The sequence below is a fragment of the Qipengyuania xiamenensis genome (assembly GCF_019711495.1).
GTDB lineage: Bacteria > Pseudomonadota > Alphaproteobacteria > Sphingomonadales > Sphingomonadaceae > Qipengyuania > Qipengyuania xiamenensis.
This window is the reverse complement of sequence record NZ_JAIGNM010000001.1, coordinates 1,348,883-1,571,766: the sequence shown is the minus strand read 5'-3', so window position 1 is coordinate 1,571,766 and position 222,884 is coordinate 1,348,883. Positions and strand designations below refer to the sequence as shown.

General features: G+C 63.4%; 219 protein-coding genes and 3 tRNA genes (2 of these 222 running past the window's edge). 124 read left to right on the top strand and 98 right to left on the bottom strand.

From position 1 onward, the window contains the following. The 6 genes from K3165_RS07965 to K3165_RS07940 form a co-directional block, all read right to left on the bottom strand. Positions 1-629, bottom strand: the 5' portion of a protein-coding gene (locus tag K3165_RS07965; protein WP_221548209.1) for an alpha/beta hydrolase. It extends 121 nt beyond the left edge of the window; the window shows 629 of its 750 coding nt (coding positions 1-629); it begins with the start codon at positions 627-629; its stop codon lies off the left edge, out of view. A gap of 40 nt (positions 630-669) precedes the next feature. Then, on the bottom strand, positions 670-1,740 hold the full coding sequence (locus K3165_RS07960) for a M48 family metallopeptidase (protein ID WP_221548208.1): 1,071 nt from the start codon (positions 1,738-1,740) through the stop codon (positions 670-672). Positions 1,741-1,743: 3 nt separating this feature from the next. Beyond that, a complete protein-coding gene (locus K3165_RS07955; RefSeq protein ID WP_221548207.1) occupies positions 1,744-2,829 on the bottom strand; it encodes a YjgN family protein in 1,086 nt (361 codons plus the stop codon). A gap of 94 nt (positions 2,830-2,923) precedes the next feature. After that, positions 2,924-3,115 (bottom strand): helix-turn-helix transcriptional regulator, encoded by a 192-nt coding sequence (locus K3165_RS07950; protein ID WP_221427184.1) that lies wholly within the window; start codon positions 3,113-3,115, stop codon positions 2,924-2,926. After that, positions 3,112-3,726: a hypothetical protein gene (locus K3165_RS07945; protein ID WP_221548206.1), complete on the bottom strand. Its 615-nt coding sequence runs from the start codon at positions 3,724-3,726 to the stop codon at positions 3,112-3,114. The genes K3165_RS07950 and K3165_RS07945 overlap by 4 nt, the downstream gene beginning before the upstream one ends. Next, positions 3,723-3,947 (bottom strand): hypothetical protein, encoded by a 225-nt coding sequence (locus K3165_RS07940; RefSeq protein WP_221548205.1) that lies wholly within the window; start codon positions 3,945-3,947, stop codon positions 3,723-3,725. Before K3165_RS07940 ends, K3165_RS07945 begins: the two co-directional genes overlap by 4 nt. Positions 3,948-4,072: 125 nt before the next feature. On the opposite strand from K3165_RS07940, the gene K3165_RS07935 reads away from it, so the two are divergent. The 6 genes from K3165_RS07935 (at position 4,073) to K3165_RS07910 (ending at position 12,261) form a co-directional block, all read left to right on the top strand. Then, positions 4,073-5,737: an alkaline phosphatase D family protein gene (locus K3165_RS07935; protein WP_221548204.1), complete on the top strand. Its 1,665-nt coding sequence runs from the start codon at positions 4,073-4,075 to the stop codon at positions 5,735-5,737. Positions 5,738-5,967: 230 nt separating this feature from the next. Then, positions 5,968-7,980 (top strand): threonine--tRNA ligase, encoded by a 2,013-nt coding sequence (gene thrS / locus K3165_RS07930; RefSeq protein WP_221548203.1) that lies wholly within the window; start codon positions 5,968-5,970, stop codon positions 7,978-7,980. A gap of 6 nt (positions 7,981-7,986) precedes the next feature. Then, the gene (locus tag K3165_RS07925; protein WP_345720677.1) at positions 7,987-8,823 is read left to right on the top strand and encodes a metallophosphoesterase; all 837 of its coding nucleotides are present in this window, start codon (positions 7,987-7,989) and stop codon (positions 8,821-8,823) included. Then, positions 8,820-9,563, top strand: coding sequence for a sulfite exporter TauE/SafE family protein (locus K3165_RS07920; protein ID WP_221548202.1), 744 nt, complete (start codon positions 8,820-8,822; stop codon positions 9,561-9,563). The genes K3165_RS07925 and K3165_RS07920 overlap by 4 nt, the downstream gene beginning before the upstream one ends. After that, positions 9,564-10,304: a TSUP family transporter gene (locus K3165_RS07915; protein ID WP_221548201.1), complete on the top strand. Its 741-nt coding sequence runs from the start codon at positions 9,564-9,566 to the stop codon at positions 10,302-10,304. It begins immediately after the preceding gene. Positions 10,305-10,362: 58 nt separating this feature from the next. Further along, positions 10,363-12,261, top strand: a complete 1,899-nt coding sequence (locus K3165_RS07910; protein ID WP_221548200.1) for a hypothetical protein — start codon at positions 10,363-10,365, stop codon at positions 12,259-12,261. A gap of 10 nt (positions 12,262-12,271) precedes the next feature. Here the strand turns inward: K3165_RS07910 and K3165_RS14105 are convergent, their stop codons facing one another. The 11 genes from K3165_RS14105 to glnE all read right to left on the bottom strand — a co-directional run bounded on the left by K3165_RS14105 (position 12,272) and on the right by glnE (position 24,623). Continuing rightward, positions 12,272-12,400 carry a hypothetical protein gene (locus tag K3165_RS14105; protein ID WP_282098657.1) on the bottom strand — a complete coding sequence of 43 codons (129 nt, stop codon included), beginning with the start codon at positions 12,398-12,400 and terminating at the stop codon, positions 12,272-12,274. Between the two features lie 35 nt (positions 12,401-12,435). Continuing rightward, entirely contained in the window at positions 12,436-13,440 is a 1,005-nt protein-coding gene (locus K3165_RS07905) for an agmatine deiminase family protein (RefSeq protein ID WP_221548199.1), read from the bottom strand. 114 nt (positions 13,441-13,554) lie between these two features. Beyond that, positions 13,555-15,261, bottom strand: coding sequence for a flotillin family protein (locus tag K3165_RS07900; protein ID WP_425594402.1), 1,707 nt, complete (start codon positions 15,259-15,261; stop codon positions 13,555-13,557). Between the two features lie 39 nt (positions 15,262-15,300). Beyond that, positions 15,301-15,939, bottom strand: a complete 639-nt coding sequence (locus K3165_RS07895; protein ID WP_221548197.1) for a YqiJ family protein — start codon at positions 15,937-15,939, stop codon at positions 15,301-15,303. A 201-nt stretch (positions 15,940-16,140) separates the two neighbouring features. Next, positions 16,141-16,791 carry a DUF4259 domain-containing protein gene (locus K3165_RS07890; RefSeq protein WP_221548196.1) on the bottom strand — a complete coding sequence of 217 codons (651 nt, stop codon included), beginning with the start codon at positions 16,789-16,791 and terminating at the stop codon, positions 16,141-16,143. Position 16,792: 1 nt separating this feature from the next. After that, positions 16,793-18,112 (bottom strand): cytochrome P450, encoded by a 1,320-nt coding sequence (locus K3165_RS07885; protein WP_221548195.1) that lies wholly within the window; start codon positions 18,110-18,112, stop codon positions 16,793-16,795. Further along, entirely contained in the window at positions 18,112-19,659 is a 1,548-nt protein-coding gene (locus tag K3165_RS07880; RefSeq protein WP_221548194.1) for an acyl-CoA synthetase, read from the bottom strand. Before K3165_RS07880 ends, K3165_RS07885 begins: the two co-directional genes overlap by 1 nt. 153 nt (positions 19,660-19,812) lie before the next feature. Further along, positions 19,813-20,511, bottom strand: a complete 699-nt coding sequence (locus tag K3165_RS07875) for a M23 family metallopeptidase (RefSeq protein WP_221548193.1) — start codon at positions 20,509-20,511, stop codon at positions 19,813-19,815. 139 nt (positions 20,512-20,650) lie between these two features. After that, positions 20,651-21,439, bottom strand: a complete 789-nt coding sequence (locus K3165_RS07870) for a ferritin-like domain-containing protein (RefSeq protein WP_221548192.1) — start codon at positions 21,437-21,439, stop codon at positions 20,651-20,653. Then, entirely contained in the window at positions 21,436-21,906 is a 471-nt protein-coding gene (locus K3165_RS07865) for a peroxiredoxin (protein ID WP_221548191.1), read from the bottom strand. Before K3165_RS07865 ends, K3165_RS07870 begins: the two co-directional genes overlap by 4 nt. After that, a complete protein-coding gene (glnE, locus tag K3165_RS07860; RefSeq protein ID WP_345720733.1) occupies positions 21,906-24,623 on the bottom strand; it encodes a bifunctional [glutamate--ammonia ligase]-adenylyl-L-tyrosine phosphorylase/[glutamate--ammonia-ligase] adenylyltransferase in 2,718 nt (905 codons plus the stop codon). The genes K3165_RS07865 and glnE overlap by 1 nt, the downstream gene beginning before the upstream one ends. Before the next feature lie 57 nt (positions 24,624-24,680). On the opposite strand from glnE, the gene K3165_RS07855 reads away from it, so the two are divergent. Further along, positions 24,681-26,372, top strand: a complete 1,692-nt coding sequence (locus K3165_RS07855) for a M28 family metallopeptidase (RefSeq protein WP_221548189.1) — start codon at positions 24,681-24,683, stop codon at positions 26,370-26,372. Between the two features lie 72 nt (positions 26,373-26,444). Here the strand turns inward: K3165_RS07855 and galU are convergent, their stop codons facing one another. Further along, on the bottom strand, positions 26,445-27,332 hold the full coding sequence (galU, locus tag K3165_RS07850) for a UTP--glucose-1-phosphate uridylyltransferase GalU (protein ID WP_221548188.1): 888 nt from the start codon (positions 27,330-27,332) through the stop codon (positions 26,445-26,447). Positions 27,333-27,460: 128 nt separating this feature from the next. On the opposite strand from galU, the gene murA reads away from it, so the two are divergent. Both murA and K3165_RS07840 read left to right on the top strand, forming a co-directional pair. Continuing rightward, positions 27,461-28,744, top strand: coding sequence for a UDP-N-acetylglucosamine 1-carboxyvinyltransferase (gene murA, locus K3165_RS07845; protein WP_221548187.1), 1,284 nt, complete (start codon positions 27,461-27,463; stop codon positions 28,742-28,744). Between the two features lie 69 nt (positions 28,745-28,813). Then, positions 28,814-29,038, top strand: a complete 225-nt coding sequence (locus tag K3165_RS07840; RefSeq protein ID WP_221548186.1) for a hypothetical protein — start codon at positions 28,814-28,816, stop codon at positions 29,036-29,038. Here K3165_RS07840 and K3165_RS07835 read toward each other — a convergent pair. After that, a complete protein-coding gene (locus K3165_RS07835) occupies positions 29,035-29,334 on the bottom strand; it encodes a ribbon-helix-helix domain-containing protein (RefSeq protein ID WP_221429760.1) in 300 nt (99 codons plus the stop codon). The genes K3165_RS07840 and K3165_RS07835 overlap by 4 nt on opposite strands. Before the next feature lie 152 nt (positions 29,335-29,486). On the opposite strand from K3165_RS07835, the gene K3165_RS07830 reads away from it, so the two are divergent. Continuing rightward, a complete protein-coding gene (locus tag K3165_RS07830; RefSeq protein WP_221548185.1) occupies positions 29,487-30,251 on the top strand; it encodes a helix-turn-helix domain-containing protein in 765 nt (254 codons plus the stop codon). A gap of 12 nt (positions 30,252-30,263) precedes the next feature. On the opposite strand, the gene phbB is transcribed toward K3165_RS07830, so the two are convergent. Together phbB and K3165_RS07820 are read right to left on the bottom strand one after the other, a co-directional pair. Next, on the bottom strand, positions 30,264-30,989 hold the full coding sequence (phbB, locus tag K3165_RS07825; RefSeq protein ID WP_221548377.1) for an acetoacetyl-CoA reductase: 726 nt from the start codon (positions 30,987-30,989) through the stop codon (positions 30,264-30,266). A 135-nt stretch (positions 30,990-31,124) separates the two neighbouring features. After that, positions 31,125-31,892 (bottom strand): hypothetical protein, encoded by a 768-nt coding sequence (locus tag K3165_RS07820; protein ID WP_221548184.1) that lies wholly within the window; start codon positions 31,890-31,892, stop codon positions 31,125-31,127. Positions 31,893-32,209: 317 nt separating this feature from the next. On the opposite strand from K3165_RS07820, the gene K3165_RS07815 reads away from it, so the two are divergent. The 4 genes from K3165_RS07815 to holA are packed head-to-tail and all read left to right on the top strand — an operon-like array spanning position 32,210 to position 36,759. Beyond that, entirely contained in the window at positions 32,210-32,662 is a 453-nt protein-coding gene (locus K3165_RS07815) for a DUF3576 domain-containing protein (RefSeq protein ID WP_221548183.1), read from the top strand. A 58-nt stretch (positions 32,663-32,720) separates the two neighbouring features. Continuing rightward, positions 32,721-35,234 (top strand): leucine--tRNA ligase, encoded by a 2,514-nt coding sequence (leuS, locus tag K3165_RS07810; RefSeq protein WP_221548182.1) that lies wholly within the window; start codon positions 32,721-32,723, stop codon positions 35,232-35,234. After that, positions 35,234-35,719 (top strand): LPS assembly lipoprotein LptE, encoded by a 486-nt coding sequence (gene lptE, locus K3165_RS07805; RefSeq protein WP_221548181.1) that lies wholly within the window; start codon positions 35,234-35,236, stop codon positions 35,717-35,719. Before leuS ends, lptE begins: the two co-directional genes overlap by 1 nt. Further along, the gene (gene holA, locus K3165_RS07800; protein ID WP_221548180.1) at positions 35,716-36,759 is read left to right on the top strand and encodes a DNA polymerase III subunit delta; all 1,044 of its coding nucleotides are present in this window, start codon (positions 35,716-35,718) and stop codon (positions 36,757-36,759) included. Before lptE ends, holA begins: the two co-directional genes overlap by 4 nt. Here the strand turns inward: holA and K3165_RS07795 are convergent. Genes K3165_RS07795 through K3165_RS07780 form a run of 4 tightly spaced genes read right to left on the bottom strand, consistent with a single transcriptional unit; the run spans position 36,756 to position 39,779 of the window. Further along, positions 36,756-37,922, bottom strand: a complete 1,167-nt coding sequence (locus tag K3165_RS07795; RefSeq protein ID WP_221548179.1) for a nucleotidyltransferase domain-containing protein — start codon at positions 37,920-37,922, stop codon at positions 36,756-36,758. The genes holA and K3165_RS07795 overlap by 4 nt on opposite strands. Next, complete coding sequence (locus K3165_RS07790) at positions 37,922-38,473, bottom strand: LptA/OstA family protein (protein ID WP_221548178.1); 552 nt, start codon at positions 38,471-38,473, stop codon at positions 37,922-37,924. The genes K3165_RS07795 and K3165_RS07790 overlap by 1 nt, the downstream gene beginning before the upstream one ends. After that, positions 38,473-39,141: an LPS export ABC transporter periplasmic protein LptC gene (gene lptC / locus K3165_RS07785; RefSeq protein WP_221548177.1), complete on the bottom strand. Its 669-nt coding sequence runs from the start codon at positions 39,139-39,141 to the stop codon at positions 38,473-38,475. The genes K3165_RS07790 and lptC overlap by 1 nt, the downstream gene beginning before the upstream one ends. Before the next feature lie 17 nt (positions 39,142-39,158). Then, positions 39,159-39,779: a ribonuclease D gene (locus K3165_RS07780; RefSeq protein WP_221548176.1), complete on the bottom strand. Its 621-nt coding sequence runs from the start codon at positions 39,777-39,779 to the stop codon at positions 39,159-39,161. An 81-nt stretch (positions 39,780-39,860) separates the two neighbouring features. Here K3165_RS07780 and K3165_RS07775 point away from each other — a divergent pair, with 81 nt between their 5' ends. Continuing rightward, positions 39,861-40,541 (top strand): uracil-DNA glycosylase, encoded by a 681-nt coding sequence (locus K3165_RS07775; protein ID WP_221548175.1) that lies wholly within the window; start codon positions 39,861-39,863, stop codon positions 40,539-40,541. A gap of 67 nt (positions 40,542-40,608) precedes the next feature. Then, positions 40,609-40,929, top strand: a complete 321-nt coding sequence (locus K3165_RS07770) for a WYL domain-containing protein (RefSeq protein ID WP_221548174.1) — start codon at positions 40,609-40,611, stop codon at positions 40,927-40,929. Between the two features lie 24 nt (positions 40,930-40,953). Here K3165_RS07770 and K3165_RS07765 read toward each other — a convergent pair whose 3' ends face one another. From K3165_RS07765 to K3165_RS07750, 4 genes are all read right to left on the bottom strand, one after another. Next, on the bottom strand, positions 40,954-41,775 hold the full coding sequence (locus K3165_RS07765; RefSeq protein ID WP_221548173.1) for a hypothetical protein: 822 nt from the start codon (positions 41,773-41,775) through the stop codon (positions 40,954-40,956). Between the two features lie 77 nt (positions 41,776-41,852). Beyond that, positions 41,853-43,289 carry a glutamate synthase subunit beta gene (locus K3165_RS07760; protein ID WP_221548172.1) on the bottom strand — a complete coding sequence of 479 codons (1,437 nt, stop codon included), beginning with the start codon at positions 43,287-43,289 and terminating at the stop codon, positions 41,853-41,855. Continuing rightward, positions 43,289-47,962, bottom strand: a complete 4,674-nt coding sequence (gene gltB / locus K3165_RS07755; RefSeq protein ID WP_221548171.1) for a glutamate synthase large subunit — start codon at positions 47,960-47,962, stop codon at positions 43,289-43,291. Before gltB ends, K3165_RS07760 begins: the two co-directional genes overlap by 1 nt. Positions 47,963-48,228: 266 nt before the next feature. Beyond that, positions 48,229-49,164, bottom strand: coding sequence for a hypothetical protein (locus K3165_RS07750; RefSeq protein WP_221548170.1), 936 nt, complete (start codon positions 49,162-49,164; stop codon positions 48,229-48,231). A gap of 223 nt (positions 49,165-49,387) precedes the next feature. Between K3165_RS07750 and K3165_RS07745 the strand changes: the two genes are divergently transcribed. The 4 genes from K3165_RS07745 to K3165_RS07730 all read left to right on the top strand — a co-directional run bounded on the left by K3165_RS07745 (position 49,388) and on the right by K3165_RS07730 (position 52,458). Beyond that, complete coding sequence (locus K3165_RS07745) at positions 49,388-49,837, top strand: MaoC family dehydratase (protein ID WP_221429742.1); 450 nt, start codon at positions 49,388-49,390, stop codon at positions 49,835-49,837. Between the two features lie 61 nt (positions 49,838-49,898). Then, positions 49,899-51,077: an acetyl-CoA C-acyltransferase gene (locus tag K3165_RS07740; protein ID WP_221548169.1), complete on the top strand. Its 1,179-nt coding sequence runs from the start codon at positions 49,899-49,901 to the stop codon at positions 51,075-51,077. Then, the gene (locus K3165_RS07735; RefSeq protein WP_221548392.1) at positions 51,029-51,508 is read left to right on the top strand and encodes a hypothetical protein; all 480 of its coding nucleotides are present in this window, start codon (positions 51,029-51,031) and stop codon (positions 51,506-51,508) included. The genes K3165_RS07740 and K3165_RS07735 overlap by 49 nt, the downstream gene beginning before the upstream one ends. Beyond that, the gene (locus K3165_RS07730) at positions 51,505-52,458 is read left to right on the top strand and encodes a DUF5996 family protein (RefSeq protein ID WP_221548168.1); all 954 of its coding nucleotides are present in this window, start codon (positions 51,505-51,507) and stop codon (positions 52,456-52,458) included. Before K3165_RS07735 ends, K3165_RS07730 begins: the two co-directional genes overlap by 4 nt. A gap of 3 nt (positions 52,459-52,461) precedes the next feature. On the opposite strand, the gene K3165_RS07725 is transcribed toward K3165_RS07730, so the two are convergent. Further along, positions 52,462-53,199 carry a GIN domain-containing protein gene (locus K3165_RS07725; RefSeq protein ID WP_221548167.1) on the bottom strand — a complete coding sequence of 246 codons (738 nt, stop codon included), beginning with the start codon at positions 53,197-53,199 and terminating at the stop codon, positions 52,462-52,464. A gap of 124 nt (positions 53,200-53,323) precedes the next feature. Between K3165_RS07725 and K3165_RS07720 the strand changes: the two genes are divergently transcribed. Continuing rightward, positions 53,324-53,932 carry a DUF4126 domain-containing protein gene (locus K3165_RS07720; RefSeq protein WP_221548166.1) on the top strand — a complete coding sequence of 203 codons (609 nt, stop codon included), beginning with the start codon at positions 53,324-53,326 and terminating at the stop codon, positions 53,930-53,932. 4 nt (positions 53,933-53,936) lie between these two features. Here the strand turns inward: K3165_RS07720 and metW are convergent, their stop codons facing one another. After that, positions 53,937-54,521 carry a methionine biosynthesis protein MetW gene (gene metW, locus K3165_RS07715; protein WP_221548165.1) on the bottom strand — a complete coding sequence of 195 codons (585 nt, stop codon included), beginning with the start codon at positions 54,519-54,521 and terminating at the stop codon, positions 53,937-53,939. Beyond that, a complete protein-coding gene (metX, locus tag K3165_RS07710) occupies positions 54,518-55,609 on the bottom strand; it encodes a homoserine O-acetyltransferase MetX (RefSeq protein WP_221548164.1) in 1,092 nt (363 codons plus the stop codon). Before metX ends, metW begins: the two co-directional genes overlap by 4 nt. 69 nt (positions 55,610-55,678) lie before the next feature. Here metX and hisC point away from each other — a divergent pair, with 69 nt between their 5' ends. Beyond that, a complete protein-coding gene (gene hisC / locus K3165_RS07705; protein WP_221548163.1) occupies positions 55,679-56,776 on the top strand; it encodes a histidinol-phosphate transaminase in 1,098 nt (365 codons plus the stop codon). On the opposite strand, the gene K3165_RS07700 is transcribed toward hisC, so the two are convergent. Genes K3165_RS07700 through ftsE form a run of 4 tightly spaced genes read right to left on the bottom strand, consistent with a single transcriptional unit; the run spans position 56,773 to position 59,642 of the window. After that, on the bottom strand, positions 56,773-57,453 hold the full coding sequence (locus tag K3165_RS07700; protein ID WP_221548162.1) for a lysophospholipid acyltransferase family protein: 681 nt from the start codon (positions 57,451-57,453) through the stop codon (positions 56,773-56,775). The genes hisC and K3165_RS07700 overlap by 4 nt on opposite strands. A gap of 4 nt (positions 57,454-57,457) precedes the next feature. Next, on the bottom strand, positions 57,458-57,988 hold the full coding sequence (locus K3165_RS07695) for a YdcF family protein (RefSeq protein WP_221548161.1): 531 nt from the start codon (positions 57,986-57,988) through the stop codon (positions 57,458-57,460). Further along, positions 57,985-58,917: a cell division protein FtsX gene (locus K3165_RS07690; protein ID WP_221548160.1), complete on the bottom strand. Its 933-nt coding sequence runs from the start codon at positions 58,915-58,917 to the stop codon at positions 57,985-57,987. Before K3165_RS07690 ends, K3165_RS07695 begins: the two co-directional genes overlap by 4 nt. After that, the gene (gene ftsE, locus K3165_RS07685) at positions 58,914-59,642 is read right to left on the bottom strand and encodes a cell division ATP-binding protein FtsE (protein WP_221548159.1); all 729 of its coding nucleotides are present in this window, start codon (positions 59,640-59,642) and stop codon (positions 58,914-58,916) included. The genes K3165_RS07690 and ftsE overlap by 4 nt, the downstream gene beginning before the upstream one ends. A gap of 160 nt (positions 59,643-59,802) precedes the next feature. On the opposite strand from ftsE, the gene K3165_RS07680 reads away from it, so the two are divergent. The 3 genes from K3165_RS07680 (at position 59,803) to K3165_RS07670 (ending at position 62,289) form a co-directional block, all read left to right on the top strand. Next, positions 59,803-60,636 carry an MJ0042-type zinc finger domain-containing protein gene (locus tag K3165_RS07680; RefSeq protein WP_221548158.1) on the top strand — a complete coding sequence of 278 codons (834 nt, stop codon included), beginning with the start codon at positions 59,803-59,805 and terminating at the stop codon, positions 60,634-60,636. Between the two features lie 118 nt (positions 60,637-60,754). Next, positions 60,755-60,841, top strand: a tRNA-Leu gene (locus tag K3165_RS07675). Positions 60,842-60,942: 101 nt separating this feature from the next. Beyond that, on the top strand, positions 60,943-62,289 hold the full coding sequence (locus tag K3165_RS07670) for an NfrA family protein (protein WP_221548157.1): 1,347 nt from the start codon (positions 60,943-60,945) through the stop codon (positions 62,287-62,289). Here K3165_RS07670 and K3165_RS07665 read toward each other — a convergent pair. Next, the gene (locus tag K3165_RS07665) at positions 62,254-63,657 is read right to left on the bottom strand and encodes a patatin-like phospholipase family protein (protein ID WP_221548156.1); all 1,404 of its coding nucleotides are present in this window, start codon (positions 63,655-63,657) and stop codon (positions 62,254-62,256) included. The genes K3165_RS07670 and K3165_RS07665 overlap by 36 nt on opposite strands. Positions 63,658-63,788: 131 nt before the next feature. Between K3165_RS07665 and K3165_RS07660 the strand changes: the two genes are divergently transcribed. Continuing rightward, complete coding sequence (locus tag K3165_RS07660; protein ID WP_221548155.1) at positions 63,789-65,408, top strand: FAD-binding oxidoreductase; 1,620 nt, start codon at positions 63,789-63,791, stop codon at positions 65,406-65,408. A 9-nt stretch (positions 65,409-65,417) separates the two neighbouring features. Here K3165_RS07660 and K3165_RS07655 read toward each other — a convergent pair whose 3' ends face one another. Next, positions 65,418-68,195, bottom strand: a complete 2,778-nt coding sequence (locus K3165_RS07655; protein WP_221548154.1) for a phosphoenolpyruvate carboxylase — start codon at positions 68,193-68,195, stop codon at positions 65,418-65,420. Between the two features lie 237 nt (positions 68,196-68,432). On the opposite strand from K3165_RS07655, the gene mtnP reads away from it, so the two are divergent. From mtnP to K3165_RS07635, 4 genes are all read left to right on the top strand, one after another. Further along, positions 68,433-69,305, top strand: a complete 873-nt coding sequence (gene mtnP, locus K3165_RS07650) for an S-methyl-5'-thioadenosine phosphorylase (RefSeq protein ID WP_221548153.1) — start codon at positions 68,433-68,435, stop codon at positions 69,303-69,305. After that, complete coding sequence (gene glpD / locus K3165_RS07645) at positions 69,302-70,804, top strand: glycerol-3-phosphate dehydrogenase (protein WP_221548152.1); 1,503 nt, start codon at positions 69,302-69,304, stop codon at positions 70,802-70,804. Before mtnP ends, glpD begins: the two co-directional genes overlap by 4 nt. A gap of 85 nt (positions 70,805-70,889) precedes the next feature. Then, complete coding sequence (gene putA, locus K3165_RS07640) at positions 70,890-74,027, top strand: bifunctional proline dehydrogenase/L-glutamate gamma-semialdehyde dehydrogenase PutA (protein ID WP_221548151.1); 3,138 nt, start codon at positions 70,890-70,892, stop codon at positions 74,025-74,027. A 53-nt stretch (positions 74,028-74,080) separates the two neighbouring features. Then, positions 74,081-74,608 carry a hypothetical protein gene (locus K3165_RS07635; RefSeq protein WP_221548150.1) on the top strand — a complete coding sequence of 176 codons (528 nt, stop codon included), beginning with the start codon at positions 74,081-74,083 and terminating at the stop codon, positions 74,606-74,608. On the opposite strand, the gene K3165_RS07630 is transcribed toward K3165_RS07635, so the two are convergent. Continuing rightward, entirely contained in the window at positions 74,605-75,678 is a 1,074-nt protein-coding gene (locus tag K3165_RS07630) for an AI-2E family transporter (RefSeq protein WP_221548149.1), read from the bottom strand. The genes K3165_RS07635 and K3165_RS07630 overlap by 4 nt on opposite strands. Before the next feature lie 33 nt (positions 75,679-75,711). Next, positions 75,712-78,240, bottom strand: a complete 2,529-nt coding sequence (gene gyrB / locus K3165_RS07625; RefSeq protein WP_221548148.1) for a DNA topoisomerase (ATP-hydrolyzing) subunit B — start codon at positions 78,238-78,240, stop codon at positions 75,712-75,714. 128 nt (positions 78,241-78,368) lie between these two features. On the opposite strand from gyrB, the gene K3165_RS07620 reads away from it, so the two are divergent. The 7 genes from K3165_RS07620 to K3165_RS07590 all read left to right on the top strand — a co-directional run bounded on the left by K3165_RS07620 (position 78,369) and on the right by K3165_RS07590 (position 87,777). Continuing rightward, entirely contained in the window at positions 78,369-79,754 is a 1,386-nt protein-coding gene (locus K3165_RS07620) for an L-serine ammonia-lyase (protein WP_221548147.1), read from the top strand. A 36-nt stretch (positions 79,755-79,790) separates the two neighbouring features. Next, a complete protein-coding gene (locus K3165_RS07615; RefSeq protein WP_221548146.1) occupies positions 79,791-81,347 on the top strand; it encodes a class I adenylate-forming enzyme family protein in 1,557 nt (518 codons plus the stop codon). Positions 81,348-81,979: 632 nt separating this feature from the next. Beyond that, positions 81,980-84,013, top strand: a complete 2,034-nt coding sequence (locus K3165_RS07610; protein WP_221548145.1) for a toll/interleukin-1 receptor domain-containing protein — start codon at positions 81,980-81,982, stop codon at positions 84,011-84,013. A 42-nt stretch (positions 84,014-84,055) separates the two neighbouring features. Then, positions 84,056-84,664: a hypothetical protein gene (locus K3165_RS07605; protein WP_221548144.1), complete on the top strand. Its 609-nt coding sequence runs from the start codon at positions 84,056-84,058 to the stop codon at positions 84,662-84,664. 166 nt (positions 84,665-84,830) lie between these two features. Continuing rightward, on the top strand, positions 84,831-86,405 hold the full coding sequence (guaA, locus tag K3165_RS07600) for a glutamine-hydrolyzing GMP synthase (RefSeq protein WP_221548143.1): 1,575 nt from the start codon (positions 84,831-84,833) through the stop codon (positions 86,403-86,405). 1 nt (position 86,406) lies between these two features. Further along, positions 86,407-87,120, top strand: a complete 714-nt coding sequence (locus K3165_RS07595) for an endonuclease III domain-containing protein (protein WP_221548142.1) — start codon at positions 86,407-86,409, stop codon at positions 87,118-87,120. A gap of 6 nt (positions 87,121-87,126) precedes the next feature. Next, complete coding sequence (locus K3165_RS07590; RefSeq protein WP_221548141.1) at positions 87,127-87,777, top strand: endonuclease III domain-containing protein; 651 nt, start codon at positions 87,127-87,129, stop codon at positions 87,775-87,777. On the opposite strand, the gene K3165_RS07585 is transcribed toward K3165_RS07590, so the two are convergent. From K3165_RS07585 to K3165_RS07570, 4 genes are all read right to left on the bottom strand, one after another. Then, a complete protein-coding gene (locus tag K3165_RS07585) occupies positions 87,767-88,318 on the bottom strand; it encodes a DUF924 family protein (protein WP_221548140.1) in 552 nt (183 codons plus the stop codon). The two genes, K3165_RS07590 and K3165_RS07585, sit on opposite strands and share 11 nt — an antisense overlap. 11 nt (positions 88,319-88,329) lie before the next feature. Further along, positions 88,330-88,755: a hypothetical protein gene (locus tag K3165_RS07580; RefSeq protein WP_221548139.1), complete on the bottom strand. Its 426-nt coding sequence runs from the start codon at positions 88,753-88,755 to the stop codon at positions 88,330-88,332. A 77-nt stretch (positions 88,756-88,832) separates the two neighbouring features. Further along, positions 88,833-90,260 carry a metalloprotease TldD gene (gene tldD, locus K3165_RS07575; protein WP_221548138.1) on the bottom strand — a complete coding sequence of 476 codons (1,428 nt, stop codon included), beginning with the start codon at positions 90,258-90,260 and terminating at the stop codon, positions 88,833-88,835. Positions 90,261-90,312: 52 nt separating this feature from the next. Then, on the bottom strand, positions 90,313-90,573 hold the full coding sequence (locus K3165_RS07570) for a zinc-finger domain-containing protein (protein WP_221548137.1): 261 nt from the start codon (positions 90,571-90,573) through the stop codon (positions 90,313-90,315). 54 nt (positions 90,574-90,627) lie between these two features. Between K3165_RS07570 and K3165_RS07565 the strand changes: the two genes are divergently transcribed. After that, positions 90,628-91,566 carry an ABC transporter ATP-binding protein gene (locus K3165_RS07565; protein WP_221548136.1) on the top strand — a complete coding sequence of 313 codons (939 nt, stop codon included), beginning with the start codon at positions 90,628-90,630 and terminating at the stop codon, positions 91,564-91,566. Positions 91,567-91,591: 25 nt separating this feature from the next. Here K3165_RS07565 and K3165_RS07560 read toward each other — a convergent pair whose 3' ends face one another. Further along, complete coding sequence (locus tag K3165_RS07560; protein WP_221548135.1) at positions 91,592-91,780, bottom strand: hypothetical protein; 189 nt, start codon at positions 91,778-91,780, stop codon at positions 91,592-91,594. A gap of 133 nt (positions 91,781-91,913) precedes the next feature. On the opposite strand from K3165_RS07560, the gene nadB reads away from it, so the two are divergent. After that, entirely contained in the window at positions 91,914-93,500 is a 1,587-nt protein-coding gene (gene nadB / locus K3165_RS07555; RefSeq protein WP_221548134.1) for an L-aspartate oxidase, read from the top strand. A 25-nt stretch (positions 93,501-93,525) separates the two neighbouring features. Beyond that, on the top strand, positions 93,526-94,281 hold the full coding sequence (locus K3165_RS07550) for a hypothetical protein (RefSeq protein WP_221548133.1): 756 nt from the start codon (positions 93,526-93,528) through the stop codon (positions 94,279-94,281). An 8-nt stretch (positions 94,282-94,289) separates the two neighbouring features. Here the strand turns inward: K3165_RS07550 and K3165_RS07545 are convergent, their stop codons facing one another. Together K3165_RS07545 and K3165_RS07540 are read right to left on the bottom strand one after the other, a co-directional pair. Then, positions 94,290-94,664, bottom strand: a complete 375-nt coding sequence (locus K3165_RS07545; RefSeq protein WP_247714039.1) for a PilZ domain-containing protein — start codon at positions 94,662-94,664, stop codon at positions 94,290-94,292. 138 nt (positions 94,665-94,802) lie between these two features. Further along, a complete protein-coding gene (locus K3165_RS07540) occupies positions 94,803-95,120 on the bottom strand; it encodes a PilZ domain-containing protein (RefSeq protein WP_221548131.1) in 318 nt (105 codons plus the stop codon). Between the two features lie 201 nt (positions 95,121-95,321). On the opposite strand from K3165_RS07540, the gene K3165_RS07535 reads away from it, so the two are divergent. Both K3165_RS07535 and K3165_RS07530 read left to right on the top strand, forming a co-directional pair. Beyond that, positions 95,322-96,212 (top strand): alpha/beta fold hydrolase, encoded by an 891-nt coding sequence (locus K3165_RS07535; protein WP_221548130.1) that lies wholly within the window; start codon positions 95,322-95,324, stop codon positions 96,210-96,212. Positions 96,213-96,577: 365 nt separating this feature from the next. After that, positions 96,578-97,084, top strand: coding sequence for an energy transducer TonB (locus K3165_RS07530; protein WP_221548129.1), 507 nt, complete (start codon positions 96,578-96,580; stop codon positions 97,082-97,084). 45 nt (positions 97,085-97,129) lie between these two features. On the opposite strand, the gene K3165_RS07525 is transcribed toward K3165_RS07530, so the two are convergent. After that, on the bottom strand, positions 97,130-97,774 hold the full coding sequence (locus K3165_RS07525; protein WP_221548128.1) for an HD domain-containing protein: 645 nt from the start codon (positions 97,772-97,774) through the stop codon (positions 97,130-97,132). 488 nt (positions 97,775-98,262) lie between these two features. On the opposite strand from K3165_RS07525, the gene K3165_RS07520 reads away from it, so the two are divergent. Further along, the gene (locus K3165_RS07520; protein WP_221548127.1) at positions 98,263-100,299 is read left to right on the top strand and encodes a ribonucleoside-diphosphate reductase subunit alpha; all 2,037 of its coding nucleotides are present in this window, start codon (positions 98,263-98,265) and stop codon (positions 100,297-100,299) included. A gap of 85 nt (positions 100,300-100,384) precedes the next feature. On the opposite strand, the gene K3165_RS07515 is transcribed toward K3165_RS07520, so the two are convergent. Next, positions 100,385-100,630, bottom strand: a complete 246-nt coding sequence (locus K3165_RS07515) for a DUF2171 domain-containing protein (protein ID WP_221548126.1) — start codon at positions 100,628-100,630, stop codon at positions 100,385-100,387. 143 nt (positions 100,631-100,773) lie between these two features. Here K3165_RS07515 and K3165_RS07510 point away from each other — a divergent pair, with 143 nt between their 5' ends. Continuing rightward, positions 100,774-101,280 (top strand): hypothetical protein, encoded by a 507-nt coding sequence (locus tag K3165_RS07510; RefSeq protein ID WP_221548125.1) that lies wholly within the window; start codon positions 100,774-100,776, stop codon positions 101,278-101,280. A 159-nt stretch (positions 101,281-101,439) separates the two neighbouring features. Here the strand turns inward: K3165_RS07510 and K3165_RS07505 are convergent, their stop codons facing one another. Next, on the bottom strand, positions 101,440-101,790 hold the full coding sequence (locus K3165_RS07505) for a hypothetical protein (RefSeq protein ID WP_221548124.1): 351 nt from the start codon (positions 101,788-101,790) through the stop codon (positions 101,440-101,442). A 267-nt stretch (positions 101,791-102,057) separates the two neighbouring features. Here K3165_RS07505 and K3165_RS07500 point away from each other — a divergent pair, with 267 nt between their 5' ends. The 3 genes from K3165_RS07500 to K3165_RS07490 all read left to right on the top strand — a co-directional run bounded on the left by K3165_RS07500 (position 102,058) and on the right by K3165_RS07490 (position 105,114). Next, entirely contained in the window at positions 102,058-103,116 is a 1,059-nt protein-coding gene (locus tag K3165_RS07500; protein WP_221548123.1) for a ribonucleotide-diphosphate reductase subunit beta, read from the top strand. 154 nt (positions 103,117-103,270) lie between these two features. Then, positions 103,271-103,945, top strand: a complete 675-nt coding sequence (locus tag K3165_RS07495; RefSeq protein WP_221548122.1) for a putative phage abortive infection protein — start codon at positions 103,271-103,273, stop codon at positions 103,943-103,945. A 251-nt stretch (positions 103,946-104,196) separates the two neighbouring features. Continuing rightward, entirely contained in the window at positions 104,197-105,114 is a 918-nt protein-coding gene (locus K3165_RS07490; protein WP_221548121.1) for a sulfotransferase domain-containing protein, read from the top strand. 6 nt (positions 105,115-105,120) lie between these two features. On the opposite strand, the gene K3165_RS07485 is transcribed toward K3165_RS07490, so the two are convergent. After that, positions 105,121-105,633, bottom strand: coding sequence for a hypothetical protein (locus tag K3165_RS07485; protein WP_221548120.1), 513 nt, complete (start codon positions 105,631-105,633; stop codon positions 105,121-105,123). Between the two features lie 30 nt (positions 105,634-105,663). Beyond that, positions 105,664-106,188 carry a thermonuclease family protein gene (locus K3165_RS07480; protein WP_221548119.1) on the bottom strand — a complete coding sequence of 175 codons (525 nt, stop codon included), beginning with the start codon at positions 106,186-106,188 and terminating at the stop codon, positions 105,664-105,666. Positions 106,189-106,263: 75 nt separating this feature from the next. Here K3165_RS07480 and K3165_RS07475 point away from each other — a divergent pair, with 75 nt between their 5' ends. The 7 genes from K3165_RS07475 to K3165_RS07445 all read left to right on the top strand — a co-directional run bounded on the left by K3165_RS07475 (position 106,264) and on the right by K3165_RS07445 (position 108,988). Then, complete coding sequence (locus tag K3165_RS07475; protein WP_221548118.1) at positions 106,264-106,431, top strand: hypothetical protein; 168 nt, start codon at positions 106,264-106,266, stop codon at positions 106,429-106,431. 1 nt (position 106,432) lies between these two features. Beyond that, entirely contained in the window at positions 106,433-106,759 is a 327-nt protein-coding gene (locus K3165_RS07470; RefSeq protein WP_221548117.1) for a DUF1294 domain-containing protein, read from the top strand. Between the two features lie 119 nt (positions 106,760-106,878). Further along, a complete protein-coding gene (locus K3165_RS07465) occupies positions 106,879-107,130 on the top strand; it encodes an HP1242/YdcH family protein (protein ID WP_221548116.1) in 252 nt (83 codons plus the stop codon). A 26-nt stretch (positions 107,131-107,156) separates the two neighbouring features. Beyond that, complete coding sequence (locus tag K3165_RS07460) at positions 107,157-107,375, top strand: hypothetical protein (RefSeq protein ID WP_221548115.1); 219 nt, start codon at positions 107,157-107,159, stop codon at positions 107,373-107,375. A 56-nt stretch (positions 107,376-107,431) separates the two neighbouring features. After that, positions 107,432-107,968, top strand: coding sequence for a DUF4440 domain-containing protein (locus K3165_RS07455; RefSeq protein ID WP_221548114.1), 537 nt, complete (start codon positions 107,432-107,434; stop codon positions 107,966-107,968). A 91-nt stretch (positions 107,969-108,059) separates the two neighbouring features. Continuing rightward, positions 108,060-108,518 (top strand): hypothetical protein, encoded by a 459-nt coding sequence (locus K3165_RS07450; protein WP_221548113.1) that lies wholly within the window; start codon positions 108,060-108,062, stop codon positions 108,516-108,518. Next, positions 108,515-108,988, top strand: a complete 474-nt coding sequence (locus tag K3165_RS07445; protein WP_221548112.1) for a DUF2314 domain-containing protein — start codon at positions 108,515-108,517, stop codon at positions 108,986-108,988. Before K3165_RS07450 ends, K3165_RS07445 begins: the two co-directional genes overlap by 4 nt. 3 nt (positions 108,989-108,991) lie before the next feature. Here K3165_RS07445 and K3165_RS07440 read toward each other — a convergent pair whose 3' ends face one another. Continuing rightward, positions 108,992-109,618: a hypothetical protein gene (locus K3165_RS07440; RefSeq protein ID WP_221548111.1), complete on the bottom strand. Its 627-nt coding sequence runs from the start codon at positions 109,616-109,618 to the stop codon at positions 108,992-108,994. A 109-nt stretch (positions 109,619-109,727) separates the two neighbouring features. Here K3165_RS07440 and argB point away from each other — a divergent pair, with 109 nt between their 5' ends. The 5 genes from argB (at position 109,728) to K3165_RS07415 (ending at position 113,169) form a co-directional block, all read left to right on the top strand. Next, complete coding sequence (gene argB, locus K3165_RS07435) at positions 109,728-110,618, top strand: acetylglutamate kinase (protein WP_221548110.1); 891 nt, start codon at positions 109,728-109,730, stop codon at positions 110,616-110,618. A 109-nt stretch (positions 110,619-110,727) separates the two neighbouring features. Next, entirely contained in the window at positions 110,728-110,982 is a 255-nt protein-coding gene (locus tag K3165_RS07430) for a YggT family protein (RefSeq protein ID WP_221548109.1), read from the top strand. Further along, positions 110,979-111,872: a bifunctional methylenetetrahydrofolate dehydrogenase/methenyltetrahydrofolate cyclohydrolase FolD gene (gene folD, locus K3165_RS07425; protein WP_221548108.1), complete on the top strand. Its 894-nt coding sequence runs from the start codon at positions 110,979-110,981 to the stop codon at positions 111,870-111,872. The genes K3165_RS07430 and folD overlap by 4 nt, the downstream gene beginning before the upstream one ends. Beyond that, positions 111,869-112,549: a hypothetical protein gene (locus tag K3165_RS07420; RefSeq protein ID WP_221548107.1), complete on the top strand. Its 681-nt coding sequence runs from the start codon at positions 111,869-111,871 to the stop codon at positions 112,547-112,549. Before folD ends, K3165_RS07420 begins: the two co-directional genes overlap by 4 nt. Next, on the top strand, positions 112,546-113,169 hold the full coding sequence (locus K3165_RS07415) for a MarC family protein (protein ID WP_221548106.1): 624 nt from the start codon (positions 112,546-112,548) through the stop codon (positions 113,167-113,169). The genes K3165_RS07420 and K3165_RS07415 overlap by 4 nt, the downstream gene beginning before the upstream one ends. A gap of 2 nt (positions 113,170-113,171) precedes the next feature. Here the strand turns inward: K3165_RS07415 and K3165_RS07410 are convergent, their stop codons facing one another. Continuing rightward, the gene (locus K3165_RS07410; RefSeq protein WP_221548105.1) at positions 113,172-113,783 is read right to left on the bottom strand and encodes an LON peptidase substrate-binding domain-containing protein; all 612 of its coding nucleotides are present in this window, start codon (positions 113,781-113,783) and stop codon (positions 113,172-113,174) included. Positions 113,784-113,790: 7 nt separating this feature from the next. Then, entirely contained in the window at positions 113,791-114,714 is a 924-nt protein-coding gene (locus K3165_RS07405) for a tetratricopeptide repeat protein (protein WP_221548376.1), read from the bottom strand. Between the two features lie 193 nt (positions 114,715-114,907). Here K3165_RS07405 and K3165_RS07400 point away from each other — a divergent pair. Continuing rightward, positions 114,908-114,982: transfer RNA gene (locus K3165_RS07400), tRNA-Gly, on the top strand. Positions 114,983-115,107: 125 nt separating this feature from the next. Continuing rightward, on the top strand, positions 115,108-117,315 hold the full coding sequence (locus tag K3165_RS07395; protein WP_221548104.1) for a TonB-dependent receptor: 2,208 nt from the start codon (positions 115,108-115,110) through the stop codon (positions 117,313-117,315). A 7-nt stretch (positions 117,316-117,322) separates the two neighbouring features. Here K3165_RS07395 and K3165_RS07390 read toward each other — a convergent pair whose 3' ends face one another. From K3165_RS07390 to K3165_RS07355, 8 genes are all read right to left on the bottom strand, one after another. Then, complete coding sequence (locus K3165_RS07390; RefSeq protein WP_221548103.1) at positions 117,323-118,498, bottom strand: saccharopine dehydrogenase family protein; 1,176 nt, start codon at positions 118,496-118,498, stop codon at positions 117,323-117,325. Positions 118,499-118,581: 83 nt separating this feature from the next. After that, positions 118,582-119,136 carry a dCTP deaminase gene (gene dcd / locus K3165_RS07385; protein WP_221548102.1) on the bottom strand — a complete coding sequence of 185 codons (555 nt, stop codon included), beginning with the start codon at positions 119,134-119,136 and terminating at the stop codon, positions 118,582-118,584. A 405-nt stretch (positions 119,137-119,541) separates the two neighbouring features. Continuing rightward, entirely contained in the window at positions 119,542-120,168 is a 627-nt protein-coding gene (locus K3165_RS14180) for a hypothetical protein (protein WP_221548101.1), read from the bottom strand. Positions 120,169-120,242: 74 nt separating this feature from the next. Next, entirely contained in the window at positions 120,243-121,040 is a 798-nt protein-coding gene (locus K3165_RS07375) for a DUF1295 domain-containing protein (RefSeq protein WP_221548100.1), read from the bottom strand. After that, positions 121,033-121,617, bottom strand: coding sequence for a lysophospholipid acyltransferase family protein (locus K3165_RS07370; RefSeq protein WP_345720641.1), 585 nt, complete (start codon positions 121,615-121,617; stop codon positions 121,033-121,035). Before K3165_RS07370 ends, K3165_RS07375 begins: the two co-directional genes overlap by 8 nt. A 116-nt stretch (positions 121,618-121,733) precedes the next feature. After that, positions 121,734-123,344, bottom strand: a complete 1,611-nt coding sequence (locus K3165_RS07365) for a carboxyl transferase domain-containing protein (protein WP_221548098.1) — start codon at positions 123,342-123,344, stop codon at positions 121,734-121,736. A gap of 10 nt (positions 123,345-123,354) precedes the next feature. Then, positions 123,355-123,660 (bottom strand): alkylphosphonate utilization protein, encoded by a 306-nt coding sequence (locus K3165_RS07360; protein ID WP_221548097.1) that lies wholly within the window; start codon positions 123,658-123,660, stop codon positions 123,355-123,357. Next, a complete protein-coding gene (locus K3165_RS07355) occupies positions 123,657-124,823 on the bottom strand; it encodes an isovaleryl-CoA dehydrogenase (protein ID WP_345720639.1) in 1,167 nt (388 codons plus the stop codon). Before K3165_RS07355 ends, K3165_RS07360 begins: the two co-directional genes overlap by 4 nt. 186 nt (positions 124,824-125,009) lie before the next feature. Here K3165_RS07355 and K3165_RS07350 point away from each other — a divergent pair, with 186 nt between their 5' ends. The 4 genes from K3165_RS07350 to K3165_RS07335 all read left to right on the top strand — a co-directional run bounded on the left by K3165_RS07350 (position 125,010) and on the right by K3165_RS07335 (position 129,388). Further along, a complete protein-coding gene (locus tag K3165_RS07350) occupies positions 125,010-126,524 on the top strand; it encodes a GAF domain-containing protein (RefSeq protein ID WP_221548096.1) in 1,515 nt (504 codons plus the stop codon). Positions 126,525-126,606: 82 nt separating this feature from the next. Further along, positions 126,607-127,089 carry a hypothetical protein gene (locus K3165_RS07345; RefSeq protein WP_221548095.1) on the top strand — a complete coding sequence of 161 codons (483 nt, stop codon included), beginning with the start codon at positions 126,607-126,609 and terminating at the stop codon, positions 127,087-127,089. A 5-nt stretch (positions 127,090-127,094) separates the two neighbouring features. Beyond that, on the top strand, positions 127,095-127,853 hold the full coding sequence (locus tag K3165_RS07340; RefSeq protein WP_221548094.1) for an ATP-binding cassette domain-containing protein: 759 nt from the start codon (positions 127,095-127,097) through the stop codon (positions 127,851-127,853). Continuing rightward, entirely contained in the window at positions 127,850-129,388 is a 1,539-nt protein-coding gene (locus K3165_RS07335) for an ABC transporter permease/substrate-binding protein (RefSeq protein WP_221548093.1), read from the top strand. The genes K3165_RS07340 and K3165_RS07335 overlap by 4 nt, the downstream gene beginning before the upstream one ends. 1 nt (position 129,389) lies before the next feature. Here K3165_RS07335 and K3165_RS07330 read toward each other — a convergent pair whose 3' ends face one another. From K3165_RS07330 to lgt, 3 genes are all read right to left on the bottom strand, one after another. Next, positions 129,390-129,803 carry a DUF2147 domain-containing protein gene (locus tag K3165_RS07330; protein WP_221548092.1) on the bottom strand — a complete coding sequence of 138 codons (414 nt, stop codon included), beginning with the start codon at positions 129,801-129,803 and terminating at the stop codon, positions 129,390-129,392. Positions 129,804-129,864: 61 nt separating this feature from the next. Beyond that, positions 129,865-130,920, bottom strand: coding sequence for a class I SAM-dependent methyltransferase (locus K3165_RS07325; protein ID WP_221548091.1), 1,056 nt, complete (start codon positions 130,918-130,920; stop codon positions 129,865-129,867). Further along, on the bottom strand, positions 130,917-131,795 hold the full coding sequence (gene lgt / locus K3165_RS07320; RefSeq protein WP_221548090.1) for a prolipoprotein diacylglyceryl transferase: 879 nt from the start codon (positions 131,793-131,795) through the stop codon (positions 130,917-130,919). The genes K3165_RS07325 and lgt overlap by 4 nt, the downstream gene beginning before the upstream one ends. A gap of 172 nt (positions 131,796-131,967) precedes the next feature. On the opposite strand from lgt, the gene K3165_RS07315 reads away from it, so the two are divergent. The 3 genes from K3165_RS07315 (at position 131,968) to K3165_RS07305 (ending at position 138,843) form a co-directional block, all read left to right on the top strand. Then, positions 131,968-133,662 (top strand): class I adenylate-forming enzyme family protein, encoded by a 1,695-nt coding sequence (locus tag K3165_RS07315; RefSeq protein WP_221548089.1) that lies wholly within the window; start codon positions 131,968-131,970, stop codon positions 133,660-133,662. Beyond that, entirely contained in the window at positions 133,659-136,418 is a 2,760-nt protein-coding gene (locus K3165_RS07310; protein WP_221548088.1) for a [protein-PII] uridylyltransferase, read from the top strand. The genes K3165_RS07315 and K3165_RS07310 overlap by 4 nt, the downstream gene beginning before the upstream one ends. Positions 136,419-136,503: 85 nt before the next feature. Then, positions 136,504-138,843: a TonB-dependent receptor gene (locus K3165_RS07305; RefSeq protein WP_247713914.1), complete on the top strand. Its 2,340-nt coding sequence runs from the start codon at positions 136,504-136,506 to the stop codon at positions 138,841-138,843. Between the two features lie 129 nt (positions 138,844-138,972). Here the strand turns inward: K3165_RS07305 and K3165_RS07300 are convergent, their stop codons facing one another. Further along, on the bottom strand, positions 138,973-139,638 hold the full coding sequence (locus K3165_RS07300) for a YggS family pyridoxal phosphate-dependent enzyme (RefSeq protein ID WP_221548371.1): 666 nt from the start codon (positions 139,636-139,638) through the stop codon (positions 138,973-138,975). Positions 139,639-139,661: 23 nt separating this feature from the next. Between K3165_RS07300 and K3165_RS07295 the strand changes: the two genes are divergently transcribed. The 5 genes from K3165_RS07295 to K3165_RS07275 all read left to right on the top strand — a co-directional run bounded on the left by K3165_RS07295 (position 139,662) and on the right by K3165_RS07275 (position 147,240). Further along, on the top strand, positions 139,662-140,189 hold the full coding sequence (locus K3165_RS07295) for a thiamine phosphate synthase (protein ID WP_221548087.1): 528 nt from the start codon (positions 139,662-139,664) through the stop codon (positions 140,187-140,189). Between the two features lie 57 nt (positions 140,190-140,246). Beyond that, positions 140,247-142,589, top strand: a complete 2,343-nt coding sequence (locus tag K3165_RS07290) for an FtsK/SpoIIIE family DNA translocase (RefSeq protein ID WP_221548086.1) — start codon at positions 140,247-140,249, stop codon at positions 142,587-142,589. Positions 142,590-142,598: 9 nt separating this feature from the next. Then, a complete protein-coding gene (locus tag K3165_RS07285; RefSeq protein WP_221548085.1) occupies positions 142,599-144,155 on the top strand; it encodes a DUF389 domain-containing protein in 1,557 nt (518 codons plus the stop codon). A 123-nt stretch (positions 144,156-144,278) separates the two neighbouring features. Then, a complete protein-coding gene (gene ald / locus K3165_RS07280) occupies positions 144,279-145,397 on the top strand; it encodes an alanine dehydrogenase (protein ID WP_221548084.1) in 1,119 nt (372 codons plus the stop codon). Between the two features lie 61 nt (positions 145,398-145,458). Further along, positions 145,459-147,240, top strand: a complete 1,782-nt coding sequence (locus K3165_RS07275; RefSeq protein ID WP_221548083.1) for a sensor domain-containing diguanylate cyclase — start codon at positions 145,459-145,461, stop codon at positions 147,238-147,240. 1 nt (position 147,241) lies between these two features. Here K3165_RS07275 and K3165_RS07270 read toward each other — a convergent pair whose 3' ends face one another. Both K3165_RS07270 and K3165_RS07265 read right to left on the bottom strand, forming a co-directional pair. Next, positions 147,242-147,634: an acyl-CoA thioesterase gene (locus tag K3165_RS07270; RefSeq protein ID WP_221548082.1), complete on the bottom strand. Its 393-nt coding sequence runs from the start codon at positions 147,632-147,634 to the stop codon at positions 147,242-147,244. Next, positions 147,631-149,739, bottom strand: coding sequence for a S9 family peptidase (locus tag K3165_RS07265; protein WP_247713913.1), 2,109 nt, complete (start codon positions 149,737-149,739; stop codon positions 147,631-147,633). Before K3165_RS07265 ends, K3165_RS07270 begins: the two co-directional genes overlap by 4 nt. A gap of 187 nt (positions 149,740-149,926) precedes the next feature. On the opposite strand from K3165_RS07265, the gene K3165_RS07260 reads away from it, so the two are divergent. The 5 genes from K3165_RS07260 (at position 149,927) to K3165_RS07240 (ending at position 155,267) form a co-directional block, all read left to right on the top strand. Continuing rightward, the gene (locus tag K3165_RS07260; protein ID WP_221548080.1) at positions 149,927-151,732 is read left to right on the top strand and encodes an aminopeptidase P family protein; all 1,806 of its coding nucleotides are present in this window, start codon (positions 149,927-149,929) and stop codon (positions 151,730-151,732) included. A 63-nt stretch (positions 151,733-151,795) separates the two neighbouring features. Further along, a complete protein-coding gene (locus K3165_RS07255; protein WP_221548079.1) occupies positions 151,796-152,191 on the top strand; it encodes a VOC family protein in 396 nt (131 codons plus the stop codon). Between the two features lie 188 nt (positions 152,192-152,379). Next, positions 152,380-153,069, top strand: a complete 690-nt coding sequence (locus tag K3165_RS07250; protein WP_221548078.1) for a hypothetical protein — start codon at positions 152,380-152,382, stop codon at positions 153,067-153,069. Positions 153,070-153,117: 48 nt separating this feature from the next. Further along, positions 153,118-153,843 carry a response regulator gene (locus K3165_RS07245; RefSeq protein ID WP_221548077.1) on the top strand — a complete coding sequence of 242 codons (726 nt, stop codon included), beginning with the start codon at positions 153,118-153,120 and terminating at the stop codon, positions 153,841-153,843. After that, positions 153,840-155,267, top strand: a complete 1,428-nt coding sequence (locus K3165_RS07240; RefSeq protein ID WP_221548076.1) for an ATP-binding protein — start codon at positions 153,840-153,842, stop codon at positions 155,265-155,267. The genes K3165_RS07245 and K3165_RS07240 overlap by 4 nt, the downstream gene beginning before the upstream one ends. Here the strand turns inward: K3165_RS07240 and K3165_RS07235 are convergent. Next, entirely contained in the window at positions 155,264-156,790 is a 1,527-nt protein-coding gene (locus K3165_RS07235) for a helicase HerA-like domain-containing protein (protein ID WP_221548075.1), read from the bottom strand. The two genes, K3165_RS07240 and K3165_RS07235, sit on opposite strands and share 4 nt — an antisense overlap. A gap of 122 nt (positions 156,791-156,912) precedes the next feature. Here K3165_RS07235 and pabB point away from each other — a divergent pair, with 122 nt between their 5' ends. The 8 genes from pabB (at position 156,913) to K3165_RS07195 (ending at position 163,449) form a co-directional block, all read left to right on the top strand. Next, complete coding sequence (gene pabB / locus K3165_RS07230; RefSeq protein WP_221548074.1) at positions 156,913-158,727, top strand: aminodeoxychorismate synthase component I; 1,815 nt, start codon at positions 156,913-156,915, stop codon at positions 158,725-158,727. Further along, on the top strand, positions 158,724-159,380 hold the full coding sequence (locus K3165_RS07225; protein ID WP_221548073.1) for an RluA family pseudouridine synthase: 657 nt from the start codon (positions 158,724-158,726) through the stop codon (positions 159,378-159,380). The genes pabB and K3165_RS07225 overlap by 4 nt, the downstream gene beginning before the upstream one ends. Next, positions 159,373-159,777 carry an alternative ribosome rescue aminoacyl-tRNA hydrolase ArfB gene (gene arfB / locus K3165_RS07220; RefSeq protein WP_221548072.1) on the top strand — a complete coding sequence of 135 codons (405 nt, stop codon included), beginning with the start codon at positions 159,373-159,375 and terminating at the stop codon, positions 159,775-159,777. Before K3165_RS07225 ends, arfB begins: the two co-directional genes overlap by 8 nt. Before the next feature lie 146 nt (positions 159,778-159,923). Then, positions 159,924-160,091 carry a 50S ribosomal protein L33 gene (gene rpmG / locus K3165_RS07215; RefSeq protein WP_090476625.1) on the top strand — a complete coding sequence of 56 codons (168 nt, stop codon included), beginning with the start codon at positions 159,924-159,926 and terminating at the stop codon, positions 160,089-160,091. Positions 160,092-160,179: 88 nt separating this feature from the next. Then, a complete protein-coding gene (locus K3165_RS07210; RefSeq protein ID WP_221548071.1) occupies positions 160,180-160,842 on the top strand; it encodes a LolA family protein in 663 nt (220 codons plus the stop codon). Positions 160,843-161,102: 260 nt separating this feature from the next. Next, positions 161,103-161,894: an exodeoxyribonuclease III gene (gene xth, locus K3165_RS07205; RefSeq protein WP_221548070.1), complete on the top strand. Its 792-nt coding sequence runs from the start codon at positions 161,103-161,105 to the stop codon at positions 161,892-161,894. Positions 161,895-161,929: 35 nt separating this feature from the next. Then, the gene (gene ribA, locus K3165_RS07200; protein ID WP_221548069.1) at positions 161,930-162,952 is read left to right on the top strand and encodes a GTP cyclohydrolase II; all 1,023 of its coding nucleotides are present in this window, start codon (positions 161,930-161,932) and stop codon (positions 162,950-162,952) included. After that, the gene (locus K3165_RS07195) at positions 162,949-163,449 is read left to right on the top strand and encodes a GNAT family N-acetyltransferase (RefSeq protein ID WP_221548068.1); all 501 of its coding nucleotides are present in this window, start codon (positions 162,949-162,951) and stop codon (positions 163,447-163,449) included. The genes ribA and K3165_RS07195 overlap by 4 nt, the downstream gene beginning before the upstream one ends. Here K3165_RS07195 and asd read toward each other — a convergent pair. Next, positions 163,428-164,288, bottom strand: coding sequence for an archaetidylserine decarboxylase (gene asd / locus K3165_RS07190; RefSeq protein WP_221548067.1), 861 nt, complete (start codon positions 164,286-164,288; stop codon positions 163,428-163,430). The two genes, K3165_RS07195 and asd, sit on opposite strands and share 22 nt — an antisense overlap. A gap of 25 nt (positions 164,289-164,313) precedes the next feature. Next, positions 164,314-164,577, bottom strand: a complete 264-nt coding sequence (locus tag K3165_RS07185) for a DksA/TraR family C4-type zinc finger protein (RefSeq protein WP_221548066.1) — start codon at positions 164,575-164,577, stop codon at positions 164,314-164,316. Between the two features lie 108 nt (positions 164,578-164,685). On the opposite strand from K3165_RS07185, the gene K3165_RS07180 reads away from it, so the two are divergent. Continuing rightward, positions 164,686-165,411, top strand: coding sequence for a tetratricopeptide repeat protein (locus K3165_RS07180; RefSeq protein WP_221548065.1), 726 nt, complete (start codon positions 164,686-164,688; stop codon positions 165,409-165,411). Between the two features lie 9 nt (positions 165,412-165,420). Here K3165_RS07180 and K3165_RS07175 read toward each other — a convergent pair whose 3' ends face one another. The 4 genes from K3165_RS07175 to recQ all read right to left on the bottom strand — a co-directional run bounded on the left by K3165_RS07175 (position 165,421) and on the right by recQ (position 168,674). Next, a complete protein-coding gene (locus K3165_RS07175; RefSeq protein ID WP_221548064.1) occupies positions 165,421-165,678 on the bottom strand; it encodes a hypothetical protein in 258 nt (85 codons plus the stop codon). Beyond that, a complete protein-coding gene (locus K3165_RS07170) occupies positions 165,671-165,874 on the bottom strand; it encodes a type II toxin-antitoxin system antitoxin (protein ID WP_247713912.1) in 204 nt (67 codons plus the stop codon). Before K3165_RS07170 ends, K3165_RS07175 begins: the two co-directional genes overlap by 8 nt. 27 nt (positions 165,875-165,901) lie before the next feature. Beyond that, a complete protein-coding gene (locus K3165_RS07165) occupies positions 165,902-166,813 on the bottom strand; it encodes an SPFH domain-containing protein (RefSeq protein ID WP_247713911.1) in 912 nt (303 codons plus the stop codon). 73 nt (positions 166,814-166,886) lie between these two features. Further along, positions 166,887-168,674 (bottom strand): DNA helicase RecQ, encoded by a 1,788-nt coding sequence (recQ, locus tag K3165_RS07160; protein WP_221548063.1) that lies wholly within the window; start codon positions 168,672-168,674, stop codon positions 166,887-166,889. A 114-nt stretch (positions 168,675-168,788) separates the two neighbouring features. Between recQ and K3165_RS07155 the strand changes: the two genes are divergently transcribed. The 5 genes from K3165_RS07155 (at position 168,789) to K3165_RS07135 (ending at position 173,026) form a co-directional block, all read left to right on the top strand. Further along, a complete protein-coding gene (locus tag K3165_RS07155) occupies positions 168,789-169,070 on the top strand; it encodes a hypothetical protein (RefSeq protein WP_221548062.1) in 282 nt (93 codons plus the stop codon). Between the two features lie 102 nt (positions 169,071-169,172). After that, complete coding sequence (locus tag K3165_RS07150; protein ID WP_221548061.1) at positions 169,173-169,376, top strand: hypothetical protein; 204 nt, start codon at positions 169,173-169,175, stop codon at positions 169,374-169,376. After that, complete coding sequence (locus K3165_RS07145) at positions 169,373-170,560, top strand: acyl-CoA dehydrogenase family protein (protein ID WP_247713910.1); 1,188 nt, start codon at positions 169,373-169,375, stop codon at positions 170,558-170,560. The genes K3165_RS07150 and K3165_RS07145 overlap by 4 nt, the downstream gene beginning before the upstream one ends. A gap of 3 nt (positions 170,561-170,563) precedes the next feature. Further along, positions 170,564-171,790: a CoA transferase gene (locus K3165_RS07140; RefSeq protein WP_221548060.1), complete on the top strand. Its 1,227-nt coding sequence runs from the start codon at positions 170,564-170,566 to the stop codon at positions 171,788-171,790. Between the two features lie 3 nt (positions 171,791-171,793). Beyond that, positions 171,794-173,026, top strand: coding sequence for an acetyl-CoA C-acetyltransferase (locus tag K3165_RS07135; RefSeq protein WP_221548059.1), 1,233 nt, complete (start codon positions 171,794-171,796; stop codon positions 173,024-173,026). Here K3165_RS07135 and ppk2 read toward each other — a convergent pair. Then, entirely contained in the window at positions 173,023-173,793 is a 771-nt protein-coding gene (gene ppk2, locus K3165_RS07130; protein ID WP_247713909.1) for a polyphosphate kinase 2, read from the bottom strand. The genes K3165_RS07135 and ppk2 overlap by 4 nt on opposite strands. A 59-nt stretch (positions 173,794-173,852) precedes the next feature. Between ppk2 and phhA the strand changes: the two genes are divergently transcribed. Further along, positions 173,853-174,794 carry a phenylalanine 4-monooxygenase gene (gene phhA / locus K3165_RS07125; RefSeq protein ID WP_247713908.1) on the top strand — a complete coding sequence of 314 codons (942 nt, stop codon included), beginning with the start codon at positions 173,853-173,855 and terminating at the stop codon, positions 174,792-174,794. A 78-nt stretch (positions 174,795-174,872) separates the two neighbouring features. On the opposite strand, the gene K3165_RS07120 is transcribed toward phhA, so the two are convergent. From K3165_RS07120 to K3165_RS07095, 6 genes are all read right to left on the bottom strand, one after another. Further along, on the bottom strand, positions 174,873-175,118 hold the full coding sequence (locus K3165_RS07120; protein ID WP_221548057.1) for a hypothetical protein: 246 nt from the start codon (positions 175,116-175,118) through the stop codon (positions 174,873-174,875). Between the two features lie 166 nt (positions 175,119-175,284). Beyond that, positions 175,285-175,533, bottom strand: a complete 249-nt coding sequence (locus K3165_RS07115; protein WP_221548056.1) for a hypothetical protein — start codon at positions 175,531-175,533, stop codon at positions 175,285-175,287. Positions 175,534-175,608: 75 nt separating this feature from the next. Beyond that, the gene (locus K3165_RS07110) at positions 175,609-175,863 is read right to left on the bottom strand and encodes a GlsB/YeaQ/YmgE family stress response membrane protein (protein ID WP_221548055.1); all 255 of its coding nucleotides are present in this window, start codon (positions 175,861-175,863) and stop codon (positions 175,609-175,611) included. A 100-nt stretch (positions 175,864-175,963) separates the two neighbouring features. Next, positions 175,964-176,758 (bottom strand): undecaprenyl-diphosphate phosphatase, encoded by a 795-nt coding sequence (locus K3165_RS07105; protein ID WP_221548054.1) that lies wholly within the window; start codon positions 176,756-176,758, stop codon positions 175,964-175,966. A gap of 97 nt (positions 176,759-176,855) precedes the next feature. After that, the gene (locus K3165_RS07100; RefSeq protein ID WP_221548053.1) at positions 176,856-178,982 is read right to left on the bottom strand and encodes a M13 family metallopeptidase; all 2,127 of its coding nucleotides are present in this window, start codon (positions 178,980-178,982) and stop codon (positions 176,856-176,858) included. 129 nt (positions 178,983-179,111) lie between these two features. Further along, positions 179,112-180,923 carry an ABC transporter transmembrane domain-containing protein gene (locus K3165_RS07095; RefSeq protein ID WP_221548052.1) on the bottom strand — a complete coding sequence of 604 codons (1,812 nt, stop codon included), beginning with the start codon at positions 180,921-180,923 and terminating at the stop codon, positions 179,112-179,114. A 166-nt stretch (positions 180,924-181,089) separates the two neighbouring features. On the opposite strand from K3165_RS07095, the gene K3165_RS07090 reads away from it, so the two are divergent. The 3 genes from K3165_RS07090 (at position 181,090) to K3165_RS07080 (ending at position 183,516) form a co-directional block, all read left to right on the top strand. Beyond that, positions 181,090-182,310, top strand: a complete 1,221-nt coding sequence (locus K3165_RS07090) for a polyhydroxyalkanoate depolymerase (RefSeq protein WP_221548051.1) — start codon at positions 181,090-181,092, stop codon at positions 182,308-182,310. Positions 182,311-182,465: 155 nt separating this feature from the next. Continuing rightward, positions 182,466-183,041 (top strand): hypothetical protein, encoded by a 576-nt coding sequence (locus tag K3165_RS07085; RefSeq protein WP_221548050.1) that lies wholly within the window; start codon positions 182,466-182,468, stop codon positions 183,039-183,041. A 109-nt stretch (positions 183,042-183,150) separates the two neighbouring features. Continuing rightward, entirely contained in the window at positions 183,151-183,516 is a 366-nt protein-coding gene (locus K3165_RS07080) for a SpoIIAA family protein (RefSeq protein WP_221548049.1), read from the top strand. A 253-nt stretch (positions 183,517-183,769) separates the two neighbouring features. On the opposite strand, the gene fghA is transcribed toward K3165_RS07080, so the two are convergent. The 5 genes from fghA to K3165_RS07055 are packed head-to-tail and all read right to left on the bottom strand — an operon-like array spanning position 183,770 to position 186,976. Then, positions 183,770-184,609 carry an S-formylglutathione hydrolase gene (gene fghA, locus K3165_RS07075; protein ID WP_221548048.1) on the bottom strand — a complete coding sequence of 280 codons (840 nt, stop codon included), beginning with the start codon at positions 184,607-184,609 and terminating at the stop codon, positions 183,770-183,772. Next, positions 184,606-185,124, bottom strand: a complete 519-nt coding sequence (locus K3165_RS07070) for a prolyl-tRNA synthetase associated domain-containing protein (RefSeq protein ID WP_221548047.1) — start codon at positions 185,122-185,124, stop codon at positions 184,606-184,608. The genes fghA and K3165_RS07070 overlap by 4 nt, the downstream gene beginning before the upstream one ends. A 5-nt stretch (positions 185,125-185,129) precedes the next feature. Next, a complete protein-coding gene (locus K3165_RS07065; RefSeq protein WP_221548046.1) occupies positions 185,130-185,501 on the bottom strand; it encodes a VOC family protein in 372 nt (123 codons plus the stop codon). Between the two features lie 12 nt (positions 185,502-185,513). After that, the gene (locus K3165_RS07060; protein WP_221548045.1) at positions 185,514-185,867 is read right to left on the bottom strand and encodes a cupin domain-containing protein; all 354 of its coding nucleotides are present in this window, start codon (positions 185,865-185,867) and stop codon (positions 185,514-185,516) included. Beyond that, positions 185,867-186,976 carry an S-(hydroxymethyl)glutathione dehydrogenase/class III alcohol dehydrogenase gene (locus K3165_RS07055; protein ID WP_221548044.1) on the bottom strand — a complete coding sequence of 370 codons (1,110 nt, stop codon included), beginning with the start codon at positions 186,974-186,976 and terminating at the stop codon, positions 185,867-185,869. Before K3165_RS07055 ends, K3165_RS07060 begins: the two co-directional genes overlap by 1 nt. A 95-nt stretch (positions 186,977-187,071) precedes the next feature. On the opposite strand from K3165_RS07055, the gene K3165_RS07050 reads away from it, so the two are divergent. The 3 genes from K3165_RS07050 to K3165_RS07040 all read left to right on the top strand — a co-directional run bounded on the left by K3165_RS07050 (position 187,072) and on the right by K3165_RS07040 (position 188,735). Beyond that, positions 187,072-187,452, top strand: coding sequence for a hypothetical protein (locus K3165_RS07050; protein WP_221548043.1), 381 nt, complete (start codon positions 187,072-187,074; stop codon positions 187,450-187,452). A gap of 71 nt (positions 187,453-187,523) precedes the next feature. Further along, a complete protein-coding gene (locus tag K3165_RS07045; protein ID WP_221548042.1) occupies positions 187,524-187,964 on the top strand; it encodes a hypothetical protein in 441 nt (146 codons plus the stop codon). Between the two features lie 99 nt (positions 187,965-188,063). Beyond that, entirely contained in the window at positions 188,064-188,735 is a 672-nt protein-coding gene (locus K3165_RS07040) for a glutathione S-transferase family protein (protein WP_221432110.1), read from the top strand. Between the two features lie 18 nt (positions 188,736-188,753). Here the strand turns inward: K3165_RS07040 and K3165_RS07035 are convergent, their stop codons facing one another. Together K3165_RS07035 and mutM are read right to left on the bottom strand one after the other, a co-directional pair. Next, positions 188,754-189,086 (bottom strand): hypothetical protein, encoded by a 333-nt coding sequence (locus tag K3165_RS07035; RefSeq protein ID WP_221548041.1) that lies wholly within the window; start codon positions 189,084-189,086, stop codon positions 188,754-188,756. Positions 189,087-189,091: 5 nt separating this feature from the next. Further along, positions 189,092-189,907, bottom strand: a complete 816-nt coding sequence (gene mutM, locus K3165_RS07030) for a bifunctional DNA-formamidopyrimidine glycosylase/DNA-(apurinic or apyrimidinic site) lyase (protein WP_221548040.1) — start codon at positions 189,905-189,907, stop codon at positions 189,092-189,094. A 68-nt stretch (positions 189,908-189,975) separates the two neighbouring features. Between mutM and K3165_RS07025 the strand changes: the two genes are divergently transcribed. After that, positions 189,976-190,707: a class I SAM-dependent methyltransferase gene (locus K3165_RS07025; RefSeq protein WP_221548362.1), complete on the top strand. Its 732-nt coding sequence runs from the start codon at positions 189,976-189,978 to the stop codon at positions 190,705-190,707. A gap of 3 nt (positions 190,708-190,710) precedes the next feature. After that, positions 190,711-192,267: a 2-polyprenylphenol 6-hydroxylase gene (gene ubiB, locus K3165_RS07020; protein WP_221548039.1), complete on the top strand. Its 1,557-nt coding sequence runs from the start codon at positions 190,711-190,713 to the stop codon at positions 192,265-192,267. On the opposite strand, the gene K3165_RS07015 is transcribed toward ubiB, so the two are convergent. Further along, positions 192,245-192,646 (bottom strand): hypothetical protein, encoded by a 402-nt coding sequence (locus tag K3165_RS07015; RefSeq protein ID WP_221548038.1) that lies wholly within the window; start codon positions 192,644-192,646, stop codon positions 192,245-192,247. The genes ubiB and K3165_RS07015 overlap by 23 nt on opposite strands. A gap of 123 nt (positions 192,647-192,769) precedes the next feature. Between K3165_RS07015 and K3165_RS07010 the strand changes: the two genes are divergently transcribed. Continuing rightward, positions 192,770-194,575, top strand: coding sequence for a bifunctional phosphopantothenoylcysteine decarboxylase/phosphopantothenate synthase (locus tag K3165_RS07010; protein ID WP_221548037.1), 1,806 nt, complete (start codon positions 192,770-192,772; stop codon positions 194,573-194,575). Further along, positions 194,568-195,029 carry a dUTP diphosphatase gene (gene dut / locus K3165_RS07005; protein WP_221548036.1) on the top strand — a complete coding sequence of 154 codons (462 nt, stop codon included), beginning with the start codon at positions 194,568-194,570 and terminating at the stop codon, positions 195,027-195,029. Before K3165_RS07010 ends, dut begins: the two co-directional genes overlap by 8 nt. On the opposite strand, the gene K3165_RS07000 is transcribed toward dut, so the two are convergent. The 3 genes from K3165_RS07000 to K3165_RS06990 form a co-directional block, all read right to left on the bottom strand. Then, a complete protein-coding gene (locus tag K3165_RS07000; RefSeq protein ID WP_221548035.1) occupies positions 195,026-195,991 on the bottom strand; it encodes a hypothetical protein in 966 nt (321 codons plus the stop codon). The genes dut and K3165_RS07000 overlap by 4 nt on opposite strands. Positions 195,992-196,068: 77 nt before the next feature. Next, a complete protein-coding gene (locus K3165_RS06995; RefSeq protein WP_221548034.1) occupies positions 196,069-196,359 on the bottom strand; it encodes a hypothetical protein in 291 nt (96 codons plus the stop codon). A 130-nt stretch (positions 196,360-196,489) separates the two neighbouring features. Further along, the gene (locus tag K3165_RS06990) at positions 196,490-197,221 is read right to left on the bottom strand and encodes a DUF4136 domain-containing protein (protein ID WP_247713907.1); all 732 of its coding nucleotides are present in this window, start codon (positions 197,219-197,221) and stop codon (positions 196,490-196,492) included. Positions 197,222-197,483: 262 nt separating this feature from the next. On the opposite strand from K3165_RS06990, the gene K3165_RS06985 reads away from it, so the two are divergent. From K3165_RS06985 to K3165_RS06975, 3 genes are all read left to right on the top strand, one after another. After that, positions 197,484-198,230: a YebC/PmpR family DNA-binding transcriptional regulator gene (locus K3165_RS06985; protein ID WP_221548033.1), complete on the top strand. Its 747-nt coding sequence runs from the start codon at positions 197,484-197,486 to the stop codon at positions 198,228-198,230. Positions 198,231-198,350: 120 nt separating this feature from the next. Continuing rightward, a complete protein-coding gene (gene ruvC, locus K3165_RS06980) occupies positions 198,351-198,833 on the top strand; it encodes a crossover junction endodeoxyribonuclease RuvC (protein ID WP_221548032.1) in 483 nt (160 codons plus the stop codon). Positions 198,834-198,952: 119 nt separating this feature from the next. Next, positions 198,953-199,297, top strand: coding sequence for an ArsC family reductase (locus K3165_RS06975; protein ID WP_221548031.1), 345 nt, complete (start codon positions 198,953-198,955; stop codon positions 199,295-199,297). On the opposite strand, the gene K3165_RS06970 is transcribed toward K3165_RS06975, so the two are convergent. Beyond that, positions 199,294-199,461, bottom strand: a complete 168-nt coding sequence (locus tag K3165_RS06970) for a hypothetical protein (RefSeq protein ID WP_221548030.1) — start codon at positions 199,459-199,461, stop codon at positions 199,294-199,296. The two genes, K3165_RS06975 and K3165_RS06970, sit on opposite strands and share 4 nt — an antisense overlap. Positions 199,462-199,483: 22 nt before the next feature. On the opposite strand from K3165_RS06970, the gene K3165_RS06965 reads away from it, so the two are divergent. Continuing rightward, positions 199,484-200,509 carry a glycerophosphodiester phosphodiesterase family protein gene (locus K3165_RS06965; RefSeq protein WP_425594398.1) on the top strand — a complete coding sequence of 342 codons (1,026 nt, stop codon included), beginning with the start codon at positions 199,484-199,486 and terminating at the stop codon, positions 200,507-200,509. On the opposite strand, the gene ubiG is transcribed toward K3165_RS06965, so the two are convergent. Further along, on the bottom strand, positions 200,490-201,248 hold the full coding sequence (ubiG, locus tag K3165_RS06960) for a bifunctional 2-polyprenyl-6-hydroxyphenol methylase/3-demethylubiquinol 3-O-methyltransferase UbiG (RefSeq protein WP_221548029.1): 759 nt from the start codon (positions 201,246-201,248) through the stop codon (positions 200,490-200,492). The two genes, K3165_RS06965 and ubiG, sit on opposite strands and share 20 nt — an antisense overlap. A gap of 52 nt (positions 201,249-201,300) precedes the next feature. Between ubiG and K3165_RS06955 the strand changes: the two genes are divergently transcribed. The 5 genes from K3165_RS06955 (at position 201,301) to purU (ending at position 206,335) form a co-directional block, all read left to right on the top strand. Next, the gene (locus tag K3165_RS06955) at positions 201,301-202,581 is read left to right on the top strand and encodes an aspartate kinase (RefSeq protein ID WP_247713906.1); all 1,281 of its coding nucleotides are present in this window, start codon (positions 201,301-201,303) and stop codon (positions 202,579-202,581) included. Between the two features lie 276 nt (positions 202,582-202,857). Further along, positions 202,858-204,021 carry a formate-dependent phosphoribosylglycinamide formyltransferase gene (purT, locus tag K3165_RS06950; RefSeq protein WP_221548028.1) on the top strand — a complete coding sequence of 388 codons (1,164 nt, stop codon included), beginning with the start codon at positions 202,858-202,860 and terminating at the stop codon, positions 204,019-204,021. 44 nt (positions 204,022-204,065) lie between these two features. Further along, positions 204,066-205,082 carry an NAD(P)H-dependent flavin oxidoreductase gene (locus K3165_RS06945; protein WP_221548027.1) on the top strand — a complete coding sequence of 339 codons (1,017 nt, stop codon included), beginning with the start codon at positions 204,066-204,068 and terminating at the stop codon, positions 205,080-205,082. A gap of 4 nt (positions 205,083-205,086) precedes the next feature. Then, positions 205,087-205,410, top strand: coding sequence for a hypothetical protein (locus K3165_RS06940; RefSeq protein WP_221548026.1), 324 nt, complete (start codon positions 205,087-205,089; stop codon positions 205,408-205,410). 70 nt (positions 205,411-205,480) lie between these two features. Next, complete coding sequence (gene purU, locus K3165_RS06935; protein ID WP_221548025.1) at positions 205,481-206,335, top strand: formyltetrahydrofolate deformylase; 855 nt, start codon at positions 205,481-205,483, stop codon at positions 206,333-206,335. Here purU and K3165_RS06930 read toward each other — a convergent pair whose 3' ends face one another. Continuing rightward, on the bottom strand, positions 206,336-208,492 hold the full coding sequence (locus K3165_RS06930; RefSeq protein ID WP_221548024.1) for a PQQ-dependent dehydrogenase, methanol/ethanol family: 2,157 nt from the start codon (positions 208,490-208,492) through the stop codon (positions 206,336-206,338). It lies immediately after the preceding gene. 123 nt (positions 208,493-208,615) lie between these two features. Between K3165_RS06930 and K3165_RS06925 the strand changes: the two genes are divergently transcribed. From K3165_RS06925 to K3165_RS06915, 3 genes are all read left to right on the top strand, one after another. Further along, positions 208,616-209,482 (top strand): dienelactone hydrolase family protein, encoded by an 867-nt coding sequence (locus K3165_RS06925; protein WP_221548023.1) that lies wholly within the window; start codon positions 208,616-208,618, stop codon positions 209,480-209,482. 92 nt (positions 209,483-209,574) lie between these two features. Further along, positions 209,575-210,621, top strand: coding sequence for an SPFH domain-containing protein (locus tag K3165_RS06920; protein ID WP_221548022.1), 1,047 nt, complete (start codon positions 209,575-209,577; stop codon positions 210,619-210,621). Continuing rightward, complete coding sequence (locus K3165_RS06915; RefSeq protein WP_221548021.1) at positions 210,621-211,064, top strand: NfeD family protein; 444 nt, start codon at positions 210,621-210,623, stop codon at positions 211,062-211,064. The genes K3165_RS06920 and K3165_RS06915 overlap by 1 nt, the downstream gene beginning before the upstream one ends. Positions 211,065-211,071: 7 nt before the next feature. Here the strand turns inward: K3165_RS06915 and K3165_RS06910 are convergent, their stop codons facing one another. Beyond that, positions 211,072-212,022, bottom strand: coding sequence for a complex I NDUFA9 subunit family protein (locus tag K3165_RS06910; RefSeq protein ID WP_247713905.1), 951 nt, complete (start codon positions 212,020-212,022; stop codon positions 211,072-211,074). 185 nt (positions 212,023-212,207) lie between these two features. On the opposite strand from K3165_RS06910, the gene K3165_RS06905 reads away from it, so the two are divergent. The 9 genes from K3165_RS06905 to K3165_RS06865 form a co-directional block, all read left to right on the top strand. Beyond that, positions 212,208-212,294: transfer RNA gene (locus K3165_RS06905), tRNA-Leu, on the top strand. A 188-nt stretch (positions 212,295-212,482) separates the two neighbouring features. Further along, positions 212,483-213,673: a tyrosine-type recombinase/integrase gene (locus K3165_RS06900; protein WP_221548019.1), complete on the top strand. Its 1,191-nt coding sequence runs from the start codon at positions 212,483-212,485 to the stop codon at positions 213,671-213,673. A gap of 56 nt (positions 213,674-213,729) precedes the next feature. Continuing rightward, positions 213,730-214,050, top strand: a complete 321-nt coding sequence (locus K3165_RS06895) for a hypothetical protein (protein ID WP_221548018.1) — start codon at positions 213,730-213,732, stop codon at positions 214,048-214,050. Between the two features lie 460 nt (positions 214,051-214,510). After that, the gene (locus K3165_RS06890) at positions 214,511-214,711 is read left to right on the top strand and encodes a helix-turn-helix domain-containing protein (RefSeq protein ID WP_221548017.1); all 201 of its coding nucleotides are present in this window, start codon (positions 214,511-214,513) and stop codon (positions 214,709-214,711) included. Continuing rightward, positions 214,708-217,101 (top strand): DUF5906 domain-containing protein, encoded by a 2,394-nt coding sequence (locus K3165_RS14175; protein WP_221548016.1) that lies wholly within the window; start codon positions 214,708-214,710, stop codon positions 217,099-217,101. Before K3165_RS06890 ends, K3165_RS14175 begins: the two co-directional genes overlap by 4 nt. Positions 217,102-217,669: 568 nt before the next feature. Continuing rightward, on the top strand, positions 217,670-218,611 hold the full coding sequence (locus tag K3165_RS06880) for a 3'-5' exonuclease (RefSeq protein WP_345720606.1): 942 nt from the start codon (positions 217,670-217,672) through the stop codon (positions 218,609-218,611). Beyond that, complete coding sequence (locus K3165_RS06875) at positions 218,608-219,615, top strand: toprim domain-containing protein (protein WP_221548014.1); 1,008 nt, start codon at positions 218,608-218,610, stop codon at positions 219,613-219,615. Before K3165_RS06880 ends, K3165_RS06875 begins: the two co-directional genes overlap by 4 nt. Beyond that, on the top strand, positions 219,590-222,784 hold the full coding sequence (locus tag K3165_RS06870; RefSeq protein ID WP_221548013.1) for an RNA-directed DNA polymerase: 3,195 nt from the start codon (positions 219,590-219,592) through the stop codon (positions 222,782-222,784). The genes K3165_RS06875 and K3165_RS06870 overlap by 26 nt, the downstream gene beginning before the upstream one ends. Next, positions 222,781-222,884, top strand: the beginning of a protein-coding gene (locus K3165_RS06865) for a carbon-nitrogen hydrolase family protein (RefSeq protein ID WP_221548012.1). The gene runs 796 nt beyond the window's last position; 104 of the gene's 900 nt are visible here — the first part of the coding sequence; its start codon is at positions 222,781-222,783; the stop codon falls past the right edge of the window. The genes K3165_RS06870 and K3165_RS06865 overlap by 4 nt, the downstream gene beginning before the upstream one ends.

Below are 222,884 nucleotides of genomic sequence, written 5' to 3'. Positions count from 1 at the left end.
CGCAGCGCGTCGGCAAGGCGCTGGCTGATCTGCCAGGGCACATCGCTATCGCGCTGGCCGTGGATGAGGCGGACCGGTGCGTCGATGGCAATCGTACTGTCGAGCAGGCGCCGGGCCTGTCCGTCGGCGAAAAAGCCGGCGTAGGTCGGCGTCGGTTCGGGGCCGTAGGGATTGACTTCGTAGACCGTCTCGCCCCCTGCCATCTGCGCCTTCTGCGCGTCCGAATATCCCCAATCGGTGAAGTCCGGAGCCGCGGCGATGCCGACAATCCCGGCCAGCTTCGCGCCGAGCGCCAGGCCGACCAGGAGCATCAGCCACCCACCCATGGAGGAGCCGACGACCACGACTTCGCCTTCGACATATGCCTCGACAAGTTCGAGCACTTCGCCGCGCCATTTCGACAGCGTGCCGTCGGCAAAGTCGCCGCTGCTGCGCCCGCAACCCGAATAGTCGAGCAGCAGGCAGGCGCGACCGTTTTGCTTGGTCCAGTCGAACAGCGCGGTCGCCTTGCCGCCATCCATGTCGGACATGTAGCCGGGCAGGAAGACGAGCGTCGGCCCGCGCCCTTCGGCATGGCGGAAAGCGATCCTGCGACCATCGGCCATCTCGTGAAACCGGATATCGTTCATGGCGTGACGCTGTCGGATGGGCAGCGCGCGATTGCAAGGGCTAGAAGAAGAAGTCGAATTCCTCGACGTCGGGATCATCCTCGCACATCGACTTGAGCGCTTCGAATTCCTGCGCCGTCAGCACGGGGGCGAAGGTCTTGCCCTCGGCGGCCTTGCGGAATGCCTTGGCGCGTTCGCGCGGAGCGGGGTGGCTCGCCACCCAGCCGACCAGCGAATCCTCTTCCGCCTCGCTATCGCCGCCGATACGCTCGAAGAAGCGCGCTGCACCCAGCGGCGAGACCCTGCTTTCCTCCATGCGCTCGCGGGCGAATTCGTCCGCCTCGCGTTCGGCGTCTCGCGAATAGCCCATCGAGGCGAGACCGAAGACCGTGTCCCCGACGCCCGAATTGGCACCCGACAACAGGATCGACAGTCCGAATTGCCGTAGGAGGGCCGTCATCACGTGACGTTCGCGCACGTGGCCGACTTCGTGGCCGAGCACTCCGGCGAGTTCTTCGGGCGTTTCCGCGTCCTGCACGAGACCGTCGAACAGGAGCACCTGTCCACCCGGCAGCGCGACTGCATTGACCATGCCGATATTGGCGACGCCCGCGCGGACCTGTTGCTCGTCTGGATCGACGGCATCGAGCAGCTTCGCCAGTGCGGCATCGCCTTCGGGCGTGCTGCACAGCCGGTTGCCGAAATCGCCGACCATGGCGTCGCCCAGATTGCGCTCCCAGCTATGCGGAACCCGCGGGCCGAGCCAGTCGGGCGCAGTCAGGAACAGCGCCACGGCGGCAACGCTGACCGCCGCGAACGCGGCCGAGGCCTTGCCCAGACCGACCTTGTCGATCCAGCCGCCATAGACCTTTTTTTCGGGCAGCTTGGCTGCGAGGCCGGGTGGCAGGTCTTCGGGCAGGATCAGCCGGAAGTCGGGTTCGCTCGCCCGGCGATAGACCATTTCCCCGCCACGGTGCTCGCCGAATTCGAGATCGGCGAAAGGCAGGGTCAGTTCGCTGGAAAAGCCGCGCAGCGACAGCGTACCGCTGCCGTCCCAGAGGGCCTCGCCCTCGTGGCGGATGGCATTATGGCCATCGTACCACTGGGCCGGTGTGCGGAAGCTGCTTTCCATCGGTTAGAAGGCCCCGATGTCGAAAGCGTCGAGCAGGCCTTCGCCGTGCTTGGCCGTCTTGGTGGTCGACTGCGTGAGGTCGTCCAGCAGGATGTCACCGCTCGCCTCGAGGTTCTCGATCATGAACTTCCAGTGGCGATAGCTCAGGAAGATGAAGCCAAGGCCGAGCGTGAACATGACGATCAGCACGTCTCCGATCAGCAGCTTGATCCAGTCCATGGTGGAGGCTTCGAAGGAGAAGTGCAGGTCTTCCCAATGCGTCGATCCGACTGCCTCGCGGTAGAACTTGGCATAGAAAGCCACCGCGATCACGCCGAGGCCGAAGTAGAAGAAGATCGCGAGGATGAAGAAGGAGGCCATGGCGCCGATGCCGGCCCCTTCCTCGCCGCCAAGGCCATATCCGGCCAGTCCGCCGGTTGCCGCAGCGATCACGCCGCCCACGACGAAAATGATCGGCGAGAGGTAGAACAGCAGGAAACGCGCAAAGATATTGCCCGAATCCGCGTGCGCGTTGAACTCGTAGGGGCCGAAGCTCATCTTGCCCCAGCGTTCGTTCCACAGGCTGGTCATCGACCAGGGGATGAGAAGGCCGATCGCCAGGTAGCCGACGAAGGTCTTCCACATATAGGAAACGCCATAGCCGAGGCCCTGGTTGTTGCTGCCCCCGCGGATACCGCGCCAGCGCGTGCGCGAGAGCCGGTAACGCAGCGCGCGGAAGCGGGCGAGGCCGGTGAGGTAGAAGATCGCGAACAGCGGGAGCATGCCGAGAAGCACGCCGGCCGCCTCGTAACCGCGCATCACCAGTGCCTGCGAAACGAACTGGATGCCGAAGACCGGTAGCGCGAACAGCAGCATGACAAGCACGAAGCCGACGAACAGCTCCTTGCCGGTGCCGGTCCATTCGAGGCGCTCGTCGACGAAGCGCGTGTGCGACCACAGGTACTGCCGCTCGCGGGTGGTCGCCCAGAAACGGTAGATCCCCAGTGTGACGATGGTCAGCAGAAGGTTCGGCAGAGCGATCTTCGCGAAATCCTGCCATGTGCCGTCGAAGCCGAACGCACTGTCGGCCTGCATGTTTTCGTAATGCATGTTAAAAAGCGACCCCCAAACTCGATGTCGTATTCAAATCCCGTCCGGGTACGACATGCGGTTTAAGGGTCGCTTAAGTCAAGCGCGTGATCGGCTAGTCGCGCTGGAAGATTTCCTCGATCGCCATTTCGAAAACATCGGCGATCTTGAAGGCGAGCGGGAGCGAGGGGTCATAGCGCCCGGTCTCGATCGCATTGACGCTCTGCCGGCTGACTTCGAGCAGGTCGGCGAGATGTTGCTGGCTCCAGTCGCGCTCGGCGCGAAGGACCTTGAGGCGGTTCTTCACAGCGCACCCCACGAACCATGGGTGATGCGGTTGGACACAGCACCGATGAACTGGCCGCCGAAGAAGGCGACCGCGAACCAGTAGGCAGGGATGTGCGGCACCACTTCGCCCGCTTCCAGGAAGCCCCAGATGGTTGCAAAGCCGAGGGCAAAGCCGGTCGCGATCAGCGTCTGACGCACGATCAGCATGCGGATGAACTCGTCCTTCTCGTCGAGGATCAGGCGTCCGATGGCCCAGAAGATCCCGCAGATGGCGAGGCCGGGCATGACCGACAGGGCCGCGCGAGCGGCGAGCGAGGCCTCTGTCGTTTCGTCGCCGCCGAGCAGGCTGACCTGCAGGGCGATGACGACGAGATAGGTCGAGGCGAAGATGGCGACCCGCTTCACGTAGAGGCGCTGTGCCTCCCCGCGTCCGCTGCAGGCGGCGGTGGTGTTGGCGACCCGCATGGTCTGGAAGAACAGGCCCGCGGGAACGATCATCAGTATGAGGGCTGTCGCCGCATTAATGGCGTCCGAAAGCGCGAGGCCCATAACCGCCCCGAAGGTACCGAACGCCAGCCCGGCCCAGAAGGGAACGGTGCGGGTGAAGCCGCGCTTCGCCTCGGTGCTCATGCCTTGCTCTTCTTCAATAGATTGCAGGACCGGTCAGAACCCAGCCATGCGCCGGGAAAGAGGGCGAGGAGGAGAAAGGGCGAGAACTGCGCCACCTCCTGCGGCACGATTTCATAGACCGAGAGTACGGCGATGCCGATCATGGCGGCGGCGACAAGCAGGGAGAGATGGATCTGTTTCATGGCAAGCGTCCTTTTCTTGATGTAAAGCTTGTTTGTCATGATTCGGCAGCCATGTCAAGCTTACTTTCCAACATGGACAGTGTGCTTGTCGTCATCGCGAATTCTGCTTGTCACGAAGCCGACATCGGGCGCAGTCATGGGGCGAGTGAGAGGAGAGCCCCCCAATGTCTTTGACCGAACCGCCGCAGTCGCCCGGAATGCCCGCGCTGGACAGGCGGTCGCTCTTCAAGGGAGCGGCGGCGGGGGCGGGTCTCGTCGCGGCGCCGCTGGCCGCGCGGACAACGGCAACCGGCTTCACGCACGGCGTTGCGAGCGGCGAACCGGGAAAGAACCGCACGCTCCTCTGGACGCGCTATGTCGCCGCGCAGGACACCGAGATCGGCTGGCAGGTGATGGAGGCGGACGCGAACCGCCGCGTGGTGGCCGAGGGGAAAGTCACCGCCTCGCCCGCCAATGATTTCTGCTGCAAGGCTTCGGCCGAAGGTCTCGAGCCGGGCAAGTGGTACTATTTCCGCTTCACCGCCCCTGACGGATCGGTGTCCGACATGGGCCGCACGCGGACGCTGCCCGAAGGGCCGACCGCAAGCTGGCGCATGGCGGTATTCTCCTGCTCGAACATCGGCTTCGGCTGGTTCAACGCCTACCGCCACGCCGCCGAGGCGAACGAGTTCGACTGTGCGCTCCATCTCGGCGACTATTTCTACGAATACCCCCAAGGCACCTACCCCTCGGATGCGGAGACATTGCCGGGCCGCGCCCTGCTCGATCCGCAATCGGAAACCGTGGCGCTGGCGGACTACCGCGCGCGCTATGCACTCTACCGCGAGGACCGCGACCTCCAGCGCCTCCACCAGCTCTATCCGATGATTGCCGGCTGGGACGATCACGAAAGCGCGAACGACAGCTGGAAGGACGGCGCGCAGAACCACCAGAGCGACACTGAAGGCGATTGGTCGGTACGCAAGCGCGCGGCGATGAAGGCCTATCGCGAATGGATGCCGGTATCGGACGAGCCATGGGCGGAATACGAGGTCGGCGACCTTGCCACGCTCTTCCGTCTCGAAACCCGCCTGTCCGCCCGCTCGCAGCAGTTCGACTACAACACGCTCCTGCGCGGAACGTCTTCGCCTGAAGAAGCAATCGCCCGCCTCACCGCCTTCCGCGACGGCGACTATGCCGATCCTTCCCGCGAAGTGCTCGGCGCCGGCCAGCAGGCATGGTTGGCGGAAGGGCTCGCACGCTCCAAAACGGGCGGCACGACCTGGCAGGTGCTCGTCCAGCAGGTGCTGATGGGCAAGCTCGCATCGGCCACGTCGATCACCGATACGCTGCCAGACAACTTGCCCTCCTATGTGCGCGAGCGCGTGGTCGCCGGCGCATTGGCGAGCCGCGCAGAACTGCCGCTCAACATGGATGCCTGGGATGGCTATCCCGCGGCGCGCGCGCGATTGTTCGAGGCGGCGCTCGCGGCGGATGCGAACCTGGTTAGCCTTGCGGGCGACACGCATAATGCCTGGGCCTTCGATCTTGCGCATGGCGGCGAGGCTGTCGGCGTGGAGTTCGGCGGGCAGTCCGTCTGCTCGCCTGGGTTCGAGAATTTCCTGCCGCAGATCCCGCCGCAAGCGATTGCCGGCGCACTGGTGCAGCGTAATCCGGAACTGCAATGGATGGATGCGTCCCAGCGCGGCTACATGGCCGTCGAACTGACGCCGACCCGTGCCACCAGCGAATACCGCTTCCTCTCGAGCGTGCGCGAGAAGGGTGCCGGCGTGATCGCCACCAAGCGCCTCTCGACCCTCGCCGGTGCGCGCAAGCTGGAAGCGGGTTGAGAATTTAACCTCTCGCCGCTATCTGTGGCTGCATGACGCAGGCATGCATCACGACCACTACTACCACCACCTCGGGCAACCGGGGGCGGGTAGTCGCGGACTGACGCGAGCTGCCGCCACCCGGTTTCGGGTGGCAGGCGTTCCTCCCGAAATCGCGAAATTCTCCCAAAACGCCGCTTCAAGCGTGCGCCCTGTTGTGCCATGGGCCTCGACAAGCAACGGATGAGACGATGACGGAACTTTTGAAGATCAGCCTGCCCGACGGTTCGGTGCGCGAAATGGAACCCGGCAGCACGCCTGCCGACGTCGCCGCCGCGATCGGCCCGGGCCTCGCCAAGGCCGCCATCGCCGCGCGTGTCGATGGTGAGCTGCGCGACATCAACCGCCCCTTCGAAGGCGATGCCGAGCTCGCGCTGGTGACGAGCCGCGACGAGGAAGACGCGCTTGAACTCGCACGTCACGACTTCGCGCACGTGCTCGCAGAAGCCGTGCAGTCGCTCTACCCCGGCACGCAGATCACCTTCGGTCCAGCAACGGACGATGGCTTTTATTACGACGTGAAGGCGCCCGACACGCGCGAGCCGTTCTCCATGGACGACCTCCCCGCGATCGAGGAGGAAATGCGCCGCATCATCAAGGCCGACAAGCCGCTGCGCCGCGAGGTCTGGAGCCGCCAGCAGCTGATTGACAAGTGGGAAGCCGAGGGCGAGGTATTCAAGGCCGAATGGGCCAAGGAACTGCCCGAGAACGAGGAGCTGACGGTCTACTGGTCGGGTGAAGACTGGCTCGACATGTGCCGCGGCCCGCACCTTGCTTCGACGGGTAAGCTCGACCCGCAGGCCTTCAAGCTGATGCGCGTCGCCGGTGCCTATTGGCGCGGCGACCAGAAGAATGCGCAGCTGACGCGCATCTACGGCACGGGCTGGCTCAACAAGAAGCAGCTCAATGCGCACCTCATGCGGCTGGAAGAGGCCGCCAAGCGCGACCACCGCAAACTGGGCCGCGAAATGGATCTCTTCCACCTGCAGGAAGAGGCCCACGGCAGCGTCTTCTGGCATCCCAACGGCTATCGCATCTGGCGCGAGCTAGAAGCATACATGCGCCGCAAGATGGACGGCGCGGGCTACCGCGAGATCAAGACGCCGCAGCTGATGGACGTCCGCCAGTGGGAGCAGTCCGGCCACTGGGGCAAGTATGCGGAGAACATGTTCGCCGTGCCCGACATGGTGCCCGAGGTCGACGACAGCGGTGCCGGTGCGCATCCGAGCGTTGCCAAGGACGCCGACTGGATGGCGATCAAGCCGATGAACTGCCCGGCCCATGTGCTGGTCTTCAAGCAGGGCATCACGTCCTATCGCGACCTGCCGATCCGCCTTGGCGAGATGGGCTGCTGCCACCGCAACGAACCGCATGGAGCGCTCCACGGCCTCATGCGCGTGCGCCAGTTCACACAGGACGATGCACATATCTTCTGCACCGAGGCTCAGGTCGTCGAAGAGGTCCGTGCGTTCTGCAAGCTGGCCGAGGGCGTGTACAAGGACTTCGGCTTCGACTTCGCGATCAAGCTCGCGCTGCGCCCCGAAAAGCGGCTCGGTTCGGATGCGGACTGGGACAAGGCTGAACAGGAATTGCGCGATGCCGTCGAGGAAGCCGGCATGATGAACGAGGAATTCGGCTGGGAAGAGCTGGAAGGCGAAGGCGCCTTCTATGCGCCCAAGCTCGAATGGCACCTCACCGATGCCATCGGCCGCACCTGGCAGGTCGGCACGATCCAGGGCGACCGCGTGCTGCCCGAACGTCTCGATGCAAGCTATGTCGGCGAAGACGGCGAGAAGCACCGCCCGGTCATGCTGCACCGTGCGATCTTCGGTTCCTACGAGCGCTTCATCGGCATCCTGATCGAGCACTTCGCCGGCCGCCTGCCTTGCTGGCTCGCGCCGACACAGGCGGTGGTCGCAACGATCGTTTCGGACGCCGACGACTATGCGAAGGAAGCGGTCGCCAAGCTGGAAGCTGCAGGCATCCGCGTGGAAAGCGATCTTCGCAACGAGAAGATCAACTACAAGGTGCGCGAACACTCGGTCGCCAAGGTCCCGCACCTGCTGGTGGTCGGCAATCGCGAGGCCGAGGAAGGCACAGTTGCCGTCCGAACGCTTGGCCAGCAGCACCAGAAGGTCATGCCGCTCGAGGAAGCCATCGCGATGCTCAAGGCCGAAGCGACCCCGCCGGACCTGCGGGACTAGTCTTCCGTGATCCGGCGATTGGGACTTGCGGCGCTGGTCGCCGTGCTGGCCGGCCTGCTCGTCCTCGCGCTCGGCTATTCCAACGCGCGAGCGGACCCGATCGTGCGCAAGGCTTATGTGCCGGTGGCTGGCTGGCCGGAGGGCGAAGCGCCTCTCAGGGTTCTCGCCCTGTCGGATGTCCATGTGGCAGGGCCCGATATGCCGCCTTCGCGGGTGGAGCATATCGCGCGGCAGTTGAATGCGCTGTCGCCTGACCTCATCCTCGTGGCGGGCGATCTAATCAGCGAGAAACGCACCGCGACGAAGCTCTATTCCGAGGAGGAAGTGGCCGCGTCCTTCGCAGCGTTCGAAGCGCGCTTTGGCGTGGTGGTTGCCCCCGGTAATCACGACCATTGGGTCGATTTGGACGCGATGGTCACCGCGCTCGAAGGTCATGGCATTACTGTCCTGCGCAATGCCGCTGCTCGGCGAGGGCCGTTGCTTATCGGCGCGGTGGATGACGATTTTACTGGCCACGACGACGTGCCCGCGACATTTGCCGCGCTTGAGGCACTAGGCGCGGGGCCGGCGGTGGTAGTCAGCCACACACCCGATATCGTTCCCGACCTTCCGCGTGCGGTTTCGGCAGTCTTCGCCGGCCACACGCATTGCGGGCAAATCAGCCTGCCGGTCATCGGGCCGGTTTCGACCATGTCGCGCTTTGGCGACCGCTTCGCCTGCGGTATGATACGCGACGGCGAGCAGACGGTCTTCGTGGGTGCGGGACTTGGCACCAGTCTACTCCCGCTGCGCTATGGCGCGCCGCCAGACGTGTGGCTCGTGACGCTGGGCCCACCTGAATGATCGTCCTCGGATATTCACTCGTGCAAGTCGTCGCCGCGCTGGTGGCCGCGTTCGGCTCTGCCTTTGTGCGCGGGCTGACCGGCTTCGGCATGGCCATCCTGATCGTGCCGGTGCTGGCGCTTGCACTGTCGCCGGTCGATGCGGTGCTGCTGACCAATTTCCTCTCGGTCTTTATCGGCATGTCGGAGATCCGACGGCTGCTGCGCAGCGCGGAGAAATCGGCGTGGGCGATCATTGCGCTGGTCGCGGTGACGACGCCGATCGGCCTGTACCTGCTCAGCATGACATCGCCCGCCATCGCGCGCGTGGTGATTGCCTTCATTGCCCTGTCGGCCTTCGTCGCCATCCTGTTGCCCCGCCGAGGCGCGCTCGATCATCATCCGGCGACTACCGGCGGCGTGGGCATCCTGAGCGGACTGATGACCGGATATGCCGGCATGCCCGGCCCGCCGGTCGTGCCCTATTATGTCGGTCGCGACATCCCGCGCGAGACGGCCAAGGCCTCGATGCTTCTCATCTTCACCTGCGCTTCGACCACCGGGCTGGTGAGCGGCGCTGCGATCGGCGTGCTCGACTGGTCGCTTCTCCTGCTTGCCGTGCTGCTGTTCCCGGCGGTGCTGCTGGGTAACTGGCTCGGCAACAAGGCCTCGGGAAGCATCGAAGACAGGATCTGGCGCATATGCGTGGGCGTCGTTTTGGGTGCGGCCGCGCTCGCGGCGCTGTGGAAGGCGTTCGGCTAGATGCTCGGCCTGCCCCTCGAAGCGATTGCCATCGCGCTGCTCACTGCGCTCGCCGCCGGTTTCGTGCGCGGCCTCGCGGGGTTCGGACTCTCGGTCGTAATCGTGCCGGTTCTCGCGCTCACCATCGCGCCGAAGGAAGCGGTGCTGGTGGGCAATATCTCGCTCTTCCTGATCGGCCTGACGGATATCGGCCGCATCCGTCGCGATGCGGACAGGTCTGCGATCCCGATCACCTTGCTCGCGCTGGCCTGCATGCCGCTCGGCCTGTGGGCGCTCGTCACACTAAGCGCGGACTGGGCCCGGGTGCTGATAGCAATGGTCTCGCTCGGAGCCTTCGTGCTGGTGGTCGTGCCGCTCGGCAAGGTTGCCATGCCCCGCAAGCCTGCCATGGGCCTGTCGGGCTTCTTCACCGGTTTCTTCGGCGGCTTTGCGGGGATGCCCGGACCGGGAATGGCGCCGTTCTACCTGCGCGGCAGGCTGGAGCCCCGAGCGGCGCGCGCCTCGATGATGGCGATCTTCCTCGTGCTCACGCCGCTGTCGTCGATCCTGTTCGTTGCCCTTGGCGTTGGCGGAATGCGCGAAGTGCTGCTTGCGCTACTGCTCTTCCCCGCGGTCCTCGTTGGCGACCTGTTCGGCCATGCCGCTTTCGGCCGTGTCACCGCGCGCCAGTGGCAGGTGAGCGTAGCCCTCGTGCTGGGCGGCGCGGCGGCGGGTGCCGTGTGGAAGTTGTTGCAAGGGTAGGGTTTTCTCAAGACGGGACTGCTATGCCTCTCGCCTCAAGCAGGGGACCGAGGGGTCGATGGACAATACCATGGATATCGCGGCGCAGCGCCGTGACGAGGAAGATGCGCGGCTCGTCACGGGCGCGGCAGACATACTCGCCGGGATCGCCAGCCTGCTGGGGCTGCTGGCGCTGGGCGTGATCCTTGGAGCGGCCGGCCCCTTTGCAGGGGCAGCCGTTGCGGCAGCGGCCGCAGGTCTCGCTATTCCGCTGGTCAAGCAGCGCAACTTTGCCTTCAGCGCCATCGTCCTCGCCGTCTGCGGAGCCTTCGGCATGCTGGTCGCGGCGGCCTTGCTCGAGTTCGTGGCTGGCTTCGTGGTTGCCGGCTTCATGGCGTGGTTCTGGAAAGCCTACCGCATCCCCATTGCTGGTGCGCTTGTGGTGGCCGCGCCGGTCGCGACCATCCTCGGCATGCGCAACCTGTTCGAAACTGCATGGGGCGGGAGCGGACCGTGGGAAAGCCTGCTTGCGGGTATCGTCCTGTTCGGTTTCGCAATGGCAGCCGACATGTCGGACCCGGAACGCACCACGCGCCGCTCGGGCATGGGTTTCTGGCTGCATATCTTCGCTGCCCCGCTCCTCGTGCACGGCATCTTTCTTATCGGCGGTTTCCAGCCGAGCTTCGAGCAGCCCATCGCGGCAGCTCCCGTACTCGTCATCGTCGCCGTGCTCGCGCTGGTGGCACTCATCATCGACCGCAGGCCGCTGCTGGCCTCCAGCCTTGGTTATGTCGCCTATGCGCTGGCCTCGCTCGGTGAAGGGCTGGCGCTCGAGACCCGGCTGATCGGTGTCAGCCTGACGCTCGGTTTCGGCATCCTCGCCATGGCCGCCTTCTGGTCGCCCATGCGGCGCGCCGCTTTGCTGCTGGTACCAGCTTCGCTGAGGGCCAAGCTGCCGAGCGCAGGGAAATTCGTCCCGCCGCCCAAACCGGTCGCGGAAGAGACACCGGCAGAGGAAGAGCCCATACGGCTGGTGTCGGGCTTCAACGATATCTTCGTCGTGATGGGTTTCCTGCCGGTCTCTTTCGGCGCGTGGATCCTCGCAGGTGTCTGGCTTCACAGTTCGGGGATCATCGTGGAGCGAGAGCTGGCGACCGACTGGCTTCCGCGCTCGCTCGCCGCGCTGCTGATCCCGGGCGTGGTCACCTGGGCGGTGGCCGAGTTCTTCGTGCGTATCCGCCGCATGGCCTTTCCCGCTATCGTACTCGCCGGACAGTTCGCCACAGTGGCATTCATCGCCGGCATCCTGCTCGGCTATCTGGCCATCAATCCCGGTGGCCGCGATCTTTCGGGCTTCCGAGACGGGATCGAACCGCTCGGCGTCATTATCGCTTGCCTTGTTGCTGCCCTGCTCAACGTGCTCTTCGCGCTGCGCCACCGCGTACCTTATGCGCTGGCAATGGCCGCGGCATCGATGCTGCCGGTGTTTTTCATCGACCTGCTGGCCAACACCGATCCGGCGAGTACCCTTCCTGGACCGACCGAGACCGGCATCCGCATCCGGCTGCTGCTGGCAGGTGCCTGCGCCGCAGGGCTCGGCATCTGGCTCGACCTGTCGGATCGCGAGCGGCGCACGCAAACCTCGGACACGGCCTTCTGGCTCCACATGCTCGGCAGCCTGCTACTGGTCCCCAACCTCTTCCACTTCGCGGCAAGCGGCGACTTCGCCCTGCTCGGCGCGCTGGTCATCTTCCTCGGCATTGCCATGTTCGCGCTGGCGGCAAACCGGCGTGCGGGACTGATCGTCGGCCTGCCATTCCTTGCCTTCACGCTGGGCGATGTCTTCGAAGGTTTCGGGTCGGGCAGCGTCGCGCTGCTTGGTTTCAGCGCGCTCGTCCTGTGGGCAGCGGTGAAGTGGCAGGAACTGCGCGCGGCAGTATTCGCCTGGATCGGCCAGGACGAAGCGCGAAAAAGCTAACCGGCGATTGTCAGAAGGGGAGCGCGGGACCGGCGAGGACCAGCGCGAGGCCGCAACCACTCACGATGGCAGCGCGCGCGATTTCGGGCAGCGGAAGCGCCGGGACATGCGTGCGTGCGAGAGCGATAGCTTTTGCCATGCGGCTCATTCTCGGTGCGAAACCCTAACGAAAGGTTAAATTCGGGCCCGGGCGGCCGGCATTTGCTGGCTGGCACAGTGGAATCCGCCTCCACCAGCGAGCACTGCGTCGCCCCTGAGGCCGATCGTGGCGCGATCCGGGAAGAGGTCCGCAATCGCCGCAACGCCTTCTTCGTCATAGGGGCTGCCGAAGGTCGGCACGACGACGAGATGGCTCGTGATCGCGAAATTGGCGTAGCTCGCGGGCTCGATCCGGTCGCCGCTGGTGATACGGCCCGGTGACGGAATCTCGACAACGGCGACACCGGCCGCTTCCGCGCGGGCCTTGGCATCGGCATAGATTTCCGCATTGGGATCGTCGCTGCCGGTCGCGCGGGGCAGGGCCAGCGTGTTCGCGCCAACGAAACGGGCGAGATTGTCGACATGCCCGTCGGTGTGGTCGTTGATCAGCCCGTCTCCGAGCCAGAGCACACGGTTGAAGCCGAGATCGGACTTCAGCCGCTCCTCGATCTCCTCGCGGGTCAGCTGCGGGTTGCGATTGGGGTTGAGCAGGCATTGCTCGGTAGTCGCGACCAAGCCGGTGCCGTCGCCATCGATCGCGCCGCCTTCAAGGATCCAGTCGCCGATGTCGACATGTAGACCTTCGTCTTCAGCGAGTTGCGCGCCGATGGTCTGGTCGCCCTCCATCAGGTATTTCCCGCCCCAGCCATTGAAGCCGAAGCGCTGCGCCATGCGATGACCGGTCGCATCGGTCAGGACCAGCGGGCCGGTGTCGCGCAGCCAGACATCGCCATAGGCGCGCCGTTCCAGCTTCACAGAGCTACTGACGAGGTCGCGCGCGCGCTGCTCGTTATTCGCATCGCGGACCAGCAGGCGCACTTGCTGCCCGCTTTCGGCCACGGCATTGGCGAAGGCGGCAATCTGCTCCTGCGCCGCCGGGAGAACCTCGGGCCATTCGTCGGCATCGTGCGGGAAGCCGATCCAGAGCCAATCCTGCGGCGCCCATTCGGGGGGCATGGTCCATCGGGGCGTGTCGTTCATGGGGTGCGGTTAGGCCTGCGACCCGAGGTCAGGCAACAAAAAAGGGTTCAAGGGAGAGGGCAAAGAAAAAGGGGACGCCGAAGCGCCCCCTCCCGTTTGCCTTGCGCCTTGAGGTCAGGCATCGGCGGTCTTGTCGCTGTCGTCGGACTTGCCGTTCGCCGGAAGCGCTTTCGGCTCTTCCTTTGCTTCGGCTTCCTCTTCGACTGCGAACCCGCCGGTCTGCTCTGCCGGGCCCTTGACCAGGCTGTTGAGGCTCGAGCCGTCGAGGCCCAGTTCCTTCATCAGCCCGTCGAGCACCGGAGCCTGCGCGCGGTAGGCAAGTGCTGCGCTGACCGCGTCGGTCGCGAGGTTGCCCGATCCGCCGACACTGGCTGCTCCGCCGGAGTCTCCCTTGCCGCCGCCATTGGTAAGGCCGTCGACCTGGACGATCTTGATGCTCTCGATCGCCTCCATCGGCTTGGCGCTTTCCTTGACCAGTTCGGGCAGGACCTTGAGCAGGGCCATCTTGGTCTGCAGGCTGATCTGGTCCGAGGACAGGATGTTCGCTGCCTCGTTGATCGCCTTCTGACCCGCTGCCTCGACTTCGAAGCGGACGCGTGCAGCTTCGGCACGCAGCTTCTCGGCCTCGGCCTCACCCTGCGCTTCGAGGCGCAGCGCTTCGGCGCGGTTGGTGGCAGCGTCCTTCTCGGCCTCGGCTTCCACGCGGACGCTGATCGCGTCGCGCTCGGCCTGCTTCGATGCCTCGATCAGCTCGATGCGCTTCTGACGCTCGGCGATCTCGGTTTCGCGGCTGGTCGAGACCTGCTCCTCGGCGGCAACCGCCTTGGCGCGGGCTTCGTCAGCCTCTGCCTTGGCCTGGCTTTCCTCGCGGCTCTTGTTCTGGACCGCGATCTGCTGCTCCTGCCGGGCGATTTCGAGCGCACGCTGCTGGTCGATCCGTGCCTCTTCGACGAGACGGTCGGCTTCGATCTGCTGCGCGTCGACCTGCTTCTTCGCCTCGATCCGGGCAGCGTCCGCCTCGCGGCTGCGCTCTGCCTGTTCGCGGGCGATTTCCGAGGCCTGCGCGGCGCGGCGGATTTCCACCTCGCGCTCCTGCTGGAGGCGGGCATATTCCTTGTCGCGCCCGATTTCGAAGCTCTTGGCGTCCGCCTCGAGGTTCTTCGTTTCCATCTGCACGCGCGTGTCCTGCTCGATGTCGTTGCGCAGTTTCTTGCGCGCCTCGATCTGCTCGGTCAGCTTGGTCAGACCTTCGGCGTCGAAGGCGTTGTTCGCGTTGAAGTGCTCGATGCTCGTCTGGTCGAGACCGGTCAGCGAGACCGATTCCAGCTCCAGGCCGTTCATGGCGAGGTCGTTCGACGACACCTGCTGCACCTTCTGGACGAAGTCGGCACGCTGTTCGTGCAGCTCGTTCATCGTCATGCCGGCAGCAACGCTGCGCAGCGCGTCGACGAATTTGCCTTCGACGAGGTCCTTCAGGGCTTCGGGCTGCATCGTGCGCTGGCCCAGCGTCTGCGCCGCCATGGCGATCGCTTCGGCATCGGGCTTCACGCGGACGTAGAACTCCGCCTTCACGTCGATCCGCAGGCGGTCGAGCGTGATGAGCGCTTCGCCATCGCGGCGGATGACCGAAAGCACCAGCGTGTTCATGTTGACCGGCATGGTTTCGTGGAAGACCGGTAGCACCAGAGCGCCCCCGTTCATCACGACCTTTTCGCCGCCCACGCCGGTACGCACGAAGGCAATTTCCTTCGAGGCACGGCGATACATCTTCAGCAGGAAGGTGATGATGATGATGCCGAGTAGAGTGGCACCCCCGATCATTACCAGTGATGTTCCAAATAGATTGTCCATTGCTCCTCCTTATTGATTGTCTGTTGGCGACAGGCGGCGCTCGGCGAGCGCGGTCGCGTAGAATTGGTTGCCATCGCGGCGGACGAGCAGGACCTCGTCGCCTTCGTGGAGTTCGCTCGATTCCTCGTGTGGCTCCACCATGACCCGGTGGGTCTGGCCGTGAATGTCCTTCACCCTCGCTCGCGCAGGAGATCCCGCGCGGGCCACACCGATGCTGATCGTCGCACGCCGGCCGACGAGGCTTTCGGTGCTGACAGCGGTCGTGTGGTCCTTGGGCAAGATGCGTCCCAGCGGCCGGGCGAAGAGGCCCGTCACGGGAAGCGCGGCGACGCCGGCGATCAGCGCGGCAAGCCAGCTGTAGAGCGGGCCGCCGGTGAGGCTTGTCGCGAGCTCCTGGATCGACAGGCCGATACCTGCGAACATGAGCAGGAACAGCGCCAGCCAGATCGTCAGCGGGATGCGTCCGATGCCGAGCAGCGTCAGCAGCCCGTCGAACATTCCCGCGTCCGGCAAACCCTCGCCATCCACGTCCAGATCGACATCCGCATCACCGAAATCGGCGACACCGATCATCTGTACGATCGCGAGGACGAGCATGATGCCAAGAGCGGCCGCAAACGGCATGTTGTGCGGCTCTAGTAATGTCATGTTCCCCCCTTTCTTATGCGCAGGAAGTCCCGCCCTCCGGTTTCACCCGAAAGCGGATCGTCCTACTGTTGTAGTCATGTGGTTCACTTAGCAAATTCCTGCGATGAACCGTAGGAATATGCGACGAACCGAGTTCGATTTTCCCCGCAATTGCGCGGGTTTGACTTGGGGAAGCGCAAGAACGATTTCGCTTTGGAGCTGCTAGTCGTCCTCGCGCAATTTCTTCATCGCGAAGTCGAGCAGCTCTTGGTCGAATTGCCAGTTCTGGATCATGTGCTTGGGATGAAGCGCGGCGTTGAGGCAGGAGATATGTGCCCAGCCGCCCTGCTTGAGGGAGTTCCCCATGCCGTCGGCCAGCGAGATGTCGAACATCGACATTTCCTCCTTGCCCATCGGCCGGTCGCAGAACGCACAAGGTGAGGGATTGTCGACCGGCTTTTTCTTGGCCTTCTTCTTGCCCGGCGCGGCCTGGGGCTCGTTCAGCCGCGCGACCAGGTCGGTCATCTCGCGGTTCCAGTCTCCGGAGCCTTCCTCTGCCCATAATTCGCACAATTCGCTGCGCGACATAACTGCCGAGATGTTGTCGCGCGCGCTGTTGAAGAGTTCGAGCGATGGTTTTCCGAAAGTGCTGGTGCGCTCTGCCAGCTCGTTGGGTAGGTCGGGGTGCGGATGTCCACGCATTGCCGCGACGCATTCGGCGGCGGCAATGATGAGGCTTGCCTGATCTGCTTCGATATAGCCTTCGAGGCCGGCAACGGTGAATTGTGCACCGATCGCCTCGACACTGTCGAATTCGTCGATTGCATCGAGAGCATCGTCATTGTCGAACGGCCCTGCACCCCAGGCCCCCATCTCAGGCGGTCCTGATGCGTAGCGGCAGCGTCTTCAGCCCGCCGACGAAGGTCGACTTGGCGCGCTTGGGTTCGCCCGCCAATTCGACTGTCTCGATCCGGTCGAGGAGGACTTCGAAGAGGATGCGCATCTCCAGCCGGGCAAGGTGCAGGCCAAGGCACTGATGCGCGCCCGCGCCGAATGCGAGGTGGCGGTTCGGGCTCCGGCTGGCGTCGAACTTGCGCGGGTTCTCGAACTGCGCGGGATCGTGGTTGGCGGCGACGTAGTTGATCATCAGCCAGTCGCCTTTCGCGATTTCCTGCCCGCCGACCTCGGTGTCTTCTGCCGCGGTGCGCATGAAGTGCTGTACCGGGCTGGTCCAGCGGATCGCTTCCTCGACGATACCGGGCAGCAGCGAGCGGTCTTCCCGCACCCGCGCCCATTGTTCGGGGTCCTGCGCGAGAGCCAGCATCGCGCCTGCGGTGCTGGCGCTCGTGGTGTCGTGCCCCGCGGCGGCGACGATGATGTAATAGCCCATCATGTCGCGGTCGTTGAGCGGCTCTCCGTCGACAGTGGCATTGGCGATCGTGCTGGCAACATCGTCGGTTGGATTGGCACGCTTTTCGGCGGTCAGCTTCGCGAAATAGGCCTCGAAATCCTTCACCGCGCCGGCGACCAGCTGGGTGATCGCCTCGGGTGGCAAATCCTTCATGCCCGACTGGTTCAGATCCTCGTCCTGTCCGCCGAACATCTGCTGGGTGAGCATGAGCATGCGCGGCTCGTCCTCTTCGGGCACGCCGAGAATCTGCATCACGACGTGCAGCGGATAGGGCTGCGAGACGAGCTTGCAGAAATCGACGCTGTCTTGTCCCCCAGGCCCGCCCTCTCCCGCTTCGAGCAACCGGTCGACGGTCTTGTGCGCAAGCTCGCGAACCTCGTCCTCGATCTGGCGCAGGTTCTTGGGCATGAACCATTCCTGCGTAAGCTTGCGGTACTTCATGTGAATGGGTGCGTCGAAGGTGACGAGGCTGGCGACCATGTGGGGGCTGCCGCCGGTGAGGTTCTTGGCGAACTCGATCCCCTCGGTGAGGCTGAAGACGACCGTCTGCGGATTGTTCAGGAAGGTCGCATTGTCCTTCGAAATGCGCATCACGTCGTCATAGCGGGTGACCAGCCAGAACGGCGGGTGGCGGCCTTCCGGATCCTCGACCCAGGCGACCGGAGCTTCTTCGCGCAGGCGGTCGAATGTATCGAGCAGCGGGTCCCAGTGCGCGTAGCTCTCGGGAGAGATCACCTCATAGGCGGTTTCGGGATCGAGCCTTGGTTTCGCCTGGGTTGCCATCACGCCTGCTCCGTTTCTTCTTCTGCCTTCCGTGCGTATTCATCGCGGAGTTCTCGCTTGTAGAGCTTGCCGTTCGCTTCGCGCGGGAGTTCGGGGCGGAAGTCGAACAGCTTCGGCATCTTGATCTTGGCAAGGCTGGGGGCAAGGAAATCGCGCAGTTCCGCCTCGAGGCTGTCGCCAGCCTCCGCCATGTCCATCGGCTGGACTACCGCGACGACCTTCTCGCCGAAATCGGGGCAGGGGGCGCCGATGACGGCGGCGTCCATGACCTTGTCATGGGTGACCAGCAGGTTTTCGATTTCCTGCGGGTAGATGTTCACCCCGCCCGAAATGATCATGTGGCTCTTGCGGTCGGTCAGGTAGAGGAAACCGTCCTCGTCGAGGTGGCCGATATCGCCCAGTGTCATCCAGCCCTTGGGATGCATCGCCTCGGCCGTCTTCTCCGGATCGTTGTGATAGGTCGGGATGAGGTCGTTTTCGAAGAACAGCAGGCCGTCCTGTCCGGCGGGGATCTCGTTGCCGTCGCCATCGCAGACATGGAGTTTGCCGTAGATCGCCCGACCCACGCTGCCCGGATGGGTCAGCCAGTCCTCGGCCTTGATCAACGTCATGCCGATCCCTTCGCTGCCGGCGTAATATTCATTGATGATCGGACCCCACCATTCGATCATCTCGCGCTTGATCGGCACGGGGCAGGGCGCCGCCGCATGGAGGGCGCGCTGGTGGCTGGAAAGGTCGTAACCCTCGCGCTCATGCGGCTCGAGCTTGAGCATGCGTACGAAATGCGTCGGCACCCACTGGCTGTCGGTGACCTTGTATTTCTCGATCGTCTCCAGCGCGTGCTTGGGCTCGAAATGCTCCATCACCACGACCGTCCCGCCGAGACGCTGGGCGGTAGTGCACCAGCCGAGCGGGGCGGCGTGGTAGAGCGGTGCGGGCGAGAGATAGACCATGCTGCCATCCGCCGGCATGCCGGCACCCATGACGGCGAGGCCGACCAGCGCGGGGACAGCCTCGATATCTTCGCTGTCGGGCGGTGCGGGTCGCACGCCCTTGGGGCTGCCGGTCGTGCCCGAGGAATAGAGCATGTACTGGCCCGGGGCCTGGTCGACGATCGGGTCCGAAGGCTGTGCGGCGAGCGCGGCCTCGTAATCCTCGTCACCCTCTCCGCCAAGCACGAGGATTTCCATGTCGCCGCACCCTGCGCGGATATCGTCGATGCGGTCATCGAACTTGCGGGTGGTGATCAGCAGCTTCACGCCCGCATCATTGAGGATGTAGCAGATCTCGGGTGCGGTCAGGCGGGTCGAAACGGGGACCATCATCGTACCTGCGCGCTGCGAGCCCCAGGCGATCGGCAGGTAGTGAATGGTGTTTTCCATCAATACGCCGAAGTGATCGTGCCGGTTCAGACCCCTTGCGCGCAGGAGCTGGGCGAAGCGGTTGGCATAGTCGTCCATCTCGCCATAGGTCATCGTCTTTCCGCTGCCCGACATGATGATTGCGGGATGGTCGGGGCGCGCCTGTGCATGCGTGATCGGGTGCATCTATGGTCCTCTCTCCTTCCGGCGGTCCACGTTTCGGGACTCGTCCGGTTGCAAGGTGAAACGTAACCACCACAGGCCTGCGGGCAAGAAAAAAGGCGGTCGGGATGTCCCCGCCGCCTTTCTTATTCTTTCCAGTGAAGCCGGTTCGACGAATTATTCTTCGTCGTTGCCGCCCTGGCCACCTTCGCCGATCGCGATCGCGAAGGCCTGCTGGGCTTCCGATTCGATCATGTAGGGAACCGGGTTCACCGCTTCGCCGTCGATGCGGACTTCATAGTGAAGGTGCGGGCCGGTCGAACGGCCGGTCGAACCGACGTAGCCGATGAGTTCGCCCTTCTTGACGCGGGTGCCCGGGGCGACCGCGATGCTCGACATGTGCGCATAACGGGTCTGGATCCGGGCGCCATGCTCGATCGAGACGAAGTTGCCGTAGCTCGACCAGCGCTGTGCCTTCGAGACGTAACCGTCGGCAGTGGCGTAGATCGGCGTGCCGGTCGGAGCGGCGAGATCGACGCCCTTGTGACCGAGGCGACGCTTGAGAACGGGATGCGTGCGCATGCCGTAATCGCTGGTCAGCCGTGCATCTTCGAGCGGCATGCGCGAAGGAACCGAAACCTGCGGAGCGGTGATGGCCGGAGCAGCGGTCGGGTTTTCCCAACGAGCGAACAGTTCGGTGAACTGTGCATCTTCGCTTCCGGCAGCGCTGTCGCTGACCTTCGAGATATCGATCGCGCCTTCGGCAGCGGAGGTCGCAGCGGTGACGCCGTCGGTTCCGGCCTGAGCCGGAGCGGCGGCAACCAGCATTCCTGCAGCAGCCATGGTGAAAGCAAGCGATGCGCGCTTGATGATCATGCTAAACCCGTCCGTCGGCGCTGATGCGCCTTCTTATCCCTGACCGATGAGAGCGTCCCGGCTGCTCATCCGTCATAATTTCTGTCCCGCCGGAACCCCCCGGCAATTCGTGAGTATGGGTTATGGGCCTAAAGGTTAATCACGCAATACCAGCGTAGAAGTCCCGCGATAAACCGGCTGCGGAACGCGCCGAGTCGTTGAATGGTGGCTTTAGCCCTCCCGAAAAATGCGTTTTGACTAATTTCTGCCATGATTCCGGCGGGTTCTCGCCACGCGCCCGGCAGACTGCGCGAAAGTGCTTTGAACCGAAGGCGACATGACGGATTTCGTCGTCAAGGATTCGCTGCAGAATTTTCGCCCCGTTTTCATCACCTTGCCTGGCGACCCTTTCAAGCGTCGCCGGAGTGACGTCGAGGCCGCGCGCTTCGAGGACCATGGGAACGATCGCAAGCCGCGCGGCCACGTCATGCGCAGTGTCTTGCGCGGCGCTCCACAGCCCGTCGTGCGCAGGCAACGCTCCATAGTGCGAATCGAGCGAATCGAGTTTTCGCTCGAGCAATGCGAAGTGCATCGCCTCGTCTGCGGCGACAGAAAGAAAATCAGAAACAAAGACTTGTCCCATCGATTCGCCGAATCGCCCGGCCATGTCGAGCGCAAGGTCGATGGCGACGAACTCGATATGGGCGAGCGCGTGCCACAGCGCGATGCGGCCCTTCTCGCTACCGCCCTTGCCGCGCCGCGGCATGTCGCGGGGCAGGCGCAATTCCAGCTCGTCGGGCCATTCGGGTCGCTCTGGCATGGGGCAGTCGAAAGTGAAGTCGAGCCGCCCCTGCCGCCAGTCGCGTGCGAGCTTGCGGGTGGCGAAGACCTTGGCGGTCTTGTCACCTGTCAGCAGGGCATCGCGAATGGCACGGGCGACAGAGGTCATGCGCCGCGCGCGGCCTCCAGCACTTCGTCGACATGACCTTTCACGCGGACCTTGGGCCAGATGCGCAGGATCTTGCCGTCTTCGTCCAGCAGGTAGGTCGAACGGATCATGCCCATATAGGTGCGCCCGTAATTCTTCTTCTCGCCCCAGACGCCGAGCTCGTCCGACAGGCCGTTTTCCTCCGCATCGGTGGCGAGGTCTACCGTGAGATCGTGCTTGGCGATGAAGTTCTGGTGCTTCTTCGCCGAATCCTTGCTCACGCCGAGAAGGTAGGTGCCTGCCTTTTCGAAGTCCGCCTTGGCCGCGGTGAAATCCTTTGCCTCGGTCGTGCAGCCGGGGGTGTTGTCCTTCGGGTAGAAGAAGATCACGGCCTTCTTCCCTGCAAGGTCGGCCTTGGTCACGGTTCCGCCCTCGGGCGTCTCCATCGTGAAATCGGGGAAGGCATCGCCTTCTGCATAAGTCGTCATCAATCCAGCTCCAGGGTTTCGCCGAAAATCGTCTGCCATTTCTTCGCGACCTGCGCCTTCGCATCGGCGAAGCGGGCGAGGAGGGTCTCGAAGTCATCCGCCTCGCACAGCCGCGCAAGGATCGCGCACGGTGCCTCGCCAGGGATGGCGAGGTCCGGTGCGAGGAGGCGGGTACCGACCAACAGCCGCGTCATCAAGCGGTGCGCTTCGGCGAGGCCTTCCACTTCGGGCAGCTGCTCTATCGCCTCGTCGAGCGATGGCGTCAGGCCCTTGCGGTCGCGCAGCTGGAGGAAGTGCACGAGAAACTCGAGGTCGACGAGGCCGCCGCGCAGCAGCTTGGCATCGAGCGCGCCCTTGGCGGGTTTGTGCGCCGCCATTTCATTGCGCATCTTGAGCAGGTCTGCGCGCAGTTCCGCTTCGTTGCGCTCGTGGCAGAGCACGTCCTTGAGTATGGCATCGACATCGGTGCGAGCCTTCGCGCTTCCGGTCAGCGCGCGGGCGCGGGTGAGCGCCATGTGTTCCCACGTCCAGGCGTCCTCGCGCTGGTAGCGGGCAAAGCTGTCGACACTCACCGCCAGCGGGCCCTGCGCGCCTTGCGGTCTCAGCCGCGTATCGACTTCGTACAGGGCACCTTCGGCGGTCGGGACCGAAAGCGCGGCGCTGACCCGCTGTGCGAGCCGGTTGAAATAGAGCGTTGCGCCCAGTGGCCGCTCGCCATCGCTTTCCGCCTCGTGGCTGCCGGTGAAGAGATAGACGATGTCGAGATCGGAGGCATAGGTGAGCACGCCCCCGCCGAGCCTTCCGAGACCCAGAACGACCAGTTCGCCGCCCTCGATCCTCCCGTGGCGCCGGGCGAACTCGTCCTCTGCCGCAGCCTGCGCGGAGGCCAGCGCGGCTTCGGCGACGCGGGCAAGGGCGGCTGCGATGTCGAGCGGGTCGTGCGCTGTCTCCATCAGCTGGACGCCCAGCGCGAACCGCGTCTCGCCCGTGACGATGCGGATGCGGTCCAGCCTGTCTTCGTAAGTGTCCCCTCGCTCGCCCTGCTGCATCGCGGCGACAAGTTCCTCGCGACTTCCGGGCAACTCATGCGCGCTGCGGTCGATCAGCGCGTCCACCAGTTCGGGTCGGCGCGCAATGGCATCGGCAAGCGGCGGGGCGAGTGTCAGGCAATCGGCAAGGAGCTGCATCAGTCCCGGGCGCGCCTCGAGCAGGCGGAACAGGTTGATCGCGCTCGACATGCGTTCGAGCAGGCTCTCCCAGCGCGCCACCGCCCGCTCCGGCTCGCGGGAGGCGGCAAGCGATTCGAGCAGGGTCGGACGGATGGCCTCGAAGGCGGACAGCGCGGCACTACTTCGAAGCGGCGGGTAACGCCCGTCGGTCCAGTTGGCGACTCGCGCCGTGAGCGCCGGATCGAGCTTCGCCTTGTTGTCGGGAGGCTCGACATGCGGGCTGTCCACCGGGACCGATATCTCGTCCTCTGCCAAAAGGGCGTCATAGCGCTCGGCCACCGGAGCGGTCAGTTCGGCAATGTGCTCGAGCCAGGCCTCACCATCGCCGAACCCGTCTAACCGCGCGGCATTGTCGAGCGCTTCACCCGAGGGAAGCGTATGCGTCTGCTGGTCGGCGACCATTTGCAGGCGGTGTTCGATCCTGCGCAGCCCGTCATAGCTTTCGCCGAGCGCGCGCGCGTCATCTGCGCCGATCCGGCCTGTTGCCGCCAATGCATCGAGCGCGGCGCGCGTCTGCTTGTGGCGCAGCGAGGCATCGCGTCCGCCATGGATCAGCTGGTGGGTCTGAGCGAAGAACTCGATCTCGCGGATCCCGCCGCGGCCCAGTTTCACATTGTAGCCCGGCGCCGGTTCGCGCGGACCCGTCTGCTTTTCGCGGATGCGATGCGTCAGGCGCCGCACCTCGTCGATGGCGCCGAAATCGAGGCTGCGGCGCCAGATGAAGGGGCGGATGTGGTCGAGGAAAGCCTCGCCGGTACCGATGTCTCCAGCGCTGGACCGCGCACGGATGAAGGCGGCGCGCTCCCATGCAAGGGCGGAACTTTCGTAATGGGTGATGGCGGCATCGAGTGGCAGGGCCAGCGGACTGACCTCGCTTGCGGGCCGCAGGCGCAGGTCGACACGGAAGACATAGCCCTCGCTCGTCACGTCGGAGAGCAGGCGCACGATTTCGCGGGCATAACGCTGGGCGGCCTCGCCCGGCTCGTCGCGCTCGCGCCGGGGCAGTCGCTCGGGGTCGTAGAGCAGGATCGGATCGATGTCGGATGAGTAGTTGAGCTCGCCTGCACCGTGCTTGCCCAGCGCGAGGCCCATCATTCCCTCGGGCCCAGCGCCTTCGACGCGGCGGGAGATCGCCGCCTCGATCGCCCGGTGCAGCGCGCGGTCCGCGAAGAGCGAGAGTTCGCGCATGACCTTGTCGAGATCGAACCCGCCGGCAAGATCGCCAATTGCGAGGACCAATCCCAGCGCCCGCTTCTCGCGCCGCAACGAAAGCGCAGTATCCACGAGGCCTGACCCTGCTGCCTTTGCCCTTTCGAGGGCTTCCTCGCCCGAGCCGGCCGCGAGCAGCTCTGCCAGCTCCGGGTGCCGTTCGAGCCCGCGCGCGAGAAAGGGCGCGTGCTTGCGTGCCCGGTCGATCGCGCTGGTCCAGTCGGCTGTCATAGTGAGGCGATGTGCCCGCGCATGATCGCAGGTGCAAGCTTGCGTGATCGCCCGGTGTGCTGCAACACGCCGCCCGCACGATTTGATTCAGGAGAGAGGTTCCTCATGATCCGGACCACACTGGTTGCTGCGTCGGCCCTGCTGCTCGCCGCTTGCAACGCCAATATCGAAGAAGACGCCTCGCAGGCGGGCCTCGACATTCCCGACGTCGCCAGCGGCGATATCTCCGAAGAGACGATGAAGTCGGTTACCGAGCGTCTGTCATCCGACGAATTCGAAGGCCGTATGCCCGGCACCAAGGGCGAGGAACTGACCGTCGCCCTGCTCACCGAACGTTTCGAAGCCGCAGGCCTCGAGCCCGGCAACAACGGCAGCTGGGTCCAGCGCGTGCCGCTGGTCGAGATCACCGGCAAGGACTTCGCTCCGCTGACCGTTTCGGGTGGCGATGAGGACATGAGCTTCGACTATGCAAGCGAATGGGTCGGCGTGACCTATCGCGAGGATGCCGAGACGAGCCTCGAGGACAGCGAGATGGTCTTCGTCGGCTACGGCATCAATGCGCCGGAACGCGACTGGAACGACTATGAAGGCGTCGACATGACCGGCAAGACCGCCGTCATCCTCGTCAACGATGCCGACTTCGGCACCGAGAGCCTCGAAGGCCCGTTCAACGGCAAGGCGATGACCTATTACGGCCGCTGGACCTACAAGTATGAAGAAGCCGCGCGGCAGGGCGCTGCAGGCGCGCTTATCATCCACGACACCGCGCCTGCTTCCTATGGCTGGAACGTGGTCGAAAGCAGCTGGTCGGGCCCGCAGGCCTATGCCCAGCGCGGCGAGAACGCTCCGCCGCTCACGATCATGAACGGCTGGGTTCAGAACGAGGTCGGCAAGCAGATCCTCGAGGCAGCCGGCCAGGATGTCGATGCCCTGATGGCAGCGGCGAAGAAGAAGGGCTTCAAGCCAGTGCCGCTCGGCCTGACCGCTTCGACCAGCTTCAAGAACGACATCCGCACTTTCGAATCGCAGAACGTGATCGGCATGCTTCCGGGCAGCGAAGCGCCCGACGAATACGTCATCCACACCGCGCACTGGGACCATCTGGGTCGCTGCACGCCGGCACCCGACGGTGACGACATCTGCAACGGCGCGGTCGACAATGCGACCGGCACCGCCGCGCTCGTGGCGCTGGCCGAGGCACATGCCAAGGCTGGCCCGACGCGCCGTACGCAGGTCTTCCTCGCCGTGACGGCCGAGGAATCGGGCCTGCTGGGTGCGGACTATTATGCAGCCAATCCGGTGTTCCCGCTCGACCAGACCGTCGGCGGTATCAACATGGACGCCTTCCTGATTGCAGGGCCGAGCAAGGACGTGACCGTGGTCGGTCCGGGCAAGTCGCAGCTCGACCAGTTCCTCGAAGCAGCGCTCACGGCTGATGGCCGCGTGGCAACACCCAACCCGAGCCCGGAAGCCGGTTACTACTACCGCTCCGACCACTTCGCCTTCGCCAAGCGCGGCGTGCCGATGCTCTACATCGACGGCGGCGAAGACCTGATCGAGGGCGGCACCGAAGCAGGTGCGGCGGTCGCGACCGAATATCGCGAGAACCGCTATCACGGCCCCAAGGACGAATACGATCCGAACTGGGACTGGTCGGGCGTGATGGCCGACCTGCAGCTGATGTATCGCCTCGGCCGCATGATGGGCATGAGCACGAGCTGGCCCAACTGGAACGAGGGTGACGAGTTCAAGGCCACGCGCGACGAGAATTGCGCTTCGGCCGAAACCGGCTGCTGATCGCGAGCCGTACAAAAGAAAAGGGCCGGTCCACCATAGCGGCGGACCGGCCCTTTTTCATGGTCTGGATAATCAGCGCGCGAGCAGGCGCTCTGCGATGGCGCGAACTTCGCTGCCCATGTCCTCGCGTTCGAGCGCGAGTGCCAGCGTAGCCTCGACGAAGCCCGTCTTGCTGCCGCAGTCGTAGCGATTGCCTTCGAAAGTGACGGCGTGGAACGCCTGGTTGCCGATCATCTTGGCCATCGCGTCGGTCAGCTGGATCTCGCCGCCAGCGCCTTTGCCCTGCGTTTCGAGGGTGCGCATGACTTCGGGCTGGAGGATGTAGCGGCCCGAGATGATCTTGTTCGAGGGTGCCTCTTCCACCGGCGGCTTCTCGACGAGGCCGGTGACTTCGGTCAGCGTTTCCGACAGCGTTTCACCCGGCGCGATCACGCCATAGCTCGATACTTCCTCTTCGGGCACTTCGAGGACCGAGATCAGGTTTCCGCCGACTTCGTTATAGGCCTCGACCATCTGCTTCATGCAGCCCGTCCCGCCCTTGTTGGCGATCATCAGTTCGTCGGGCAGCAGGATCGCAAAGGGATCGTCGCCGACGATCGCGCGCGCGCACCAGATCGCGTGGCCGAGGCCCATCGGGACCTGCTGGCGCACGGTGATGATGTCGCCCGGAGTGGCGCGGGTCGGGTCGAGCACGCTCATGTCCTTGCCGCGCTCTTCCATCGTGGTCTCGAGTTCGAAGGCCACGTCGAAATGCTCGACGATGGCGGTCTTGCCGCGACCGGTGACGAAGATGATCTGCTCGATTCCCGCCTCGCGCGCCTCGTCGACCGCGTACTGGATCAGCGGCCGGTCGACGATGGGCAGGAGTTCCTTCGGGATCGCCTTGGTGGCGGGAAGGAAACGCGTGCCGAGACCCGCGACGGGAAAAACGGCTTTCTTGATGGGTTTGTGGTGGCTCATGGGCATGCGGGTTAGGTCCGAGGGGGGAACAGGTCAATCGCTGGTCGGTTGAGCCTTGCAATGGACGGGAGCGATGACAGGCGCATGACGCTTGCCACAGCCCCCGTGAAGACTAAGAGCAGGGGCCCATGGACAAACTTCTCGTACGCGGCGGCAATCGCCTCTCCGGCACAATTCCCATTTCCGGCGCAAAGAATGCGGCGCTCACGCTGATTCCCTGTGCCTTGCTGACTGAAGAAGCGGTGACGCTGCGCAACTTGCCGCGCCTCGCCGATATCGACGGCTTCCAGCACTTGATGACGCAGTTCGGGGTCAGCCACACGATCCCGGGCAAGCGTCCGGAAGAATTCGGCCGCAATGTCACGCTCGAAGCGATGCGCATCACCAGCTCGGTCGCGCCCTATGATCTCGTGCGCAAGATGCGCGCCTCGATCCTCGTGCTCGGCCCGCTGCTTGCGCGTACCGGCGAAGCGACCGTGTCGCTGCCCGGCGGCTGTGCGATCGGCAACCGCCCGATCGACCTACACCTGAAGGCGCTCGAGGCTTTCGGCGCTCATATCGAACTGGCGCAGGGCTATGTGAAGGCCAGCGCGCCCGATGGCGGCCTGCCCGGCGGCGAATTCGATTTCCCGGTTGTCTCGGTCGGTGCGACCGAGAATGCGGTCATGGCGGCGGTGCTGTGCAAGGGCACCAGCAAGCTCATCAATGCAGCGCGCGAACCCGAGATCGTCGACCTGTGCAACCTGCTCACCGCGATGGGCGCGGAGATCGAAGGCATCGGCACGTCCGAGCTGACGATCCATGGCGTGAAGAGCCTGCACGGCGCGACCTATCGTGTCATGCCCGACCGGATCGAAGCCGGCTCATACGCCTGTGCTGCCGCGATTACCGGTGGCGATGTGCTGCTGGGCGGCGCGAATTACGACGACATGGCCTCGACCATCCATGCGCTGCGCAACATCGGTGTTGAAGTGACGCAGGAGAAGGACGGCGTGCGCGTTGCTGCCAATGGCCCGCTCAAGGCGCACAACCTCACCACGGCTCCCTTCCCAGGCCTTGCGACCGACATGCAGGCGCAGCTGATGAGCCTGCTGTGCAAGGCGGAAGGCACCAGCGTGCTGAAGGAAACGATCTTCGAGAATCGCTTCATGCACGTGCCCGAGCTTACCCGCATGGGTGCCGACATCGAGACGACCGGCCGCACCGCCATCGTGCGCGGTCCGGTCGAGCTGACCGGGGCGGAAGTCATGGCGACTGACCTGCGTGCCTCGATGAGCCTCGTGATCGCCGGCCTTGCCGCCAAGGGCGAGACGACGGTCCGCCGTCTCTACCATCTCGACCGCGGTTACGAGCGGCTGGAAGAGAAGCTCCAGCTTGTCGGCGCGGATATCGAACGGGTCGGCGACGACTGAGGAAGCTTTTCGGACCTTTCGGCTGCCCCAACCGTTTGTTGGGCAAGTATATTACGAAAGGAACGACCCATGATCCTCAAGCTCGCAGCACTCGGTGCCCTCGGCTACTTCGGCTATCGCTATTACGAGAAGAACCGCGTCGACGAGAACGGCGTGGCCTTTGCCAGCGGCGAACCCGAAGGCCAGTTCCGCAATGCCGGTTCGGAATCGACCACTACGCACGACAAGATGAGCAAGACCGACGAAGCGCTCGACGAAACCTATCCGGCGAGCGACGCAACGGCCAAGTACTAAGCCTCTTCGGCGACACCATTCGAAAGAGCGGCGGGAGCGATTCCGCCGCTCATTTCGTGCCTGGAGACCATTTCGTGGCTCGCGAGCCAGACGCGGATGGCGCCGGCCAGGCCGGGAGGCGTCTCGCTGCGGATACGTTCCGCGTCGATCGTTGCGACCAGCGTGTTCACCGCAACGCCGCGCCGGGCGGCCGCCGAGCGCAGCAGGTCCCAGAAAATCGGCTCGAGGCTGACCGATGTGCGGTGGCCGTCGATGCGAACCGAATACTTGCGCGGAGGGTGATAAGGGGTCGTCATGCGGGGCGCCCTAACTGCCTTCGAATCGGCATGCATTATCATTTGATAGACCTGCCGAGTCGACCAGCGTCCTTTCTTCTCCCGACCATTGAAATACGCCACGAATTTTTTGGGGTGGCGAGCCGCCGGATCGCTTTCTAGACGTTTGGGCCATGGACCAAGGCTATGACGCACTGACGGAGAAGGAAAGGGAGACCCTTCGCCTGATGGTCCGCGGGCATGACGCGAAGTCGATGGCCAGGGAGCTTTCGCTCTCGGTCCACACCATCAACGACCGCCTTCGCTCGGCACGCCGCAAGCTTGGCGTGACCAGCAGCCGCGAAGCCGCCCGGCTGGTGTTCGAGCAAGAGGGAACTGCACCCGAAAATCTTGCGGGCAAGGAATTGGGGAGTGCCAGACCCGGCCCGCCTTCCGATCCTTCCGATCATTCGAAGCCGGTCCATTCCCGGACCGCCTGGATTGGAGGAATCGCACTCATGCTGACTATCGCACTCGCCGCCGCACTCGCCCTTGGAGGGCAGAGCGAAACCGACCGCCCGTTCGGTGATCCCGCCACCGCCTTGGAAACCGCACATGCCGAAAGGTTCGAGGCCGAGGCCCTCGAATGGCTCTCCCTCGTCGATGCGGGAGACTGGGACGCCAGCTTTGCCGAGGCCGGGCGTACCTTCCGTGACCCCAATACTGCGACTACCTGGCGCGAGGCGTCAGAGGCTGCGCGGGTGCCCTTGGGTGAGGTGAGGGAACGCACCACGCTCACCGTGGGACTCGTGCAGACTGATGCCGATAGAATAGAGCGCCTCGATCAGGCCATCGTGCGCTTCGAGACGCGTTTCGAGAACCGCGAAAAGGCGATCGAAACCGTCACGCTCGAAGAAGAGCACGGGAAATGGAGGGTGGTCGGCTATCTCATCGATTGACCGACCACAGCCTCAATACATGTGCTGGCCGCCGTTGATGCTCATGGTCGAGCCGGTGACGAATTCGCCATGTTCCGACACGAGGAAGCTGACGCCGCGGGCGATTTCGCTGGCCTTGCCGAGGCGGCCGACCGGAATCTTGGCGACGATCTTTTCGAGCACCGGCTCAGGCACGGCGGCCACCATGTCGGTGTCGATGTAGCCCGGAGCGATGGCATTCACGGTGATGCCGAAGCGCGCGCCTTCCTGCGCAAGCGCCTTGGTGAAACCGTGGATGCCGCTCTTCGCAGCGGCATAGTTGACCTGGCCGTACTGGCCCGCCTGCCCGTTGATCGAGCCGATATTGACGATCCGGCCCCAGCCGCGCTCCTTCATGCCGGCGAAGGTCGCCTTGGCCATGTTGAAGCAACCGCCGAGGTTGGTGCGCATGACCGCATCCCAGTCCTCGTAGCTCATCTTCAGAAGTGTGCCGTCGCGCGTGATGCCGGCATTGTTGACCACGATCTCGATCGGGCCGTGCTCTTCCTCGACCTGCTTGCACGCCGCCTGCACCGCATCGAAATCTCCGACGTCGAACTTGACTGTCGGGATGCCGGTTTCCTCGGTGAACTTGTGGGCCGCCTCGTCATTGCCCGCATAATTGGCAATGACCGTGCAATCGCGTTCGTCCCGCAGGCGTTCGCAAATGGCGCGGCCGATCCCGCGGGTTCCTCCGGTGACGATGGCAACACGGCCCATAATCGATTCTCCCAAGCTTTCCGTTACGGAATGGCCTGACCCTATGCGCCAAATTGTGACGGCGCAAAGGCAATTACGCCGACAGAAAGCCGGACAATCGTATTCGTGTTGTAAGAGGCCGTCTGGTGGGCCGGATCAGAAGCGGATCTGCGTTCCGACGTAGACGGCCTGGTCATCCTCGACCCCGTCGGTAAGCGGGGTGAGACGGTCGCGTTCCTGCGACAGGCGGACACCCGCGGTCACGTCGAGGTTGCGGCTCAGGCGATAGGAACCGCCCAAGTCGACCTGCTGCGAACCAGCGCCCTGGATTGTGCGCGGGGTGCTGCCGGCGCGGTCGCGCTGCTCGAGAGCGATTCGCGACTGGAAACGGCTCGGCTTGCTGCGATCTTCGCCGCTGTCGAAAGTCGACAGGTCGGGCATGGCGATGTCGCGAACACTGTCGCGGACGCCTGCTGCCACCGAAGGCGACGTGCGGGTCGGCTGAGCGAAGCTCTGGAAGCCGCGCGCAATTCCGAGGTTGTAGCGCGTACCGGCGATCGGGCTGACCGCTTCGGGCATCGCAAGAGTGACGGCGTCGGGCGCGCTGCGGCCCGAAATGGATCGTGCGGTCGCATCGTCAACGCGAACGGCGAAATTGACGGTGCGCTCACCGGTCACGCGCGGCTTGCTTGCCGGAGTGAAGCGGAGTGCGTCTTCGCCGATGACTTCGGCAACCCTGCGCGCCAGCTGCGGGTCAGCCCCGGCAGGCGTGAAGGGCAGGAATTCGATGGATTCGGCAACCGTGGTCTCGGCAGGCGAACTCACGGCGAGAACCGCTGCGGGCATGGCGAAAGCGAGACCGGCAACAGCCAGCACGGCCGGCGCGAACCGTCCCTTGCCCTTGCTGTGCAGCGTCTTGCCCATTGGTGTGCCTCTTCCCCAGTTCTTGCCGGATCGATCACCTGATTAAGGCGACTGCCGGATTAATGGTTCCAGAATGGAGTGAAAACGACTCCGAACCAGTGCGTTACCCTACGCCCCACGTGCGACGAATGGAAGCTTTTCCACAGGGCGTATCCCGATAGACCTCAAGGTGTTGCTTGCGGCACACATGCGGCTCGTGATTAAGCGATGGTTCACGCGCCGCAGGCGTCTATGCCGGTCCTGCGCACAGGCAGAACTTGCCCCTGTGCGCCGAGGCTTTATAGAGCCGCAGCACCTAAAGGATCCAAGGACCGTTCATGACCGCAATCCGTAATCTCAATCGCCCCCTCGCCGTCGCCGCCGTTGCGCTGGCCAGTCTCGGGCTTGCGGCATGTGGCAGCAACGATCGTCCGCGTGCGGACCTTGCCGCCGCCCAGGTTTCGACCATCGGCGTGAATTCCTACCTCTGGCGTGCTTCGCTGGAGACGGTCAGCTTCGCTCCGCTGCTCCAGGCCGACAGCGCCGGCGGCGTGATCGTGACCGACTGGTATGCCAACCCGGGCAACGCGGGCGAGCGGGTCAAGATGACCGTTACCATCCTCGACACCGACCTGCGCGCCGATGCGCTGCGTGTCGCTGCCAGCCGCCAGGTCAACCAGGCCGGTAACTGGGTCGACGCCCCGGTCCAGGCCGCCACGGTCCAGAAGCTGGAAGACATCATCCTGACCAAGGCCCGCGAACTGCGCCGCCAGGCGATCGCCGAAGACTAGGCGCCTGCCCCGCGCGAAGCGGGTTCCATTCGCGCCTGAAATCCTTACAGGCATCCACATGAGTGACACCCGTTTCGATCCGGCTTCGGCCGATGCTCGCTGGCAGTCCGCGTGGGACGAGGCGCAGACTTTCCGCGCCGACAGCGATTCTCCCAAGCCCAAGAGCTACGTGCTCGAGATGTTCCCCTATCCAAGCGGGCGCATCCACATCGGCCACGTGCGCAATTACACGATGGGCGACGTGCTCGCGCGCTACAAGAAGGCGACCGGTCACGAAGTCCTCCACCCGATGGGCTGGGACGCTTTCGGCATGCCGGCCGAAAACGCCGCGATGGAAAAGGGCGTGCACCCGGGCGGCTGGACCCGCGACAATATCGAACACATGAAGGCCCAACTGAAGCGCCTCGGCTTCGCGCTCGACTGGAGCCGCGAACTGGCGACCTGCGAGCCCGAGTATTACGGCCACGAACAGGCGCTCTTTATCGACCTCTACGAAGCTGGCCTCGTCTATCGCAAGGAAAGCGAGGTCAATTGGGACCCGGTCGACATGACCGTGCTCGCCAACGAGCAGGTGATCGACGGCAAAGGCTGGCGCTCGGGCGCGGAAGTCGAGAAGCGCAAATTGAACCAGTGGTTCCTCAAGATCACCGACTTCGCAGAGGAACTGCTCGAGGGGTTGGGCAGCCTCGAGAACTGGCCCGACAAGGTCCGGCTGATGCAGGAAAACTGGATCGGCAAGTCCAAGGGTCTCGAATTCAGCTTCGACCTCTCGAACGGCGAGAGGCTGCCGGTCTACACCACGCGTCCGGACACGATCTTCGGGGCGAGCTTTGTTGCGGTCGCCGGTGACCATCCGGTTGCGCAAGGCATCGACAGTGACGAGGCACGCGCCTTCATCGCCGAGTGCAAGAAGGGCGGCACCACCGCTGCCGAACTCGAAACCGCCGAGAAGCTCGGATTCGACACCGGCATCACCGCCAAGCACCCGTTCACCGGCGCGGAGCTGCCCGTTTACATCGCGAACTTCGTGCTGATGGATTACGGCACCGGCGCCATCATGGCGGTTCCGGGCCACGACCAGCGCGACTTCGAATTTGCGACCAAGTACGGTCTCCCGATCCCGCGCGTCGTTGCATCGAGCGTGGACGAGGCGGGCAAGGGTTTCGATGGCGAGGCCGAGGCTGGCGACGGTGTGATCGTCAACTCCGATTTCCTCGACGGCATGGAAGTCGAAGACGCCAAGCGCGAAATCATCCGCCGCATCGAGGAACAGGGCCGCGGGACCGGCAAGACCGTCTGGCGCCTGCGCGATTGGGGCGTTTCGCGTCAGCGTTACTGGGGCACTCCGATCCCCTTCATCCATTGCGATGCCTGCGGCGTGGTGCCTGCGCCCAAGGATAGCCTGCCGATTACGCTGCCCGAGGATGTCGACTTCCAGACACCGGGCAACCCGCTGCTGCGCCACGCGACATGGAAGCATGTCGACTGCCCCAAATGCGGCGGCAAGGCCGAGCGCGAGACAGACACGCTCGACACCTTCGTCGACAGCTCGTGGTATTTCCTGCGCTTTGCCAGCCAGCCTGCCGACAAGCCCTTCGACGCTGCGGAAGTCGCCAAGTGGATGCCGGTCGAACAGTATATCGGCGGCATCGAGCACGCGATCCTGCACCTGCTCTACGCCCGTTTCTGGACCCGCGCGCTCGCGCACATGGGACAGATCGACGTGAAGGAGCCCTTCGCCTCGCTGTTCACACAGGGCATGGTCACGCACGAGACCTACAGCCGTGCAGGGGACGGCAAGCCGGTCTATTTCTCGCCCGACGAGGTGGAACGCTCTGCCGATGGCGCGACGCTGACCGCTGACGGCAAGCCGGTCGAGATCGGCCGCGTCATCAAGATGTCGAAGTCGAAGAAAAACGTCGTCGACCCCGACACCATCATCGACACTTACGGCGCTGACGCGGTGCGCTGGTTCATGCTCTCCGACAGCCCGCCCGAGCGCGACCTGCCGTGGTCGGAAGCCGGTATCGAAGGCTGCTCTCGCTTCGTCCACCGCCTGTGGCGCCTGTTCTCAGCCCACGACGCTGGCGCTGAGGGTGACGACAAGGCGCTGGACCGCAAGACTCACCAGACCGTCGCGGCCGTCGCCGAGGATATCGAGGCGCTGGGCTTCAACAAGGCCGTCGCGCGCATTTACGAACTCACCGGTGCGGTCGAGAAGGCGGCGCCTTCCGCAAGCCGCAGCCACGCGATCCGCAGCCTGGTCCAGCTTGTCGCCCCGATGATGCCGCACCTAGCCGAAGAGGCATGGGCCGGCCTTGGCGAGAGCGGGATGGTGGCCGATGCCGCTTGGCCCGAAGTCGATCCGGCGCTGCTGGTCGAGGACGAGGTTACCATCGCCGTCCAGCACAAGGGCAAGCTGCGCGACACGCTCACCGCTCCCAAGGGTGCGTCGAAGGAAGACCTCGAAGCCATGGCGCTGGCATCCGAGAAGGTGCAGCGCTCGCTCGACGGTGCAGAAGTGCGCAAGGTCATTGTGGTGCCCGACAGATTGGTCAATATCGTCACCTGATGCGTATTTTCCTGACCCTCGCTTCCGCCCTTTCGCTCTCCGCATGCGGGCTTTCGCCCATGTATGCAGGCGGCGGCAGCGGCGAGGTGGCTCAGGGGCTGGCAGCGGTCGATGTGCCGCCGATTGCGGGCAAGGCCGGATGGCTGGTGCGCAATGCCCTGGTCGACAAGCTGGGTGCGGCCGGCGTTGCAAGCCCGCGCTACCGCCTCGATGTCCGGCTGGACGACAGCCTTGAAGGTCTGGCGGTCCTCGCCGACGATACCGTCAGCCGCGAGCGCCGTACGCTGCGCGCGCGCTACCAGTTGGTCGATGCCGCAACCGGTGACATCCTGCTCGATGCGACCGAGGGGACCGACGCGGGTATCGACGTGGTGTCGAGCGAATATGCGACCATCGCAGCCGAACAGACCGCGCTCGAAAACCTCTCGGTCGAAATCGCCGATCGTATCGTGACCCGCGTCGCGCTGACGCTGCGGGACCAGTGAAACTTACCGGACGCGACTTCGCTGCCAAGGCGCGCGGTGCGGCGGAGACCTGCAAGGTCTTCTTCTTTTGCGGACAGGACGAGGCAGGCGCGAGCGCCGCTGCGAACGACATCGTCGCCATGCTCCCCGACCCCGGCGAGAGGGTCGAGATTCCCGGCGCGGAACTGCGCGCGGATCCGGCGAAGCTTGGTGATGAAGCGCGTTCGACCTCGCTCTTCGGAGACAAGCGCCACATCTGGTCGCGCGTTGCCGGTGACGAGGCTCACGAAGCGCTGAAGACGCTGCTCGAAACCGGGGACATGGGCGCGGGCGAGGCCTGTCCGGTCATCGTCGTCGCCACCTCGGCCACCGACAAGTCGCGCACCGCCAAGCTTCTGGAGAAGCGCAAGGATGCGGTGGTGGCGATGTTCTACCCGCCCGACCTGCGCTCGGTGACGCAGAGCGTGCGCGGCATGGGCGATGCCGTCGGCGTTCGCCTCGACGGGTCGGTTGCAGAGCGCATTGCTCGCGCCGCCGGTCTCGACGTACGCCTCGCGCAGAGCGAGGTGACGAAGCTTGCCACCTATCTCGATGCCAGCCCGCAATCGCCGCGGCCCGGTACGATGGAAGACCTCGACGCAATCGGCGCGGCGACCGAGGAAGACGGCTTCGCCAGCCTCGTGAATGCCGTACTCGCGGGACAGGGCCCCAAGGTCGCGGCCGAGATTGCGCGGATGAAGCAGGTCGGCCTCAATCCGGTCGGTACGCTTCTCGCGGTAGAGCGGCGCGCAGCACAGCTGGCACGGATTTCGGCGGCGCTGGGCAATCGTCGCTACCAGGATCTCGACAAGGGAGAGAAGGCGCGGCTCGGCATCTTCTGGAAGGAAGAGCGCGAGATCGCCGAGCAGGTCCAGCGCTGGCGCGGTCCCAAGCTCGACCGGCTGACGCTGCGCCTCACCGAACTGCACCGCGAATTGCTGACCAATAGCCAGTCATCCGAACTGCTGTTGGCCCAAGGTCTCACGGGCATCGCGCGCGTCGCCGGCGCAGGGCGCCGCTAACCTTCCATCCATTTCTGGAGTTTCGCGGTGGCTAGCCCGTCTCGGCGCGTCTCGGGTGACAGCATGCTGCGCCCTACCGAGAAGGCGCGGCTGGCGACCTGCTTCACCCTTCCGGCGAGCGAGATCGGACCCTCTGCCCGGTCGAGGGGGTGCTGGCCCATCCTTCCGCCCAGAATGCCGGACGACAAGGATGCTATCGCGTTGATGTCCTTTCGCGCTGCGAGATCCTGCACGAGCAGCAGTTCGGCCCCGTCGAGAAGGTCGGCTTCGATCTCGTGTGGACACTGGCTGGTTTCGAGGAATGCCGGAGTTTGCCAGCGCTCGACCAGCGCGAAGACCAATGCGGCAGGGCGATCGTATCCGTTTCTTTCGGCCCGCTCCCAGAACGCCTTCCAGTCGATGGCCCTGCGCTTGCACAGGAGATCGATGTCGACCAGCGCCATGGGGCCGACATTGAGCAGGTGCGAACAGGCGGCATGCACGACGAGATGGGCAAGCATATCGGACGTGGCCGGGACCGCAGCGCCAAGAGATTGCTCGTAGCGGGCACGGCCGAGGAGACCGGCTTCGTCGCCCAGGGGCATGGATGACCCGGGCAGCGGAGCATTGCCCCAGACGCGGGCGTGCAGCTCGCACATCACTGCCTCGGGCGAATAAAGGGGGGGCAGGTGGGTCTCGCTCGAGGCGAATTTGGCCAATTCACCCGCCGACAGTTCTGGCGCCTTCCATCCGGCACTGCGCAGGGCCTCATAGGCGGTTGGCGCGTTGTCCTCGGCTACCAGGAGGTCGATATCGCGCATCTCGCGTTCCGAGGGGGCGGGCCAGACGGTCCATGCGAGTGCCGAACCCTTTAGCGCGACCGCTCCGATGCCGGCTCCGGAGAGCGTGGCTACTGCCTGCAAGAGGGCGCGTCGTTGTGCGAGTACCGCGATGGCATTGTTGCGATGCGCCTCGCGCCAGTTCTCGCGGATAGCTTGTGGTGCGGCGCCAATCTCTTTGCGGGTGGTGCGGCCATGCAGGAAGGGTCTCAGCCGGTGCTGGTCCGCCAGTCGATCGAGCGCCTGCCAGTCGGTATCCGAAAGCTCACCGGTTTCGTTGGCACGGTGCCCGCACAGCGCCAGAAGCGCCCGCCCGATCCGGGCGCGCTGGCCCGTTCCGGTCATCAGTTCTCGGGAACGGAGAAGGTGCCCGTGACCCGGCCATCGCCCGAATTGCCTTCACCCGTGACCGAGGAAGAGCCGCTCGAGCGACCGTCGATGCTCGACACCCCGCTCGCAAGATCGATCACGAGGCGTCCGCCATTGAGCGTATCGCCGCCCCGGTTCAGGCGCACATTGCCCGCCATGGTGATGACGCGGCGGTTGAAGTCATAGACCGCCGTATCGCCCTGCGCGCGCTCGTTGCCGCGCGTCACGCTGACGCCGCCGGTGGCCATGATCCGCTGGATGCTGAGGCTGCCGGCATCCGAATAGTTTACGATGGTGCGCGCCGCATTGAGGTTGAGGCCGGCCTGCGTGATCTGCACATTGCCCGACAGGACCACGCGGTTCTGCTTGTCCTGCAGCTCGATCCGGTCGGCCGCATAGGACACCGGCGCATTCGAATTATGGCTTGCGATGGCCTGCGCGGACAGCTGGATGCCGCCTAGTGCGGCCGCGGTCAGCGCGAAGCCGGCGGCGGCGCTCTTGATCATGGTGGGAATCTGGTTCGTCATCACGGCATCCTCAGCTTTCCGGGCTCCATCTGGAGGCGCGCCCGGCCCGACAGGGTAATCCGACGTTCGTTGAGATCGGCAGTCAGGCGGTTGGCGCTGAATGTGCCGGCGGGGATTGCCCCTTCCACTCCGCCGGAACCGACCAATGTCTTTTCCTCGAGGTCGAGCGATACGCCGCTCGCGCGCATGCGATAGCCGTCTGCGGCTTCCATGCGCATGGTCCCGTTGATCGCGACCACTTCCTCGTTGATGTCATATTGGCCGCCTGGCGCTTCGACGCGTGCGGGGCCGTCGTTCATCAGCATGCGCGCGACGAGATCGTCCATACGCACGATGCCTTCCGCGCTCGATTTCTGGACCGCTTCACCGGCGGTGAGCGAGAAGGGCCGTCCCTGCTCGTCCTGCCCGCGGTAGAGCGCATTGTCGACGCGCAGACGTTCGGTGATCACGGCCACTTCATTCCGGTCGAGCAGGAAGCTGATCTCGCCGCGCGGGCTCAGCGGTGTGATCACCATCAGCGCGGCGACGACGCCCACGCCCATCGGCAGGGTGCGGGCGAGGAACTTGACCAGCTTGTCATGGCTTCCGCCCGGCGCAGCGAAATGCTGGCGGCGCGAGCGTAGCTGCTGCGCCTCCTGCGTTTCGATCCTGCGCTTGCGAAATACCATGACGACCTAACGCTCCATCAGCCCATATGGCTGAATATATCGTGATCCTGCCATCCCAGGATGTCGAGATGGGCGCGTGCAGGAAGGAAATCGAAGCAGGCCTGCGCAAGTTCCGTGCGACCTTCGCGTTCCAGCCTGCGGTCGAGTTCTTCCTTCATCCGGTGGAGGAAGCGCACGTCGCTGGCCGCATATTCGCGCTGTGCCTGGTTGAGTTCCGGGCCGCCCCAGTCGGACGACTGCTGAGCCTTTGAGATGTTCTCGCCCAGCAGTTCCTCGACGAGGTTCTTGAGGCCATGGCGGTCGGTGTAGGTGCGCACCAGCTTGCTAGCGATCTTGGTGCAATAGCACGGCGCGGCGGTGACCCCGAGGTAGTATTCGATCGCTGCCAGGTCGAAGCGCGCGAAGTGGAACAGCTTCAATCGCTCCGGATCGGCGAGGACCGCCTTGAGGTTGGGCGCGTCATAGGTGCTCTCGGGGCCGAAGCGCACGAGATGCTCGTCGCCATTGCCGTCGCTGATCTGCACGACGCACAGCCGGTCGCGGATCGTGATCAGACCCATGGTTTCGGTATCGACGGCCACCGGGCCATCGGCGAGGACGCCTTCGGGAAGGTCTTCTTCGTGGAAATGCACTGCCATGGCCAAGGGCCTTAGGCGCATCGTGGATAGGAGGGAAGGGGCCTCTGGTCGCCTGCGCGCTGCCGGTCCAGAATGCCGCGCATGAGCGAAAGCATACCTCCAGCCTGGAAGAGCGTCCTCGAGCCTGTGTTGGCGAGCGAGGAAGCACGCCAGCTGGGCGGTTGGCTGCGTGCGGAGGAGGATGCGGGCAAGACGGTCTATCCGCCGCGCGGGAGCCGGCTGAAGGCGCTGGAGCTCACACCGCTCGACGCGGTGAAGGTCGTGATCCTCGGGCAGGATCCCTACCACGGGCCCGGGCAGGCGATGGGGCTCAGTTTCTCCGTGCCGGAAGGCGTGAAAGTGCCGCCGTCGCTGCGCAACATCTACAAGGAGCTTGAGGCCGACCTCGGTATCGAAGCGCCTGTCCATGGCGACCTTAGCAAGTGGGCGCGGCAGGGCGTGCTGCTGCTCAACAATACGCTGACAGTCGAGGCGGGGCAGGCGGGCAGCCATGCCGGGCGCGGCTGGGACGCGGTGACCGATGCCTGCGTATCGGCAGTGGCGGCACGCCGCGAGCCATCGGTCTTCATCCTCTGGGGCAGCCATGCGCAGGCTAAGGCGAAGCGGATCGCGGGGCTTCGCGACGGGCGGCATCACCTCATCGAGACTCCTCACCCAAGCCCGCTGTCCGCCTATCGCGGCTTCTTCGGCTCGAAGCCTTTCAGCCGGTCAAACAGCTTCCTCGAGGCAAATGGACGCGGGGCAATCGACTGGTCCGTCTGAGCGGGCGGAGTGTGACCGTTCACATTTTCGGTTGCAATTGCGGTCCGGATGCGCTGTGCATGCTGCAATGCAACATGAATCAACTTTCAACTTCGTGCAGGCCGTGCTGGCCGAAGCGATGCGCAAGCGGCTCATGATCAGCGCGGTCTACAATTCCAGCACGCTGACGCTGGCCCCGCATCAGATCGTTTTGCGCAACGATGCCTTCTACCTGGGATCGGTGAATCCCAACAAGAGCCGCCGCGTCGACGAGGCTCCCGCGCTCGGCTATTTCAAGATCGACGGACTGTCGCAGGTCAGCCTCACCGAAGAGACTTTCGAACCACTGCCACCGGAAGCCTGCCTGCCGGCGCGTGAAGACGACCGCGTAATCGCCAGCCTCGACTAAGGCCCGGCCCGCCTACCTGACCGATCAGGACGGCACGCCAATCAATCCGCCTCCGGTCCGCATCCACCAGTCGCTATTCCACAGGAGGTTCACCGCAATGCCGGTTGGAACCATGACTGATGCATAGATCCAATACGCTCGATGGATGGTTTGCTGGCGGTAGACGTCCCACAGGAACATCGGGGCGATTGCGAACAGCGGCCACAAATCTACGGTAAGTGGCGAATCCGGAAGCGTATGCGGAAGGAAGGTCATCCGGTCGAAAGCGGCTGGCATAGGTACGATCGTCGCCAAGATGATGAGCCGTTTGTGCAAGCCGGAATCGCGCTTGCGATTGGCCAGCGCAAGGACGACCAGCAGTAGGAAGCAGAAACCCGCCCTGAACTGGATCAGCGCGATATTGGTCATGAAGTGGGTGAAGAAACCGACCTGCTCCTGAACTTCAGGAGAACCTGCCGCAGCAAAATCCAAGAAGGAGCGGATGTTGGTCGGAACGAGGATTACGCCTGCCAAGACTAGCGCCGGTGCCAGGATCATGCCGAGCACGCCAAGCTGCATGTGAAAGTTCCGGCGTCCCGTTGCCATGAGCGTTGTTTGGGTGAGCAGCAGGAGCATCCAACTGCCCATCAGGACCGCATGAACATGCATGGCGAGCGGGAAGTTCGGCCTTTGCCCGGCTTCTACCGCCGCGATCTTCTGCAGCGAGTCCGGAATGAACCCGACCAGCACGATCAAGATCAGGTAAGCCGCCATCATCACGTAGATCCAGCGGTCAACGAATTGAATTATCGAACCGACTTGGCGGCCTTCGCCGTCAGACAATCCCTGGTGCGCATGTGTCGCCATGTCGCTATCCCCCTCACGGATCGCGACCACGGCCTCAGACTACGCCAATTCACCGAAAAATAAAGCTTGCCGTAGCGTCAGCGAGGAAGTTCGCTAACCCCCATCAGCGCCTCGTCCACGGCCCTCGCGCACTGGCGACCTTCGCGGATGGCCCAGACGACCAGGCTCTGGCCGCGGCGCATGTCGCCGCAGGCAAACACGTTTGGCTCGCTGGTGAGGTACCACTGCGTGTCGGCGGCTACATTCCCGCGTCCGTCCAGCTCTACGCCAGCCCGATCGAGCAATCCGCGGCGCTTGGGGCCGGTGAAGCCCATGGCGAGCAGGATGAGGTCGGCCTTCAGGGTGAACTCGCTGCCCTCGATCTCCCGAATCTTGCCGTCGACCCATTCGATGCGGACGCATTCGAGGCCTGCGACATCGCCATTTTCCTCGACGACGCGCTTGGTCATCACGGCCCAGTCACGGTCCACGCCTTCCTCGTGGCTGGACGAGGTGCGCAGCTTGACCGGCCAGTCCGGCCAGGTGAGCGCCTTGTCCTCGTGCTCGGGCGGCTTTGGCATGATCTCGAGCTGGGTGACGCTGGCCGCACCCTGCCGGTTGCTCGTGCCGACGCAATCGCTGCCGGTGTCGCCGCCGCCGATCACGATCACGTGCTTGCCGGTAGCGGTCAGGCTGCCGCGTGGGGCGGCGCGCACTTCGTCGTCGCCTGCATTGCGCTTGTTCTGCTGGGTGAGGAATTCCATCGCGAGGCGCACGCCGGAAAGCTCGGAGCCGGGGATGTCCAGCTGGCGCGCTTCTTCCGCGCCGCCTGCCAGCACCACCGCGTCGAAATTCTCTTTCAGCGCCTCGAAGCTGACTTCCACGCCGACCTCGCTCGATGTGCGGAACTGGACGCCCTCGGCCTCCATCTGCACCGCGCGGCGGTTGATGAGGTGCTTCTCCATCTTGAAGTCGGGAATGCCGTAGCGAAGCAGCCCGCCGATCCGGTCACTCTTCTCGAACACGGTGACGGCATGGCCTGCGCGCGCCAGTTGCTGCGCGGCGGCGAGGCCTGCGGGGCCGCTGCCGATCACCGCCACCGACTTGCCGGTCTGCTTCTCGGGCACCTGCGGCTTGACCCAGCCTTCCTTGAAGCCCCGGTCGATAATGGCGCATTCGATGCTTTTGATCGTCACCGGCGCATCGACGATGTTCAGCGTGCAGGCCGCCTCGCACGGGGCGGGGCAGATGCGTCCGGTGAACTCGGGGAAGTTGTTGGTCGAGTGCAGGACCTCGAGCGCGTTTTTCCAGTCGTCTTCATAGACGAGGTGGTTCCAGTCCGGGATGATGTTGTTCACCGGACAGCCGTTGTGGCAATAGGGAATGCCGCAGTTCATGCAGCGCGCGGCCTGCTTGCGCAGCGCCTCTTCGCTCTGCGGGACCGTGAATTCCTTGTAGTTTTTCAGCCGCTCCGCGGGGTCGAGATAAGTGCGATCCTCGCGCTCGTACTCGAGAAAGCCGGTTTCCTTGCCCATTACTCTGCAGCCTCCATTGCCGCATCCTCGCGCTCGTCCTCGAGCGTCTTGAGCGCGCGCGCATAGTCGCGCGGCATCACCTTGCGGAAGTTCTTCAATTCGTTCGCCCAGTCATCGAGCAGCGCCTTTGCGCGGGCCGATCCAGTGTGCAGGTGATGACGTTCGATCAGCACCTTCAACCGTTCGGCATCGTGGTAGAGCGGATCGCCCATGCCCGGATTGTCGACGCTGACTGCGCGCTGTTGCGGCTTGCCCCAACTCTTCTCGGCGCCCTCTCCATCGCCCGGATGCACGTCGAGCACATCGACCTGCGCGTGGTTGACGAGGCGAGTGAACTCGCCGTCGGGATCGTAGATATAGGCGATACCGCCGCTCATGCCGGCTGCCACATTGCGCCCGGTCTTGCCCAGGATGCAGACGGTGCCGCCGGTCATGTATTCGAGCGCATGGTCGCCCGTGCCTTCGACCACGGCGACCGCGCCCGAATTGCGGACCGCGAAACGTTCGCCTGCCACGCCTGCGAAATAGGCTTCGCCCGCGATCGCGCCATAGAGGACGGTGTTGCCGACGATGATATTGTCGGTCGGTTCGCGGCCGACGCTTTCCGGTGGTTTGACCGCGATGCGTCCGCCCGACAGGCCCTTGCCGACATAGTCGTTGGCATCTCCGGTCAGGCTCATCGTCACGCCGTGCGCGAGCCATGCGCCAAAGCTCTGTCCGGCAACCCCGGTCAGATCTATGCGGATCGTGTCCTGCGGCAGGCCGGCATGGCCATGCGCCTCCGCGATCCTGCCCGAAAGCATGGTGCCCACGGTACGGTTCACATTGCGGATCTCGCGGCTGATCTGCACCGCTTGCCCGCTTTCGATGGCAGGCTTGCAGGCCTCGATCAGCTCGACGTCCATCGCAGCGGCCAGGCCGTGGTCCTGCGTTTCGGTGTGGTGGAGCGGCTGGCCTTCCTGCATCGGCACCGCGTGGAGGATGCGCGTGAGGTCGACGCCATGCGCCTTCCAGTGGCGGGTCACGCGGCGCATGTCGATCTTGTCGACGCGGCCGACCATTTCCTCGACCGTGCGGAAGCCCATCTCCGCCATGATCTGGCGCAGTTCCTCGGCGACGAAGAAGAAGTAATTGATGACGTGCTCGGGGGTGCCGGTGAAGCGCTTGCGCAGTTCCGGGTCCTGCGTCGCAACGCCGACCGGGCAAGTGTTGAGGTGGCACTTGCGCATCATGATGCAGCCGGCCGCGATCAGCGGTGCGGTGGCAAAGCCGAACTCGTCCGCGCCCAGTAGGGCGCCGATGGCGACGTCGCGACCAGTGCGCAGGCCGCCGTCGACCTGCACCGCGATACGGCTGCGCAAATCGTTGAGGAGCAGCGTCTGCTGCGTTTCGGCGAGACCGATTTCCCACGGGGACCCGGCGTGCGTCAGGCTGGTCAGCGGACTTGCGCCGGTGCCGCCCTCATAGCCCGAGATGGTGAGGTGATCGGCCTTCGACTTCGACACACCTGCGGCCACCGTGCCCACGCCGACTTCGGACACCAGCTTGACCGAGATACGGCTATCGGGCTGGACGTTCTTCAAGTCGTGGATCAGCTGCGCGAGATCCTCGATCGAATAGATGTCATGGTGCGGCGGGGGCGAGATCAGGCCCACGCCCGGGGTCGAATGGCGCACCTTGCCGATACGCTTGTCGACCTTGTGGCCGGGCAGCTGGCCGCCTTCGCCGGGCTTCGCGCCCTGCGCCATCTTGATCTGGATATCGTCCGAATTGACGAGATATTCTGTGGTCACGCCGAAGCGGCCCGATGCCACCTGCTTGATGCGGCTGCGCATCGAATCGCCATTGTCGAGCGGGCGGAAGCGTTCCGGCTCCTCGCCGCCTTCGCCGGTGTTCGAGCGGCCACCGATACGGTTCATCGCGATGGCGAGCGTCGAATGCGCCTCGTGGCTGATCGAGCCGAAGCTCATCGCGCCGGTGCTGAAACGCTTCACGATCTCGGCAGCTGGTTCGACTTCGGAAATGTCGAGCGGGCGCTCGGCCTTCTTCAGTTCCATCAGCCCGCGGATCGTCAGCAAGCGTTCGGACTGTTCGTTTACGCTTGCCGCGAACTCTTCGTAATTCTTCGGGTCCTTGCCGCGCACCGCGTGCTGCAGGCTGGCGATGTTCTGCGGGGTCCAGGCATGGTCCTCTCCGCGGATGCGGTACTGGTAGATGCCGCCGACATCGAGCATGCCCTTGTACAAGGGACTGTCGCCGAAAGCCTGCGCGTGGCGGCGCACGGTTTCCTTCGCCACTTCCTTGAGGCCGATGCCTTCGATCGTGGTCGCGGTGCCGGTGAAATAGGTGTCGACGAACTCGCTCGACAGGCCGACCGCGTCGAAAATCTGCGCGCCGCAATAGGACTGGTAGGTCGAGATGCCCATCTTGGACATGACCTTGAGGATGCCCTTGCCCACGCCCTTCACGAAGTTCTTCTGGACTTCCTCGGGTTCGAGATCCGGCAGCTTCTTCGCGCGCAGTGCCTCGAGCGTTTCGAAAGCGAGATAGGGGTTTATGCCTTCCGCTCCATAGCCTGCGAGTGCGCAGAAATGATGCACCTCGCGCGCTTCGCCCGTCTCGATGACGAGGCCGGTCTGCATGCGCAGGCCCTGTCGCACCAGCTGGTGGTGGACCGCCGCCGTCGCCAGCAGCGCGGGCATGGCAATGCGCTCGGGACCTTGCTCGCGGTCCGACAGGATTAGGATGTTGGCATCGCCGAGCACGGCCTCGGTCGCTGCCCAGCACATTTCCTTCAGCGCCATGGCGAGGCCGTCTGCGCCGGTGCTCGCATCCCAGGTGATGTCGATGGTCGCGGTGCGGAATGCGCCGTCCAGCGCCACTTCGACCGAGCGGATTTTCGCAAGGTCGTCGTTGGTGAGGATGGGCTGGCTGACTTCGAGGCGCTTGTGCGTACCGCCATCGCGGCCGAGCAGGTTCGGGCGCGGGCCGATCATGGAGAGCAGGCTCATCACCAGCTCTTCGCGGATCGGGTCGATCGGCGGGTTCGTAACCTGCGCGAAGTTCTGCTTGAAATAGTCGTAGAGCAGGCGGCTCTTTTCGCTGAGCACGGCGATAGGCGTGTCGGTGCCCATGGAACCGATCGGGTCCTCGCCCTTGGCGGCCATCGGTTCGAGGAAGCGCGAGAGGTCTTCCTGCGTATAGCCGAAAGCCTGCTGGCGCTTCAGAAGCGGGATGTCGCTTTCGGCGATTTCGGAAAGGTCGGGCTCGATATGGTCGAGGTCGGCGAGCTTGTACTGCGCCTTGTCGAGCCATGCCTCGTAAGGCTCGGCAGCGGCGAGGTCGGCCTTGAGTTCCTCGTCTTCGACGATGCGGCCCTGTTCGAGGTCGATCAGCAGCATCTTGCCCGGCTGGAGGCGCCACTTGCGTGTGATGTCTTCCTCGGCGAACGGCAGCACGCCGCTTTCCGAGGCCAGCACCACGAGATCGTCCTTCGTGGTGCACCAGCGCGCAGGGCGCAGGCCGTTGCGATCGAGGCAGGCGCCGATCTGGCGGCCGTCGGTGAAGCACACGGCAGCCGGGCCGTCCCAAGGTTCCATAAGCGCAGCGTGATATTCGTAAAAGGCGCGGCGCGCGGGATCCATCTGCTCGTTCTTCGCCCAGGCTTCGGGCATGAGCATCATCATCGAATGCGCAAGGCTGTATCCACCGGTCAGCAGCAACTCGAGCGCATTGTCGAGGCAGGCCGTGTCCGACTGGCCGTGCGGGATCAGCGGCCACATCTTGTCGAGGTCGGCGCCCAGCAGTTCGCTTTCCATCGTGCGGCGGCGCGCTTCCATCCAGTTCACATTGCCGCGAACCGTGTTGATCTCGCCATTATGCGCCATGAAGCGATAGGGGTGGGCGAGGCGCCAACTGGGGAAGGTGTTGGTGCTGAAACGCTGGTGCACGAGACCGAGCGCCGACACGCAGTCAGGATCGCGCAAGTCGTCGTAGAAACTGCCGACCTGGTTGGCGAGCAGCAGGCCCTTGTAGACGACCGTGCGGCTAGAGAAGCTCGGGATGTAGGCCTGGCTGAGGCCCGGGATATTGTGCTTTTCCTCAAGCGCGGCGAGCGGGTTCAGGGTTTGCTTGCGGATGACGACGAGCTTGCGTTCGAAGGCATCGTTGTCGACGCAATTCGTGCCGCGTGCGATCACGCACTGGCGGATCACCGGCATCGATGCGATCACTGCATCGCCCAACCCGTCGAGCGTGGTCGGCACGTCGCGCCAGCCAACGACGCGCTGGCCTTCCTTTTCGGCAAAGCGTTCTAGCTGTTTCTCGACGAATTCACGCGCCTCGTCTTCCTGCGGGAGGAAGCACATGGCCAGCGCATAGTCGCCTTCGCCCGGCAGGACATGACCCTCGACATCTGCCCACTTGCGGATCAGCGGATCGGGAGTCTGGATCAACAGGCCCGCGCCATCGCCAAGCAGCGGGTCTGCTCCGACCGCGCCGCGATGGTCGAGGTTGGCGAGGATGGTCAGCGCCTGCTCGATGATCGCGTGGCTTTTCTCGCCCTTGATATGCGCGACCATGCCGACGCCGCAGGCATCGTGTTCGTTGCGCGGATCGTAAAGGCCCTGAGTGTCGGGCCCCTTACCGGGAGCGTGATGAGCCGGAACCTGCATTCGCCGAAGCGTCCTCCTCCAAGACCCGTTTCCCGACCGGCCCTGATGCGCGGCTGGACGAACGGAAATTGTGCAGCGCCGCATGCGCGGCCGCCAAAATGTCGCGAGGGGGCCTTTTGCAGGTAAGAATGCAGTTTTGCAATGCTGCCGGAGTGAAGCAAAATTTCACAAGGGCCAAGAATTCCCGATTTATGCCGCATTGCAGCATACGAGAATAGGTATCCGCGAGTTTGGTCGCAGCCTAGCCACGTGGCCGCGCCGTAGGGTCAGTCGCCCGGCTTGCCTACCTTGCCCAGCTTGTCGAGCGCATGACGCAATGCTGCCTGCGGGTCATAGGCCGGTTCGGCCGGAGCGTTGCTTTTTTCCGGCATGGCGCGTGTCGCCTCGCGGCGCAGGAAGGCGATCACGGGATCGTCTTCGGCTGGCTGATCCAGCTGCGATTCGTCCTCGTAAGGCGCATCTTCGTCCGCTTCGTCCGGCACTTGCTCGGACGGCTCGGCGAGAGCTGCGCGGCGATGGCTGGCAATGGCCGCACCCAGTCGCGCTTCTAGCTCTGCCAGCGACAGATCGCCCAGCGAGGCCTGCGGCTCGAACTGTCCGGCGGCCGCCTCGTATTCTTCGGAGGACTCGACCGGTTCGAATTCGGCTTCCTCGACAAGAGTTTCCGGCTCGTCTTCTGGAGGGTCTTGCGTTTCCCACGCCTCTGCCGGCGCAGCGTCGACCCGGTCCCATTTGTCTTCGGGTTCGGGAGCCGCGGGGATTTCTGCGAGGATTTCCTCGAAGGCGCGCGCCGGTTCCTGGGCCGGCTCTTCCTCGACCTGCGATCCAATGTCGGAGGTCCGGATACCGTCTTCACCGATGTCCTCGCGTGCGGAGAAGACGCGGCGCCGGCGCGGTTCCTCGACCTCGTCTTCGGCCCAGTCGTCCCCATCGTGGACTTCGAGCCCCGGGGCGATGGCGCGCGGACGGGTGGCCGCGACGATGCGTCCGGCAATCAGGAGGCCGAGCACGAGGCCGAATACGGCGGCAATGCCCGAGACGACCAGCGGACCGCCAAGCCCGGTCGCCCGGAAGATGGCCGCATGGACATTGGCGGGCATGAGGAACAGCCCCCCGCCCAGCAGTGCCGCGAACCAGAGCGCGACAGCCGGTTTGAACCAGCTGCGCGTGGTGAGGCCGCTATCTGTCCAGTCGTCGCTCATGAAGATCCCGTGGTTGGTCGAGCCTCGCGTTTAGCACCGCTTGGTTAATTGCGCGATAATGGCAAGGCCTTCGCGCGCCCGGTGCGCCAATCGCCCGAGCCGGTACCGCCATGCCGTAACGGCAGTTTTCCCGCAGTTGCGCGAGGGTGTTCCATGCGCCATGAGTCCGCCCGCAAACGCGATGCAGAGTCGCGTAAACCCGCAGTTTTCGAGGAGAGCAGGAATGACCCCCCAGGACGTAGCAGCCAAGGTAGGCGAACAGGTCGGCACCAGCGAATGGGTCGAAATGACGCAGGAGCGCATCAACCAGTTCGCCGATGCGACCGGCGATCACCAGTTCATCCATATCAATGAAGAAGCCGCCAAGATGACTCCGTTCGGCGGCACCATCGCGCACGGCTTCCTGACCCTGTCGATGATCCCCTATCTCACCGCGAACAGCGACGTGCCGCGCGTCGACGGCATCAAGATGGCCGTCAACTACGGCGGCAACAAGACGCGTTTCATCAATCCCGTTCGTTCGGGCAAGCGCATCCGCGGCCACTGGAAGATGCTCGAAATGACCGAGAAGCGTCCCGGCCAGTGGCAGCAGACAATGGAAATCACCATCGAGATCGAAGGCGAGGACAAGCCCGCCCTGATCTGTGAATGGATGACGATGTATTTCGTCTGATCCCCCCCTCCTCCCCAGGAGGAACAGACGTTCAACACCAGAGAAGAATTAAGGAATGACCATGCGTGACGCAGTCATCGTTTCCACCGCCCGTACCGGTATGGGCAAGGCCTACAAGGGCGCTTTCAACTCCACCCCGGGCGCGACGCTCGGCTCCTATTCGCTAAAGCCCGCGATCGAGCGTGCCGGCATCGATGCAGGGGAAGTCGACGACGTGCTGTGGGGCGCCGCGCTCCAGCAGGGCGCGCAGGCAGGCAACCTCGCCCGCCAGGTCGCGCTGCGTGCCGGTTGCCCGATCGGCGTTTCGGGCATGACCATTGACCGCCAGTGCTCCTCGGGCCTGATGACGATTGCCACCGCAGCCAAGCAGGTCATCACCGACCGCATGCAGATCGTTGCGGCCGGCGGCCAGGAATCGATCAGCCTCGTGCAGACCAAGGAAATGCGCGTGATGCCCGACCCCGAACTGGTGAACATGCACGGCGCGATCTACATGCCGATGCTTCAGACGGCAGAAACCGTCGCCCAGCGCTATGGCATCAGCCGCGAAGCGCAGGACGAATACTCGCTGCAGAGCCAGCAGCGCACTGCCGCAGCGCAGGAAGCCGGCATCTTCGACGACGAAATCGTCTCGGTCAGCACCACGCACAAGGTGATGAACAAGGAAACCGGCGAGGTTTCCGACGAAGACGTGACGATCGCCAAGGACGAAGGCAATCGCCCCTCGACCACGCTCGAAGGCCTCGCCTCGCTGCAGCCGGTCATGGGCCCGGGCACCACGATCACCGCCGGTAACGCCAGCCAGCTGTCGGACGGTTCGGCCGCTGTCGTCGTGATGGAAGCCAAGGAAGCCGAAAAGCGCGGCCTCAACCCGCTCGGCCGCTACATCGGCATGGCGGTTGCCGGTACCGAGCCCGACGAAATGGGCATCGGCCCGATCTTCGCGATCCCCAAGCTGCTCGAACGCTTCGACATGAAGATCGAAGACATCGACCTGTGGGAGCTGAACGAAGCCTTCGCCGTGCAGGTGCTCTACTGCCGCGACAAGCTGGGCATCGATAACGACAAGCTCAACGTCAACGGCGGCTCGATCTCGATCGGCCACCCCTACGGCATGACCGGCGCACGCTGTGTCGGCCACATCCTGCGCGAAGGCCAGCGCCGCAAGGCGAAGTACGGCGTCGTCACCATGTGTGTCGGCGGCGGCATGGGTGCAGCGGGCCTGTTCGAGATCTTCTGATCTCGCTGCGAATCGAAAAGCACTGGAAGGCGCTGGCGATCCTCATCGGGGTCGCCAGCGCCTTCGACTTTTGGGACCATGTTTCGCGGCCCGGCCAGCCTTTTGCCGAAGCCCCCTATGCGTGGTTTGGCTTCACCGCGGCATCGTCGATAAGCGTCTGGCTTGTGGCCTTCTCGACCTCGCGTTTGCTGGGCAGATTGCCGATACCTTCGCTTGCTGCCGATACTGCGGGCGTTGGTCTCGGGATTGCCGCGCACCTCCTCGTGACCGGATATCTGTGGGACCGGATCTTCTGGAATGGCGGGCTGCACTTCGATGCCGTCGCGCTGCCCGTCGCAGTTTCCTGCCTCCTCTACCTCGTCTTTCGCGGAGCTTTCGCAGCCGCGGCGAGTTTGTATTCGAGGGTAGGCAGCAAGGGAGACGAGCAATGACGACGCGCTGGCCGCAACTCGACTACGAAGCCGACCGCCCGGTAATCGAAAGCCTGCACGCCTACCTGCAGGTCGTCGGCAAGCTTCCGACGCGCGCTCTGCCGTGGTGCAATCACAGCTGGCACCTCGCCCTGCGGGTCGTGCCGCGCGGCTTTCGCAGCTATCCGGTGGAGATGCCCGGCGGTGAGCTCGAGGTGATTTTCGACTGCCTGTCGAGCGCGGTGGCGGTCGAGACTTCGAACGGCTTTGCCGACGGGTTCGAAGTGACCGGCCAGACGGTCCAGCGTTTTCACGAGCAGCTTTCTGAACTGCTCCGTCTTGCAGGCGCAGACACATCCATTTCAGGCGCCCCGAACGAGGTCGAGGATGCCATTCCCTTTGCCCAGGATGCGCGCGAAAGGGCGTGGGACGAGGCGACACTCGCCCGCATTCACCGCGCCTTCTCCGATGCCAACCGCGTGTTCGAGCGGTTCCGTTCGGGCTTCGTCGGCAAGTCCAGCCCGAGCCACCTGTTCTGGGGCAGCTTCGATCTTGCCGTGACCCGCTTTTCCGGCCGAGAGGCGCCGCTCCATCCCGGGGGCTTTCCCAACCTGCCCGACCGGGTGACGCGCGAAGCCTATAGCCACGAGGTCGCCAGCGCCGGTTTCTGGCTTGGTGGCGGCGGGGTCGATGAGGCGGCCTTCTATGCCTATGGCTACCCGACGCCCGAGGGATTCTCGGATGCGGAAGTGAAACCGGATGAGGCCTACTGGCTCGCCGACCTCGGCGAATTTGTCCTGCCCTACGAAGCAGTCCGGAGCAGCGACGATCCCGAGGGCGCGCTCATAGCCTTCCTCGAGAGCACCTATGCCGCCGTCGCCGACAGGGGCGGCTGGCCGCGCGAGACGCTCGAAATCCCGCGCGGCGCATTCGGCAGGCCGTACGATGTCGAGGCCTTGCGAAGGGGTTGAGGCCTAGCGCTCTCTGATGTCGCCCGAGCCGGTGTGGTTCAAAATCTCGACGTTCTTGGCCGAGAGATAGAGGATATCTCCTGAGCCGTTGTTCCACGCGGTGAGATTGCCGACTTCGGAGGCGATGATGTCACCCGAGCCGCTCACGCGCGCGTCGAGATTTCCCACCGGACCAAAGGTAATGTCGCCCGAGCCGTTGGCATCGGCATCCACGCTTCCGATGGCGGAATTCGAAAAATCGATGTCACCCGAACCGCGGGCGAGCGCCTTGAGCGAGCCGAGCGCGCCTTCGAAGGTGATGTCACCCGAGCCGCTGCTTTCGACATCGAGCCCTTCGGCTGCCCAGCCCTGGATCTCGATATCGCCCGCGGAAGGGCTCTCGATCCGGGCAAGGGAAGGCAACGAGAGATAGACGTTGAAGGGAGTGCGTGTGGTGTAGGTACCTTCAGCAAGGATCGTCAGCCTGCCGCCATCCTGTTCGACCACGATGAAATCGAGCAGATTGTCATCGGCCTCGACCGTCAGCGCGGGCTCGCCCATCGTCAGCACCACATTCACCGGCGCGGAGAGGACGAGCGTACCGGCCGCCTCCACCTCACGCTCTTCCTGCGCGATGGTGCCGGAGCCGACCGTGCGCTCGCCCACCCAGTTGGCGTCGTGCGAGTTATAGGTGTGGCTGCAGCCGGCCAATGCGAGGCTCGCGGCGCAGCAGGCGAGCAGGGGCTTGAAAGAAAACGGCATCTGCCTCTCCGTATTAGTTGTATCACACACCTAATAGCCAGTGAGCGCCCCATCAATCAATCGGCATTTGTCGAAACCGGCAAGCAGTTGGACGAGCGCGCAAAAGAGGCGCATAGTTAGGCGCATGGGCATAATGGAAATCATCGGGATAGCCGGGAGTGTCAGCCTGCTGGCGGGTTGGCGGCTCTATCTCAGCATCTTCGCGACGGGCCTTGCCATGCGGCTCGATGCCATTCCGATCCCCGAGCATCTGCAGAGCCTCGACATACTGGCGAACCCCTGGATCATGGGCATCGCCGCGGTGGCCGCGATTGCCGAATTCTTCGCCGACAAGGTGATGTGGCTCGATAGCGCGTGGGACGCGATCCATACCTTCGTTCGGCCCATCGGTGGCGCGCTGCTGGCGCTGGCGATCATCGATCCGGCCGATCCGGCAACGCAGGTCGTGGCCTTCCTGCTCGGTGGCGGTGCGGCGTTGACGGCGCATGCCGGCAAGGCGGGTGCGCGCGGGGTGGTCAATGCCAGTCCGGAACCGGTCAGCAATATCGCCGTCTCATCGGCCGAGGACGTAGCGACCATCGGGTTGCTTTATCTCGCTTATGAATTTCCGGTGGCCGCAGGCGTGATCGCGCTGGTCCTGCTCGCTTTCGTGATCTGGCTGATCTGGCTGGCGCGCAAGCTGGTGCGCGGGTTCTTCGGACGGGGCAACAAGGCCGAGCCTCCGCCGGGCTAGGCGCTCAGCGGCTGAGCTGGAAGACCGCGAATTCGGCGCGCCAGTTGGTGCCGCCTGTTACCGGCTTGCCGCCCGAGAAAAACCATTCACGCTCGATCTTCGCGCCCTTCTCGCGGGCGAGTTCGCGGAAGTCTTTCACGGTGACGTGGTGGATGTTGGGCGTCTCGTACCAGCTAACCGGGATGGCGCGTGTCACAGGCATGCGTCCACCCAGCATAAGGGCGGAGCGGGTGCGCCAATGGGCGAAATTCGGGAAACTGACGAATGCCTGACGCCCGACGCGCAGCAGCTGGTCGAGCATGAGGTCTGGCCGCGTTGCCGTCTGCAATGTCTGGCTCAGCACGGTGTAATCGAAGCCCTTGTCCGGATAGTCGGCAAGGTCGCGATTGGCATCGCCCTGAACCACCGAAAGCCCCTGCGCCACACAGCGTTCGACGCAGGTGCCGTCGATCTCCATCCCGCGCGCATCGACCTGTTTGGTGTCGCGCAGGTTGGCGAGCAGCGCACCGTCGCCGCAACCGATGTCGAGAACGCGGGTGTCGGGCGCGATCGCTTCGGCAATCGCGGCAAGATCTGCACGCAAGCTCATTCGATGAAGCCTTTCACGACACGGTCGAGCGCAGGCACGTCGAGCAGGAAGCTGTCGTGCCCGTGCGGGGCGGACAATTCGACGAAACTTACCGCTGCACCTGCTGCATTGAGCGCGCGCACCACGTGGCGGCTTTCGCTGGTCGGATAGAGCCAGTCGCTGTCGAAACTGACGAGGCAGAAGCGCGCACCGGTACCTGCGAAGGCATTGGCGAGCTTGCCGCCATGCTCTTCGGCGAGGTCGAAATAATCCATCGCGCGGGTGATGTAGAGATAGCTGTTCGCATCGAAGCGGCGCGTGAAACCGCTGCCCTGGTAGCGCAGGTAGCTCTCGACCTGGAAATCGGCATCGAAACCGAAGCTCTTCGCGTCACGGTCCTGGAGATTGCGGCCGAATTTCTCGGTCAGTGCCTCTTCGGAGAGATAAGTAATGTGCGCCGCCATGCGCGCCACAGCGAGCCCTGCATCGGGCTGGTCCTCTGCCTCGTAATAGTCGCCCTGCCGCCAGTTCGGATCGGCCATGATCGCCTGCCGGCCGAGCTCGTGGAAGGCGATGTTCTGCGCTGAGTGACGGCTCGTCGAGGCGATCACGAGCACACGCGCTGCCCGGTCGGGCCAGTTGGCGGCAAGGCTCAACGCCTGCATCCCGCCCATCGATCCGCCGACCACCGCGTGCAGCGTCTCGATCTCCAGTTCGTCGAGCAGCGCGACGAGACCACGTACCATGTCGCGGATGGTGATGACCGGAAAGCGCATCGCATAGGGCTTGCCGTCGGATGCCTCGCTTGCAGGGCCGATAGAGCCCATGCAGCTGCCGATCACATTGGCGCAGATGACGTGGTAGCGGTTCGTGTCGATCGGCTTGCCCGGGCCGACCATCCGTTCCCACCAGCCCGGCTTGCCAGTGACGGGATGGGGCGAGGCAACATACTGGTCGCCGGTCAGCGCGTGGCACAGGAGGATGGCGTTCGAGCGATCCTCGTTGAGTTCGCCATAGGTCTCGAAGGCGAGCGTGGCATCCACCAGCTCGCCCCCGCCGTCGAGCGGCAGCGCGTTCGGCAATGTCAGTGTTCGTGATGCCCCGGCCATATATCCGCCTCTAGCGCCACGACAGGTGCTTGTCGAAGGGCGGTTTTTCTTTCATGCGCCGAAGCCGCAATGGCAGACAAACCCGAAATGAAACCCTGGATCGAAAAGATCCACGCCTATGTCCCCGGCAAAAGCAAAGGCGCCGACGGCCGCGAGCTGGTCAAGCTGTCGGCGAACGAGAACCCGCTCGGCTGCAGCGAACATGCCTTGGCAGCGCTCGCAGAGCCCGCAGGACCTGCCCGCTATCCCGATCCGGACTCCACGGCGTTGCGCGCGAAGATCGGCGAAGTGCACGGCATCGACCCGGCGCGCATCGTGTGTGGAACGGGATCTGACGAGCTGCTCAACCTCGCCGCGCAGGCCTTTGCAGGCCCCGGCGACGAGGTGCTCTACGCGCGCTTTTCCTTCGTGGTCTACGAGATCGCGGCAAGGCGCTGCGGCGCGACGCCGGTCGAGGCGGCGGATGCCGACTATGCGACCGATGTCGATGCGCTGCTCGGCGCGCTGACCGACAAGACACGGGTGGTATTCGTCGCCAATCCGAACAATCCCACCGGCAGCTTCCTGCCCCGCGCCGAGATCGAGCGGCTGCACGCAGGGCTGCCCGCCGATGTGCTGCTGGTCGTCGACCAGGCCTATGGCGAATATCTCGAGGCGGGCGAGGACGATGGCGGGCTCGCGCTCGCCGAAGCGCAGCAGAACGTGCTCGTCACGCGGACCTTTTCCAAGATTTACGGCCTTGCGGGTGAGCGGATCGGCTGGGCGACCGGTGCGCCGCATCTCGTCGATGCGCTCAACCGCATCCGCGGGCCGTTCAATGTCACTGGCTCGGGGCAGAAGGCCGCGATTGCGGGCCTTGGCGATCAGGATTTCGTCGCGAAATCGCGCGAAACCAACAATCGCGAGCTTGCACGCTTTGCCGATGCGATTGCGAGCATGGGCAATCATGGCCTGCGGGCGATCCCGAGCAAGGCAAACTTCCTGCTGGTGCTGTTCGAAGGCAGGCTGACCGCCGAAGCCGCGCTCGCCGCGTTGGCGCAAGGCGGTTACGCGGTGCGTCACCTGCCCGGGCAGGGTTTGCCGCACGGCCTGCGCATCACGATCGGCACGCCGAAGCAGATGGACGAGATTGCCGCGATCCTCAGGGCCGCAGCGGACTCCGCCTAGTCGTTCAGTGAATTTATGGCGTCGAGCACGCGCTGCTCGATTTCCTCGCGCGGAAGGCCGGGCGGGATCGGTTCACCGAACCGGTAGGTGATCGTGCCGGGCCGCTTGAGCCAGCGGTGGTATACAAATCCGCTGTCCACGGCGACCGGGATCACGGACAGGCCGAGCATCTTGTAGAGGCCCGCAAAGCCCGCCTGCAGTTGCCGCCGTTCGCCATGCGGGACGCGGGTTCCTTCGGGGAAGATAACCAGCGGGCGACCGTCGGCTACCATCGCCTTGGCGCTGCGGATCATGCCCATCAGCATTTTCGCACCCTTGTCGCGCGCGACCGGGATCAGGCCGTAGGCAAGCGCGGCGCGGCCCCAGCCGGGTATGGAGAACAGCTCCTGCTTGGCGAAGACCGAAGGGCAATCGAGCAGGTTGGGCGCATCGATCGCTTCGAAGAAACTCTCGTGCTTGATCGCGTAGAGCGCCGGTTCGCCGTGCGGCTCGCCCTCGATGACGACGTCGGCGCCAATGATGTGCTTGAGGCACCAGCGCTGCCACTGGCCCCAGTTGCGCACGCGCCGGCGGAAGGCTGCCAGCGAGAAAGGCGCACTGAGCAGCGAGGCTGCCGTGATCAGGAAAGAGCCGAGGTAGAACGCCGGATAGAAAACGATATTGCGCAGCAGGATCATCGCGTCAGACCGGCAGCCCCTGCGAGATCTCCGAGGCAAGGAGCTTGTTGTATTCGAGGAACAGCGTGCCGAGGTCGGGATGCGAGACCACGGCGTCCTTCACGATGGTGGTGCCTTCGGGCAGCGATCCCGACACTTCGGAATATGCGCGGGCCATGTGCCAGTCGGTCGTCACGAGGCGGACCGAGGTGAATTCCTTCTCCTTCATCCATTCCGCAACTTCACCGGCATTGCTGCGCGTATCGACCGCGAGGAAGCCCAGCGTGACACAGCAGTCCATGGTGCGGCGCGAGACTTCGAACTGCTCGGCAAATTCGGCCGGCTTCACTTCCGGATCGACGCCGGAGACGAACATTTCCTTGGCGAGGCCGCTCTCCACGACCTCGATCCCGCGGTCGATCCTTCCGGCGCCGCCGGTCAGGACGATAACGGCATGGGTCTCGGTCTTGGCTGCAGGCGCGGGAAGCGACACCGCGAAGGCAAGGAAGCCGAAGGCGTAAATCAGGAAGAGGGCGGCGAAAAAGCGCAGTATCACAGCATTTTCCGCAAGGATTGAATAACCGTCATGCGCGCGGTGTAGACGGCAATTCCGACCGCGAAAAGCGGGACTAGCGCAAGTATCGCCCAATCGAGCGCGGAGAGTGACCCTCCTGCAACCATTCCGGAATCGAGCGCGGCGAACTGGCGCGCCATCAGCGTGATCGCGAGCGCTCCCGTCACAAGGCCGAGCAGTCCGCCTGCAATTGCGTCGAACAGGATCGAACGCTGGAAGACGCGCGCGATCTGGTCGTCGTTTCCTCCCAACAGGTGGACGATCTCGATCGTGTCGCGATTGCCGCCAAGCACATTGCGCGAAGCCAGCCAGACGGCCGCAGCGCCGGTAAAGGCGAGCAGGATGATCATGGCGAGCGCCATCCACTGAAGCGCGCGCAATGCCGAGAGAACCGGCGCGAGGAACTGCGCCTGGCTGTCGATCCGCGAACCGGGTGCCGCGTCCTGCAGCGCAGCCTCTATGCGCTCGAGCTCGGCAGTGCCGGTGCCATCGCGCAGTTCGACATCGATCAATGCGGGCAGCGGCACCGCCTCCATGCCTTCGCCCCCGCCCAGCCATGGCTCGAGCAGTTCGGCGACTTCCGATTCCGGCACGGCGCGGAAACCGACGACTGCGGGGTCCTGCGCAAGCAGGTCGACCACGACTGCGGCCTTGGCCTGCCTTGCATCGGCATCGGGCTCGATCACCTGCACGGTGGCGCTGCCTTCAAGATCGCCGCGCGCGCTCGACACCATGTTCGACAGGGCAAGCGCCCCGCCTGCCGCCAGCACGGTGAGCGCGACCATGACCGCGATGACCCAAGGGATAGGCCCGCCAAAGCGCGCCTTGGGCAGCAGGTGCGCGGCACGGCGCCCCCGGAACGGTGCGAGACCGCGGTCGACTGCGCTGCCGATCGTGGGGGGGCGCTTCATGCTCCGCCTCCACCGCTGCGGCGTGGCGGGTATTTGAGCGCGCCGGTCGGGTCGAGCAGGCTGCCCTTGCTCAGCCGCATGATCAAGCTGTCGGGCACCTTGCGCAAAAGCTGCAGGTCGTGGGTCGCGACGACCACTGTCGTGCCGAGCCGGTTCAACGCCTCGAACAGGCGCATCAGTTTGAGCGCCATGTCGGGATCGACGTTGCCGGTCGGCTCGTCGGCCACGAGTACTTCGGGCCTGCCGATGACCGCGCGCGCAATCGCTACGCGCTGTTGTTCGCCGCCGGAAAGCGTGGCTGGCCGTGCATCGGCGCGGTTCGCAAGCCCGACCCATTCGAGCATGTCTTCGACCGGCCCGCGCAGATCGGCCTCGCGCACGCCCGAGACACGCAGCGGCAGGGCAATGTTGTCGAAGGCGGACAGGTGGTCGACGAGACGGAAATCCTGGAACACCACGCCCATGCGGCGGCGATAGGCGGGCAGCTTGTCGCGCGGCAGGGTGATGACGTCGCGGCCGAACATGCGGATCGCCCCGCGCGAGGGGCGCTGCGCGAGATAGAGTAGCTTGAGAAGCGAAGTCTTGCCTGCGCCGCTTTCTCCGGTGAGGAAGTAAAACCGGCCCGAAAACAGCGTGAACGAAATGTTCGAGAGAACCTCGCGCTCGGTCCCGTAGCGCAATCCGACGTTGTCGAACTGCACGATATCGCTTTCATGCGTGCTCATCGGCGGGTGTTTGCCGGGCGATCGAGGGAAATATGGGCGGCCATTTTCGTTATTCGGGCCTATAACCGCGCTTCGGTGTGGAAAAAAGCCAATTGGGGCTTTCGCACACAGCTGCGCCGCTTGTCGTGATTCGCTGGCCCCGATAGAGCTTTCATTCACCATGATTATCGCATGCCCGGCCTGCAGCACCCGTTATGTCGTGCCCGACAGCGCCATTGGCGTCGACGGGAGAACCGTGCGCTGCGCCAAGTGCAAGCACTCGTGGTACCAGGAAGGTTCGAGCGCGGATGACGTGATCGCGAGCGAGGCGGTTGCCGAACCCGCGCCTGTTCCCGCGCCGCCCCCGCCTCCGCCACCAGCTGCTGCGCAAGAACCTGCAGCGCCGCCTCCGGCAGAACCCGAAGCGCGCCAGCCCGCAAGCGGCTGGACCGATTTCGACGAGCGCATGCCGCCGTCCTATGACGAGCCGGTCGAGCGTGAACCCGATTTCGATGCTCCGGCGGAAGAGCCGATGCACGAGGACGACCTCGTTTCGCGCTTCGATCACGCGCCGCCTTTCGGTCCACGCCGCAACACGCTCAAGTTGTGGACCTGGGCGGCGGCGATCTTCGCCCTGCTGGCCGCCGGTGCGGTCGTGGCGATGTCGCAATTCGGTACGCCCAACTGGTGGCCGGGCGAGAAGCCGCTGTTCGGCGCAGCCCAGCCTGACCTCGAACTGAAGTTCCCTGTCGATCAGCAGCGCTGGCGCTTGCTGGAAAACAAGACCTGGATGTTCACCGCGCGGATCGAGATCACCAACAAGGCCCGCGAATCGCGCAAGGCGCCGCCGGTCCTGATCCGCATGGTCGATGAGCGCGACCGCCAGCTTTACAGCTGGGTCGTGCAGCCTCCGCAGCCCACTCTGGCCCCCGGCGAGACGGTCACGATCGACGAAGCGCGCACCGATGTGCCGCGTGCGGCGGTCTATGCCGAAGTGGGTTGGGCACCGCTCTAGGGCTGTTACCTGCAAATAGGTGCTTGCCGCCTCGCAAAGCTGTTGCTAGGGGCGCGCTCCTACCGGCGGGAGCCAAGCTTCTCATGCATGTGAGATTCGCTTCCGATGCAGACTGTGTGCGGTCGTGGCGGAACTGGTAGACGCGCAACGTTGAGGTCGTTGTGGCCGCAAGGCCGTGGAAGTTCGAGTCTTCTCGACCGCACCAACAGTCCCCTGACCGGACTGATATCTCCAAAGACAAATCAAGCACTTGCGCGCTCTGCGCGCTTGTTGCACCCCTGCGTGTTCAACGGGTGGGGAAAGTGAATGCGCATAGCCGCAACCGGCATGCTGGTAACCGTGTGCCTTTCGGGCGCAGCGCTGGCGCAGGACGTTCGGGCAACCGATCCCTTCGAGGATTATCGCGCGGCCAGGTACGACGAGGCGATCGCCGGTGCCGAAGCTGCGCTGGAAAGCGATTCCGAAAATCCGGTCTGGTGGGGGCTCCTTGCCGAAGCGCGCGCGCAATCGGGGCAGGAAGAGGCTGCGGCCGAGGCGTTCGAGAGCGCTGCCCGTTTCGAAACCGATCCGGCAAAGCGAAGCTATTTCCTGCGCGCACAGGCGCTCAACCTTGCCTATGCGGGCGATCATGCAGCTGCGCGCGGGGTGATTGGTCAGGCTATGGCCAATCCCTCGCTGCAAACACGCCAGTCGCTCGACTGGGCGATGGTTGCAATCGCTGCGGGGGACGATACCGCTGCACAGGACATCCTCGAAAATGAAGCGCTATATGACGGGTTCACCCGGCAATCCGCGCTCGATGCCGGATACAGCGCGAAGCGGCGCGGGCTCGATCGCAGGGCGGTGCGCTTTTTCGAGACAGGCCTCGCGCTCGACAATTCCGAAGAGCAGCCATTGTCACCTCAGCAACGCGAAGCGATCCGCCGGGAAAACCGCGAGCTGACGCGCGACTGGTCCTTCCTCGCACAGGCCAGCTACAGCACTGCTGGCCGTCCGCTCGGACCTGTCCTCCCCGATGACGAGGAAGCCTTGCAGGTCGGCGCTGAAGTGTCTCGGCGCATCGGCGGATGGCGCAATGGCCGGCCGTTCAGTTTCTTCGCGCGGGCCTATCTATCCGATTTCCAGAGTGACACCCTTGCCGCGAGCAACGCGGCCCAAGGCTGGATCGGCCTGCGCTACAAGCCGCTCGCGTCGGTGAACTTTAACCTGGAGGCGAGCAGGCTCGTCGGTCTCGACGAACAGGGGATCGACGACTGGTCCGTGCGCGGTGCGATTTCGGGCGGCGCCGGACTGGAGCCGGAGATGGCGGCTCGCGACTGGACCTACGTGCATTACTATGCCGACGTCTCTTACCTCTTCGAGCACGACACGACCTATGCGCTCGCCGAGGGGCGGCTCGGGCAGACGATCCTGGTCGACGAAGCCTCCACCACGCTTACGCCCTATGCGCTCGTGCGCGCCGATTTCGACAGCGGCCGGTTCGATGAAGAGGCCTTGGGAGCAGGTGTGGGCCTGTTGCTGCGCCACTGGTTCGACGAGACGGATACGGTCGCGCACCGCGGCTTCGTCGATCTCGATATCCAGGCGCGCGAACGGATCGCCGGGAGCGAACGGGCCTCAGGCGTGCTCGTGACGGTGACGCTCGGCCGCTGAGCGCGCGTCCAATGTCGCCATCTCCCACCAGGGGCCGCCCTCGCGTTCGACCTTGTGACGGCCGAGATCGCGCAGGCAGGCCATGAAGCCCGGCTTGAACATCTCGGATTCCTTGCTGCAATCGGCGTGGTCGCACTGGCAGTCGAAGGAATCGTACCCGTCGGCAGTTGTCACCCAGATGCGACCATGCGGGTTGAGCAGGCGCAGATTGGCGATGGCGCCGATCTCGCTTTCGTTGACGAGCAAATCATAACCGCGCTGGCCATTGGCAATCGGGCCGTCGTTCACGTCGAGATCGGGATCGGGATGCCGCACCGTGGGACCGTTGCGCACCACGAAGAAATCGGGCGTGACTTCTTCCTGTTCGTGACCGGGAGGATTGGCGTCTTCGGGTTTCCCTGCCTGCCTGCGCACCTCGTCATGCATGGCTTCCATCGCGCGCTCGAAGAAGACCGAGCGCCGGACGCCCCCGTCATAAAGCGAGCGGTCGCCGTTCTTGCCCTTCGTCACGCGCATCTGCTGGTGGAACACCGGCATGGCGGAGGAAGCCATGGTCGCCGCGCACAGAGCATCGACCGCGCTTTCCCAGCAGGGTGCATCGCGCACGAGGCCGCGCACATCGACATAGTGGAACAGCCCGCAATGCGCTTCCACGAAACCGATATAGCCCGCGATCGAACTGTCGCGGATCGCCTCCAGCATGGTGGCATCGCCGTTTTCGAAGACCGCGTTGCGGATGCGCTTGCGCAGCGGACCGGTGCCCGCCTGGGCGCCGCGCAGCAACATCTGGATCATCCCCTTGTTGTCGACGACGTCACTTTCTTTCGTCGGCGAGTAGCCCCATTCGAGGCGCTCCATTGCGTAGCGGCGTGTTTCCTCTTTCGCCTCCTGGTCGAGCGCGACCATCAGCAGGATCGTCTGGAGCGAACCGGTCGAGATACCGGTGATGATCCGTACGTTCTTCATCGCCAACCCGTTGGCGCTGCGGTCGTGCAGCGTCTTGAACAGGCCCGCGCCATAGGCGCCCCACTGGCCGCCGCCCGACAGCATCAGGACCTTCTCGCGTTCACTCTCGGCGGCAAATTCCGCCACGGGTCGAGGTGCGCTCTTGAGCGCGGGTGCTGCGGACCGAGTCACCATTTCCTTGAATTCCGCGGCCATCGGGTCGGGGTCGTCGTCGTGGTGATCGATCACTGCGTCGCGCTGGATATCACGGACGAAGCGGTTCGGGGCAGCGTGATGCACATGGTCATGGAAATGCGCGCAGGGAATTTCCTGCGGCCCCCAGTTGAGCCATTTTCTGAGCAGCATGAATGCGCCGACCAGCACGGCGATGGTCGCGATAACAATCAGGATCGTCTGGAACATGCTTCCCCCCTAGGCTCACCTTCCACGCGTCGGTTTTAACCAATAGCCTGATGTAGGGAAGGCGGTATTGGAGAGCGACGACATTCGCATGCGGGGCACGAGGCGGATGGGGCATATGGGGGGATGACGCGATGACCGAGATTAGGAAGCATTTCGGCGGGGGGTGGATCAATGAACACCGCTCGATCGCCAAGCTGCATCGCCGCAAGGCCGCGCTGCACGAAACAGCAGGCAGCAATGTCGCAGTCGAACTCGCCGCACGCGCGCAAATCCTGCAGGATTTCATCCGTTCGGAGGCGGGCAAGGACCGCGAGCTGTGCGTGACCGGATCGGGCTGGTCGCAGAGCGACCTCTATCACAATTTCTCCACCCTCATGACGACCGACGATGACGAGGGCATCTGGGAATTGCCGGAGGAGGCATTTCGAGACGGTGTCGACGGACAGCACCGCTATGTCATGGTCACCGGCGGCACCAAGATCCACGCCTTGATGGACTGGCTCGGGCGGAGCGGGCGCGACCTGTCGCTACGCACTGCCGGCTCGCACAAGGGGCAGTCACTGGCAGGTATCGTGGGCACCGGCTCGCACGGTTCGACGCTGGATGAGACCGGTTGCGAAACGCATGTCCGCGGCATGATCCTCTCGCGCGGTCACGGACGCGACTTGTGGCTGGGGTCGCCAGACCACCCGGTCCTGCGCGACGAGTGGATCGAGCAATTCGCTTCTGTCGGCGACAGCGCGATGTTCGCCGATGCGCTGGTCCATGTGGGCGGCATGGGTTTCGTTTCGGCCTATCTGATCGAGGCGGTGGACGAGTTCTATTGCGGCCTCGTCAAGCGTGCGCGCGTCCTGCCGGACGACTGGTTCGAACTGGTCGAACAGGGCCGCTTCGCCGAAGCGATGGGAGACATCGCGGATGGCGCCAAACCGCATTATTACGAGCTGACCTTCGACCCCTTCGACGGTTTCGGCCACGAGGTGTGCGAGACCATCTGGTTCGATTACGAGACCGACGCCAAGCCCGAGAGTCTCGGCGGGCAGGTCAATCGCACGACGCTCGAAGCCATCAGCGAAAAAGGCGTGAAGGGCCTGATCGGCGTTACCAAACACCGCGAGCCGGAGGACAATCCGCTTCCTGCCGAGGATCTCGATGGGCGCATCCGCGACCTCATCGACGTGCCGCGGCGAATCTTCGAGGATTTCAAGGAGCACGCCTGCGACGAACGCGACACGCCGCGCACGCTCTCGCAGCTCACGGCCGAATGGCACCCGCACCGGCTGATGAACATCCGCATCGACGTCTACAATGCCGCGCTCGCCGTTCCGCGCGAGCGGCTGGGCGAGGTCATGCAAATTGCCATGGACATGGCCGAGGGCGAGGGCAACATCCGCCAGTTCAGCAAGGACTTCGTCTTCACCGTGCGCTTCGCCGAAAAGAGCCCGGCGACGATGGGTTTCCTGCGCTTCGATCACAATGCGATCATCAATATCGACGGCCTGCCGAAGAACTTCCCTCTTTCCACCGATGCGCCGCTTGCGGCCGAACGTCTCCAGCACCTGCTGAAGAAGGCAGGCATTCCATTCTCGATGCACTGGGGCAAGGACGCGCAGCTGAACGCCAAGGCGATCCGCGAGCAGTACGGCACGAAGGTCGACCGCTACCGGGCCACGCGCGATGCCGTGCTCGGCAACAATGCCGAGGTCTTCATCTCACCCGCGCTCGAGCAATGGGGGCTCGGCGAAGACTAACCCGGGCGCCTAGCCGTGCGCGCCGAACTGGTTGGCGATCGCAGTCGAGATGCGCAAAGTGAGGCCATAGGAATCCTCGATCGGGTCGATGAAATCGCGCCGGATCGCGTCGTATCCCTCGCTGCCTGCGCGCGGGTACTCGGCCTTTTCCTCCATCGCGAAGTCCTGCGTCATCGGGAAACTTGCCGGGAAGGCGCGGCGCATCTGGGCGAGCGCTTCGTCGATCCGCAGCGTGAAGACCATTTCCAGCACGTCGCGGCGGCTGATGTCGTTGGCGCGGCTGAAGGCCGGGACCGACACGGCTTTGAGGAACATGTGCTGGAACAGCGCGAGGCGTAGCGACTGGAGGACGCCGATGGTGCGGCGCGCCTGCTCGCGCTCGGGGTGCGGGTCCTCGTCGGGCACCAGCTCGAACAGGCGGTGCAGCTTGAGCGCGTCGACCCGCAGCCGCGATGCGAGACGGCGGAATACGCCGTTGCGGTCGTCCTGGATCAGGTATTCGGCCAGTGTTTCGCAGGCCTGCGCGAGGTGTTCCTCGGTGCCGCGATAAGGCCGGCTGGCCCAATAAGCGGAATTGAACAGTTCGCCATAGGCGGCGACCGTCTTGATGCTGGCGAGCGCGTTCGATGCGCGCACATAGCGCATGATCTGGCGGCCACGCGGGCTCTCACGCAGCAGTTCGGCGATGTCCTCGTAATTGCTCTCAGCTGCGCTGCCGATGCCGGCGATCAGGTTAACCGGGTAGCCCAATTGCTGGAGGATCGCGTTGTGCGGGATCGCGCGGATCTGGCGCAGGCTCATGTCGCGATCTGCGCTGAGGTCCGACTGGCGACGCGACACGCGGCTACCGGTCGAATTGAGCAGGCCGAGACCGAAAGCGGTCACCGCTCGGCTGTAAGTCCGGCTTTCGAGGTGCGACTGCTGGTGATCCTTGATCGCGCGATAGAAATCGAGGCTGAGATCGGTACGCCGGTAGAAGGGGTCGGTCGGCACGTCGGGATCGGTGTCGGCGGGCGCAAGCTCCGCAATCGTCGAAAGCGTCGCGAGCGCAAGTTTCGGCGTGGCGAAGAACATGTAGCCGTCGCCGCCCTGGAAGCTGGCCTCGGGTTCGAGCCGGATGCCGGCACGGGCAAAGCGGCGGCGCGCCCAGGGGCTCATCGGCCATTCGAGGCGGTCCTTGAAGCTTGCCGGATGCGCGCCGCGGCCCATGCCTTCGCCATGCGTGTTGAAGACGAGTGCGGCGACGTCGGTCATGTCGTTTGCTGCCATTGCGTTCGCCAGGCGGCCCTGCAGACGCTCGATGGCAAGGCTGGCGGGGATCTGCCCGACAAAGCGGCCTGCGTCGGAAAAGCCGGTCTGGATGGCGACACGTCCACGCTTCCGCGCATAGTCGCGATAGGCCTCTTCCTTGAGCAGTGCATCGAGGAAGCGCCCGCCATGTTCGAGTGCGGTCTCGGTCTCGAACAGCGGCGATACGTCGACCTTCTCTTCGATCCCGAACAGCTTGGCGAAATAGAGCGCGGAGAGGACGGTTGCGGGCTGTTCGCACTCGGCCACCAGCATGCGGATCGGCGCATCGGCATCCACGTGCTTCAAGATCTGCGCCATCGCGAGGAACTGGCGTACCGCGGTCGAGCTTTCGACCGCCAGCGAGGCGAAGTTTGCCGACAGCGGCTCGGCATTGGAAACCAGTTCGCGCAGCGCGCCGACTGCGCCCTTGCTGCCGAGATCGAGATCGGCGCCGCCCTCGATTCGCGAACGGATCGCGTTGTGCAGCTGCTTGGCGTTCACTCGGAAATGGATGTGGCCCATGCCGAGGCCATCGGCGCGCATGGCGGAGGCGAGCGTCTTGAGCGCAATTGCGCGTTCGGTATCGGCCGACAGCGCCTCTTCCTCGAGCTGCGAGACCAGCGGAGCGAGGCTCAGCAGTTTGTCGCTGCCTTCTGCCGTGAGGCGATTGGCCGCGGCGGACAGGTCCGCATGGTCCGACAGGTCGCCTGCAAATTCCTCGGCGCTCGAAGCGGCACCAGCCTGTGCCGCACGCAGCGTGTGGACCAGCGCGTGGTCTGCGTCGATTTGCTCAAGCTGCGCAGCATAACGTTCGAGCCGCTGCGCCTTTTCGGACAGGCGGAAGGCGATCGAGGTGTACCATTTGATATCGGTGCGCCCGTCCATGTCGTAGCCGACCCAGCTGGCGAAACGGAACGGCAGGGGATCGAGGCTGCGCCACTGGTCTGGCCAGTGCGATGCCGCGCAGGACAACACGCTGCGATTGATCTGATCGCGCGCGTCCTGCGCATGGGCAAGCGCCCGCATCGCGCGGGTGTGCTCGTACTGCAGGGTGATCTCGGGACGTTCGGAGTTCGTCATTGCCGAAACCGGGTCGCCGCCCCCGGCAGCCTCTGCCACCGCATCGGTCTGGTCCGGCGTCAGCAGGAAGGTCGGATGGGCGGTGAAAACGACATGCAGCTGCGGATGCGACCAATGGTCACGAAATGCCTCGAAACCGTCAGAGGCCTTGCAGAATTCCTCCATCCGCCGCGCGGTGTCCTGCGGCTTTACGAGGGTGCACAGCCGGTCGGCCCGCGTCTCGAGCGAGCGGGTTTCGAGTTCGCCGACCAGCGAGGCGATGTCGCCGAGCGAGATCTCGCCCGCTTCCAGTTCGCGCGACAGGTCATGGGCCAGCTGGAAGACCGGGTTGAACAGCGGCGTTTCCTGGGTGCGTTGATGCAGCTCGCGAAGGCGATGCGTGAGTGTGGCAAATGTCAGCGGCTGCAATTCCGGCACGGTCCGGTTCTCCCATGGTTCCTCTTATCTACGATGATTGCGCGGCAAAGTGCCGGACGAGTCAACCTCGCACGCTGCATTGCAGCATGAATAGGTTTGCGCGTGCCAAATAAGTGCATGCTTTACTTGTGCCTTGGCTTTCTTCACCCCTGCCTGACCGTTAACCCAAAGCGCCAACCCCCCGGTCACATGCCCCGTGCATGGGCGGTATCCGGGGGCAATCAGGGGGCAGAAGACATGAGCGAGTGGACCATCGGCATCATCGGAGGCTCGGGCCTTTATGCGATGGACGCACTGGAAGACCGCCAGTGGATCGAGGTGTCATCGCCCTGGGGCAAGCCCTCGGACAAGATCCTGTGCGGCACCATCGGCCATGTCCGGGTACGTTTCCTGCCGCGCCACGGCAGGGGGCATGTCCATATTCCCTCGAAGGTCGATGCGCGCGCCAATATCGATGCGCTGAAGCGTGCAGGCTGCACCGACATCCTCGCCATCAGCGCGGTCGGATCTTTGTCGGAAGAACTGGCGCCGGGCCGCTTCGTCGCGGTCGACCAGTTCATCGATAACACCAAGGGCCGCCCCTCGACCTTCTTCGACAGCGGCTTCGTAGCGCATGTCTCGATGGGCGATCCGGTCTGTTCGCGCCTGTCGAAGCATGCCGCCAAGGCCGCCGAGAAGGCCGGTGCCGATGTGACCGAAGGCGCGACCTACCTTGCCATGGAAGGCCCGCAATTCTCGACCCGCGCGGAGAGCAAGTTGTATCGTCACTGGGGGGCGGAAGTGATCGGCATGACCGGGATGCCGGAAGCCAAGCTCGCCCGCGAGGCCGAGCTGCCTTACGCGCTGCTCGCCATGGTCACCGACTGGGACAGCTGGCGCGATAGCGAGGACGCTGTCGATGTCGGCGTGATCATCGAACAGATGAACAAGAATTCGGCGATCGCGGTGAAAACGGTCGAGGCCTTCTGCAAAGGCCTGCCGAAAAAGCGCACGCCATCTCCGATCGATACCGCGCTCGACGATGCGGTTCTCACCGCGCCGGACAAGCATGATCGCGAACTGATGGCCAAGCTGGACGCGGTCGCCGGGCGGCTGTTCCGCGCTCAATGAGCGAGACCTACGACCTTCTCGTCGTCGGCGGCGGGATCAACGGCGCAGGAATTGCGCGCGATGCAGCCGGGCGCGGCATGTCGGTGCTGCTGGTTGAAAAGGACGATCTTGCCTCGCATACCTCCTCGGCCAGTACCAAGCTGGTCCACGGCGGTCTGCGCTATCTCGAACAGTTCGAATTCCGGCTGGTCGGAGAGAGCTTGCGCGAACGCGAGGTGCTGCTCGCCAATGCACCGCACATCATCTGGCCGCTGCGTTTCGTACTGCCGCACTTCAAGGGCATGCGCCCCAAGTGGATGCTGCGGATCGGCCTCGCGATCTATGACCGGCTCGGCGGCAAGAAGACCTTGCCCGGCTCGCACAAGGTGAACCTGCGTATCGCTCCGCACCAGTCGATCCTGCAGGACGGGATCAAGTCGGGATTCGAATATGCCGATTGTTGGGTGGAGGATTCGCGCCTCGTCGTGCTGACCGCAATGGATGCCGAGGCGCGCGGGGCGACAGTCCTCACCCGCACCGAGTGCACCGGTCTGGAACGGCACGCCGACAGCTGGACCGCGACCCTGAAAGACGATGCGGGCGATCGGACCGTCACAGCGCGCTGCGTGGTCAATGCTGCAGGCCCGTGGGTCGATTCGGTCGCCAAGACCGCGCTCGGCGCAGGCACACCGGCCCATCTCCGGCTTGTGAAGGGCAGCCACATCATCGTGCCGCGCGCATACCCCGGCGACCATGCCTACATTTTCCAGCAGCCCGACAAGCGGATCGTCTTCGCGATCCCCTACGAGCGCGATTACACGCTGATCGGCACCACCGACATGCTCTACGAGGGTGATCTCGACCGTGTGGAAATCAGCGCCGAGGAGCGCACCTACCTGCGCGAGGCGGCGACGCGCTATTTCAGGAGCGGGGTTACCGAAGAGGACATCGTCCACACCTATGCAGGTGTCCGCCCGCTTTACGAGGACAAGGCGGCCAGCAACTCGACCGTCACCCGCGACTATGTCTTCGAGGTCGATAGCGAAGGAGGTGCGCCGATCCTGTCGGTCTATGGCGGCAAGATCACGACCTACCGCAAGCTGGCCGAACATGCGCTTGAGAAGCTTGCTTCGCACATGCCTGTTCCGGGCAGGAGCTGGACCGCCGATGCACCGCTTCCGGGCGGTGACATGGCCGATCGCGATTTCGCGAAGTTCCTCTGGCAGGCGAGCGAACGCCACCCCTGGCTCCCGCCTGAAACCGTCCTGCGACTGGCGCGCGCCTATGGCACACGGCTCGACATGGTGATCGGGGGTGCAGGCTCGCTGGAAGAGCTGGGCGAGCATTTCGGCGGCGATCTCTACGAGGCCGAACTGGCCTATCTGGTCGACCACGAATACGCCCGCTCTGCGCAGGATGTGCTGTGGCGTCGGAGCAAGCTGGGGCTGCACCTGTCCGAGGATGCCTGCGCGCAGGTCGGACAGTGGTTCGACCGCAGGTCACAGCCCCCCGCGCCGTAGGGTCGGCCCGGCGTTCACAAAGCTTGAAAGCGCCCGGCTTCGGGTCCAAGTGGCGGGCAGTTCAATTCTAGCTGCTCGGAGTCGCATGGCCCTGCACGATCCTGTTCGCCTTACCCCCATTTCCCGCCAGACCCTGCGCGAGGCCTACAAGGCCGAGGAAAATGCCTGTGTCGCCGAGCGGATGGCGCAGGCCGCGAACGCCGCTGCGAAACATGACGAGGCCGCCGGCCTTGCAGCCAAGCTGATCGAAGGCGCGCGTCGCCGGAAGGCTTCCGGCATCGATGCATTCCTCCACCAGTATGGGCTCGCCACCGAAGAAGGCGTGGCGCTGATGTGCCTTGCCGAAGCGCTGCTGCGCGTGCCCGACGCGCCGACTGCCGACGCGCTGATCCGCGACAAGATCGGCGATATCGACTGGGCGGAGCACATGGGCGAAAGCTCCTCCACCTTCGTCAACGCCGCGACCTTCTCGCTTATGCTGACGGGCGAAGTTCTCGAACGGCCCGAAGAGGCGCAAAGGGGCATGGGCACCACGCTCAAGCGTGCCGTGAACCGGCTGGGCGAACCGGTCATCCGCAAGGCGACCCTGCAGGCGATGCGCATTCTCGGCGGACAGTTCGTCTACGGGCGCACGATCAACGAAAGCCTCAAGCGCGCGGCACCCGAACGTGCCAAGGGCTTGACCCACAGCTTCGACATGCTCGGCGAAGCGGCGATGACCTATGAGAATGCAGAGCGCTATCGCCAGGCGTACGAACGCGCGATCGAGCGCCTTTCGCGCGAAGCCACCGGCAAGGTCTCGACCAGCCCGGGCATTTCGGTGAAGCTTTCCGCGCTGCATCCGAAATACACATTCCTCCATGCCGACAAGGCGATCGTCGACCTGCTGCCGGTGCTGCGCGATCTCGCCGCAAAGGCGCGCGATGCGAACATCCATTTCACTATCGACGCGGAAGAAGCCGACCGGCTGGAGCTGTCGATGGACATCATCGAGGCGCTTGCCCGCGACGATACGCTCTTTACCCGCGAAGACGGCAGCCGGTGGGAAGGTTTCGGCCTTGCGATCCAGGCGTACCAGAAGCGCGGCGTCCCGATGTGCGAATGGGTCGCGCGGCTTGCCCGCAAATACGACCGCAAGTTCTTCGTCCGTCTGGTGAAGGGCGCTTACTGGGATACCGAGATCAAGCTCAGCCAGGTGGGCGGCTATACCGACTATCCGGTGTTCACCCGCAAGCTTGCGACCGACGTCAGCTACCTCGCCTGCGCGGAAAAGATGCTGGCGGCCGACGACGTGATCTACCCGGCCTTTGCCACGCACAATGCCTATACGATCGGCGCGATCAAGGCGCTGGCGGGTGCGAAGCCGTTCGAGTTCCAGCGCCTGCACGGAATGGGCGAGGACATTTACGGCGCGCTGGCCCAGGTCGAAGGCAATCGCCGCACCAATGTGCGCATTTATGCGCCGACCGGCACGCACAAGGACCTGCTCGCCTATCTCGTGCGCCGCCTGCTGGAGAACGGCGCGAATTCGAGCTTCGTGAACCGCATGGCCGATGCCGAAGTGCCGGTCGAGGAGCTCACCACCTGCCCCGTCGCCGACATGCAGGTGCTGGAGCCCTATCGCAATCCGGCGATCCCGCTGCCGACCGACATCTTCGGTCGCCGCGCCAATTCGGCTGGCATCGACCTGTCCGATCCGCTGGTCAGGGAGCCGCTGATGGAGCGGCTCGAGGCGCTCGAAGCGAAGCAGTGGGTGGCGGAGCCGACATTCATGTCGTCGGCCGAAGGCGAGATGGCTCCGATCAACAAGCCGCACGATCTTACCGCGCAGGTGGGTACGCGCCGCGACGCGCTCGATTTCGAGGTCGAGGAAGCGATCAGCCGCGCCGAATCCATCCAGCCGGGCTGGAATGCGCTGGGCGGGGAGAAGCGCGCGCTGCTGCTCGAAGCTGCCGCCGACCTGTTCGAGGATCACACCGACGAATTCCTTTCGCTTTGCCAGCGCGAGGCAGGCAAGACGCTGCAGGACGCAGTGCTCGAGCTGCGCGAAGCGGTCGACTTCCTGCGCTACTATGCCGGTGAGGCGCGCCGGTTGTTCGCGGCGCCCATCCCGCTTCCCGGCCCGACCGGCGAGGAAAACCGCCTGAGCCTTGCAGGCCGCGGCGTATTCGCATGCATCTCGCCATGGAACTTCCCGCTCGCGATCTTCATCGGCCCGCCGGCTGCCGCGCTTGCCGCCGGAAACACCGTGGTCGCCAAGCCCGCCGAGCAGACGCCGCTGATCGCTGCCCTCGCCGTGCGCCTCTGCCATGAAGCTGGCATTCCCGAAGACGCCTTCCAGCTCCTGCCCGGTGCAGGCGACGTTGGCGAGATGATCACTTCCGACCCGCGCATCGCAGGCGTGGCGTTCACCGGCTCGACCCAGACCGCGCAGGCGATCAATCGCAGCCTCGCGGGACGCGATGGCCCGATTGCCACCTTCATCGCGGAGACCGGCGGGCAGAACGCGATGATCGTCGACTCGACCGCGCTGCCCGAACAGGTGACCCGCGACGTCGTGGCCTCCGCTTTCCAGAGCGCGGGCCAGCGCTGTTCAGCATTGCGCGTCCTGCACATCCAGGACGACGTCTATGACGAGATGCTGGCGATGATCCGCGGCGCCTTCGAAGCGCTGACCATCGGCGATCCGGAAGAGCTGTCGACCGATGTCGGACCTGTGATCGACCCCGATGCGAAGGCCGCGCTCGAACGCCATGTCGCCCGTCGCAAGACCGGCGGTGCGCAGGTCTGGCGCCGCAAGCTGCATCGCGGATCGTCGAAGGGCTGTTATGTGGCCCCGACGATTATCGAGCTCGATTCCATCCTCGACCTGAAGCGCGAAAACTTCGGACCCGTGCTTCACGTGGTCCGCTATCGCGCTTCGGAAATCGACCGGGTCATGGAAGAGATAAACGCCACCGGATACGGCCTGACACTGGGCCTGCACAGCCGCAACGACGACATGCGCGCCTATATCGAAGCGCGGGCGAAGGTCGGCAATTTCTACGTCAACCGCAACCAGATCGGTGCGGTCGTCGAAAGCCAGCCGTTCGGCGGCGAGGGTCTCTCGGGTACCGGTCCCAAGGCGGGCGGTCCGCATTATGTAGCCCGTTTCGCCACCGAACGCGTGGTGTGCATCGATACGACTGCGGCAGGCGGCAACGCGACGCTCCTGGCAAGCTGAGCCGAGTACGACACCGGTTGCGAATCCCCGCGGGCCTGCCCTAAGCCCGCGCAATGGTTCGCATCTTCCGTACTTTCGCCCTCCTCGTCGCGCTCGGCTGGTCCTCGCTCGCTGCGGCAGCGGTCGACATTACCTTCCACTCGTTCAACGGCTCGGTGATCGCCGGTCGCTATCCGCATGCCTTCGTGTCGATGGAAGGGACGCTGGAAGACGGCACCGTGGTGAAGGAGAACTTCGGGTTTTCCGCCAAAAGGACGACGCTGGCGGTGCTCAACGGCCCGGTCGAGCACACGATCCTCGTCGAAAAGGAAAAGTGGCTGACCAAGACCAATCGCCACTTCACCATCACGATGACCGATGAAAAGTACCGTGAGGTTCGTGCGCTGGTGGAGGCGTGGCGCAATGCGCCGGGCAAGTATTACGACCTCGAGACGCGCAACTGCATCCACTTCGTCGGCGAGATCGGCAAGATCGTCGGCCTCGAGGTGGTCTATCCGGAAAAGATGATGCGGCGCCCGAAGAAGTGGCTGAACTACATCACGGGCCTGAACCCGCGACTGGGTGCCGAAGTCATCGACTAGGCGGTTGCCTCTGCCTCGTCGCGCTGCTCGGCAAGGATGCTCCACCCGGCAATGAACAGGCCGGCAATCAACGGGCCGACCACGATCCCTGACAGGCCCATCAGGGCTATTCCGCCAAGTGTCGTGACGAGGATCAGCCAGTCGGGAATGCCGGTGTCGCGGCCGACCAGGATGGGGCGAAGAATGTTGTCCGCCATGCCGATCAGCGCGACGCCCGAAACGAGCACGACCACGCCTTCCCAGATCGCGCCAGTCGCCAGCAGGTAAAGCGCTGCCGGACCCCAGACGATTGCCGGACCGACTGCCGGCAGCAGCGAGGCGATTGCCATGATCACGCCGAGCAGCAGGACCGAGGGGATGCTGACGATCCAGAAGGTGATCGCGCCGAGCGCACCCTGCACGAGGCCCACGACGACCGATCCCTTGATGGTCGCGCGCACGATCCCGATGAAACGTTCGGCCAGCCGGTCGGCGACGCCGCGCTCCATCGGCAGGGCATGGAGGACGGTCTCGCCAATCCTCCGGCCGTCACGAATCAGGAAGAAGCTGACGTAGAGCCCGATGGCGAAGGCGAGGACGAAGCCGAAAATGCTTCCGCCGATCGCGATTGCCTGCTGCGCGATCAGGCCGAGACTGGCCTGCAGGAATGCTTGTGCGCGGGCCATCAGGTCGCCGAAATCGCCCATTCCGCTTTCGGTAAGGCTTTCCTGGATGCCGGCGGGCAGGATGCTGAAGACCTGCTCGAACCAGTCCGCGACATCGATATTGCCGTTCTGGAAGGCGACCACGAGACGCGCGGCCTCGCTGACCACCGCGCTGCCGATCCACAGCGTCGGAATGATGACCGCGACGAAGATCACCAGCAGCGTAATCGCGGCGGCCTGCGTGTCCTTGCCGGGTCGCTTGGACTGGAACCAGCGGAACAGCGGCTGGAACATGATGGCCGCAAGGCTCGCCCACAGCAGCGGGTTGAGGAAGGGCAGCACCACGACCAGCGCGGCCACGGTGACCAGCGCGAGGAAGAGCAGGAAACCGCCCTGCTCGACCCGTGTCTTGCCGATGTGTTCCATCCCGCTCCCCCCTATTCGCGGTGTGCTGGCAGATCAGACGTCGAGATTGGCGACGTTGAGTGCGTTCTCCTGGATGAACTCGCGGCGCGGTTCGACGACATCACCCATCAGGCGGGTGAAGATCTCGTCGGTCACGTCGGCGTCCTCGACCTTGACCTGCAGAAGGGCGCGGTTTTCCGGATCGAGCGTGGTCTCCCACAACTGCTCGGCATCCATTTCGCCCAGCCCCTTGAAGCGACTGACCTTGAGGCCCTTGCGGCCTGCGGCCATCACTGCATCGACCAGCTGGGTGGGCAGGATGATTGCATCGTCGCCGACGACGGGCGTATCTTCCGCCTCCTCGACATCGGCCGCGTCGACCTGGTCCTCGGCATCGTCCTCACTGCCCTTGATGAGGCGGACAGGCGAGGCATAGACCTCGGCGTTTTCCTGCGCGACGCGGTGGAGCTTGCGGGCCTCCGCGCTTTCGAGGAAGCGGCCTTCGATTTCATGGACGTCGGTGACGCCGCGCCAGACGCGGTGGAAGCGGACATGGCCGTCTTCGCCCATTTCGGCGGACCACTGGGCTTCCGGATCGCCCATCTGCAGCTGCGCCGCAGCCTTGCTGAGCGCTGCCGAACGGTCGCCGCCGGCAGGGTCCAGCGCGCCCGCCAGTGCCATCGCCTCGATGATCTCGGCGTTATATTTGCGCGGCACGTAGTTCATGTGATTGCGGACGCTGAGCGCGTGCTGGACCAAGGCCTCCAGTTCGCCCGATGCGCGCGCACCGCCCGCGGTTTCGAGGATGCGGCCGCTCAGCCCTGCTTCGATCAGGTAGCGGTCGAAGGCGGGCTGGTCCTTGAGGTAGACCTCCGACTTGCCGCGCGTAACCTTATAGAGCGGCGGCTGCGCGATATAGAGGTGCCCGGCCTTGACGATCTCGGGCATCTGGCGATGGAAGAAGGTCAGCAGCAGCGTACGGATATGCGCACCGTCGACGTCGGCGTCGGTCATGATCACGACCTTGTGGTAGCGCAGCTTTTCGAGGTCGAACTCGTCGCGCAGGCCCGTGCCCATCGCCTGGATCAGCGTGCCGACTTCCTTTGACGAGATGATCCGGTCGAAACGCGCGCGTTCGACGTTGAGGATCTTGCCCTTCAGCGGAAGGATCGCCTGGTACTGGCTGTCGCGGCCGTTCTTGGCCGAGCCGCCTGCGGAGTCACCCTCGACCAGGAAGAGTTCGGCCTTGGAGGCGTCGCGCTCGCGGCAGTCGCTGAGCTTGCCCGGCAGCGAGGCGATGCTCATTGCACCCTTGCGGCTCATCTCGCGCGCACGGCGTGCGGCTTCGCGGGCGGCGGCAGCGTCGATCACCTTCTGGATGATCTGTTTGGCGTCGTTGGGGTTCTCTTCGAGCCACTCGGTCATCTTCTCGCCCATCAGGCTCTCGAGCGGCTGGCGGACTTCGGAGGAAACCAGCTTGTCCTTGGTCTGCGAAGAGAATTTGGGATCGGGCAGCTTGACCGAAACGATGGCGGTCAGGCCTTCGCGCATGTCTTCACCCGAAAGCGAGACCTTCTCCTTCTTCATCAGCCCCGAGCTGGTCGCGTAGTTGTTCAGCGTACGCGTCAGTGCGGCGCGGAAGGCGGCCAGATGGGTTCCGCCGTCACGCTGCGGGATGTTGTTGGTGAAGCAGAGCACGTTCTCGTAGTAGGAATCGTTCCATTCGAGAGCGACATCGATACCGATGCCCTCCTTCTCCGCGCTGACCGAAATCGGTTCGGCGACAAGCGCCTGCTTGTTGCGATCGAGATACTTCACGAAGGCCGCGATGCCGCCTTCATAGAACAGGTCGTGCTCGAGCGGTTCCTCGTGGCGGTTGTCGCGCAGGAGGATGCGGACGCCCGAGTTGAGGAAGGCGAGTTCGCGATAGCGGTGCTCGAGCTTGTCGAAATCGAACTCGGTGACGTTCTTGAAAGTGTCGTGGCTCGCCATGAAGGTGACGCGCGTGCCCTTTTTCAAGCCATCCTCGTCGCCGTTCGAGGCAACCGGCGGAGCATCGCCCACGACGCGCAAGCTCTCCACGGCATCGCCATGCTCGAAGCGCATCCAGTGTTCCTTGCCGTCACGCCAGATGGTGAGCTCGAGCCATTCGGACAACGCGTTGACGACCGAGACGCCCACGCCGTGGAGGCCGCCGGAGACTTTGTAAGCGTTGTCGTCGCTGGTGTTCTCGAACTTACCGCCCGCGTGCAGCTGGGTCATGATGACCTCTGCCGCCGAGACGCCTTCTTCCTTGTGCATGTCGACCGGGATGCCGCGGCCGTTATCTTCCACGCTCACCGAGCCATCGGAATTGAGTTCGATCAGCACGAGGTCGCAGTGACCTGCCAGCGCTTCGTCGATGGCGTTGTCCGACACCTCGAAAACCATGTGGTGGAGACCCGATCCGTCGTCGGTATCGCCGATATACATGCCGGGGCGTTTCCTGACCGCATCGAGGCCCTTCAGGACCTTGATCGAATCTGCGCCGTAACCGTTCTTCTTCGGCGCTTCTGCGCCCTGTTCTGGGGTGTTCTCGTCCATGTCCATCATATAGGCTCGACGAGGGCAAAAACCAAAGGATTCGGCCCCTTTTTACCCACAGGGAAAAGAGCGGGAAGTTTCATCTGAAACCGGTTGATTTTAGGGTGCCGGAAGCGCATCCAAGGGCCATGCTTTCGGTGCTCGACATCTTCCGGATCGGGATCGGTCCCTCGTCTTCTCACACGGTTGGACCGATGCGTATCGCGCGCACCTTCGTCAAGGCTCTCGACCGCTCCGGGAAACTCGCAAACACTTCCAGGATCGCGGTCGAATTGCAGGGGTCGCTGGCGCTGACCGGCGTCGGTCACGGCACTGTCGATGCGACCATGCTGGGGCTGATGGGATTCGCCCCCGACACAACCTGCCCCGATGAGGCGGCGGCTGCACTTGCGAAGCTTCGCGAGGACAAGGTGATTGCGCTCTGCGGCAAGCGGGAAATCGCTTTCGATCCCGCACAGGACATCGATCTCGCCGGTCATGTGATCCCGGACCTGCATCCCAACGGGATGACGCTGGAGGCCTTCGACGAGGCTGGTGAGCGACTGGCGCGACGGACCTACTATTCGACCGGTGGCGGCTTCGTCGCTTCCGAAGCGCAGCTGAAGCGCAAGCCCAAGGACGACCGGATCAACACCGGCATGCTGGTGCCTTTCGATTTCGGTTCGGCGGAGGAGCTGCTCGCAAGCTGCGCTGCGACCGGCAAGAGCATCGCCGAGCTCGTGCTGGCGAATGAGGACGCGTTCCGGCCGCGCGACAAGACGCTTGCCGGTGTCGACCGCGTGGCGAAGGCTATGGACCAGTGCATCGAGCGCGGGCTCAGCCAGCGCGGTATCCTGCCCGGCGGGCTCAAGGTCCAGCGGCGCGCCCCGGACATGTGGGACAAGCTCTCCGACAATCCGCAGTCGAACGAGCGCGAGCAATTGTTCGACTGGCTCAATTGCTACGCCATGGCGGTGAACGAGGAAAACGCCGCCGGTGGCCGCGTCGTCACGGCGCCGACCAATGGCGCAGCAGGCATCATCCCGGCGGTGATCCGCTTCTATTGCGTCACCAATGACGAGCAGCCTTGTACCGAGAGCCGCCGGACCTTCCTGCTGACGGCTGGTGCGATCGGCCTGCTCTACAAGCAGCGGGCGAGCATCTCGGGCGCGGAAATGGGCTGCCAGGGCGAGGTTGGCGTGGCCTGCTCGATGGCTGCCGGCGGGCTCGCGGCACTGTGGGGCGCGACGCCCCAGCAGGTCGCCAGCGCTGCCGAAATCGGGATGGAGCACAACCTCGGCCTCACCTGCGATCCGGTCGGCGGGCTGGTGCAGGTGCCTTGCATCGAGCGCAATGCCATCGGTGCGGTGAAAGCGGTGAATGCCGCACGCCTTGCGCTCCACCGCACGGGCGCGGAAAGCACGGTCAGCCTCGACCAGGTCATCGAAACGATGCGCCAAACCGGCCTCGACATGAGCAGCAAGTACAAGGAAACCTCGCAAGGGGGTCTCGCGGTCAACGTCATCGAATGCTGACTCGACACGCGCGCAACCGTCGATAGGGTGCGCGCCATGGGAGAGACACAGCACCGCACCGCACTCGAGCAGACCTTCGGCTCCTTTTCGCAAACAATCGCCGACAATGCCGCGAGGCTGGGTGACAAGCCTGCGCTACGCGACGAAAGCGTCACGCTCAGCTGGGCCGAGCTTGGCGACCGGGTCGAACGGATTGCCGCGCGGCTACTCGAAGACGGGCTGGAGCATGGGCAGTCGGTAGCCATTCTTGGGCTTTCGAGCGTGCCCTATGCGCTCGTCTTCCTCGCCGCCGTACGCGCAGGAGGAGTGGCTGCACCGCTCACCACCAGCGCCAGCGCCGACCAGCTTTCCGGCATGGCCCGCGATTCCGGCGCCAAGCACATATTCATCGACCGGGCGAAGCTGGCTGAACTCGGCGATGACTGTTTCCCCGGCATGACCAAGATCGTTCTGGACGAGGAACTGGACGGCTGGATGGCATCGGAGGGCACGAAGGCTCCGGCAGTCGAACATGCGAAATCCGATCCGTTCAACATCATCTATTCCTCCGGAACCACCGGCACGCCCAAGGGGATCGTCCATTCGCACCAGATGCGCTGGCGTCAATTCGCGGCGACGGCGGGCAGCTGGCTGGAGAACGGACTTGAGGTCCGCAGCCTCGCGTCCACCCCGCTCTATTCGAACACCACCATGGTCGCCTTCCTGCCCGCGCTGTTGGCAGGCGGAACGGTGCGCGTGATGGGCAAGTTCGATTGCGTGCGCTGGCTCGACTTCGCGCAGGACGATCGCACCACCATCACCATGCTCGTTCCCGTCCAGTATCAGCGGCTGATGGACGAACCGCGCTTCGACGAGTTCGACCTTTCCTCACTGCAGCTGAAGTACTGCACCTCAGCGCCATTTTCGGCCGAGCTGAAGCGCGAGGTTCTGGAGCGGATGCCCGGTGCACTGATCGAGATCTATTCGATGACCGAAGGCGGGGTCGTCTGCCTGCTCGAGGCGCACAAGTTCCCCGACAAGCTGCACACCGTGGGCCGTCCGGCTCCCGGGAGCGAGCTCAAGGTTCTCGACGACGAGGACCGACTCGTCCCAGCTGGTACTCCGGGCAACCTGGTCGGGCGCAGCCAGACGATGATGACCGGCTACAAGAACCAGCCGGAAAAGACGCGCGAAGGATACTGGACCGATCCCGATACCGGCGAGGTCTGGCAGCGCATGGGCGATATCGGCCGTCTCGATGCGGAGGGTTTTGTCGAACTGGTCGGCCGCGCCAAGGACATGATCATCTCGGGTGGCTTCAACATCTATCCGGTGGATCTGGAAAACGCGTTGCTCGAAGAGGCGGACGTGGTCGAAGCCGCGGTGATCGGTGTCGAATCGCGCCGCTGGGGCGAGACGCCGGTCGGCTTCGTGAAGCTGGGCGAGGGCGCGCGCGATCCGGAGGCGATCCGCGAAGCCGTCAATGCGCGGCTGGGCAAGACCCAGCGGCTGAGCGCCCTGTACCCCATAAACGAGATGCCGCGCAGCCACATCGGGAAGTTGCTCAAGAGCGAACTTCGCGAGGCGGCTACGCGGCTCGGGACAGTGGACTAGCCCCGGGGCCGGCCCGGCTGCCTGTTGCGTCGGCTCAGACGAGCGCGGGCGAAAGCACCACGCTGGAAAGACCGGTTGCAAGAATGATCACCGCAATGCGGCCGTAGATCGTCGTCATCGTTTTTATTCCTTGTCTTGTTGCGCAAGGTTTTACGCGTGCAACTTTGCGAAGGTTACACGCGGGTCTGACATGCGAGTTCGAGACGCGGCGCCGACACGTTGGGGGAGGGGAGAGGAGTGTGTGGGCGGCCGCGTCTCTACTCGCTGCCATATCGCCTCCGGGGGAGCGAACCCTGTGCTAGGAGGCCACAGTGCTCGAAAGGCTGGCCCGCTGGCCCGGAGGAAGGCGACGACAGTTCAACTTGGGGAAGGGACTGTCGCCATCTCTGTGCCGAGGGAGAAGAATGGGAGGGACGTCTCCGCGTCGGCTGTGGGGGTTGTAATAATGTTGCTCGCTCGCGAACGAAAGTGAGAAAACATCAGGGTGTGTTGCGTTTTGCGCAAGAGCAATTGGCCCATCCCCTCCGTGGCCTGTGACCGCCCTCGTTTGCATTGCATGCAAGTTTGGGACATCCTTCCGGCAAAACAGTGGGTTGCCGAGTCGTATCCGGGGTCGCATCCGGAGGGACAACTTGGCCGAACGACGTTACAAGGCTTTCATCAGCTATTCGCACCGCGACAAGCGGATCGCGAACTGGCTCCACGGTCAGCTTGAAAAGTTCAAGCTGCCCGACGGGATCGATGCGCCCGGCCTGGAAGACGGCCTGCGCCCGATTTTCAAGGACCGCGAGGAACTGCCGGCATCCGAAGATCTCGGCGCCGCCCTTGAAAGCGCGCTCACCAATAGCGATGCGCTGATCGTCCTGTGCTCGCCGCATTCGGCGATTTCCCCGTGGATCGCCAAGGAAATCGACCTCTTCAAGCGGGTCAATGGCGATGCGAGGGTGTTTCCTGCCGTGGTCGACGGCGCTCCGCCATACAATATGCCGCCCCCGCTGCTCGTCCATTACGAGGACGGCACACCGACCGAGCAGCTGGCAGAGCCGATCGCGGCAGACCTGCGGCCCGAAGAAGACGGTCGCAAGCTTGGCGTCCAGAAGCTGGTGGCCGGGCTGGCCGGGATCGGGCTCGACGAGCTGGTCGACCGGCAGGCCCGCCAACGCCATCGCAGGCTGGCGATAATGGCTGCGGCTTCCTTTGTCGGAATGGTCGTGGCGATCGGCCTTGCGCTGTTCGCCCTGCAGCAACGCGATACCGCGCGCGAGGAGCGGGCCGAAGCGAACGGGTTGATCGAATACATGCTCACCGACCTCCGGGAAGAACTGGAGCCGGTCGGACGTCTCGATGTGCTCGATGGTGTCGGCGCCCGGGCCATGGAGTATTACGCAAGGCAGAAACTCGACGACCTGAGCCCGGAAGAGCTCGGACGCCGCGCCCGGGCCGTGCAACTCGTCGCGGAAATGCACAATCTTCGCGGCAACAATGACAAGGCGCTTCCTGCCTTTCGTGAGGCGGCGCGCACGACGAGCGAGCTCCTTGCCCGTAAACCCGACGACCCGGAACGCATGTTCAACCACGGGCAGAGCATGTTCTGGGTCGGTCTCATCGCCTGGCAACGCGGCCAGATGGATGAAGCGAAGAAGGCATTGGGACAGTATGCCGACATCTCGATCCGCCTCGCCGCCAAGGACCGCTCGAACCTCGTTTGGCAGCTCGAGGAGGCTTACGCCCTCTCCAATCTCGGAACGCTCGCCGATGAAGAGGCGCGCTACGAGGATGCGCTGGACCTGTTCGAGAGAAGCGTTGCGACGGTTGCGAGAGTGGCCGAGGCCGAAGGCAGGCCTGCATCGAGGCTCGTCGAGTGGGGGCAAGGCCTGTCATGGGTCTCGAGCACCCATCAGGTACTCGGGGACTTCCGGGCTGCGACGGAAACCCGTGAACGCGAACTAGCGCTCTATAACGAAGCGCTGGAAGCAGAACCCAATCATGCCGAAGCGCGCCGCATGGGCCTATTCGCCAAGGGCAGCATGGGCTCGCTTCATTCGATCCGCGGACAGACGGGCAAAGCGCGGCAATACCTCGATGACGCGGCGGCTGAAGCGGAAACGCTTATCGAGCAGGACCCCGAAAACACCATGACGAAGGTCTTCGCAATCGGCGTCCTCCAGTCGAGGGCGATGGTGAACTGGAACGATGGAAGGTCGTCGCTGGCAACGGCCGATTACGAGCGGGCCGAGGCGTTGCTCCTCGATTTGAAGGCCCGCGACCCGAAGAACCTGAGCTGGAACGTCGAGCGACCTGCTTCCCTGGAGCTCGAACGGGCACTCACCGACAAGTCGGGCATGGCGCCGGAAAGCTTGCGGGCGGTGGCTCGTAAATGGCTGGACAAGCTCGACGGCGAAGATCCCGCACACGTCCTGTCGATTATTGCCGCGCACCTGGTCGAAGCGATTGCGCACTCCAAATCCGGGGATGGCGCAAAGGCGGCGGCCTCCTATGCGCGGGCCATTGCAGTCGAAAGCATCGGCCAGGGTTTCCATCCGGTCGAGACCGCCTTGCGCGCGGTAGCCGCGGAACGGCTGGGCCAAACCGCATTGGCGCGCCAGCTACGCAGGAGCCTCGAGGAAAAAGGACTGGATCCGGTCATCGATAACCGGATCGCATGAACAATAAACGGTCGCGGATGAGCACAAACGAAGGAGCACATCATGACTACTCAAGTGGAAGTTGAAGTGACCGTAAACAATGTAAGATGGAATGGTGATGCAGGCTGGTACGAGGGCGATTTCAAATACAAGCAGACCAGTCCGAAAGGCGGCATGAAAATCGTCGACCAGCAAGGCAATATCAACGGCCGTGCAGAGAATGCGGGCAAAACACCGATCGGCGATTTCGAGATCACGCTGTTGTGGAAGTCGGACACGGTAAAGGTCAACGGCGTCGATTGCGACGCACACCTCCGGCAACCAAACAACAAGAGCATCCGCTTGGCGAAGAGCTTTGGCGACAAGCCGAACGCCGATGCCGGTCAAAACGGCGGCGTGATCTCCGTCCCGGGCGGAAACGGCGATACTTCGCTGACGATCAGGGACCAGAATAACGACGGAAAGATCTACACATATAATCTGGTGGCGGAGATCGAAACCAGTGATGGCCCCAAGCCGCTCGTCGACGATCCGATCATCATCAACCAGGATCCGCCCCATTTCCTGATGTACAAGGCCGAAGCTGCCGTGCCTGCAGAACCGGGCCAGGCCGGTGAAGCAGCCCAGCCTGCCACTCCGGCCATCCCTCCCGAGCCTGACCCGAAGCCTTGAAGCCTGCTCCGGTGCGGTAAGGGCCGGTAACAGGGTAGGCCGTAGTTTTATGGCAGTCGAGGGTTGGCCAGTTTGGGTCACGTGCGGCCTCGATCGAAAGATGTCGCCACCCGCCTTCGGCAGGAGCGCTTGCCAGCTTTCCGCGGGGTGACTATCGCGCGCATCCATGGACAGCGCGCACCTCCCCGATTCCATCCTTATCGTCGACTTCGGCAGCCAGGTTACCCAGCTTATCGCACGCCGTGTGCGTGAGGCCGGGGTCTATTCCGAGATCGCACCCTTCACGCAGGCAGAAGAGGCCTTTCACCGGCTGAAGCCCAAGGGCATCATCCTGTCGGGATCGCCGGCAGGCGTGCCGGAAGAGGGTAGCCCGCGCGCCCCCGAAATGCTGTTCGAGGCGGGCATCCCGATCCTCGGCATCTGCTACGGCCAGCAGGTCATGAGCCACCAGCTCGGCGGCGAGGTCCGCCCCGGCCATGAGACCGGCGAAGGCGGCGAATTCGGCCGCGCCTACCTCACCGTCACCAAGCAGTGCGCGCTCTTCGACGGCCTCTGGAAGGAAGGCGAGCGCCACCAGGTCTGGATGAGCCACGGCGACAAGGTCACCAAGTTCGCGCCCGGCTTCGAGATCGTCGCCATTTCCGACGGCGCGCCCTTCGCGGTCATCGCGGATGAAAAGCGCAAGTTCTACGGCACCCAGTTCCACCCCGAGGTCGTCCACACGCCCGACGGCGGCAAGCTGATCGCCAACTTCGTGCGTCATGTGTGTGGCCTTGCCGGCGATTGGACCATGGCCGCCTATCGCGAAACCAAGGTGCGCGAAATTCGCGAGCAGGTCGGTGACGGCAAGGTGATCTGCGGCCTGTCGGGCGGCGTCGACAGCTCGGTTGCCGCGATCCTCATCCACGAGGCGATCGGCGAGCAGCTCACCTGCGTCTTCGTCGACCACGGCCTGCTGCGCCTGAACGAGCGCGAACAGGTCGAGACCATGTTCCGCGACCACTACAACATCCCGCTGGTGGTGGTGGATGCCGAAGACATGTTCATGGACGGGCTTGCCGGGGTCACCGACCCCGAGGCCAAGCGCAAGTTCATCGGCAAGACCTTCATCGATGTCTTCGAGGCAGAGGCCAAGAAGGTCGGCGGCGCTGACTTCCTCGCGCAGGGCACGCTCTACCCCGACGTGATCGAAAGCGTCAGCTTTACCGGCGGACCGAGCGTGACGATCAAGAGCCACCACAATGTCGGCGGCCTGCCCGAACGCATGAACATGAAGCTGGTCGAACCGCTTCGCGAACTGTTCAAGGACGAGGTGCGCGAACTGGGCCGCGAACTGGGCCTGCCCGACATGTTCGTCGGCCGCCATCCCTTCCCCGGACCGGGTCTCGCGATCCGCATTCCCGGCGAAGTCACAAAAGAACGCTGCGACATCCTGCGCAAGGCCGATGCGATCTATCTCGACGAGATCCGCAAGGCCGGCCTCTACGACGCGATCTGGCAGGCCTTCGCGGTCCTATTGCCGGTCAAGACCGTCGGCGTGATGGGCGATTATCGCACCTACGACAGCGTGTGCGGCCTGCGCGCCGTGACCAGCACCGACGGCATGACCGCCGACGTCTATCCGTTCGATGCCGCCTTCCTCACCGGCTGCGCGACACGCATCGTCAACGAGGTGCAGGGCATCAACCGCGTTGTCTACGACTACACGTCGAAGCCGCCGGGCACGATCGAGTGGGAGTGATTTGCAGCTACCGCTAGGTCCCGACCCGCGCACCGAAACTCTGCGGCGCCTCCAGGCGCTGCTAGTCCAGCGCTTCGGGCGGATCGAGCGCGCGGCGGCGGAATGGCGCAAGCCCGAATGGGTGCTGGTGCAGGGCGTGATCGGAGCGCGGACGAAGTCCGAGGTCTCGAATGCCGCGACCGACCGGCTGCTCAAACGCTATGGCTCGTGGGAAGCGGTGGCCGGGGCGCCGCTCGATCAACTGCAGGCCGAACTTGCCACGCAGACCTATCCCAATATCGCAGCGGAACGCCTGAAGGGCAGCCTGTCCGCGCTGGTCGAATTGCGCGGTGCGGTCGACCTCTCCCATCTCGCCGATATGGACACGCTTGCAGCAATGCATTGGCTCGAACAACTGCCCGGCATCGGGCGCAAGATCGCGGCCGGAGTGATGAACGCCAGCACACTCGACCGCCGCGCGATCGTCCTCGATGGCCATCACACGCGTATCCTCCAGCGCATGGGGCTCGTGCCGCCCAAGGCAAATACCGACCGCGCCTTCGAAGCGATCATGCCCGTGATGCCCGAAGAATGGGACGGGGCCGATTTCGACGAGCATCACCTGCTGATGAAAAAGCTCGGTCAGACCTGGTGCCGCCCCGCCGCGCCCGACTGCGCACATTGTCTCGCCCTGTCGCTCTGCAACACCGGAACCGAGCGCGCCGGCAACCGCTAAGGCAGCATGCTGGACGCGCTACAGGTCGAGGAAGTCTACCGGATACTGGCGCGCGAGATGCCCGGCCGCACGCCGGGGGCGAAGGGCCCCAAGGGTCAGCCAGATGCCTTCCGGTCCTGCATCTCCTGCATGCTTTCGGCCCAGTCGCTCGACCGCAATACGGCGAAAGCCTCGCGGGCCCTGTTCGCGCTCGCGACGACGCCGGAAGAGATGCTCGAACTCGACGACCGCGATATCGCTGCGGCGATCAAGCCGTGCGGTCTCTACAACAACAAGACCCGCTCGATCCGCCGCTTCTGCGAGGCATTGCTGGCGGAGCATGGCGGAGTGGTGCCAAGCACGCGGGAGGGGCTGATGAGCCTGCCCGGGATCGGCCGCAAATGCGCAGACATCGTGATGAGCTTCACCTTCGGCAAGAATGTCATCGCGGTCGACACGCATGTGCACCGCGTGTGCAACCGGGTCGGGCTGACCGACGCGAAGACTGCCGACAGGACGGCGCAGCAGCTCGAGGAGCGCTCGCCGCAATGGGCGATGAGCGACGGGCATTTCTGGCTGATCCAGTTCGGCAAACGCATTTGCACGGCTCGCAGCCCGAAGTGCGACGACTGTCCGGTCTCGCACCTATGCGAATTCTACGCTTCGACTACCAGCTGAAGCCTGCATCGATGGCGCGCTGCTCTTCGGCTGTCGTCTTGCGCCCCAGCATATCGTTGCGGTGCGGAAAGCGGCCGAAACTTTCGATCATCTCGTGGTGCGAGCGGGCATAGTCGAGTGCGCCCGGGGCGAAGCGGCCAAAGAGCTCCAGCGACAACTCCTGGTCGGACAATTCCTCGCTGTGCATCAGCGGCATCAGCGCGAATTGGCACCTTTCGGACGGTTCGTTCCCAAGCCATCCACGAGCTGCAAACTCGCGCGCCAGTGATTGCGCAAGCGGGTCCCAGGCAAAGGCCTTGGCAGTGCCGCGATGGATGTTGCGGGGAATCTGGTCGAACAGGATGATCGCCGCCAGAGCGCCATTACTGTCGTCGAGAAAATGGTCGGGGCCATTTGCGCCCTCTCGCTCGAGCACTTCGCCGAAGCGGTCGCGCAGCATAGCATCGACCGCATCCGACGAGGCGTACCAGTGCGACGGCTCGAGTTCCTCGAACCAGGTATGCAGGATGACCTGCTGCCAAGGCTGAAGTGCAGCGCGCACCGAAGAGGCGCTTAGCCTTCGCTGTCGACCTCGCGATAGGGCACGAAGTCATCGAGGAAGATCACGCCGGAAAAGAAATTCCCGCCGCGGCTGTAGGTTTCGACCTGGTCGGTCTTGCACAGCTGCGTCGACGAGAACTTGCGGATGACGAGGTAGTCCATGTCGTCGATCGCATCGGGGGTCTTGGTGTAATTGACCCAGATCGTGTCGCCGCGCTTGTAGACGAGTGCGGTATCGTCGATCTGGACGAGCGATTGCGAACCGATGGTGCGAATGCAGCGCTCCGGCTCGCCGGCAACGCGGCCTTCGAGCATCTTGGCGAGGCGCTTTTCACCCTTGGTCATTTCCTTTTCGGCACCCTCGTGTTCGTCCGCCTGGACGGCAGGCGCGGCAAGGAGGCCGATGGCTGCGGCCGAAAGGGCAAGGCGTTTGAACATAGCGTTTCTCCGAATTTTCGAGTGCTACCTCGTACCAGACAACGCCTGAACCTGCGATGAGTTGCGCGACTCGCGCGTCAACCCGTGCCGCCTACCGTGATGCCGTCGATCAGGAGCGTCGGCTGGCCTACGCCGGCTGGCACGCTCTGGCCGCCCTTGCCGCAGATGCCGATGCCTTCGTCGAGTGCCATGTCGTTGCCGATACCCTTCACGCGGGTGAGCACGCTGGGGCCGTCGCCGATCAGCGTCGCGCCCTTGATCGGGGCGACGATCTTGCCCTTCTCGACCTTGTAGGCCTCGGTGCAGGCGAAGACGAACTTGCCGCTGGTGATGTCGACCTGTCCGCCGCCGAAGCTGGTTGCGTAAATGCCGTCGTCCATGCGGGCGAGCAGTTCTTCTGGATCGTCGTTCCCGCCCTGCATGAAGGTGTTGGTCATGCGCGGCATGGGCGCGTGCTGGTAACTTTCGCGGCGGCCGTTGCCGGTCGCCTCGACACCCATCAGGCGCGCGTTGAGGCGGTCCTGCATGTAGCCCTTGAGGATACCGTCCTCGATCAGCACGGTCTCGCGGGTCGGCGTGCCCTCGTCGTCGATGCTGAGCGAACCGCGACGTTCTGCCATGGAGCCATCGTCGATCACGGTCACGCCGGGCGCGGCGACGCGTTCGCCGATGCGGCCCGAAAAGGCGCTGGTGCCCTTGCGGTTGAAATCGCCTTCGAGTCCGTGGCCGACTGCTTCGTGCAGCAGCACTCCGGGCCAGCCGGGGCCGAGCAGCACGGTCTGTTCGCCAGCCGGCGCTGCAATGCTGTCGAGATTTACCATGGCCTGCCGGACAGCCTCGTCGATCGCGCGCATCCACTGGCCTTCGTCGAACAGGCGGTCATAGAGATAGCGTCCACCCAGCCCGAAGAAGCCGGTCTCGCGGCGGCCGTTCTGTTCGGCGACGACCTGGATATTGAGGCGAACCAGCGGGCGGATGTCGCGCGCGGTGTAACCGTCGGGGCGGACGATCTCGACCACGCTCCAGTTGGCGAGCAGGCTGGCGGAAACCTGTGCCACACGCGGGTCCTTGGCGCGGGCGACGGCGTCGATCTTTTCGAGCAGCGCGACCTTCTCCTCGAATGGCACGAGGTCGAGCGGACAGACATCGGTATAGAGATGGCGGTTGGTGCGCTCGGGCGGGGCTGCAAGCGGACTGCTCGTCGCATCGAGCAGTTGCAGGGTCTCGCCAGCGCGCTGGATCGCGGCGGCGCTGATCTCGTTCGCATGGGCGAAGCCGGTGGTTTCGCCCGACACGCCGCGCAGGCCGAAACCGCTGTCGCGCGAATAGTCCGCGGTCTTCAGCTTGCCGTCGTCGAAGGCAAAGGCTTCCGAAGCGATGAACTGGAGGTAAAGCTCGCCGTCATCGCAGGATGAAAGCAGCTTGCGCGTCAGGCCCTGCGCCTCTTCGGGCGAGAGCTTGTTGCCGTAGACGAGTGCGAGCGGATCGGTAATCGGTGCGGTCATGCCCCCTACTTAGGAAGTGCCGCGCCGGTTGGCGAGGACTTAGCGTGTCCGCCTAGCGATGGCCCGGATCGCCGCCTTCGGAAATGTCCATCAGCTGCGACTGGTCGACACCGTCTGCCGGACCGCCCTCGAGCACGAAGCGGCGGTCGCAATAGCCGCAGTCGACATAGCCATGCTCGTCGATCTGCAGGTAGACCTTGGGATGCCCGAGCGCGGCCGCGCGATACATTTCGCCGCTGCGGATATCGGTTGCACCGTCGCACCACACGCTGCGCGTGGTAACCTTGGACACTTCGGGAGGAGGCAGACTCATGGCTGGTGCCGATAATGGGTTTGACGGAGTGGCTCAAGAGCCTAGGTGACGCATATGAGCACTCCACCTGCAATCAGGATCGACAATCTCGTCAAGCGCTATGCCCCGAACGGGCCGGGCGACGAGGGCAAGCTGGCGTTGAAGGGCGTGAGCTTCGATGTGCCGCAGGGCGGTGTGTTCGGCCTGCTCGGCCCCAATGGCGCGGGCAAGTCGACGCTGATCAACATCCTTGCCGGACTGGTGCGCAAGACTTCGGGCAGCGCGGAGATCTGGGGCTTCGACATCGATACCAATACGCGCAATGCCAAGCGTTCGATCGGTATCGTGCCGCAGGAGATCGTCTTCGATCCCTTCTTCACGCCTTTCGAGGTGCTGGAGAACCAGGGCGGGTTCTACGGAATCGGCAAGGCGGATCGCCGCAGCGAGGACCTGCTCGCCGCCGTGCACCTGTCGGACAAGCGCGATGCCTATGCCCGCACGCTGTCGGGCGGGATGAAGCGCCGCCTGCTGATCGCCAAGGCCATGGTGCATTCGCCGCCGATCCTGGTGCTCGACGAACCGACTGCGGGCGTCGACGTCGAGCTACGTCGCCAGTTGTGGGAGCTCGTGCAGGAATTGAATGCGGAAGGGGTCACGGTCGTCCTGACGACGCACTACCTCGAGGAAGCCGAACAGCTTTGCGACCGGATCGCGATCATCAATCACGGCGAACTCATCGCCAACAAGCCGACAAAGGAGCTGGTCGGCATGGCACGCGAGAAGATCGTGTCGGTCAGCGTCGACAAGGACTTGGGCGGCCCGATCATGGAAGAGGCTTTCTTGAAAGCCGAGGTGGTCGAACCGCGCCGGCTAGACATCACCTATGATCGCGACAAGGCGAGCGCGGGCCAAGTGCTCGCGCTGGTGCAGTCACATGGATACGGTATCGAAGACGTGACGACCCGCGAGGCGGACCTCGAAGACGTATTCGTGCAGCTGACCGGCGCAGGCTGACCCCGCGCCGGGAGCTCATTGCGAATTATCCGAAGCTGCGCGGCCCCAGGCCAGCGTCCTTGACGCGCAGCACTTCCCAGACGTGCGGCTCGACCTCTTCCATCGGCGCCTTGCAGCAGCGGCATTTGCCGACGTGCATGCCACCTGCCTTGCGCATGTTGGCGGAATCGACCCGGTGATGCCCGAACGCGCAGGCTAGCAGTCCCATTTTCATATTGTTTGCGACCCTCTTAAGTCCCGTTCCCTGTCGATTCGCGCGATAACGCGCGTTAGCCGTGCGTTAACTGCGTTTTCGGCGAGTCGTTCTCTGCTTGCCGCGTGATGATTGGATCGGCATGACCCGGGGCATGACAGACCAGAACCACGACGTCCTCGTCATCGGCTCGGGTGCAGCCGGGCTTACCGCCGCGCTCGAACTTGCGCAGACCAAGAAAGTGCTCGTCCTTGCCAAGGGCAAGCTTACCAGCGGATCGACCGCATGGGCGCAGGGCGGCATCGCTGCCGTGCTCGACGCAGGCGACACTTTCGAGAACCACATCCGCGATACGATGGTCGCCGGCGCAGGGCTGAACGACCTCGATACGGTCGAGTTCGTGATCGAGCGCGCGCCGAAGGCGATCGACCGGCTGTGCGAACTCGGCGTGCCTTTCAATCGCGACGACGGGGACCTGCACCTGACCCGCGAGGGTGGTCATTCGCACCGGCGGATCGTCCATGTCGACGATGCGACCGGCTGGGCGGTGCAGGCAGCACTGCTCAAGGCGGCGGAAGAAAATCCGAACATCACGCTGCTGCCGCACCAGAGCTGCATCGATCTCATTACCGGCCGCAACCAGGAAGAGTTTTCCGGCTCGGGCCGTGTCTGGGGCGCCTATGCGCTCGACGAGGAGAGCGGCGAGGTCGTTACCCATGTGGCGCGCGCCACTGTACTCGCGGCGGGCGGCGCGGGGCGCGTCTATCTCTTTTCGACGGCTCCGCGTGGCGCCACTGGCGACGGGATCGCCATGGCGTGGCGTGCCGGTGCGCGCGTCTCCAACATGGAGATGATGCAGTTCCACCCGACGTGCCTCTACAATCTCGAGGTCAAGAACTTCCTCATCACGGAGGCGGTGCGCGGCGAGGGTGGCCGGCTGTTCAACCCGGTCACGGGCGAACGCTATATGGAGCAGTACGACAAGGAGCGCATGGAGCTCGCCCCGCGCGACATCGTGGCGCGGGCGAACGACGACCAGATCAAGCGCTACGGCCTCGACTATGTCCATCTCGATATCAGCCACCAGCCGCCCGAGTTCGTGAAGGAGCATTTCCCCACGATCCACGAAAAGCTGATGGGGCTTGGCATAGACATGACCAGGCAGCCGATCCCGGTCGTGCCTGCCCAGCACTATACCTGCGGGGGGGTGAAGATCGGGCTCGATGCCAAGACCGACCTGCCCGGCCTCTGGGCAGCAGGCGAATGCACCGAGAGCGGGCTGCACGGCGCGAACCGTCTTGCCTCCAACAGCCTGCTCGAATGCTTCGTATTCGGCGAGGCGGCGGCCAAGGACATCCTTTCGTGCTGGGACCAGCTCGATGAGCCGCCCGAGATCCGCCCTTGGGATGCGAGCCGCGTGACCGATTCCGACGAGGAAGTCGTCATCAAGCAGAACTGGACAGAAATCCGCCGGTTCATGTGGAACTATGTCGGCATCGTGCGCACCACCAAGCGGCTGGAACGCGCGGGCAACCGGATCGAGATGATGCGGCAGGAGGTCGAGGATTATTACGGCAGCTTCCGCGTGACGACCGACCTGATCGAGCTGCGCAACCTGCTCGATTGTGCGGGGCTGATCGTGAAAAGCGCGCTCAGGCGGCATGAAAGCAGGGGCCTGCATTTCATCCTCGATTATCCCGAAACCGATAGCGTGGCGCGCGATACCGTTCTGGTGCCATAAAGGTCGCGCGCGGCAAGAAGGCGGGATGAGAATTTCCCTGCCCTCGACCTTCAAGCTGGTGCTGGTTTCGGCAGTCGCGCTACTTGGGACCGCGATCCTGCCCTCGGCTTCACGTGCGACACCGCCCGATGTGGTCGTCATCACCGACACGCTGTTCGGAATGTCGAAGGAAAGGGTTTTCGTGCTGCGTACGTCGCGGGACAATCTGGGCCTGCACATGTCGCTGCGCACCGAGACCTGGCTCGTGGCAATCGATCCGCAGACGCGCGAGGAGACGCTGTGGCCGGTCCACGCCGCAAGGCGCGATGCCGACTGGAATCCGGAAACGCAGACGAGCGTCTGGGAAGTCACGACCGACGACAACCCGCTGGCGGTCAATCCCTATGAGGTGCTCGCGCAGTTCGATGGCTCGCCGGTCGAGCCCGCGGCCAGTGACAAGTCGGTATTGATCGGCGCAGCCGCGAGCGGCGATCTGAGAGCAAGACTCGGTCCGGAGCGCGCGTTCGAGGTGGAGGTGGCGCCGGCGCGCGAACGCTATGTAAAGTCCGTGCGGGCCATGGCGCGAAGCGTCGTCGATGCCGACAGGTTGGCGCCGATCAAGACGCGCGATGTTTTCGAAGACAGTGTCGAAGGCGTGTCGGAATGCAGCTTCGCTTCGCTCGGCCACAGGGGGTTACTGCAAAGCGGCGGCCAGAATTATCTCGCCGTGCGCGTGACGTGTAGCGCCTATGACTGGGTGGAAGGGCATTCGCTTATACAGCTTGTTCCGCAGGCCAGGTAGCCGCGCGCTCAGGCAGGATTCTGCAGGCGCCCGAGTGGCGGGAGCTTGCGGCCGAAGTGGTCCAGCGCGACCGATTTGCAATCGGGCAGGTCGTCGAGCGTGAAATACATCAGCGCGGCCTTCGACAACGGGTGGCGGAATTCCACGCCGATCTTGCCGGGCGCGTTCCAGCGAACGACACCTGCGACCTCGACGCCTTTCAGCAGGCGAATATCCACGGGCGTCCCGGCGGGTAGGGTGGTTTCGATTCCGGTCAGCATGCAGCCGCCGAGCGAGATGTCATGCAGGGCATCGTGCGTGACGGAGCCGAGCGCGCTGCAACGCACCTCGGCGGTCACGCAAAGCCTTTCGGCCTTCCTCTTGTCCTCAGCCCCATCCGTCATTTCAACATAGGTTATAGCGTCAAGCCGCGTCAGGAGCTTGGACGAAAGCGACAAAGCGGAATAATTATTAGTAGATGATCGGAAACTACTGAATGGACTGCATTCTGTACTTCGACAATAGAAGAAAAGAGGGTGTGGTCAGGAGTTTGCCATACGGCGAAACATCCAGTCGTCCAGCGCATAGTTGCGCACGATCCCGATGGGCACCGGTTGGTGGAAGGCAATTCCCAGGGCCCCGCCCAGCTGCCATGCGATACGGCCGCTGGCCGGGAATTCGGGCTGCAGCATAACCTCGCAGAACTGGCCGATTTCCGCCTCTGCTTCACTGCATTCGATCATGCACCCGGCCTGCGACAGGTTACGCATCGTCGCATCGAAGGATTGTCCGCCGACTTCGAAAGCGACGGTGTCGCGCGTCGGGCTGCGAGCTTCCTTCCTCCGGTCGATAGAATCCATTTACGTCGCTTCCCCGGCCCACGTTGAAAATAGTATCATCCGCATGCAAGATTAATTGTAGATGAGCGACAATAAAGAGGTCATCGTTTACTTTCTATTTACTATAAAATGCCGCGTGCGGTTGCGCAGCGCAATCGGGTGGACAAGTGCGGCCCGCTCGTGCCTATTGCGGTGGCGTCACAGCAGGAGGAGAGCGCCGCAATGCCCAAGGTCACCGCCAACGGTATCGAGATCCATTATGAAGAGCATGGAGATCCCGCCGATCCTGCCATGCTGCTGATCATGGGCTTCGGCGCGCAACTGACCCTGTGGCCCGACGAGCTGGTCGAAGCGCTGGCCGGTCATGGCTACCGCGTCATCCGCTACGACAATCGTGATGTCGGGCTGAGCCACAAGCTCGACGGCGTGAAGGCTCCGGGTCTCGTGAAGATGACCCTCATGTCGAAGATCGGTCTGACGCCCAAGGTGCCCTATACGCTCGCCGACATGGCGGCCGATGGCATCGGAGTGCTCGATGCGCTCGAGATCGAGAAGGCGCATATCGTCGGTGCCAGCATGGGCGGGATGATTGCGCAGCATGTCGCCGCCAAATATCCCGACCGCTGCCTCAGCTTCACACAGATCTTCTCGACCACCGGCAATCCGAAACTGCCTCCGGCGAAGAAAGAGGCCCTGCAGGCGCTGGTGACGCGTCCGAAGAACAATGACGAGGATGTCCTCGTCGATCACGGCATCATGCTCGCCCGGACCATCGGTTCGCCGGGCTATCCTTCGCCTGAAGATCGCCTGCGCGAACGCACGCGCACCAGTGTGCGCCGCAGCTTCTACCCGGAAGGTCCGACGAGGCACCTGTCGGCGATCGTGGCCGATGGCGACCGCCGCGAAATGCTGAAGGACATCACCGTGCCGACGCTCGTCCTCCACGGCGAAGACGATCCGCTCGTACCGTGCGAGGGCGGCCGTGAGACGGCGGAGTGCATCTCGGGCGCGAAGCTCGAAACCATTCCCGGCTGGGGGCATGACCTGCCGCTGGAACTGGTCGATCCGCTGGCCGGCCACATCGCCGGGCACGCCCGCCAGGCGACCAACTGACAAGCTCAATCGACGAGTGTCGAAGCCGCTCGACGAACAGGTCGAATGACATGCGGTCGCGGCTTTGAGTCGCTTGCTTGTTATCGATCACATGCTGCCGGAGATCGAAGAAATGACACCAGCGCGCTTGGTGAAAATTGCCAGCTGACGGCAGTAAATTACGAAATTGCCTTAATGCGACACACTATCCAACGCGATTTGACAACGACCTTTCACAGGTTCATTTTTCGCTTCGTCAACCGGTCCCGCAGCCGGAACGACTGGATCGACCAATGACCGTCATCGCTAACTGATAAAATTGGACTGTCGCGATCAAAGCGTAACTCTCTGCGGCCGATCATCTCTCTTGATGAAGGATGATCACAATGAACAAGCTTTTTGCAATTTCCCTCGCCACTGCGGTCAGCGCCGCAGTTCTCGCCGTCCCGGCCACGTCCCAGATCGTCGTGAAGCCGAGTGCTTCGGTCGAGCAGGCTGTAAAGAAGGTCTCCCGCGACCTTGACCGCCAGCTCAACCGGATCGCCGATCGGAGCAATGTGCACAGCGGCAATGCGATCGCCATCGTGCGCTTCGAGCGTGACGAAGAAGGCGATCCCACCAACGCCAGGATCTATCGTGCCTCCGGCGACAAGCGGATCGACCGCGTGTCGGTGCGTGCGGTAAGCGGTTTGCGCTCGCTCGATGACTTCCCGATGGGTCTCGAAGAGGATCAGGTCTTCCAGGCGAACATCATTTTTGCCGACAACCGGCGTTCTTATGAGGAGCTGTCGGAGGAGCTTGCCGAATTCGAAGAGGCAAGGCTCGCAAAGGGACCTGAAGAGCGTGAAGTGATCGCACTGGGTACATACCTCGCGAACACGACCGCGCAGTAACTCATCTGCAAATTCCGGCCACCCCCGGCCGGTAAAGCTTCGGCGTCACCCCGGATCTGCGGGAAAGGGTGGCGTCGAAGTTCTGTTGTTTGTCCGTAACTTTCTCGCAAGCGCCGCCAGCGACCGCGCAAGGTTCGCCCTGGCCCGGTCCTCAAAACTATCCCGCCCCCATTCGCTGAAGTAGAGCCGTTCGCGCCCGGCAAAGCTGCGCAGCACGGCGGCCCGGCCTTCGCGGTACCGATCGTCGGGCACGTGCGCATATTCCTGCCTGATCTGGCCCTCGTATATGTCGAAGCGCTCTTCGGACGCACCGAGGATTGCTAGATCCATATCGAGGAAATGCGCGGTGTCGCTTCGCTCGCTCTCCCCGATCGTGTCGGGAAGATAATGCCCCTCGGTCGCGAGGATCATGGTGTGCGCGAGCTCCCGCGAAGACCGCTCGATCGGCGGGCCGGTTTCAAGCAGTAGCTCCGCGCTCCTTCTCTCGTTATCCTTCGCCTGCGGATCGTAGACCGCATCGTGGAACAGGATCGCGTGCAGCACTGCCTGGCGGTCAGCGATGCGATCTTTCACCCGCTCGAAATGACCGAGCAGGGCGGCAATGTGCGTCCAGTCGTGGTAGCGTCGCTGCGGTTCTGCATGGCGGGCGCGCAGCATTGCCAGCATGTCCGGATCGATACGCTCGAGCATGGCAGTCAGGCTGGCACCATAGAGCCGGACGTGCAACAAAATTTCCGGCCTCGATTCGAATGATTCACAAGCCCCGGCTCGCCAATTGTGCCCGCAAAATTTTTTTCACTGATTCATTTTTAGGCTTGCGATCTCGCAAAGCCAGCTTGGTCCACGCGTCGCTGCGTTGCATCATCATCATACACCCGCCCCATGTGCATAATGCAGCGGTTAAAATCGTGTTGACCCTCTTGCGCCCGGGAGGTGTCTGATTCAGTATCTAGTGGTCGGTTGCCTGGGGGTACCTACAAGACCTAGCGATTTCTCCTTCAGTCCCCATATGGGGTCAGAGGCGGATTCGGCCCGGTCCTGTGGAGAAAACTGGATAAGTTTTCGTCTTCTCCCAAAGCATTCGATGCTAGTCGGGAGAGCACATTCTCCGACTCGGTGGCAGAGCGAACGGGCGGGGGAACAGTCTCGCCGCGGTCATACAAACGGTGGGGCACACGATGGATTTCAAGAGCGGAGACGAAGCGGCGATGGGTCTGGATCTGGACACTCAGGATACTGTCGAAGACACCGCTCCCGCCAAGGCGAAAGCGAAGCCGGAAAAGGCAGTGGCCATGGAAAAGAAAGACGCAGGTAGCGAAGAACTCGTCGCCGCAAAGGCTGGCGAAGCGATGGCTGGCGCCATGGCCGAAGTTGCCAAGGCCGCTGCTGAAAAGGACGACAGCAAGAAGGTCCTCGACCGCCGCTTCGACGTGAAGACGGACGACAGCCGCAACGACCTGCTCACCGAATTCGGCAAGGAAACGCTTGAAGACCGTTACCTGCTGCCCGGCGAAACCTATCAGGACCTGTTCGCCCGCGTCGCCGACTATTTCGCCGACGATGCCGATCACGCGCAGCGCCTTTACGACTACATTTCGAAGCTGTGGTTCATGCCCGCGACCCCCGTTCTCTCGAACGGCGGCACGACGCGCGGCCTGCCCATTTCCTGCTACCTCAACTCGGTTTCCGACAGCCTCGACGGCATCGTCAACACCTGGAACGAGAACGTGTGGCTCGCCTCTAAGGGCGGCGGCATCGGCACCTATTGGGGCAATGTCCGCGGCATCGGCGAGCCGGTCGGCCTCAACGGCAAGACCAGCGGCATCATTCCCTTCGTCCGCGTGATGGACAGCCTCACGCTTGCGATCTCGCAGGGTTCGCTGCGCCGCGGTTCGGCTGCCTGCTACATCGACGTCAATCACCCGGAGATCGAGGAATTCCTCGAAATCCGTAAGCCTTCGGGCGACTTCAACCGCAAGGCGCTGAACCTGCACCACGGCGTGCTCGTCACCGATGCCTTCATGGAAGCGGTCCGCAATGGCGAGGAATTCGACCTCATCAGCCCGAAGGACGGCAGCGTCCGCAAGACGGTGGACGCGCGTTCGCTCTTCCAGAAGCTGGTCGAAACCCGCCTCGCGACGGGCGAGCCCTACATCGTGTTCTCGGACACGGTGAACCGCATGATGCCCAAGCATCACCGCGATCTCGGCCTCAAGGTCTCGACCTCGAACCTGTGCGCCGAAATCACCCTGCCGACCGGCATCGACCACCTCGGCAACGACCGCACCGCGGTCTGCTGCCTGTCCTCGCTCAACATCGAGAAGTGGGACGAATGGAACACCGAAAAGCAGTTCATCGAGGACATCATGCGCTTCCTCGACAACGTCCTGCAGGACTATATCGACCGTGCGCCCGACGAGATGGCCCGCGCCAAGTATTCGGCCATGCGCGAACGTTCGGTCGGCCTCGGCGTCATGGGCTTCCACTCCTTCCTCCAGCAGAAGGGCATCGGCTTCGAAAGCCCGATGGCCAAGGTCTGGAACCTGAAGATGTTCAAGCACATCCAGGGCAAGGCCTCGGAAGCTTCGATGATGCTCGCGAAAGAACGCGGCGCATGTCCCGACGCTGAAGAAATGGGCGCGATGGAGCGCTTCAGCTGCAAGATGGCGATCGCACCGACCGCGTCGATCAGCATCATCTGCGGCGGCACAAGCGCCTGCATCGAGCCGATCCCGGCGAACATCTACACGCACAAGACGCTGTCGGGCAGCTTCATCGTGAAGAACCCGTATCTTGAGAAACTGCTCGACAAGAAGAGCAAGAACTCGACCGCGATCTGGAACTCGATCCTGGAAAAGGGCGGCAGCGTCCAGCACCTCGACTTCCTGACGCCGGAAGAAAAGGCGACCTTCAAGACCAGCTTCGAGATCGACCAGCGCTGGCTGCTCGAATTCGCAGCCGACCGCGCGCCCTATATCGACCAGGCGCAGTCGCTGAACCTCTTCATCCCGGCCGACGTCGACAAGTGGGACCTGATGATGCTGCACTTCCAGGCGTGGGAGAAGGGCATCAAGTCGCTCTACTACCTCCGCTCGAAGTCGGTACAGCGCGCCGGTTTCGCCGGCGGCGTCGAGGCCGACAACACGGCCGATGCGGCAAAGTACGAACTCGCCGCCGAGCAGACCGATTACGAGGAATGCCTCGCCTGCCAGTAAGCGGTAGCGAGACTACGAAAAGCCCCGCCCTCCGGATTGGAGAGCGGGGCTTTTTCATGACCGGATCGGATCCGGCAAATTCGGTTTAGGCGTCTTCCATGACTGCCTTGGTTCCGAGACCTTCGGGAATGCGTGCGCCTTCCTTCAGGTAAATGCGGTTGTCGTCGATCTTCTCGACGTCATCCAGCGAAAGGAAGTGGTGCATGTCGTCCGAGCTGTCCGACTTGGTCAGCTTGATGGCGTCGTCCTTCACTTCGTCGACGGTCCCGACGTGGAGACCTTCACAGTTGGCGACTTCCATATGTTCCTTGATGCGTAGCTTCTCAAACATGTAAAACCCTTTTGTTTTGCGTTGCTTATACCCTATCAACGGGCGGCATCGGTTATCGGTCCACGCTTCGTCGAGGCTGATGCACGGGTCGGAGTTCCCAGCCGGAAAGGCGAAAATGAGAGGGGTCGGATAGACGAACTGCCATGGGGGAATTTCTCGCACTGTTCGAGGAAATCAGCGTCTGGAGCTGGGGCTGGCTGCTCGCCGCATTCCTGTTCGCGCTGACTCTCGAGAGCTGGCCGCACCTCAAATATTCCTACTGGCAGTGGCGCATCGATCGGCTGCTTCGCCGCGAGGAAGGTGCCCACCCCGACGAACTTCGCGAGCTGCAGTGGCACCAGAACGAAGAGCCCGAGCCTTTCGACATCCTGCGGGTCCTCTCTGCGTCCTTCCAGATGGCGCTCCAGCTCGCGCTACCCGTTGTGCTGGTCGATGTCGTGAGCGCCGACGATCTCGCGCTGGTCCCGGCGGCAGTCGCTGCGGCGGCCTTCTTCGCGCCGAACAGGGGTCGCATCGGGGAGGAGGAGCAGGAGGGCGAAGCGCCCGGCCCGACCATCTATCCGCGCGAGGCGAAGATCGGGCTCGCATTTGCCCTCGTGGTGTCGATCTGCCTCGTCCTCTACATCACACAGGTGATGCAGCCCGGATAGCGGCTGCACGTCCGGCTATCGGCGACTATCAACCGAAGGACATGGCGCCAAACGTATGACGCCCCGCCTTTTGAGGGGCGGGGCGCCGGGGTTGCGAGACTTGCCCGCAAAAGGGGAAAACCGGACAAATCCGCTTAGCCCCGTACTGTGAAACTCGTGTCAGCTTTCGCCGAGCGGCCTGTCGGCATCGGCTGCGGCGCGCGTATCGGGCCGCTGCGAAATCTCGCCCGGCTGCATATCGCCGTCGAAATCATCGCCCTGGTGCAGCTGCTGGTTGCCGAGATCGCCGGTTGCGACATCCTGCTCCATCTGGCCGCTGTTGTTGCGCGCATTGCCATAGCCCTGCTGCGCGTCGGCCTGCTTGTTGATGCTGCCGGCCTGATTGACCTCGTACTGGTCGTATTCGGGACGCGGTCCGCCCGTCTGTGCGTGAAGCGCCTGCTGCTGGTCGCCGGGTCGGGCGCCCTGCGACTGGTCCTGCTGCTTGGCGTCGGGTGCGTGATCGGACATTGATAACTCCTTTGCACAACCAACGGCTTGGGAGCCTTTCCCGTTCCGCGACTCGTCGCAAATTCAGCGCGGCTTCGAGGTTTCCCGGTAAGCCCGTCGCGGAGCTAGGGGGCGGAAAAGCGCAGACTCTTGCGGGCAAGCGCCGAGGCAGGCGGGCCCCGAAAAAGTTACCCAGTTCTTATCCCCACCGAATCATATCTGCTTGCCTTCGAATCCGGCGTATGATTCCCTATATGAGTCGTTCACTCGGATGCCGGAGACCACAAGATGTCGTTGCTCGAAGCCAGAAAGACCTACAAGCCCTTCGAATACCCGTGGGCCTACGAATTCTGGAAACGCCAGCAGCAGATCCACTGGATGCCGGAAGAAGTTCCGCTGGGAGAAGACTGCCGCGACTGGGCGCAGAAGCTGACCGAGCATGAGCGTAACCTGCTTACGCAGATCTTCCGCTTCTTCACCCAGGCCGACGTCGAGGTGCAGGATTGCTACCACGACAAATATGGCCGCGTGTTCAAGCCGACCGAAGTGAAGATGATGCTCACCGCCTTCTCCAACATGGAGACGGTGCACATCGCGGCATACAGCCACCTGCTCGACACGATCGGCATGCCGGAAAGCGAATACAGCGCCTTCCTCGATTACGAGGAAATGGCCGACAAGCACAATTACATGCAGCAGTTCGGCGTCGACAACGATGAAGACATCGCCCGTACGCTCGCCATGTTCGGCGCCTTCACCGAAGGCATGCAGCTGTTCGCCAGCTTCGCCATGCTGATGAACTTCCCGCGCTTCAACAAGATGAAGGGCATGGGGCAGATCGTCAGCTGGTCGGTGCGCGATGAAAGCCTCCACTGCGAAGGCATCATCCGCATGTTCCACGAGTTCGTGCGCGAGCGGGACTGCCTGACCAAGGCGGTCAAGGAAGACATCATCGACATCTGCCAGAAGACGGTGCGGCTGGAAGACAACTTCATCGACCTCGCCTTCGAAATGGGCCCCGTGTCCGGCATGACGGCGAAGGATATCAAGAAGTACATCCGCTACATCGCCGACTGGCGCCTCGGCCAGCTCAACCTCGACCCGATCTACATGGTCGACGATCACCCGCTACCCTGGCTCGCCCCGCTGCTCAACGGCGTGGAGCACGCCAACTTCTTCGAAACCCGCGCGACCGAATATTCGAAGGGTGCGACCAAGGGCAACTGGAACGACGTGTGGTCGAGCTTCGACAAGCGCCAGAGCGCCAAGGCCGCGAACGAGGAAGAGGCTGCAGACGAAGGCCCGGGCCTGTTCGAAGACGGCGAAGGGGCTGTCGCGGCGGAGTAATGCCTTAAAGATTTGACTTTATTTTCAAATCTCTCTTTTTGTCATGGCTCCAGAGGGGGCATATGACGAAAGAGTTGAGGGCCAATCGAGTGATATTCCCGATTAAGATACCGCTGCCCAGTTTGGTGACTCTTTTGGATCGTTAAGCGCCTTTATGGCATCTCTCGCAGCTGCTGGTGCCTGGATTGCGGTCGGGCAGACAAGGGAGCAATCATTTGAGGCAACCTTTTATAATCTCCTAGACCAACTAACTCAGATAGTTGCAGGTACGGATATCCAAGGTAAAAAGAGCGTCGTTGGCTTGGATGGGAAGAAGACCAAGAAGAATACTGACAAATTCGAGGGTAAGGACGCTTTCAGTAGGATGTTACGAAATCTCCGACTGTCCGTCGCTGGATCGAAAGGCGCCTCGCAAGAGGATCGAGTAATTAAGGGCTTTAGAAGTTTTCATGACAAATATCAAAACGACTTGGCTCATTACTTTAGAACCGTTTATCACATAGTCCGATATGTTCACTATTCGAACAGTTCTAACAAGCAACTTTTTATGAATATATTGCGCGCTCAAATGAGTGATGCCGAGCAGACACTTCTAATGTACAACTGTTCAGTCGGAAAAGGGCGCGAGAAATTTAAAAATCTGGTTGAAGAGTACAGCCTTCTTCATAATTGCTCACGAAATAAAGACTCAAAGCACTGGGAGAATACCGTGCTGCGCCCTGCCTTTAAGTCCACCGCCTTTCGAGACGACAAGATTGAAGTGTGGCCGAGTGCGTCTGACCTCCAGTCGGATATAGAAAAATCGCAAGCCGCAAATATCACAGACTGAGGGACCCCTTGGGCACTGCAAACCTAACTCCCTGCGATCCGACTTTTCGCGCCCTTGCATAATCATCTCCTGCGTGGCCGGGAAGAAGTGGGGTGAGCGGTAGTCGAGGTTTTCGTCGATCCAACGGACTGGGATTTGTCAGAGGTCTTTTTCCTCGCACGCGCGGCGGGAGACGGCTCTAGCTTCCCAACCCCGCCCAATCGTGGCATCCCTCCAACTCTCGGGTCGCCTGAACCGAGGAGGGGCAGCCGATGGCTATTGGAGTGGGGCGGCGCGCGCGCAGTATTGAGGAATTCGGGGCGAATATGGGGGCGCTGGCGGGGCTGACGCAGCCGCAGCCGCGTCATGCGATCACTCCCCGGCCCACCGATGTCTACATCACAAGCTGGGCGAAGAGCGGCACCACGCTCACCCAGCAGATGTTCCACCAGCTACGCATGGCCCATGCCACCGGCGCTGTGGACATGGACTTTACCGACATCAGCGGAGTGGTACCGTGGGAAGACACGGCCACGATGCTCGATTTCGATATGGAGGCTCCGCAAAAGGCCGAGCCGCGCGGGTTCAAGTCGCACCGCGAATACGAACGGCTTCCGGCAGGCTCGCGCTATGTCGTCACCCTGCGCGATCCGCACGAGACCTATGTCTCTATGTACCGCTTCTTCGACGGCTGGCATGTCGAGAAGGGCGCGCTGTCGCTCGAGGAGTTCATGCCGCTCTGGCTTGGCGGAGGGCCGGGTGGCTGCGACTATGCCACCCACCTCCTGAGCTGGTACGCACGGCGCGGCGAAGCCGACACGCTACTGACGACCTACAAATGGGCGGTCGCGAACAAGCGCCGGATGATTCGCGAAATGGCGGACCTCATCGGTATAGATCCCGGCGATGACGTGGTCGAAATGGTGATCGCGGCGACCGAGCGCGAGTTCATGCACGCCCACAAGGACAAGTTCGACGATGCCCTCGTCTGTGCGGTGATGGAAGAGCACCTCGACATTCCCGCCGACAGCGATTCCACCAAGGTCCAGGCCAGAGGGAGCGATGCCAAGGTGCTGCCCGAAAGCGTCATCGCCGCGATCGACGCCATGTGGGCCGAACGGGTTGCTCCCGTGACCGACCATGAGGACTTCGCATCGCTCAAATCGGAGATCGATGCGCGCTTCGATTGAGCGTCTCTAGCGCGCCAGCCCTCGCGCCGCGCCCGCCAGCAACTGCCGCGCATAGAAGCGGTGGGCGCCCTGCAGGCGGCTCATGATCGGCCCGCCGACATCGCGCACGCCGGTGCCGAACCAGATGAAGGTCCGGCCCATCTCCGGCACCGGGAGCGGGCCGTCCAGCGCACCGTCCGGCCCGCGTGTGGACACGGCCAGCCAGCAGCAGGTCTGGTCGAGGAAATCGTGCATCAGCAACTCGTTCTCCTCGCGCGCTTCCATTTCCCATGCGGCGAAGTGTTCGGTTTCTCCCGCGGCGAGCGCTGCGATCTCCGCATGCCCCGCGCCGCGCCCGATGAGGTGCAGCGCAATGCGCTCGGTCAGGAAGACGCGGCTGGAGAAGAAGGCCGTGACGAGCTCGCCCAGCGAAACGTCGCCCGGCACGCTGGCCCTGAAGGCGTCGCGATAACATTCCGGCCCGCGCAGCCTCGCAAGCAGGCTTTCGGGCGGTAATTCGGGTGCTGTGACCTGTGTCATGCGGAGATCCATATCACATTGCGCGAAGGCTCAGGCATCTTCCCCGCTGCACCAGTCCACCGCCGATGCGCCCCAGCCGCTGCCCGCGGCAAGGCCTGCCTCGATCATGTGATCGGCCAGCATATCATCGCCCCGCCGCGCTTCGCGAAGTTCGCGGCCATAACGGTCGTAAGGTGGCTCGGTCCCGCCCGTCCATTCGAAACGGCCCCGCGCGAGCCACCGGTGAAGTTCCAGCTTCGCCTGATTGGCTTTCGCAACCTCCAGCTTGCACGCGCCATCCATCTCCGGCGCGTCAAACCCGGTGAGGCGAACACGGCGATTGCCGATGGCCAGAGTGTCCCCATCGATCACGCAGGGGCCCGGTCCGGGCGTCCCGCAGAGGCGGAAGGTCGAGCCCACCGTGGTCACCGGCTCGGGCGGGTTCAGCCGGTCGCGGAGAAGGAGCCAGCCGGCAATGAGGGCGATCAGCAGCAGCCAAACCCGCGCGCTCCTCCAAGAGAGGCGCCGCTTGCGGTTACGGGATCGTTTCCGGGCGAAGCGGGGCGTGTGTCGCATAGTGGCACGGTAGCGCGGACGGGTGACATCTCAAGCACTTGCATCGCCCAATCTCGCACGTAAACTGCGCAGCCGATGGGGCACAAACCGCGCAAGATATCTGAAACGATCTATACCGAGAGCGGCCTTCGACTTCCCTTGGTCGAACGTCTGAAGCAGGAACGCTGGCCGTGGATCGTACTGATTCTGTCGCCCTTCATCGGGGTTGGCGTGGCTGCCCTCTGGCATCTGGCAGTCCGCTGAGATGACGGCAGCCGACCAACTTCCACAAATAGAGCCGCTCTATGTTGCCTATTACCTGATCGCAGTGAATCTTTGGACCTTTCTGCTGTTCGGATGGGACAAGATCCGTGCAGAAAACGGCGGTTGGCGCGTTTCGGAAGGCAAGCTTCTCTTCTGGTCGTTCGCCGGAGGTACCCCCGCTGCCTACGCGGGACGCGCGGCCTTTCGCCACAAGACTCGCAAGCAGCCGTTCACGGGTTCACTCCATACGATCGCATCGATGCAGATGATGGGAGTGGCTTTGGTGGTGACCTTCCTGATCGTTGGCATGCCGAACGTCGGACCCTGAGGCTGCTTTCCCGCAAGGCTGCGCAGCAAAGCCTCTTTCGCCAATTTGATCTGGCGCAAGGAGTGGCGGTACACTCCGCGCTATTGAGGGCTGCAACACACACCGAAAGGATGCACTTCATGTCGCAGCACACGCCCAATGAACTCACCACGATTTTCAAGCGCGACCGCGATCTGATAACGCGGCTCAAGCGGGACGATGCGCATTATTCGCGGCTTGCGGACGAGTATCACGAGGTGAACCGCCAGGTGCACCGGATCGAGGCGGAGACCGAGGCGGCCAGCGACGAGCGGGTCGAAGCGCTCAAGAAGCAGCGCCTCTCGCTGCTCGACGAGATCACCGCGATCGTGTCGAAAGCGCGCGCAGCCTGACAGTTCGGAAGAGGAGAAAACGAGCCATGACGAAACACGCATATCTCGCCCTGCCGCTTGGCGCGGCGCTGGCGCTGGCCGCATGTGGCCAGGAGCAGGAAACCACCTATGAGGCGGACGCCACCGACCTTGGCGGCGGCGAACTGATCGTGACCGAGGAGGACCCGGATGCGGTCCCCGTCGATACGCCCGACACGCCGATGACCAATGCGCCTGAAGAAACCTCAGCGGAAACAGCGGAATAGTATTTGACCTCTCCCGTTGGTGTATTATCTAGGCGATACACCAACGGGAGAGAACCATGTCCGCCATCGTCGCCTTCCTGCTCGCGCAGGCCGCACCTGCTGCTGCAGAACCGCCCGCAATGCCTGCGCTCGAAGAGGCGACGACGCGGATAGAGGCCAGTGACGCGCAGCTCTTCTGGGGCTTTTTCGAAGGCTGCGATCCCGACGCCGTCGCGGAACTGCTCCATCCCGATTACCGCATGCTGCACGATCTCGTCGGCATGCCGCACGACAGTGCCGAAGACATTGTCGAAAACTCGCGAAAGCAATGCGCGCGGCGTGCGCCCGGCGGCGATGCGGAAGGCTACAAGAACCGACGCCTGCTTGTGCCGGGAAGCCGCACCATCAGCCGGCTGGGTGACTGGGGCATGCTGGAAGAGGCGCACCACACCTTCCACGAATGGCGCGGCGAGGAGATCGGCTGGGTGCAGACCGGCGGCGGCCGCTACCTCCACATCTGGCAATGGATGCCGGAAGAAGAACGCTTTCGTCTGCTCGAAAGCCTGAGCCTCGATCACGGTCCCGCGCCGCAATACCCTCCCGTCCTCGACTAGGCCCGCCCTGCAACTTCCCGAGAATATGCTGGTCTCGCCTCTGGCAGGTCGAGCCCTGTGGCGCTAAACCTTTGGCAACAGGAGGGGTCACGTGAAACTACGACTTGCCATCCTTGCGCCGATTGCCGCGCTCGCGCTGTCGGGCTGCGTCACCACCGTCGCACCGTCGACGCAGGCAAATACCGACGCCTATCTCTCGCGCATGCTTGCCGGGGAATCGGCGATGCAGGGCTCCAAGCTCGACAAGGCGCTTGCCGAAGCTTCGCAATATCCGCTCGGTTCGCTTGAGAATCCGGTGCGTGCGTCGATGCCGCAGGGCCAGCGCGCCTATCTCTCGCGCCTGCGCTGCGAAGACCTGTCGCGTCCCGAATTCACCCGCGCGGGTAATGTCGGCCTGGGTCCGTTCGGAAACATCGTCGACGCCTATATCGTCACCTGCAACGGTAGCGAGCCTGCCGAGCGTACGATCCACATGGACATGTACCATTCCGGCTATGTCGAGAGCGAGGCGGTCGACGGCTACGGCATCACCGGCGGAAAGCCCGAATGATCCGCGCAGCCAGCCTCGCCGCCGCCCTGCTGCTCGCGCCCGTTTCACTCTCGGCACAGGACGCCGAGGGCGATCCGATCATGGAGTTCGAGAGCGTCGACGAGCAGATGAATGCCGCGATCGCCGAAGCGCAGGCGAGCGCGCCGCGATTCCTTGCCCTGCTCGACAACCCGCCCGCAGGCGCAAGCAACTTCGTCTTCAAGTTCCCGCTCGAAGGCTATGAGCACATCTGGGTAGGCTCGGTCGAACGCGATGGCGACTACCTGACCGGACGCCTCAAGAACAATCCGCATGCGGAAGGGTGGAAGCTGGGCGATGTCGTCCGCGTTCCGGTCACTGCCATCAGCGACTGGGGCTATGTCGACCGGACCGGCGTCGCGCAGGGATATTACACCGTGCGCGTCATGATCGATCACATGGAACCCGCGATGGCTGCGGAAGTCCGCCGCCAGTACGGCTGGGCCGACTAGGGCTTACCAGCCCCAGGCTGCGGGCGGCGGGGCGATCGGCTCGTCCGCGTCGAATTCCACGCGGAACAGGCGGGTCGGGTCGTTGCGCCGCGTCAGCTGGTAGGCGAAGCGGGCATTGCCGCTGCCTGCAGGATCGAGCTCTATGCGCCAGACATTGGTGAGCGAGGCATCCAGCCCCTCGCGCTCGAACATGGCGATCGAATAGGCATCGACCGGGAAGTCCTGCACCCGCGCCGTGCCTGCCGACAGCGTGTCGCCGCCATACTGGGTGACCGCGTCCTCCTCGCCATCTTCGTGGCGGTGATCGTGTTTCAGGCGAAGACCTTCCGACGTCCGGGTCACCAGCCAGGTACGCGAGCGGTCCCAGCCGCTGCCGTCGGCCTCCTCGACATGAAACGCAATGGCGGTGCGCGTCTCGCTGCACTCGGCCCAATGCGCAATCATCGCGCGGCCCTGCCAGTCCTTGTCGCGCTCGTCGCTGCTGGCGAGCTCGCCGCGATAGGCATTGCCGCAGTGGCTCTGCAAAGCGTCCCAGAAGGCTTGCTGCGTTTGCGGCAAGGCAGGCAGGTCGGGCGTCGAGGCGCAGGCTGCCAGCGGCAGGGCGGCGAGCAGGGGAAGGAGCTTTCTCATGCCATAGGCCTAGCGCAGCTGTTGGCCCGCGAACAGATGTTACTCTTTCCCCCTCGTCGCAGGCCAGCTAGTGCACCGGACAAGCGCAACAGGGACCGAGTACCGCAGCATGGATTTGAGCGACGCCAGCACCAAGGCACAGACGCTGATCGAGGCGCTACCCTATTTCCAGCGTTATGCGGGCAAGAGCTTCGTGGTGAAATACGGCGGCAACGCCATGGGCGACGATGAAGCTGCGCGCGAATTTGCCGAGGATGTCGTGCTGCTGAAGGCGGTCGGCATCAATCCGGTGGTGGTGCATGGCGGCGGCCCGCAGATCGGCGCGATGCTGGAAAAGCTCGGCGTGGAAACGCAGTTCATCGACGGGCTGCGCGTGACCGACAAGGCCACTGCGGAAGTCGCTGAAATGGTCCTGTCGGGCGCGATCAACAAGTCGATCGTCGGCTCGATCGCGCGTGCAGGCGGCAAGGCGGTAGGCCTGTCGGGCAAGGACGGCGGGCTGGTGACTGCGCGCAAGGTCGAGCGCACGACCAAGGACCCTGAAAGCAATATCGAGAAGGCGCTGGACCTCGGCTTCGTCGGCGAGCCCAGCGCGGTCGACACGACGATCATCGAGAAAGTCACGGCCTCCGGCATGATCCCGGTCATCGCGCCCATCGGCAGCGGCGAGGACGGGCACACCTACAATATCAATGCCGACACCATGGCGGGCGCACTTGCGGCGGCGCTGGGTGCGGCGCGCCTGCTGCTGCTGACCGATGTCGATGGCGTGCTGGACAAGCAGGGCAGGCTGCTGACCGACCTGACGCCGGAAGACATCGGCAAGCTGCGCGAGGATGGCACGATCAGCGGGGGCATGATTCCCAAGCTCGAAACCTGCGTCAGCGCGGTCGAGGCAGGCTGCGAGGCTGCCGTAGTGCTCGACGGACGCGTGCCGCATGCCATGCTGCTCGAATTCTTCACCGCGCGCGGTGCAGGGACCTTGATAAGCGCCCGATAGGGCTGGCGAAGGCCGGACGGCTCTAGTAGAGCCTCGTCAAACGGGACTGCCAGGCTCAAGCAAACGGGGTTAGACCTAAGTGCTGATTACCCTCTATCAAATCATCGAAATGATCACGTCCATCTTCGTGATGCTGATCATCATCCAGTTCATCATCGGGCTGCTGTTCGCCTTCAACGTGGTCGGCCGCAACGAATTCCTGATGAGCGTCTATGACGCCATCAATCGCTTGCTCGACCCGGTGCTCGGGCCGATCCGCAGGCTGATGCCGAATACCGGGGCGATCGACTTTTCGCCGCTGGTCCTGATCATCATCTTGCAGATCATCCTGATCGTTCTGCGCAACATCATCCTCGCCGTATGACCGCGGAACGGATCGACGGAAAAGCCTTCGCCGCACGCCTGCGTGAGCGGGTGGGCGAAATGGCCGGTCAGTTCGAGCAGTGGTCCGGCCGCAAGGCTGGTCTCGCCGTCGTATTGGTCGGTGAGGACCCGGCCAGCCAGGTTTACGTGCGCAGCAAGCACAAGGCGACCGTGGCTGCCGGCATGGAAAGCTTCGAGCACCGGCTGCCTGCCGATACCTCGGAGGCCGACCTTATGGCGCTGGTCGACCAGCTCAACCGCGACGAGGCGGTGGACGGGATCCTCGTCCAGCTTCCGCTGCCCGACCATCTCGACGAGAAGGCGGTCATCGCCGCGATCAGCCCGAACAAGGACGTCGACGGCTTTCACGTGACCAATGCCGGGCGGCTTGCCGTCGGGCAGAGCGGTTTCGTGCCCTGCACGCCGCTTGGCTGCATGATGCTGCTGACGGACCGGCTGGGCGATCTGTCCGGTCTCGAAGCGGTAGTGATCGGGCGCTCCAACATCGTCGGCAAGCCGATGGCGCAGCTCCTGCTCGACGCCAATGCCACGGTCACCATCGCGCATAGCCGCACGAAGGACCTGCCTGTCGTCGTCAAGCGCGCGGACATCGTCGTTGCCGCCGTGGGCCGTGCCGAAATGGTAAAGGCCGAATGGCTCAAGGGCGGTGCGACCGTGATCGACGTCGGCATCAACCGCTTGCCTCCCGCCGAGGGCGAGGAGAAGGGGCGTCTGGTCGGCGATGTCGACTATGCCGGTGCCGAAGGCGTTGCCGGTGCGATTACTCCGGTGCCCGGCGGGGTCGGCCCGATGACCATCGCGGTGCTGCTGCGCAACACGCTGGTCGCCGCCTATCGGAACGCGGGCCTCGACGTTCCGGAAAGCCTGTGATCGCGCGCAGCGTAGTTCTCGCCCTGTCGGCACTGACCCTTGCAGCTTGCAATGCAGGGCCGAGCCCGCGTGACCGCTACGGGCGGTTCCTCCAGCCGGTCGCCCAGCCGAGCAAGGTGGTGGCGACCGAACTCGCCTTTGCCCGCGCGGCGCAGGAAGACGGGCAATGGACTGCCTTCCTCGACTATGCGGCGGACGGCGCACTGATCTTCGGCCGCAATGGCGCGATCGAGGCCAAGCCATGGCTCAAGACGCTCGAAGATCCTGCCCAAGCCGTGTCATGGCAGCCGCACCGGCTCTGGTCGAGCTGCGACGGATCGCTTGCCGTGACCCAAGGCGCATTCGAAGATCCCGAAGGGCAGGTCGGCACGTTCAACACCGTCTGGCAGCGTCAGCGCGATGGTGATTACAAATACGTCTTCGACTTCGGCTTTCCGCAGGACGTCAAACCCGAGGCGCCCGAACTGATCCAGACCGCCGTGGCGGCTTGCGAGAAGACCGTCGATGTCGGTGAACCCGACTCGGCAATTCCGCTGAAGCTCTCGCGTGACGGCTCGCTCGCATGGGGCTTCCAGCTGGTGGGCGAAGGCGAACGCCACTACGTCGTCTGGCTTGCGACCGAGGCCGGTTGGGAACAGGTCGTGAGCATCGCCCAGCCCGCAGGAGCCGCCGAATGACCCAGCTATTCCTGTCCGCCTTCATCACGCTTTTCGTCGTTATCGACCCGCCGGGCTGCGCACCGATCTATGCCGGCCTGACCAAAGGGGCGACCGGCGCGCAGCGGCGCAACATGGCGATCCGTGCGGCAATGATCGCAGGCGTCATCCTCCTGATCTTCGCGCTGTTCGGCGAACAATTGCTTGGCGCGCTGCACATCGAGCTCGACAGCTTCCGTATCGCAGGCGGATTGATGCTGTTCTGGATTGCCTTCGAAATGGTGTTCGAGAAGCGCACCCAACGGCGCGAGGAGCGAGCGGAGAAAGTCGCTTCGACGCCCGAGGTGGAAGACGTCTCGATCTTCCCCATGGCCATCCCCATGCTGGCTGGCCCCGGTGCGATCGCCGCGATCATGCTGCTGATGAACGAGGCGGACGGGATCGAGCAGAACCTCGTCGTGCTCGGCGCGCTGGCGGCGGTCCTTATCATCACGATGCTGGCGCTGATGGCAGCAGGGCCGATCATGCGCCTCTTCGGCGACAAGGTCGAAGCCGCGATCACCCGCGTCCTCGGTGTGCTGCTGGCGGCGCTCGCCGCCCAGTATGTGATCGACGGGCTGCGTGGCAGTTTCGGGATCTGATCCTACTGCAGGGTGACGATCTCGTCGCCGTCGTCGCGCAGGGCGAAGAACTGCATCAGCTGGATCATAAGCTCGCAGCGTTCCGATAGGGTCGCTGCCTCGAGCAGCGCCTGTTTTGCGGCGCTGTCGAAGGGGGCGATCTGGGCGACCCCGTTGATCAGCGTTTCATCGTCAAGCCGCTCGACCGAATCCCAGTCGACCGAATAGCCCTGCATCGCCGCAAAGCGCTTGGCCTCGAATTCGAACCCGGCACGTTCCACGCTGGCGAGGACTTCGCCTTCCGGCTCCTCGATCAGTTCGGCCTCGACCTGGCGGAAGGCAGTGGTGACATCGAGCTCGCGCAGGACACGGAAGCGCGCCTCGCCTTCGAGAACGATATTGTAGCGCCCGTCTTCCAGCGCTTCGACATCGCCGATGCGGCCGATGCAGCCGATCTCGTAGAGCGGCGCGCCTTCCGAACTGCGCTGCGGCTGGATCATGCCGATCAGCCTGTCCTTGGCCAGCGCGCTGCCGACGAGCTCGCGATAGCGCGGCTCGAAGATGTGCAACGGCAGCTGCAGTCCCGGGAACAGGATCGCGCCGGGCAGGGGGAAGATGGAGAGGCGGCGGGTCAAATCGCGTCTATCCGAACAACAGCTTCGAAAGACGGCGGCGGGTTGCCACCACCCACGGATCTTCGAGACCCACGGCGCTGAAGATGTCGAGCAGCTTGGCCTTGGCCGCGCCTTCGTTCCATTCGCGGTCCGCCTCAAACATGGCGAGCAGTTCGTCGGCAGCCGCATCGCGATCGCCGGCGGCAAAGGCCGCCTCGGCATAGGCGAGGCGCGCGTCCATGTCGGCGGGATCGGACTGCGCCTTTTCGCGCAGCGCCACCAGTTCGCCGTCGTCGACCTTGTTGCCGGCAAGCTCCAGCGCGGCCTTGGCGTTCTCGATCAGCGGATCGCTGGCAAGGGCGGGATTGGCTTCCACAGCGGCAAGCACGCCTTTTGCTTCCTCGACCTGGTCGGCCTGCGTGAGCGCGCGGATCAGGCCTGCATGCGCCGCGGCATTGTCGGGGGCCATTTCGGTGACCTGCGCAAAAACACCGGCTGCGCGCGCGGGATCGCCTTCGGTCAGCATCTGTTCGCCCATCGCGACATACTGCTCGACCTGCTGGGCCATCTGCGCTTCCGCGCCAGCGCCATCGCCGCCCTGGATCGGCAGTTGCGAAAGGATCTGGTCGAGCGTCTGCTTCATCTGCGATTCGCTGCGCGCCTGCGTCAGGTCTGCGACCGGCTGGCCCTGGAACATGGCGTAGATCGTCGGGATCGACTGGACCTGGAACTGCGAAGCGATGAACTTTTCCTGGTCGACATCGATCTTCTTGAGAACGACGCCCTTGTCGGCATACTCGGCCGCGACCTTTTCCAGCATCGGGGCGATCGCCTTGCACGGCCCGCACCAGTCGGCATAAAAATCGAGAATGACCAGCTTGGTCATCGAGGGTTCGACAACCTCAGCCTTGAATTTCTCGACTGCCTTTTGCTCGTCGATGCTCAGCCCCATGCTTGCCACGTAATTCCGCCTTTCAGTAAATATAACGTCGGGTCCCCATGTGGGTCCCGGCTCGCGAATGTGAAGGGGCGTAGGCGCTCGATTGGCGCGGGTCAAAAAAGTGCATTTTTTCGCTTGCGAGACTCATAAGCCGTTGCTAGTTGCGCGCCTCCCCACCGGGCCACGCCCGGTAGAGCGCCAGTGAGCGGGCGTAGCTCAGGGGTAGAGCACAACCTTGCCAAGGTTGGGGTCGGGCGTTCGAATCGCCTCGCCCGCTCCATTTTTCCAAGACGACGTGAATCAAACGCAGCAGGCCATCCGGTCTCGCTGCCGTTCGTCGTGCGCATATGCATTTTGTCGCGAATCCGGTTGCAGTTGGGGAATGCGACACTATTACATCGAGATATGTTGTATCAGACCGCATCGCTCCGCCGCAGCCTGGCTGCCTCGCTTTCCATCATCGCCGTGGCCACAGCCGCGCCGACCATGGCGCAGGACCAGTCTGCCGAAGAAGAACAGCAGGACAGTCCGACCGCATCCGAGACCATCGTGGTCGAGGAAACGGGCGAGGACGATTTCCATAACCGCCGCATCGACGCGGACGGCACGATCATTGTCAGCGCGGAGGGCTTGCGCGAGTTCGACCTGCTCGCAGGTGCCAGCGTGGTTTCGGGCGACGATCTCGACGAAAACATGGACGGCCAGCTCGGCGAGGTCCTCACATCCCTCCCCGGCGTGACAGCGACCGGCTTTGCCCCGGGTGCCTCCCGCCCGATCCTGCGCGGCTTTTCCGGCGAGCGCGTGAAGGTCCTCGTCGACGGGATCGGCGCGATCGACGTCTCTAACACCTCGGCCGACCATGCCGTATCGATCGATCCGCTAACCGCCGAGAGCATCGAGGTCCTGCGCGGTCCGGCAGTGCTTCTTTATGGCAGCCAGGCGATCGGCGGCGCCGTCAATGTGATCGACAAGCGCATTCCGCGCCGCATTCCGACCGAGCCGGTGCACATCGATGCGCTGGTGCGTGTCGACACGGTCGGCGACCTTCGCGAAGGCGGTGCCTCCTTCGACATTCCTGTCGGCGACGGTTTCGTATTCCATGCCGACGGATCCTATCGCACGACCGACGATATCGACGTTCCCGGCTTCGTCCTTGCCGAGGGCCTGCGCGCCGAACTGCTCGAGGAAGCGGCCGAGGAAGAGCTTGAAGGCGAGTTCGAGGAAGCCGAAGAGCTGCGCGAGGCGGCCAATGCCAGCGGCACTTTGTTCAACAGCGGCACCGAAACCTGGACCGCCAATGGCGGCCTTGCCTTCTTCCGCGGCGATTCGAACCTCGGCTTCTCGGTCGGGGTCTATGACACCTTCTACGGTGTTCCGATCCGCCCCGGTGCAGGACACCACGAGGAAGAGGGCGGCGTCGATGTCGAGGAGGAAGAAGGCCCCGAAACCGTCAGCATCGGCCTGCGCCAGTATCGCGCCGACCTGCGCGGCGATATCGCGCTGGGTGACGGTTTCTTCGACCGCCTGAAGATCCGCACCGGCTATTCGGACTACACGCATACCGAATTCGAGGGCGACGAGATCGGAACGACCTTCGACGTCCAGGGTGTCGAAGCGCGCGCGGAACTGGTCCAGGACCCCGTCGCCGACCTGCGCGGATCGATCGGCGTGCAGTATTATTTCCGGGATTTCTTCGCCGAGGGTGCAGAGGCCTATGTGGCGCCCAACCGCACCGAGCAGCTGTCCTTCTTCGCGCTGCAGGAATATGGCGATGGTCCGCTGCAGCTCGAAGGTTCGCTGCGCTATGAGACTACCGACGTCGATTCGGTCCAGCTGGGTGTTGAGCGCTCGTTCGACGGCTTCTCCGGCGCGGTCGGCCTTGCATGGCAGGCTGACGAAAGCGTCCGGCTCGGCGTGAACCTTTCGCGCGTTTCGCGCGCGCCCAGTGCTGAGGAGCTTTTCTCCGAAGGTCCGCATATCGCGACCCAACAGTTCGAGATCGGCGACGTCGACCTGTCGATGGAGCGCGCTTGGGGTGCGGAAATTTTTGCGCGCGGCATCGCCGGCGACTTCGAGTTCTCGCTCGCTGCCTATCGCAACTGGTTCGACGAATACATCTACCTCAGCGCCAATGGCGAAGAGGAAGATGAGCTTCCCGTCTTCCTCTACCTCCAGCAGGATGCGACCTATTCGGGCGTCGAGGGCGAGGTGGTCTGGAATTTCTACGAGGGCGAGAATCTCGACCTTCGCGCCGATTTCCGAGCCGAATATATCGATGCGGAGCTGGATGACGGGACCAATGTGCCGCGCATTCCGCCGCTTGGCCTCCTCGGCGCGCTCGAAGCCGATGCGGGCGATTTCAGCCTGCGCGGCGAAGTCGAATGGTTCGATGCGCAGCGCGATGTCTCACCCTTCGAGACCGAGACCGACGGTTTCACGCTCCTGAATGCGAGCGCCACCTGGCGCCCGCTCCGCGGCGATCCGGCTGTCACGGTCATCCTCAAGGCCGAAAACCTGCTCGACGAGACGGCCCGCCGTCATTCGAGTTTCACCAAGGATTTCGTCCCGCTGCCCGGCCGCAACGTCAGCCTGACAGTGCGGATGAGCATCTAGGAGCGGCCTATTCCTCGACCTCGAAGCTGAGGTGGGCGCGGTTGCGAAGCCGCTCCACCAAGGCTTCGCCGAGGAACGATCCGGGTGTACCCACGCCGCCCTCGGCATCGATTTCGAGCAGCGCCATGCCGGTTTCGCCGAGCATGCGGCTGGTCGAACCATAGCCCGGGTCGAACTTGCCCTTCACCGCGTATTTCATCGACTTTCCGTCGGGCCATTCGCCGGTGAACAGGACATCGTAGAAGCCGTTCTCGCGCTCTTCCTTTGTCGGGCCTTCACCCGGCTTGGGCGGCTTGGCGCCGAACGGGTTCTTCATCATCTCGACCATGGCGTTGGCCGCAGCCTTGCCCGCATCGCCCGGGCTTGTCAGCACCATCTCGTCATAGCGGAAGTCCTCGCCGTAAGGGTGGCCGAGGAGGAAGTTCGTGCGGTGGACGTTCTTGGTATTGATCGGGGCCATGACGAAAGGTGCTGCCCACTTGCCCAGTTCGTCTTCGTAGCGCGGCACCATGCCTGAAGGCTGGTCCGGCCCCTCGAAGCCCGGCGTGAGCGCGAAGGGATCGCGCAGCATGCCGATGATCTTGGGGTTCTTCATCGCCGCTTTCATCGTCGCGCCGAGGCTGGCGGCCGTGCCGCCCGAGAAAGTCCCTTGCATAGCGCGTACGCGGCCCTTCACTCGCGGCGCAGGCGAGCCATGCCGCGCCTTGGCTTCTTTCTGGAGCATGAGGACGCCGAGATCGAAGGGAATGGAATCGAAGCCGGACGAAAAACAGATCCGCGCGCCGCTCTTCTTCGCCGCATCGTGGTGCTGTGCGATCTTCTCCGCCATCCAGGCAGGTTCGCCGCACAGGTCGGCATAGTCGGTGCCGGTCTTCACACAGGCTTCGACCAGCGCGTCGCCATAAAGCTGGTAGGGGCCGACGGTGGTGAGGACGACCTTGGTGCGCTTGCACATGGCTTCGAGGCTGGCTGGGTCGGATGCGTCGGCCACGATCATCGGTGTGTTACTTGGTGCCCCGATCTCGTCGCGCACGGCGGTCAGCTTGTCCTCGCTGCGACCCGCCATCGCCCATTTGGGACCGTCTGCGGCACTGCCATATTCGCGCACGAAATGTTCGGCGACGAGGCGCCCGGTATAGCCGGTTGCGCCGTAGACGATGATGTCGAATTCCCTGTCAGCCATGTCTCATCTCTCCACTATGTGCGGAAAGATGTGCGCGCAGCCGCGCGAAGAGTCAAAGACGCAGGGTCAGCGCCGAACTGCGCTCAGAGCCGGGGCAGGGTAACGCCGCGCTGGCCCATGTATTTGCCCGCACGGTCGGCATAGGTGACTTCGGGCCGCTCGTTCCCTTTCAGGAAAAGGAACTGGCACGCGCCTTCATTGGCGTAGATCTTCGCGGGCAGGGGCGTGGTGTTGGAAAACTCCAGCGTCACATGGCCTTCCCAGCCCGGCTCCAAGGGCGTGACGTTCACGATGATCCCGCAACGCGCATAGGTGCTCTTGCCGAGGCAGATGACCAGCACGTCGTCGGGGATACGGAAGTACTCGACCGTGCGCGCCAGCGCGAAGGAGTTGGGCGGAATGATGCAGACATCGGTCTGCTTGTCGACGAAGCTGTTGCTGGCGAAATCCTTGGGATCGACCACCGCTGAATCGATGTTGGTGAAGATCTTGAACTCGTCCGCCACGCGCGCGTCGTAGCCGAAGCTCGACAAGCCATAGCTGATGTTGCCTTCACGGCGCTGGGCCTCGGTGAAGGGTTCGATCATGCCGCGGGTCGTTGCCGCCTCGCGGATCCATTTGTCGGAGAGAATCGCCATGGCGGAATAGATTCCGCATGGGCGGCCCATCGGCAAGCGGGAGGGGCATTTAATCCCCTCCCATCTGCGGTCACAAAGCTCAGGCGTCCGAGAAGAAGGCTTCCTCTTCTCACCGCTGCCAGTCGCGGTTGTATCTGAACTCGATCCAGCCATAGGCATTCTCGAGCACGCGCGTCTCGCGCACGCCGAAGGAATTGGACGCGCCCTTGGTAAACCGGATCGACCCGGTGGCACTCCGGATAGAGTTTCCAGTCGGGATAATAGGGCTGGCCGACGATGGCGCGAATCTCGTGCCCGCGTTCGACCAGCGCCTCTGCAAGGCCAACGGTATAGCGCCCGATGTCGATCGGCTCGGGCGCGTATTTCAATCCTATGAAGAGTATCTTGCGGCCCGCCATGATGGCGTCACGCCGCGTGCAGGCCCTTGGTCGACCTCGCCCCGCCGTCCGCTGCAACAAGGCCATCGAAGATAGCGTCGACGATGTGGGCGAGCTTTTCCTCTGTCAGCCGGTCGCCGAGCATGGCGATGCTGTAAGGCTGGAGATAGGTCGAGACGATCTGGTTGATGACCGAACGTGCGAAATCGACGTCCATGTCCTTCAGATGTCCTTCGGCCTGCGCCTCCGCGATGATTTCGCACAGGTAGTGGTCGCCAAGGTCGATATAGCTCTGCGCATATTCGAAATAGCGTTCGCCCATCTCGATGTAGAGGCGGAAGGCGGCCGGATCGTCCTGGAAATTCTGCCTCAGCAACACGAAGCGGCGGGCGAAGAATTCATACATCTTGCGCCGGGGAGGGAGGCCGCTGGCCATTACCTCGTCCATGATTCCGATATAGGGTGCGAACCATTCGGCCGTGATCGCATCGAACAGGTCGCCGTCTTCGGGAAATACCGCATCGATCCGCGAACGCGCGACCCTGAGTTCGGCCGCGAGCCGCATTCGGGTCACTTCCTCGCCAGTGCGCTCCATCAACGCCATCGCCTCGCGGGCGAAGCGGCTGCGCATCTGATCGATCTCGTCTTCGCTCACTGGCGTCTGTTCCCCTCAAGAATGGCGCCAATGTAGCCATTCACGCGGAAGGTTAAACCCCCGAGAGGCCTTGATTAGGCGCTTTTCTTGGGCGGCATGGGTATGAAGGGGGAGGTGCGCTTCTTGTACTCCTCGTAGCCGGGGCGCGTATGCTTCATGCCCTTTTCCAGTAGGGCCGCGCCCGACCACTTCACCAGCGTGAAGGTGAGGAAGAGCGGTCCGGCCACGGTCCACAGGGCGACTTCCCAGCTGACGCTGGCGACAACAAGCCAGATGCCCCACCAGGCACAGGCATCGCCGAAATAGTTCGGGTGGCGGGTGTAGCGCCACAGGCCCTTGTCCATGACTTCGCCCTTGTTCGAAGGGTCCTTCTTGAACTGCGACAGCTGCCAGTCCCCGACCCACTCGAAGAAGATGCCCGCGAGGTATAGCGCAAGACCGGCAAGCGTCAGCGCGGTCAGCTGCTGCGCGGGATCGCTTGTCAGGATGCCGACCTGCGCGGGCGAGGAAACGAGGAACAGCAGCACCGCCTGACCGAGCCAGATCTTGGTCAGTGCGGCGAAGGCGAAACGGCCTTTCTCACGGTCCTTCCTGAGCATGCGTTCGTAGCGCTTGTCTTCGCCTTCTTCGCGCCAGCGCCGCAGGAGGTAGATGCCCAGGCGAAGGCCCCATGCCGCGGTCATCGCCAGCAGCAAATGGGCGAGAACACCGCGCTCTTCCACCTGCAGCCAGCTGGCGAAAGCCATCAGCGCCATGCCCGCGCCCCAGAAGCTGTCGATGAAGGAGACGTCGCCAATCTTCACAGAGATTGCCCAAAGGGTCAGCACGACCGTCACCAGTACGGCGGCATTCACAAGCAGCATCTCAACCATCGGCGCGTTCCTCCTCGATCAGCTTGCGGGACTGCGCTTCGAGCACGTCGAAGCGATAGTAGCCAGGGAGCTTTGACTGCATGAAGCGGGCGATCTCGGCGAGCGTCTCGCCGTAGCTTTCCGTCGGCACGATGGGCGGACCGAAGCCCAGCGTCATGGTGTCGTTGTTCACATAGGCGGGCACGATCGGCACATTTGCCGCGCGCGCGATGTGGTAGAAGCCGGATTTCCAGCTGCCGTCGGTCGAACGGGTGCCTTCCGCCGCGATCACGAGCGCCAGCCGCTCACGCTTCCTGAATTCTTCTGCGACCTGGTCGACGTAATTGGCCCGCTTGGTGCGATCGACGGGGATGCCACCCATGTCGAACATGAAATTGCGCATCATGCCCTGGAAGAGCGTGTGCTTGCCCATGAAATTGGGCTGCACGCCTTCCTTGGCCGTGGCGCCGATGAAGAACACGAAATCCCAGTTCGATGTGTGCGGCGCGCCCGCGATCACGAACTTGTCGAGATCGGGCAGGCGACCGTCGAGCTTCCAGCCCTTCCAGCGATACAGCACCATGATGATGCGCCGCACGATCCGACTCAGCAGCGACGGCTTTCGAAAATTGGCTCTGGGCATTCTCTCTCCTGCCTGCGAGGCCTAGCAGCTACGCTACGGAAAGCGAGAGGGATGCGCCGTTTTCCCGCCAATTACATGCGGAACACACCAAACTGCGGCTTCTCCGGAATCGGTGCCTCCAGCGTTGCCGAGAAGGCGAGGCCGAGCACGTCGCGGGTCTGGACCGGATCGATCACGCCGTCGTCCCACAGGCGGGCGGTGGCGTAATATGGATTGCCCTCGTCTTCGTATTTCTGGCGGATCGGGGCCTTGAAGGCCTCGGCCTCTTCCACGCTCCAGCTGTCGGCGTCGCGGTGGACGGTCGCGAGGACAGATGCGGCCTGCTCGCCGCCCATCACCGAGATACGGGCATTGGGCCAGGTGAAGAGGAAGCGTGGGGAATAGGCGCGGCCGCACATGCCGTAATTGCCCGCCCCGAAGCTGCCGCCGATGACAACGGTGACCTTGGGGACGGTGGCCGTGGCGACCGCGGTGACCAGCTTCGCGCCATGCTTGGCGATGCCTTCGGCCTCGTACTTCCCGCCGACCATGAAGCCGGAGATGTTCTGGAGGAACAGCAGCGGGATGCGGCGCTGACAGGCGAGCTCGATGAAGTGTGCGCCCTTGCGCGCACTCTCGGAGAACAGCACGCCATTGTTGGCGAGGATCGCCACCGGCATGCCCCAGATATGCGCAAAGCCGCAGACCAGCGTGCTGCCGTAATGCTGCTTGAACTCGTGGAATTCGCTGCCGTCGACGAGGCGGGCGATGATTTCCTTCACGTCATAGGGCGCGCGCACGTCTTCGGGCACGATGGCGTAGAGGTCTTCCGCGTCGAACTTGGGTGCGCGCGGTTCCTTGAGCGCAACGTCCTGCGCCGCACCGGTGTTCGCGCCCAGCTGGCTGACGATGTCGCGCACGATGGTGAGCGCGTGCTCGTCGTTCTCGGCCAAGTGGTCGACCACACCCGATTTCTTGGCGTGGAGGTCGCCGCCGCCGAGGTCTTCGGCGCTGATTTCCTCACCCGTCGCGGCTTTCACCAGCGGCGGTCCGGCGAGGAAAATCGTGCCCTGGTTGCGCACGATGATAGTCTCGTCGGACATGGCAGGCACATAGGCACCGCCCGCGGTGCAACTGCCCATGACGCAGGCGATCTGCGGGATGCCCAGCGCGCTCATGTTGGCCTGATTGAAGAAGATGCGGCCGAAGTGGTCGCGGTCGGGGAAGACCTCTGCCTGGTGCGGCAGGTTCGCGCCGCCGCTGTCGACGAGGTAGATGCACGGTAGGTGATTTTCCTGCGCGATTTCCTGTGCGCGCAGGTGCTTCTTGACCGTCATCGGATAGTAGGTGCCGCCCTTAACCGTGGCATCGTTGCACACGATCATCACCTGCCGACCCGACACGCGGCCGATCCCGGCGATCATACCCGCGCCGTTGATCTCGTCCTTGCCGTACATGCCGTTGGCGGCGAGCTGGCCGATCTCGAGGAAGGGGCTGCCCGGATCGAGCAGGCGCTCGACACGCTCGCGTGGGAGCAGCTTGCCACGCCCGACATGGCGTTCGCGGCTGCCTTCGCTCCCGCCGAGAGCGGCTGCGGCGACAGTGGAGCGCAGGTCTGCGGCAAGAGACTTGTTATGCTCGAAACGTGCCTTGGCGCCAGGAGCCTCGCGATCGAGAGTGGAAATGAGAACGGGTGCGGTCATGTGTCGGGCCCTAGCGCTTCTTCACGAATTCGGCACGCAGGACTAGGCCTTTGATGCCGGGATATTTGCAGTCGATTTCCTGTACGTCGCCGGTCAGCCGGATCGACTTGATCAGCGTACCCTGCTTGAGCGTCTGGCCGGCGCCCTTAACCTCGAGATCCTTGATTAGCGTGACCTGGTCACCGTCCTCGAGGAGATGGCCGACCGCATCGCGAACTTCGACGCGTTCGGCCGCTGCCTGCTTCGCCGCCAGCTCGGAAGCTGGCATCCATTCGCCGCTTTCCTCGTCGTAGACGTAGTCTTCGTCACCGCTCATCCGGCAGCGCCGATCAGCTCGCGACCGATCAGCATGCGGCGGATCTCGTTCGTGCCTGCACCGATGTCGAGCAGCTTGGCATCGCGCATGTAGCGTTCCACCGGCCAGTCGAGCGTGTAACCAGCACCACCCAGTGCCTGGACACTTTCTGCGGCCACGCGGAAGGCGTTTTCCGATGCCAGCAGGATCGCGCCTGCCGCGTCGAAACGGGTGGTCTTGTTGGCATCGCAGCTCTTGGCGACGGCATAGGTGTAGGCGCGGGCCGACTGGAGGGCGACATACATGTCGGCGACCTTGGCCTGCATCAGCTGGAAGCTGCCAATGGGCTTTCCGAACTGCTTGCGCTCGCGAAGGTAGGGGATGACCGTGTCGAGGCAGGCCTGCATCACGCCGAGCTGCAGGCCGGCGAGCACCACGCGCTCGTAGTCTAGGCCGCTCATCAGAACGCCGACCCCGCCGTTTTCGGGGCCCATCACGTTCTCTTCGGGAACGAAGCAGTCGTCGAACACCAGCTCTGCCGTGGGCGAGCCGCGCATGCCCACCTTTTCGATCTTCTGGCCGATCGAGAAGCCGTCGAAATCCTTCTCGATGAGGAAGGTAGTGATGCCGCGGCTGGCAGCTTCGGGCGAAGTCTTGGCGTAGACCACCAGCGTGTCCGCGTACGGGGCATTGGTGATCCAGAATTTGGTGCCGTTGAGGACATATCCGCCATCGACCTTCTCGGCCTTGGTGCGCATGGAGACAACGTCCGATCCGGCACTTGCCTCGCTCATGGCAAGGCTGCCGACATGCTCGCCGCTGATCAGGCCCGGCAGGTATTTCGCCTTCTGCTCTTCATTGCCCCAGCGGGCGATCTGGTTGACGCAGAGGTTGGAATGCGCGCCGTAGGAAAGTCCGACCGAAGCGCTCGCGCGGCTGACTTCCTCGACCGCGATAACGTGTTCGAGATAGCCAAGGCCAAGCCCACCGTCGGCTTCCGAAACTGTGATGCCATGGAGGCCCAGTTCGCCCATGGCAGGCCAGAGTTCCTGCGGGAACCAGTCTTTGCGGTCGACCTTCTCGGCCAGCGGCTGGATCTGTTCGTCGGCGAAGCGCGATACGCTCTCGCGGATCATGTCGGCGCTTTCGCCAAGCTGGAAATCGAAATCGGGGGTGGCGCGCACGTTTCTCTCCTCGCGGGGCGCCCGTTGGCGCCCTGAAATTCTTTGCGGCGCGATAGCCGAGGTGGGAGAGCTGTGCAAACCTATGAATAGTCAGGATGAATTCGCAGTCTCGACTAACGTAAAAACCTTTGAAACTTAGGTGCTTATGCCCTAGTAAGCTGCCCGCTTATGGACAGGGCTGCATCAATGGGGGAGGTCTACCCCGCCGATCATGAGCCTTCGCCGCAATTTTGCGGTGAAGACGAGCGCCTGTCCGTGCTTGCAAATTACGGCGGCAAGGATCTCGTTGGAGACGACGAATTGCAGCGCATCGCAAGGTTCGCTGCCAAGCTGTGCGATGTTCCCATGGCGATGGTGACTTTCGTCGAGAAGAACGATCAACGATTCCTCGCCAAGGTCGGCCTCGAAGAAGCGACTACGCCGCGCAAGACCAGCTTCTGCGCCCATGCCATGCTGGGCAGCGAACCCATGGTCATCGCGGATGCGCTCGAGGACGAGCGGTTTGCCAATAACGCGCTCGTCATCGGGCCGCCGCATATCCGCTTCTATGCCGGCCATCCCTTGATTTCCGAGGAAGGCGCTCCGCTCGGGGCGCTGTGCGTGATCGATACGGTACCGCGCGAAACGGGCCTGAACGAACTCCAGCTCGACGGGCTTGCGGTCCTTGCGCAGGCGGTCATGCGCAGGCTTGGGCAGCGGCGGCTGGGGCGGCACGTCAACCAGACACTGCGGCAGAGCGAGCGCGAGCTCCAGCATATGGTCGATAGCGTCCCGGGCATCGCCTGGCGTGCGGACGATGCCGGCAACTTCACCTATGTGAATGCGCGGTGGCACGAGCTGACCGGTCTCGAACCGCCGAAGACGGCTGATGACTGGCGTCCGGCGATCCATGAGGAAGACTGGGACGCGACCATCGCCAAGTTCAATGCCGCGGTAGAAGCTGCCGAACTGTTCGAGGACGAGTGGCGCCTGAAGCTCGCTGACGGGAGCTATCGCTGGGTCCAGTCGCTCGCATTGCCGGTCGTCACCGAAGGGCAGCCGGTCAGCTGGTTCGGCACCGTGGTCGATATCGACAAGGCACACCGGATTTCCGAGGCACGCGACCTGCTGGCGCGGGAGCTCTCGCACCGGATCAAGAACATCTTCGCCGTCGTTTCGGGCCTGATCGCAATCCGCGCGCGCGGTCGTGAGGAAGTCAGCGAGTTTGCAAGGGAGCTGACCGAAGCGATCCGTGCGCTCGGCTCCGCGCATGACTACGTGCGCCCGATGAGCGAGCGGCGCGGAGAAACCCTGTCCGGTCTGCTGCGCGACTTGCTGGCGCCCTACGATACCAAGGGCGGGGAGCGGTTCTCGGTTTCTGGTCCCGGCGTGAAGATCGGTGCCCGCGCTGCCACGCCCCTGGCGCTCATTTTCCACGAACTTGCAACCAATTCCGCCAAGTACGGGGCCCTGTCCTGTGCCGAGGGTGAGGTGGCGGTCCTCGTCGAGGACGATTGCGAGGGGAATGGAGACATCTGCATCACCTGGGAAGAACGGGCGAGCCAGTGTGGCATTACCGAGGAGCAGGAGCGCGAAGGTTTCGGCTCTCGGCTTCTGCGCATGGCAGTCGAAAGCCAGCTCGCCGGGACTTTCGAACGCGTCTATACCGACGACGGCCTCGATGTGAGGCTCGTCATTCCGCGTAAGAGCCTGACCGACTGAAGCTCCCATTGGCATGGGGGTCGCCAAGTCCGCGCTGCGGCCCTAGGGTCGGTGCCTGACTCTCCAGCGGAGGCCTGAATTCATGCGCTATCGCACCGCCCTTGTTTCCATCAGCATTTTGCTGGCTTCCTGTGCCGGTCCCGAAGCAGAGGAAGGGGCCGCGCCTGCCGCAGATGAGGGGGGCGAGGCATCGCCTTCGGCAGTCCATAGCGGCGAAGTCCCGACGACGATGGAAGGTACGGCATGGCGGGCATTGTCTGAAAACGGCGCGCGTTTCACGACCTATCTCGACGAGGGCGGGACCTATCGCGACCTGCGCAATGGCGATCCCTATGGCACGGGCGACTGGACCTATACCGACGGCGCGCGCGGCAAGCTCTTGTGCCTGGCGCCCGAGCAAGCTGAAGAACCCGAAGGCGAAGAGGCAGAAACGAACGAGACCTGCTGGGAAACCAGCCGCCTGCGTGGCGAAACGATGATCGTCACAGGACCTGGAGGAAAGAGGGTCGAACTGACGAGCGTCAGCTACGAGGCTCCTGCCGAAGCGGAGGATGACGAGCAATAGCCGTCATGCCCGAGCCCGTCCTTACCTTCAGCGGCGTGTCGAAAGCCTATGGCCCGACCCGCGCTATCGATGCGCTCGATCTCGCAATCGAAGCGGGCAGTTTCGTTGCGCTGGTGGGCGCCTCTGGCTCGGGCAAGTCGACCCTGCTCAAGACGGTGAACCGGCTGGTGGAACCTACCACCGGATCGGTCACATTTGACGGTGATGACGTCGCAGGTCTCCCGCTTGCGGGCTTGCGCCGCAGGATCGGCTACGTCTTCCAGTCGATCGGTCTCTTTCCGCATATGAGCGTGGCGGAAAACATTGCCATCGGTCCGCGGCTGGCAGGCGAACGCCTGCCCGAAGATCGTATCGGCAAGCTGCTGGAATGGGTCGAACTCGACCGCGAGATGGTAGATCGCATGCCCGACGAGCTGTCGGGCGGGCAAAGGCAGCGGGTGGGTGTCGCGCGGGCACTGGCGGCCGAACCGCAGCTGCTGCTGATGGATGAACCCTTCGGCGCGCTCGATCCCGTGACCCGCGATGCTCTGGGCGAGAGAGTGCGCAAGCTGCACGAGGAACTCGGACTGACGACAGTCATGGTCACGCACGACATGGCCGAAGCGCTGCTGCTGGCCGATCGCGTGCTGGTCATGGACGCGGGCCGCATCGTTGCAGACGAGACCCCTCAGTCGCTCGTCGCAGGAGCCGGCGGTGAAATCGCGCAAGCGCTTGTCGCCGTTCCGCGTCATCAGGCCGAACGGCTGGCGGAGCTCTCGGCATGAACGGAATGTGGGACGCGCTGACCGGCCTGGGCGACCAATTGTCCGCCCATGTCATCTTGTCGGCTGCGGCAATTGCGCTGGGCATCGCGGTGGCACTGCCACTGGCCGTATGGGCGAGCCGGTCTGAAAAGGTCGCGCGCGCCTCGCTCGCCTTCGCCAGCCTCGTCCAGACCATCCCGGCACTTGCGCTGCTCGCGCTGTTCTTCCCGATCCTGCTGAGCTTGCGTGCCGTGTTCGGGGAAGGGCTGCCGACGCTCGGTTTCCTGCCGGCCCTCTTGGCGCTGGCTCTCTATGCCCTGCTGCCGATCCTGCGCAACGCGGTGACGGCGCAGGCCAATCTGGATCCCGGCGTGATGGAGGCCGCGGCCGGTGTCGGCATGAACTTTCGACAGCGGCTGCTGCTGGTCGAGGCGCCGCTTGCCGCGCCCTATATCATGGCGGGCATCCGTACTGCGGCGGTCTGGACCATCGGCGCAGCAACGCTCGCCACGACCATCGGCCAGAAGAGCCTCGGCGATCCGATCTTTGCAGGCCTGCAGACGCAGAACTGGGTGCTGGTGCTGGCAGGCTGCATTGCCAGCGCGGGCCTTGCGCTGGTCGCCGATACGCTGCTGGGCCTCATCGAGCGCGGGTTCCGCGAGCGCAGGCGCGGCCTGTGGCTCGGCGGGCTGCTGGTGGTCGCGCTGGGCGTGATCGCCGCTCTCTTCGCGCAATTCGGCGGAGGCGATGACGAAGACCGCGTCGTCATCGGAGCCAAGGGCTTTTCCGAACAATACATCCTCGCCCGCCTCATTGGACAGCAGCTGGAGGCAGAAGGGTTCGCGGTCGAATACCGCGACGGACTCGGCTCCGCTGTCGCCCATAGTGCAGCGGCCAGCGGCGATATCGATGTTTATGTCGATTACACCGGCACGATCTGGACCAATCAGATGAAGCGCGAGGATAATCCGCCGCGCGACGAGATGTATGCGCAGATCGTCGAATGGGAGACCGAGAAAACCGGCATGCAGGTTCTCGGACGGCTCGGTTTCGAGAACGCCTATGGCTTCGCGGTTCGCACCGAGACCATGCAGATGCGCGGCCTCGAGAGCATCGAGGACCTCGCCAATGTCGCGCGCGAGATGACCGTGGGCGGCGATCCGGAATTCTTCGAGCGGCCCGAATGGATCGCGGTGCGCGATGCCTATGGCCTGCGCTTTGCGGAGCAGCGCAATTTCTCGCCGACCTTCATGTACAACGCGCTGCAATCGGGTGAGGCCGATGTAATCGGCGCCTATACGTCGGACGGACGGATCGAGGCGGACGACCTCTTCATTCTCGACGATCCGCGTGATGCCTTCCCGAATTACGACGCGGTCCTGCTGCTCAGCCCGGAAGCCTCGCGTGACGAGGCGCTGGTAGGGGCGCTGCGGCCGATCATCGATTCCATCGATGTCGCGGCCATGCGCGAGGCGAATTATTCGGTCGACCGCGAGGAGGACAAGCTGTCCTTCGACGAGGCGGCAAGGCGGCTGGCGGAGCGCGCGGGGCTCTAGCTCAGCGGGCGCGCTTCCAGACCTGCGTCTGGCAGAAGGGTCCGATGCAGCCTTTCACTTCGAGCGTGGTCGGATTTATCCGGCGGATGACCGAGCGATAGGTCTTGCCGGACTTCGGATCGTAAATCTCGCCGCGCCATAGGTCTTCCTCTTCCACGAACCCGCTGAGGACCGGCATGCCCAGCAGCTTGCGGCCACGCAGTTTCGGGTCGCGGTTGTTGACGTCGCGCTGGTCGGCACCCTGCGGTGGCGCTTCGAGGAACTTCGTGATGCGCCCGCAGACCGTCTGGCCGCAGTCGCCGATGGTTATGACCGCGTCCTTCTCTGCCGTGACCCAGCGCCCTTCGACCGGCGGAGCGGCCATCAGCGGCGCGGCAACGCACAGGGCCAGGAGGGGAAGCAGGCGCTTGGTCATTACAGGCTCCTTCGTACGGGCTAGCGGAAGGGTTACCATAGTGACCGGCAATTCCTGAACCTCAGCCGAAGCCGGCACCCCGCGCGGAATGGGCGGGCGTGATCGCCATGACCTTGAAGAGGCTGCCCATGGCATCGGTGCCGACGAGACGGTCGTGCGCTTCTTTAAGTTGGGCAGCATGGTCCGGGCTGCGCTGCGCAAGAGCCTGCATGCGCAGCGAAAGCCCCATCGCGCTGAGCCAATGGCCCTGTGTCGCAGTCTCGACCGCGAGCCCGGCGCGCTTGGCGATGTCCACCAGCACCGAGAAATCGACCAGTGCGGTGAGGTCCATCTCGCCCGGTGCGTCGAACACGCCGACCTTCTGGTGCGCGCGCACGGCCTGCAGGGTCTCGCCCGCTTGTGGCAGGAGGTAGCCGTAATCGATGAACAGCGCCGCGCCGCCCTGGATGTCGATGCGGCGGGCGATCTCCTCGATCGTCGCGGCGGCGCCGGGGCTGGTTTCGATCACCGTGCCGACCGGCTGGCTGCGGCGGTCTTCGGGCACGGCATCGTCCATCGGGTTGGGACCGGCCGCAAAGACGAACTCCTCGCCAGCCAGCGCGACCATCCGTTCGCGCCAGCCCCGCTCGGTCATCACCAGCTGGCGGATCGGCAGGGCGTCGAGAAATTCATTGGCGATGAGATAGAGTGGCCGGTCCTCCGGCAGGGTCTCGATACTGTCGTGGAACTCGGCCTGCGACACGGCATCGGCCTGCGCATCGCGCAAGGCTTGCGACCCTTCGACAAGGTGGACGGGCGGTCTCAGCCCCTGGCTCGACATGGCGCGCAGGGCATCGCGCGCCAGCGTCCCGCGCCCCGGGCCAAGTTCGACATAGGCTGCATCGGGCCTGCCGGAGCGCGACCAGAGATCGGCAAACCACAGGCCCACCATCTCGCCGAACATCTGGCTGATTTCGGGCGCGGTGGTGAAATCGCCGGCCTGCCCAAGCGGGTCGCGGCTGTCGTAATAGAGCGCATTGCTCTCGCCCATGTAGCGCGACACGGGCATGGGCCCGTGGCGCTCTATCAGGCGACGGAAGCGGGCGGCGAGATCCTTGTCGTCGCCGGCGGTGCTCATGTCGTTTGCGGCTTGGGCTCGGACTTGGCGCCACCGACCGGCTGGCGCAGCAGCGAATAGACGAGCACGATGACGCCGACTGCGATCATCGGGATCGACAGCCATTGGCCCTGGCTCAGGCCCGTCTCGATCACGCGATCGGCAAGATGCGCATCGGGCTCGCGGAAGAACTCGTTGACGAAGCGGCCGACGCCCATGCCCACGGTGAACAGGCCCACCAGCAGGCCGGCTCGATAGCGCGCGCGCGTCTTCCAGAAGAGCGCGATGAGCAGGATGCCGAGCAGCAGGCCTTCGAGGCCGGCCTGATAGAGCTGGCTGGGGTGGCGGGCGATGTCGCCGCCGTTCGGGAAGACCATCGCCCAAGGCAGGTCGCCTTCGACCGGACGGCCGTAAAGCTCGCCATTGATGAAGTTCGCGATGCGCCCGAGCATGTAGGCGAGCGGAACGTTGACCGCGATGTAGTCGCAAATGCGCAGCCAGTTGAGGCCGCCGCGCCATGCCACCCAGGTTATCGCGAGCAGCACGCCGATTACGCCGCCGTGGAAGCTCATTCCGCCGCCCCACAGCTTGAACAGCTCGACGCTGGTCAGGAGATCGGGACGATAGAAGACCGCATAGCCAAGCCGGCCGCCGATGATCACGCCGAGGGTGCAGTAGAAGAAGAGGTCGTCGGCATGACGCTGTGCCATCGGCGCGCCGGGTGACTTGATCATCTTCGACAGGTGCCAATAGGCGAAGAGGATGCCGAACAGGTATGCCAGCGAGTAATAGCGCAGCTGGAAACTGCCGATCTCGAACAGATAGGGCCGCAGGCCCAGTTCGGCCCACTGGATCGGTTCCGAAGCAGCCGCGGTGGCGGCCAGTAGTGACAGCAAGGTTTTATCCCCTTAGAGAACGTCTCGAAAGCCGACATGCGCGACCCGTTTCGGATGCGGCTTTTGGCATAGCAGGCCTTTTGGGGAAAGCCTGTCTCGCAGCTTCACCGGCAATTTGTCGGGAGGATGCGGATATGCCCGCGCTTGCAACCGGAGAGGACCTTACACAACCATGCCGACCGATCTCGACAAGGATATCCATCGCTTCACTGCTGCCGTTACGGCCCCCGGCCAGATGTTCGAAACCACCCCCATCGAACGTCGCGGTGTCGAAATGCCCGCCTTCAAGAATGCGCCGCCCAGCCTCGCGCATTATTTCGCGCATTTCTGCAACGAGAAGAAGGACGAACTTTTCCTGGTCGATGGCGACCTGCGCCTCACCTTCGGCGAAGTCTATGCGGCAGCAACGCATGTCGCGCACGGCCTTGCGACCAAGCACGGCGTGAAGAAGGGCGACCGCGTCGGGATCGCCGCGCGCAACTCCGCTAACTGGATGATCGCCTACATGGGCACGTTGATGGCAGGTGGCTGCGCGACGCTCCTGAACGGCTGGTGGACCGGCGAGGAAATGGCCTACGGTATCGAGCTGTGCGAATGTTCGCTCGTTCTCGCCGATGCCCAGCGCGCTGCGCGCATCGACGGTGATGCGGTCAAGGCCAAGATCGTCGTCTTCGACCACGGCGTTCCTGCCGAAGGCCTCGCGCCCATCTGGGAAGCTGGCGATACGGCGATGAAGATGCTGGGCGAACTCGGTCCCGACGATCTTGCGACAATTCTCTACACCTCTGGTTCGACCGGTCATCCCAAGGGGGCCTATTCGGATCACCTCGGCGTCGTCTCGGGCGTGATGAATTATGTCGCGCAGACGGCCATGATCCTTGCCCTGATGACCGAGAAGGGCGAAGCGCCGACGGTCCAGCCCAGCGCGCTGGTTGCCGTGCCGCTGTTTCACGTCACGGGCGAGGTCCCGCTGTTCCTGCAAAGCTTCGCGATGGGCCGCAAGCTGGTGCTTATGCCGAAGTGGGATGCCGGCGAAGCGCTGCGCCTGCTCGACGAAGAAAAGGTCACCTATTTCGTCGGCGTGCCGCTGATGAGCTATGAAATGGCGACGCATCCGGACAGGGAAAAGTTCGACCTGTCGCAATGCAAGAGCTTCGCCGCAGGCGGCTCTGCGCGTCCGCCGGAGCATGTGAAGAAGATCAAGGACGCCTTCCCGGAAGGCTTCCCGCTCCTGGGCTACGGCCTCACCGAAACCAATGCGGTGGGCTGCGGCAACTTGAACGAGAACTACATGGCCAAGCCCGGCTCGACCGGCATGCCGTCGAAGCCGCTGGTCGATCTCGCCATCCTCGACGATGATGGCAACAAGCTCGCTCAGGGCGAAGTGGGCGAGGTCTGCATCCGCTCGGTGGCCAACTTCCTCGGCTACTGGAAGAACGAGGAGGCGACCGCTTCGGCCTATACCGATGACGCCTACTTCCGCACCGGTGACCTCGGCTATCTCGACGAGGACAACTACCTCTTCATCGTCGACCGCAAGAAGGACATCATCATCCGCGGCGGCGAGAACATCTCCTGCATCGAGGTGGAGGAGGCGATCTACGCGCATGACGCGGTCGCCGAATGCAGCGTCTTCGGCGTTCCCGACGAACGCTTCGGCGAAGTGCCTGCCGCGGTCTATTTCACGCATCCGGGCAAGGACCTTTCGAAGGAAGACCTGCAGGCATTCCTTCGCGAGCATATCGCGCCCTTCAAGATCCCGAGCGTGCTCTGGAAAGCCGACGAACAGCTTCCGCGCCTCGGTACGCAGAAGGTCGACAAGCGCACGGTCAAGACCATGTATGCCAAGGATTACGTTCCCAGTTGAGCACTACGCGGATCCCCGACCAGCGCGCGATCATCGACAGGCGCAAGCTTGCTTCCGAGATCGAGGCGCTGGTCGCCGAACGCGGCAGCAAGTCGCGCCAGCCCGTCGTCGAGGCGCTCAAGCGCGCGCTCGAGGCCGGCCGGACGGAGATGGAAGGGCGGCTGGCTGCGCGCCCGTCGGCAGGTCATGCCGTGGCCGGAGGCTATTCATTTCTGGTCGACCAGCTGGTGCGCGTGATCCACGAATATGTGACGCAGCACACCTATCCCAATGCCAACCGGAGCGCGGGCGAGAGGCTCGCGATCATGGCAGTGGGCGGATACGGGCGCAGCGAGATGGCGCCGCATTCTGACGTCGACATTGCCTTCCTTGTCGGCGAGCGTCGCAATGCCTGGTGCGAGCAGGTGGTCGAGGCGATGCTCTACCTGTTGTGGGACCTCGGCCTGAAGGTCGGCCATTCCACGCGCACTCTGGACGAGGCGATCCGGCTGGCCAGGGACGACCTCACCATCCGGACCGCGCTTCTCGAAGGGCGCTATGTCTGGGGTGATCGCGATCTCTACGAGGAAGGCGAGCGTCGCTACACGCGCGAGGTCGTCGACGGGAACGAGCGCGCTTTCCTGTCGCAGAAGCTGGACGAGCGTAATGCCCGCCACAAGCGGCTGGGCGACAGCCGCTATGTCGTCGAGCCCAATGTAAAGGACGGCAAGGGCGGCCTGCGCGACCTGCAGACGCTCTACTGGATCGGCAAGTTCATCCACCGCGTCAGCAGTGCCGCAGAGCTGGTCGACACCGGCCTGATGACGCAGGTCGAGTACCGCAGCTTCCGCCGTGCCGAGCGCTTCCTGCTGGCCGTGCGCTGCCACATGCACATCATCACGGGGCGCGCCGAAGACCGGCTGACCTTCGACCTCCAACGGCAGGTCGCCGAGCGGATGAATTTCGCCGACCGCCCCGGCAAGAGCAAGGTCGAGCGCTTCATGCAGTTCTATTTCCTGCAGGCGAAGCGCGTCGGCAGCCTCACTGGCGTGTTCCTCGCCCATATCGAGGACGATTTGGCGAAGAATGCTGCCCGCAGGGGCTTTTTTGCCGGTTTCCGGCCCAAGCCGAGGCTGGTGAAGGGCTATCGCGTCTTCGGCGGCCGGATCGCCGCACCATCGGACGACTGGTTCCGCAAGGACCCGGTGCGGCTGATCGAGATATTCCAGATCGCCGAGGCCGAGGAACTGGAAATCCACCCCGAGACCATGCGGCAGGCCGATCGCGACGCGAAGCTGATCGACAATGACGTGCGCGAGGACGAGCGCGCCAATGCGCTGTTCCTCGAGCTGCTTTGTGGGCGCAACGATCCCGAAATGGTCCTTCGCTGGATGAACGAGACCGGCGTATTCGGCCGTTTCGTGCCCGATTTCGGCAAGGTCAACGCGCAGATGCAGTTCGACATGTACCACCACTATACGGTGGACGAGCACACGATCCGCGCCATCGGCCTGCTCAGCCAGATCGAGAAGGGCCAGCTCAAGGACGACCATCCGCGCGCCACCCGCCTGATTCACAAGGTCAGTTCACGGCGCGTGGCTTACGTGGCGGCGCTCCTGCACGATATCGCCAAGGGGCGCGGTGGCGATCACTCCGAACTCGGCGCCGAAGTCGCGCTCGAACTATGCCCGCGCTTCGGCCTCACAGAGAGTGAAACCGAACTGGTTTCGTGGCTGGTGCTCAACCACTTGCTGATGAGCCATACTGCGCAGAAGCGCGACCTCACCGATCCCAAGACGATCGAGGATTACGTCTCGCAGGTGCAAAGCGTCGAACGCCTTCGGCATCTCGCGATCCTGACGGCGGTCGATATACGGGCGGTGGGCCCCGGCACGTGGAACAGCTGGAAAGGCCAGTTGCTGGGCGAGCTTTACGATGCCTCGTCAGAGCGCATGCGGCTCGGCCACATGCGGCATGGTCGCAAGGAAAAGGTCGCTGCGAAGAAGGAGCAGGTCGGAGAATTGCTCGGCGAGAAGGCCGGATTGGTCGAGGAGCTCGGACAGACCTTCGGCGATGCCTACTGGATCGCCGAACCGGTCGATATCATCGCGCTCAACCTCGTGCATTACGCCGCGGCGCGCGATCTCGAGCACGACCTTTCGGTTCACTGCGAAAATTACGAGGCACGCGGGGCAACGCTGGTCACGGTGATCGCGTCAGACCACCCGGGCCTGTTCTACCGCATCGCCGGCGGCATCCACCTGGCTGGTGGGAACATCATCGATGCGCGCATCCATACCTCGCGCACGGGCTGGGCGCTCGACAACTTCCTCGTGCAGGACCCGCACGGCGCCCCGTTCCGCGAGGAGCAGCAGCTGCGCCGGATCGAGCAGAGCATTTCCGATGCGCTCGCCAACCGGATCGACCTGACGCCGAAGCTGGCCCAGCGGCCCCTGCCGCACAGCCGGTCCAAGGCCTTCGATGTTTCGCCTCGGGTGCTGTTCGACAACAAGGCTTCGAACCGCTTCACCGTCATCGAGGTCAACGCACGCGATCGTCCCGCACTGCTCAACCGGCTGGCGAGGGTCCTGTTCGAGAGCCGCCTGGTGGTCCATTCGGCCCACATCACCAACTACGGGGAACGGGCGGTCGACACCTTCTACGTGACCGATCTCACCGGCGGCAAACTGGTCGAGGGCGAGCGCCAGAACCGCCTCGAGGCCCGACTGGTAGAGGCGGCAGGTGATGCATTACAGGCACGGTTGGAAGACGCCTGACAGCCGTTCGTGGTTTGATTGTTGCAGTTAGGTTGCAAATCGGCCACTGATTCTTGCGAGAGATATCCAAAGGAGAGGACCCCTCATGCGATCCACTACGCTTTCGTTGCGCACGCTTGCCCTTCTCGGTGCAGGTTTCACGCTGCTCCCCCAGGCCGCTATGGCGCAGGATGCTGACGACGATACCGATACTGTTGTCCAGGAAGACGACGCAGCGGACCAGACCCCGGCCCGCGGTATCGACTCGCTCAACACCATCATCGTCACCGGCACCAAGACGCAGAACCCGGAAAATGTGCAGGACATCCCGCTTGCCGTGACCGCGTTCAATTCGGAAAGCCTTGATGCCCTCAACGTGCGTGACGTCCAGTCGCTGACCTATTCGGCGCCGAACGTTTCGCTCGACCAAGTCGGCACCAGCCGCGGTACGGCGAACTTCTCGATCCGCGGCCTCGGCATCAACTCGTCGATCCCCTCGATCGACCCGACCGTCGGCGTCTTCGTCGATGGCGTGTACCTAGGCTTCAACGGCGGCGTCGTCTTCGACGTGTTCGACCTCGACAGCGTGGAAATCCTGCGCGGTCCGCAGGGCGTGCTGTTCGGTCGTAACGTGACCGGCGGCGCGGTCCTGCTGAACACCGGCAACCCGACCGACGAATTCAGCGGCAAGTTCCGTGCAGCTGTCGACGGCCCGTGGGTCGATGGCGGCCGCGGCGGTTCGAACTACACCGTCAGCGGTGTGATTTCCGGCCCGATCGTCGAAGACACCCTGCTGTTCAAACTGGGTGGCTATTACAACAAGGACGAAGGTTACTTCACCAACCTGTTCGACGGTTCGAACCACGGCGAAGCGGAAACCAAGATCCTGCGCGGCGCACTCGAAGGTCGCTTCGGCGGCCTGATGATCCGCGGTAAGCTCGACTACTTCACCTCCGAAGGTGACGGCCCGTCTGGTCAGAACCGCGGCATCTTCCGCCGTGACACTTTCGATTTCGCGATCGACGAGCCCGGCAATTACGACAATGAAATCTGGACCGGTTCGGTTACCGCAGAAGTCGACATCGGCCCGGGTACGCTGACCAATATCTTCGGCTATCGTAGCTATGAGGCGACGACGCTCGGCGATATCGACAGCGCCCCCTTCTTCGGGTTCCACTCGAACACCGAGACCGAGCAGGACCAGATCTCGAACGAACTGCGTTATGCGGTTTCGGGCAATGGCTTCGACCTGACCGTCGGCGGTTTCTTCTTCGACCAGTCGATCGCCTATACCGAAGTGCGTGACCTTCCGCCGCTTTCGCCGCTGACCTTCTACGGCGGTGGCTATCAGGACCATCAGGTTCTCGGTGCATTCGCCAACGGCCAGTTCTACCTCACCGATGCCCTTTCGGTCATCGCCGGCCTCCGCTGGAGCCGCGAAGAGAAGGATGCAGGCGTAACCTATATCCGTCCGCGTCCCGAATGTTCGGTGGTCGACGGCACCTGCCCGACCAGCGGCACCAACCCCTTCATCCCGACCGAGAACAACGGCTTCACGGATGACAATAGCTGGTCCAACTGGTCGCCGAAGCTCGGCCTGCAGTATGAATTCGGCAAGGGCCAGGTCTACGCACACTGGACTCGCGGTTACCGTTCGGGCGGCTACAACTTCCGCATTACCAACGCGACCGTGTTTGAAAACGTCGTGGTCCCGGCAACGGGCGGCAACTTCTCTTTCGACGAAGAGAAGGTCGACAACTACGAGTTCGGCGGCAAGTTCCAGTCGGACGACGGTGCCTTCACGCTCAACGCCGCGGTCTACCTGACCGACATCTCGGACATGCAGCGCGAAGTGAACCAGTCGAGCCCGACCGCCGGTGTCTCGCAGTTCATCCTGAACACGGCCGATGCTTCGATCCTTGGCTTCGAGGCCGAAAGCCGCATGCGCGTCACCGACTCGCTGCTGTTCACGGCCAACCTCGGCGTGATCGACGCGGAATATGACGAAGTGCGTTTCGACATTTCGAGTGACGGCGTGATCGACGATGCCGACCTCGCGCTGTCGCTACCGCGCGTTCCCCCGATCACCTGGGGTGTCGGCATGATCCACGAGCTGTACCTTGGTGACAGCGCAATCACGACCCGCGTGAACTACCAGTTCCGTGACGAGTTTGCGTATACCGACAACAACTTCGGTTACATCCAGGATGCGCAGATCCTCGATGCCAACATCACTTGGGACACCCCGATGGAAGGCCTCAGCTTCTCGCTCTACGGCAAGAACCTGCTCGACCAGGTCCAGGCCGGTGGCGATACGCAGCTGCCCTTCGGCGGTCCGCTGAGCAATGGCATCAACCAGCCGTTCGGCTTCTTCCCGGCAGGCGGCACGCTGTCGCCGCTGTCGAAGGGTCGCCAGGTCGGTGTCGAAGCGACGTTCGAATTCTGATCGGACGCAGCATTTGAAAAATGGGAAAGGGGCGCTTCCGGGCGCCCCTTTTTCTATGCGCTACCGCTTCGCTGCCTAGCGCGCGCATTCGAGCTGACGCGTCGCTGATCGCGCGCGTTGAATTACGCGTCAGGAAGGGCGCTCGCCAAACAGGGCGGTGCCGACACGCACATGCGTCGCGCCGAGCATGATCGCGGTTTCGTAGTCGCCGCTCATGCCCATGCTGCGCCCTTCGAGCCCGTGATCGCGCGCGAGCTTGTCGAGGAAAGCGAAAAACGGCGCGGGCTCGATATCGGCCGGCGGCAGGCACATGAGGCCTGCCAGCGGGATATCGGCGTCACGGGCCTGCTTGATCAGAGCGGGCAATTCGCCAACCGGGCAGCCGCCCTTCTGCTTCTCGTCGCCGACATCGACCTGTACGAAGCAGGGCACCTGCCTGCCGGTCTTGTCGAAGGCCTTGGCCAGCGCTTTCACGAGGCTTGGTCGGTCGAGCGAGTGGATCACGTCAAACAGCGCGGCGGCATCCTCGGCCTTGTTCGACTGCAGCTGGCCGACGAGATGCAGCTGCACGCCGGGATGCGCCTCGCGCAGTGCGGGCCACTTTTCCTGCGCTTCCTGCACACGGTTCTCGCCGAAATGACGATGCCCTTCGAGCAGGAGCGGTTCGATCGTCGCGGCATCGTGGCGCTTGCTGACCGCGACGAGCGTAACCTCGCCGGGATCGCGCCGGGCACGTTTGCAAACCAGCGCAATATTGGCGCGGACCTGTGCGAGAGGAGTATCTGCCTTTTCCATCTTGGGCGCGCTATAGCCGAGATGTGACGACACGCCAGTCCCTCCCCCTGCTTTGGCTCCTGAGCGATGCACGCAATGACGCTGGGCTCGAGGAAGCCTTGCGCGCCTTGCCGCGCGGTTCGGGCTTCGTGTTCCGGCATTATCACCTTGACCCGGCACAGCGGCGCGCGCGCTTCGACGAACTCGCAAAAATCGCGCGATCCTTCGGCCACACTGTCATCCTGTCGGGCGACGAAGACTGGGGTGCGGACGGCAGCTATGGCCCGCCCGAGCGGTTGGACAGGGGCCTGAAGCTCGCCACCGCCCATAACGGTGACGAGATCGAGCAGGCCGTGGCGGCCGGTGCCGATGCCATATTCCTTTCGCCCGTCTTCCCGACCGCCTCGCATCCGGGCGCAAGGACGCTGGGCGTGTACGGATTTCAGGTGCTGGCCCAGCAGTCGCCGGTCCCGGTAATCGCATTGGGCGGCATGAATGCAAAGCGGGCGGTCGAGCTCGACTGGCCGCGCTGGGGCGCGATCGACGGCCTCCGCTCGACGAACATGCCTTGACCTCGGACTCTCCGAGGATTCATACTGCGCGCTCTCGACGGATTAGGGGAAATACGAATGGCAACGCGCGCAGGCGCCAAACCCGACTGGCGGGCGGCTTTCCGCCGGTCTTTGCGGCGCGCCACGCATATGGCGGGCAGCGGGGTGCTGTTCGCGCTGCTGCTGTTCCTCGCGCTCGCGCTGGTCAGCTACACGCAGACCGATCCCAGCCCGTCAACCGCCGCAGACGGATCGCAGATCGGAAACTGGATGGGGCTGAGCGGCGCATGGGCAGCCGAACGCGCCTATTTCGCTTTCGGCCTCCCCGCGCTGCTGCTGCTGCCCCTGCTCTGGATTTCCGCGCGCCGTTTGTGGACCGGGGTCGAGGATCCCGAAGAAGAAGAGACACCCGGCAAATGGTGGAGTCCCTTCGCACTGCTCATGCTGGCCATGCTGCTGTTGGGCACGGTCATCTCGCTCCTGTTCGAAGACAGTCCGGGACCTTTTCCGGCGGGTGCCGGCGGGCTGGCCGGCCTGCTCGGCGCCGGCGGCATCGATGCCGTTGCGACGCGTTTCGGTGGCGAGTTTTCGGGCTGGATCATCGGGGGGCTGGGCCTCGTCGCGCTGGGCGGCGGGCTGGCGCTGGTGACCAAGGTCTTTGCGATCGACTGGGCACAGTTCTTCACACTTCCGGAGATGCTGAAGCGCGGATCGGATACCTCCGAGATCGACCTTCCGCTGGGGCCCAAGAAACCCAAGCGCGCGAAGCGGGCCCCGATCACGGACGATGATGACGCGGACGAAGATGCGCCCGTGCGCGAACCGCGCCGTGCGCCCGAGATCGCCGATCCGGTGTCCGCTCCTGCGCAATCGCGTCCGGCCAAGGCAAAGCAGCGCGACATGTTCGCCAGCTACCAGCTGCCGAGCCATGAATTGCTGACCGACCAGCCCGAAAGCAATGCGCCCAAGCTCGACAAGATCGCGCTCGAAAGGAATGCGCGCCTGCTCGAGAACGTGCTCGACGATTTCAACGTGAAGGGCGAGATCACCGCGGTGCGCGCAGGCCCCGTCGTGACCATGTACGAGCTCGAGCCCGCCCCAGGCATCAAGGCGAGCCGCGTTGTCGGCCTTGCAGAAGACATCGCCCGCAACATGAGCGCGATCAGTGCGCGCGTCTCGCCGATCCCGGGCAAGACCGTGATCGGCATCGAGCTGCCCAATGCCGATCGCCAGATGGTCAGCTACAAGGAACTTGCGACCTCTGCCGCCTTCGTGGACCACAGGGGCAGCCTGCCGATGATCCTCGGCAAGGACATCGCGGGCGAACCGATCATCGCCGATCTTGCCGCCATGCCGCATTTGCTCGTCGCGGGTACCACGGGTTCGGGTAAGTCGGTGGGCCTCAACGCGATCCTGCTGTCGCTGCTCTACCGCTTCACGCCCGACGAGTGCCGCCTGATCCTGATCGATCCCAAGGTGCTTGAACTCAAGACCTATGACGATATCCCGCATCTCCTTTCGCCGGTGGTTACCGAACCGGCCAAGTCTGTCCGAGCGCTCAAATGGGCGGTCGAGGAGATGGAGAAGCGCTACCGCATGATGAGCAGCGTGAACTCGCGGAACATTGCGGGCTTCAACGAGAAGGTTCGCAAAGCCGCGGAGAAGGGCAAGCCGCTCGGCCGCCGTGTCCAGACCGGCTTCGACCCCGAGACCGGGGAGGAGCTCTACGAAGAAGAGCAGCTCGATTACGAACCGCTGCCGCTGATCGTGCTGATCGTCGACGAGCTGGCCGACCTCATGGTCACCGTCGGCAAGGAAATCGAAGTGCTTATCCAGCGCCTGTCGCAGAAGTCGCGTGCTGCAGGCATCCACCTGATCATGGCGACGCAGCGTCCGTCGGTCGACGTCATCACCGGCGTCATCAAGGCCAACCTGCCGACGCGTATCAGCTTCAAGGTCACGAGCCGGATCGACAGCCGCACCATCCTCGGCGAGCAGGGCGCCGAACAGCTGCTGGGCAAGGGCGACATGCTCTACAAGCCCAACACCGGCGCGATGGTTCGCGTTCACGGGCCGTTCGTGGGCGACGACGAGGTCGAGCGTGTGGCCGATCACTGGCGCGCGCAGGGCAAGCCCGATTATGTCGATGCGGTCACCGAAGAGCCGGAAGACGGCGGCTTCAACTTCGAGGACGAATTTACCGCGTCCGACAATCCGGACGAGCGCAAGTATCGCCAGGCGTGCCAGATCGTTATCGAGAACCAGAAGGCTTCAGGTTCGTGGCTCCAGCGCCAGATGGGTGTCGGCTACAACACCGCTGCCAAGTGGATCGAGCGGATGGAAAGCGAAGGGCTTGTGGGGCCTGCCAACCATGTCGGCCGACGCGAGATTTTCCGCGACCAGGATGGAAACCCGATCTAGAGGGCGCCGATGAACTCATCTGCTGCAACCGAACCCGATACCGAGGCCGCCACCGAGAAGGCCGAAAATACGCCGCGCTGGGTCTATTCGCCGCTGGGCCGATCGATAGCGCCGCTGCGCCGGTACTGGCGCGACAAGGTTGTCAGCGATGTCGATCACAAGGCGGTGGTCGCCAAGATCGCGCTCGAATGTCCGGCAACGCCGCGGTACATCCTGATGATCATGATGTCGGCAGGCATCGCGATCCTCGGCCTGCTTCTCTCATCGCCTGCGGTGGTTATCGGGGCCATGCTGCTCTCGCCGCTGATGAGCCCGATCCTCGGGGTCGGCTTCGCCCTTGCGACCGGCAAGCAGAAATGGCTGCGGATTTCCGCGCGCTCGCTCGCGCTCGGCAGTATTGCAGCGGTGCTGTTCGCCGCGTTGATCGTGCTCGTGTCGCCGCTCCAGACCGTGACCGAAGAAATCGCGGCCCGCACGCGCCCCAACCTGTTCGACCTGCTCGTGGCTCTCTTCTCCTCGATCGCCGGTTCCTACGCGATGATCCGCGGGCGCGAGGGAAGCATCGTGGGCGTGGCGATCGCGACCGCCTTGATGCCGCCGCTAGCGGTGGTCGGCTTCGGTCTTGCGACCTTCAACTGGACGGTTTTCTTCGGCGCATTGGGGCTGTTCTTCACCAACTTCCTGACTATCGCGCTGACCGCCACACTGATGGCCCGTCTTTACGGATTCCGCACCACGCTCTCCACCCGGCAGGGCTGGTTCCAGAATGTCGGGATCTTCTTCATCTTCGTGGCGCTGGCGATCCCGCTCGGCCTTTCGCTGCGCCAGATCGCGTGGGAAGCCAGCGCGCAGCGCATCGTGAAGAACACGATCGAGGCGGAATTCGGCGATCGCTCCCGCATCAGTGAACAGTCCATAGATTGGGACAGCGAGCCACTGCGCATCACGGCGACTGTCCTCACGCCTGAATTCGATGCCGATGCCAATGAAGATATCACCCGCTCTTTGCGCAGGCGGCTGGGTGACGATCTGACGGTCAGCATCGAGCAATTCCGCGTCGGTGCCGACCCGGGTGCCGCAGAACAGGCCGAACTTGCCCGCGCGCGGGCTGCGGAACAGGCCGCTGCGACCGAGCGACAGATTGCCGGCATGGTGGACCGGATGGCCGTGGCAGCCGGGGTGGCCCGGGGCGATGTCATGCTAGACCGCGAAACGCGCCGCATTGCGGCAACCGCAAAGCCCCTGCCGCAACTTAGCTTGTCCGGATATCGCGAGCTGGAGAGCCGCGTGACCAAGTCTGTGCCGGGCTGGACTGCCAGCCTCAGGCCGCCGCTGCTGCAGCTCCCGCGTATCGCGATGGAAGACGGCAAGCCTAACGAGGCGGGTCAGGCGAGCCTCGAACTCGCGATCTGGGCTGCCGAACGAACGGGCGTGCCAGTGATGGTTCTCGGCAATGCGGAAGATGCGGCCATTGTCGCGAACCTGCTGTCCGATGCCGGCATCGATTCGAGCGTTACGGAGACTGCGGGCAGCGATACCGTCGAGTTGTCCTGGATCACGATCTAGCTTGCAGGTGCGGGCGGAAACTGCGCGCCTCAACAGGTGATTTCGTGCCCTTGCGGGGGACGACAAGCCTTGCCCGTCGATGGTTACAGATGTAACGGCATCGCCAAATCAAGGAGTCCCCCAATGCGCATCGGTTGCCCCAAGGAAATCAAGAACCACGAATATCGCGTCGGCCTCACGCCGGAGAGCGCGAAGGAACTGATCGTGCAGGGCAACGAGGTCTGGATCGAGACGCAGGCCGGTTGCGGCATCGATGCGACCGACCAGCAGTACATCGAAGCCGGCGCGCGCATCGTGGACACGCCCGACGAAATCTTCGCCGAGTGCGAGATGGTGGTTAAGGTCAAGGAGCCGCAGGCGGTCGAGCGCGCCAAGCTGCGCGAAGACCAGATCCTCTACACCTACCTGCACCTCGCGCCCGACGCGCCGCAGACCAAGGACCTCGTCGACAGCGGCGTGACCGCAATTGCCTACGAAACGGTGACCGGCCCTCGCGGCCAGCTGCCGCTCCTTAAGCCGATGAGCCAGGTTGCCGGCCGCATGAGCGTCCAGGCAGGCGCGACCGCTCTGGAAAAGGCCCATGGTGGCCGCGGCGTCCTTCTCGGCGGTGTCCCGGGCGTCATGCCGGGCAAGGTCGTGGTGATCGGCGGCGGTGTCGTCGGTTTCAACGCGGCGCAGATGGCTGCCGGTCTCGGTGCGGACGTCACCATCCTCGACCGCGATCCCGAAGTGCTGGAAAAGGTCGGCACGCATTTCGAAACGCGCGCCAGCACCCGCTTTTCGAACGCTGCGAACCTCTACGACGCCGTATGCGGCGCGGACCTAGTGATCGGCGCGGTGCTGATCCCGGGTGCGGCCGCTCCCAAGCTTGTCACCCGCGACATGCTCAAGGACATGCAGAAGGGCGCTGTGCTCGTCGACGTGGCAATCGACCAGGGCGGTTGTTTCGAGACTTCGAAGCCCACGACCCATGCCGATCCGACCTATATCGTCGACGATATCGTGCATTATTGCGTCGCCAACATGCCCGGCGCAGTGGCGCGCACCAGCACCTATGCGCTGAACAACGTCACCCTGCCGCATGCTCTTCGCATTGCGCGCATGGGTTGGAAGGAAGCGCTTGCTGCCGATCCGCATCTTGCCGAAGGTCTTAATGTCCACAAGGGCGAGGTGACCTACAAGGCCGTGGCCGACGAACTTGGCTACGCCTACCGACCTGTCGCCGACGTCCTCAAGGGATAAAGTTAACGCGCGGGCGGTTTTTGATAACCTGCTCTTAATTGATACCGCGTATGGCGCAGCGATGGGAGTGAATCTCGCCATGGCTGCGCCGCGCTTCTTGCGGCTGATATTGATCGCTTTTCTGGCGATACTAGGCGCCATTGCGCCTGCCGCTTACGCGCAGGAAGCCGCCCAGGCAGCGAAATTTGCGCCCGGTTCCATTTGCCACACTTCGGACAAGGCCGGGACGACCTATGACAGCCTGCTGTCGGACGGATCGCGGTGGACCTGCGAGGGTGCCGAATTCGACTGGGATGCCGAACGCCACTTCATCCGCCACGACCTGACCAAGCTTGCAGAAGGCGCGCAGCCTCCGCGCTACGCCGAGTTCGACCGCAACGAATACGAGAAGCTGACCGTCATCGCCGTCGAGGCGGACGGCACGCAAAGTTCGGTCAGCTACAGTTTTGCCGACACCCAGCTGGGTTCTTCCAGTCTCAAGTCGATCGTCGCTTTCCCGCAGTCCGCCACGCCGCCGGTGGCGATCGTCATGGTACTCGACAAGTCATGGTGGCCCGAGACCCTGGTCGCGGCAAAGCTTGTCGCGGAGCCCTCGGTCGAGGCGAAAGCCGGTTACATCCACCTCCTCGCCGCATTACTGTGCGGGCTGTTCCTTGCGCCGATCATTTTCGATCTCGGTTACTTCAGGGCGCTGAGGCAGTCGTTTCCCCTGTTCCATGCGGCGTTCTGCCTCATGGCCGCCATCCAGACCGCTGCCGTGTCGGGCCTGATCCCGCTGATCATGCCGATTTCCTATTCGGCCGAGCTCATCGTCACCTATTTCACGCTCGACCTGATGATCCTTGCGACGGTGCTGTTCGCCTACAAGTTCGTCGAACAGGAATTCATGACCCGCCGCCACAAGGTCATCATGCTGTGTGTTGCGGCAGGTGTGCTCACCAATGGCGCAGTGCTGACCTTCTTCCCGGAGCCCTTCGGCCTGTGGATCGACCGGATCTATTTCGGGGCGCTGTGCACATTGCTGGCGGGGTATTTCTACGTCCTGTTCTCGGCTCGTGCAGCCGGCAGCCGGATGGCTCCCTACCTCATCCTCGGATTTGCGCCCCTGACGGCCATCGTCATTTTCCAGGCGGTGTCTGTTTTCTTCGTTGATCCGATCAACATTACGGAAGTCACCTTCGACGAGACCTGGGCACAGAACCTTGCTCTCCTGTTCGAGGTCGTGGCGACCGCGCTGGCGGTGGCGGACCGGTTCATCTCCATCCGCCGCGAACGCGATCGTGCGCTCGATGCCGCGCGTGCCATGGAAGCGCTCACCGAGCATGACGATCTGACCGGGCTGTTGAATCGGCGCGCGCTACAGTCGCGTTTCCCGGCGCTCGTCCAGGACGGTTTCACTGTCATGGCGATCATCGACATCGACCGGTTCAAGGCGATCAACGACATGCACGGGCACCCGGTCGGCGACGCAGTCCTGCGCTATACCGGCGACACGCTGAGGGGCGGAGCCGACCGCAACCTCGTGGCTTTCCGCATCGGGGGCGAGGAATTCTTGCTCATGCTGCGCGGCAAGGACGCAGCCAAGCGGGCCGAGGCGCGTCGTCGCGCAATCAGCTCGCGTACGCTGGCCGAGATCGAAGGTCTCGACAGCCCGGTGACCGCGAGCATGGGCCTGCTCGATTTCGAAACGCTTGCCCAGCAACAGGAAGTCGATTTCGGGGCGTTGTATTCACGCGCCGACCAGCTGCTTTACGAAGCGAAATGTGCCGGCCGCAACAGGACCTGTTCGGATACGGTCGAGATGTTCGAGGCCGAAACCACCGCAGGGCGCTCGGCAGCCTGACCTAGCGGAAGGGCTCGAGAACCTCGGGCCGCACCCTGACCAGCCGCTGGCTTTCCCGGTCGAGCATGGCCCATGTTGTGGCCGCCGAAACGATCACCTTGCCCGCACCATTGCGGAAATCGACCCGGCGGATCGAAGTGGCACCGCGCGGGTCGCCTTCGATCCAGGTCTCGCCCGTCACGCTCTCGCCCTCGGAAACATTGCCGCGGTAATCGATCTCGTGACGGGTCACGACCCAGAAGAACTGCTCGGCATCTTCGAGCCGCGCGGTGTCGTTCCAGTGCGCCGTGGCAAGGTCCTGGATCCAGCGGACCCAGACCGTATTGTTGACGTGCCCGAGCTCGTCGATGTGCTCGGGCAGCGCAGTGAACTCTTGAGTAAAGCGTGTGCTCACTCGGTCATGCCCATCTGCCACAGGATGAATGCATATTCCTCGGCGACTTCGTAGATCGAGGCGAAGCGTCCCGACTTGCCGCCGTGGCCTGCGCCCATGTTCGTCTTCAACAGCAGCTCGTTGTCATCGGTCTTGTATTCGCGCAGCTTGGCGACCCACTTCATCGGTTCCCAATAGGTCACGCGCGGATCGTTGAGCCCGGCGGTCACCAGCAGCGGCGGATAGTCCTGCGCCACCACCTGGTCGTAGGGCGAATAGGACAGGATGTAGGCGAAGGCCTGCTTGCTCTCGATCGGGTTGCCCCACTCGGGCCATTCGCCCGGGGTGAGCGGCAGGTCCTTGTCGAGCATGGTATTGAGAACGTCGACGAAGGGAACGTGCGCCACAACCGCGCCCCACAGTTCGGGGTTGGTGTTGAGCACGACGCCCATAAGCTCGCCGCCGGCCGAGCCGCCGCTGGCGCTGATCTTGCCCTTGGCAGTGTAGCCTTTGTCGATCAGCCCCTTCGCGACATCGACGAAGTCGTTGAAGGTGTTGGTCCGCTCGTTGAGCTTGCCCTGCAGGTACCAGTTGCGGCCCAGATCGTCGCCGCCGCGGATATGCGCGATGGCAAAGGCGAAGCCGCGATCGACGAGGCTGAGGCGCGTGGTCGAGAAATTGGGCGGATAGGCGAAGCCGTAGGCACCATAGGCATAGAGATGCAGCGGGCCGCCCTGTTCGCGATCCTTGCGGCTCACGATCGAGACGGGGACCATCGTCCCGTCGCGTGCAGCGATCTCGATGCGTTCGACCTGGTAAAGGTTCGCGTCGTACCCGCTCGGGATTTCCTGCTGCTTGAGCAGTTCGAGTTCGCCGCCATCGACATGATAGTCATAGACCGAATCCGGCGTGACCATGCTCTCGTAGGCAAGGCGCAGCTTCTGCGTGTCGTATTCTGGATTGTTCGCGAGGCCGGTCGAGAAGCTCGCTTCGGTAAAGGCGATGGGCTTCACGAGGTTCGGGTCGGCGTAGCTGCGCAGCTGGATCTGGTCGAGACCGCGCAGGCGGCCTTCGGTGACGTAGAAGTCCTTGAACAGCTCGAAATCGGAGAGGTAGAACTCGTCCGACCCGGCGATCAGCGTGGTCCATTCGCCCGGCTTGTCGAGGCTCGCCGTGGCGAGGCGGAAGTTCACGTGATCGTCGTTGGTGTGGATGAAGAGCGTGCCGTCACGCACATCGACATCGTATTCGCGGCCCGTCTTGCGCGGGGCGACGAGAATCTGTTCGCCGGTCGGATCGTCGGCACGCACCATGCGCACTTCGCTGGTCTCGCTGTCGCCGACCGCGATGATGAGCCAGTCTTCCTGCGCCGAAAGCCCCGCGCCGACGCGGAAGCCGTCGTTTTCAGCCTCGCGGTAGAGTTCGACATCTTCCGACACCGGCGTGCCGAGCACGTGCAGCGTCGCATCGTGGACGCGCCACTGTTCGTTCGCGAGGCCGTAGACGATCGCCTTGTCGTCCATCACCCAGGTGAGGCCGGTCAGCGTGCCGGGGATCTCGTCGGGCAGCAGTTCGCCGGTCTCGAGATCCTTGATTCGCGCGGTGAAGCGTTCGGAACCGTTGGTGTCGCTCGAATAGGCGAGATAGCGGCCGCTTTTCGAGACGGAGAATGCGCCAAGGCGGAAATATTCGTGGCCTTCGGCCAGCGCGTTCTCATCGAGGATTAGCTGCGCATCGCCGCCGGCAACGGGCTTGCGATAGTATTTGCGATATTCCGCACCTTCCTCGAATTCGGACCAGTAGAGCCAGTCGCCATCCTTCTGCGGGACGGTCGAATCGTCCTGCTTCACGCGCGCCTTCATCTCTTCGTAGAGTTCGTCGACCAGCGCCTGCTGCGGCGCCATGCGCGCCTCGAACCAAGCGTTTTCGGCCTTCAGGTGTTCGAGCACATCCTCATCGTCGATCGTCGGATAGCTCTGGTCTTTCATCCAGTGATAGGGATCGGAAATCGTGATCCCGTGCTGGGTGTAGGAATAGTCGCGCTTCTCTGCAGTCGGCGGCGAGGTCGGTTCTGTCACGGATGTCCCTTCGGCAATTTGGGCAGCGATAGGTGCGGCGAAAGCCATTGCGCAGGCAGATAGGCACGCAGCCAGTCGGTTGAAAGTCACGAGCGATCCCTTTCGGTGCGGCACAAAGGTGGAAAGAGTGGCCGCAGATCCCTATTGAAGGGTGGTGATTATGCGCGGCAAAGCGCCGCGGCAAGCGCTGCTTCGCCCAAGTGCAGAGCGGCACCGATGAAAGGAATTCTCGCCCATGCTTATGCAAACCCATGAAGCCCGTCTCGACGCGCTGCGCACCGAACTGGACAAGCGCGGCCTCGACGGCTTCGTCATCCCGATCTCCGACGAGCACATGAGCGAATATGTCGGCTCCTACGCCCAGCGCCTCCACTGGCTGACCGGCTTCGGCGGCAGTGCCGGCAGCGCGGCGGTACTCAAGGACAAGGCCGCCATGTTCACCGACGGCCGCTACACCGTCCAGGTGCGCGAGCAGGTCGACGGCAAGCTCTACGACTACGAAGACGTGCCTGCGACCTCGCCCGCCAAGTGGCTGGCCGAGAACGCGCACAAGGGTGCCAAGATCGGTTACGACGCCTGGCTCCACGGTGTCGAATGGGCCGAGGAGGCCCAGAAGCTCTTCGCCAAGAAGGGCATCGAACTTGTGCCCGTCGACGGCAACCCGATCGATGCCGTCTGGGCCGACCGCCCGCAGCCCTCGCTTGCCGCAGCCGTCCCGCATGACGACAAATTCGCTGGCCGCTCAAGCGCGGACAAGCGCGCCGAGATCGCCGACTGGCTCAAGCAGGAAGGCTATGACGCCACCGTCATCACCGCACTCGATTCGGTCGCATGGGTGCTGAACATGCGCGGCGAAGACGTCGACAACACGCCGGTCGCGCTGTCTTATGTGCTCGCCCATGCAGACGGCACGGCAGAACTGTTCATCGCGCCCGAGAAGGTCACGCCGGAACTGACCAAGCACCTCGGCAATGCGGTCAGCATCCGTGATCGCGCCGACTTCCAGCCCGCGCTGGCGGACCTCAAGGGCAAGACCGTGGCGGTCGATCCCAAGCACGCCGTGGCTGGCATCTTCCATGCGCTGGAGCAGGGCGGGGCGACCGTCGTACGCGATGCCGATCCGGCCGTCCTGCCCAAGGCGATCAAGAACCCCGCCGAACAGCAGGGCCACCGCGATGCGCAGGCGCGCGACGGTGCGGCGGTCGTGAAATATCTCCGCTGGATCGAAGAAAATGCGCCCTCGGGCGAGGTGGACGAACTCACCGCCGCGGCGAAGCTGCGCGAATTCCGCGGTCTCAGCCCGGACATGAAGGACACCAGCTTCGACACCATCAGCGCTGCCGCTGGCCATGCTGCATTGCCGCATTACAAGGTGGACGAGGACAGCAATATCCCGATCCCGCCCTCGAGCATCTACCTCTGCGATTCGGGCGGCCAGTATCCCGACGGCACGACCGACATCACGCGCACCGTCTGGGTCGGCCCGGGCGAGCCGACGGCCGAAATGATCGACCGCAACACGCGCGTGCTGAAGGGCCATATCGAGCTCGACCTCGCGCGTTTCCCCGACAAGACCAGCGGCGGCGCGCTCGACGCGCTGGCGCGTATGCACCTGTGGCAGGCAGGCGTCGACTATGGCCACGGCACCGGTCACGGCGTTGGCAGCTATCTCTCGGTCCACGAAGGTCCGCAGCGTATCTCGAAGCCCGGCGGCGCTTTCCCCGGTACCGAGACCCCGCTGCGCGAGGGCATGATCCTTTCCAACGAGCCGGGCTATTACAAGCCGGGTGAGTACGGCATCCGGATCGAGAACCTCGTGCTGGTGGTCGATGCCAATATCGAGGGCAGTGAGGGCAAGTACCTCACTTTCGAAACGCTCACGCACGTCCCGCTCGACCGCAAGCTGGTCGACAAGTCGCTGATGACCGACCGCGAAATCGCATGGTGGAACGAGTACCATGCGAAAACCCGCGCGATCCTCGCGCCGCAGCTCGAGGGCAAGGATCTGGCCTGGCTCGAACGCGAGTGCCAGCCCTTGTAGGATTACGTATGTTCCCGTAATGTTCCGCAGGTCGCGAGTCGTTTTGGATAAGGAGTCACGCGGATGATTGGATATGTTACGGTCGGCACCAACGACCTGGAGCGGGCGGCGAAGTTCTACGATGCGATCGCCGCCGAACTCGGCGTCGGGCGGATGATGGACTTCGAAACCTTCATTGCCTGGGGCAAGTGGGATGGCGGCGCAGGTATCGCTGCGACCAAGCCGTTCGACGGGGAAAAGGCGACGGTCGGCAACGGCACGATGGTCGCGCTCGAGGCCAAGGATCGCGACCAGGTGAAGCGGCTCTACGACATCGCTCTCGCGAACGGCGGCAGCGACGAGGGCGAGCCGGGGCCGCGGGGAGAGCCGGACGAGAACGGCATGCTGTTCTATGCCGCCTATTTCCGCGATCCGGACGGCAACAAGCTCAATGCCTTCCTGATGGACAAGGTCGCCTGACGACGAGGCTGACTTTTCGCCAGCATGAACAGGCACTTCGTCCTGCGACAAAGCGTTACAAAACACCCGCTTCACGGCATATTGCTGCGACATTGGGTGCCTAGAAAGGGCACACGAGCTGCGGCGCCTACCTCCCCTCCCTCGCAAGTCCCCCGGCGCTGCAGCTCCCCCATTCCAGGAGCTTGAAAATGAAAAAGACGACCCTTTCCCTGACCGCCGCCGCGCTCGTGCTGACCGGCACCGCGGCACTCGCCCATGGCCACATGGGCAAGATGAAGGTCGATGCCGATGGTGACGGCCTTATCACGCGCACCGAGATGACCGCGCATGCCGACCAGATGTTCACCCGGATGGATGCTAACGGCGACGGCGTCATCAATGCCGAAGACCGCGCAGCCCGCCGCCAGGCGCATTTCGCCAAGGCCGATACCAATGGCGATGGCGAACTGTCGCAGGCCGAAATGCAGGCGATGCACGCAGAGCGTATGGAAAAGCGCGAACAGCGTCGGGCACAGCGCGGCGAACGCCGTGAAGCACGCATGGCCGAGCACTTCGAGCGTCTCGACACCGACAACTCCGGCGGTCTTTCGCAGGCCGAGATGAAGGCGGGTCACGAAGCGCGCGGCGAGCGTCGTGGTGGTGAGCGCAAGGCCCGTGGCGGCAAGCGCGGTCATCGCGGCGGCATGCACATGCTGCGCTTTGCCGACACCAATGGCGACAAGACGATCACCCGCGCCGAATTCGATGCGGCGGTTGCAGACCAGTTCGCCAAGACCGACACCGATGGCGATGGCCAGGTGACGACTGCCGAAATGCAGGCCCGTCACAAGGCGATGCGCGAGGCCATTCGCGCCGAACGCAACGCCGGCAGCCAGTAAGCCGCTTGCGCGCCATGCAAACCAGGAGGTAGGCGCGAAAAGGACCACATGACCGATGCTGCGCCTACCTCACTCCTGCTTGTCGATGACGAGCGCACCCTGCGCGAACCCTTGGCGGAATATCTTTCCGGCCAGGGGTTTGCCGTGCGCGAGGCGGAAAGCGCGGCGCAGGCGCGCAGCCTGCTCGAAGGCGACACGCCCGACCTCGTCCTCCTCGACATCATGATGCCGGGCGAGGACGGGCTTTCGCTCTGCCGCCACCTCGTCGAGAGCCGCCAGCTCCCCGTGATCCTGCTGACCGCCAGGGGCGAAGCGATGGACCGGATCATCGGGCTGGAAATCGGTGCCGACGACTACGTCACCAAGCCGTTCGAACCGCGCGAGCTTGTCGCGCGTATCCGCTCGGTCCTGCGCCGGGCAGACCGTTCGGGCCCGGCACCGTCCGAAGACCTCGCCTATAGTTTCGAAGGCTGGACGCTCGATCCGCTGAAACGCCGCCTGACCGATCCCGAAGGCACGCTGGTGCCGATTTCGACGGCTGAATTTCGCATGCTCCGCGCCTTTTGCGATCACCCGAGGCAGGTCCTCGACCGCGACCAGTTGCTCGACATGGTACAGGGCCGCGAGGCGCATCTGTTCGATCGCGCCGTCGACAACCAGATCAGCCGCCTGCGCCGCAAGATCGAAGCTGATACCCGCAACCCGCAATTCATCCAGACCGTGCGCGGCGGCGGCTATCGCCTCGCCGCCGACGTCACCCGCGTGCCTGCATGAAGCGCTTCCTCCCCAAAAGCCTGCTCGGACAGCTCACGCTCGCACTCGGACTGACGCTTTTCATCGTGCAGGGCGTAAACGGCTTTCTCGCCTACAGTATCGAGAAGGACCGCGTCGAAACCGCGCTGGTCAATACGCTCAGCCTGCGCCTCGTCGCAGCCGCGCGCTTCGCCGACGACCCGCTGGTCGTGACCATCGATCCTCGCCGCGACGCGCGCGATGCGGAGGAACGTCGCCCGCAGCGCCGGCCCGGCCCGAACCGCCGCCGGTTTGCCAACACCGATTTCCGGCAGGCGGACAGCTTCGAGATCCTTCCGGTCGACATCCGCCGCCCCGAACTGGAGGAGCGGCTGGCCGAGAATCTGCGGGACAACGGCCGCACATTCTCGGACATCAGGGTGGTCGAGCGGCCGGTCAGTGCCGATCCGGTCTCGCAGCGCTTCCTGTTAAGGTTCGCAATGCGCCGCGGCCTGACAGAGCGCGACTTGCCCAAGGCGGTCGCACTTGCGGGCATTTCCGAAGGCGAGGGCTGGGAGATCGTGCGCGCACCGGTTCGCGATACGCACCAGCATTTCGGGCCTGTTTTTCCGCTGCTGAGGGCAGCCGCACTCACGCTGCTGCTCTCTTTCATCCTGTGGCTGGTCCTGCGCCGCCTGACGGGACCGCTTGCCCAGCTGACCCGCCAGACCGAGCGGTTCGCGGCCTCGCCCGGACAGTACGAGCCGATCGAGCCGCGCGGGCCGGAAGACGTGCAGCGGCTGATCACCGCGCATAACGCCATGGAGGCGCGCATCGGTGCCATGCTCGAGGAAAAGGACGTGATGCTCGGCGCGATCGGGCACGATCTCAAGACCCCGCTCGCCGCGCTTCGCGTGCGGGTGGAGGGTGTCGAGGACGAGGTGGCGCGTTCCCGCATGGTCGACAGCATCGAGGACATCACCCTCACGCTCGACGAAATCCTCGCGCTCGCCCGTGTGGGCAAGTCGAACGAATTGCCCGAGCGTACCGATCTAGCCGCACTCGCCGCCTCGGTGGTCGAGGAGTTCGAAGACACGGGAGAGGAAATCGCGCTCGACGCATCCCGCGTGGTCGCCCCGGTCCATCTCACCTGGCTCAAGCGTGGTCTCAGGAACCTCGTGTCGAATGCGCTGCGCTACGGCGGCGATGCTAGAGTATGGATCGGCAGGGAGGGCGATGAGGCCATCCTGCGTGTCGAGGACAACGGCCCTGGCATTCCCGAAGACCGCATCGCTGAAATGCTCGAACCGTTCACGCGCGGTGAGGCCAGCCGTAATCGCGCCACCGGCGGAGCAGGCCTCGGGCTAACCCTCGCGCGCGCCGTGGCAGAGCAGCATGGCGGTACCCTCAAATTGTCCAATCGCCCGGAAGGCGGCCTGCGGGCGGAGTTCCGCCTCCCGCTCTAGCGCATCAGACCGCCGACGATGTTGCGCACGAAGGCGTTGAGGCCGGTGCGGACCGGGTCGGCTCGCGATTTCTTGCCCAGCACCGTCGCAACCGCGATGGAGCTGAGCGATCCTGCGGCAGCCGTCGCCGCGGCCTTGCCCGCCTTGGTCCACATGGAAGGCGTCTTGCGCTCGCGCTTGCGGACTTCCTCTTCGCCCTTTTCCTCGACCTCCTTGGCGGTCGCGGCGGCATCGGCGGCCTTGGCGGCGAGCACTTCCTCTGCGCTCTCGCGATCGACGGCCTCATCGTATTTCCCATCGAGATCGCTCACCGAATTGATGATCTTGCGTTCTTTCTCCGTCACTGGGCCGAGGCGTGAATGCGGCGGCTTGATGAGGGTGCGCTGGACGATCGTGGGCGCGCCGTCTTCGTCGAGCGTCGAGACCAGCGCTTCACCGACCTTGAGCTCGGTGATGGCTTCCTCGACGTCGAGATCGGGGTTGATGCGGAAGGTCTCGGCAGCTGCCTTGATGGCCCGCTGGTCGCGCGGGGTGAAAGCGCGCAGGGCATGCTGGACGCGGTTGCCCAGCTGGCCGGCGATCTTCTCGGGAATGTCGATCGGGTTCTGGGTGACGAAATAGACGCCCACGCCCTTCGAACGGATCAGGCGAACAACTTGTTCAACCTTGTCCTCCAGCGCCTCGGGCGCATCGTCGAAGAGGAGGTGCGCCTCGTCGAAGAAGAAGACGAGCTTCGGCTTGTCCGGATCGCCCACCTCGGGCAGGGTCTCGAACAGTTCGGCGAGCAGCCAGAGCAGGAAGGTTGCGTAGAGCTTGGGGCTGCGCATCAGCTTGTCCGCGGCGAGCACATTGATGATGCCGCGGCCCTGTTCGTCGACGCTAAGGAAATCGTCGATTTCCAGCGCAGGCTCGCCAAAGAACCGGTCGGCACCCTGGCTTTCGAAGCTCAGCAGCTGGCGCTGGATCGCGCCGACGCTGGCCTTGGAAACATTGCCGTAAACGCCCGACAAGTCCTTCGAATTCTCGTAGGCGAAGGTCAGCATCGCTTGCAGGTCGCCGAGATCGAGCAGCAGCAAATTGTTCTCGTCGGCGTAACGAAAGACGATGTTGAGCACGCCTTCCTGAGTCTCGTTGAGGTCGAGCAGGCGGGCGAGCAGCAGCGGGCCCATTTCCGAGATCGTGGTGCGGATCGGGAAGCCCTTCTCGCCGTAGAGATCCCAGAAAACGGCGGCGTTATCGGCATAGGCATAGTCGTCCATGCCCAGTTCCTTCGCGCGGCCTTCCAGCTTGTCGGCATGCTTGAACTGCGGCGATCCAGCCATCGAGATACCTGCAAGGTCGCCCTTCACATCGGCCACGAAAACGGGAACGCCATTGGCGGAAAAACTTTCTGCAAGTCCCTGCAGCGTCACCGTCTTGCCGGTGCCGGTCGCACCCGCGATCAGCCCGTGGCGGTTAGCCTGCTCGAGCCGCAGGTGCTGGTTTTCGCCATCGGCTCCCAGACCGAGGAAAAGAGTGCTCATTCTTGCCCGTCCCTTGTTTCGTATTCTGCCCGTAAAGTCGGCCTGCGGTTTGAGGCAGCAGGCGCCCTTGCGTCAAGCAATCCCTCGACTTGCGCGGCCAAGGCGCTAAAGGCTTGATGTCTATGGCGGGCCGGACCCCATTCGTATTGCTCGATGATGCGCGCGAAAGCGGCGCTGCCGATGCCTTGCTGTTTTCCAATCCCCGCGAGATTTTCGTCGCACGACGCGCGGGCGAGGTCGCCGGCGTTCTCGAAGCGGCCGAAGCAGCCCGCAAGGGTGGCGGCGAGCTGGCCGGTTACATCGCTTACGAGGCCGGGCTGGCGCTCGATGACAAGCTCGCATGCCTCGCCGACGCGCAAACGGGGGCGATGGGCCCGCTCGTATGGCTCGGCCTGTTCGACGAACCCGAGCGAATTCCGGCCGCTGACATGCCCGACTGGCTGGCGACCAATGCCGAAGGCGGTGGCGGCGTCGGTCCGCTCGAACCGCAACTGTCACCGGGCGGCTACGAGGCGGCATTCGGCCAGTTGCAGGAAGCGATCCGCGCAGGCGACATCTACCAGGCCAACCTGACCTTCCCGCTCGCGGGCAACTTCACCGGCGACCCGCTGGGCCTCTACGCCGCGCTGCGCCCGGCCGCGCAGGCGGGCTATGGCGGGGTGATCTTCGACGGGTCGCACTGGCTCCTCAGTCTGTCGCCCGAACTCTTCGTGTCGCTGAAGGGACGCGAGGCGAAGGCCAAGCCGATGAAGGGCACACGCCCGCGCTCGGCCGACCCCGCGCTGGATGCAGCGCATGCGGAAGAACTGGCGGGCTCGGTCAAGGACAAGGCCGAAAACCTCATGATCGTCGACCTGATGCGCAACGACCTGAGCCGTGTGGCCGAGGCGGGCAGTGTGCGGGTGGACGAACCCTTCGCGATCGAGAGCTATCCCACGGTGCACCAGATGGTGAGCGTGGTGCGGGCCCAGTTGCAGGAAGGCAAAGGCGCAATCGACCTCGTACGGGCGCTCTTTCCCTGCGGCTCGATTACCGGCGCGCCCAAGATCCGCGCGATGGAACTGATCGACACGGTCGAGGCGCATCCCCGCGGCCCCTATTGCGGGGCGATCGGACGGATCGGGGCAGACGGCGATGCCGCCTTCAATGTCGCGATCCGCACGCTGCGCCTGACCGAGATCGAGAATGCCCGCGGCAAGGCCGTGCTGGGCGTCGGCGGTGCTATTGTCGCCGACAGCGAGCCGCGTACCGAGTGGCGCGAGGCGCTGATCAAGGGCGCCTTCGCCCGGGCGTCTTCTCCCGATCACAAGGCGGCGCAGTTTGACCTGATCGAGACCATGCGCTTCACGCCCGAGGAAGGCTTCGACTTCCTCGAGGAGCACCTGATGCGCATGAAAACAAGCGCTGCGGAGCTCGGGTTTTCCTTCGACCGGCACGAGGCGCGCAACCAGCTCCATGCGCTGTGTTTCGTGCTTGAAAAGCCGAGCCGCATCCGCCTGCTCGCTGCACGCAGCGGGGCGATCGCGCTCGACATCCAGGACATGCCCGCACCGTGGGGCGAACCTGCGGGATGCATCGTGCTGCCGCTGCCCGTCGATCCGGGCGACTGGCGCCTGCGCTACAAGACGACCGACCGGAGTTTTTACGACGATGGCCAGCGGATCGCGAAGGAGCACGGTGCGGCAGAAGCGCTGTTCGTGCGCGAGGACGGCTTGCTGACCGAAGGCTGCGTCACCAATATCTTCGTGCGCGATGACAAGGGCGTGCTATTGACGCCGCCAGCCGCGCTCGGCCTGCTGCCCGGTGTCTATCGGCAGTCGCTTCTCGACGAAGGGAAGGCGCGCGAGGCCGAACTCACAATTGCCGATCTCGAGGACGGTTTCTTCCTCGCCAATGCGCTGCGCCGGATGGTGCACGCGAAACTGAAGACTGCATGACCGATATTCCGATTATCTTCGAAGACGGCGAAGCGCTCGTCATCGACAAGCCTGCCGGCCTTCCCGTGGACCGCCCCAAGCGCGGCGGCCCCTGCCTCGAGGACCATTTCGAGCAACTGAAACTGGGCTTCCAGCGCCCGCCTTCGCCGGTCCACCGGCTCGACACCGATACCAGCGGCTGCTTGCTGCTGGCGCGCAATCCCAAGTCGTTGAAGCGCTTCGCCAAGGCGTTCGAGGACCGGCTGGTCGAAAAGCGCTACCTCGGCATTCTTGCCGGCATCCCCGAAGGCGAGGAAGGCACGATCGAACTCTCGCTGTCCAAGATCAGCAGTGCCGACAAGGGCTGGCGCATGATTGCGGCGAAGAAGGGCAAGCCTTCGGTCACCCACTGGCGCAAGCTGATGGAGCATGACGGCAAGGCGCTGCTCGAATTCCGTCCCGAGACCGGCCGGACGCACCAGATCCGCATTCATTGCCAGGCGGGTCTCGGCCTGCCGCTGCTCGGTGATCCTGTTTACGGCACCGGAAAGGGCGCGCCGCGCACCATGCTGCACGCCGCTGGGCTGGTCGTCCCGCGCGAGAAAAAGCCCGCGATCGAAGCCGCGGCACCGCTGCCGCGCGATTTCGCCGCGCTCGGGTTCACCGATGGGTAGGATCGCCGACCGGGCGCTGGAGATTGCCGAGGAGAAATTCATCGCTTCCTCCGGCCCGGGCGGACAGAACGTCAACAAGGTGGCGACCGCAGTGCAGCTGCGGGTCGACGTGTTCCAGCTGGGCATGCCACCCGAAGCCTTCGAGCGACTGAAGGAAATCGCCGGCAGCAAGTTCACGAAGGCGGGCGAAATTGTCCTCACCGCGAACGAATACCGTACGCAGGAACAGAATCGCGAGGCTGCTCGCGAACGTCTGGTCGCGCTGCTGGGTGAGGCTCTCACTCCGCCCAAGAAGCGCAAGAAAAGCCGGGTGAACCGCGTGGGCAAGGTCAAGCGGCTCAAGGCAAAGAAGGCGCGCGGCGAGGTGAAGGCCAATCGCGGCAAGGTCAGTTGGTAGCCGGACTGCCCACTGGCGCTTGACTTTTCGCCGGGAATCACACAAAGGGCGCGCCACACGGCGGTGCAGCTCGCGCCGCCCTTATTATTTCGGCCCGATCTCCAGTGTGGGAAGGGCCTCTACCGAAAGATCTTTAGGAACACGCCATGGCGAAGCCCGCAACCGTCAAGATCAAGCTCGTCTCGACCGCCGACACGGGCTTCTACTACGTGACGAAGAAGAATCCGCGTAACCACACCGAAAAGTTCGTCTTCAAGAAGTACGACCCGGTTGTGCGCAAGCACGTGGAATTCAAGGAAGCCAAGATCAAGTGATCTGGCGGGGCGTTAGCCCCATAAGCTGAACGGCGGGAACGCGATTAGTTCAGTGACAGTTCAATGCTCCGACTGTAGATCACGGAGCATGAACACCTTGTCCCTCTTCAAGAACCGACCCATCCTCTCGGCCGTGGCATTCGCCATGGCCGTTGGCGTACCTGCAAGCTTTTATGCCGCGCCCGCGCCGGTGGAGGCTGCCGCAGGCGATCTCGACCGTGCAGTCGATGCGCTGCGCGGCATTTCGACCATGAAGGCCGACTTCGTCCAGACCGACCGCAACGGCAATTCCGTGACCGGCGTCATGACGCTGAAGCGCCCCGGCAAGATCCGTTTCGAATACGAGAAGGGTGCCGAGCTCCTCGTCGTGTCCAACGGCAAGTCGATGTACATGATCGATTACTCGGTGAACCAGGTCCAGCGCTGGCCGATCAAGAATTCGCCACTCGGCGCGCTGCTCGATCCGAGCCGCGACGTGAAGAAATACGGCAAGCTCGTTCCGACCAGCCATGACGATGTCGTCAGCATCGAGGTGCGCGACAAGAATCGCCCCGAATTCGGCGTCATAACGCTGATTTTCGCCCGCGACGGATCGGCCCCGGGCGGCCTCCGCCTGACCCACTGGGTGGCGCTCGATTCGCAGAATCACCGCACCACCGTGCGGCTGCGCAACCACCGCTACGGAGTGAGCGTGGCTGACAGCGCATTCACCTTCCGCGATCCCCGCAAATCGTCCCGTCGCCCGGGATAAACGCTTCGGCGATGAAACGTTCGAATATTGCGGTTTTCCGCGACCGAATGTTCATTGAGCAGCAAGTCGAGCGGGCGTAGAACGGAACTTACGAACCGGCGGGCGGCAATTTCCCCCCTGTTGATTGCACGGCCCACCAAACCGCTTCGTATCCAAGCGTGACGAACGCTCACAAGGAACCCTCGAGCCAATGCCCCCGGCTCGAGGGTTTTTTGTATGGGGAGGTAGACCCCTCGGCGTGAGCGCCCTATCTCCGCGCCATGGTTTCTGTCGCTACCTGGAATATCAATTCCGTCCGCCTTCGCATGCCCATCGTCGAGCGTTTCCTGAAGGAGACGGGTCCCGACGTGCTCTGCCTCCAGGAGATCAAGTGCCAGGAGCACCAGTTCCCCTACGAGGCGTTCAAGGCGCTCGGCTACGAACATGTCGCTGTTCACGGGCAGAAGGGCTATCACGGCGTCGCCACCGTCAGCCGCGTGCCTTTGCGCGAGTTTTCGCGCCACGACTGGCAGGCCAATGGCGAAGCGCGCCATGTCGGTGTCGAACTGCCCGAGTATGACGGCATGATCATCGAGAATGTCTACGTGCCTGCAGGCGGTGACGAGCCGGACCGCGAAATCAATGCGAAGTTCGGCCAGAAGCTCGATTTCCTCGAGCGCATGACGCAGTGGGCCGACAAGGTCGACCGCCCGACGCTGATCGTGGGCGATTTCAACATCGCGCCGCTCGAAAGCGACGTCTGGAACCACAAGCAGCTCTTGAAGGTCGTCAGCCATACGCCGATCGAGGTCGAGAGCCTCCAGCGCTTCATGGACGCGCATGGCTGGTCCGACATCGGGCGCGAGCACATCAAGGCGCCCGAACGCTATTACAGCTGGTGGAGCTACCGCGCGAAGGACTGGAAGGCGAACGACCGCGGCCGCCGCCTCGACCACATGTGGGCGAGCCCCGAGCTGGCCAAGCAGGCTACCGGCCATTCGGTCCACGAATACGCCCGCGACTGGGAAAAGCCCTCGGATCACGTACCGCTGGTGACGGAGTTCTCGCTCTGAGCGAGCAATCGCCTTCGCGCCGCGCGGCACTGGCGGTGGACGCGCTGCGTCACGGCTGGCCGCTGGCGATCGAGGGCGCTCCGCTGCTGCAACCGGTCGAGACCGCATTTTCCGATGTCTCGGGCGAGGCGATGCTAATCTCGGCAACACGCGCCGCGACGCTCAAGCTGGCCAACCAGCGCGAAGCGGCAGCGCCGCGCCAGCCGGTCCTGCTCCGCGGGGCAGAGACTTTCGACCTACCCGCTGCGCTCGGCGTTGCCGATCCCGCGCTCGACTTGCAGAACCCGATGAAGGGCCCGTTCAAGGCGCTCACGCTCGACTGGGAAGAACAGGCCCGCACGGCGCTGGAACTGGCGCGGATCGCGGGAATCCTGCCGGCCTTCATCGTCGACCCGAAAGGCGCCGGCGAGGCCACATCGCTGGAGGTCGGCGACCTTGCCGCCTTCACCGACCCGCAGCGCCTGCGCATCGCGACGCGTGCAAAGCTTCCGGTGGCGGCGGCCGAAGGCGCGCATATCGTGGCCTTCCGCAGCCCCGACGACACGCGCGAGCATGTCGCGCTGGTCATCGGCGAACAGCGTGCAGACAAGGCGCCGTTGGTGCGGCTCCATTCCGAATGCCTGACGGGCGATATTCTCGGCAGCCTCAAATGCGATTGTGGCCCCCAACTCGACGCTGCCCTGCACGCCATGCGCGACGAGGCGGACAAGGGCGGCTGGGGCGTATTGCTCTACATGCGGCAGGAAGGACGCGGCATCGGCCTCGTCAACAAGCTTCGCGCATACCGCCTGCAGGACCAGGGCTTCGATACGGTCGATGCCAATACGCGGCTCGGCCTGCCCGACGAGGCGCGGGATTTCCCGACTGCGGCGCGCATGCTCGAACTGCTAGGCGTGAAGGAAATCCGACTAATGACGAACAATCCGGCCAAGGTCGAAGCGCTTGCAGCAGAAGGCGTGACGGTTGCCGAGCGTGTGCCGCATTCGCTGCCCGACAATCCGCACAACGCCCGCTACCTCGCGACCAAGCGCGACAGGGCGGGGCACATCCTGCCATGAGCGCGCTGACCATTCGTCCCGAAAAACCCGCCGATCACGCGCAGATCGCGGTCGTTACCAACGCTGCTTTCGCCGAGGTGGAGCATAGCGACGGGAGTGAGGTCCAAGTCGTCGACCGCCTGCGCGCTGCCGGAGACCTGACCCTTTCGCTCGTGGCCGAGGATGGCCAGCGCATCGTTGGCCATGCCGCGGTTTCTCCGGTCACGATCTCCGATGGCAGCACGGGCTGGTACGGTCTCGGCCCGATCAGCGTGCTGCCGGCATGCCAGCGCGAGGGTGTGGGGTTCCGGCTGATGCAGCGCGCGATCGCCGACATGCGCGAACAGGGCGCGCGGGGCATCGTCCTGCTGGGCGAGCCGGCATATTATTCCCGCTTCGGGTTCGAACACGACCCGCAGCTTGCCTATCCCGGCCCTCCGGCGGAGTATTTCCAGCGGCTCGCGCTTGATGGCGATGCGCCGAGCGGTACGGTCAGCTACGCGCCCGCCTTCGGCTGAAGGCGCTTGCCGATCGCCTGTCCCATGCGGACGGCATCGCCCGGCTTCAGGCTCTCGTCCCATTCGACCTTGCCCGGTTCGAACAGCAGGACTGCCGTGGACCCGAGGATGAAGCGGCCCATCTCGTCGCCAGCGGCAAAGGTGTGCTGGCCGCCGGAGAAATCCTCGCGCACCAGCTTGGGATTGTGCGTTTCGACGAGGCCCGACCAAACGGTCTCGATCCCGGCGACGATCATCGCGCCGACCATGACATTGGCAAACAAGCCGTCCGGCCCTTCGAAGAGGCATGCGAGCCGCTCGTTCTTGGCGAAGAGGCCGTCCACGTTCTCTGCCGTCACCTGGTTCACCGAGAACAGGTCGCCCGGGACATAGGTTGTGCTCTTGAGCGTGCCGGCGGCCGGCATGTGGACGCGGTGATAGTCGCGCGGGCTGAGGTAGATTGTTGCAAAGCTGCCGCCTTCGAACCTCTTCGCCGCCTCCGCGTCGCCGCCGAGCAGCTGCGTCGCGGTGAAGTGCCGGCCCTTGGCCTGGAAAATCCGGTCTTCCTCGATCCGCCCGATCTGGCTGACGGCGCCGTCTGCGGGGCTGAGGATATGCGCGGAGGCATCCGCCAGCGGCCGCATGCCGGGCTTCAGTTCGCGGGTGAAGAAGTCGTTGAAGCTCTTGAACTGCTCGACGCTTCGCGCCGCCTCGCTCATGTCGACGTCATAGGCATCGATAAAGCGGCGGATGAGCAGGTTCTTCAGCCACGGCACTTCGCTCGAGCCGATCGCACCCGCGCCGCGCGAGATGGCGTGGTGGGGGAGGACGTGCTGCAACCAGATGAAGGGGGAGGTCATTCGTGTGCCTTAGTGCGCCTGCGCCTCAGCGCAACTGGCTATCCTTGCTGCCCCGGCGATTGATGCCCGACTGGCGCACCGCAGCGTCGCGGCCCGACTGGCATTGCACGCAGGTCCGCACACCGGGCAGGGCTTCGCGGCGCTTCTGAGGGATTTCATCGCCACATTCGTCGCAATATTCGGCGCTCTCGCCTCGGGGCATGCGCGCCCGCGCGGCGCTTACCGCGTCGCTTACAGTGTCGTCGATCTGGTCCTGTACGGCACCATCGCGTGCCCAGCCACCGGCCATTGCAGTCTCCTTTCCCGTTCAGAACGACCCGGCAGGGGCAGGCGTTCCGCCCACAGGCGCAGGAGGATTGCGGTTGCGCGGCGGCGACGCGATGCATAGCCTGCCCCGATGAAATCCATACGCAACTCGCTCGTTCGCCTGTTTGCCGCCCCGGCCATGGCGCTGTTCCTCCTCGCCAACACGGTCGGCGACCGCGCCGAAGCGCTTATGGAAGAGGGCAAGGAAGCCGAGGCTTTCGAGCTGGTCCGTCAAGGCGCGGCTGACGGCGATGCGAATGCGATCAACTATCTCGCGTGGTTCTATGACAATGGCCGCTATGTCGAAACCGACAGGGCGCGCGCCGCCGAATTGTACCGGCAGGCCGCCGGTGAGGGCGTGGCCTATGCCCAGTGGCGGCTCGGCGTGATGATCGATACCGGCGAAACGCCCGGCACTCCCGAGGAGGCTTTCGCGCTCTTCGAGAAATCGGCTGCGCAGGACTTCACCAACGCCATGACCAGCCTCGCGGTGATGCATGCCACCGGACGCGGCACGAAGCGTGATCCGATCGCTGCACGCTATTACTACTCGATGGCGGCAGCTGCCGGAAATCCCCACGGGATCCGCGGGCTCGGCATTCTCTACCTGCACGGCGAGGGCGTTGATCGCGATCCGATCGAGGCTGCCGCCTATTTCCTCATCTCAGCCAGCCTGGGCAACGAGCAAGGCCAGGAGTCCTTCGACGTCGTCACGCAGGATTACGACGATGCCACCCTCAAGCAGGTGGCCGAGCGTGCCAACGAGCTCGTTGAAGAGCTCGGCTACCGATTCGAACAGGAACCCGAAGCCAAATAGGGTGACGGGCTAGTCGTCCTTGCTCGGGCGCCATCTCCAGCCGCCCGGCGTGGTCGCCCATGCGACCAGCAGGAAAGCAATGGTGGCGGCCAGGAAGATGAGTATCCCGGCGATGCTGTAAACCTCGTCGCCGCTCTCCCACATCAGGCCGGCAACCACGGCTGTTGCGATGTAGCCAAGCATCACGGCCCAGCCCTGCCAGGCGGTCGGCAGGCCGCATCCGTATCCGACCTTTTTCGGGGCGAACCAGCCTTTTTCGTTACTCATCCGATGCATCCTTCGGTGGCCGTCCCCTGCGCGGGGGTGGCGATTGCTTCACTTCGATACCGCGCCCCTTGAGCGCCTCGCGCAGCAGCATCTCGATCTGCGCATTGGCGCTCCTGAGCTCGTCTGCAGCAAGGCGCTCGACCGCGGCATGGACTGCCGGGTCGAGACGCAAGGCGAAGGCTTTCTTTTGCGGCATGAGAATTTCCCGGTCTGCCCCCGGGGGTTAGTAGATCGATCCGGCGTTAATGACCGGATGCGCTTCCTTCTCGCCGCACAGCACGACCATCAGGTTGGAGACCATGGTCGCCCGGCGTTCGTCGTCCATGTCGACGATGCCGTCCTGGCTAAGCTTGGTCAGCGCGTCCTCGACCATGCCGACAGCGCCCAGCACGATCTTGGCACGCGCCGCGATGATCGCATCGGCCTGCTGGCGCTTGAGCATCGCGCTGGCGATTTCGCTGGCATAGGCGAGGTGGGTGAGGCCCGCCTCGTCGACCACGACGCCGGCGACCTTGAGGCGGTCGTTCAGCTCTTCGAGCAGTTCGGCATTCACGACTTCCGCACCGCTGCGCAGCGTGACTTCCTCGCCCTCGAAATCGTCATAGGGGTGGCGCGAACCCACGGTGCGCAGGCCCGCCTCGATCTGGATGTTCACGAACTCCTTGTAATCGTCGACATCGAAGCTCGCCTGTGCCGTATCGCGCACGCGCCATACGACGTTGCAGGCGATCTCGATCGGGTTGCCGCGCAGATCGTTGATCTTCACGCGGTCCGAATGGATATTGTGCGCGCGGGCGGAAATCTTGTTCTTGCCCATCCACGGCCAGACCCAGCGCAGCCCCTCGGTCCGCTCGCTGCCGCGATATTCGCCAAACAGCGTGATGACCGCGGCCTGGTTGGGCTGGATCATGAAGAAGCCCGAGGCGAGGATCAGCACGCCCACCAGTGAGACGACGAGCGTCCCGACGAACCCGATCTTGGCCAGCTTGGAGGCACCATAGTCCGGAGCACTTCCGGGCAGGATGAGGGCGAGCGCGACCACGACAACCAACAGCGCCAGCAACATGATGTAGCCATTGTAGCTGGTCGCCGCGCTCTCGCGGCTGGTTTTCATTCCCGTTTGTTCGACAGACATGACGAATCGCTCCTTCGATATAATTATGATATCATATTTATATCAAATGATGTGAAAGTCAAACTGGCCGAGATCAGTGGCGTGCGATCTCCTGCAGGAACCGCTCGCCATAGGCTTCGAGTTTCTTGCCCCCGACGCCCCCGACCTGGCCCAACTCGGCCATTGTCGACGGCCGCGCTGCGGTCATCTCGCGCAGCGTACTGTCGTGGAAGATCACATAGGGCGGCACCTGCGCCTCGGCGGCGAGTTCGCGGCGCAGTTCGCGCAGGGCTTCGAATAGCGGATCGCCGACCGGGTTGGCCTCGTCGCCACTGCGCCTACCGCGCCGTTGGCGCTTGGGCGGGACAACGATGGCGACTTCGCGTTCGCCTTTCAGGATTTCGCGTGCACTGCCGCCCAGCGCGAGACCGCCATGTTCGGTCGGGAGCAAATCGCCGCGCGCCTGTAGCGTACGTCCCAGCGGCTGGAGCAGCCGCGCCTCTTCGCCTTCGACGATGCCGTAGACGCTCAGCCGGTCGTGGCCCTTCTGGCGGACGCGCTCGTCCTCTGCTCCGGTCAGGACCTTCTGCAGATGGCCCATGCCGAAGCTCTGGCCGGTGCGGTAGACGGCGGACAGCAGCTTGCGCGCCAATTCGGTCGCGTCAGTCACGTCAGGCGCATCGAGGCAATTGTCGCAATTGCCGCATGTTGCTGGCGGGTCCTCCCCGAAATGGCGCAGCAGCACTGCGCGTCGGCATTCGGGCGTCTCGACCAGCGCTGCCAGCGCATCGAGGCGCGCCCGCTCGGCGTTGCGTCGGTCCTCATCCACTTCGGAGAGGCGCATGCGCGCGGTGGCGAAATCGCCTGCGCCCCAGAACATCGTCGCCGCCGAAGGGTCCCCGTCGCGGCCTGCGCGGCCCGTTTCCTGGTAATAGGCCTCGATCGACTTGGGCACGCCGACATGCGCGACGAAGCGCACGTCGGGCTTGTCGATACCCATGCCGAAAGCGACCGTCGCGACGATCACCATGTCCTCGCTTGCCACAAAGGCAGCCTGGTTGGCGGCGCGTGTCTGCGGATCGAGGCCGGCGTGATAAGGCAGGACTTCCCGACCCGTGGCAGCCGCGAGCTTCTCGGCGAGGTCTTCGACCTTTCGGCGGGTCTGCGCATAGACGATGCCGGGACCGGGGCGCTCTGACATCAACGTCGTTAGCTGGCGCACCGGATTGTCGCGATGGCGAATGGCGTAGCGGATGTTGGGGCGGTCGAAGCCTGCCAGTACCAGACCGTCCTCGGGAATGCCGAGCTGGCTGAGGATATCGGGGCGCGTCTGCCGGTCCGCCGTCGCCGTCAGCGCGAGGCGCGGGACATCCGGAAAGGCATCCATGAGCGGACGCAGCATCCGGTAGTCGGGGCGGAAATCATGGCCCCACTCGGATACGCAATGCGCCTCGTCGATGGCGAACAGCGCGAGGCGCGCCGAAGAGAGGAAATCGCGGAAAGCGGGCTGGCTTGCACGCTCGGGCGCGACATAGAGCAGGTCGAGATCGCCTGCGCGGAAAGCGTCTTGCGTCTCGCGCCAGTCGGCATCGGCGCTGGTCAGCGTGGCCGCGCGGATGCCGTTTGCCCGCGCGCTCCTCAGCTGATCGTGCATCAGCGCGATCAGCGGGCTGATGACTACGCAGGTCCCCTCCAGCATGACCGCCGGAAGCTGGTAGGTGAGCGACTTTCCGGCACCCGTCGGCATAACCGCAAGGCTCGACTGGCCCGCCAGCGTTCGCTCGACCACCTCGGCCTGCCGGCCACGGAAATCGTCGAAGCCGAAGGTCGCGCGCAGGGCATCGCGCGCGGCGGGCATGTCGAGGATCGGGACTGAGGCCATGCCCCCCGTGTTGCCGCAAGCCCTGCCATGCGCAACCGGCTCTCGTGCTTTTTCCCTTGGCGAGATGGCAAAGGTGCGATTAACCACGCCCCGACCAACTCCAAGGAGAATGCAATGAAGTTCCGTATTGCCGCCGCCGCCACCGCCAGCCTCGCTCTTGCAGCATGCGGCAGCGCCGACGACGCATCGACCGAAGCAGAAGCCAACACGGTCGAAGTCGCAGCCGACGAAGCCATGGAACCGGTAGCCGAAGAACCGGTCGCCGACGAAGACGCTGCGATCGAGGAAGACACCGGCCCGACCGAAGCCGAAGCCGCCACTGTCGAAGCTGCTGGCGATGAAGCTGCTGCGACCGCAGCTGCTGCAATGGACGCCATGTCCGAAGACGGCCAGTAATTTGCACAATAGGAGGGGGCGCAATGCGGCAGGACATGCCGCTTTGCGCCCCTTTCCGTAGCGCGCTTTGCGATGGCGCCAATGCGCGATAGCGTGCGCGCGATGATACGAATCGCAGCCCTGTTTGCCCTCCCGCTCGGCCTGCTTTCCGCTTGCGGATCGCCGGGCGATACTCAAGCCACGACGCCGATGACCGAGGGCGAGGCCGAGGCGCTGGAAGATGCCGCCTCCATGCTCGAAGAGCAGCGCCTGAACGAGAGCGGGCAGGACACCGACGGTACCGAATTCGAAGGAGAGAGCGAATGAGCACAGCCCAGTCAAATCCCGGCATGGACCAGGATACCTTCGACCAGTTTCTCGACCAGCTCGAACGCTATGTCCGCGAACGCCTGATCCCGGCCGAAAAGGACGTGATCGAGAACGACGCCCTGCCCGAGGATATCGTTTCCGAGATGAAGGAAATGGGCCTGTTCGGCCTGACGGTTCCCGAAGAGCACGGCGGTGCGGGCCTCAACGTCACACAATATGCCAAGGTCGTGCAGACCATGGCCTACGCCGCGCCTGCCTATCGCTCGATCTTCTCGATCAACGTCGGCATGTTCAACTCCGCGATCAAGAACGGCGGCACGGCCGAGCAGCAGGCGGAATGGTGGCCGCGCATTGCAGCGGGCGAGATCGCCTGCTTCGGCCTTACCGAGCCCGGCAGCGGTTCGGACAGTGCTGCGATGCAGACCATGGCCAAGCCCGATCCCGACGGTAACGGCTGGATTCTCAACGGCACCAAGCGCTACATCACCAACGCCCCGCACGCCGACGTCGGCCTGATCATGGCGCGCACCGAGAAGGAAGCGCTGCCCAAGAACGCGCATGTCAGCGCCTTCATCGTCCCGATGGATACGCCGGGCGTTTCGACCAGCAGCCCCGACAAGAAGATGGGGCAGGCAGGTAGCCATATCTCCGACGTCATGCTCGACGATGTGCATGTTCCCGGCGACGCGCTGCTAGGCGGCGAGACCGGCAAGGGCTTCCGCTTCGCCATGATGAGCCTCGACAACGGGCGCATCTCGGTCGGCGCCGCCAGCACTGGCTATGCCCGCCGCGCGCTCGACAGCGCGGTCAAATATGCCAACGAGCGCCAGGCCTTCGGTGAGCCGATCGCCAATTTCCAGCTGATCCAGCAGATGCTCGCCGAGAGCTGGACCGAGATTTACGCCGCCGAAGCGATGATGGCGGACGTTACCGCCCGCGTCGATCGGGGCGAGGATACGGTGAAGGAAGCGGCGGCCTTCAAGGTCTTCGCCTCCGAAATGTGCGGCCGCGTGGTCGACCGCGTGGTGCAGGTATATGGCGGTGCGGGCTATCTCGCCGAATACGACGCCGAACGCTTCTTCCGCGATGCGCGCATCTACCGGATTTACGAGGGCACGACGCAGATCCTCCAGCTGCAGATCGCAAAGCGGATGCTGCGCGAATATGCGGCGGGCCTCTGAGGCGTGTACGGACTTCTCAACGATCTGAGCATCATCGAGGCGTCGAGCTTCGTAGCGTCCCCCACGGCCGGCCTCTATTGCGCGCAGATGGGCGCGGAGGTGATCCGCGTCGATCACAAGGAGGGCGGGCTCGATTACGACCGCTACATGCTCACGAAAGAGGGCCGCAGCCTGAGCTGGGAGAACCTCAATCGTGCGAAAAAGTCGGTCGCGCTGGACTTGCGCAGCGGAGAGGGTCGTGAACTGCTGGTGGAGCTTTCGGCCAAGACCGGCAATCTCATCACCAACCTGCCCGAAAAGAGCTTCCTCTCGCACGAGGCGGTCGCGGCAAACTGCCCCGATCTCGTGAGCGTCCGCATCATGGGCTGGCACGACGGACGGCAGGCGATGGACTTCACCGTCAATGCCGCCAGCGGGTATCCGCTGATGTGTGGGCCCGAAGACTGGGACGAGGCAACCGCGCCGCCGGTGAACCAGGTCCTGCCCGCGTGGGACTTCATCACGGGTGCCTATTGTGCTTTCGCGCTGATCGCAGCGATCCGCCACCGCGACCACACGGGCGAGGGTAGCGAGCTACGCGTGCCACTGGGCGATGTCGCCATCGGCACGGTCGCAAACAGCGGTGCCATGGCCGAAATGCTCTATCGCGGCGCCGACCGCGAGCGGCTCGGCAATGCGATCTGGGGCGCGTTCGGGCGCGATTTCCGCAGCCTCGACAACACGCGCTTCATGGTGGCCGCGCTGACGGCGAAGCAGTGGACCGGCCTGGTGAAGGCCTTCGGCGTGGAAGACGAGATTGCCGCTCTCGAGCAGGAATGCGGCGTGCGTTTCGCCGATGGCGACGACCCGCGCTTCAAGCATCGCCACGCATTGTTCGACCTCTTCCAGTCGCGCGCCGGAACGATGGACTGGCCAGAACTCGAACGCCGCATGGCCGCCGAGGGCTGCACCTTCGAACGCTATCGCACCATGCACGAAGCCGCCAACGATCCGGTGCTGGTGGATGAGAACCCGCTCTTTACGCGGACTTCCGCAAACCCCTCGGGTTTCGAATATCCCGCCACCCGCAGCTTCGCCAACATTCCCGGGCGCGAGGCCGGCGGTCCCGCCCCCGCACCCTACCTCGGGCAACATACCGAGGAAGTGCTCGCAGACCGCCTCGGCCTCTCCTCGGGCGCGATCGGCAAGCTCGTCGACCGCGATATCGCCCGCCTCTCCGATAAGGACTGATCCATGACCGAACTCCGCCGCGTCGCCATCTGCAAACCGCTCCGCACGCCGGTCGGCAAGTTCCTCGGTAGCCTTGCCCCGCTTGAAGCGGGCGCGCTGGGCGCGGTGATCATCAAGGCGCTGGTCGAGCGTTCGGGCATCGATCCGATGCGCGTCGACGACGTGGTATTCAGCCAAGGATACGGCAGCGGCGAGGCTCCCGCCATCGGGCGCTGGAGCTGGCTCGCTGCCGGCTACCCCATCGAAGTGCCCGGCATGCAGCTCGACCGGCGCTGCGGCTCGGGCCTGCAGGCGGTCGCCACTGCTGCGATGATGGTGCAGACTGGCATGGCCGACTGCGTGCTCGCCGGCGGGGTCGAGAGCATGTCCAATGTCGAGCACTACACCACCAAGGCCCGCCACGGCGCACGGCTGGGTGACATGGTGCTGTGGGACCGCCTTACGCGCGGGCGCCTGATGAGCCAGCCGATCGAGCGTTTCGGCGTCATCACCGGCATGATCGAGACTGCCGAAAACCTCGCCAAGGATTACGATATCAGCCGCGAGGCTTCGGACGAATTCGCGGTCCGTTCACACCGGAACGCGGCGAAGGCGTGGGACGAAGGCAAGTTCGACGAGCAGCTCGTGCCTGTCGAAATCCCCCAGCGCCGCGGCGATCCCGTGGTCTTTGCCAAGGACGAGGGCTTCCGCGCGGATGCCGATATGGAAAGCCTCTCCAAGTTGCGCCCTATCGACGGCAAGCGCGATCCGGATGCCATCGTGACTGCGGGTAATGCCAGCCAGCAGAACGATGCGGCCGCCGCCTGCCTTGTGGTGGCGGAAGACAAGGTCGAGGAACTAGGCCTCGAACCGATCCTCTGGTTCCATTCGTGGAGCGCAGCGGGCTGCGATCCCAGCCGCATGGGCATCGGCCCGGTGCCCGCGGTCGAGCGCCTCTTTGCAAAGAACGGCTTCGGCTGGGACGACATCGGCCTTATCGAACTGAACGAGGCCTTCGCGCCGCAGGCACTTGCCGTGCTGAAAGGCTGGGGTTTCGCCGAGGACGACAGCCGCCGCGAGATCGTGAACGTCAACGGCTCGGGCATTTCGCTCGGGCACCCGATCGGCGCGACCGGCATCCGCATCCTTGCCGACATGGCGCACGAGATGCAGCGGCGCGAGGTGCGCTATGGCCTTGAGACCATGTGCATCGGCGGCGGACAGGGCATGGCCGCCGTGTTCGAGCGCGCGGCCTAGTCTATCGGATAATTCCTTATCGGCTGGAGGACGCCGTAGCTTTCCGCCAGCGGTTCTCGTCCAAGGTCGGGAAATTCGATCGGTGCCGGATCTACATGCATGTCGGGCAGCCGGTCGAGCAGGTCGCGAACCAGCGTCAGCCGCCCCTGCTTCTGGTCGTTGAAGTCGACCAGCGTCCACGGGGCGTGTGCGGTATGCGTGCGCTTCAGCATTTCCTCGCGCGCTTCGGTATAGGCATCGTATTTGTCGCGTGCGGCGAGGTCGATCGGTGACAGCTTCCAGCGCTTCAAGGGATCTTCTAGCCGCTCGCGCAGCCGTTCCTCCTGCTTTTCCTGGTCCGCGCCGAGCCAGTATTTGAACAGCAGGATACCGTCGTCGACGAGCATCTTCTCGAAAGCGGGCACCTGGTCGAGGAATTGTTCGACCTGCGCTTCGCTGGCGAAACCCATCACCCTTTCCACGCCGGCGCGATTGTACCAGCTGCGATCGAACAGGACGATCTCGCCGGTTGTCGGCAGGTGGTCGACATAGCGCTGGAAATACCACTGGCCCTGCTCGTCCTCGGTCGGCTTGCCGAGAGCGACAACGTGACACTGGCGCGGATTGAGCTTTTCGGAAACCGCGCGGATCGCACCTCCCTTTCCGGCCGTGTCGCGGCCCTCGAACAGCACGACGATCCGCTGTCCGGTAACCCGTGCCCAGCGGGCCATTGCCACCAGTTCTTCGCGCATCGGCTCCAGCTTGGCTTCGTAATCCTTGCGTTTCATGGCTGCGCGCATCTCCTGATTTGAATGGCGGTGACAAAGCGACTATCTACAGCAGTGATATGGCTACGCTAGCAGAACCAGAACAGGACTTTACCCGGCTTCCCGAAATGCCGGACGATGTCTTCACCGCACCCCTGAAGAAGCCCGAGCATGTCGGCGACGACTGGCTCGAGCCCAAGCAGACCGTCTACGACAGCGAGGACGATGCGATCTGGGACGATCTGTTCAAGCGGCAGATGCAAATGCTTCCCGGCCGCGCGGCGACGGCTTTCATGGAAGGCACCGAGAAGCTCGATCTCGGGCGCGGCGGCGTTCCCGAGTTCGGCAAGCTGTCCGAGGAACTGGACAAGCTGACCGGCTGGAGCGTGGTCCCGGTGCCCATGCTGATCCCCGATCACGTATTCTTCTGGCACCTTGCGAACCGCCGCTTCCCGGCAGGCAATTTCATCCGCACGCGCGAGACTTTCGACTACATCCAGGAACCCGACGTGTTCCACGATGTCTTCGGTCACGTCCCGATGCTGACCGACCCGGTCTATGCCGATTACATGCAGGAATACGGCAAGGCCGGCTGGAAGGCGATGCGCTACAACCGGCTGAAAGCGCTGGGGTCGCTCTACTGGTACACGGTCGAATTCGGCCTGATCGAGGAAAAGCCGGGCGATGTCCGCGCCTATGGGGCAGGCATCCTCTCCGGCCCGACCGAGGTGGTCTATTCGGTGGAGGCGGAAAGCCCCAACCGGATCATGCTGAACGTCGACCGGGTCATGCGCACCGATTACGTGATCAGCGACCTGCAGCCGACCTACTTCGTGATTTCCAGCTTCGAGGATCTCTACCGCCAGACGGTGGAGCGCGATTTCGACAAGCTTTATCGCAGCCTCGGTCCGGGCTTCACCTACGCCAATACCGCGGTGATCGATGTCGATTACGTGGTGAACCGCGGCACGCTGGAATATACATTGCGCGGCGGGCGCGGATCGGGCGCCAAGCCGGTCTGAGCTGGTTGCCTCCGGACACACAAAAAGGGCTCCGGATCGCTCCGGAGCCCTTTCTTGTTCCCGTAGGAACAGTCTGGATTACATGGTCTCGTCGACCTGGTCTTCCATCGACTCTTCCATAGCGTCGGTTTCGTCGTCGAGGGCGTCGGCCTGGTCTTCGGTGATTTCACCGGCTTCTTCCATCTGGTCGACTTCAGCGTCACGCACGTCTTCCATGGCTTCGATTTCGTCTTCAGCCTGGTTTTCGGCGGCGCTGTCGCATGCTGCGAGGCCGAGGCTCATGGCGGCTGCCGAAGCGACGAGTGCGGTCTTGGTGAACTTCATTATTACTTCCCCTTTTGTGGACTGATTGCGGACACTGACGCAGTGATGCGGGCGCCCTCTAATCATGGCAAAAATGTGTCTCGGAGCGTTTGGTTCCGAGAAAAATAAAAAAGGGGCCCGGATCGCTCCGGAGCCCCTTCGCTTTTTCCCGAAGGAAATGTGCGGCTTACATGCCGTCCATTTCGTCGGCAGCTTCTTCACCAGCGTCTTCGACGGCGTCAGCCTTGTCTTCCATGGCTTCGACGGCTTCTTCCGATGCGCCGGCGTCTTCCATGGCTTCAGCCTGGGCGTCCAGTTCCGATTCCATCTGCTCTGCCTGGTCTTCCATGGCTTCTTCCTGCGGGCCGTCGCATGCAGCGAGGCCGAGGCTCATGGCAGCAGCCGAAGCGACGAGAGCGGTCTTGGTGAATTTCATTGTTTCTTCCCCTTGATTACAGGCTCCGGCCGGAAAACGGTGGAACCAGATTTGGATGGTTACTGCGTTACGCGACTAAGACAAGGCTTTCTCGCGCACTACATTGTACAAGCCAATCAGCACGATAGCTCCGACAGCGGCCCATAGGAGCGTGCTCGCCCGGATTGCGCCGAGAAAGACGCCGCCCGAGGTAGCCAGCCCTACGCCCAGCGAACCGATGATACCGGCGACGACATTCCGCAGAATGCCGCGTCCTTCTTCGATCTGGAGGGCGATCGTCGCCAGCCAGCCCAACAGGGCGCCGGTTACGATCAGGATTATCAGACCCATCAAAGCTTCCTTGCAACTGGTACTTGCCCAATCAAACCACGCTGCGGCAGAAGGTTCCGGGAATGTGACGGAAACAAGGCGAACCGTTGACGGTCTCCGGTCAGAGCAGGGCGAGCAATGCGATCCCCAGCAGGACCCGGTAGACCACGAAAACCAGCATCGAAGCCCGCTTCAGGAAGTTCATCAGGAAGATCATCGTCGCGAGCGCGGTGAAGAAGGTCAGGATACCCGTGACAATGGCGTCCTGCTGCATCTGCGCGGTCGCATCGGCGAGGTCGAATGCCGCCAGCACGCCGGCACCGGCAACCGCCGGAATGGCCAGCAGGAAGGAAAAGCGAGCCGATTCCACGCGCGAATAGCCCAGAGCGCGCGCCGCGGTCATCGTGGCGCCCGATCGGCTCGTGCCCGGGATCAGGGCCATAGCCTGCGCGATGCCGACGAGGATCGCGTCCTTGAGGCTCATGTCCTCATAGGCCTTGGTCTGCTTGCCGAACTTGTCGGCGAGGCCGAGCAGGATGCCGAACACGATGAGATTGGTCGCGACGAGATCGGTCGACCGGAATCCCTCCAGATAGCCGCCCACCTTGATGAACAGGCCTGCCGCCACGGCCGGAATGGTGCCAATGACGACGAACCAGAACAGCTTGCGCTGCTCGTCGTCCTTGCCGAGGCCGACGCTGGCGAAACCGCCGCGTGCAAGGCCGATCACGTCCTTGCGGAAATAGAGAATGATCGCGAGCAGCGAGCCCACATGCACCGCCACGTCGATCAGCGGGCCCTGGTCGGGAAAGTCCGTCAGCTTCGGGATCAGGATGAGGTGACCCGAGGACGAAATCGGCAGGAATTCGGTGATCCCCTGGACGATCGCGATGATGAGTTCTTGCAGGAAAGTCATAGGTCGCGGTGGATGGCAGAAGGCCAAGCCAAGTCAACAAAAACCCCGCCGGCCAAGCAGGCCGACGGGGTTTCCACTCCTCTCTCGGGAGAAAGGGTTACCAGATGCTGATACGCTCTTCGGGCGGCAGGTAGAGCGCATCGTCTTCGGTGACACCAAACGCATCGTACCAGGCATCGAGGTGACGTACGGCATTGTTGAGGCGGAATTCGCCCGGCGGGTGGTTCGCGGTCATGACGCGGTTACGCAAGCTCTCCTCGCGCTCCATCCCGCGCCAGATCTGCGCGAAGCCGAGGAAGAAGCGCTGGTCGCCGGTGAGGCCGTCGATCACGGGGGCTTCCTCGCCGTTCAGCGAAAGCTTGTAGGCACGGTAGGCCATCTGCAGGCCGACCACGTCGCCCAGCGTCTCGCCCATCGACTGGCCGCCGCGCAGGCAGACGGGGCCTTCGGCGCTTTCGACCGGACAATAGGCCTCGATGAACTCGGCCATGCGCGCGGTGTACTGTTCGAAGCCCTCGCGGTCCGCGTCCTGCCACCAGTTGCGCAGAGTGCCTTCGGCATCGAACTGGCTGCCCTGGTCGTCATAGCCGTGGCCGATCTCGTGACCGATCACTGCACCGATACCGCCATAGTTCACGGCTTCGTCGGCCTCGGCATTGAAGAACGGCGGCTGCAGGATAGCAGCGGGGAAGACGATGCGGTTGGTGAGCGGGGAATAATAGGCGTTCACGGTCTGCGGGAACATGCCCCATTCGGTCGGATCGACTTCGGTGCCGAGACGCTTGCGATTGTCTTCGGTGTTCCATGCTCGCGCGTTCATCGCGTTGCCGAGCGGGTCGGTCGGATCGATCTCGAGACCTTCATAGGTCTCGAACTCGTCGGGATAACCGATCATCGGGGTGAAGCCGTTGAGCTTGGCGCGGGCCTGCTCGATCGTGTCGGGCGTCATCCACTCGTTGCGGTCGAGCGCACCCGACATGGCGCGCTGGAGGTTGGCGACGAGCGTGTCCATGCGGGCCTTGCTCTCGGGCGGGAAGTACCGCTCTACGTAAAGCGCGCCGAGCTGTTCGCCGAGCGCGCTTTCGACTGCCGAAATGCCGCGCTTCCAGCGATCCTGCTGCTGTTCGCGGCCATTGATCGTGCGGCCGTAGAAATCGAACACTGCCTCGTCGAGCTCGGTCGACAGGAGCGCCGCGTTCGAGCCGAGGAAGCTCTTGGCCATGTATGCCTTGATCGTCGGCAGCGGGGTTTCGGTCAGCAGCTTCATCATGCCCGGAAGGCCGCCGCCGATCATGGCGCGCTGCTCGTCGGTCAGCTTTTCGTCCGACATTTCCTCCTCGGTCGGGGGCAGCTGGCGAGCAAGGAAGCGCGTTTCGCCGTCGAACTGTGCCGTGCTCAGCAGCGTGTCGATCGGGAAGTCGCCGGCCATTGCGGAGAGCTCGTCGCGCGAAAGGACGTTGTAGGTCAGCTGCGGACGGCGCAGCATCTGGCGCGCCCATTCCAGCTTCGCGACTTCGGTTTCGAAGGCATAGACCGCCTCGGCAGCGCTGCGACCATCGGCATAGCCGGCCATGGTCAGGACTTGCGTCAGGTAGTCGAGATAGGCGGCGCGGATTTCGAGATTGTTCTCCGAATCGACGAGATAGTAATCGCGGTCGGGCAGGCCCATGCCGTCGAAGCCGATGCTGACGGCATATTGGGTCGGGTTGCGCGCATCGATGCCGACGCCAGCGCTTACCAGCGAAGGATAGCCTGGAGTGCCGAACAGCTCGGTAAGGTCGGCGAGAGTCTGCGCACCGTAGATCTTGCCGAGATAGGGCTGTGCAGGTGCGAGGCCCGAAGCGTCGATCGCCGCGACATCCATGTAGGACTTGTAGGCATCGACGATGCGGCGCGCGGCAGTGCCCGGCGCCGGGTCCGATGCGACGAGGTCGTTCACCAGGCGGCGCACGTCATAGATCGCTTCTTCGCGCAGCATGTCGAAGGCGCCGTAGCGGTTGCGGTCGCCCGGGATCTCGTTCTCGGCGATCCAGCGTCCGTTGACATAGGCGTTGAAGTCGTCGCCCGGATCGACGTCCTGGTCGATCATGTCGGTGCCGACGCCCCAGCTACCGAAATCCATCGTCGGCGCGGTGCTTTCGCTTTCGGCTTCCTCGGCTGCGGCGGGGGCCGCGAGCATCAGTGCGAATGCAGATGCACCCGCAGCAAGAAGTGTCCTGGTCATGTAAAATCTCCCGGTAATCTGGTGACCGGCGGTGTTCCCCACACGCACGCGGCCTTGCCCGGTCTGGCTAGCAGACTGGTGAGACAGGAGTCGCCCTTCGTCGGGTGGATGACCCGATTGGTCGAGGATTTACGCGGTTTCGGTGCCGAATTGCAGCTTGGCGAGGCGCGCATAGAGCCCGCCATTGCCGGCAAGCTGGGTGTGTGTGCCCTGTTCGACGATGCGCCCGTCTTCCATCACCACGATGCGATCGGCCGCGCGCACGGTGGCGAGGCGATGGGCGATGACCAAAGTGGTGCGGTCTTCCATCAGGTGCTCGAGCGCGTCCTGCACCAGCCGTTCGCTTTCCGCATCGAGCGCACTGGTGGCTTCGTCGAGCAGCAGGATCGGCGCATCGCGCAGGAGCGCGCGGGCGATTGCGATCCGCTGGCGCTGGCCTCCCGAAAGCTGGGTGCCGTTCTCGCCCAGATGGGTGTCGAGGCCTTGCGGCAGGTTCTCGAGGAACTCGGCAGCATTGGCGGCACGCGCCGCAGCCCAGATCTGTTCCTCGCTCGCGTCCCAATTGCCGTAGCGCAGATTGTCGCGTGCGCTGGCGGAGAAGAGCACGCCTTCCTGCGGCACGAAGGCGATGCGCGAGCGGATTTCGGCCGGATCGGCCTTGGTCAGCGCAATGCCGTCGAGGCGGACGGTGCCGCTCTGCGGATCGTAGAACCGCTCGACCAGCTGGAAGATCGTCGACTTGCCGGCGCCGGAGGGGCCGACGATGGCGACCGTCTCGCCCGGCTCCACCTCGAGGCTGAAATCTTCCAGCGCGGGGGTTTCGGGCCGCGTGGGATAGCGGAAGTTCACATTGCGGAAGGACAGGCTGCCGCGCGGCGGTGTGGGCAGCGCCATCGGCTTGTCGGGCGCGGCGATCCCGGGCGTTTCCTCGAGCAGTTCGGACAGGCGGCTCGCGGCACCGGCGGCCCGCAGCAGGTCGCCATAGACTTCGGTCAACGCTCCGAATGCGCCTGCCACGAGAGCCGCGGCAAAGACGAAAGACACGATGGTGCCGTAGCTGATCGTGCCGTCATTGGCCGCTTCCGCGCCCTTCCAGACGAGCATGGTGATGCCACCGAAGACGAACAGGATGATGCAGGCGGTCAGCGCGGCGCGGATGATGATCCGGCGCTTGGCGACGGTGAAAGTCCGCTCCACCGTATCGCCGAAGCGGGCCTGCTCGCGGCTTTCCTGGTTGAAGCCTTGCACGATCTTCATCGCGGAGAGTACTTCGGTCACATTGGCACCGATATCGGCCACGCGGTCCTGGCTGGTGCGGCTGACCTTGCGCAGGCGGCGTCCGAAAACGGTCAGGGGGACCACGATCAACGGGATGATCAGCAGCATCCCGATGGTCAGCCCGGGCACGAGGTAGAAGAGATAGGCCGTGCCGCCCAATGCCACGAGGATGTTCCGCAGCGCCACGGACACGGTGGTGCCCACCATGTTCTCGATCAGCGCGGTATCGCTGGTCATGCGGCTGGAGATTTCCTTGGGGCTGTTCACTTCGTAAAATCCGGGGGCGAGCCGCAGCAGGTTCGCCTGCACGCGCTTGCGCACATCGGCGACCACGCGCTCGCCCAGCCAGCTGACGAAATAGAAACGCATTGCAGTGCCCAGCGCGAGCACGGCGACAATCCCGAGCAGGACGCGGAACCAGAAGGTCAGCTGCGAACCGTCGCCGCCCATGCCCTGGTCGACCACGAAGCGCAGGCCAGCCGGAATGGCGAGCGTCGCGGTGGCGGTGATGACCAGTGCGGTAAAGGCCAGCGCCACATGGCCGGGATAATTGCGCAATTCATCGAATACCATGCGCAGCGGCTTGAGCGAACGCGGCTCGCCCTTGCGGCGGCGCGCGAACAGCTTGCGCTTCTTGTCGGTCTGGGCGCCCGTCTCGTCCATGAGCGCTCACCTAGTGTCGGTGCGACGCAAAATCCACAGGTGAGGCGCCTTACCGGCACTTTTACCCAGTTTGTGCATTGCACAATGACAATCCTCGGGGCACAGTCCCCGTCCACGTTGATCCCGCCTCAAAAAACAACACAACAGCGGGCCGCAGGGGACGAGAATGCTTTACCACGCCTATGAACTGCAGCGCAGCTGGCTTTCGAGCGCCAGCACCTGGGCCTCGATCGGGGCCGAGATGCTGTCCAATCCCGCGCTGCCTTTCGGTTACATGGGTATGGGCCCCATCGTCTCGAGCGCGCTCGACGTCTTTGCCCACGCCACCGCGACCTATGGCAAGCCTGCATGGGGTATCGAAACGGTCGAGGCAGGTGGCAAGCGTCATCCGGTTGTCGAGGCGACTGTGGTCAACAAGCCCTTCGGCGACCTCAAGCGCTTCCGCCGCGCAGACCTGCCCGAGGATGCTCCGCGCCTGCTGGTCGTCGCCCCGATGAGCGGGCACTATGCCACGCTGCTGCGCGGCACGGTCGAGCGGATGCTCGAAAATTACACGGTCTATGTCACCGACTGGGCCGATGCGCGCAACGTGCCGCTGCACGAGGGGCATTTCGATCTCGACGATTACATGGATTACGTGATCGAGTTCCTCGAACACATCGGGGAAGGCGCGCATGTGATGGCCGTGTGCCAGCCTTCGGTCCCGGTCTTCGCGGCAACCGCGATCATGAACCGCGACAAGCACCCCTGCGCGCCGAAGACGCTGACCATGATGGGCGGCCCGATCGACACGCGTTGCTCGCCCACCAGCGTCAACGACCTCGCGATGGAACGTCCGATCGAGTGGTTCCGCCAGAACGTGATCGCCACCGTGCCGATGCAGTATCGCGGCTCCGGACGCCGGGTCTATCCCGGCTTCATGCAGCTAGCCGGCTTCATGAGCATGAACCTCGGCAACCACATGATGAGCCATTACGAGATGTTCAAACACCTCACCGTGGGCGACGAGGCGAGCGCGCAGGCGACCAAGGATTTCTACGACGAATACCGCAGCGTCTGCGACATGACCGCGGAATTCTACCTGCAGACCGTGCAGGAGGTCTTCCAGGACCACGCGATCCCCAACGGCACCTTCATGCACCGCGGCAAGCGCATCGATCTCGGCGATATCACCGAGACCGCGCTGCTCGCGATCGAAGGCCAGCGTGACGATATTTCCGGCCTCGGCCAGACCAAGGCGGCGCTGGACCTGACGCCGAACCTCAAGGACGCGAAGAAGCGCTACTACATGGCCGAGGGCGCCGGGCATTACGGCATCTTCAATGGCAGCAAGTGGCGCGAGAAGATCGCTCCTGTGGTCGAGGAATTCGTCGCCGAGCACGGATAGGAGCGACTCGCTCGCTCCCATTCGCGGACGCCCTGCTGTCCCTTCCGCAGTGGACGTGAAGATCAGCCATTTGAACGGCTTGCTGCCGCTTTGCGAAATCGGCGGTGCGCGGCTATGTTTTTCCCATTGAGAGGGTCGCTCGATGGGAGGAAACCATGAGGAAATCCGACGCTCTCGCAGCAATCGCGCTGCTTGCCCTGGCTACCGGCTGCACCAAGGTCGAAGAGACTGACACAGGCACCGAAGGAGCTGCCGATACCGCCGCTGCCGAACAGACACCGATGGAAAGCGCCCTGTCCGCAGGTCCCGACGACGTGACGGGCGATGCCACCGTGCTCGATGCGGATGGCAATGTCCTGCGCGAAGGCTCGAACGGCTGGACCTGCATTGCCGAGACACCGGGCATGGGACCGATGTGCAACGACGCCACATGGATGGAAGCGCTCGGGGCACTGCAGGCAGGCGAAGCCTTCCCGACCGGCAAGTTCGGCGTCTCCTACATGCTCGCTGGCGAGGGCGGCGCCCCGGGGGTGAGCAATCTCGACCCCGGCGCGACCGAGCCCACCGATGACAATATGTGGATCAAGGACGGTCCGCACCTGATGATCATCCTGCCCGATCCCGCGCTTTACGAGGGCATGACCAACGACACCTCGGCTCCGGTCTACGTGATGTGGAAGGACACGCCCTTTGCGCATCTGATGGTCCGGATCGCGCCTGCGGACGAGTAATCGGAAGCTTCAGGGGCGGCCGCTTGTGTCGCCCCTGCCATCCGGCGGCGTCTTGTGGTAGGCTGCGCCCAGCGAGTGCCAGTGTCGCGGCTGCACGAGGGGATGACCCATGCTGACCATAACCAAGCCTGCTGCCGACCGGGTCGATATCGTACTGGACGGCAAGGTCGACGCAGACATCATGCGCAAGGCGCTCGACGATCTGATCGAGAAGTCCGAAGGCATGACCGGCGGCAAGATGTTCTACCGGATCACCAATTTCGAACTGCCCACACTGGGCGCGATCGGCGTCGAGTTCAGCCGCCTGCCAAAGCTCTTCAAGATGCTCGGCGCGTTCGACAAATGCGCGGTGCTGACGGATTCCGACTGGATGAAGAAAGCCGTCGAACTCGAAGGCGCGCTGATCCCCGGCATCGATATCAAGAGCTTCGATTATGACGCCGTGGACGTCGCGGAGGCGTGGCTGGCGCTTTAAGGGCTAGCCGTCACAGACGTCACAGATTGGAAACTCGGAAAACGGCGAACCTTCTCCCACGCCAAAAGGTTGGTGGCAGACGATACAGGTCGCAATTGCCTCTGGTCTGGGGCGTGGTTTTGGCTGTTCTCGCAGCCGCTTTTGCTCATGCCACTCGCGTTTTTCTTCTTCTGTAAATGCCATTCGAGCGCCCTTCGCCAAAGTGATGAGAGGCGAAAGTTATTGTCATTTCAGGTGAAAGTGATTGGAAGAATCAGACTAATCGCTCAGCGTGCCACGCGACATGTTCGGCCATGAAGGTCGAGATGAAGTAGTAGGAGTGGTCGTAGCCTTCCTGCATGCGGATGTCGGCGGGGATGCCCGCCTTGGCGCAGGCGACGGATAGCAGGCCGGTTTTGAGCTGTTCCTCGAGGAAATTGTCTGCCGTGCCCTGGTCGACGAGCAGGTGGTCCACCCGCGCGCCGTTTTCGATCAGCGCGACCGCGTCGTATTCGGCCCAGGCTTCGCGGTCGTCTCCGAGATAGCGGCCCAGAGCCTTATCGCCCCATGGCACCTTGCTCGGAGCGACGATGGGGGCGAAGGCGCTTACCGAGCGGAAGCGGTCCGCATTGCGCAGGGCGATGGTGAGGGCGCCGTGGCCGCCCATCGAGTGGCCGGTGATGCCCTGCCTCGTCATGTCGGCGGGGAAGTTCGCTTCGATCACGCCCGGCAGTTCGTCTTCGATGTAGCTGCGCATGCGGTAGTGCTTGGACCATGGCTGCTGCGTTGCATCGACATAGAAGCCCGCGCCCTTGCCGAAATCATATTCGTCAGACGCATCGGGCACGTCCTCGCCGCGCGGGGATGTGTCGGGCGCGACGAAAATCACGCCATGCTCGGCGCATGCCTGCCGGTATTCGCCCTTCTCGGTGACATTGGCATGGGTGCAGGTGAGGCCCGAGAGATACCAGAGCACCGGCAGCTTCGCGCCTTCTTCATGCGGCGGGACATAGACCGAGAAGGTCATCTCGGTCCCCGTCGCTTCCGAGTGGTGCGAGAGGACGAACTGGTCGCCTCCGAAAGCCTTGTTCTGGGATAGGTAGTCGAGCGTCATGCGGGGTCCTGTGCTGGAATGTCTGCGATCATCGGCGCATGTCCCCAATGCTCCAGCAGCCGCAAGGTGTCCGCGCCGGACAGGCCGATGGTCGCGGTATTGCGAAGCGGGTGGACGTTGACGCGCCCTGCCTCGGCAAGGCTCCGGTCGAGGACCACGGTGATGCTGCCGGGCTCCGAATGGATCGCTCCGAGCGGGGTGACGGAACCGGGCGTGAGGCCGAGCAGGCGTTCCATGTCATCGGGCTTGCCGAAGCTCACGCGCTTGCAGCCGATAGCCTGCGGGAGCGCCTTCAGGTCGACGCGCATCTCGCCCGGTACGGTGACCAGCCAGAACGCGCCGTCCTTGTCCTTCAGGAACAGGTTCTTGGTATGCTCGCCCGGAATGCTCGCCTTGATCCCGCGGCTTTCCTCGACGGTGAAAACCGCCTCGTGCTCGTGATGCTCGAAGGGGATTGCGAGGGCGTCCAGGTCCTCCCGCAATCCCGCTTCGCCGCGGTTCGCGCGATCGCTCAAGCGGCTCAGCCCATCCGGTGAAGGGCGCAGAGCTTGTTACCGTCCGGATCGCGCAGGTAGGCGAGGTACATGCCCGAGCCGGGGCGTTCGCCCGGCGGATCTTCGATTGCCGTACCGCCGGCTTCGACGCCGGCTGCATGCCATGCGTCAGCCTGTTCGGGGGTCATTGCGAAACCGATCGTGCAGCCATTTCCCGCCGTTGCCGGTTCGCCGTCGATCGGCTTGGTCACGAGGAACGCGCCGTTATTGTAGAGATACATCAGGCGTCCCTTGTCATCGACGATCGCCTCGCGTCCGCCGATCGCCTTGAAGGTCGCATCGTAGAATTTCTTCGAACGTTCGATGTCGTTCGAACCTACCATCATGTGACTGTACATGGGTCTCTCTCCTTATGCCTCGACCGCCTTGGTCGCAGTTGCTTCATCTCCGGTATTCGGCGCATTTTCCGGGTCCAGCAGCAGGACCTGCACCTCGCCCTTGCGCGCGAATGGCTTGTGCTCCTCTCCCGCCTCGATCAGCAGCAGGTCGCCGGGCAAGAGCGTCTCCGTGCGGTCGCGGAAGAGGATGTCGAGTTCGCCGTCCACGCACAGGAACAGCTCGTCATGCGTGTGGCTGTGCCAGTCGAACTCGCCTTCGAGCTTGGCGATACGGACCTCGTGACCTTCGTAGCGCGCGACAATGCGCGGCGCCCAGTGCTCGCTGAAGCCAGCGAACTTCTCGGCGAGGGTCACCTTGGAAGGCATCAGTCGAAGACGACCACGCTGCGGATGCTTTCGCCCGCATGCATCAGGTCGAAGCCCTTGTTGATTTCCTCGAGCTTGAGGACATGGGTGATCATCGGATCGATCTGGATCTTGCCGTCCATGTACCAGTCGACGATCTTGGGCACGTCGGTACGGCCCTTGGCCCCGCCGAAAGCCGTGCCGCGCCAGTTGCGGCCCGTCACCAGCTGGAAGGGGCGCGTTTCGATGGTCTTGCCAGCTTCGGCCACGCCGATGATGATCGATGTGCCCCAGCCCTTGTGGCAGCATTCCAGTGCCTGCCGCATAACATCGGTATTGCCGGTGCAGTCGAAGCTGTAATCCGCTCCGCCGTCGAGCATTTCGACGATGGTCGCGACAACGTCTGTCACTTCCTTGGGGTTGATGAAGTCGGTCATGCCGAAATGCTCGGCATAGCTGCGCTTGTCCGGATTGATGTCGACGCCGACGATCCGGTCCGCGCCCGACATCTTCGCGCCCTGGATGACATTGAGGCCAATCCCGCCGAGGCCGAAGATCACGACATTGTCGCCCGGCTTGACCTGCGCGGTATTCACCACGGCGCCAACGCCCGTCGTCACGCCGCAGCCGATGTAGCAGCTGGTGTGGAAGGGCGCGTCCTCGCGGATTTTCGCAACCGCGATTTCGGGCAGGACGGTGAAGTTCGAGAAGGTCGAGCAGCCCATGTAGTGGTAGATCGGCTTGCCCTGGTAGCTGAAGCGGGTCGTGCCATCTGGCATGAGCCCCTTGCCTTGCGTCTCGCGGATGGCGCTGCACAGGTTCGTCTTGCCGGAAAGGCACATCTTACACTGCCGGCATTCGGGCGTGTAGAGCGGGATGACATGGTCGCCCGGCTTCACCGAGGTCACACCCTTGCCGACCTCGCGCACGATGCCCGCGCCTTCATGGCCCAGAACGCTGGGGAACAGTCCTTCGCTATCCAGCCCGTCGAGCGTGTAGGCGTCGGTGTGGCAGATGCCCGTCGCCTTGATCTCGACCAGAACCTCGCCCTCTTTCGGACCTTCGAGATCGAGTTCGACGATCTCCAGCGGTTTCTTGGCTTCGAATGCGACGGCAGCTCTGGTTTTCATATGATACGAATCTCCTCTTCGGCGATGGCGTAGGGAAGCTCGCTGGGGCAGGCAAGTTGCTTGCGGTTCATGCAAGCGCAGCTAGAAGCCGCGCCATGATCAGGTCCATCATCGCATCCACAGCCCTAGTGCTTTCGATTCCCGCGTCCGCGCAGGAAAGAGAGCCGGCTCCCGAGATACCGCCGCTGACGCTCGAACAGCAGACCAATTTCCGCTGCGGGGTCGCTTTCGGGCTCGTCGCTGGCGGTCAGGATGCCGGATACGAGCGAGCGCAGGCATATCCGCCGATGGAACCGCGCGGTGAAGAATTCTTCGTCCGGGTGACTGCACAGATCATGGAAGATACCCGCTTCACGCATGATGTCGTGAATGCGCTGGTGAACCGCGAAATGGCATCTTTCCAGGGCGAGGGTTTCGAGGCCGTGGAAGCGATCATGCCGGCTTGCCTCACGCTGCTCGACGCCTCGGGCATCTGAGAGCCGTTCAGCCCCCTTTCAGCGGCGTCGCGGTAGCAAACCGCCAGATGCCGCTCCCGAGGGGAAATTCCATGCGTAAGTCCGTTTTGTCCGCATTGTCGCTGGCCGCGCTCGCCGCGCCTGCACCCCTGCTTGCGCAGGATGCGGACCTGCCCGCGCCCGAGATCGAGGAAGAAGCACAGGGCGACCTCGCACAGAAATTCTCCGATCCCGAATACCAGCGCGAGACCGCGATGCTGATGCGCACGCTCAGCGAAGTGCTGCTCGACCTGCCGCTCGGTCCGCTGATGGAAGCCGCCGGCGAGATGTCGGGCGAGGAGATGCCCGAGGTCGACCGCGATACCACGCTGCGGTCGATGGCTCCCGAAGCCGGCCGGATTCCGGAGGAAATCGAGCGCAATTTGCCGCGCGCGATGGAAGCTATGGGCACGATGGCAGAGGCGCTGGAGGAGATGAGGCCGGCGCTCGAAGAGATGGCCGCGCGCCTGCAGGAAAGCCTGCCGCAAGAATAGCCATCGAAGAAGCGAATAGTCCCGCTGCGGGAAATTCTTCAAATACCCCTATTGGACCGGTGGACGCGCGGGTGCGGCTGATGCAATAGCGTGGGTGCAATGTGGCAGCTCCACCAATTCCCTCTTTGTCCTTTCAGCCGCAAGCTGCGCCTCGTCATGGCGGAGAAGTCGGTCGCCTATGAACTCGTCCGCGAAAATCCGTGGGACGGGCGCGATGCGTTCTGGCAGCTGAACCCCGCTGGCCGCACCCCGGTGCTGCACGATCCGGCGCGCCGCGTGACGCTGTGCGACAGCCAGGCGATCTGCGAATTCCTCGAGGAGACGGTCGAGCGCAATCCGATGATCGGCGGCAATGCGATGCAGCGCGCGGAAATCCGCCGGCTCGTCGCGCTGTTCGACGAGAATTTCTACGCCGACGTGACCGAGCCTGCGCTGCACGAGAAGATGAAGAAGCGGCTCATCCTGCGCCAGTCGCCCGACGGGCAGGTGCTGCGCCAGATGGGCCGGATGCTGCACGGCCACCTCGACTATATCGACTGGCTGGTCGACACGCGCCAGTGGCTCGCCGGGCCGCAGCTGAGCCTCGCCGACCTCACCTGCGCGGCGCATCTCTCGGTGGTGGACTATCTCGGCGGCATCGACTGGCGCGGCCACGAACAGGCGCGCGACTGGTACATGGTCATGAAAAGCCGCCCCAGCTTCCGCCCGCTGCTGAGCGAGAAGATGGACGGGCTTCCGCCGCCGCGGGAATATGCTTCGCTGGATTTGTGAGGGTGGCGAGCTTTGAAGCTACGGAGCCGTCCATAGCGTAAAGAATTTGGATGAACTGACATCTGCCGATGAGTCGAGATCCACTATGTCGATTCTGACGTCATGCTCGCTGCTGAGTGCGCGAACATTCGCGATAGTTCTCTCGAGTTCGGTTCGTTCCAGTTGAACGGGCACCTTTGCATAGAAGCAGCCAGCTTCCTCGCCATCGAGATTGACCGCGTCCATTGCAATCAGCCCGGGCTTCATAGCTCGGAGCGCTTCGGGGTCTCCGAAAAGGTAGAATGTAAGCCACGCATTCGAACCAAACCGGTCGTCCGCCAAGGCAAGCTGGATTGCCCCGTCATCAATCACGCCTCTCACCTCTGACAAACCGGGCAGAACCACGTGCTGCGCCCGCCTTGGACGATGCGGCGGATCGTGCCGCCGTCCTCGTGGTGGCAGGGCTCGCCCTCGCGGCCGTAGACGTGGAAGCGGGTGGCGAAATAGCCGAGGTTTCCGTCGGGCTGGGCGAAATCACGCAAGGTGCTGCCGCCGTCGCGGATGGAGCGTTCCAGCACGTCCTTGATCGCGGGGACGAGGCGGCGAAGCTGCGGCATGGTCACCTTCCCGCCTGCCTTTCGCGGGTGGATGCCGGCATGCCACAGCGCTTCGCAGACATAGATATTGCCGAGGCCCGCCACGATGGTCTGGTCGAGCAGCAGCAGCTTGATCGCCTGTTTGCGCCCGCGTGTGGCCTCGCGCAGGTGTTCGGGGGTGAGGTCGTCGCCCAGCGGCTCCGGTCCCAGCGCGGCGAAGGGTTTCCATGTCACCAGCTCGCCGCTCGTCATCAGATCGACCGAACCGAAGCGGCGCGGGTCGTTGAGCGCGAAGCGGTGGCCCGCAGTCTCGATCACGAGGTGGTCGTGCTTCTCGTCCTCCACCGGGTCGATCCGCCAGCGCCCGCTCATGCCGAGGTGGAAAATCATCGCATGATCGCGGCTCGTGTGAATGAGGCCGTATTTCGCCCGGCGCGAGAGATGCGTCACGCTCGCGCCGGTCAGCGCCTGCACCAGATCGGGTGGGAAGGGGCGGCGCATATCGGGACGGTTGACGGTCACCCGCGTGATCGTCTCGCCCTGCAGGAACCGCGCAAGGCCGCGCACCGTTGTTTCGACTTCAGGTAATTCCGGCATGAAATACCCTCTAACACCCTTTGCGCTCCGCTCAATTCCCCCTAAGGCCCCTGACCATGACTAGGCCCATGAGTGACACCGTTTCCTTCGGCTACGAAGATATCGATGCGAGCGAGAAGACCGGCCGCGTGGGCGAGATCTTTTCGAGCGTTGCCGCCAAGTACGACATCATGAACGACGCGATGAGCGGCGGCATGCATCGTCTGTGGAAGGACCGTTTCGTCAAGCGCGTGAAGCCCCAGCCGGGCGAGCAGATCCTCGACATGGCGGGCGGCACGGGCGACATCGCCTTCCGCATGGCCGAAAAGGGCGCGAGCGTTACCGTCTCGGACATCAATCAGGACATGCTCGACGTCGGCATCGAACGCGCGATGGAGCGCGGAATCGACGGTTTGGTGTGGAGCCGCCAGAACGCCGAGGAACTGGCTTTCAGTAGCCGCACCTTCGATGCCTACACCATCGTCTTCGGCATCCGGAATGTGACCTTCATCGACAAGGCCCTGCGCGAGGCGCACCGCGTGCTGAAGTTCGGCGGGCGCTTCTATTGCATGGAGTTCAGCCAGACCGACTGGCCGGGCTTCAAGGAAGTCTACGACCTCTATTCGCACCAGCTCATGCCCAAGATCGGCAAGGCGATCGCCAATGACGAGGAGAGCTATCGCTACCTCGCCGAATCGATCCGCCGCTTCCCCAAGCCGCCCGAATTCGAAGCGATGATCCGCAATGCGGGCTTCGAAAACACGCGGGTCGAGAAGATCCTCGGCGGCGCGGTCAACATCCATTCGGGGTGGAAAGTCTAAGGCGTGGCACGCCCCGCAACGCATATCTGGCGGCTCCTCAAATGGGGCCGGACGCTGGCGAAGCACGGCGCGCTTCGCGGGATCGAGCGTGATCCCAACACGCCGCCGCCGGTCAAGCGCCTCGCGCGCATCGCCCGTCTAGGCACGATCCAGCCGAAAGAGCCGGACTATGCCGGTGCTTTCCGCGATATCGGCCCTGCCGCCATCAAGCTCGGCCAGACGCTGGCGACGCGCCCCGACCTCGTGGGCGAGGATGCCGCGCGCAACCTGCTCAAGCTGCAGGACGATTTGCCGCCGGTAGGCTTCGACAAGATCAAGCAGAGCATCGAGGCAAGCTTCGAACAGCCGCTCGAAAGCCTCTATTCCGAATTCGACCCCGTACCGGTCGGCGCGGCCTCGATCGCGCAGGTCCACCGTGCGGTCACCACCGATGGCCGACAGGTCGCGGTGAAGGTCCTGCGCCCCGGCGTGCGCGAGCAGTTCGCGCGCGACATCGATACCTATGAATGGGCCGCAGCCCATGTCGAGGCGATGGGCGGCGAAGCGTCGCGCCTGCGCCCGCGGCTCGTCATCGCCAATTTCAAGCGCTGGACCAATCGCGAGCTCGACCTGCGCCGCGAGGCAGCCTCCGCTTCGGAACTGGCCGACCACATGGTCGGCACCGAGAAATACGAGATCCCCGGCATCGACTGGGACCGCACCAATGGCCGCGTGATGACCGTCGACTGGATCGACGGGATCAAGATCAGCGATACCGAGGCGATCCGCGCGGCGGGCCACGACATGGACGAACTGGCGAGCCGCCTCGTCCTCGCATTCCTCAAGCAGGCTATCGCGGCAGGCTTCTTCCACGCCGACATGCACCAGGGGAACCTGTTCGTGAAAGCGGACGGGACCATCGCGGCGATCGATTTCGGCATCATGGGCCGGATCGACCGGCGTGCGCGCATGTGGCTGGCGGAAATCCTCTACGGCCTGACGACGGGCAATTACAAACGCGTCGCCGAGATCCATTTCGAGGCGCAATACGTCCCGAGCTATCACAACGTGGACGAGTTCGCGACTGCGCTGCGCGCCGTGGGCGAGCCGATGCGCGGCAAGCCGGTGAGCGAGTTGTCGGTCGGGCAGATGCTCGATGGACTGTTCGCAATCACCCGCGATTTCGACATGCAGACACAGCCGCATTTGCTGCTGCTGCAAAAGACCATGGTGATGGTCGAAGGCATCGCCACGCAGCTCAATCCGAAGATCAACATGTGGGACGTTTCCGCCCCCTATGTCCGCAGTTGGATTCGCGACGAGCTGGGCCCCGAGGCCGCGATCGCCGACCGCATCCGCGAGGATACCGAGACGCTGCTGCGCATCCCCGACCTCGTGCGCCGGATCGAGGACCGCTTCCCGCCCAAGGGCGGCGCGCCCGAGCCGCCGCCGCTACCCGAGGTGGAACTGATGTGGGAACGCCGCGTGAAGAAGGAGCGCAGCTGGCTGCGCTACCTAGTCACCTTTGCCGCCGGTGGCGGCGCGGCATGGTTTGCGTTTACGCAGGGGCTGCTGGGCTAGTCCCGTTCCAGGGGAAGGTCTTGATCGCCAGCGCGATCACGATGACGTGCAGCGCCTCGACCGTCATCGGCTGCCACCACCCGTCATAGTCTCCGACCACGAACAGGTTCACCAGCCGCCCGGTGAAAGCGATCGCGAACAGAGCGAGTGCGGGCCAGAGCACGTCTGCGCGCCGCTTCCATGCGCCTACTCCCAAGCTGATTGCCGCCACCCAGAAGAAGGCCGCGAAATCACCGCGCATCGCCGATAGCCCCATGGGCGTTGGCGACTGGAGGCCGAAGTCGATGCCCGCCGTGGCAGGGTCGACGAAGAAGCTCGCGCCCAGCACCAGGTCGAGTATTGCGCCCAGCGCCAGCAGTGCTGCCAGTATGAAATGCATGATGAAAATTCCCCCGTTTCCGATTTCTTCACCATAGGCTGGCAAGGAGGAGGCTGCAAACGGGTGCGCGATGCGCGCTGGCAATGACGGACAGGGGGCGCTAGCAAGCGCATCGATGACGCAATGGGAATGCACCAACCGATCCGCGCGGGCAAAGCCGCGCATGATTCCAGTCAGGAGGACCGTCACGTGAGCGGCCCCAAGATCCTGCTCGTGATCGGTGGCGGTATCGCTGCCTACAAGAGCTGTGAACTCGTACGCCTGATCAGGAAGGCGGGCGGCGACGTCACCTGCGTCCTGACCGAGGGCGGACAGCAGTTCGTCACGCCGATGGCGCTGGCCGCGTTGTCGGAAAACAAGGTCTACACCTCGCTCTTCGATCTCAAGGACGAGGTCGAGATGGGGCATATCCAGCTCTCGCGGCAGGCCGACCTCGTGGTCGTCTGCCCGGCCACTGCGGATATCCTCGCCAAGATGGCTGCCGGTATCGCCGACGACCTTGCCACCACGCTGATCCTCGCCACCGACAAGCCGGTCGTCACCGTCCCGGCCATGAACGTGCGCATGTGGGAGCATTCGGCCACCCAGCGTAACGCCGAATGGCTCCGTCAGGCGGGCGTTACCGTGATGGATCCGGACGAGGGCGCGATGGCCTGCGGCGAATTCGGCCCTGGCCGCCTGCCCGAACCCGCCGCCATCCTGCGCAAGATCGCCGAGACTCTCGATCTCGACATCGACGTGCACGAACTCGCGGCACCCGCGCCTGCATTGGCTCCGCCTTCCGCGAAAGAGGAAGCGGAAGAGCCCAAGGTACTGGAAGACGATTTCGAAGAAGAGGTCGAAGAGCCCGAAGAGGAGGAAGAAGACCTCTCGGCACGCTCCGGCCTCGGCAGCCTGCTCAACGCGATCATCCCGCGTTCGACTGCAAAGCGCAGCCAGAAGGAAATCGACGAGGAGTTCGAAGAGATCGAGGACCTCGAAGAAGATTTCGAGGAAGCCGAATTCGACGCGGGCGAATCCGAACCCGATCCCGATTTCGTTCCCGACATGGGCGGGTTGCTCGCCAAGAAGGGCGGCGCGGCTGCGGCTCCGCCGACCGACAAGGAAGCGATCAACCACACCGTCGGCAAGAAGGACAAGCGCGCCGTCGCGCAGCCGATCCCCGAAGAGGTCGAAGTGCTCGAAGCGGAAAGCCCGCTCGAGGCAGATCCGCTCTACGGGCAGGCAATCTTCGACGAGGATCCGGAACACCGCCCGCTTTACGGCAAGCATGTGCTCGTCACTGCCGGCCCGACGCGCGAACCGATCGATCCGGTGCGCTACATCGCCAACCGTTCGAGCGGGAAGCAGGGCTTCGCGATTGCCGCCATGGCCGCTGCTGCGGGCGCCCGCGTGACGCTGGTCACCGGCCCGGTCCACCTGCCGACCCCGATCGGCGTCGACCGCATCGATGTCGAAACCGCCGACGACATGGCCGAGGAAGTGCGCAATGCGCTGCCCGCCGATTGCGCCTTCATGGTCGCGGCCGTCGCCGACTGGAAGAGCCGCCATGTCGCAGGCGAAAAGATGAAAAAGCGCGGCAGTGCGCCGCCTGCTCTCATCCTTGCCGAGAACCCCGATATCCTCGCTGCCGTGGCTGCAGGCCGCAAGCGCCCGCATCTCCTCATCGGCTTCGCTGCCGAGACGGAAAACGTGGTCGAGAACGCCAAATCCAAGCGCAAGCGCAAGGGTGCCGACTGGATCGTGGCCAACAATGTCGCCGGTGCAGCTGGCGAGAGCGTGATGGGCGGCGACCTCAACCAGGTCCACATCGTGACTTCGGAAGGCGTCGAAAGCCTCGCCGAAATGCCCAAGGAAGAGGTCGCGCGCGAACTCATCATCCGCGCTGCCGAAGCGCTTGCAGAGCCGGAGGAAGACCCGCGTGACTGATGCCGTAGCCGTCCAGATCAAGCGCCTGCCGCACGGCCACGGTCTCGACCTTCCGGCCTATGCCACCGGCGGCGCTGCGGGCATGGACGTGCTTTCGGCCGAAAGCGTGACGATCCGCCCGGGTCAGCGGCATGCCGTCGCCACCGGCCTCGCCGTCGCGATCCCCGAGAATTACGAAATCCAGGTGCGCCCGCGTTCGGGACTAGCCTTCAAGCACGGCATCACCGTGCCCAATACGCCGGGCACGATCGACAGCGACTATCGCGGCGAACTCAAGGTCATCCTGATCAACCACGGGGCCGACGATTTCGCGATCCAGCGCGGCGACCGCATCGCCCAGCTCGTGCTGGCGCCGGTCACGCAGGCCAAGTGGGACGAAGTCGAGGAACTGGACGAGACCGACCGCGGCGAAGGCGGCTTCGGCTCGACCGGCGGCCACGCCAAGCTGGCTTAGGCCTTGGCGTAACTGCGCAGCAGATAGTTTGCGCGAGAAGCGAGGACCGCAAGGTGCGTATCCTTAAACTTTTCTGCCGTCACCATTGCGAACTCGCTTTCGGGCATGTGATCGATAAGCGCCTGTAACCCGGCCGATCGCATGGCAATGGAGGGATCGTCCAGCGCGCGCTGGATCAAGCCCTTGCGATTCAACGAGTGCTGTACTTCGCGCGTCCGGTACACCGGAGCCTTGCGCCAATGCCCCATCGACTTGTCGATCCACTGGCGTTCGTAGTGGTCGATCCAGCGCGTTTCGCGATCGATCATGACTTTCGTCGAAAGCGCCCTCACTCCCGGCTGGATTGCATTGCGAGACAAGTCATCCAAGTGCCGGTCCAGTGTGGGGAATCGGAGTACGAGCGAGAGGATCTTCGTGCCCGGTCCGGCTGCGGCAGAGCCGATGGTTCGTGCCACCTCCTGCGCGACATCATCCCGGCTAACGCTCTGGCATATCGGGCTTTCCTCAAGCGAACTGCGCCCCCACCGCTTGCGGGTCGCAAGCACGGCAAAAAGCGTCTCGGCCACCAGCTGTGCATCTGTCGCCGCAAAGCATCGTCCGGCGGTTTCTCTCGCAACGCTGCGAACCTGACGTACCCAATCGTTGCAACGCCATTCGAGCAGCGCGCAGTAGAAAGGGGAGGTGAGCGGCCCCTCGAGCCTCTCCAGCGCAGCCTGCCGCTCGCGTCCGTTGCGGCTGCAAATGAGAAGCCATTCGCTTCCGGGAACATCCCGCGCGTCTATCGGCTTGCGAGAAAAGATGCGGCTGACGAGGCCATTTCCGTGCCGGCGACGGCGGTGGGAGACAGCAGAACCGATGGCGGAGTCCGCGCGCGCCACATGCGCGGGCGACAGACCTCCGATGCCCTCAACCGCTTCGTCGAGCGCATCGCGGTCGGGCTGTCCGCGGTCGAGGGATGTCATGAAAGTTTCGATAGCCGAAGCTATCCGCTTGCCGACTATTCCGGCTGCAAACGCATCATAGTCTGGCATCGCGTGGCTTAGTCGAACAGCCCCACGGCTAGCTCGGCCCATACCAACAGGAACAGCGCCAGCATCGCGGCAATCGCCAGCATCCGTGCGCGAGCGCCAAGCGTGGCCCTCAGCGCCATTTCGATGCCGAGTCCGACCATGGCCAGCAAGCCGCCCATGAGCGCGAAATCGCCCGGACCCCAGTTGACCTCTGCGGTGGCCTGCATCGCGATGGCGGGGAGCAGCAGCACCAGTGCGGCCACGGTCCAGTAGATCGCGCGGATGCGGTTTGCAGCGGGTGCGGCAAGGGCGGTCATCATCTCATCTCCCTGAATTGGCGGGCTTTATAGCACGCCTGCGGCATTTTCGGGAAGGGCACGAAAAAAGGGCGACCCGATCCATGGCCGCCCTTCCTCGGTGTTCCCCGTCCAAGACGATGAACTACTCTGTTCAATCGATCCGGCGAACCGTCTTTTCTTCCGGCTTGATCGAGATGCGCACAGTCTCGCCCGAATTGCCCGGGAAGTCGGTGAACATGGCCTCGACCAGGTTCGGTACGAGATACTGCAGGCGGTTCGAGGTCGACAGGGCCTGTGCCTTGCCTTCGAACAGCCGCTCGCCGGTGGCCGCGCGGTCGATCTTCATGTCGATGCCGCTGGTGTAGACGGTGTAGCTGCGCACTTCGGGTCCGCCGAACCACGGGTCGTTGAACCCGTAACCCCAGCGTCCGCCGTAATAGCTACGGGTGCGGATGATGCGGCCGTCGCGCGTGCGATAGTAGCGCGGACGAACGAAGCCGCTGTAGCCGCGGTAGCCGTACCAGGGCGAATAGAACGGGTCGTGGAAGCCGGTCGTGCGAACGCGCTCGCGCCCGTTGTCGACGCCATAGTCGAAGCGGACCAGCAGCGTGGCCTCTTCGGGCGTGGCGGCTTCGGCATAGCCGAGGCGCAGCATCTGCTGCTCGACCATGTCGGCATATTGCGAGAACTCGAGCCCGCCTGCGAGTGCCGGATCGTCGGCAACCACGGCAAAGCTCTCGCCCTGCGGTGCAGGCAGCTGCGATTCGAAACGGGATACGTCGGCCTTGAATGCCGGCGTGGCACAGGCGGCGAGGCCTGCGAGGATCATCGGGACGGAGGCCAGCTTCAGCTTGTTCCCCCAACCCTTGGTACGGGTAGTCATGGCAATCGTCCTTTCGCTTCGCGTCCGGCGCGTCACACTAACTCGGCGCCCACCATACACGAATTTTCGATACTGTCGCCGAGTGCCGTTTCCCCCAGGCATTCTTCCAGCGAATGATCAGGGGTTTATACCTTTGGCCATGAACCGGCTTTGAATGCGCGGATTCACAATTGTTACAGGCCTTACGAGGGTTGTCGTGAGGGGGCGGGGCGGGCTAAGGGACCGCCCGATATCCATTCATTTGCGCACGGTAAGAAAACCCATGGCAGGCCATTCCAAGTTCAAGAACATCATGCACCGCAAGGGCGCGCAGGACAAAAAGCGCTCGAACCTGTTTTCCAAGCTCAGCCGCGAAATCACCGTGGCGGCGAAAATGGGCATGCCCGATCCGGACATGAACCCGCGCCTGCGCCTTGCGGTCAATGCCGCCAAGAGCCAGTCGATGCCGAAGGACAATATCCAGCGCGCGATCGACAAGGCCTCGGCTACCGACGGCGAAAACTACGAGGAAGTCCGCTACGAGGGCTATGGCCCGGGCGGCAGCGCGATCATCGTCGAAGCCCTCACCGACAACCGCAACCGCACCGCCACCGCCGTGCGCACCGCTTTTTCGAAGAACGGCGGCAACCTCGGCACAGAGGGCAGCGTCCAGCATGGTTTCGAACGCCTCGGCCTGATCGAATACCCCGCCAGCGTCGGTGACGAGGACAAGGTTCTCGAAGCGGCGATGGAAGCCGGCGCGGAAGATATCGAGAGCAGCGAAGACGGTCATACGATCTGGACCGCTGCAGACGATCTCCACCAGGTTGCAGGCGACCTCGAAAAGGCGCTGGGTGAAGCGGAAAACGTGAAGCTCGCATGGAAGCCCAACATCACCGTCGAGATGGACGAGAAGGGTGCGGGTACGCTGATCAAGCTGATCGACGCGCTTGAGGACGATGACGACGTTCAGACCGTCTGGGGCAATTACGAAATCTCCGACGAAGTCATGGAGAAGGTGGGCGCCTGAGGCGTCCGGCCATGAAGCTGCGCGAGTGGGCAATTTTCCTGACCCTCGCCAGCGCCTTCCTGCTCGCCATAGCGTGGCGGCTCGGCTGGCTCATCGGGCTGGGATGAGCGGGGGCGCGCGATGATCATCCTCGGCCTCGACCCTTCGCTCAGCTGCACCGGCTGGGGCGTGATCCGGGCAGAGGGCTCGCGCATATCGCATATCGCCAATGGGCAGGTACCGACCGATGCCAAGGCGCCGATGGCGCGGCGGCTGTCGCACCTACAGACGGCGCTCGAGGCGGTGATTGCCGAGCACAATCCCGACCGTGCGGCGGCGGAAGAAGTCTTCGTCAACAAGAACCCGCAATCGACGCTGAAGCTCGCTCAGGCGCGCGGTGCAGTGCTGGCCGCATGTGGTTCGGCGGGCCTCGAGGTTTCCGAACATGCGGCCCGGCTGGTCAAGAAGGCTGTCGTCGGCACGGGCGGGGCGGACAAATCGCAGGTCCAGGCCATGCTCAAGGTGCTGCTGCCGGGCGCGAAAATCGCCGGCGCCGATGCCGCAGACGCGCTCGCCGTCGCGATTGCCAGCGCGCATCTGTCCTACGCGCCGCCTTCACGCTAGGCAGCTGTCATGAAGCCGTACAATCACGCCGCCAGTCTCGATCTTGCGCGCGTTTTGCGGCCCGGCGCTTTTTCGCGCAGGACCGTGTTCCATACGTTCCAGCCTGTAGGACTTACGCTTTGACCATCCAGCTATACGGCATCCCCAATTGCGACACCGTCAAGAAGGCGAGGAAGTGGCTCGATGCGAACGGCATCGACTACGCCTTCCACGACTACAAGAAGGAAGGCGCCGATGCGGCCAAGCTTGAACGCTGGTCGGATGCTGCTGGCTGGGAGGTCCTGCTCAACAAGCGCGGCACCACCTTCCGCAAGCTGGACGATGCGGACAAGGCCGATATCGACCGCGCCAAGGCGATCGCCTTGATGACCGAGCACCCGAGCATGATAAAACGCCCCGTCGCGGAGCATTCCGGCGGGGTGCTGGTGGGCTTCAAGGAAGACGAGTGGCAGGCGGCTCTCTAGAAGCCGCTGCTGTCGCCCCAGCCATGGTTGTCGCCGTGCGTCCAGCCGCGAGCGTTCTCGTTCGCGGTGCTGTCGATCAGGCGTTTGATGGTGCTGTAATCGCCGTAGGAACCGTAAATCAGTCCAACCACGATGGCCGCACCGAGTAGGAGCTTCTTGAACATGACACGTCGATTCTCCCGATTCGTGGTAAAATTTGTCCTAATGCTGGGCCTCGTCTCAGCCGGAACGAGCGCTTTTGCCGACGAAATGCTGGTCATCGCCCACCGCGGCGCAAGCGGGGAGCGTCCCGAACACACTCTGGCCGCCTATGAACTCGCGATCGACCAGGGCGCGGACTACATCGAGCCGGACCTCGTGGTGACAAAGGACCTCGTGCTGGTCGCGCGTCACGAGAACGAGCTTTCGGATACGACCGATGTCGCTGCCCGTGAGGAGTTTGCCGATCGTCGCCGCAGCAAGACCATCGATGGACGTCTGGTGAGCGGCTGGTTCGCGGAGGACTTCACGCTCGCCGAGTTACGCAGCTTGCGCGCAAAGGAGCGCCTCCCCGGCATGCGCCCTGCAAATGCGCGGTTCGACGGCCTCTATTCCATCCCGACCTTCGCTGAGATCGTGCAGTTGGTCCGGGCGAAAGAGGCCGAGACCGGTCGCACAATCGGCCTCTATCCCGAACTCAAGCACCCCACCTTCCTGCTTCAGGACGAGGGCATAGACAGCGTCGACCTGCTGGTGCGCGCGCTGCGCGAAGCCGAGCTGGACGATGCGGATGACGCCGTTTTCGTGCAGAGCTTCGAAGTCGGGCCGCTGCGCAGGCTGGACCGGCTGGTCGATGTCCCGCTGGTGCAGCTCGTGAAGCCCGACGACGGGCCGGCGGACGAACCGGCGCTTCGCTATGACGACATGGTCTCGCCGAGCGGGCTCGCCGAAATTGCGACCTATGCCGATGCGATCGGTACGGACCTGCGCCTGCTGTTCGGGCCAGAGGGCGTTCCGAGCGGTCTCGTAGACGATGCACGCGAAGCCGGACTTGCCGTGCACGCGTGGACGCTGCGCAAGGAAAACGCCTACCTGCCGCCCATGCTACGCCGCGGCACGGCGGAAAACGGCACGGGGGACGTGCTCGGCATGGTGACGATCCTGAAGGTGCAGGGCATCGACGGTGTCTTCACCGACGATCCCGGCCTCGTGGTCAGCGCGCTCGCGCAGTGACGATGTAGTTGAGCGAGAGATCGTCGGAGAGGTGGAGGCCCTTCATCGGCGAGAAGGCGATGCCGCGTGGTTCGCCCATTGAAAGGCCCGCTCCGGCGAGGATGTCGGACAGTTCCTCGGGCGTGACGAAATCGTCCCAGTGATGCGTGCCCCTCGGGATCAGCCCGAAGCCCTCCGCAGCGCCGATCATAAGCGTGCGCGAACGCACGGTGCGATTGGGGGTGGAGAGGACCATCAGCCCGCCTTCGGCCAGCCGCGCTGCCAGCTGGGAGGCGAACGCCCGCTTGTCGGCGACATGCTCGATCACTTCCATCGCGGTGACGAGGTCGAACGTGCCGATATCGTGGCTCGCCAGTTCGCCTGCCATGTAGCGGATATCGAGCCCGCTCCTCTCGGCATGGAGAGCGGCGGCCGCCGTGTTTTCGGGCGCGGCGTCGATCCCGGTGACCTCGCCGCCGAGACGCGCCAGCGGTTCGCACAGCAGGCCGGCGCCGCAGCCGACGTCGAGCGCGCTCTTGGCCGCGAGCGGCCTGGTATCGCGAATGTCGCCTGCCCAGTGCAAATCGATTGCCTCGCGCAGGAATTCGAGCCGGACGGGATTGAGCTTGTGGAGCATGGCGGAGGAGCCTTTCGGGTCCCACCAGTCCTTGGCCAGCTTGCCGAAATGCGCCGCCTCATCGGGGCGGATCGTTTGGCCTGCTGAAGTATTGCTTGGAGTGCTCGTGGTTGCATCGCTCATGCGGCGTGGCTAGCAGCCTCAACGTAAGCATTCCAGCACGGAGACATCCCGCTTGGCACGTATCGTGATGAAATTCGGCGGCACCTCGATGGCGGGGACCGAACGCATTCGCCGCGTCGCCAATATCGTGCGCAAACAGGCGGCGGGCGGCAACGAGGTTGCGGTCGTCGTCAGCGCGATGGCGGGCGAGACCGACCGGCTGGTGAACTTCTGCCGCGAGGCGAACGCGCTTTACGATCCGGCGGAATATGACGTTGTCGTCGCCAGCGGCGAACAGGTGACCTCGGGCCTTCTGGCACTCACCCTGCAATCGCTCGGCTGCAAGGCGCGCAGCTGGCTCGGCTGGCAATTGCCCGTCCGCACGATCGAGGCGCATGCCAAGGCCCGCGTCGACAGCATCGACGGCGAGGCGCTGGCGAAATCCATGGCTGCCGGAGAGATCGCGGTCATTCCCGGTTTCCAGGGCGTGTCCGAAGAAGGCCGCATCACGACCATGGGTCGCGGCGGTTCGGACACCTCTGCCGTAGCCGTGGCGGCTGCGGTCAAGGCGGATCGCTGCGACATCTATACCGACGTCGACGGGGTCTACACGACCGACCCGCGGATCGTTGCCAAGGCGCGCAAGCTGAAGGCAGTGACCTACGAGGAAATGCTCGAACTGGCGAGCGTGGGGGCCAAGGTGCTGCAGACCCGCAGCGTGGGCCTTGCGATGAAGGAGGGCGTGCGCGTGCAGGTCCTCTCCAGCTTCGTGGGCGACGACGCTGTCCCCGCAGACGAACTTCCGGGTACGATGATCGTGTCGGAAGAGGAAATGAACGAATTGGTGGAGAAGGGCCTCGTGGAACGCCAGCACGTAACAGGCATCGCGCATGACAAGAACGAAGCGAAGGTGATCCTCACCCGCGTGCCCGACAAGCCGGGGGCGGTGGCGCATATCTTCGAGCCGCTCGCCAAGGCCAGCATCAATGTCGACATGATCATCCAGAACGTCGGCCGTGACAAGGGTGAGACCGACGTGACCTTCACCGTGCCGCAGGCCGACCTCGCCCGCGCGCAGGCGCTGCTCGAGGACAAGCGCGACGACATCGGCTACAACCGCCTCATCACCGACAGCAAGATTGCCAAGATATCGGTCGTCGGCGTCGGCATGAAAAGCCACGCCGGCGTTGCCGCGACCATGTTCCAGGCGCTGGCCGACCGCGGGATCAACATCCAGGCCATCACGACTTCCGAAATCAAGGTCAGCGTGATGATCGACGAGGACGAGACCGAACTTGCCGTGCGAGTGCTGCACACCGCCTACGGCCTCGACGCGGCGGACGAGGCTGCTTGAGTTTCGGGCGCGGCATCTGGAGAGGGTGGCGCGCCATCGTTCGAAGCACATGGCGTGCGTATATGGTTTTCGGGACGCTGGCGGTTATCGCAATTGTCCTTCAGGCGCTCTCGGGAGAGTACAATGGCAGGAGCTGGAACGGAATCTTTTATGATGCCGGCGCCGCCCTCGGCCTGACGTTCCTTGCCTCTTTCATCACCGCACTCATTTTCCACTATCAAGTCCGACGCAATACCCGCTGGCCCGGCGGCGGGGGCAAGCGAGGGAGAAGCTGACATGAGCCACACCGCGAAGATCCTCCTCCTCGGCTCGGGTGAACTGGGCCGCGAGTTCGTGATCTCGGCGAAGCGGCTCGGCGCGCATGTCGTCGCCTGCGATGCCTATGACGATGCGCCCGCCATGCAGGTGGCGGACGACCGCGAAGTCTTCTCGATGCTCGATGGCGAGAAGCTGCGCGCAGCGGCAGAGAAGCACCGTCCCGACTACATCGTGCCCGAGATAGAGGCGATCCGCACCGCCGTGCTCGCTGAGCTCGAAGAGGAAGGCTTCACCGTTGTCCCGTCAGCCCGCGCCGCGCAGCTGACGATGAACCGCGATGCGATCCGCGATCTTGCGGCGAACGAGCTGGGTCTTGTCACGTCGCGCTATCGCTATGCCAAGAACCTCGACGAGGTGAAGGCGGCTGCAGAGCACACCGGTTTCCCCTGCGTCATCAAGCCGGTCATGTCGTCCAGCGGCAAGGGCCAGAGCACGGTGCGTGAAGAGGACAAGCTCGAAGATGCGTGGGACTATGCCTGTGCCAATATGCGCGGCGACCGCCAGCGCGTGATCGTCGAGCAGTTCGTCGATTTCGATTACGAGATCACCCTGCTGACGGTTCGCCACAAGAAGGGCGTGACCTTCTGCCCGCCGATCGGCCACCGGCAGGAACGCGGCGATTACCAGGAAAGCTGGCAGCCCACGCCAATGTCCGATGCCGCCATTGCCAAGGCGCAGGAGATGGCGCGCAAGGTGGTGGACGATCTGGGCGGCTATGGCCTGTTCGGCGTCGAATTCTTCGTGAAGGGCGAGGAGGTCATCTTCTCCGAACTCAGCCCGCGTCCGCATGACACGGGCATGGTCACGCTGGTCAGCCAGAACCTGACCGAGTTCGACCTTCATGCCCGCGCGGTAATGGGATTGCCCGTGCCAGCGCAGCTGCGTGCGCGTCCCTCGGCCAGCGCAGTGATCCTTGCCGATCGCGACAGCGCCGAGCTGTCCTATGCCGGCCTGGCCGAGGCGCTGGAGGAAGACGGTACCGACCTGCGCATCTTCGCCAAGCCCACGAGCCGGCCGTTTCGCCGCATGGGAGTGACGCTCGCGACCGCAGGCGACACCGACGAGGCCCGCCGCAAGGCCCGCGATGCCGCGCACAAGGTGCGCATCGTCTACGGCGACTAGGAACCCGCTTGCCGTAAGGGCGGGTGCGCCCTAAGCGGCCACGTATGACTACCTATCCCAAGACCGACCGCCTGATGCAGCGCGGCGCAGAATTCCTCGGCTCGCGCTACGCCATCCTTTGCGGTGCCATGAGCTGGGTCTCGGAGCGCAACCTCGTCTCCGCCATCTCCAATGCCGGCGGCTTCGGCGTCATCGCCTGCGGTGCGATGACGCCCGAACTGCTCGAGACCGAGATCGCCGAGACGCAGAAGCTGACCGACAAGCCCTTCGGCGTGAACCTCATCACCATGCACCCGCAGCTCTTCGACCTGATCGAAGTGTGCGACAAGGCGGGCGTGAGCCACGTGGTGCTGGCCGGCGGCATTCCGCCCAAGGGCAGTGTCGAGGCGATCAAGGGCGGCGAGAACCCCGCCAAGGTCATCTGTTTCGCGCCGACGCTGGCGCTCGCCAAGAAGCTCCTACGTTCGGGCGCCGATGCATTGGTGATCGAAGGCATGGAAGCCGGCGGCCATATCGGTCCCGTTTCGACCAGCGTCCTCGCACAGGAAATGCTTCCCGAACTGAGCGAGGACCACATCATCTTCGTGGCCGGCGGCATTGGCCGCGGCAATGCCATGGCCGGCTATCTCGAAATGGGCGCGGCAGGCGTCCAGCTCGGCACGCGCTTCGCCTGTGCAAGTGAAAGCATCGCCCACGAGAACTTCAAGAAAGCCTTCTTCCGCGCAAATGCCCGCGACGCAATTGCCAGCGTGCAGGTCGACCCGCGCCTGCCGGTCATTCCGGTCCGCGCGCTCAAGAACAAGGGCACCGAGGAATTTACCCGCAAGCAGATCGAAGTGGCCGGCACGCTCGACCGCGAGGAAATCGCGATGGAAGAAGCCCAATTGCAGATCGAACACTATTGGGCAGGCGCACTGCGCCGCGCGGTGATCGACGGCGATGTCGAGAACGGCAGCCTGATGGCAGGCCAGTCGGTCGGCATGCTCAAGGAAGAAGAGCCGGTGGCGGTCATTATCGAAAAGCTCATGGCCCAGAGCGAGGAAGCGCTGACGCGCCGATAAGGATGTGATCCACCGCCTCGACCTCGATGTCGCGATATACCGCGACCGCGTACAGGTGACGCACCGGGGCAGCGGCACATTCGTTGATATGCGCGCGGAGTTTGCCTTTTCCTCCGATGCGAGGCTGGTCGAGCATGCCCGATATTTCGAAGACACGCTCGTCAGGGCGATGCGGCAGGTCCTCGCAGAAGGCGGCTTCTCGCTGAAAGAGCCCATCGCCCATGTCGTGCGCTTCGATGGCGATCTCGACGAGACGCAAAAGGCCCTAATCGAGACTGGATTGCGCGAGACCGGGTTTCACGAGGTCATCTTCGAACTCGACGCCTAGAAACGAGCGCTTGGGGTCTGCCTAGCGCTTTGCGTTTGCCGATCGCCTGCTGCCACGCCAAAAGCCGACCATGTCCGAACCTCTCGTCCTTACCCTCTCCTGTGCCGACCGTCCGGGTATCACTGCCCGCGTTTCCTCGTTCCTGTTCGAACGCGGGGGCAATATCCTTGAAGCGCAGCAGTTCAACGACCGCGCCTCGGACGCCTTCTTCATGCGGGTGGAATTCGACCCGGGTGAGGTTTCGCGTGAAGCGATCCGGTCCGATTTCGCGGCGCTGGCCGGGGAATACGGCATGGACTGGAAGCTCGCCCTGCGCGACCGGCCGCGCCGCGTGCTGGTCATGGTCAGCAAGTTCGACCATTGCCTCGCCGACCTGCTCTACCGCTGGCGGATCGGCGAGATGCCGATGGAACCGGTCGCCATCGTCTCGAACCACCCGCGCGAGGCGATCGAGCACACCCATCTGGGCGACATTCCCTTTCACCACCTGCCGATCACGCGCGAGACCAAGTCACAGCAGGAAGCGCAGGTCCGCGAGCTCGCCGAGCGATACGAAGCGGAACTGGTGGTGCTCGCGCGTTACATGCAGATCCTGTCGGACGAGCAGGCGGCGCATTTCGCCGGGCGCTGCATCAACATCCACCACTCGTTCCTGCCCGGCTTCAAGGGCGCCAAGCCCTATCACCAGGCCTACGAGCGCGGCGTGAAGATGATCGGGGCGAGCGCGCACTACGTCACTACCGATCTCGACGAAGGCCCGATCATCCACCAGGCGGCAGAGCCCATCAGCCATGCCGACACGCCGGAAGAGCTGGTGCGCAAGGGCCGCGAGATCGAAAGCCGCGTGCTGGCCGAAGCCGTGCGCCTCCACCTCGAGGAGCGGGTGCTCCTCAACGGTCAGCGCACGGTGGTCTTCAGGAGCTGATCAGCGCCCGGCGACGCGCGTCTTGGCGCGTTCGACTTCCATTTGCTTGTCCTCGTTGGCGCGCTTGATGACATACTGGCGGATCGCATCGATTTCGTCTTCCGAGAGCGAGTCGGCAAAGCTTGCCATGCCGTTGTCCTTCAGCGCCCCGCCGTGAACGATCTGCAGCCATGCGGTGCGGTTCTCCAGAGCGCCCGAACGGCGCAAGTCGGGCAGTTCGGTCGAGCCGACTGCGGCAGGCGCATGGCAGACAGCGCAGTAACGCGCATATTTCGCCCGTCCGAGTTCGATCGTCTCCGCATTGGCGCGCGAGAGCGGCGGATCGAGCGGGGCGAGTGCGAAGTCGGGCTCGTCCGGCAGTGCCTCACCGCCACCCAGCTTGAAGACGAGCAGGCGGCTGATGTTGCGGACCGGTCGCATGTTGTCGATCATTTCGCCGTCGACCGTGAGCGCGAAAGCGCCGCCCCAGCCGGCAAGGACCGCCACATATTGCTCGCCGTTCACCGTGTAGGTCATCGGCGGTGCCACCACGCCCGTCTGCGCAGCGAAGCTCCATAGCTTGTCGCCCGTGGCCGAGTTGTAGGCGGCGAACTCGCTGCCCGAATTGCCTTGGAAGACAAGGCCGCCGCCGGTCGCGAGCAGGCCGCCGTTCCACGGACCGGGATGTTCGACCGTCCAGCGCGGCTCCTGTGCGACCGGGTCCCAGGCGACGAGCATGCCCTTGATCGTGCCCTGGATCTCGCGCCGCATCCCGAGATCGGGTGGGAGATCGCCAGCGCCCAGATCGAACCCGACATTGAAGCCGCGCGCACGGTCGGGCTTCCAGTTCGCTTCCGGCACGTACAGCATCGCGGCTTCGAAGGCCGGGATGTAAACGAGGTTCTCGCCCGGGTGATAGGCCATCGGGTGCCAGTTATGGCCGCCCAGCGGGCCCGGCATGACGAGCGCGGGCTGGCCCGTGATATCGATCCGCGTTTCCGGGTTCATGATCGGGCGACCGTCTTCGGTCATGCCGGTCGACCAGTTTTGCGGGATGTAAGGCTGTGCCGAAATGAACTCGCCCGTCGCGCGGTCGAGGACGTAGAAATAACCGTTCTTGGGCGCCTGCATCAGCACCTGTCGTTCCCGGCCATCGATTTCCATGTCGGCGAGTACGATGTGCTGCGTCGCCGTGTAGTCCCATGTCTCGCCCGGCGTCGTCTGGTAGTGCCAGACGTATTCGCCCGTATCGGGGCGGATCGCGACGATGCTGGATAGATAGAGGTTGTCGCCTTCACCGGTGCCGTCTTCGCCCGGGCTGCGATAGGCGCGGTTCCACGGGCTTCCGTTGCCAACGCCGATATAGAGAAGGTCGAGGTCGGGGTCGTAGGCCATCGAATCCCAGACCGTGCCGCCACCGCCGATGCTGTCCTCTCCGCTCAGCGCATCGCCGCTCCAAGTCTCGGCTGCTGCCTTGAGGTATTCGGGCGCATCATCGCCGTCGTCGCCCGGAACGGTGTAGAAGCGCCAGAGCTCGTCGCCATCCTCGGCATCGTAGGCAGCGATGTAGCCGCGTACGCCGAACTCGGCCCCGCCATTGCCGATCAGCACCTTGCCGTCGATCACGCGCGGTGCGCCGGTGATCGTGTAGCTCTTCGCCTGGTCGACGGTGACCTTCTCCCAGGCCACTTCGCCGGTATCGCGATCGAGTGCGACCAGCCTGCCGTCGAGCGTGCCGAGGAAGAGGTGGTCACCCCAGGCCGCAAGGCCGCGGTTCACCACGTCGCAGCAGGCTTTCACGCCGGTCTCGCCCGGGACCTGCGGATCGTAGCTCCACAGCGGTTCGCCGGTGGCTGCATCGAAGGCGAAGACCTTGCTCCACGCGCTGGTGACATAGAGCTTGCCATCCATCACCAGCGGCGTCGCTTCCTGTCCGCGCGCGGTATCCATGTCGGCGAACCATGTGAGGCCGAGGTCGGAAACGGTTTCGCGGTTCACCTGGTCGAGCGGGGAATACCGCTGCTCGGAATAGGTGCGCCCGTGGCTGATCCAGTTGGCGCTATCCTGATCGGCATTGATCAGGCGCATGGAGTCGATACCGCCTTCCGGCGCATCGCTATTGCTGCCGCAAGCCGCCAGAAGCAGCGCACCCATCGTGGCAAGGCCCCGAAGTTTCATCCCTCTCTCTCCCTCAACCGGCGGCCTTTGGGTCGCTCGATGAAACCTATCCTGCCTTCCAAGCGTATTCTTGTCCATCACCCTTGCGCACGAGGCGACGGGGCAGACACGGGAGAGACGGCGATGTGCGATCAACACCACCTGGAGCGTTGGGCGAAAAAGGAACTCGATCGCAGGACGTTCGGCGCCGCCGGACTTGCCGGAATGGCAGCCGCCTGTGCCCCGGTCGACCAAGCCGTTTCTGCTTCTGCAGAAACCAGTGGCACTGCGATGCGCAAGGTGTCTTTCGAAACAGGTGAGGGCACGCTGGACGGTGAATTCTACACCTCCGGCACCACGCCGCGTCCGGGCGTCATCTTCTGGCCCGACATTGCGGGCATCAGGCCGGCAAAACGCCAGATGGCGACCCGCCTTGCCGAGGCAGGCTATGCCGTCCTGCTCGCCAACCCCTACTACCGCGACGTGGCGGGCCAGCAGTTCGAGGATTTCGCAAGCTTCGCAGCCAGCGGCGGCTTCCAGAAGGTCCGCCCGTGGCGCGGCAAGTTCACCGCCGAGACCAAGCGGCTCGACAATGCGGCCGCAGCCGGATGGCTGATGCAGCAGGATGAGGTTGCCAAGAACCGCGGGATCGGTGTGCAGGGATATTGCATGACCGGCGGCCACGCGCTCTACGGCCCGTGGTCGGAAGACGTTATCAGCGCCGGTGCGAGCTTCCACGGAGGCGGCCTCGTTACCGACAGTGAGACAAGCCCGCACCGCATCCTGCAGGACGACGGCCACTACCTCGTCGCGATCAGCCAGGACGACGATGCCGAGGCCCCGACCCACGCAGGCATCCTCCGCGAGGCTGGCCGTGACACTGCCGGTGCGGAAGTCGAGGTCTACGCCGCGGACCACGGTTTTTGCGTTCTCGACAGCCCGAGCTACAACCGTGACGAAGCAGAGCGGGCATGGGCGCGCCTGCTGGCGCTCTATTCGGAGGCTCTTTAAGAAAAGTCGTCCTGACCGCATCCGGTTTTTCTTCCCCTGTTAAGACCCTCGCGCTAGCATGCGCGGAACGGGGCTAATTTCGGGGGTCACAAATGGATTTGCTGGGTGTTCTGGTCGCGATAGTCGGCCTAGTCGTAATCTTCCTCGCGATGGGCGTGCGCGTGGTCAAACAGGGCTACGTCTACACGATCGAGCGGCTGGGCAAGTTCACTCTCGCCGCCGAACCGGGCCTCCATCTCATCATCCCCTTCATCGACCGTGTCGGGCAGAAGGTGAACATGATGGAGCAGGTGCTCGATATCCCGGGCCAGGAAATCATCACTGCCGATAATGCCATGGTCGGCACCGATGCCGTGGTGTTCTTCCAGGTTCTCGATGCGGGCAAGGCGGCATACGAGGTCTCGAACCTCTACAATGCCATCATGGCGCTCACGACGACGAACCTTCGTACGGTGATGGGCTCGATGGACCTTGACGAAACGCTGTCGAAGCGTGACGAGATCAACGCTCGCCTGCTGAGCGTGGTCGACCATGCAACCTCGCCCTGGGGCGTGAAGATCACGCGTGTCGAGATCAAGGACATCCGTCCGCCGATGGACATTTCGGAAGCGATGGCGCGCCAGATGAAGGCCGAACGCCTGAAGCGTGCCGAGATCCTCGAGGCCGAGGGTGACCGTGCCTCGAAAATCCTGCGCGCAGAAGGTGAAAAGCAGTCGGCGATCCTCGAGGCAGAAGGTCGCAAGGAATCGGCTTTCCGCGACGCCGAGGCGCGCGAACGAGAAGCGGAAGCAGAAGCCAAGGCAACGCAGGTCGTGAGCGACGCGATTGCGGATAGCGGCAGCCAGGCGCTCAACTACTTCGTGGCGCAGGAATACACCAAGGCGGTCGGCAAGTTCGCCACCAGCCCCAATGCCAAGACCATCCTCTTCCCGGTCGAGGCGACACAGCTCATCGGCTCGCTCGGCGGGATCGGCGAGCTGGTCAAGGATATCGCGGGCGACGGTCCGGGTGGCGGATCGCCGCCGCGTCCCTCCAACCCGACACGCACGGCACCTTCGCCTTCGCCCGCACCGCGCCCGCAGCCGCGCAGTGCGACGCCCACCGTGCCGCGTAGCGGCGGAACGCCGGGAGCACGCTGATGGAGTGGTTCGAATCGCTCGCCCCGCACTGGGTCTGGCTCGCGCTCGGCTTCTTCCTCGCCGCGGCCGAAATCCTCGTGCCGGGTTACTTCCTGATGTGGCTTGCAGGCGCCGCATTGGTCACCGGCGTGATTGCGTTCGCGCTGCCGATCGGCATCCCGCTCCAGATCGTCGCCTTCGCGATGCTCTCGATCGGCGCCGTATTCCTGGGTCGCAACTACCTGCGCGCCAATCCGGTCGAGGATGCCGATCCGAAGATGAACCGTCGCGGCATGCGCCTCGCCGGCGAGACCGCGATCGTCGTGACCGCGATCGACGGCGGCACCGGCCGCGTAAAGCATGGTGACAGCGAATGGCTCGCCAAGGGCTGCGATGCGCAGGTTGGCGAAAAGGTCCGGATCAGCGGCAGCGATGGTGCCGTGCTGATCGTCGAGAAGATCTAGCTTACGATCAGGCCGACAGGCGCGGCTCGAAACGGCCGTGCTTGCGGAAGCGCGTCATCCACTTGTCGAGGAACAGGCCGAGCGGCTTTGGTTCGATGTCGAACTTCTCGAAGCCGGGATAGTCGCCGCTGGCGACATTGCCTTGCTTGAGCAGGTTCCACTGGTCGGTGCCCATCGGCGTGCCGGGCAGGGCTGCGAAGGTGGCCGAAAGACCGTCGGGCATCGGCAGGAAAGTGCGCTTGCGGTGCTGCGCATCGGCGATCCGCTGGTTGATTTCCATCATGGTCAGCTTTTCCGGGCCGCCAAGCTCGTAGGTCTTGCCGCCGTGCTTGCCCGGATTTTCGAGGCTGCGCGCGATCACTTCCGCGACATCGTCGACATAGACGAGCTGGAGCTGCGCATCGGGCCCGAAGACCGGCAGCACCGGCAGTTTCGAGATCAGGTCGCCGAACATATTGAGGAAGTTGTCGTCCTTGCCGAAGACGATGCTCGGGCGCACGATTGTCGCGTCCTTGAAGGCGGCCTTCACGGCCTGCTCACCGCGATGCTTTGCCGCTGCGTAGTCGTTGGTAGTATCTTCGTCGGGCTCGGCCGCAATCGCGCTGACATGCACGAAAGCGCTGGCGCCAGCCTTTATGGCAGCTTCGGCCATCCAGCCCGGCGCATCGCCCATCAGTTTGTATAGATCGCCCTGGAAGCTGCCGACGAGGTTCACCACGGCATCGGCGCCTTCGATGCAGCGCTCGACGCTCTGGCGGTTGGTCGCATCGCAGCGGGCGAACTGGAGCTGGCCCAGATTGGCGAGCGGCTTGAGGCTGAACGCCTTTTCGGGATTGCGCGCCGCGATCCGCAGGCGGGCGCCCCGTTCCAGCAGGGCCTGCGCCACGTAATTCCCCAGGAATCCGCTGCCACCCATGAGGACGACGAGTTTACCGTTGAGCGCGCTGCTGTTTGCCATGACCTGCCTTGGAAATTGATGCTGTCCGTTAGGATTTCGGGCTGCCCCTAGCCGTAACCCATACGAGGCCGCAAGCGTTCCTCTCATCGAGGTGCGAATAGCGTTGACAAGGGGGCGACCCCTTCGCTAGTTGCCCGCGCCTACCACGGACACGGACTCCTATGATCCGCTTGTCTCGTAAGTGTGCCCAGATGGCGGAATTGGTAGACGCACCGTCTTCAGGTGGCGGCGCTCGCAAGGGCGTGGAGGTTCGAGTCCTCTTCTGGGCACCATTTGTTCTTTCGCCGATGTTCGCGAAAGCTTCCGCAAACCGCGGAAATTTGCTACAAAATCAGTGAAATCGTTCGGCATCGTTCGCGCCCGTTCACCTTCAACCGGAAGGTGTCTGGGGGCCTTTTCGAGGCCGAGGCCCCCACATTTTCAGGGGTCGATTTCGCTGGTTCTTGCAGCGAGGCCCCGAATGGCACTGACCGACATCCAAGTACGCAATGCGACTCCCCGAGAACGCGAATTCAAGATGGGCGATTCAGGCGGGCTCTACATTCTCGTGCGTCCCAACGGCTCCAAGCTCTGGCGCATGAAATACAGGGTCGCCGGCCGCGAACAGAAACTCTCCTTCGGCGCCTATCCGCTTGTCTCGCTCAAGGAGGCGAGGCTGAAGCGTGACGAAGCGCGCGTCGAGATCGGGCGCGGCGGAAATCCGGCTCGGCGTAAACGCAAGGAGCGGATCGAGGAGGAGATCAGGGCCGGCAACACCTTTGCCGAGGTCGCGATGGAGTACATCGAGAAGTGCGCCAAGGAAGGCTATGCGGAATCGACGCTGAAGAAGGCGCGCTGGTTCCTCGACCTTCTCAAGCCGACCATCGGCAACGAACCGATCTCCGAGGTCAGCCCGCACGAGCTGCTGTCGGCTCTGAGGCGGATCGAGCGAAAGGGCAATCGCGAGAGCGCCCGTCGCGCACGATCCTTCGCCAGCCGGGTGTTCCGCTATGGGGTGGCGACCCTTCGGGCCGAGCACGATCCTGCCCAGCCGCTCAAGGGCGCGCTCGTCGCGCCTGTCGTGAAGCACTACGCCGCGATCACCGATCCGAAGAAGCTCGGAGGGCTGCTACGTGCCATCGAGGGGTTCGAGGGATCACCGGTCACCCTGCAGGCGCTGCGCATTGCGCCCCATGTTTTCGTGAGGCCCGGCGAACTGCGTCATGCCACATGGGACGAGTTCGACTTCGAGAATGCAGTCTGGAGAATCCCGGAAGGCCGGATGAAGTCGCGACGACCGCATCAGGTCCCGTTGTCCCGGCAGGTCATTGCTCTGTTCGAGGAGCTCGGACAACTGCGAGGCCGTCAGGGACTGGTCTTTGCCTCGCTGACCGCTCGCAACCGGCCGATGAGCGAGAATACGATGAATGGGGCGCTTCGCCGGATGGGGTTCAGCGGCGACGAGATGACTGCGCACGGCATGCGCGCAACGGCTTCTACCCTGCTCAACGAATCCGGGCTTTGGAGCCAGGACGCGATCGAGCGGGCGCTCGCGCATCAGGATTCGAACTCGGTTCGCGGGATCTACCATCGCGGCCAGCACTGGGATGAGCGGGTTCGGATGGCGCAGTGGTGGAGTGACTATCTCGACGAGTTGCGTGGGCGTGCTTAGTTTCCCTTGGTGTCAGGTCTCTCATGGGCAGACTTGAGAATGAGGGTGGTGCATTCGTGAATAATCTCGACGAGACCGAATTGGCGATGCCGATCTTTGAAGCGGCTGGATACAGATTTGTCGCAGAGGAACATCGGGATGCCCTCTCGCGGCACCTGATTGCCGAGCTGAAGGCAATGATTGCGGATACAGTTGAAAGAGAACGCGTCCGCGCAAAGCTGGCAGATCAGATACCGATCGAGGATGTCGACGCGCTTTGGAACGCACACGATAAATTCAAGAAGTTGGTGGACGGTTTGCAGGCAACCTCGAACCCGCCCCCCCCGACTGCCGTCCAGCAAAAGTGGGCACGGAAGGGACTGGACGATCTGGGATGAATGGCTGATTCCCTACCATTTCAGGGAGAGGCGGGGGCCTTCAGCAGACTTCGAATGGCGTCGAGTCGGTCGTCTACTTGCATTATACGAAATTGCATTTGGAAAGAGATGTTCGCCGCGGTCCCCGGTCAGCAAGGAAACAACACCTCGACCGCGCCCAACGATGCTGTACCTGAATGCCGCTTTCGAAGTCGCGAGGGTCAATCAAAAAAGATGGGCAGGAACAAACCTGGAACTGCGGACGCCGAACGTAGAGACGATCCGTGAGAAGATGGCCGATTTGCGGAGAGATACTGTCAATCCGTTCAAGGAAAGATTGATAAGTAAGCTCCGCATCTCCGCCTGAATTGGAATCTCAGTGGGGGGTGTTTCCGCCGAAAAATCTATTTTGCCATCTCTTTCTCGTTCACCCGTGTCGTGATGGGATCTCCCGAGTTCAACAGGACACGGGTGAACGAACATGACGTATGATTATCCAGAACACCTGACGATCGGCGAGACGGTAGATCAATTTCGCATCGGCAGAACGCGGCTCTATGAGCTGATCGGCAGTGGCGAAATCGAGGCGATCAAGCTCGGCCGCCGGACGCTTGTGAGGACGGCCAGTCTTCACGAGTTCTTTGCCGGTCTGCCCACCGTCGGGCGGGGTGATAACAAGTGACCGGGTCGCAAATCTCGACGCCGAGGGTGCGCAGCCAAAGTCAGGTCGCCAATGATGTCGAGCCGAAGCCCCCAAGCGCTGAAGTCATCAGCAATCCAACGGACCTCCGGCGCTTCCTAGAGCATATTGCGCCCCATATTCACCTTGGAGCGATCGAGCCCGATAGTCGAAAAACCAATTTCCGCTGGTTTGGGGATGACGTCGAGGCGGCAGAACGATGGGCATCCGATCACAACCGGAGCAAATGGAATGTCTACTACACGGCAAACATCGCGCGGGCGGATCAAGACACCAAGCCCAAGAAGGACGACATCGTAGGTGTGCGTTTTGCCCACGTCGACATGGACCCGCCTCGAGACGGCTCACCCTGGGATATCGACAATGCGGTCGCCCGCCTGAAGTCGGCTTCACCGGAACCGCAGTTCATCATCATCTCTGGCAATGGCGTCCAAGCGCTTTGGCCTGTCGAACAGGCCAGCATCAGCGATATCGAGCGAGCCAATCGAGGGCTCATGCGCCGCTTCGGAGGGGACAAGAGTGCGTTTAACGCAGACAGAATTCTTCGGCTTCCAGGTACAACGAACTACCCGGATGCGAAAAAGAGAGACCTTGGTCGTACGGAGATGCCGGCGCGACTGGTACAGGATGACGGCGATCGAGGCATCAAGCTTTCGATCGGCGATCTTCTGCATGCCTTCGGGCGCGATGAACACGAAGCGCGGAACGAACCAGAATCCTGTATCTCCATGGAGAACTTCGATCTCATCGTTGCGGATGATCTCTCTCTCGGGCCAGATGATCCCCTTCGCAAGCTCGTCGATCAGCCGAAGGGCCATGACCGCAGCGCTGATACGTTCGCATTGTGCTGTGAGATGTCTCGGCGCGGCTTCCCTCCAAGGCAGATTATGGGATTGCTTCTCAATCCGGCGAATTCGATCAGCGCACATTGCCTTGATCAGGCTGATCCCATCCGTGCCGCGCGACGGGCGATTAATAAGGCGGGGCAGAGCGTTGAACGACGAGAAACGCAGCGCGAGAAGAACCGGCGCATCGGCGAAGGGCACATTTGTATACCCACGGCATCAACCTATTCGCTCGAGGATATGCTGGAACAGTACGTATTTGTGAAGGATGGCTCTCAGGTTGCCAACCTCTCGTCACCTCAACTCGTCCAATCACTCGCGGATTTCAGGAACACAACGGCAGCTTCGAAGCATGCTGTTGAACTGCCGGATGGACGCCGGAAGTTGATCCCCTGTTCAAAGGCATGGCTCGAACACCCTCGACGCCTGGAGGTCGATGCGGTGACTTTCCGTGCTGGCGCCCCGGCGATCACCAGTGCTCCCCGCGGAGACCTGACGGCATTGAATACCTGGGCACCGCGGATGCGCGGAAATGAGCCGGAAGACTGGAAGCAACGCGCCTTACTTTTCGTTGATCACATCCACTGGCTCTGGGGTGAGTATTCAGACCAGTTTCTCGACTTCCTGGGCCATGCCGAACAGGAGCCTGGCGTACTTCCGCACTTCGGCTGGATCCATATCTCGCGCGTCCATGGAAAGGGACGCAACTGGGTCTCCGGCGTGCTCGCGCGCCTCTGGCCGGGGAATGTGGCGAGTTCACTCGACCTGATGAGCATCCTTGACGATAGTTTCAACGACCGCTTGTCTCGTTGCATTTGCGCGATTGTCGACGAGATCAACGAGGGCGGAAGCCAGAGCTATCAGCATGCACAGGCCCTGCGACAGCTGGTCACGGCTGAGGTTCGCGAGATCAATCCGAAGTATGGCCGGAGGCATATGGAGTACAACAGTACTCGCTGGATCTTCTTTTCTAATCACACTGGTGCGCTCCCACTAGGAGACGAGGATCGCCGCTTCTTCGTCGTCGAGCATGAAGGACCCGTTCGAGATACGGCATACTATGAACGCCTATATCGAGCGCTCGACGATCCGTTGTTCATCGCGTCGGTTGCCGAATTTCTGCGCACTCGGGACCTTTCGAACTTCTGGCCCGGCAGGCTTCCGCCAATGACGCGAGCAAAGGCGGCCTTGATCGACTTTTCACGCAGTGAGGACGACGAGAAGTTTCGCGAGTTGGCCGCCTGTTGGCCCGTCGAGGTGATTTCAGCCGCGGAATTGAGGGATTTGTTCGCGTTCGATGTCCTTCAGCGGAAGAGCACAAAGCATTCGATGGACCGTGCGGGTATCCGCAAGCTGAAGAAGATCCGAATCAATCACGTGCCAGAGATCGTTTATGCGCTCTGTGATTACGATTACTGGACGAAACGCTCGCCGGACGAGGTCAGGCTGGAAATCAACAGCGCATCTCGGGAGCTAAAGCTCGAGCACATGGAAAGAGACGATGCCGATCGCAGGGTGCGCCTCTGAGTGCGAAGCTCGAGGCTGTGTGTCCCTCTGTTCTCGATGTTCTTGGCCGAACAGATTTCTCATGGAAAGATCCGTTCAACCTTCAAAGTTTTTGGATCAGCAAGAACAGCGAGAACAGGAGAACAGACATCTTCAGAGGCATCTGATTCATTTGTAGGGGAAGGCCCTTTAGGTACTATCGGCCATTCCGTTTGATATCCGCGGGTACGCTGAGACGCGGAGACACAAACGCGCTCGACTAATGCAAGACGCCACTATCGTTTTAGATCATGAATTCAATGTGTTGCTTTGAGCACAAGAATCTTCTGTCTAGACAGATTCGAGACCTGCTGATCATTGGATCCGAATGATCAAGGATCCAATGATCCAGTCGTTCCGAGTTATCGCCGTAAAGACTTGGATCTAGTTGTTCATTTCTGCCGAAGCGTGATGCCGAAAATCAGCGTTGGGGATGGCAACCCACATTTGGTCGGGCGCAGCCTTTTGCGACTGAAGAGCGCGCTTCGAATGCACTGCCAGTCTCTCAAGCTACCTATTTCGATAGTCATTTGTTGCCAAAGGGGTCTCTTTGTGTTGTTTTGTTTATGAATTTCTCGGCAAAGCGGGGGGCACGGCATTGGCGGTTGGCGAGGATCTGGAGGGGATGGCCAAGTTGCTCGAAAGCAGCGGCCGTTACCGCATTCTTCGTCGACTCCCGCCGGACCTCGGGGTCGGATCGGCTGGTGTCGGGGGGCAATTCCTCGGTCTAATTCTCGACACGGAAACTACCGGTCTAGACATTCAGCTTGATGATGTGATCGAGCTGGGAATGATCAAATTCGCTTTCTCTTCCGAGGGACAAATCGGGCCGGTGGTAGAGAGCTTTGAAGCTCTCCAAGAGCCCCGGGCCGCCCTAGACGACAAGGTAGAGCAATTGACGGGTCTTTCGCGTGAAATGCTTGAAGGTCATTCGATCGATCCCGAAGCTGTCGCACGTTTTGTTGACGGAGTGTCTCTTGTCATTGCTCACAACGCTGCTTTTGACCGGCCTTTTGCAGAGCGCATTTGCCCCAGCTTTGCAAAGTTGCCTTGGGCTTGCTCCGCCACGGAAATAGATTGGCAGGCTGAAGGCGTTGGAAGTTACAAGCTGGAGTACTTGCTCAACCATTTCGGATATTTCAACGATGCACACCGGGCGATCGCAGATTGTGAATCGCTCCTCTTTATTCTTACAAGAGAGCATTCTCTTGGTGAATCTTCGTTATTTTCAGCACTCCTCGATGCTGTGCGACGATCCGTAACACGAATATATGCAGAAGGCGCGCCCTACGAAATGCGGTATGCTCTTAAGCGGCGAGGTTATCGATGGAATGATGGACAAGACGGATACCCACGTGCGTGGTGGCGCGATGTGGATCCGGAATTGGCTGAGGATGAGTTGACCTTCCTAAGCCATCATAAATGTCGAGACCAGGCAGCCGTCTACCGGATGAGTGCGCGTGAGCGCTTCCGGCTCAAGGCAACAACATGAAAGGCGCCGGAGGACGACAATTAGACTGGTCGGCAGCACGTGCGGTCCCCATTTTGACCGCGGCTCGTAGATTGAATGCGCAACTTTCAGCTAAGCGACTGCAGCGTTGTCCATTTGTCGACCACCGCGATGGAAATCCATCCTTCTCTCTCGATACAGGCAAGAACTTATTCAATTGCTTTGGCTGTGGGCGCGGTGGCTCAGTCATTGAATTTGTCGCAGCATATCGAGGCGTCGAAAAGATCGATGCCTGCCGTTGGCTGCTACGCCTGCCTGAGAGAGATGTCCCGCCTCGTTTGCCCTCCAATCGCGCACCCATCAAACCTCAGCGCCCCTCCAAAATTACGGATGCAGAAATCTATGCAGCGTTTCTTAGCCAATCGCCGCTAGAGAAATCAGGCGCCGCATATCTGGCTCGGCGTTGCATTTCTATTCGCACCGCAGCAACTTTTGGAGTTGGGCAGGTGGGTGATCCAAAGAAAACCTTGAACCATCTTTTGGAGCAATTTGGTGTCTCACGTATCAGACGATCGGGTTTGACCAATCAAGCGGACTATCTTTGCTTCCCGCCTCAAGCGCTCATCTTCGCTCACTTTAGCAAAGGGGTTCCACTGTTCCTCCAGTCGAGACGTATCGATCCAGGTACGCCTAGGTGGATGGGGCTCAATGGAATCGGGAAGATTCCATTCAACCTCGATGCCATAGAATCAGCATCGGAGATTTATCTAGTAGAGGGTGCGATCGATGTCCTTTCTGCGCACGAACTGGGTCGCGTAGCCTTAGGCTTGCCGGGAGCCTTCACCAGTCTGTCATCCGAGCTCTGTAAGCGCCTGAGCGATAAGACTATCTATCTATTGCCCGATGATGATGAGGCTGGTGCGCAAATGGCTGAGCGGACACGAAATGTATTACTCAATCATGGCGTCCAAGTGCATATTCAGAAACTAAGTACAGGCAGCGACCTCAACGAATACCTCATTGCACATCGGTCAAAAGATGCGTAATTATCGCGAGCTAATAACCAGCCCAGAAAATCTTTCTTGGGCGTGGCGCAAAGCGCGGCGACTCTATATCGATTCCGATGGCTTCATCGACTACGGTGAGATTTCTGCTTTTGAGTTAGATATCGATAGCCAACTCAAAGCCATCAGCGCCGATCTCTCGAGTGGTGAATATCGTCTCGCCAATCTCGTCCACCTCCCACAACCGAAGAAGCCGGACGATGATGGGCCGCGCATGCGGCAATACTTTCACGTAAAGGTTCGTGATCAAGTAGCATGGCTTGCCGTTGCGAATGTCATTGGTCCAACCCTCGACTCTAAAATGCCAAATTGGAGTTATGGTAATCGACTTTATAAGGCCGCTTGGTGGGAAGACGATGATGGCTCAGAGAAGCTAGAGATTGGGCCTTACAGAGATTCGACAGGGCGTCTCTACCGAAAGTTTCAACACAGTTGGCCGCTGTTTCGTCGCCAATTGTCGCTTACTGCTCGCTTGATGGTTGACGGCCTTGGCGATCCAGAGCTGCTCGAAGATTCAGAAAAGCAAGCCTTCAGCTACTCCGAGCGACCGCGATATTTGGATCCAGACTACTGGCCTGAGGCACAAAGCAAAGCGATCTACTATGCCTCGCTCGATTTGGAGCGATTCTACCCTTCCATAAGAACTGACGCCATACTGAAAGTATTCAGCAGCCACTTGGACGGATTTGATGAGGATCCCTGGCTAAAGAATCTACTCTCCAACATGCTAGATTTTTCTATAGCGAAGAATGGAAGCTGCCGCTTGGAAGATCCCCTCGTGCAACCGGTCACTGAAGCTGGTTCATTCCCGCACCTTCCAACGGGTCTCATGGTCGCTGGCTTTCTCGCTAATGTGTTGATGTTGCCAATTGACGATGAAATTGAGCGCAAGCTTTTGACAAATCGAAATGTCGCCCATTTCAGGTTCGTTGATGATCATGCAATCATTGCAACAGGCTTTGACGAGTTGATCGATTGGATCAAAGCCTATGACAATTTGTTGAAGCAGTATGACGTTGGCGCGAAAATTTCCGAGACTAAATACGATCCACCTCGTATTTTCGATGTTGTTACCGGAACCGCAAACAAGGAAGTAGAGTCGCAGGTTCGCTCGGAGGCAGAGCTTGATGGAAGCCAGCCCGCGGCGCTCCTGACCAAGACTTTGGCGTTGGTATCTGAACTGGCTAACGCCGATTTCGACATACTACCTGAGCAATCGCGTATGCAACGCCTCGGCGAGCTTGAATGGCTCTTGCTCGCGGGCATACCTGAGGATGAAATACGAGCTGATACGCGCGCAGCATTCGCTGCGGGAAGGATTGCGCAGCTAGTACCAATCGCGTTCAATCCATCACCAGAACTGGTTCAAGCTTGGCGGGCCTATAGGCGGCTTCGATCTATCGAAGAGGATCAAAGATCGCCTGACCACTCCGAGGAGTTAGAGGGTGCCAGGCGGTCGCTTAGGGAAAGGTCGAATGCTGATTACAAGCGCTACCGCAAGTTGACTGCCCACTATTTCAAGCTTTTGGAACGCGCCTTTACAGAACACCCTAATCGCGCCCGGCTATTATTGCGGATCTTCCGCTATTGCAGGGTTACTGGGCATGGCGGAGTTGCCACCACGCTAAGCTGGATCGTGAAGCAGTCCGAAAGTGATCATTTCCCTACTGCCCAGTATCTATCCAGCTTTTCGCTTCAGGCTCTGGCAGTGAATGTCGCTGCAGCAGCTCACGCTCTCACTAATGAACACCTATTGTATCGTGAGCGCTTGGCTGCGAGGTGGTTTTTGCTGTCGGTGTCCAGCTCCAAATCAATTACATCAATCAATGCGATCCTTTTACAAGACCGCGAGCGACATTGTTGCGATGAGAGCGCCATTTCAGCGCTGAGGGCTGCGATCGCACTGGCAAAGGCAGTAACATCGCGAGAACCACGATTCTCCGCAATCAATAGGCGTGTCTCTGCATTGGCAGAAGCAATCGACGCTCCGAGTCTTGCATCTAACTCCTCAACTTGGACTGAGAAAACAGGTCGATCCATTGGCGTGTGGGTTCATTTTCTCGAGATGTTCGGCCGTTCTGATGAGGCCTCTTTCGCATGGCGTGTTTCTGCGCAGGCTCATGATCCATTGCATCTCTTGGATTGGATGAACTTGCGAAAACATCCAGAGGAGCTGCCACCTCAGGCTTCGGAGTTCCTTTCCGAGACTCCTCCACGCAAACTCAATACCCGAGATGCCGGCTGGTTGCTTGATCATCGCCGATCGCCTGACTTCGTTCGTTCGCTGGTTCTCGAGGACAGCGAGGCGGGGCAAGCTATTAAGCGTTACGAAGACGAACTTTCAAAATTGGAAGGTTATCTCTCACTTATTGAATGGACGGCTGCTCTCGAAGATCTGTCGCGATCTGATCCTCGCGTGAGTGAGTGGACCGCTCTCGAAATTATGCGATTGTTGCTAGATAAGACGACTAGCTTTGGAGATGGTAGCATCGCTGATCTAGATGAGCTCCATCCAAGCAACATTCTGCTCCCTTCCGCTTGGCTTCAGCTCCCGCCTCAAGAAGAAGCTGGGTTGGTAGGCCAATGGACTTGGACGGCATGGCATTCGTTCGCGCGGAGGGCGCAGATCGAGATCGTGACAAACAAGATCGAGGATTATCGCCGCCAACCGCTTTTTGGCACGGACCTTAGCCCTGTCGAGCGGTGGACATATCAGTTGCGGGGCTGCGGTTTGCTGTTGCTCGGGCTGATTACTCGAGACTTTTCATTGCCTGCGTATTGGAATGTGCCTGGTCTGGAGCGGGACATCACGAGTTTTGTGAGGCATTGCCTCGAAGAATCCATCATCTCCTCGCGATCTCAGAGTATCATCGAGGCCGCTACATTGCCCAGAAGCGTCGAAACCCGAATGATTCAGAACGCGCCATGGGCATTCTTTGGGAACCGGGCAAGCGACATAATCAACGATACGCGCAGCGATCCTCCATTGCTCAGGGATATCGCCGCTTTGAAAGACGCGATTGTTGAGGCACAGCAGGTTCTAGAGCGAAATCAGCTAACTGTCCTCAACCATGCTCCTCGACAACTCGTGCCGATGAATATCATCCAGCTAAGCAAAAATGCTGTTGAAATTCCGGAAATAGAAGCATGAGTCTCAATTCATATCAGAGCACGCTGCGCGTGGGCATCATTCAGACAACCATTGAGAATACGGCGGCTTGGACGACTTCCGTCAATATGACGCGCTATGA

Excerpts from the sequence above, each read along its gene's own strand:
- K3165_RS07570 (WP_221548137.1), bottom strand. The coding sequence starts at position 90,573 with ATGAGTCTGCCTCCTCCCGAAGTGTCCAAGGTTACCACGCGCAGCGTG.
- K3165_RS07010 (WP_221548037.1), top strand. The coding sequence starts at position 192,770 with ATGGGAATGCACCAACCGATCCGCGCGGGCAAAGCCGCGCATGATTCC.
- K3165_RS07110 (WP_221548055.1), bottom strand. The coding sequence starts at position 175,863 with ATGGGTCTGATAATCCTGATCGTAACCGGCGCCCTGTTGGGCTGGCTG.
- K3165_RS07290 (WP_221548086.1), top strand. The coding sequence starts at position 140,247 with ATGGCAACGCGCGCAGGCGCCAAACCCGACTGGCGGGCGGCTTTCCGC.
- K3165_RS07430 (WP_221548109.1), top strand. The coding sequence starts at position 110,728 with ATGATCACGTCCATCTTCGTGATGCTGATCATCATCCAGTTCATCATC.
- K3165_RS07170 (WP_247713912.1), bottom strand. The coding sequence starts at position 165,874 with ATGCCGCAAAAGAAAGCCTTCGCCTTGCGTCTCGACCCGGCAGTCCAT.
- purU (WP_221548025.1), top strand. The coding sequence starts at position 205,481 with ATGTCCGAACCTCTCGTCCTTACCCTCTCCTGTGCCGACCGTCCGGGT.
- K3165_RS07315 (WP_221548089.1), top strand. The coding sequence starts at position 131,968 with ATGCCGACCGATCTCGACAAGGATATCCATCGCTTCACTGCTGCCGTT.
- asd (WP_221548067.1), bottom strand. The coding sequence starts at position 164,288 with ATGACCTCCCCCTTCATCTGGTTGCAGCACGTCCTCCCCCACCACGCC.
- K3165_RS07670 (WP_221548157.1), top strand. The coding sequence starts at position 60,943 with ATGCGCATAGCCGCAACCGGCATGCTGGTAACCGTGTGCCTTTCGGGC.
- K3165_RS07530 (WP_221548129.1), top strand. The coding sequence starts at position 96,578 with ATGAACAAGCTTTTTGCAATTTCCCTCGCCACTGCGGTCAGCGCCGCA.
- K3165_RS07100 (WP_221548053.1), bottom strand. The coding sequence starts at position 178,982 with ATGACCAGGACACTTCTTGCTGCGGGTGCATCTGCATTCGCACTGATG.
- K3165_RS07025 (WP_221548362.1), top strand. The coding sequence starts at position 189,976 with ATGAGTGACACCGTTTCCTTCGGCTACGAAGATATCGATGCGAGCGAG.
- K3165_RS07040 (WP_221432110.1), top strand. The coding sequence starts at position 188,064 with ATGTGGCAGCTCCACCAATTCCCTCTTTGTCCTTTCAGCCGCAAGCTG.
- pabB (WP_221548074.1), top strand. The coding sequence starts at position 156,913 with ATGGCGGGCCGGACCCCATTCGTATTGCTCGATGATGCGCGCGAAAGC.
- ruvC (WP_221548032.1), top strand. The coding sequence starts at position 198,351 with ATGATCATCCTCGGCCTCGACCCTTCGCTCAGCTGCACCGGCTGGGGC.
- K3165_RS07630 (WP_221548149.1), bottom strand. The coding sequence starts at position 75,678 with ATGGAACACATCGGCAAGACACGGGTCGAGCAGGGCGGTTTCCTGCTC.
- K3165_RS07790 (WP_221548178.1), bottom strand. The coding sequence starts at position 38,473 with ATGACGAACCAGATTCCCACCATGATCAAGAGCGCCGCCGCCGGCTTC.
- K3165_RS07235 (WP_221548075.1), bottom strand. The coding sequence starts at position 156,790 with ATGAGCACTCTTTTCCTCGGTCTGGGAGCCGATGGCGAAAACCAGCAC.
- K3165_RS07525 (WP_221548128.1), bottom strand. The coding sequence starts at position 97,774 with ATGCTCGAGCGTATCGATCCGGACATGCTGGCAATGCTGCGCGCCCGC.
- K3165_RS07565 (WP_221548136.1), top strand. The coding sequence starts at position 90,628 with ATGAGCACTCCACCTGCAATCAGGATCGACAATCTCGTCAAGCGCTAT.
- ald (WP_221548084.1), top strand. The coding sequence starts at position 144,279 with ATGCGCATCGGTTGCCCCAAGGAAATCAAGAACCACGAATATCGCGTC.
- K3165_RS07935 (WP_221548204.1), top strand. The coding sequence starts at position 4,073 with ATGTCTTTGACCGAACCGCCGCAGTCGCCCGGAATGCCCGCGCTGGAC.
- K3165_RS07365 (WP_221548098.1), bottom strand. The coding sequence starts at position 123,344 with ATGACCGCACCCGTTCTCATTTCCACTCTCGATCGCGAGGCTCCTGGC.
- K3165_RS07590 (WP_221548141.1), top strand. The coding sequence starts at position 87,127 with ATGCTGGACGCGCTACAGGTCGAGGAAGTCTACCGGATACTGGCGCGC.
- K3165_RS07740 (WP_221548169.1), top strand. The coding sequence starts at position 49,899 with ATGCGTGACGCAGTCATCGTTTCCACCGCCCGTACCGGTATGGGCAAG.
- K3165_RS07455 (WP_221548114.1), top strand. The coding sequence starts at position 107,432 with ATGTCCGCCATCGTCGCCTTCCTGCTCGCGCAGGCCGCACCTGCTGCT.
- K3165_RS07095 (WP_221548052.1), bottom strand. The coding sequence starts at position 180,923 with ATGGACGAGACGGGCGCCCAGACCGACAAGAAGCGCAAGCTGTTCGCG.
- K3165_RS07955 (WP_221548207.1), bottom strand. The coding sequence starts at position 2,829 with ATGCATTACGAAAACATGCAGGCCGACAGTGCGTTCGGCTTCGACGGC.
- K3165_RS07225 (WP_221548073.1), top strand. The coding sequence starts at position 158,724 with ATGACCGATATTCCGATTATCTTCGAAGACGGCGAAGCGCTCGTCATC.
- K3165_RS07335 (WP_221548093.1), top strand. The coding sequence starts at position 127,850 with ATGAACGGAATGTGGGACGCGCTGACCGGCCTGGGCGACCAATTGTCC.
- K3165_RS07835 (WP_221429760.1), bottom strand. The coding sequence starts at position 29,334 with ATGACGACCCCTTATCACCCTCCGCGCAAGTATTCGGTTCGCATCGAC.
- K3165_RS07605 (WP_221548144.1), top strand. The coding sequence starts at position 84,056 with ATGACTACTCAAGTGGAAGTTGAAGTGACCGTAAACAATGTAAGATGG.
- K3165_RS07050 (WP_221548043.1), top strand. The coding sequence starts at position 187,072 with ATGATCAGGTCCATCATCGCATCCACAGCCCTAGTGCTTTCGATTCCC.
- K3165_RS07120 (WP_221548057.1), bottom strand. The coding sequence starts at position 175,118 with ATGAAGTTCACCAAGACCGCACTCGTCGCTTCGGCAGCCGCCATGAGC.
- ftsE (WP_221548159.1), bottom strand. The coding sequence starts at position 59,642 with ATGAGCACGCATGAAAGCGATATCGTGCAGTTCGACAACGTCGGATTG.
- purT (WP_221548028.1), top strand. The coding sequence starts at position 202,858 with ATGAGCCACACCGCGAAGATCCTCCTCCTCGGCTCGGGTGAACTGGGC.
- K3165_RS07660 (WP_221548155.1), top strand. The coding sequence starts at position 63,789 with ATGACCGAGATTAGGAAGCATTTCGGCGGGGGGTGGATCAATGAACAC.
- galU (WP_221548188.1), bottom strand. The coding sequence starts at position 27,332 with ATGAGCCACCACAAACCCATCAAGAAAGCCGTTTTTCCCGTCGCGGGT.
- K3165_RS06875 (WP_221548014.1), top strand. The coding sequence starts at position 218,608 with ATGAAAGGCGCCGGAGGACGACAATTAGACTGGTCGGCAGCACGTGCG.
- K3165_RS07760 (WP_221548172.1), bottom strand. The coding sequence starts at position 43,289 with ATGGGCAAGGAAACCGGCTTTCTCGAGTACGAGCGCGAGGATCGCACT.
- K3165_RS07680 (WP_221548158.1), top strand. The coding sequence starts at position 59,803 with ATGATTATCGCATGCCCGGCCTGCAGCACCCGTTATGTCGTGCCCGAC.
- K3165_RS07635 (WP_221548150.1), top strand. The coding sequence starts at position 74,081 with ATGGTTCGCATCTTCCGTACTTTCGCCCTCCTCGTCGCGCTCGGCTGG.
- mutM (WP_221548040.1), bottom strand. The coding sequence starts at position 189,907 with ATGCCGGAATTACCTGAAGTCGAAACAACGGTGCGCGGCCTTGCGCGG.
- fghA (WP_221548048.1), bottom strand. The coding sequence starts at position 184,609 with ATGACGCTCGACTACCTATCCCAGAACAAGGCTTTCGGAGGCGACCAG.
- argB (WP_221548110.1), top strand. The coding sequence starts at position 109,728 with ATGGATTTGAGCGACGCCAGCACCAAGGCACAGACGCTGATCGAGGCG.
- K3165_RS07330 (WP_221548092.1), bottom strand. The coding sequence starts at position 129,803 with ATGACCAAGCGCCTGCTTCCCCTCCTGGCCCTGTGCGTTGCCGCGCCG.
- lptE (WP_221548181.1), top strand. The coding sequence starts at position 35,234 with ATGCGTATTTTCCTGACCCTCGCTTCCGCCCTTTCGCTCTCCGCATGC.
- K3165_RS07560 (WP_221548135.1), bottom strand. The coding sequence starts at position 91,780 with ATGAAAATGGGACTGCTAGCCTGCGCGTTCGGGCATCACCGGGTCGAT.
- K3165_RS07240 (WP_221548076.1), top strand. The coding sequence starts at position 153,840 with ATGAAGCGCTTCCTCCCCAAAAGCCTGCTCGGACAGCTCACGCTCGCA.
- K3165_RS07350 (WP_221548096.1), top strand. The coding sequence starts at position 125,010 with ATGGGGGAGGTCTACCCCGCCGATCATGAGCCTTCGCCGCAATTTTGC.
- K3165_RS07770 (WP_221548174.1), top strand. The coding sequence starts at position 40,609 with ATGCAACATGAATCAACTTTCAACTTCGTGCAGGCCGTGCTGGCCGAA.
- K3165_RS06920 (WP_221548022.1), top strand. The coding sequence starts at position 209,575 with ATGGATTTGCTGGGTGTTCTGGTCGCGATAGTCGGCCTAGTCGTAATC.
- K3165_RS06990 (WP_247713907.1), bottom strand. The coding sequence starts at position 197,221 with ATGACTACCCGTACCAAGGGTTGGGGGAACAAGCTGAAGCTGGCCTCC.
- guaA (WP_221548143.1), top strand. The coding sequence starts at position 84,831 with ATGGACAGCGCGCACCTCCCCGATTCCATCCTTATCGTCGACTTCGGC.
- K3165_RS07830 (WP_221548185.1), top strand. The coding sequence starts at position 29,487 with ATGGACCAAGGCTATGACGCACTGACGGAGAAGGAAAGGGAGACCCTT.
- K3165_RS07500 (WP_221548123.1), top strand. The coding sequence starts at position 102,058 with ATGTCGTTGCTCGAAGCCAGAAAGACCTACAAGCCCTTCGAATACCCG.
- K3165_RS07940 (WP_221548205.1), bottom strand. The coding sequence starts at position 3,947 with ATGACAAACAAGCTTTACATCAAGAAAAGGACGCTTGCCATGAAACAG.
- gyrB (WP_221548148.1), bottom strand. The coding sequence starts at position 78,240 with ATGGACGAGAACACCCCAGAACAGGGCGCAGAAGCGCCGAAGAAGAAC.
- K3165_RS07795 (WP_221548179.1), bottom strand. The coding sequence starts at position 37,922 with ATGACCGGAACGGGCCAGCGCGCCCGGATCGGGCGGGCGCTTCTGGCG.
- K3165_RS07340 (WP_221548094.1), top strand. The coding sequence starts at position 127,095 with ATGCCCGAGCCCGTCCTTACCTTCAGCGGCGTGTCGAAAGCCTATGGC.
- K3165_RS07080 (WP_221548049.1), top strand. The coding sequence starts at position 183,151 with ATGCTGACCATAACCAAGCCTGCTGCCGACCGGGTCGATATCGTACTG.
- K3165_RS07870 (WP_221548192.1), bottom strand. The coding sequence starts at position 21,439 with ATGACCTCTGTCGCCCGTGCCATTCGCGATGCCCTGCTGACAGGTGAC.
- K3165_RS07090 (WP_221548051.1), top strand. The coding sequence starts at position 181,090 with ATGCTTTACCACGCCTATGAACTGCAGCGCAGCTGGCTTTCGAGCGCC.
- K3165_RS07615 (WP_221548146.1), top strand. The coding sequence starts at position 79,791 with ATGGGAGAGACACAGCACCGCACCGCACTCGAGCAGACCTTCGGCTCC.
- putA (WP_221548151.1), top strand. The coding sequence starts at position 70,890 with ATGGCCCTGCACGATCCTGTTCGCCTTACCCCCATTTCCCGCCAGACC.
- K3165_RS07890 (WP_221548196.1), bottom strand. The coding sequence starts at position 16,791 with ATGGGGGCCTGGGGTGCAGGGCCGTTCGACAATGACGATGCTCTCGAT.
- K3165_RS07375 (WP_221548100.1), bottom strand. The coding sequence starts at position 121,040 with ATGGTTGAGATGCTGCTTGTGAATGCCGCCGTACTGGTGACGGTCGTG.
- K3165_RS07765 (WP_221548173.1), bottom strand. The coding sequence starts at position 41,775 with ATGGCGACACATGCGCACCAGGGATTGTCTGACGGCGAAGGCCGCCAA.
- K3165_RS07165 (WP_247713911.1), bottom strand. The coding sequence starts at position 166,813 with ATGTCTGTCGAACAAACGGGAATGAAAACCAGCCGCGAGAGCGCGGCG.
- K3165_RS07545 (WP_247714039.1), bottom strand. The coding sequence starts at position 94,664 with ATGACGGATGGGGCTGAGGACAAGAGGAAGGCCGAAAGGCTTTGCGTG.
- K3165_RS07865 (WP_221548191.1), bottom strand. The coding sequence starts at position 21,906 with ATGACGACTTATGCAGAAGGCGATGCCTTCCCCGATTTCACGATGGAG.
- K3165_RS07300 (WP_221548371.1), bottom strand. The coding sequence starts at position 139,638 with ATGGAAAAGGCAGATACTCCTCTCGCACAGGTCCGCGCCAATATTGCG.
- K3165_RS07580 (WP_221548139.1), bottom strand. The coding sequence starts at position 88,755 with ATGTTCAAACGCCTTGCCCTTTCGGCCGCAGCCATCGGCCTCCTTGCC.
- K3165_RS07745 (WP_221429742.1), top strand. The coding sequence starts at position 49,388 with ATGACCCCCCAGGACGTAGCAGCCAAGGTAGGCGAACAGGTCGGCACC.
- K3165_RS07780 (WP_221548176.1), bottom strand. The coding sequence starts at position 39,779 with ATGGCAGTGCATTTCCACGAAGAAGACCTTCCCGAAGGCGTCCTCGCC.
- K3165_RS07135 (WP_221548059.1), top strand. The coding sequence starts at position 171,794 with ATGACCGAACTCCGCCGCGTCGCCATCTGCAAACCGCTCCGCACGCCG.
- gltB (WP_221548171.1), bottom strand. The coding sequence starts at position 47,962 with ATGCAGGTTCCGGCTCATCACGCTCCCGGTAAGGGGCCCGACACTCAG.
- K3165_RS07490 (WP_221548121.1), top strand. The coding sequence starts at position 104,197 with ATGGCTATTGGAGTGGGGCGGCGCGCGCGCAGTATTGAGGAATTCGGG.
- K3165_RS07045 (WP_221548042.1), top strand. The coding sequence starts at position 187,524 with ATGCGTAAGTCCGTTTTGTCCGCATTGTCGCTGGCCGCGCTCGCCGCG.
- K3165_RS07485 (WP_221548120.1), bottom strand. The coding sequence starts at position 105,633 with ATGACACAGGTCACAGCACCCGAATTACCGCCCGAAAGCCTGCTTGCG.
- K3165_RS07260 (WP_221548080.1), top strand. The coding sequence starts at position 149,927 with ATGCTTATGCAAACCCATGAAGCCCGTCTCGACGCGCTGCGCACCGAA.
- K3165_RS07000 (WP_221548035.1), bottom strand. The coding sequence starts at position 195,991 with ATGACATCCCTCGACCGCGGACAGCCCGACCGCGATGCGCTCGACGAA.
- ppk2 (WP_247713909.1), bottom strand. The coding sequence starts at position 173,793 with ATGAAACGCAAGGATTACGAAGCCAAGCTGGAGCCGATGCGCGAAGAA.
- K3165_RS07275 (WP_221548083.1), top strand. The coding sequence starts at position 145,459 with ATGGGAGTGAATCTCGCCATGGCTGCGCCGCGCTTCTTGCGGCTGATA.
- K3165_RS07540 (WP_221548131.1), bottom strand. The coding sequence starts at position 95,120 with ATGGATTCTATCGACCGGAGGAAGGAAGCTCGCAGCCCGACGCGCGAC.
- K3165_RS07880 (WP_221548194.1), bottom strand. The coding sequence starts at position 19,659 with ATGCACCCGATCACGCATGCACAGGCGCGCCCCGACCATCCCGCAATC.
- K3165_RS07395 (WP_221548104.1), top strand. The coding sequence starts at position 115,108 with ATGTTGTATCAGACCGCATCGCTCCGCCGCAGCCTGGCTGCCTCGCTT.
- nadB (WP_221548134.1), top strand. The coding sequence starts at position 91,914 with ATGACAGACCAGAACCACGACGTCCTCGTCATCGGCTCGGGTGCAGCC.
- K3165_RS06900 (WP_221548019.1), top strand. The coding sequence starts at position 212,483 with ATGGCACTGACCGACATCCAAGTACGCAATGCGACTCCCCGAGAACGC.
- K3165_RS07840 (WP_221548186.1), top strand. The coding sequence starts at position 28,814 with ATGATCCTCAAGCTCGCAGCACTCGGTGCCCTCGGCTACTTCGGCTAT.
- K3165_RS07180 (WP_221548065.1), top strand. The coding sequence starts at position 164,686 with ATGAAATCCATACGCAACTCGCTCGTTCGCCTGTTTGCCGCCCCGGCC.
- K3165_RS06970 (WP_221548030.1), bottom strand. The coding sequence starts at position 199,461 with ATGTTCAAGAAGCTCCTACTCGGTGCGGCCATCGTGGTTGGACTGATT.
- K3165_RS07915 (WP_221548201.1), top strand. The coding sequence starts at position 9,564 with ATGCTCGGCCTGCCCCTCGAAGCGATTGCCATCGCGCTGCTCACTGCG.
- ubiG (WP_221548029.1), bottom strand. The coding sequence starts at position 201,248 with ATGAGCGATGCAACCACGAGCACTCCAAGCAATACTTCAGCAGGCCAA.
- K3165_RS07910 (WP_221548200.1), top strand. The coding sequence starts at position 10,363 with ATGGACAATACCATGGATATCGCGGCGCAGCGCCGTGACGAGGAAGAT.
- metW (WP_221548165.1), bottom strand. The coding sequence starts at position 54,521 with ATGAGCTTGCGTGCAGATCTTGCCGCGATTGCCGAAGCGATCGCGCCC.
- K3165_RS07820 (WP_221548184.1), bottom strand. The coding sequence starts at position 31,892 with ATGGGCAAGACGCTGCACAGCAAGGGCAAGGGACGGTTCGCGCCGGCC.
- glpD (WP_221548152.1), top strand. The coding sequence starts at position 69,302 with ATGAGCGAGACCTACGACCTTCTCGTCGTCGGCGGCGGGATCAACGGC.
- K3165_RS06890 (WP_221548017.1), top strand. The coding sequence starts at position 214,511 with ATGACGTATGATTATCCAGAACACCTGACGATCGGCGAGACGGTAGAT.
- K3165_RS07345 (WP_221548095.1), top strand. The coding sequence starts at position 126,607 with ATGCGCTATCGCACCGCCCTTGTTTCCATCAGCATTTTGCTGGCTTCC.
- K3165_RS07265 (WP_247713913.1), bottom strand. The coding sequence starts at position 149,739 with ATGGCTTTCGCCGCACCTATCGCTGCCCAAATTGCCGAAGGGACATCC.
- folD (WP_221548108.1), top strand. The coding sequence starts at position 110,979 with ATGACCGCGGAACGGATCGACGGAAAAGCCTTCGCCGCACGCCTGCGT.
- K3165_RS07145 (WP_247713910.1), top strand. The coding sequence starts at position 169,373 with ATGAGCACAGCCCAGTCAAATCCCGGCATGGACCAGGATACCTTCGAC.
- K3165_RS07960 (WP_221548208.1), bottom strand. The coding sequence starts at position 1,740 with ATGGAAAGCAGCTTCCGCACACCGGCCCAGTGGTACGATGGCCATAAT.
- recQ (WP_221548063.1), bottom strand. The coding sequence starts at position 168,674 with ATGGCCTCAGTCCCGATCCTCGACATGCCCGCCGCGCGCGATGCCCTG.
- K3165_RS07700 (WP_221548162.1), bottom strand. The coding sequence starts at position 57,453 with ATGATCCTGCTGCGCAATATCGTTTTCTATCCGGCGTTCTACCTCGGC.
- K3165_RS07510 (WP_221548125.1), top strand. The coding sequence starts at position 100,774 with ATGGGGGAATTTCTCGCACTGTTCGAGGAAATCAGCGTCTGGAGCTGG.
- rpmG (WP_090476625.1), top strand. The coding sequence starts at position 159,924 with ATGGCGAAGCCCGCAACCGTCAAGATCAAGCTCGTCTCGACCGCCGAC.
- K3165_RS07750 (WP_221548170.1), bottom strand. The coding sequence starts at position 49,164 with ATGAGCGACGACTGGACAGATAGCGGCCTCACCACGCGCAGCTGGTTC.
- K3165_RS07905 (WP_221548199.1), bottom strand. The coding sequence starts at position 13,440 with ATGAACGACACGCCCCGATGGACCATGCCCCCCGAATGGGCGCCGCAG.
- K3165_RS07475 (WP_221548118.1), top strand. The coding sequence starts at position 106,264 with ATGGGGCACAAACCGCGCAAGATATCTGAAACGATCTATACCGAGAGC.
- K3165_RS06995 (WP_221548034.1), bottom strand. The coding sequence starts at position 196,359 with ATGATGACCGCCCTTGCCGCACCCGCTGCAAACCGCATCCGCGCGATC.
- K3165_RS06985 (WP_221548033.1), top strand. The coding sequence starts at position 197,484 with ATGGCAGGCCATTCCAAGTTCAAGAACATCATGCACCGCAAGGGCGCG.
- arfB (WP_221548072.1), top strand. The coding sequence starts at position 159,373 with ATGGGTAGGATCGCCGACCGGGCGCTGGAGATTGCCGAGGAGAAATTC.
- K3165_RS07210 (WP_221548071.1), top strand. The coding sequence starts at position 160,180 with ATGAACACCTTGTCCCTCTTCAAGAACCGACCCATCCTCTCGGCCGTG.
- K3165_RS07665 (WP_221548156.1), bottom strand. The coding sequence starts at position 63,657 with ATGTTCCAGACGATCCTGATTGTTATCGCGACCATCGCCGTGCTGGTC.
- K3165_RS07440 (WP_221548111.1), bottom strand. The coding sequence starts at position 109,618 with ATGAGAAAGCTCCTTCCCCTGCTCGCCGCCCTGCCGCTGGCAGCCTGC.
- K3165_RS07465 (WP_221548116.1), top strand. The coding sequence starts at position 106,879 with ATGTCGCAGCACACGCCCAATGAACTCACCACGATTTTCAAGCGCGAC.
- K3165_RS07415 (WP_221548106.1), top strand. The coding sequence starts at position 112,546 with ATGACCCAGCTATTCCTGTCCGCCTTCATCACGCTTTTCGTCGTTATC.
- tldD (WP_221548138.1), bottom strand. The coding sequence starts at position 90,260 with ATGACCGCACCGATTACCGATCCGCTCGCACTCGTCTACGGCAACAAG.
- phhA (WP_247713908.1), top strand. The coding sequence starts at position 173,853 with ATGGCTACGCTAGCAGAACCAGAACAGGACTTTACCCGGCTTCCCGAA.
- K3165_RS07470 (WP_221548117.1), top strand. The coding sequence starts at position 106,433 with ATGACGGCAGCCGACCAACTTCCACAAATAGAGCCGCTCTATGTTGCC.
- K3165_RS07060 (WP_221548045.1), bottom strand. The coding sequence starts at position 185,867 with ATGCCTTCCAAGGTGACCCTCGCCGAGAAGTTCGCTGGCTTCAGCGAG.
- K3165_RS07085 (WP_221548050.1), top strand. The coding sequence starts at position 182,466 with ATGAGGAAATCCGACGCTCTCGCAGCAATCGCGCTGCTTGCCCTGGCT.
- K3165_RS07115 (WP_221548056.1), bottom strand. The coding sequence starts at position 175,533 with ATGAAATTCACCAAGACCGCTCTCGTCGCTTCGGCTGCTGCCATGAGC.
- mtnP (WP_221548153.1), top strand. The coding sequence starts at position 68,433 with ATGAGCGAGTGGACCATCGGCATCATCGGAGGCTCGGGCCTTTATGCG.
- K3165_RS07360 (WP_221548097.1), bottom strand. The coding sequence starts at position 123,660 with ATGAGCGGTGACGAAGACTACGTCTACGACGAGGAAAGCGGCGAATGG.
- K3165_RS07815 (WP_221548183.1), top strand. The coding sequence starts at position 32,210 with ATGACCGCAATCCGTAATCTCAATCGCCCCCTCGCCGTCGCCGCCGTT.
- K3165_RS07855 (WP_221548189.1), top strand. The coding sequence starts at position 24,681 with ATGATCCGGACCACACTGGTTGCTGCGTCGGCCCTGCTGCTCGCCGCT.
- K3165_RS07390 (WP_221548103.1), bottom strand. The coding sequence starts at position 118,498 with ATGGCTGACAGGGAATTCGACATCATCGTCTACGGCGCAACCGGCTAT.
- K3165_RS07550 (WP_221548133.1), top strand. The coding sequence starts at position 93,526 with ATGAGAATTTCCCTGCCCTCGACCTTCAAGCTGGTGCTGGTTTCGGCA.
- K3165_RS07920 (WP_221548202.1), top strand. The coding sequence starts at position 8,820 with ATGATCGTCCTCGGATATTCACTCGTGCAAGTCGTCGCCGCGCTGGTG.
- K3165_RS07945 (WP_221548206.1), bottom strand. The coding sequence starts at position 3,726 with ATGAGCACCGAGGCGAAGCGCGGCTTCACCCGCACCGTTCCCTTCTGG.
- lptC (WP_221548177.1), bottom strand. The coding sequence starts at position 39,141 with ATGGTATTTCGCAAGCGCAGGATCGAAACGCAGGAGGCGCAGCAGCTA.
- K3165_RS06930 (WP_221548024.1), bottom strand. The coding sequence starts at position 208,492 with ATGAAACTTCGGGGCCTTGCCACGATGGGTGCGCTGCTTCTGGCGGCT.
- K3165_RS07875 (WP_221548193.1), bottom strand. The coding sequence starts at position 20,511 with ATGATCATCAAGCGCGCATCGCTTGCTTTCACCATGGCTGCTGCAGGA.
- metX (WP_221548164.1), bottom strand. The coding sequence starts at position 55,609 with ATGGCCGGGGCATCACGAACACTGACATTGCCGAACGCGCTGCCGCTC.
- K3165_RS07065 (WP_221548046.1), bottom strand. The coding sequence starts at position 185,501 with ATGTACAGTCACATGATGGTAGGTTCGAACGACATCGAACGTTCGAAG.
- K3165_RS07175 (WP_221548064.1), bottom strand. The coding sequence starts at position 165,678 with ATGAGTAACGAAAAAGGCTGGTTCGCCCCGAAAAAGGTCGGATACGGA.
- K3165_RS07305 (WP_247713914.1), top strand. The coding sequence starts at position 136,504 with ATGCGATCCACTACGCTTTCGTTGCGCACGCTTGCCCTTCTCGGTGCA.
- phbB (WP_221548377.1), bottom strand. The coding sequence starts at position 30,989 with ATGGGCCGTGTTGCCATCGTCACCGGAGGAACCCGCGGGATCGGCCGC.
- dcd (WP_221548102.1), bottom strand. The coding sequence starts at position 119,136 with ATGGCGATTCTCTCCGACAAATGGATCCGCGAGGCGGCAACGACCCGC.
- K3165_RS07620 (WP_221548147.1), top strand. The coding sequence starts at position 78,369 with ATGCTTTCGGTGCTCGACATCTTCCGGATCGGGATCGGTCCCTCGTCT.
- K3165_RS06910 (WP_247713905.1), bottom strand. The coding sequence starts at position 212,022 with ATGGCAAACAGCAGCGCGCTCAACGGTAAACTCGTCGTCCTCATGGGT.
- K3165_RS07105 (WP_221548054.1), bottom strand. The coding sequence starts at position 176,758 with ATGACTTTCCTGCAAGAACTCATCATCGCGATCGTCCAGGGGATCACC.
- K3165_RS07480 (WP_221548119.1), bottom strand. The coding sequence starts at position 106,188 with ATGCGACACACGCCCCGCTTCGCCCGGAAACGATCCCGTAACCGCAAG.
- K3165_RS07015 (WP_221548038.1), bottom strand. The coding sequence starts at position 192,646 with ATGCATTTCATACTGGCAGCACTGCTGGCGCTGGGCGCAATACTCGAC.
- K3165_RS14105 (WP_282098657.1), bottom strand. The coding sequence starts at position 12,400 with ATGGCAAAAGCTATCGCTCTCGCACGCACGCATGTCCCGGCGCTTCCG.
- K3165_RS07460 (WP_221548115.1), top strand. The coding sequence starts at position 107,157 with ATGACGAAACACGCATATCTCGCCCTGCCGCTTGGCGCGGCGCTGGCG.
- K3165_RS07690 (WP_221548160.1), bottom strand. The coding sequence starts at position 58,917 with ATGAAGCGCCCCCCCACGATCGGCAGCGCAGTCGACCGCGGTCTCGCA.
- K3165_RS07150 (WP_221548061.1), top strand. The coding sequence starts at position 169,173 with ATGATACGAATCGCAGCCCTGTTTGCCCTCCCGCTCGGCCTGCTTTCC.
- K3165_RS07250 (WP_221548078.1), top strand. The coding sequence starts at position 152,380 with ATGAAAAAGACGACCCTTTCCCTGACCGCCGCCGCGCTCGTGCTGACC.
- hisC (WP_221548163.1), top strand. The coding sequence starts at position 55,679 with ATGGCAGACAAACCCGAAATGAAACCCTGGATCGAAAAGATCCACGCC.
- K3165_RS07720 (WP_221548166.1), top strand. The coding sequence starts at position 53,324 with ATGGGCATAATGGAAATCATCGGGATAGCCGGGAGTGTCAGCCTGCTG.
- K3165_RS07405 (WP_221548376.1), bottom strand. The coding sequence starts at position 114,714 with ATGGGGCTGAGCATCGACGAGCAAAAGGCAGTCGAGAAATTCAAGGCT.
- K3165_RS06925 (WP_221548023.1), top strand. The coding sequence starts at position 208,616 with ATGTGCGATCAACACCACCTGGAGCGTTGGGCGAAAAAGGAACTCGAT.
- K3165_RS07730 (WP_221548168.1), top strand. The coding sequence starts at position 51,505 with ATGACGACGCGCTGGCCGCAACTCGACTACGAAGCCGACCGCCCGGTA.
- K3165_RS07515 (WP_221548126.1), bottom strand. The coding sequence starts at position 100,630 with ATGTTTGAGAAGCTACGCATCAAGGAACATATGGAAGTCGCCAACTGT.
- K3165_RS07535 (WP_221548130.1), top strand. The coding sequence starts at position 95,322 with ATGCCCAAGGTCACCGCCAACGGTATCGAGATCCATTATGAAGAGCAT.
- K3165_RS07885 (WP_221548195.1), bottom strand. The coding sequence starts at position 18,112 with ATGGCAACCCAGGCGAAACCAAGGCTCGATCCCGAAACCGCCTATGAG.
- K3165_RS06945 (WP_221548027.1), top strand. The coding sequence starts at position 204,066 with ATGACTACCTATCCCAAGACCGACCGCCTGATGCAGCGCGGCGCAGAA.
- K3165_RS07725 (WP_221548167.1), bottom strand. The coding sequence starts at position 53,199 with ATGCCGTTTTCTTTCAAGCCCCTGCTCGCCTGCTGCGCCGCGAGCCTC.
- K3165_RS07775 (WP_221548175.1), top strand. The coding sequence starts at position 39,861 with ATGAGCGAAAGCATACCTCCAGCCTGGAAGAGCGTCCTCGAGCCTGTG.
- K3165_RS07195 (WP_221548068.1), top strand. The coding sequence starts at position 162,949 with ATGAGCGCGCTGACCATTCGTCCCGAAAAACCCGCCGATCACGCGCAG.
- K3165_RS07255 (WP_221548079.1), top strand. The coding sequence starts at position 151,796 with ATGATTGGATATGTTACGGTCGGCACCAACGACCTGGAGCGGGCGGCG.
- murA (WP_221548187.1), top strand. The coding sequence starts at position 27,461 with ATGGACAAACTTCTCGTACGCGGCGGCAATCGCCTCTCCGGCACAATT.
- K3165_RS07155 (WP_221548062.1), top strand. The coding sequence starts at position 168,789 with ATGAAGTTCCGTATTGCCGCCGCCGCCACCGCCAGCCTCGCTCTTGCA.
- K3165_RS07325 (WP_221548091.1), bottom strand. The coding sequence starts at position 130,920 with ATGAGCACCGCCGGCGACGACAAGGATCTCGCCGCCCGCTTCCGTCGC.
- K3165_RS07900 (WP_425594402.1), bottom strand. The coding sequence starts at position 15,261 with ATGATCGGGGGTGCCACTCTACTCGGCATCATCATCATCACCTTCCTG.
- K3165_RS07505 (WP_221548124.1), bottom strand. The coding sequence starts at position 101,790 with ATGTCCGATCACGCACCCGACGCCAAGCAGCAGGACCAGTCGCAGGGC.
- thrS (WP_221548203.1), top strand. The coding sequence starts at position 5,968 with ATGACGGAACTTTTGAAGATCAGCCTGCCCGACGGTTCGGTGCGCGAA.
- K3165_RS07285 (WP_221548085.1), top strand. The coding sequence starts at position 142,599 with ATGAACTCATCTGCTGCAACCGAACCCGATACCGAGGCCGCCACCGAG.
- K3165_RS07445 (WP_221548112.1), top strand. The coding sequence starts at position 108,515 with ATGATCCGCGCAGCCAGCCTCGCCGCCGCCCTGCTGCTCGCGCCCGTT.
- K3165_RS06915 (WP_221548021.1), top strand. The coding sequence starts at position 210,621 with ATGGAGTGGTTCGAATCGCTCGCCCCGCACTGGGTCTGGCTCGCGCTC.
- leuS (WP_221548182.1), top strand. The coding sequence starts at position 32,721 with ATGAGTGACACCCGTTTCGATCCGGCTTCGGCCGATGCTCGCTGGCAG.
- K3165_RS07520 (WP_221548127.1), top strand. The coding sequence starts at position 98,263 with ATGGATTTCAAGAGCGGAGACGAAGCGGCGATGGGTCTGGATCTGGAC.
- K3165_RS07055 (WP_221548044.1), bottom strand. The coding sequence starts at position 186,976 with ATGAAAACCAGAGCTGCCGTCGCATTCGAAGCCAAGAAACCGCTGGAG.
- K3165_RS07895 (WP_221548197.1), bottom strand. The coding sequence starts at position 15,939 with ATGACATTACTAGAGCCGCACAACATGCCGTTTGCGGCCGCTCTTGGC.
- xth (WP_221548070.1), top strand. The coding sequence starts at position 161,103 with ATGGTTTCTGTCGCTACCTGGAATATCAATTCCGTCCGCCTTCGCATG.
- K3165_RS07185 (WP_221548066.1), bottom strand. The coding sequence starts at position 164,577 with ATGGCCGGTGGCTGGGCACGCGATGGTGCCGTACAGGACCAGATCGAC.
- K3165_RS07245 (WP_221548077.1), top strand. The coding sequence starts at position 153,118 with ATGACCGATGCTGCGCCTACCTCACTCCTGCTTGTCGATGACGAGCGC.
- K3165_RS07495 (WP_221548122.1), top strand. The coding sequence starts at position 103,271 with ATGGCATCTCTCGCAGCTGCTGGTGCCTGGATTGCGGTCGGGCAGACA.